Annotated in this window: 200 protein-coding genes, 3 tRNA genes and 2 pseudogenes (2 of these 205 cut by a window edge); 102 read left to right on the top strand and 103 right to left on the bottom strand. The window is 57.4% G+C overall.

What is annotated here, in order from left to right; translation table 11 throughout:
• Positions 1–172: the beginning of an ABC transporter permease gene (locus NLK60_RS05325; protein ID WP_254809852.1), read on the bottom strand. 905 nt of this gene lie to the left of the window's left edge; only the first 172 of its 1,077 coding nucleotides appear in the window; it begins with the start codon at positions 170–172; its stop codon lies beyond the left edge, outside the window.
• 159 nt (positions 173–331) lie between these two features.
• Positions 332–1,981 carry an ABC transporter substrate-binding protein gene (locus NLK60_RS05320; protein WP_254809851.1) on the bottom strand — a complete coding sequence of 550 codons (1,650 nt, stop codon included), beginning with the start codon at positions 1,979–1,981 and terminating at the stop codon, positions 332–334.
• 110 nt (positions 1,982–2,091) lie between these two features.
• Here NLK60_RS05320 and NLK60_RS05315 point away from each other — a divergent pair, with 110 nt between their 5' ends.
• The 3 genes from NLK60_RS05315 to NLK60_RS05305 all read left to right on the top strand — a co-directional run bounded on the left by NLK60_RS05315 (position 2,092) and on the right by NLK60_RS05305 (position 3,691).
• Positions 2,092–2,736, top strand: a complete 645-nt coding sequence (locus NLK60_RS05315; protein ID WP_254809850.1) for a ribonuclease H family protein — start codon at positions 2,092–2,094, stop codon at positions 2,734–2,736.
• Positions 2,737–2,817: 81 nt separating this feature from the next.
• Complete coding sequence (locus tag NLK60_RS05310; protein ID WP_254809849.1) at positions 2,818–3,270, top strand: DUF2240 family protein; 453 nt, start codon at positions 2,818–2,820, stop codon at positions 3,268–3,270.
• Between the two features lie 25 nt (positions 3,271–3,295).
• Complete coding sequence (locus tag NLK60_RS05305) at positions 3,296–3,691, top strand: DUF7993 family protein (RefSeq protein WP_254809848.1); 396 nt, start codon at positions 3,296–3,298, stop codon at positions 3,689–3,691.
• Positions 3,692–3,845: 154 nt separating this feature from the next.
• On the opposite strand, the gene NLK60_RS05300 is transcribed toward NLK60_RS05305, so the two are convergent.
• Entirely contained in the window at positions 3,846–4,901 is a 1,056-nt protein-coding gene (locus NLK60_RS05300) for a Glu/Leu/Phe/Val family dehydrogenase (RefSeq protein ID WP_254809847.1), read from the bottom strand.
• A 449-nt stretch (positions 4,902–5,350) separates the two neighbouring features.
• Complete coding sequence (locus NLK60_RS05295) at positions 5,351–5,998, bottom strand: HAD family hydrolase (protein ID WP_254809846.1); 648 nt, start codon at positions 5,996–5,998, stop codon at positions 5,351–5,353.
• 186 nt (positions 5,999–6,184) lie between these two features.
• On the opposite strand from NLK60_RS05295, the gene NLK60_RS05290 reads away from it, so the two are divergent.
• Positions 6,185–8,365: a PAS domain S-box protein gene (locus NLK60_RS05290; protein WP_254809845.1), complete on the top strand. Its 2,181-nt coding sequence runs from the start codon at positions 6,185–6,187 to the stop codon at positions 8,363–8,365.
• Positions 8,366–8,393: 28 nt separating this feature from the next.
• Here the strand turns inward: NLK60_RS05290 and NLK60_RS05285 are convergent, their stop codons facing one another.
• Together NLK60_RS05285 and NLK60_RS05280 are read right to left on the bottom strand one after the other, a co-directional pair.
• Complete coding sequence (locus NLK60_RS05285) at positions 8,394–9,671, bottom strand: cation:proton antiporter (RefSeq protein ID WP_254809844.1); 1,278 nt, start codon at positions 9,669–9,671, stop codon at positions 8,394–8,396.
• 33 nt (positions 9,672–9,704) lie between these two features.
• Positions 9,705–10,196, bottom strand: coding sequence for a cation:proton antiporter regulatory subunit (locus NLK60_RS05280; RefSeq protein ID WP_254809843.1), 492 nt, complete (start codon positions 10,194–10,196; stop codon positions 9,705–9,707).
• A gap of 87 nt (positions 10,197–10,283) precedes the next feature.
• On the opposite strand from NLK60_RS05280, the gene NLK60_RS05275 reads away from it, so the two are divergent.
• Positions 10,284–10,478 (top strand): hypothetical protein, encoded by a 195-nt coding sequence (locus NLK60_RS05275; RefSeq protein ID WP_254809842.1) that lies wholly within the window; start codon positions 10,284–10,286, stop codon positions 10,476–10,478.
• Positions 10,479–10,601: 123 nt separating this feature from the next.
• On the opposite strand, the gene NLK60_RS05270 is transcribed toward NLK60_RS05275, so the two are convergent.
• The 5 genes from NLK60_RS05270 to NLK60_RS05250 all read right to left on the bottom strand — a co-directional run bounded on the left by NLK60_RS05270 (position 10,602) and on the right by NLK60_RS05250 (position 18,836).
• Entirely contained in the window at positions 10,602–12,305 is a 1,704-nt protein-coding gene (locus NLK60_RS05270; RefSeq protein WP_254809841.1) for a cation:proton antiporter, read from the bottom strand.
• Positions 12,298–14,028 (bottom strand): cation:proton antiporter, encoded by a 1,731-nt coding sequence (locus NLK60_RS05265; protein ID WP_254809840.1) that lies wholly within the window; start codon positions 14,026–14,028, stop codon positions 12,298–12,300. The genes NLK60_RS05270 and NLK60_RS05265 overlap by 8 nt, the downstream gene beginning before the upstream one ends.
• 71 nt (positions 14,029–14,099) lie before the next feature.
• Positions 14,100–14,480, bottom strand: a complete 381-nt coding sequence (locus NLK60_RS05260) for a methylglyoxal synthase (protein ID WP_254809839.1) — start codon at positions 14,478–14,480, stop codon at positions 14,100–14,102.
• Positions 14,481–14,643: 163 nt separating this feature from the next.
• Positions 14,644–16,218 (bottom strand): TrkH family potassium uptake protein, encoded by a 1,575-nt coding sequence (locus tag NLK60_RS05255; RefSeq protein ID WP_254809838.1) that lies wholly within the window; start codon positions 16,216–16,218, stop codon positions 14,644–14,646.
• Positions 16,219–16,493: 275 nt separating this feature from the next.
• Complete coding sequence (locus NLK60_RS05250; protein WP_254809837.1) at positions 16,494–18,836, bottom strand: amino acid permease; 2,343 nt, start codon at positions 18,834–18,836, stop codon at positions 16,494–16,496.
• 338 nt (positions 18,837–19,174) lie between these two features.
• On the opposite strand from NLK60_RS05250, the gene trkA reads away from it, so the two are divergent.
• Positions 19,175–20,509 carry a Trk system potassium transporter TrkA gene (gene trkA / locus NLK60_RS05245; RefSeq protein ID WP_254809836.1) on the top strand — a complete coding sequence of 445 codons (1,335 nt, stop codon included), beginning with the start codon at positions 19,175–19,177 and terminating at the stop codon, positions 20,507–20,509.
• Positions 20,510–20,937: 428 nt separating this feature from the next.
• Here the strand turns inward: trkA and NLK60_RS05240 are convergent, their stop codons facing one another.
• Positions 20,938–21,534 carry a DUF7344 domain-containing protein gene (locus NLK60_RS05240; RefSeq protein ID WP_254809835.1) on the bottom strand — a complete coding sequence of 199 codons (597 nt, stop codon included), beginning with the start codon at positions 21,532–21,534 and terminating at the stop codon, positions 20,938–20,940.
• 842 nt (positions 21,535–22,376) lie between these two features.
• On the opposite strand from NLK60_RS05240, the gene NLK60_RS05235 reads away from it, so the two are divergent.
• Positions 22,377–23,324, top strand: a complete 948-nt coding sequence (locus NLK60_RS05235) for a transcription initiation factor IIB (RefSeq protein ID WP_254809834.1) — start codon at positions 22,377–22,379, stop codon at positions 23,322–23,324.
• A 74-nt stretch (positions 23,325–23,398) separates the two neighbouring features.
• Here NLK60_RS05235 and NLK60_RS05230 read toward each other — a convergent pair whose 3' ends face one another.
• Positions 23,399–23,575 carry a hypothetical protein gene (locus tag NLK60_RS05230; protein WP_254809833.1) on the bottom strand — a complete coding sequence of 59 codons (177 nt, stop codon included), beginning with the start codon at positions 23,573–23,575 and terminating at the stop codon, positions 23,399–23,401.
• Positions 23,576–23,851: 276 nt separating this feature from the next.
• Here NLK60_RS05230 and NLK60_RS05225 point away from each other — a divergent pair, with 276 nt between their 5' ends.
• Entirely contained in the window at positions 23,852–25,759 is a 1,908-nt protein-coding gene (locus tag NLK60_RS05225; RefSeq protein ID WP_254809832.1) for a DEAD/DEAH box helicase, read from the top strand.
• 173 nt (positions 25,760–25,932) lie between these two features.
• Here NLK60_RS05225 and NLK60_RS05220 read toward each other — a convergent pair whose 3' ends face one another.
• Together NLK60_RS05220 and NLK60_RS05215 are read right to left on the bottom strand one after the other, a co-directional pair.
• Positions 25,933–26,310, bottom strand: coding sequence for a hypothetical protein (locus NLK60_RS05220; protein ID WP_254809831.1), 378 nt, complete (start codon positions 26,308–26,310; stop codon positions 25,933–25,935).
• Between the two features lie 173 nt (positions 26,311–26,483).
• Entirely contained in the window at positions 26,484–26,723 is a 240-nt protein-coding gene (locus NLK60_RS05215; RefSeq protein ID WP_254809830.1) for a hypothetical protein, read from the bottom strand.
• A 274-nt stretch (positions 26,724–26,997) separates the two neighbouring features.
• On the opposite strand from NLK60_RS05215, the gene NLK60_RS05210 reads away from it, so the two are divergent.
• Complete coding sequence (locus NLK60_RS05210; RefSeq protein ID WP_254809829.1) at positions 26,998–28,842, top strand: ATP-binding protein; 1,845 nt, start codon at positions 26,998–27,000, stop codon at positions 28,840–28,842.
• Positions 28,843–28,851: 9 nt separating this feature from the next.
• Here the strand turns inward: NLK60_RS05210 and NLK60_RS05205 are convergent, their stop codons facing one another.
• Positions 28,852–30,039, bottom strand: a complete 1,188-nt coding sequence (locus tag NLK60_RS05205) for a DegT/DnrJ/EryC1/StrS family aminotransferase (protein WP_254809828.1) — start codon at positions 30,037–30,039, stop codon at positions 28,852–28,854.
• A gap of 196 nt (positions 30,040–30,235) precedes the next feature.
• Between NLK60_RS05205 and NLK60_RS05200 the strand changes: the two genes are divergently transcribed.
• Positions 30,236–31,861 carry an alkaline phosphatase family protein gene (locus NLK60_RS05200; RefSeq protein WP_254809827.1) on the top strand — a complete coding sequence of 542 codons (1,626 nt, stop codon included), beginning with the start codon at positions 30,236–30,238 and terminating at the stop codon, positions 31,859–31,861.
• On the top strand, positions 31,862–32,878 hold the full coding sequence (locus tag NLK60_RS05195) for a lipid II:glycine glycyltransferase FemX (protein ID WP_254809826.1): 1,017 nt from the start codon (positions 31,862–31,864) through the stop codon (positions 32,876–32,878). It abuts the gene before it with no gap.
• Positions 32,879–32,967: 89 nt separating this feature from the next.
• Here the strand turns inward: NLK60_RS05195 and NLK60_RS05190 are convergent, their stop codons facing one another.
• Positions 32,968–33,246, bottom strand: coding sequence for a MarR family transcriptional regulator (locus tag NLK60_RS05190; protein ID WP_254809825.1), 279 nt, complete (start codon positions 33,244–33,246; stop codon positions 32,968–32,970).
• 280 nt (positions 33,247–33,526) lie between these two features.
• The gene (locus tag NLK60_RS05185; RefSeq protein WP_254809824.1) at positions 33,527–33,724 is read right to left on the bottom strand and encodes a DUF7563 family protein; all 198 of its coding nucleotides are present in this window, start codon (positions 33,722–33,724) and stop codon (positions 33,527–33,529) included.
• 612 nt (positions 33,725–34,336) lie between these two features.
• On the opposite strand from NLK60_RS05185, the gene glmU reads away from it, so the two are divergent.
• Together glmU and NLK60_RS05175 are read left to right on the top strand one after the other, a co-directional pair.
• Positions 34,337–35,518, top strand: coding sequence for a bifunctional sugar-1-phosphate nucleotidylyltransferase/acetyltransferase (gene glmU / locus NLK60_RS05180; RefSeq protein WP_254809823.1), 1,182 nt, complete (start codon positions 34,337–34,339; stop codon positions 35,516–35,518).
• Positions 35,519–35,662: 144 nt separating this feature from the next.
• Positions 35,663–35,947, top strand: coding sequence for a translation initiation factor eIF-1A (locus NLK60_RS05175; protein ID WP_256530393.1), 285 nt, complete (start codon positions 35,663–35,665; stop codon positions 35,945–35,947).
• Between the two features lie 155 nt (positions 35,948–36,102).
• Here NLK60_RS05175 and glmS read toward each other — a convergent pair whose 3' ends face one another.
• Positions 36,103–37,920, bottom strand: a complete 1,818-nt coding sequence (glmS, locus tag NLK60_RS05170) for a glutamine--fructose-6-phosphate transaminase (isomerizing) (RefSeq protein ID WP_254809822.1) — start codon at positions 37,918–37,920, stop codon at positions 36,103–36,105.
• A 710-nt stretch (positions 37,921–38,630) separates the two neighbouring features.
• Here glmS and NLK60_RS05165 point away from each other — a divergent pair.
• On the top strand, positions 38,631–40,703 hold the full coding sequence (locus tag NLK60_RS05165; RefSeq protein ID WP_254809821.1) for a cation:proton antiporter: 2,073 nt from the start codon (positions 38,631–38,633) through the stop codon (positions 40,701–40,703).
• 200 nt (positions 40,704–40,903) lie between these two features.
• Here NLK60_RS05165 and NLK60_RS05160 read toward each other — a convergent pair whose 3' ends face one another.
• From NLK60_RS05160 to NLK60_RS05140, 5 genes are all read right to left on the bottom strand, one after another.
• Positions 40,904–41,611 (bottom strand): helix-turn-helix domain-containing protein, encoded by a 708-nt coding sequence (locus tag NLK60_RS05160; protein ID WP_254809820.1) that lies wholly within the window; start codon positions 41,609–41,611, stop codon positions 40,904–40,906.
• A gap of 445 nt (positions 41,612–42,056) precedes the next feature.
• Positions 42,057–44,228, bottom strand: coding sequence for a helix-turn-helix domain-containing protein (locus tag NLK60_RS05155; RefSeq protein WP_254809819.1), 2,172 nt, complete (start codon positions 44,226–44,228; stop codon positions 42,057–42,059).
• Between the two features lie 248 nt (positions 44,229–44,476).
• The gene (locus NLK60_RS05150) at positions 44,477–45,151 is read right to left on the bottom strand and encodes a cytochrome c biogenesis CcdA family protein (RefSeq protein WP_254809818.1); all 675 of its coding nucleotides are present in this window, start codon (positions 45,149–45,151) and stop codon (positions 44,477–44,479) included.
• Entirely contained in the window at positions 45,152–45,697 is a 546-nt protein-coding gene (locus tag NLK60_RS05145; RefSeq protein WP_254809817.1) for a TlpA family protein disulfide reductase, read from the bottom strand. It abuts the gene before it with no gap.
• Position 45,698: 1 nt separating this feature from the next.
• A complete protein-coding gene (locus tag NLK60_RS05140) occupies positions 45,699–46,526 on the bottom strand; it encodes an SCO family protein (protein ID WP_254809816.1) in 828 nt (275 codons plus the stop codon).
• Between the two features lie 92 nt (positions 46,527–46,618).
• On the opposite strand from NLK60_RS05140, the gene NLK60_RS05135 reads away from it, so the two are divergent.
• From NLK60_RS05135 to NLK60_RS05125, 3 genes are all read left to right on the top strand, one after another.
• Positions 46,619–47,881, top strand: a complete 1,263-nt coding sequence (locus tag NLK60_RS05135; protein WP_254809815.1) for an iron transporter — start codon at positions 46,619–46,621, stop codon at positions 47,879–47,881.
• Between the two features lie 117 nt (positions 47,882–47,998).
• On the top strand, positions 47,999–48,220 hold the full coding sequence (locus tag NLK60_RS05130; protein WP_254809814.1) for a hypothetical protein: 222 nt from the start codon (positions 47,999–48,001) through the stop codon (positions 48,218–48,220).
• 297 nt (positions 48,221–48,517) lie between these two features.
• Entirely contained in the window at positions 48,518–49,282 is a 765-nt protein-coding gene (locus tag NLK60_RS05125) for a ribonuclease H-like domain-containing protein (RefSeq protein WP_254809813.1), read from the top strand.
• A gap of 64 nt (positions 49,283–49,346) precedes the next feature.
• Here the strand turns inward: NLK60_RS05125 and ddfA (NLK60_RS05120) are convergent, their stop codons facing one another.
• The 4 genes from ddfA (NLK60_RS05120) to NLK60_RS05105 form a co-directional block, all read right to left on the bottom strand.
• Positions 49,347–49,622, bottom strand: coding sequence for a DdfA family disk-determining factor (ddfA, locus tag NLK60_RS05120; RefSeq protein WP_254809812.1), 276 nt, complete (start codon positions 49,620–49,622; stop codon positions 49,347–49,349).
• Between the two features lie 305 nt (positions 49,623–49,927).
• Positions 49,928–50,001: transfer RNA gene (locus NLK60_RS05115), tRNA-Thr, on the bottom strand.
• A 199-nt stretch (positions 50,002–50,200) separates the two neighbouring features.
• Entirely contained in the window at positions 50,201–50,668 is a 468-nt protein-coding gene (locus tag NLK60_RS05110; RefSeq protein WP_254809811.1) for a GNAT family N-acetyltransferase, read from the bottom strand.
• A 144-nt stretch (positions 50,669–50,812) separates the two neighbouring features.
• On the bottom strand, positions 50,813–51,976 hold the full coding sequence (locus NLK60_RS05105; RefSeq protein WP_254809810.1) for an AI-2E family transporter: 1,164 nt from the start codon (positions 51,974–51,976) through the stop codon (positions 50,813–50,815).
• A 202-nt stretch (positions 51,977–52,178) separates the two neighbouring features.
• Here NLK60_RS05105 and NLK60_RS05100 point away from each other — a divergent pair, with 202 nt between their 5' ends.
• The 3 genes from NLK60_RS05100 to NLK60_RS05090 are packed head-to-tail and all read left to right on the top strand — an operon-like array spanning position 52,179 to position 54,377.
• On the top strand, positions 52,179–52,409 hold the full coding sequence (locus NLK60_RS05100; protein WP_254809809.1) for an AbrB/MazE/SpoVT family DNA-binding domain-containing protein: 231 nt from the start codon (positions 52,179–52,181) through the stop codon (positions 52,407–52,409).
• Positions 52,410–52,784: a type II toxin-antitoxin system VapC family toxin gene (locus tag NLK60_RS05095; protein WP_254809808.1), complete on the top strand. Its 375-nt coding sequence runs from the start codon at positions 52,410–52,412 to the stop codon at positions 52,782–52,784.
• 42 nt (positions 52,785–52,826) lie between these two features.
• Entirely contained in the window at positions 52,827–54,377 is a 1,551-nt protein-coding gene (locus NLK60_RS05090; RefSeq protein WP_254809807.1) for a replication factor C large subunit, read from the top strand.
• Between the two features lie 208 nt (positions 54,378–54,585).
• Here NLK60_RS05090 and NLK60_RS05085 read toward each other — a convergent pair whose 3' ends face one another.
• The gene (locus tag NLK60_RS05085) at positions 54,586–55,965 is read right to left on the bottom strand and encodes an aminotransferase class I/II-fold pyridoxal phosphate-dependent enzyme (protein WP_254809806.1); all 1,380 of its coding nucleotides are present in this window, start codon (positions 55,963–55,965) and stop codon (positions 54,586–54,588) included.
• Positions 55,966–56,141: 176 nt separating this feature from the next.
• Positions 56,142–56,807: a MaoC family dehydratase gene (locus NLK60_RS05080; protein WP_254809805.1), complete on the bottom strand. Its 666-nt coding sequence runs from the start codon at positions 56,805–56,807 to the stop codon at positions 56,142–56,144.
• A gap of 183 nt (positions 56,808–56,990) precedes the next feature.
• Here NLK60_RS05080 and NLK60_RS05075 point away from each other — a divergent pair, with 183 nt between their 5' ends.
• From NLK60_RS05075 to NLK60_RS05050, 6 genes are all read left to right on the top strand, one after another.
• A complete protein-coding gene (locus tag NLK60_RS05075) occupies positions 56,991–57,308 on the top strand; it encodes an AbrB/MazE/SpoVT family DNA-binding domain-containing protein (protein ID WP_254809804.1) in 318 nt (105 codons plus the stop codon).
• Between the two features lie 34 nt (positions 57,309–57,342).
• Entirely contained in the window at positions 57,343–57,828 is a 486-nt protein-coding gene (locus NLK60_RS05070) for a hypothetical protein (protein WP_254809803.1), read from the top strand.
• A 105-nt stretch (positions 57,829–57,933) separates the two neighbouring features.
• Positions 57,934–58,479, top strand: coding sequence for a poly(R)-hydroxyalkanoic acid synthase subunit PhaE (locus NLK60_RS05065; RefSeq protein ID WP_254809802.1), 546 nt, complete (start codon positions 57,934–57,936; stop codon positions 58,477–58,479).
• On the top strand, positions 58,476–59,804 hold the full coding sequence (gene phaC, locus NLK60_RS05060; RefSeq protein ID WP_254809801.1) for a class III poly(R)-hydroxyalkanoic acid synthase subunit PhaC: 1,329 nt from the start codon (positions 58,476–58,478) through the stop codon (positions 59,802–59,804). The genes NLK60_RS05065 and phaC overlap by 4 nt, the downstream gene beginning before the upstream one ends.
• 318 nt (positions 59,805–60,122) lie before the next feature.
• Positions 60,123–60,866, top strand: a complete 744-nt coding sequence (locus NLK60_RS05055; RefSeq protein ID WP_254809800.1) for a beta-ketoacyl-ACP reductase — start codon at positions 60,123–60,125, stop codon at positions 60,864–60,866.
• A 206-nt stretch (positions 60,867–61,072) separates the two neighbouring features.
• Positions 61,073–62,737 carry an aldehyde ferredoxin oxidoreductase C-terminal domain-containing protein gene (locus NLK60_RS05050; protein WP_254809799.1) on the top strand — a complete coding sequence of 555 codons (1,665 nt, stop codon included), beginning with the start codon at positions 61,073–61,075 and terminating at the stop codon, positions 62,735–62,737.
• Between the two features lie 12 nt (positions 62,738–62,749).
• Here the strand turns inward: NLK60_RS05050 and NLK60_RS05045 are convergent, their stop codons facing one another.
• Entirely contained in the window at positions 62,750–63,040 is a 291-nt protein-coding gene (locus NLK60_RS05045; RefSeq protein WP_254809798.1) for a MoaD/ThiS family protein, read from the bottom strand.
• Positions 63,041–63,811: 771 nt separating this feature from the next.
• Between NLK60_RS05045 and NLK60_RS05040 the strand changes: the two genes are divergently transcribed.
• From NLK60_RS05040 to NLK60_RS19780, 3 genes are all read left to right on the top strand, one after another.
• On the top strand, positions 63,812–67,024 hold the full coding sequence (locus NLK60_RS05040; RefSeq protein ID WP_254809797.1) for a PAS domain S-box protein: 3,213 nt from the start codon (positions 63,812–63,814) through the stop codon (positions 67,022–67,024).
• Between the two features lie 280 nt (positions 67,025–67,304).
• The gene (ddfA, locus tag NLK60_RS05035; RefSeq protein ID WP_254809796.1) at positions 67,305–67,607 is read left to right on the top strand and encodes a DdfA family disk-determining factor; all 303 of its coding nucleotides are present in this window, start codon (positions 67,305–67,307) and stop codon (positions 67,605–67,607) included.
• 376 nt (positions 67,608–67,983) lie between these two features.
• Positions 67,984–68,082, top strand: coding sequence for a DUF7989 family protein (locus NLK60_RS19780; protein WP_484555225.1), 99 nt, complete (start codon positions 67,984–67,986; stop codon positions 68,080–68,082).
• Positions 68,083–68,218: 136 nt separating this feature from the next.
• Here NLK60_RS19780 and NLK60_RS05030 read toward each other — a convergent pair whose 3' ends face one another.
• Positions 68,219–68,653: a universal stress protein gene (locus NLK60_RS05030; RefSeq protein WP_254809795.1), complete on the bottom strand. Its 435-nt coding sequence runs from the start codon at positions 68,651–68,653 to the stop codon at positions 68,219–68,221.
• A 333-nt stretch (positions 68,654–68,986) separates the two neighbouring features.
• Here NLK60_RS05030 and NLK60_RS05025 point away from each other — a divergent pair, with 333 nt between their 5' ends.
• Positions 68,987–69,451, top strand: coding sequence for a hypothetical protein (locus tag NLK60_RS05025; protein WP_254809794.1), 465 nt, complete (start codon positions 68,987–68,989; stop codon positions 69,449–69,451).
• 107 nt (positions 69,452–69,558) lie between these two features.
• Here NLK60_RS05025 and NLK60_RS05020 read toward each other — a convergent pair whose 3' ends face one another.
• Positions 69,559–70,296, bottom strand: coding sequence for a fumarylacetoacetate hydrolase family protein (locus NLK60_RS05020; RefSeq protein WP_254809793.1), 738 nt, complete (start codon positions 70,294–70,296; stop codon positions 69,559–69,561).
• Positions 70,297–70,471: 175 nt separating this feature from the next.
• On the opposite strand from NLK60_RS05020, the gene NLK60_RS05015 reads away from it, so the two are divergent.
• The 8 genes and pseudogenes from NLK60_RS05015 to NLK60_RS04980 all read left to right on the top strand — a co-directional run bounded on the left by NLK60_RS05015 (position 70,472) and on the right by NLK60_RS04980 (position 75,803).
• Positions 70,472–70,546 (top strand) — tRNA-Glu (locus NLK60_RS05015).
• Between the two features lie 155 nt (positions 70,547–70,701).
• A complete protein-coding gene (locus tag NLK60_RS05010) occupies positions 70,702–71,415 on the top strand; it encodes an RNase P subunit p30 family protein (protein ID WP_254809792.1) in 714 nt (237 codons plus the stop codon).
• Positions 71,399–72,058 (top strand): class I SAM-dependent methyltransferase, encoded by a 660-nt coding sequence (locus tag NLK60_RS05005; RefSeq protein ID WP_254809791.1) that lies wholly within the window; start codon positions 71,399–71,401, stop codon positions 72,056–72,058. Before NLK60_RS05010 ends, NLK60_RS05005 begins: the two co-directional genes overlap by 17 nt.
• A 58-nt stretch (positions 72,059–72,116) precedes the next feature.
• Positions 72,117–72,455 (top strand): annotated as a pseudogene (locus NLK60_RS05000) (Rpp14/Pop5 family protein); the annotation flags it as partial.
• 296 nt (positions 72,456–72,751) lie between these two features.
• Positions 72,752–73,516, top strand: coding sequence for an archaeal proteasome endopeptidase complex subunit alpha (gene psmA / locus NLK60_RS04995; protein ID WP_254809790.1), 765 nt, complete (start codon positions 72,752–72,754; stop codon positions 73,514–73,516).
• 87 nt (positions 73,517–73,603) lie between these two features.
• Positions 73,604–74,329: a ribosome assembly factor SBDS gene (locus NLK60_RS04990; RefSeq protein ID WP_254809789.1), complete on the top strand. Its 726-nt coding sequence runs from the start codon at positions 73,604–73,606 to the stop codon at positions 74,327–74,329.
• 372 nt (positions 74,330–74,701) lie between these two features.
• Positions 74,702–75,358 (top strand): helix-turn-helix domain-containing protein, encoded by a 657-nt coding sequence (locus NLK60_RS04985; RefSeq protein WP_254809788.1) that lies wholly within the window; start codon positions 74,702–74,704, stop codon positions 75,356–75,358.
• A 91-nt stretch (positions 75,359–75,449) separates the two neighbouring features.
• Complete coding sequence (locus tag NLK60_RS04980; protein WP_254809787.1) at positions 75,450–75,803, top strand: DUF7344 domain-containing protein; 354 nt, start codon at positions 75,450–75,452, stop codon at positions 75,801–75,803.
• A 285-nt stretch (positions 75,804–76,088) separates the two neighbouring features.
• On the opposite strand, the gene NLK60_RS04975 is transcribed toward NLK60_RS04980, so the two are convergent.
• A complete protein-coding gene (locus tag NLK60_RS04975; protein WP_254810431.1) occupies positions 76,089–76,394 on the bottom strand; it encodes an FUN14 domain-containing protein in 306 nt (101 codons plus the stop codon).
• Positions 76,395–76,876: 482 nt separating this feature from the next.
• Between NLK60_RS04975 and hflX the strand changes: the two genes are divergently transcribed.
• The 3 genes from hflX (at position 76,877) to NLK60_RS04960 (ending at position 79,919) form a co-directional block, all read left to right on the top strand.
• Positions 76,877–78,211 carry a GTPase HflX gene (gene hflX, locus NLK60_RS04970; protein WP_254809786.1) on the top strand — a complete coding sequence of 445 codons (1,335 nt, stop codon included), beginning with the start codon at positions 76,877–76,879 and terminating at the stop codon, positions 78,209–78,211.
• 179 nt (positions 78,212–78,390) lie between these two features.
• A complete protein-coding gene (locus NLK60_RS04965; protein WP_254809785.1) occupies positions 78,391–79,545 on the top strand; it encodes a thiolase family protein in 1,155 nt (384 codons plus the stop codon).
• Positions 79,542–79,919: a nucleic acid-binding protein gene (locus NLK60_RS04960; protein ID WP_254809784.1), complete on the top strand. Its 378-nt coding sequence runs from the start codon at positions 79,542–79,544 to the stop codon at positions 79,917–79,919. The genes NLK60_RS04965 and NLK60_RS04960 overlap by 4 nt, the downstream gene beginning before the upstream one ends.
• 124 nt (positions 79,920–80,043) lie before the next feature.
• On the opposite strand, the gene NLK60_RS04955 is transcribed toward NLK60_RS04960, so the two are convergent.
• Entirely contained in the window at positions 80,044–80,961 is a 918-nt protein-coding gene (locus NLK60_RS04955; protein WP_254809783.1) for a DUF7547 family protein, read from the bottom strand.
• A gap of 155 nt (positions 80,962–81,116) precedes the next feature.
• Between NLK60_RS04955 and NLK60_RS04950 the strand changes: the two genes are divergently transcribed.
• Together NLK60_RS04950 and NLK60_RS04945 are read left to right on the top strand one after the other, a co-directional pair.
• The gene (locus NLK60_RS04950) at positions 81,117–81,836 is read left to right on the top strand and encodes a DUF7504 family protein (RefSeq protein ID WP_254809782.1); all 720 of its coding nucleotides are present in this window, start codon (positions 81,117–81,119) and stop codon (positions 81,834–81,836) included.
• 185 nt (positions 81,837–82,021) lie between these two features.
• A complete protein-coding gene (locus NLK60_RS04945; RefSeq protein ID WP_425499066.1) occupies positions 82,022–83,890 on the top strand; it encodes a putative sodium/potassium/calcium exchanger in 1,869 nt (622 codons plus the stop codon).
• 107 nt (positions 83,891–83,997) lie between these two features.
• Here NLK60_RS04945 and NLK60_RS04940 read toward each other — a convergent pair whose 3' ends face one another.
• On the bottom strand, positions 83,998–85,002 hold the full coding sequence (locus NLK60_RS04940; protein WP_254809780.1) for a beta-ribofuranosylaminobenzene 5'-phosphate synthase family protein: 1,005 nt from the start codon (positions 85,000–85,002) through the stop codon (positions 83,998–84,000).
• 174 nt (positions 85,003–85,176) lie between these two features.
• Between NLK60_RS04940 and NLK60_RS04935 the strand changes: the two genes are divergently transcribed.
• Positions 85,177–85,911 carry a glycosyltransferase family 2 protein gene (locus NLK60_RS04935; RefSeq protein ID WP_254809779.1) on the top strand — a complete coding sequence of 245 codons (735 nt, stop codon included), beginning with the start codon at positions 85,177–85,179 and terminating at the stop codon, positions 85,909–85,911.
• Positions 85,912–86,009: 98 nt separating this feature from the next.
• Entirely contained in the window at positions 86,010–87,491 is a 1,482-nt protein-coding gene (locus tag NLK60_RS04930; RefSeq protein ID WP_254809778.1) for an RtcB family protein, read from the top strand.
• 177 nt (positions 87,492–87,668) lie between these two features.
• Here NLK60_RS04930 and NLK60_RS04925 read toward each other — a convergent pair whose 3' ends face one another.
• Positions 87,669–88,040: a 30S ribosomal protein S8e gene (locus NLK60_RS04925; protein WP_254809777.1), complete on the bottom strand. Its 372-nt coding sequence runs from the start codon at positions 88,038–88,040 to the stop codon at positions 87,669–87,671.
• A gap of 441 nt (positions 88,041–88,481) precedes the next feature.
• Here NLK60_RS04925 and NLK60_RS04920 point away from each other — a divergent pair, with 441 nt between their 5' ends.
• Both NLK60_RS04920 and NLK60_RS04915 read left to right on the top strand, forming a co-directional pair.
• On the top strand, positions 88,482–88,721 hold the full coding sequence (locus tag NLK60_RS04920) for a hypothetical protein (RefSeq protein ID WP_174653696.1): 240 nt from the start codon (positions 88,482–88,484) through the stop codon (positions 88,719–88,721).
• Positions 88,718–89,071, top strand: coding sequence for a type II toxin-antitoxin system PemK/MazF family toxin (locus tag NLK60_RS04915; RefSeq protein ID WP_254809776.1), 354 nt, complete (start codon positions 88,718–88,720; stop codon positions 89,069–89,071). Before NLK60_RS04920 ends, NLK60_RS04915 begins: the two co-directional genes overlap by 4 nt.
• A gap of 431 nt (positions 89,072–89,502) precedes the next feature.
• Here the strand turns inward: NLK60_RS04915 and NLK60_RS04910 are convergent, their stop codons facing one another.
• The gene (locus NLK60_RS04910) at positions 89,503–89,832 is read right to left on the bottom strand and encodes a chorismate mutase (RefSeq protein ID WP_254809775.1); all 330 of its coding nucleotides are present in this window, start codon (positions 89,830–89,832) and stop codon (positions 89,503–89,505) included.
• The gene (locus NLK60_RS04905; protein WP_254809774.1) at positions 89,829–90,701 is read right to left on the bottom strand and encodes a shikimate kinase; all 873 of its coding nucleotides are present in this window, start codon (positions 90,699–90,701) and stop codon (positions 89,829–89,831) included. Before NLK60_RS04905 ends, NLK60_RS04910 begins: the two co-directional genes overlap by 4 nt.
• Before the next feature lie 166 nt (positions 90,702–90,867).
• On the opposite strand from NLK60_RS04905, the gene NLK60_RS04900 reads away from it, so the two are divergent.
• Positions 90,868–91,296, top strand: coding sequence for a DUF5796 family protein (locus NLK60_RS04900; protein ID WP_254809773.1), 429 nt, complete (start codon positions 90,868–90,870; stop codon positions 91,294–91,296).
• Between the two features lie 56 nt (positions 91,297–91,352).
• Here NLK60_RS04900 and NLK60_RS04895 read toward each other — a convergent pair whose 3' ends face one another.
• Both NLK60_RS04895 and nucS read right to left on the bottom strand, forming a co-directional pair.
• Positions 91,353–91,493: a DUF7128 family protein gene (locus NLK60_RS04895; protein ID WP_254809772.1), complete on the bottom strand. Its 141-nt coding sequence runs from the start codon at positions 91,491–91,493 to the stop codon at positions 91,353–91,355.
• A 193-nt stretch (positions 91,494–91,686) separates the two neighbouring features.
• Positions 91,687–92,415, bottom strand: a complete 729-nt coding sequence (gene nucS, locus NLK60_RS04890) for an endonuclease NucS (protein ID WP_256530392.1) — start codon at positions 92,413–92,415, stop codon at positions 91,687–91,689.
• Positions 92,416–92,544: 129 nt separating this feature from the next.
• Between nucS and NLK60_RS04885 the strand changes: the two genes are divergently transcribed.
• On the top strand, positions 92,545–93,036 hold the full coding sequence (locus NLK60_RS04885; protein WP_254809771.1) for a hypothetical protein: 492 nt from the start codon (positions 92,545–92,547) through the stop codon (positions 93,034–93,036).
• A 57-nt stretch (positions 93,037–93,093) separates the two neighbouring features.
• Here the strand turns inward: NLK60_RS04885 and NLK60_RS04880 are convergent, their stop codons facing one another.
• Positions 93,094–93,612, bottom strand: a complete 519-nt coding sequence (locus NLK60_RS04880) for a DUF7984 family protein (protein ID WP_254809770.1) — start codon at positions 93,610–93,612, stop codon at positions 93,094–93,096.
• A gap of 366 nt (positions 93,613–93,978) precedes the next feature.
• On the opposite strand from NLK60_RS04880, the gene NLK60_RS04875 reads away from it, so the two are divergent.
• A complete protein-coding gene (locus NLK60_RS04875) occupies positions 93,979–95,919 on the top strand; it encodes a beta-CASP ribonuclease aCPSF1 (RefSeq protein ID WP_254809769.1) in 1,941 nt (646 codons plus the stop codon).
• Between the two features lie 183 nt (positions 95,920–96,102).
• Entirely contained in the window at positions 96,103–96,567 is a 465-nt protein-coding gene (locus NLK60_RS04870) for a hypothetical protein (protein ID WP_254809768.1), read from the top strand.
• A gap of 417 nt (positions 96,568–96,984) precedes the next feature.
• Here NLK60_RS04870 and gcvH read toward each other — a convergent pair whose 3' ends face one another.
• The 4 genes from gcvH to NLK60_RS04850 all read right to left on the bottom strand — a co-directional run bounded on the left by gcvH (position 96,985) and on the right by NLK60_RS04850 (position 102,493).
• Complete coding sequence (gcvH, locus tag NLK60_RS04865; RefSeq protein ID WP_254809767.1) at positions 96,985–97,362, bottom strand: glycine cleavage system protein GcvH; 378 nt, start codon at positions 97,360–97,362, stop codon at positions 96,985–96,987.
• Positions 97,362–98,465, bottom strand: a complete 1,104-nt coding sequence (gcvT, locus tag NLK60_RS04860) for a glycine cleavage system aminomethyltransferase GcvT (protein ID WP_254809766.1) — start codon at positions 98,463–98,465, stop codon at positions 97,362–97,364. The genes gcvH and gcvT overlap by 1 nt, the downstream gene beginning before the upstream one ends.
• A 119-nt stretch (positions 98,466–98,584) precedes the next feature.
• Entirely contained in the window at positions 98,585–100,216 is a 1,632-nt protein-coding gene (locus NLK60_RS04855; RefSeq protein WP_254809765.1) for a S8 family serine peptidase, read from the bottom strand.
• Positions 100,217–100,621: 405 nt separating this feature from the next.
• Positions 100,622–102,493, bottom strand: coding sequence for a S8 family serine peptidase (locus NLK60_RS04850; protein ID WP_254809764.1), 1,872 nt, complete (start codon positions 102,491–102,493; stop codon positions 100,622–100,624).
• A 241-nt stretch (positions 102,494–102,734) separates the two neighbouring features.
• On the opposite strand from NLK60_RS04850, the gene NLK60_RS04845 reads away from it, so the two are divergent.
• From NLK60_RS04845 to gcvPB, 7 genes are all read left to right on the top strand, one after another.
• Positions 102,735–103,190 (top strand): NYN domain-containing protein, encoded by a 456-nt coding sequence (locus NLK60_RS04845; RefSeq protein ID WP_254809763.1) that lies wholly within the window; start codon positions 102,735–102,737, stop codon positions 103,188–103,190.
• A 39-nt stretch (positions 103,191–103,229) separates the two neighbouring features.
• Positions 103,230–104,078, top strand: coding sequence for a TatD family hydrolase (locus NLK60_RS04840; protein ID WP_254809762.1), 849 nt, complete (start codon positions 103,230–103,232; stop codon positions 104,076–104,078).
• Positions 104,079–104,365: 287 nt separating this feature from the next.
• Positions 104,366–104,944: a DUF2150 family protein gene (locus tag NLK60_RS04835; RefSeq protein ID WP_254809761.1), complete on the top strand. Its 579-nt coding sequence runs from the start codon at positions 104,366–104,368 to the stop codon at positions 104,942–104,944.
• 97 nt (positions 104,945–105,041) lie between these two features.
• Positions 105,042–107,417, top strand: coding sequence for an Ig-like domain-containing protein (locus NLK60_RS04830; RefSeq protein ID WP_254809760.1), 2,376 nt, complete (start codon positions 105,042–105,044; stop codon positions 107,415–107,417).
• Between the two features lie 70 nt (positions 107,418–107,487).
• Positions 107,488–108,825: a hydroxymethylglutaryl-CoA synthase gene (gene hmgB, locus NLK60_RS04825; RefSeq protein WP_254809759.1), complete on the top strand. Its 1,338-nt coding sequence runs from the start codon at positions 107,488–107,490 to the stop codon at positions 108,823–108,825.
• A 197-nt stretch (positions 108,826–109,022) separates the two neighbouring features.
• Entirely contained in the window at positions 109,023–110,360 is a 1,338-nt protein-coding gene (gene gcvPA / locus NLK60_RS04820; protein ID WP_254809758.1) for an aminomethyl-transferring glycine dehydrogenase subunit GcvPA, read from the top strand.
• Positions 110,357–111,826 (top strand): aminomethyl-transferring glycine dehydrogenase subunit GcvPB, encoded by a 1,470-nt coding sequence (gcvPB, locus tag NLK60_RS04815; RefSeq protein WP_254809757.1) that lies wholly within the window; start codon positions 110,357–110,359, stop codon positions 111,824–111,826. The genes gcvPA and gcvPB overlap by 4 nt, the downstream gene beginning before the upstream one ends.
• An 815-nt stretch (positions 111,827–112,641) precedes the next feature.
• On the opposite strand, the gene NLK60_RS04810 is transcribed toward gcvPB, so the two are convergent.
• Positions 112,642–112,803, bottom strand: a complete 162-nt coding sequence (locus NLK60_RS04810) for a DUF7838 family putative zinc beta-ribbon protein (protein ID WP_254809756.1) — start codon at positions 112,801–112,803, stop codon at positions 112,642–112,644.
• Between the two features lie 631 nt (positions 112,804–113,434).
• On the opposite strand from NLK60_RS04810, the gene NLK60_RS04805 reads away from it, so the two are divergent.
• From NLK60_RS04805 to NLK60_RS04785, 5 genes are all read left to right on the top strand, one after another.
• Positions 113,435–114,385, top strand: coding sequence for an extracellular solute-binding protein (locus NLK60_RS04805; RefSeq protein ID WP_254809755.1), 951 nt, complete (start codon positions 113,435–113,437; stop codon positions 114,383–114,385).
• Positions 114,382–115,200, top strand: coding sequence for an ABC transporter permease (locus NLK60_RS04800; RefSeq protein WP_254809754.1), 819 nt, complete (start codon positions 114,382–114,384; stop codon positions 115,198–115,200). The genes NLK60_RS04805 and NLK60_RS04800 overlap by 4 nt, the downstream gene beginning before the upstream one ends.
• The gene (locus NLK60_RS04795; RefSeq protein ID WP_254809753.1) at positions 115,197–116,303 is read left to right on the top strand and encodes an ABC transporter ATP-binding protein; all 1,107 of its coding nucleotides are present in this window, start codon (positions 115,197–115,199) and stop codon (positions 116,301–116,303) included. The genes NLK60_RS04800 and NLK60_RS04795 overlap by 4 nt, the downstream gene beginning before the upstream one ends.
• A 286-nt stretch (positions 116,304–116,589) precedes the next feature.
• Positions 116,590–117,123: a cob(I)yrinic acid a,c-diamide adenosyltransferase gene (locus NLK60_RS04790; protein ID WP_254809752.1), complete on the top strand. Its 534-nt coding sequence runs from the start codon at positions 116,590–116,592 to the stop codon at positions 117,121–117,123.
• A gap of 404 nt (positions 117,124–117,527) precedes the next feature.
• Positions 117,528–117,602, top strand: a tRNA-Val gene (locus NLK60_RS04785).
• A 986-nt stretch (positions 117,603–118,588) separates the two neighbouring features.
• Here NLK60_RS04785 and NLK60_RS04780 read toward each other — a convergent pair.
• Positions 118,589–119,458, bottom strand: a complete 870-nt coding sequence (locus tag NLK60_RS04780) for a hypothetical protein (RefSeq protein ID WP_254809751.1) — start codon at positions 119,456–119,458, stop codon at positions 118,589–118,591.
• 418 nt (positions 119,459–119,876) lie between these two features.
• Between NLK60_RS04780 and NLK60_RS04775 the strand changes: the two genes are divergently transcribed.
• Positions 119,877–120,689 carry a hypothetical protein gene (locus NLK60_RS04775; RefSeq protein WP_254809750.1) on the top strand — a complete coding sequence of 271 codons (813 nt, stop codon included), beginning with the start codon at positions 119,877–119,879 and terminating at the stop codon, positions 120,687–120,689.
• 331 nt (positions 120,690–121,020) lie between these two features.
• On the opposite strand, the gene NLK60_RS04770 is transcribed toward NLK60_RS04775, so the two are convergent.
• Together NLK60_RS04770 and NLK60_RS04765 are read right to left on the bottom strand one after the other, a co-directional pair.
• Positions 121,021–121,311, bottom strand: coding sequence for a hypothetical protein (locus tag NLK60_RS04770; RefSeq protein ID WP_254809749.1), 291 nt, complete (start codon positions 121,309–121,311; stop codon positions 121,021–121,023).
• 1 nt (position 121,312) lies between these two features.
• Positions 121,313–121,918 carry a hypothetical protein gene (locus NLK60_RS04765; protein ID WP_254809748.1) on the bottom strand — a complete coding sequence of 202 codons (606 nt, stop codon included), beginning with the start codon at positions 121,916–121,918 and terminating at the stop codon, positions 121,313–121,315.
• Between the two features lie 420 nt (positions 121,919–122,338).
• Here NLK60_RS04765 and NLK60_RS04760 point away from each other — a divergent pair, with 420 nt between their 5' ends.
• Entirely contained in the window at positions 122,339–122,572 is a 234-nt protein-coding gene (locus NLK60_RS04760; protein WP_254809747.1) for a DUF8139 family protein, read from the top strand.
• Positions 122,573–122,624: 52 nt separating this feature from the next.
• On the opposite strand, the gene NLK60_RS04755 is transcribed toward NLK60_RS04760, so the two are convergent.
• From NLK60_RS04755 to NLK60_RS04740, 5 genes and pseudogenes are all read right to left on the bottom strand, one after another.
• Positions 122,625–123,578, bottom strand: coding sequence for a hypothetical protein (locus NLK60_RS04755; RefSeq protein ID WP_254809746.1), 954 nt, complete (start codon positions 123,576–123,578; stop codon positions 122,625–122,627).
• Between the two features lie 2 nt (positions 123,579–123,580).
• On the bottom strand, positions 123,581–124,228 hold the full coding sequence (locus NLK60_RS04750; protein WP_254809745.1) for a hypothetical protein: 648 nt from the start codon (positions 124,226–124,228) through the stop codon (positions 123,581–123,583).
• A 479-nt stretch (positions 124,229–124,707) separates the two neighbouring features.
• Positions 124,708–124,803, bottom strand: a pseudogene (locus NLK60_RS19665) (TATA-box-binding protein); the annotation flags it as partial.
• A 405-nt stretch (positions 124,804–125,208) separates the two neighbouring features.
• Positions 125,209–129,486, bottom strand: a complete 4,278-nt coding sequence (locus tag NLK60_RS04745) for an Eco57I restriction-modification methylase domain-containing protein (RefSeq protein WP_254809744.1) — start codon at positions 129,484–129,486, stop codon at positions 125,209–125,211.
• Between the two features lie 3 nt (positions 129,487–129,489).
• The gene (locus tag NLK60_RS04740) at positions 129,490–129,681 is read right to left on the bottom strand and encodes a hypothetical protein (RefSeq protein WP_254809743.1); all 192 of its coding nucleotides are present in this window, start codon (positions 129,679–129,681) and stop codon (positions 129,490–129,492) included.
• A gap of 179 nt (positions 129,682–129,860) precedes the next feature.
• Here NLK60_RS04740 and NLK60_RS04735 point away from each other — a divergent pair, with 179 nt between their 5' ends.
• Together NLK60_RS04735 and NLK60_RS04730 are read left to right on the top strand one after the other, a co-directional pair.
• Positions 129,861–130,859, top strand: coding sequence for a DNA adenine methylase (locus NLK60_RS04735; RefSeq protein ID WP_254809742.1), 999 nt, complete (start codon positions 129,861–129,863; stop codon positions 130,857–130,859).
• Positions 130,860–131,248: 389 nt separating this feature from the next.
• Entirely contained in the window at positions 131,249–132,757 is a 1,509-nt protein-coding gene (locus tag NLK60_RS04730) for an AAA family ATPase (RefSeq protein WP_254809741.1), read from the top strand.
• Between the two features lie 459 nt (positions 132,758–133,216).
• Here the strand turns inward: NLK60_RS04730 and NLK60_RS04725 are convergent, their stop codons facing one another.
• The 3 genes from NLK60_RS04725 to NLK60_RS04715 form a co-directional block, all read right to left on the bottom strand.
• On the bottom strand, positions 133,217–133,534 hold the full coding sequence (locus NLK60_RS04725; protein WP_254809740.1) for a hypothetical protein: 318 nt from the start codon (positions 133,532–133,534) through the stop codon (positions 133,217–133,219).
• A 299-nt stretch (positions 133,535–133,833) separates the two neighbouring features.
• A complete protein-coding gene (locus NLK60_RS04720; RefSeq protein ID WP_254809739.1) occupies positions 133,834–137,772 on the bottom strand; it encodes a hypothetical protein in 3,939 nt (1,312 codons plus the stop codon).
• A gap of 154 nt (positions 137,773–137,926) precedes the next feature.
• Positions 137,927–138,190 (bottom strand): hypothetical protein, encoded by a 264-nt coding sequence (locus tag NLK60_RS04715; protein WP_254809738.1) that lies wholly within the window; start codon positions 138,188–138,190, stop codon positions 137,927–137,929.
• Positions 138,191–139,300: 1,110 nt separating this feature from the next.
• Between NLK60_RS04715 and NLK60_RS04710 the strand changes: the two genes are divergently transcribed.
• Complete coding sequence (locus tag NLK60_RS04710; protein ID WP_254809737.1) at positions 139,301–139,516, top strand: hypothetical protein; 216 nt, start codon at positions 139,301–139,303, stop codon at positions 139,514–139,516.
• Between the two features lie 219 nt (positions 139,517–139,735).
• On the opposite strand, the gene NLK60_RS04705 is transcribed toward NLK60_RS04710, so the two are convergent.
• The gene (locus tag NLK60_RS04705; RefSeq protein ID WP_254809736.1) at positions 139,736–140,470 is read right to left on the bottom strand and encodes a recombinase family protein; all 735 of its coding nucleotides are present in this window, start codon (positions 140,468–140,470) and stop codon (positions 139,736–139,738) included.
• Positions 140,471–141,156: 686 nt separating this feature from the next.
• Here NLK60_RS04705 and NLK60_RS04700 point away from each other — a divergent pair.
• The 3 genes from NLK60_RS04700 (at position 141,157) to NLK60_RS04690 (ending at position 143,998) form a co-directional block, all read left to right on the top strand.
• The gene (locus NLK60_RS04700) at positions 141,157–142,215 is read left to right on the top strand and encodes a hypothetical protein (protein WP_254809735.1); all 1,059 of its coding nucleotides are present in this window, start codon (positions 141,157–141,159) and stop codon (positions 142,213–142,215) included.
• Positions 142,216–142,454: 239 nt separating this feature from the next.
• Positions 142,455–142,661, top strand: a complete 207-nt coding sequence (locus tag NLK60_RS04695; RefSeq protein WP_254809734.1) for a hypothetical protein — start codon at positions 142,455–142,457, stop codon at positions 142,659–142,661.
• A 188-nt stretch (positions 142,662–142,849) separates the two neighbouring features.
• Positions 142,850–143,998, top strand: a complete 1,149-nt coding sequence (locus NLK60_RS04690) for a DUF7964 domain-containing protein (RefSeq protein WP_254809733.1) — start codon at positions 142,850–142,852, stop codon at positions 143,996–143,998.
• Between the two features lie 150 nt (positions 143,999–144,148).
• Here the strand turns inward: NLK60_RS04690 and NLK60_RS04685 are convergent, their stop codons facing one another.
• Entirely contained in the window at positions 144,149–144,580 is a 432-nt protein-coding gene (locus NLK60_RS04685; RefSeq protein WP_254809732.1) for a hypothetical protein, read from the bottom strand.
• Positions 144,581–144,669: 89 nt separating this feature from the next.
• Positions 144,670–149,118, bottom strand: a complete 4,449-nt coding sequence (locus NLK60_RS04680; RefSeq protein ID WP_254809731.1) for an ATP-binding protein — start codon at positions 149,116–149,118, stop codon at positions 144,670–144,672.
• A 723-nt stretch (positions 149,119–149,841) separates the two neighbouring features.
• Here NLK60_RS04680 and NLK60_RS04675 point away from each other — a divergent pair.
• Positions 149,842–150,363, top strand: a complete 522-nt coding sequence (locus NLK60_RS04675; RefSeq protein WP_254809730.1) for a hypothetical protein — start codon at positions 149,842–149,844, stop codon at positions 150,361–150,363.
• Between the two features lie 21 nt (positions 150,364–150,384).
• Here NLK60_RS04675 and NLK60_RS04670 read toward each other — a convergent pair whose 3' ends face one another.
• Positions 150,385–150,780 carry a hypothetical protein gene (locus tag NLK60_RS04670; protein WP_254809729.1) on the bottom strand — a complete coding sequence of 132 codons (396 nt, stop codon included), beginning with the start codon at positions 150,778–150,780 and terminating at the stop codon, positions 150,385–150,387.
• A gap of 449 nt (positions 150,781–151,229) precedes the next feature.
• Between NLK60_RS04670 and NLK60_RS04665 the strand changes: the two genes are divergently transcribed.
• Entirely contained in the window at positions 151,230–151,403 is a 174-nt protein-coding gene (locus NLK60_RS04665; RefSeq protein WP_254809728.1) for a hypothetical protein, read from the top strand.
• On the opposite strand, the gene NLK60_RS04660 is transcribed toward NLK60_RS04665, so the two are convergent.
• The gene (locus NLK60_RS04660) at positions 151,381–152,208 is read right to left on the bottom strand and encodes an IS5 family transposase (RefSeq protein WP_254809727.1); all 828 of its coding nucleotides are present in this window, start codon (positions 152,206–152,208) and stop codon (positions 151,381–151,383) included. The two genes, NLK60_RS04665 and NLK60_RS04660, sit on opposite strands and share 23 nt — an antisense overlap.
• A 287-nt stretch (positions 152,209–152,495) precedes the next feature.
• Between NLK60_RS04660 and NLK60_RS04655 the strand changes: the two genes are divergently transcribed.
• The 7 genes from NLK60_RS04655 (at position 152,496) to NLK60_RS04625 (ending at position 166,185) form a co-directional block, all read left to right on the top strand.
• Complete coding sequence (locus NLK60_RS04655; protein ID WP_254809726.1) at positions 152,496–153,524, top strand: hypothetical protein; 1,029 nt, start codon at positions 152,496–152,498, stop codon at positions 153,522–153,524.
• A gap of 71 nt (positions 153,525–153,595) precedes the next feature.
• Positions 153,596–154,237, top strand: coding sequence for a hypothetical protein (locus NLK60_RS04650; protein ID WP_254809725.1), 642 nt, complete (start codon positions 153,596–153,598; stop codon positions 154,235–154,237).
• An 11-nt stretch (positions 154,238–154,248) separates the two neighbouring features.
• Positions 154,249–154,860 carry a hypothetical protein gene (locus tag NLK60_RS04645; RefSeq protein ID WP_254809724.1) on the top strand — a complete coding sequence of 204 codons (612 nt, stop codon included), beginning with the start codon at positions 154,249–154,251 and terminating at the stop codon, positions 154,858–154,860.
• 66 nt (positions 154,861–154,926) lie between these two features.
• Positions 154,927–161,388: a sacsin N-terminal ATP-binding-like domain-containing protein gene (locus tag NLK60_RS04640; RefSeq protein WP_254809723.1), complete on the top strand. Its 6,462-nt coding sequence runs from the start codon at positions 154,927–154,929 to the stop codon at positions 161,386–161,388.
• A 253-nt stretch (positions 161,389–161,641) separates the two neighbouring features.
• Positions 161,642–162,733 carry a hypothetical protein gene (locus tag NLK60_RS04635; protein WP_254809722.1) on the top strand — a complete coding sequence of 364 codons (1,092 nt, stop codon included), beginning with the start codon at positions 161,642–161,644 and terminating at the stop codon, positions 162,731–162,733.
• Positions 162,702–164,555 (top strand): hypothetical protein, encoded by a 1,854-nt coding sequence (locus NLK60_RS04630; protein ID WP_254809721.1) that lies wholly within the window; start codon positions 162,702–162,704, stop codon positions 164,553–164,555. Before NLK60_RS04635 ends, NLK60_RS04630 begins: the two co-directional genes overlap by 32 nt.
• Complete coding sequence (locus tag NLK60_RS04625; RefSeq protein ID WP_254809720.1) at positions 164,548–166,185, top strand: AAA family ATPase; 1,638 nt, start codon at positions 164,548–164,550, stop codon at positions 166,183–166,185. Before NLK60_RS04630 ends, NLK60_RS04625 begins: the two co-directional genes overlap by 8 nt.
• 872 nt (positions 166,186–167,057) lie before the next feature.
• Here NLK60_RS04625 and NLK60_RS04620 read toward each other — a convergent pair.
• Both NLK60_RS04620 and NLK60_RS04615 read right to left on the bottom strand, forming a co-directional pair.
• Positions 167,058–167,753 carry a tyrosine-type recombinase/integrase gene (locus NLK60_RS04620; protein ID WP_343233728.1) on the bottom strand — a complete coding sequence of 232 codons (696 nt, stop codon included), beginning with the start codon at positions 167,751–167,753 and terminating at the stop codon, positions 167,058–167,060.
• 772 nt (positions 167,754–168,525) lie between these two features.
• A complete protein-coding gene (locus tag NLK60_RS04615; protein ID WP_254809718.1) occupies positions 168,526–168,972 on the bottom strand; it encodes a helix-turn-helix domain-containing protein in 447 nt (148 codons plus the stop codon).
• 141 nt (positions 168,973–169,113) lie between these two features.
• Between NLK60_RS04615 and NLK60_RS04610 the strand changes: the two genes are divergently transcribed.
• On the top strand, positions 169,114–169,662 hold the full coding sequence (locus tag NLK60_RS04610; protein WP_254809717.1) for a DUF8170 family protein: 549 nt from the start codon (positions 169,114–169,116) through the stop codon (positions 169,660–169,662).
• A 234-nt stretch (positions 169,663–169,896) separates the two neighbouring features.
• On the opposite strand, the gene NLK60_RS04605 is transcribed toward NLK60_RS04610, so the two are convergent.
• A complete protein-coding gene (locus tag NLK60_RS04605; RefSeq protein ID WP_254809716.1) occupies positions 169,897–171,099 on the bottom strand; it encodes a TrkA C-terminal domain-containing protein in 1,203 nt (400 codons plus the stop codon).
• A complete protein-coding gene (locus tag NLK60_RS04600) occupies positions 171,096–172,331 on the bottom strand; it encodes a TrkA C-terminal domain-containing protein (protein ID WP_254809715.1) in 1,236 nt (411 codons plus the stop codon). Before NLK60_RS04600 ends, NLK60_RS04605 begins: the two co-directional genes overlap by 4 nt.
• A gap of 240 nt (positions 172,332–172,571) precedes the next feature.
• On the opposite strand from NLK60_RS04600, the gene NLK60_RS04595 reads away from it, so the two are divergent.
• Complete coding sequence (locus NLK60_RS04595; protein WP_254809714.1) at positions 172,572–173,060, top strand: DUF7529 family protein; 489 nt, start codon at positions 172,572–172,574, stop codon at positions 173,058–173,060.
• Positions 173,061–173,164: 104 nt separating this feature from the next.
• Here NLK60_RS04595 and NLK60_RS04590 read toward each other — a convergent pair whose 3' ends face one another.
• The 6 genes from NLK60_RS04590 to NLK60_RS04565 all read right to left on the bottom strand — a co-directional run bounded on the left by NLK60_RS04590 (position 173,165) and on the right by NLK60_RS04565 (position 177,913).
• The gene (locus NLK60_RS04590; RefSeq protein ID WP_425499065.1) at positions 173,165–173,926 is read right to left on the bottom strand and encodes a DUF4397 domain-containing protein; all 762 of its coding nucleotides are present in this window, start codon (positions 173,924–173,926) and stop codon (positions 173,165–173,167) included.
• Between the two features lie 139 nt (positions 173,927–174,065).
• Positions 174,066–174,446 (bottom strand): cupin domain-containing protein, encoded by a 381-nt coding sequence (locus tag NLK60_RS04585; protein WP_254809713.1) that lies wholly within the window; start codon positions 174,444–174,446, stop codon positions 174,066–174,068.
• A gap of 182 nt (positions 174,447–174,628) precedes the next feature.
• Positions 174,629–175,729: a DNA-methyltransferase gene (locus NLK60_RS04580; RefSeq protein WP_254809712.1), complete on the bottom strand. Its 1,101-nt coding sequence runs from the start codon at positions 175,727–175,729 to the stop codon at positions 174,629–174,631.
• 222 nt (positions 175,730–175,951) lie between these two features.
• Positions 175,952–176,584 (bottom strand): hypothetical protein, encoded by a 633-nt coding sequence (locus NLK60_RS04575; protein ID WP_254809711.1) that lies wholly within the window; start codon positions 176,582–176,584, stop codon positions 175,952–175,954.
• 140 nt (positions 176,585–176,724) lie between these two features.
• Positions 176,725–177,324 carry a YIP1 family protein gene (locus tag NLK60_RS04570; RefSeq protein WP_254809710.1) on the bottom strand — a complete coding sequence of 200 codons (600 nt, stop codon included), beginning with the start codon at positions 177,322–177,324 and terminating at the stop codon, positions 176,725–176,727.
• 4 nt (positions 177,325–177,328) lie between these two features.
• Positions 177,329–177,913, bottom strand: a complete 585-nt coding sequence (locus tag NLK60_RS04565; protein WP_254809709.1) for a thymidine kinase — start codon at positions 177,911–177,913, stop codon at positions 177,329–177,331.
• A 129-nt stretch (positions 177,914–178,042) separates the two neighbouring features.
• On the opposite strand from NLK60_RS04565, the gene NLK60_RS04560 reads away from it, so the two are divergent.
• Complete coding sequence (locus tag NLK60_RS04560) at positions 178,043–178,690, top strand: hypothetical protein (RefSeq protein ID WP_254809708.1); 648 nt, start codon at positions 178,043–178,045, stop codon at positions 178,688–178,690.
• 21 nt (positions 178,691–178,711) lie between these two features.
• On the opposite strand, the gene NLK60_RS04555 is transcribed toward NLK60_RS04560, so the two are convergent.
• From NLK60_RS04555 to NLK60_RS04545, 3 genes are all read right to left on the bottom strand, one after another.
• A complete protein-coding gene (locus NLK60_RS04555) occupies positions 178,712–179,290 on the bottom strand; it encodes an NADPH-dependent FMN reductase (RefSeq protein WP_254809707.1) in 579 nt (192 codons plus the stop codon).
• A gap of 73 nt (positions 179,291–179,363) precedes the next feature.
• The gene (locus tag NLK60_RS04550) at positions 179,364–180,656 is read right to left on the bottom strand and encodes an O-acetylhomoserine aminocarboxypropyltransferase/cysteine synthase family protein (RefSeq protein WP_254809706.1); all 1,293 of its coding nucleotides are present in this window, start codon (positions 180,654–180,656) and stop codon (positions 179,364–179,366) included.
• A 101-nt stretch (positions 180,657–180,757) separates the two neighbouring features.
• Positions 180,758–181,714 (bottom strand): HhH-GPD family protein, encoded by a 957-nt coding sequence (locus NLK60_RS04545; RefSeq protein WP_254809705.1) that lies wholly within the window; start codon positions 181,712–181,714, stop codon positions 180,758–180,760.
• A gap of 198 nt (positions 181,715–181,912) precedes the next feature.
• On the opposite strand from NLK60_RS04545, the gene NLK60_RS04540 reads away from it, so the two are divergent.
• Complete coding sequence (locus tag NLK60_RS04540; protein ID WP_254809704.1) at positions 181,913–182,236, top strand: ribbon-helix-helix protein; 324 nt, start codon at positions 181,913–181,915, stop codon at positions 182,234–182,236.
• A gap of 75 nt (positions 182,237–182,311) precedes the next feature.
• Here the strand turns inward: NLK60_RS04540 and NLK60_RS04535 are convergent, their stop codons facing one another.
• The 5 genes from NLK60_RS04535 to NLK60_RS04515 form a co-directional block, all read right to left on the bottom strand.
• Complete coding sequence (locus NLK60_RS04535) at positions 182,312–183,943, bottom strand: sensor histidine kinase (protein ID WP_254809703.1); 1,632 nt, start codon at positions 183,941–183,943, stop codon at positions 182,312–182,314.
• A gap of 212 nt (positions 183,944–184,155) precedes the next feature.
• Positions 184,156–185,508, bottom strand: coding sequence for an aminotransferase class III-fold pyridoxal phosphate-dependent enzyme (locus NLK60_RS04530; protein ID WP_254809702.1), 1,353 nt, complete (start codon positions 185,506–185,508; stop codon positions 184,156–184,158).
• Positions 185,509–185,791: 283 nt separating this feature from the next.
• A complete protein-coding gene (locus NLK60_RS04525; protein WP_254809701.1) occupies positions 185,792–186,067 on the bottom strand; it encodes a PadR family transcriptional regulator in 276 nt (91 codons plus the stop codon).
• A gap of 586 nt (positions 186,068–186,653) precedes the next feature.
• Entirely contained in the window at positions 186,654–186,800 is a 147-nt protein-coding gene (locus tag NLK60_RS04520) for a hypothetical protein (protein ID WP_254809700.1), read from the bottom strand.
• 76 nt (positions 186,801–186,876) lie between these two features.
• Positions 186,877–187,242: a DUF7528 family protein gene (locus tag NLK60_RS04515; protein ID WP_254809699.1), complete on the bottom strand. Its 366-nt coding sequence runs from the start codon at positions 187,240–187,242 to the stop codon at positions 186,877–186,879.
• Positions 187,243–187,661: 419 nt separating this feature from the next.
• Here NLK60_RS04515 and NLK60_RS04510 point away from each other — a divergent pair, with 419 nt between their 5' ends.
• On the top strand, positions 187,662–188,375 hold the full coding sequence (locus NLK60_RS04510; protein ID WP_254810428.1) for a DUF7117 family protein: 714 nt from the start codon (positions 187,662–187,664) through the stop codon (positions 188,373–188,375).
• A gap of 70 nt (positions 188,376–188,445) precedes the next feature.
• On the opposite strand, the gene folD is transcribed toward NLK60_RS04510, so the two are convergent.
• The gene (folD, locus tag NLK60_RS04505; protein ID WP_254809698.1) at positions 188,446–189,339 is read right to left on the bottom strand and encodes a bifunctional methylenetetrahydrofolate dehydrogenase/methenyltetrahydrofolate cyclohydrolase FolD; all 894 of its coding nucleotides are present in this window, start codon (positions 189,337–189,339) and stop codon (positions 188,446–188,448) included.
• Between the two features lie 482 nt (positions 189,340–189,821).
• On the opposite strand from folD, the gene NLK60_RS04500 reads away from it, so the two are divergent.
• The 4 genes from NLK60_RS04500 (at position 189,822) to NLK60_RS04485 (ending at position 193,342) form a co-directional block, all read left to right on the top strand.
• Complete coding sequence (locus NLK60_RS04500) at positions 189,822–190,310, top strand: DUF309 domain-containing protein (protein ID WP_254809697.1); 489 nt, start codon at positions 189,822–189,824, stop codon at positions 190,308–190,310.
• Between the two features lie 87 nt (positions 190,311–190,397).
• Complete coding sequence (locus NLK60_RS04495) at positions 190,398–191,468, top strand: polyprenyl synthetase family protein (RefSeq protein WP_254809696.1); 1,071 nt, start codon at positions 190,398–190,400, stop codon at positions 191,466–191,468.
• A gap of 278 nt (positions 191,469–191,746) precedes the next feature.
• Positions 191,747–192,424 (top strand): O-methyltransferase, encoded by a 678-nt coding sequence (locus NLK60_RS04490; protein ID WP_254809695.1) that lies wholly within the window; start codon positions 191,747–191,749, stop codon positions 192,422–192,424.
• A gap of 66 nt (positions 192,425–192,490) precedes the next feature.
• Positions 192,491–193,342 carry an IS5 family transposase gene (locus tag NLK60_RS04485; RefSeq protein WP_254809694.1) on the top strand — a complete coding sequence of 284 codons (852 nt, stop codon included), beginning with the start codon at positions 192,491–192,493 and terminating at the stop codon, positions 193,340–193,342.
• Between the two features lie 1,111 nt (positions 193,343–194,453).
• Here NLK60_RS04485 and NLK60_RS04480 read toward each other — a convergent pair.
• Complete coding sequence (locus tag NLK60_RS04480) at positions 194,454–194,885, bottom strand: hypothetical protein (protein WP_254809693.1); 432 nt, start codon at positions 194,883–194,885, stop codon at positions 194,454–194,456.
• A 286-nt stretch (positions 194,886–195,171) separates the two neighbouring features.
• On the opposite strand from NLK60_RS04480, the gene NLK60_RS04475 reads away from it, so the two are divergent.
• Positions 195,172–195,639 (top strand): hypothetical protein, encoded by a 468-nt coding sequence (locus NLK60_RS04475; RefSeq protein WP_254809692.1) that lies wholly within the window; start codon positions 195,172–195,174, stop codon positions 195,637–195,639.
• A gap of 358 nt (positions 195,640–195,997) precedes the next feature.
• Here NLK60_RS04475 and NLK60_RS04470 read toward each other — a convergent pair whose 3' ends face one another.
• From NLK60_RS04470 to NLK60_RS04460, 3 genes are all read right to left on the bottom strand, one after another.
• On the bottom strand, positions 195,998–197,083 hold the full coding sequence (locus NLK60_RS04470) for an aminopeptidase (protein ID WP_254809691.1): 1,086 nt from the start codon (positions 197,081–197,083) through the stop codon (positions 195,998–196,000).
• 104 nt (positions 197,084–197,187) lie between these two features.
• Positions 197,188–198,270, bottom strand: a complete 1,083-nt coding sequence (locus tag NLK60_RS04465; protein WP_254809690.1) for a TrmB family transcriptional regulator — start codon at positions 198,268–198,270, stop codon at positions 197,188–197,190.
• Positions 198,271–198,388: 118 nt separating this feature from the next.
• Positions 198,389–199,372, bottom strand: a complete 984-nt coding sequence (locus tag NLK60_RS04460; RefSeq protein WP_254810427.1) for an aldo/keto reductase — start codon at positions 199,370–199,372, stop codon at positions 198,389–198,391.
• A 168-nt stretch (positions 199,373–199,540) separates the two neighbouring features.
• Here NLK60_RS04460 and NLK60_RS04455 point away from each other — a divergent pair, with 168 nt between their 5' ends.
• Positions 199,541–200,410, top strand: a complete 870-nt coding sequence (locus NLK60_RS04455; protein ID WP_254809689.1) for a DUF8054 domain-containing protein — start codon at positions 199,541–199,543, stop codon at positions 200,408–200,410.
• Between the two features lie 90 nt (positions 200,411–200,500).
• Here NLK60_RS04455 and glyA read toward each other — a convergent pair whose 3' ends face one another.
• Positions 200,501–201,748 carry a serine hydroxymethyltransferase gene (gene glyA, locus NLK60_RS04450; protein ID WP_254809688.1) on the bottom strand — a complete coding sequence of 416 codons (1,248 nt, stop codon included), beginning with the start codon at positions 201,746–201,748 and terminating at the stop codon, positions 200,501–200,503.
• Positions 201,749–202,041: 293 nt separating this feature from the next.
• On the opposite strand from glyA, the gene NLK60_RS04445 reads away from it, so the two are divergent.
• Positions 202,042–204,093, top strand: coding sequence for a hypothetical protein (locus tag NLK60_RS04445; protein ID WP_254809687.1), 2,052 nt, complete (start codon positions 202,042–202,044; stop codon positions 204,091–204,093).
• A gap of 379 nt (positions 204,094–204,472) precedes the next feature.
• Positions 204,473–205,291: a transcriptional regulator TbsP gene (gene tbsP, locus NLK60_RS04440; RefSeq protein WP_254809686.1), complete on the top strand. Its 819-nt coding sequence runs from the start codon at positions 204,473–204,475 to the stop codon at positions 205,289–205,291.
• Positions 205,292–205,652: 361 nt separating this feature from the next.
• Here the strand turns inward: tbsP and leuD are convergent, their stop codons facing one another.
• The 7 genes from leuD to NLK60_RS04405 all read right to left on the bottom strand — a co-directional run bounded on the left by leuD (position 205,653) and on the right by NLK60_RS04405 (position 213,224).
• Positions 205,653–206,285, bottom strand: a complete 633-nt coding sequence (leuD, locus tag NLK60_RS04435) for a 3-isopropylmalate dehydratase small subunit (RefSeq protein ID WP_254809685.1) — start codon at positions 206,283–206,285, stop codon at positions 205,653–205,655.
• Positions 206,278–207,699: a 3-isopropylmalate dehydratase large subunit gene (gene leuC / locus NLK60_RS04430; protein WP_254809684.1), complete on the bottom strand. Its 1,422-nt coding sequence runs from the start codon at positions 207,697–207,699 to the stop codon at positions 206,278–206,280. The genes leuD and leuC overlap by 8 nt, the downstream gene beginning before the upstream one ends.
• Entirely contained in the window at positions 207,696–208,058 is a 363-nt protein-coding gene (locus tag NLK60_RS19610; RefSeq protein ID WP_311136941.1) for a DUF7989 family protein, read from the bottom strand. The genes leuC and NLK60_RS19610 overlap by 4 nt, the downstream gene beginning before the upstream one ends.
• A gap of 27 nt (positions 208,059–208,085) precedes the next feature.
• On the bottom strand, positions 208,086–209,147 hold the full coding sequence (gene ilvC, locus NLK60_RS04420; protein ID WP_254809683.1) for a ketol-acid reductoisomerase: 1,062 nt from the start codon (positions 209,145–209,147) through the stop codon (positions 208,086–208,088).
• On the bottom strand, positions 209,140–209,796 hold the full coding sequence (ilvN, locus tag NLK60_RS04415) for an acetolactate synthase small subunit (protein ID WP_254809682.1): 657 nt from the start codon (positions 209,794–209,796) through the stop codon (positions 209,140–209,142). Before ilvN ends, ilvC begins: the two co-directional genes overlap by 8 nt.
• A gap of 52 nt (positions 209,797–209,848) precedes the next feature.
• Positions 209,849–211,651, bottom strand: a complete 1,803-nt coding sequence (gene ilvB / locus NLK60_RS04410) for a biosynthetic-type acetolactate synthase large subunit (protein ID WP_254809681.1) — start codon at positions 211,649–211,651, stop codon at positions 209,849–209,851.
• A 334-nt stretch (positions 211,652–211,985) separates the two neighbouring features.
• Positions 211,986–213,224: a LeuA family protein gene (locus NLK60_RS04405; RefSeq protein WP_425499073.1), complete on the bottom strand. Its 1,239-nt coding sequence runs from the start codon at positions 213,222–213,224 to the stop codon at positions 211,986–211,988.
• Between the two features lie 349 nt (positions 213,225–213,573).
• Here NLK60_RS04405 and NLK60_RS04400 point away from each other — a divergent pair, with 349 nt between their 5' ends.
• Positions 213,574–213,864 (top strand): DUF5779 family protein, encoded by a 291-nt coding sequence (locus tag NLK60_RS04400; protein ID WP_254809680.1) that lies wholly within the window; start codon positions 213,574–213,576, stop codon positions 213,862–213,864.
• Positions 213,865–214,151: 287 nt separating this feature from the next.
• Here the strand turns inward: NLK60_RS04400 and NLK60_RS04395 are convergent, their stop codons facing one another.
• On the bottom strand, positions 214,152–214,868 hold the full coding sequence (locus tag NLK60_RS04395) for a VOC family protein (protein WP_254809679.1): 717 nt from the start codon (positions 214,866–214,868) through the stop codon (positions 214,152–214,154).
• Positions 214,869–214,982: 114 nt separating this feature from the next.
• On the opposite strand from NLK60_RS04395, the gene NLK60_RS04390 reads away from it, so the two are divergent.
• The 3 genes from NLK60_RS04390 (at position 214,983) to phoU (ending at position 217,018) form a co-directional block, all read left to right on the top strand.
• Positions 214,983–215,666 (top strand): hypothetical protein, encoded by a 684-nt coding sequence (locus NLK60_RS04390; protein WP_254809678.1) that lies wholly within the window; start codon positions 214,983–214,985, stop codon positions 215,664–215,666.
• Between the two features lie 160 nt (positions 215,667–215,826).
• Positions 215,827–216,252: a JAB/MPN domain protein-containing protein gene (locus tag NLK60_RS04385; RefSeq protein ID WP_254809677.1), complete on the top strand. Its 426-nt coding sequence runs from the start codon at positions 215,827–215,829 to the stop codon at positions 216,250–216,252.
• A gap of 94 nt (positions 216,253–216,346) precedes the next feature.
• Entirely contained in the window at positions 216,347–217,018 is a 672-nt protein-coding gene (gene phoU / locus NLK60_RS04380) for a phosphate signaling complex protein PhoU (protein WP_254809676.1), read from the top strand.
• Positions 217,019–217,058: 40 nt separating this feature from the next.
• Here the strand turns inward: phoU and NLK60_RS04375 are convergent, their stop codons facing one another.
• Both NLK60_RS04375 and NLK60_RS04370 read right to left on the bottom strand, forming a co-directional pair.
• Positions 217,059–217,643, bottom strand: coding sequence for a DUF7344 domain-containing protein (locus NLK60_RS04375; RefSeq protein ID WP_254809675.1), 585 nt, complete (start codon positions 217,641–217,643; stop codon positions 217,059–217,061).
• A gap of 129 nt (positions 217,644–217,772) precedes the next feature.
• Positions 217,773–219,785 carry an AMP-binding protein gene (locus tag NLK60_RS04370; protein WP_425499064.1) on the bottom strand — a complete coding sequence of 671 codons (2,013 nt, stop codon included), beginning with the start codon at positions 219,783–219,785 and terminating at the stop codon, positions 217,773–217,775.
• Positions 219,786–219,966: 181 nt separating this feature from the next.
• Between NLK60_RS04370 and NLK60_RS04365 the strand changes: the two genes are divergently transcribed.
• Complete coding sequence (locus NLK60_RS04365) at positions 219,967–220,503, top strand: Lrp/AsnC family transcriptional regulator (protein WP_254809673.1); 537 nt, start codon at positions 219,967–219,969, stop codon at positions 220,501–220,503.
• Positions 220,504–220,557: 54 nt separating this feature from the next.
• Here NLK60_RS04365 and NLK60_RS04360 read toward each other — a convergent pair whose 3' ends face one another.
• The 5 genes from NLK60_RS04360 to NLK60_RS04340 are packed head-to-tail and all read right to left on the bottom strand — an operon-like array spanning position 220,558 to position 226,498.
• Positions 220,558–221,649 carry an ABC transporter ATP-binding protein gene (locus tag NLK60_RS04360; protein ID WP_254809672.1) on the bottom strand — a complete coding sequence of 364 codons (1,092 nt, stop codon included), beginning with the start codon at positions 221,647–221,649 and terminating at the stop codon, positions 220,558–220,560.
• The gene (locus NLK60_RS04355) at positions 221,646–222,836 is read right to left on the bottom strand and encodes an ABC transporter ATP-binding protein (RefSeq protein WP_254809671.1); all 1,191 of its coding nucleotides are present in this window, start codon (positions 222,834–222,836) and stop codon (positions 221,646–221,648) included. Before NLK60_RS04355 ends, NLK60_RS04360 begins: the two co-directional genes overlap by 4 nt.
• Positions 222,837–222,868: 32 nt before the next feature.
• Positions 222,869–223,774 carry an ABC transporter permease gene (locus NLK60_RS04350; protein ID WP_254809670.1) on the bottom strand — a complete coding sequence of 302 codons (906 nt, stop codon included), beginning with the start codon at positions 223,772–223,774 and terminating at the stop codon, positions 222,869–222,871.
• Positions 223,774–224,787, bottom strand: a complete 1,014-nt coding sequence (locus tag NLK60_RS04345; RefSeq protein WP_254809669.1) for an ABC transporter permease — start codon at positions 224,785–224,787, stop codon at positions 223,774–223,776. Before NLK60_RS04345 ends, NLK60_RS04350 begins: the two co-directional genes overlap by 1 nt.
• A 31-nt stretch (positions 224,788–224,818) precedes the next feature.
• Complete coding sequence (locus NLK60_RS04340; protein WP_254809668.1) at positions 224,819–226,498, bottom strand: ABC transporter substrate-binding protein; 1,680 nt, start codon at positions 226,496–226,498, stop codon at positions 224,819–224,821.
• Between the two features lie 281 nt (positions 226,499–226,779).
• On the opposite strand from NLK60_RS04340, the gene NLK60_RS04335 reads away from it, so the two are divergent.
• The 3 genes from NLK60_RS04335 (at position 226,780) to NLK60_RS04325 (ending at position 229,233) form a co-directional block, all read left to right on the top strand.
• Entirely contained in the window at positions 226,780–228,117 is a 1,338-nt protein-coding gene (locus NLK60_RS04335) for an RNA-guided endonuclease InsQ/TnpB family protein (protein WP_254809667.1), read from the top strand.
• A 37-nt stretch (positions 228,118–228,154) separates the two neighbouring features.
• Complete coding sequence (gene cutA / locus NLK60_RS04330) at positions 228,155–228,466, top strand: divalent-cation tolerance protein CutA (RefSeq protein WP_254809666.1); 312 nt, start codon at positions 228,155–228,157, stop codon at positions 228,464–228,466.
• A 290-nt stretch (positions 228,467–228,756) separates the two neighbouring features.
• Complete coding sequence (locus NLK60_RS04325; RefSeq protein ID WP_254809665.1) at positions 228,757–229,233, top strand: 50S ribosomal protein L11; 477 nt, start codon at positions 228,757–228,759, stop codon at positions 229,231–229,233.
• A 298-nt stretch (positions 229,234–229,531) separates the two neighbouring features.
• Here the strand turns inward: NLK60_RS04325 and NLK60_RS04320 are convergent, their stop codons facing one another.
• The gene (locus tag NLK60_RS04320; RefSeq protein ID WP_254809664.1) at positions 229,532–230,104 is read right to left on the bottom strand and encodes a hypothetical protein; all 573 of its coding nucleotides are present in this window, start codon (positions 230,102–230,104) and stop codon (positions 229,532–229,534) included.
• Positions 230,105–230,422: 318 nt separating this feature from the next.
• Here NLK60_RS04320 and NLK60_RS04315 point away from each other — a divergent pair, with 318 nt between their 5' ends.
• Positions 230,423–230,686: the start of a 50S ribosomal protein L1 gene (locus NLK60_RS04315; RefSeq protein WP_254809663.1), read on the top strand. It continues 369 nt past the right edge of the window; the window shows 264 of its 633 coding nt (coding positions 1–264); it begins with the start codon at positions 230,423–230,425; its stop codon lies beyond the right edge, outside the window.

Here is a 230,686-nt window from a genome sequence, read left to right as displayed (position 1 = left end):
CCTCCTCTTCGCGTACTCGCTCGACGAGTTCGCGGTTTGCACCTTCCCCGAGCATCAAGGTCGCGGGATCGCCCGGCGACACTGCCCGGAGTCCAAACAGGACCGTCACCACACCCCAGATGACGAGAATGCCCTGTAAGAGCCGTCTGACCAGAAATTGCCTCATTGCCATCGAATTGGGTCCACAGAATCCACGAACAGTAATTATACTGTCGGTCTTTGCCGGTTACCGACGGTTTTAATAAAGAAGGTTATCACTCGAGCACACATTAAATAGCGATCGGCGAATGCCGCACATCCGCCGACGAATCCATCTGGGACGGTCCGCGGGTTATCGCGACATTTCCCAGACGTAGATAGTTTCGTCTTCTCGTGGCTCCCACTCGAGCGAGCTCTCGGCACCGTAAATGCTCTCTTGCGTGTGGAGGAAGACGAACGGCGCCTTCTCTCGAGCCATCGCGTTGACGTCCTGTAGCGCAGCGGTTCGTTCCTCGACGTCGTCGATCTGCTGGGTCTCGAGGATAGCGTCGCTGAGTTCTTCGTCGTCGAACGTTCGTGCTGGGTTGTCCGGAATCGTGAAGAAGCCCTGCACACCGTAGTCGGTGTCACCCGTAATGGTACCCCAACCGATCATGTAGAACGGGATGTCGAACTCGTCGGGGTCGACACCCGCCTGGTTTGCGTCGGAGACGACCGGGAAGTCGACGATGTCGACCTCACAGCTGACGTTGTCGAGCTGGTCGATCATGTCCGCGACGCGCTCGCCGATGGCAGCGTCGTTGAGATACCGGCCCTGTGGCGCGGTGAGCGTGATCTCGGCGCCGCCGTAGCCACTGTCTTCGACCAGACTCTCGGCACGGCCGATGTCTTGCTCGTATGGCTCGAGGTCGGGGTTGTAGCCGTTGATACCCGGAGCGACTGGCTGGCTGGTCGGTTCGCCGAAGCCGCTCAGAATTTCGTTGACGATTGCATCGTTGTCGACCGCGTAGTTCATCGCCTGTCGGAAGTCCTGACTGTCGAACGGGGCGACCGTGTTTTTCATCGGACAGAAGATCGTGCGGAAGCTCGTAATATTCCGGATATCGACGCCCTCGGCTTCCTGTACCGTGTTCACGTCTTCTGGCAGGATGTTCATCGTCACGTCGGCTTCGCCGGTTTCCAGCGCGGCGACACGGCTGCTCGATTCGCCGGAGGCGTTGAACGTCACCGTCTCGAACGGTGGCTCGTCACCCCAGTAGTCGTCGAACGCCTCGACGACGATTTCCTCACCGGAGACGAAGTCGACGACCTGGTATGGGCCCGTTCCGTTGAAGTCTTCGGGGTCGGCACCCGAGATAGCCTCGTTTTCGGCGTCGTAGTTGTCGATCGCCCACTGGCGGTTCATTGCACGGGCGTAGTTCCCGAACTCGAATTCGGCGAGGCCAGCGGAGGCGTTGTAGTTGATCGCCACCGTCGTGTCGTCGACGGCATCAGCACCGGTAATCGACCCGAGACCGAATGTACCGATCGGACTCTGGACTCCGATGTCCGGGTCGACCGTCCGGTTGATCGTCCACGCGACGTCCTCGGCCGTGAGGGTGTCGCCGTTGTGGAAGCTAACACCTTCCCGGAGGTAAACCTCGGTCGTGCCGTTGTCCTGTGGTTCCCAATCTTCGGCGACGCGTGGGAAGATTCCTTCGCCCGGAACGAAGTCGAACAGCGGCTCGTAAATGTGGTCGTAAATGTCGAAGTAGTCGCCGGTAATGTGATCGAGTGGATCGATCGTATCCGGGAACTGCGACAGCGTTATCGTCAGTTCGTCGGCATCGACTCCGTTTCCATTTCCGTTGCCGTTGCCGTTTCCGTTGCCGTTGCCATTACCTTCATCGTCGTCAGCATCGCCGATACACCCGGCGAGTGACGCGAGACCGATCGTTGACGCACCTGCAGTGTACCGCAGCACGTTGCGGCGGTTCGTTGTATAATTGTTTGCACCCTTCATACATCGCTAAACGACAACCATCCAGCGTATATAACTTTTGAATTTGTAAAGCTCAGAATGGGGGGATTACCAACCAAGATGTTAAATAGTTCTCCGAACTATCATTCTTCATGGCCGTATATGGCCGCCCCGCACTTCGGGACCTGTTCGACGAGTCACCGACGCCGCATATTGCACACCCCCCGCGTACCCATCACCGAGACTTTTACATCGCCACCGACGGGTCATACCGACGAGCCGGCGGTGGCCTCGGTGCCGTCATCGAAACGCGTGATGGCACGCGTGTCGGTCGCATTGCCAACCTCGATACACCACCGAACAACAACGTGGCAGAGTACCGAGCACTGCACCTCGGACTCGACGTACTCGCCGCCAGGGCACCACCCGACGCACGGGTCGGTATTCTGGTCGACCACGACGGTCTGGCGAGTAACGTCAACCGGGCAATCCTGGCAGCGAGTCATCCCGACCGGAAACCTCCCCGACCGTATACGGTTCCGGAGCGAACGGGCTTTCACTGGCGCGGCATCACCGCCCGACTCAACCGCTTTGGCGAGGTCCGCGCGGCACGAATCGACAGTCGCGACAACCCTGCCCACACGCTTGCGAACACGCCCGAACAGTACACACACGTGACGGACGAACTCGACCGATGTGTGCTCCCGGAACCACCGGAACCCATACGTTCGGAGACAACACAGGTCCCTCCGCCGTCTCGAGCAAATCGACACTCGGGTGGCCGGGCATCGGACTGATTGGCTACAGCGTGCGCTGAACGTCTTCGAGCACGCATCGAATCGCCACGCTTATTCACTCGCTGAAGCGAGTCGTCTTCGATGAGTCTTCGTCTGGCCGTTGCCGCCCCGTTCAAACAACACGGGACGGATCAGCTCCGGGAAAACGAGTTCGTCGTCGCGCTCTCACTGGACAGAGATTGGTTCTCGCCGGATCAGTCCCAGCGGCTAATCGACATCGCGACCGGCGAAGGCGTCCTCGAGCGAGTGGGACCGGATTTGCGACCGACGTTCGACCCGGGCGAAGTAACGATCCCCGAGGAGTTCGTCCCCGAGGACGACTTGCTCCGGGAACGGTCAGTCTTCGAGCGTGTGCTGGATGCGCTCGTCGCCGAAGGATTAGAAAAACACGAGGCTGTGGGTGCGATAAATACGCTCCAGCAGGAGTATGCAATCTCGATCGAAGCTGCTGCGGTCGTCTACGCCCGTCAAGAAGGTATCGACGTGGACCAACTGGCTCCACTGGCTCGGACGGCGGTGACCGAAGAGCGTTAACGGCCACACGCAAAACACAGTAGCAATGGTCGAAGATCGGGTTACAGACGGGAGACGGATCGCCGAGTTGCTCGCGTCCGAAATCGATGGGCGCGATGATGACGAACTCGAATTTTTACAGGTGACAAACGCCGATCGCTCGGCAACGCCCGCTGTCGGCGGGACTCGCGCGTTCGATATTACGATTGACGACGACGAACAACGACTCGCTCGCGTATTCATCCACCCCGAACGCGCCCACCTCGAGTTCGATCGCGGACGGGACATTGCAGCAGAGATCGCGAGTGAAAACGGCCTGAGAACGCGGCCGAAAGCAGGCTCGCCGCCGAAAACGCTAGTCTTTCTCGAGAGCGGTGGGGCAGTCAAACGCGGTGTTAGCGTGGTCCAAGCGGCAAGCAAAGTCGCTCGGACCGAACCATAGATACGTTCACTCGAGGAGAGTGTGGCGCTGGTCATACCTGCGCCCGCCGAGCCACCTTCCCATTTCACCGTCAGTACTTCGACAACCGTTGACGTGCGAGTCGAACCCGACGGAGGCTATCGGTTCGACGCAAATTCCAGTCTTGACGAACCACTCAGTTGGCCACCTGGCTCATCGGCTCATCATCGGTGCCCTCGATCCGGTCGAGCGCGTATCGGTCGGCAGCCTCGAGGACCGTGGTCCCCTCGCGTTCAGCACGCGAGATGAGCGAGCGCATTCGGTCACCGATAGCGATCGCATCCCTTCGAGCTTCCTCACGGCTCTTGCCGGTGTGTTCGGCGGCGACCGTAATGAGACCACCTGCGTTGATGACGTAATCCGGAGCGTAGAGGACACCAGCATCGTGGAGCACCTGCGCGTGGCGACGCTCGGCGAGAATGTTGTTGGCACCGCCTGCGACGACGTCACACTCGAGTTGGGGTATCGTTTCGTCGTTGATGACGCCCCCGACGGCACACGGGGCGAACACGTCACACGGATGGCTGTAGACCGCACCTGGGTCGACCGTCTCGAGGCCGAGATCGCGTGCGAGGGTCTCCATCGCGTCCTCGTTCATATCGCTGACGGTCACCGCCGCATCGTGTTCGACGAGCAGTTCCGCGAGTCCACTTCCGACCTTGCCGACACCCTGGATGACGACCTCGAGATCAGTGAGGTCCGCCGTTCCGTACGTCGCTTCGACGGACGCCCGGAGACCTTCGAACACGCCGCGTGCAGTGATCGGAGACGGATCGCCTAGTCCGGCACTCGTTCCGACGACGTGATCGGTTTCCTCGGCCACGGTGTCCATGTCGTCGACGCCGGTGTTGACGTCGACGGAGGTGATGTAGTATCCGCCGAGTCGGTCGATCATTCGTCCGTACGCACGCATCATGGCCTCGTCTTTCATTTCGGGGTCGGCAACGATGACAGCTTTCCCACCGCCGAGATCGAGGTCGGTTGCCGCGGCTTTGAACGTCATCGCTCGAGAGAGGCGCATGACGTCCTCCAGCGCTTCGTCGTGGGACTCATACGGGAGCAGTCGCGTACCACCGAGTGACGGCCCCAGCGTCGTGTCGTGAATCGCGACGATAGCCTCGAGTCCCGTCTCGTCGTCGACGAAGTGTGTTACCTGTTCGTGGCCGAACGAACGCATTGCCGAGTGCACCATATCCAATAATTGCGGTAACCACACAATTAAAATAGTCGGTTACGCCACACCGTGTGTGAGGGAATATATGTCATGGACGAGATTTGGACGTGGCCGATACCGAATCACAGTCTCGAGATCGCGGTTTCGGTCTTGGTGATACGGTCTGGTGTACCTTCTTACCGTTAGCTGCCGACTCGGTATCTGTTGTTGGCAAGTCGATTTATCGTAGCCAGTGAAACGATTTCCACACCTACCGCGTCGCCGTCTTGCGAGCGGGTGTGCACTGACTTTCACTGGCTACTATACTTTATTCGGATCAGAACGCACAAACTGGCGTTCCAGGTTCGCTTGATGCGTATTCGTTTATAAATGTCAGTCATATCGCCCACCACTGTTGTCGGCACCGGGAAGAGTCGACAGTAAACCGTACGAGTCGGCCGACAAGCACGACGGTATCTGTGAGCCGATCACAACAATGGGGGCAGTTCATCGGCTATACGGGGCTGTTCGACCGTCGCTAACGCTCGAGGGTCAGGGTCCGGACCGCCATCGAAGAGTACCTGGATTGCATCCATCCCTGCGTTCGTCGCCCCAGCGATATCGGCTTCGACTTCATCACCGACGTAGATGGCGTGTTCGGGCCTGACATCGAGTTCGTCGAGAATCGCCTGAAACGCTCGCGGATCCGGTTTGCCGGCCTCGAGTTCACCGGTCACGAGGGCAGCATCGAACCGATTCTCCCACCCCAGCGTCTCGAGTTTGTCCCGTTGGGCACGAACGGGGCCGTTAGTTAACAGTCCGACCCGATACTCGGTCCTGAGTGACTCGAGCATCCGTTCGACCCCAGGAATCGGAGTCAACGCGTCGGCTATCGTTTCTCGATAGGCGGTCGCGACCGCTTCGGGCTGGACTGACGTCTCGTAGTCGTTCAGGAGTTCCGCGAAGATCGGTTCGCGAGACTCACGCGTCAAATTTCGTCGGTGCGCCTCGAGATAGGCCGATCGAGACAGCGGTGGTGCACCGACGGCGGCCGCCGCTTCGGTGAGAATCGTTTCGCGGTCCCGTTCGGGAACCGCCAGGGTGTAATCGAGATCGAAGACGACCGCCTCTGGCATAGGTGTCAGCAAGGACCCCGGTGGATTTGAAGGTGTCTGTTCCGGGCAGGGATTCACGCTGGAACCTCTCACTCGAGCGACCAGTTCCCCATTCAGGGATCGGGCGAAGTACAGCCCTTCGACCCCGTTCGGCCCGCCTCGAATCGGCAGCAACCCTTATCAATCGGTACAGTCAAGTCTGTACTTATGTATCGTCTCTCGTTGCTCTATATTGGCGATGACGAGAGATTTCTCGCCTCGCTACTCGACTCACGTACGGACGAAGTGTTTTCGATTATTAAGGAACCGGTAGCCAGTGACGGACTGGAACGGCTGGGCGACCCTGCCACCACGGTTGACGGGATCCTGTGTGAGCGCCACCTGCCCGAAACGGAATGGCTGGACGTTCTCACCACGGTCCGGGAGGAACCCAACGACGTTCCGTTTTTTCTCTGCCTCGAGGAAGGAGACGCTAGGACCGTTCACGAAGCGTTCGATGCGGGTGTGACCGACTGCCTCGAAAAAAGCCAGTCGAAAGCGCTCCTACGGGGACGAATCGAGCACACCGTCGGAACCCATCGTTCGCGCCGAGAACAGCAAAATGTCTATCAAGCACTCGAAACAGCGACCGAAGGGATTGGACTGATCGACGAATCAAACCGCTACATCTACCTGAATAAGGCCTATGCCGCCCTCTATGGCTACGACCGAAACGAACTCATCGGCACACACTGGGAGAAACTGTATCCTGATGACGAGGTCCGGCGCTTCGAAGAACGGATTCTGCCGAAGTTGGAATCACAGGGTTCCTGGAAGGGTGAAAGTTACGGACAACGGGCCACCGGCGAACTGTTCCCCGAACGCCTCTCGCTGACCCAACTCGAGGATGGCGGCCACGTCTGTGTCGTTCGGGATATCTCCGATCGGGTCGAACGTCAGCGACAGTTCGAGACGCTGTTGAACAACATCCGCGGAATGGTATACCGTGCGGAGAACGATGCGGACTGGCCGATGATGCGCGTTCAGGGGAACGTCGCGGAGTTCCTCGGATACACGGCCGAGGCGTTCGAATCCGGAGATGTCTCCTGGAGCGATCGAATCCACCCCGAAGACGAACAACGCCTCTGGGATACTATTCAGGACGAACTCGAGACGTCCGGGACGTTCGAACTCACGTACCGTGTCTACGACGCCGACGGCAACGTCAAATGGCTGCTCGAGCGTGGCCGCGGGATTTTCGATCAGAACGGGGATGTCGAGGCACTCGAAGGATTAATTACTGACATCACGTCCCGTAAGGAGCGTGAAGAAGAACTCGAGTGGAAGACGAAAGCGATCGACGAAGCACCGGTTGGCGTCGTGATCGCCGATCCCAACCAACCGGACCTCCCGATAACGTACGTCAACGACCACTTCACGGCGCTAACCGGGTACGAACGAACCGAGGCTCTCGGAGAGAACTGTCGGTTCCTCCAGGGGCCACTGACCAACGAGAGCGCGCTCGAGGAGATTCGGCATGCCATCGAGTACGAGGAGCCGGTCAACGTCGACATCCTCAACTACCGTAAGGATAGCACACCGTTCTGGAACGACCTGCACCTGAAACCGATCCGCGACGACAGCGGGGAGCTAACCCATTTCATTGGGTTCCAAAACAACGTGACGACTCGGGTCGCTCACGAGCGACGGATCGCCGTCCTACACAGGGTTATCCAGCACAACATTCGGAACAACATGAACGTCCTGCTCGGGACCCTCGACACCCTCGAGTCGGAACTGGCGCTTGGTCCTGATGGCCTCGAGTCGGCACCGACACTCGATTTCGACACCGTCGAGTCCATTCGATCACCGGCCGTCCGCTTGCTCGAGTTGAGCGAGCAGGCACACCGAATCGAGTCACTCCTCGCCTCGGCATCGTTCGAGCCGCAGACGCTATCGCTCGAGTCGATCCTCGATGGCGAACTCGAGACGGTTCGAGGGACGGACCGGGACCTCGATATCGAGCTATCGGTCGATCCAACGTGTGATATCCTCGCGCCCGAGACCATCGCCGTCGCGTTCAAGGAACTGTTCGATAACGCGGTCAAACACTCGAGTGAGACGCCTGTACCGCTCTCGGTCAGTGCCGAGACGGAAACGATCGCATTCCCACCAAAGGGCGAAAAAGAAGCCGTCGTAACGATCCATATCGACGACTCGAACGACCGTATCTCCGATCTGAACGTGACGCGGTTGCTCGGCAAAGACGAATCGCCGATTCATCACGGCTCCGGCCTCGGTCTCTGGCTGGTGAACTGGCTCGTCACGATGTCCGGCGGCGTCATTTCACATCGGCCTCGAGATGCCGGCGGGAACCGAATTTCGATTACCTTGCTGCGGGCGACGTGATAGTTCGACTCGAAGGGCGACGCGTGGACTAGTCGTCGCTTGGTTGTGGCGACGTCGACTTCCCCTCGAGGCGTGGAACCACGACCGATTCGATTTGACTGGAGTACTGCATGAGCGTGGTTCCGAGGATGCTCATAAACAGCACGTAGCCGACTGAGAAAGCATACAACTGATTTGCCGTCCCTTCGGCAAGCGTCGTTCCAGCGCCCAGCATGGCGATACTCGCGATAATGAGTGAGAACTCACCACGGGTCGTCATTCCAAGCCCAACCCGAAGCGAGCGACGCTCGTCGAGTCGGTAGACGCGCCCACCCCAGTACCCACTGATGAGCTTCGCCGGGCCAGTAAGGACTACCGCGATAGCGATCAGCAAGGCGACGTCGATGAACAGCTGCGGGTTCGTCTCGAGCCCGATCCAGAAGAAAAACACCGCCGCGAATGTGTCCCGGACCGGTTCGAGCAATTGCTCCAGGTCGTGAACGTGGTCGGTCGACGAAAACGCCATCCCGACGAAGAAAGCCGCCACGGCTTCACTGACCCCGAGTGCGAGGGCAGCGCCCGAAATCAGGACGAGGATGCCGAGCGCCCGCAATACGATAAACTCGTTCGAGTCCGTCTCGAGACTCCGCTGGAACCAGGCCGTTCCGAAGTAAACGACCAACAGCAACACCAGGATAAATGCCATCGCGATGCTGATCGAGCCGAGCGCCTCGCTGATGTCGCCACCACCGATGATAAGTGCCGACAGAACGGCGAGATACACCGCAATAAAGAGGTCCTCGTAGACGAGCGTGCCCAGCATGGGGTTCGCTTCGTCGTTGGCGATCCAACCCATATCGATCAGAGATTTGGTGATGATAGCACTCGAGGAGATGTAGACGATGCCGGCGAGGATGAACGCTGCGAGAAAATCACCGAACAGAATCCAACCGAGCACCAACCCGATCCCGAAGTTGATCACGAGATCGATGGTTCCGGCTTTTCCAATACGGTGTTTCGCCGCCAGCAACCGGTCGAGGTTGAACTCGAGGCCGAGGAAGAACAACAGGAAGACGATTCCCAGTTCAGCCCCGAGATGGATGAACTCCGATTCGCCGTTGAGTGCCAGCGCCGAACCGTGTGGAATGAGATCGACGCCAAGGAGTGCCGGGAAGTCGACCGTTCCGAGTACGTACGGACTCAATAGCATCCCGACGACGATATAGAACGGAATAACTGACTGGTTGATACGTGCGGCTATCAGTCCAGCCAGCGCAACCGCTGCAAACAGGATCCCGACATCGATGAGTGCGGTTTCAGCTGCCACCCTCGGTCACCTCTATGTGGCAAACCATACTGATCACTCGTTGGTGCCGCTGACGAGGCTTTCGAATGCCCGACAATCGTCACGGTCACCGACGACGACGAGCGTATCGCCACCTTCTAGAACCGTATCCGGACCCGGTGCCGATACGAGTTCGCCCTCCCGCTGTATCGCGACGATCGAGACGCCGGTCTCTTCCCGAACGTTTGACTCTTTCAGTGGCTTCCCGACGAGTGTCGACTCCGGTGAGAGCGAGTACCACTCGATAAACGTCTCGTCGGCCAACATCGTCTCGACACGTTTGGATTGGACCGGCTGAAAGTACGCACCCTCGAGGATTGTCCCCACTTTTCGAGCGAGTCTGTCCGGCAACTCGAATATCTTCTCGCTATCAGCCCCCTGCATATCTTTTTTGAAAATCTCTCGCTTCCCGGTGTTGTGGGTTACAATCACGAGTCGTTCGTCACTCTCGAGTTCGATCTCGTATTTCTTTCCCACGCCCGGCAGGTCACTCTCGTAAATCGTCATGCCTGTCCGTCGTGGCCGGTCGGTAATAAATCACGTCGCTCTGGAAATATCGATGGCCTTTTCGAGAACTAGCCTGACGAACAGGTAATGGTCGTGTTACGGGACCTTGGGGTTCGCGGACGCAATCTCGGAATCTACACCATAGGCGTCGGACTCGCCATTGTTGGCGCGTTGGGACTAGTCGACGTTCTCGACCTCTCGACGTCGGTTGCCATGCTTGTATTTAGTATCGGTATTGGTCTCGTGTTGCTCGTCCACGAATACTTTGATGGTCCGTTTTGATACCGCGTCGTATCAAAAATAATGCGGAGTCTGTCACCGGCTCCAACTGATTAGATATCCGCAACCACCGGGTACAATGGGTCAGACCACGTCTCTGACTCCTCTCTTTTCTATTGAGTGACCTCAAAACCGTTCACTCTGGCTCGCAAATCCGTATCGCTCCAGTTCGGCAAGTGTCTCGAGATGTTCATTTTGTATCTCCTCACCAGAGACCTCATGCTCGAGTATACGTTCCACGACAGACTGTAATTTTTGACCTGCGAGAATATCCGGCACGCTCACGTACGTGGCGCCGCGTTGGAGGAACTCTTGTGCTTCCGGACCACCGGTAGAACGTAACACGACGTCAGTCTCCTCAGCCAGTTCGAGGTCGAGCAAGGCATCGGATACGGGTCGATAATCGACCGTCGAAATGATGAGTGTCGCTGTCTCGAGTCTCGCTTTTTCCCAGGGATATTCCGAGATTGCGTCACCGAAGACGTACTGTTGAGCCTCGACCTCGAGTCGGCTGTGGAGTGTCGGGTCGTTTTCCATGACGACATATGGGTGATCCAGTTCCTCCAGTCGCCGCACAATACGTCGGCCCTGCCGACCGTAGCCGAGAACGATGACGTGATTTTCGAGCGACGAGTCGACCCGACTCATTTCATCGACCGATCGGGATTGCGTCGTCGTAAATAGCCGTGAGACGACCGACGAATAGACGGTTTGTTCGTGACGACGAACGAGCGACGTCAGGAGCATCGTCACGGCCGCAGCGAGAATAATCGCATCGAACATCGTGTCGGTGATGGTCCCGAGCAACGTCGCCTGGATCGCCAGAATGAGGGAAAACTCACTCACCTGATTGAGTCCTGAACTGGCCAGGAAAGCAGTCCGCGTGTCGTACCCTTCGTAAACGAACGCGAGAAAGAGGACGACCGGGTTGACACAGGCCACGAGGGCGATCATCGCGACTGCAAGGACCCCCATCTCGAGTGACGGAAATGAGACCAGCGCGCCCACAGTGACGAAGAATATCGTGACGAAAAACTCACGAATCGAGTCGATACCGTTGTGAACGGCAAGCCCTTGAGTTTCGTCGTTTCTGATCGCGATGCCGGCAGCAAAGGCACCGATAACGATGGAAATACCGAGGTACTCGGCGGCTGCCAGAAAGGCAATCAGTAACGAGATGCTGCCCATCAACACGAGTTCGTCCGACCCGTCGGCAAATCGAACGAGAAGCGAGAACCCGTGCCGGTAGACGAACAGCCCTGCGGCCAGAAGCATGACACCGTAACCGATCTTCGCGGCGATTGCATCCGCGGTGAGCACCTCGCTACTCAACACCAGCAGTAAGACGATAGCAACCATATCATCGAAGAAGTGGATCGATGAGGCGAGGCGGCCATACACGAGGTTGTCTCGGATCTCCGTCTCGAGTAATCCAGCACCTACGATGGTCGAACTCAAGGTTACGGCGATACTGAAATAGATGGCATTTCTTGCCGGATCATCGAAGCCAAAGAAATCGCCGGCGAGATAGCCGATGGCAAACGCGAGGGGGGCGACGACGAGCAGTTGGGTGATCGCCGCGATTTCACCATCTCTGAGAACTGATTGCAGGTCACCCAGGTCGACCCGGATGCCGAAGACGAAAACAAGGAACGCGATACCCCACTGAGCCAGCACGATAAGGTCCGGTTGATCGATGAACGTTCCCACCAGAACGCCAGCAATGAGATAAATTGGCACCGGTGACAGATCGAGGTGATTGGTGACCAGCAACAGGAAGCCTGCTGCGACGAACATCACGGCGAGATCCAGGATGAGAGCTTCAGCCATCTTCCTCACCTCGGGAAACGAACCCGCCGCGACCTGATGGGCGAACGGTGGCTCGAAGCCGTTCGATATCAGAGGTAGTCACCGAATCGAACGACGACCTGTCGGTGAGATACTGTGCGACGTACTCGCTCAGCCTCTCGGCTGCCAGGTGCGTACTCATCACCACGTACGTTGCGCCCTTCGCATAGAGCGAACGCGCATCGTCGATTCGCTCGGCCTCGACGAAGACGAGTGCATCGTCCCCGACTTCCTCGAGCAGTGCTTCGTTCACGTCACGTTCGACACTGGAACTCAGTACGAAGCTGGCATCGGAGAGGTTTGCCTCTTTGCGGATTTCGTTGTGACGAAAGTCACCGAAAACGTAGTCGTATGGCCCCTCGTCGATTGCATCGATGTGTTCGCTTTTCCGATCGATTATCACGACATCGTCGTAGTTCGCTTCGAGCAGCGGTAACACGCTGGCCGTAATCTCGTCATAGCCGATGGCAATGGCATGGTTGCTGTAGGTCTTAAGGTCGGCATCTCGGTCTGTGTCCGATTCGAACCGACGAAACCAGGGCTCGAGACGTTCGTAGATAGCGTGATTGTTGGCAACGATGTACGTCGACAGCGTCATCGTCACCAGCGCCATCAGGGTGAGATAGCCGAGGATTTCTGCGTCGATATAGCCCTGCTGGAGTGCCAATGCCCCAACGATCAGGGAGAACTCGCTCACCTGCACCATGTTGATCGAGGCGAGAAACGTCGGCTCGACCCCGAACCCTTCTCGATCGATGAGATAAAACATGATCCAGAAATTCCCGACCATGAGAACCGCCGATGCGATAAGTGCTTCTTGCCAGTAGGCAAACAGGCTCGGTGCACCACCTTCTATCTGGAGACCGATGCTGACAAAGAATACGAGGATGAAAAAGTCGGTAATCGGCGTGATTCGGTCCTCGAGTTCCTTGCTGTAAGGTAACTGAGCAAGGCTGATGCCGGCGAGGAAGGCACCGATTTCGATACCGCCGTCGAACTGGGTGCCTGCAACGGCGATGAACAGGAAGGCCCACGCGATGGCAATCACCAGGAAGACGTCTTTGTTGCTGGCGACGCGTCTGAAAATTCGCGGCAGGAGATAGCGCGAGGAGGCAAACGAAAACAACCCGATAAACGCCATCATGACGAAAATTATAGCCAGCGTTTGAGCGATTTCGCCGGTGTTCTCGAGTGAGTCGGCACTGAACATCGCGAGAACGACGACTAGATAGATGTCCTGAACGATGAGTACACCAACGTCAATTTTTCCAGGAAGCGATGTAATCTCGTCTTTATCCGAGAGTACTTTGACGATGATTGGGGTCGCTCCGAACACCGTCGCGAGCGAGATAACGAGGACCTCTCTGGTCCCAAACCCAAGTGCGAGCGCGACGAGAAACGCCAGCGCCGTCTGTAACACCGTTTGTCCGATGGCGACGTTCGTGATCGGCCGAAGGATGTCGCGAATATCGGAAAAGCGCATTTTCATCCCCAGTAAAAAGAGCAAAAACCCCAGCCCGAGTTCCGCCATGAGATAGACCAGGCCATCGTCGGTGACGATGTCGAACAACACCGGTCCGAGAATCACTCCGGTAAAGATATACGCGATAATCGTCGGCTGACCGAGTTGACGCACGAGTATCCCCACAGCCGTTGCGACGACGATGATAATGGCAAAGTCGGCGGCGAGGGCGATCTCACTCATCAATCAATACCTGTCCACGCTTCGGGTATCTGCCTTTTATGCATTGGCTTTCGTGTCACGAGCGACCGGTTTCAGGATTCGCCTTTCCGTTTCAGTCCCTCGAGTAGAAATGCCGCACTCGAGAGGTTCGTCGCGAGCGGCGTATCGTGGACGTCACAGATACGCAACAGCGCGGAAACGTCCGGTTCGTGTGGTTGGGCCGTCAAGGGGTCACGAAGGAAAATGAGGCCATCGAGTCGGCCTTCGGCGATCTGTCCGCCGATCATCAGATCGCCCCCGAGCGGGCCGGAAGCCTGTCTGTCGACCTCGAGGTCGGTTGCCTCCATCAACCGCTTCCCCGTCGTTCCGGTGCCGATGAGTTCGTAGTCGGTTAACTGGGCTTCGTGTTGCTGGACGAAATCGATGAGATCGGCCTTTTTCTCGTCGTGGGCGATGAGCGCAACTCGAGTCATTGCGGTATTGGTTCATCTCCCAACCGATAACTGTACCTGACCGTGGCAATTCTAGGGGTTATCGTAGCCAGCCGGCGGGTTCGAAGCACGGCTGTCGACGCTGTGCCTCGGTTCTTCGTCGGTACCGATGAACGCCGACGATAATCCTATCAGACGAACCCAGTCAGGATTCCCAGTAGGCCGGAATCAACAGGATCAGTACGGGGATGATCTCGATTCGGCCAATCCACATCATGATCACCATGACTGCTCGCGTCGTTACCGGGAAACCGGCGTAGTTGTCCATGGGGCCGGCCATGCCGAACGCTGGGCCGATATTCAGGAAGATAGAGGCAGAGGCACCTAGCGCTTCGAACTCGCTGACAGCGGTCCCTACTCGAGCGGCGTCGACGACGACCAGCACGGTCAGCGCGAAGAACAGCATGATTGCGAGCAAGACGTACGCGAAGATGTCGTTAATCGTGTCCTCGTCGACCACGGAATCGCCCAATCTGACGGGCCGAACTGCCTGTGGGTGCACGGAGACGAACAGGTTCCGGTACAGACTTTTGAAGATAACGAGCCATCGGACGGTTTTAATCGAACAGGTGGTACTCCCGGCCATCCCGCCGACGAACATCGAGAGAAAGAGGATGTGTTTTGCTCCCGGCGACCAGGTGTTAAAGTCCATCGACGCGTAACCCGTCGTCGTAACGATGGAAACGACGTTGAACAGGCTGTGACGAACGGTTTCCTCGAGGCCGGTGTTCACGTCCGGGTCCAGCGCGAGAATGACAGAGACGATAGCGGCGAAAATGGCGATGATACTGAGATAAAAGCGGAGTTCCTCGGATTTGAAGGGGCGCTCGAAGTTTCCCTGGACCAGATAGTAGAGCAAAACGAAGTTTGTCGCCCCGAGGATCATGAACGGCATCACCGCCCACTGGACGATGGGTTCGAACGCCCCGACGCTCCCGGCCTCGGGCGAGAAGCCTGCGGTTGCCACACTGGTAAAGGCATGCGAAACCGCGTTGAAGAGATCCATATTTGGTGCGAGTCCGATCAGATGGAGGGCATAAAATACGGCGACGGCAGCGAGCGTCAATCCGACGTACAGCCCCCAGATGAGCCGAGCCGTGCTCTCGATTTCGGGTGTGAGCTTCGTCACGTTTCGCGTCTGCGTTTCGGTCTCCATCAACTGTGCTCCACCGACCATCAGGTTCGAGAGTAGTCCAATGGCGACGACCAGGATGCCCAGGCCTCCGAGCCACTGTAGTAGTTGCCGCCAGAACAAGATCGCCCGTGACTGATTCGCGAAATCCCAGCCACTCATGATGGTCGCTCCAGTAGTCGTCAACCCGCTCATACTCTCGAACAGCGAATCGACGAGCGCACTCACGACGAGCGCCAGTGTAGCGAGACCTCCACTGGATACGTCGAAGAGCGGGTTATAGAACGACGACGCTGGATCGGCGGTGATGCCGGTCAGAAAGAAGGGGATTGACCCGGCCACCGCAACGCCGAGCCACGTCAGGGCCACCATTAAAAACGCCTCACGCTGGCGAAGGTCTCGCTCGTCGCTCAGTCGCTCGAGGAACGTCCCAACCAGGGCGGTGATGACGATTGTGACGATGAACGGAACGATATCGGTCCCGTCGTAGAGGGCCAATAACAACGGCCCAATCAACGGAACGGCAAGCCACTTGAGGACTGTCCCCGTCAGGCTTACGCTCGAGCGCCAGTCAACACGAATCCTCATCGAACGGGCCTACGTGGGAAGCGTACTGATTTAATGGATTCGATGTGGTGAATCGGCCAGCAGTCGTAACTCGTGGGCTTTTTGCGGTGTCCGAGGGTCACCGAACGGTAAAAATCACTCGGAGAGTCCATCAGAATATCGACTGGTGGGCACCTGTAGTAGCCAGCGAAACGATTGACACACCGACCGCGACGCCCGATTGGGTGCGGGTGTACACTGACGTTCACTGGCCACTATTGCCACACGAGTGTAGCCGCAGTCGGTATTTGGGGTGTTTAGCTCCCTTCGGCGGCCGATTCGTCAGCGAGCGGTTCGGCTTCCTGCTGTTCATCGTCGCTGGTCGCTGCTTTTGTCCCTTCACTACCGGAGCGGCCGAATAGCCGTTGGCGGAGTGACCGTTTGGACGGCCGTTCGGAGAGGACGACAGAGCAATCGACCTCGTCGATGACGTCGAACACCAGCGAGTCGCCGAGCAAACGGGTGAGCAAGCCCCGACCAGTGGCGCCGATGAGTATCATCGAGTGGTCTTCGCTCGCTCGTCTGATCGCCCCCTCGATGTCGCCGTCGGTTTCGACCAGCAAGTTAGCGTCGCCAAGCCCGTGTTCGTCGGCCCAGCCACCGATAAAGCTCATCGCCTTGGCCCGTTCGGTATCCTCGTCTACAACGTGCAAGACGGACACTTCGGCTCCGTGGATATCGCGGAACGCCTTGGCCGCCTCTGCACTCAGGTCGGAGTCCGGTCCGCCAGCGGTCGGCAGCAGAATCCGTGACGGATCGAAGCCACGGTCTTTGAACACGAGGAAATCACACGGGAGGTTACTCGTGAGTTCCTCGAGCGCGGTGCCTGTCCGTCCGGCCGTCCACGGTCGACGAGGGCTCCACCCCATGACGACCGTGTCCGCATCGAGGCGTTCAGCCGAGTCGAACACCTCTTCGATCGATCGGTGAGAGACGATCGTGTGCGTTTCCATCTCCGCATCGTACTCGTCGGCGATCTCGAGGGCGTTATCGAGTAACTGCGTCGAATCTCGGTCGAGGTCCTCGAGTTGTCCGGAAACGTACTCGAGTGACGTCTGATCGGGGACCTGGACGACGTGAACGGCGTGGACGACACCGTCGTTCTGTTTCGCCATCGTACAACCGAGCGAGACGAGTTCGTTTTCTGTTTGCGGATTCGAGATCGGGACCATCACGTTGTAGGGTGCAGCACTCTCAGGTGAGGCGGCTTCCGCAGCGGACACGGCAATGTCCGGCATTTCGTCCGGCCGTTCACGAACGTACTCGCCGAGGACGCCCTCGATGGGCGTTTCGTACCTGGCGTACAACAGATACCACAGCACTGCACCGACGACGAACACGACAGCCAGAATCTGTGACGTCGTGTCCATGAAGTAGATCAGCCCCAGTGAAAGCGAAAAGCCGAGTATCGGTACGATCGGATACAGTGGCACGGTGAAGTCTGGGTCGTAATCGGGATGATCGGTTTCCCGAAACACGATCAGGGCGAGGTTCAACATTGCGTAGACGATCAGGTGCAACACGCTCGCCGCTTCTGCCAGGACTGCGATGTCTCGGCCCATGAAGACGACGAAGCCGATGATCAGGAGGCCGGTGACGACGATTGATCGGTACGGGGTTGCAAAGCGTGGGTGAATCTGGTTCAGCCACTCGTTGACGATCTTATCGCGGCCCATAGCGAAATTGATCCGTGCCGAGGCGAGAATCGAGGCGTTGGCCGAAGAGGCCGTTGCCAACAGTGCACCGAGCGTCATAATCGTCGCCGCTGCACCCGCCAACCCACCGGGGAACGCGACACGAGCAGCCTGTGCAACTGGTGCTTCGAGATCGAGCTCCTGCCATGGAACTACTCCGAGCATTATCGTGACGAGGATTCCGTACAGGACCGTCACGATGGCGACGCTTCCGACGATGGCGATTGGGAGGTTTCTGCCGGGGTTTTTCATTTCCTCGCCGACAGTTGCGATCTTTGCATAGCCCAGATACGAGACGAACACGAGTCCCGTTGCAGGAAGGAGTTCGGCGGTGCCAAGCGGTGCCCACTCGCCATCGGGTGCGACAGTGGCCCAGTCGAAGGCGAACCAGCCGGCGATGGCAAACAGGGTCAAAATTGCGAGCAAGATCGTAACGATTACCGTCTGAATCCCACCGGTTTCTTTCGCTCCGATGTAGTTTACGCCGACGAAAACGACACCGGCGAGGATGGCACCGACCTGCACGCTGTTGAGGAAACCAATTGACGGAAGTGTGAGGAGTTCACCAAGATATCGGCCGAAACCGATGGTATAGAACGCTGAAGCGAACGCGAGTCCGAGCCAGTCGCCGAGGCCCGAAATCGAACCCGCAAGCGGGCCAAGTGCCCGGTTGACGTAATAGTACGCGCCACCGGCTTTCGGCATCGCTGTTCCCAGTTCGGAGACCGAGAGGGCGTTGACCATCGCGATGGCACCCCCAATAATAAATGAGAGAACGACGATCGGGCCCGTTTCTTGAGCAGCGACGCCAGGTAAGACGAAAATACCTGCACCAATCATCGTCCCGATACCGATCGTCATCGCCGAGACGAGACCGAGGTCTTTGGCGAGTTCCTCGTCGCTCATCCAGAGCCACCTCGAGGAATACATCGCCGTTGGTTTGCTCGCGCGTACTGATTCATATCAGGGCCTTACTATCGATAGCATATAAACTAACGGTGTCTGTCTTTCGTTTCAGCACTGAGTCGCCATCTCGTTACCGAATCAGTAATCATTGATCAACCCATTCGCCGATTCCTATAGTAGCCCCCTGAAAGTCAGTGCACACCCTCTCGCAAGCGTGCATCGCGGTCGGTGTGTAACTCGTTTCACTGGCTACTACACATACGAATTGTACGGTGACGAAATACCTATACCAGTCGGTAGAAAACGCTTGTACCAATGAAGGTAACCGGGGAACGATCATGCACGTTGTAGTGGTCGGCGCCGGCGAGGTCGGTACAGCGATTGCCAAAAATCTCGAGTCCTCTCACGACGTGGTCGTCATCGATCAGGACCCTGACGTCATCGAGGAGTTGACCTACTCGCTCGACGTGCTCGCTGTCGAGGGCGATGGGACCGAGATACGGGCCCTGAAAGAAGCTAGCGCAGACGAGGCGAGTCTCGTCATCGCCTGCACTGACGACGACGAAGTCAATCTCGTCATCTGTGGGGCGGCCAGGACCCTCAGCGATGCGTTCACTATCGCCAGAGTTCGACGGCGGACGTTGCTCGAGACCTGGGAAGGATCACAGGGTGCCTTCGGCGTCGATTTCATGGTCTGTACTGATCTGTTGACTGCACAGGCCATCTTTCGAATCTCTGGACTGCCCGCCGCCCAGGACGTCGATATGTTCGCCGGTGGCCTGGTCAGAATGGCTGAGTTCGAAGTCGAACCGAAGAGCTCAATCGCAAGGCAAACGGTTAGTGAGGCAGACAGATACGATTCGCTAACATTCGCCGGGCTATTTCGGGATAACGAAATGACCGTCGCCCGCGGAGATACCGAAATATTGCCCGGCGATCGGGTCGTCGTTATCGGCAGTCCCGATTCGGTGCGTGGCTTCGCGAACGACGTCGTTACCGTCTGTGACGAAAACCGCGACGAAGTGGTCATCGTCGGCGCGAGCGAAATCGGCTATCAGACCGCCCGCGAGTTCGAAGAGCACGGCTACAAACCGCGATTGATCGAACAGGACCACGGCCGGGCCAGAGAGGTCGCTGAAGCATTACCGAACACGCTCGTCATGGAGAGCGATGCAACCGATATCGAATTTCTCGACCGGGAACACGTCGACGAAGCGGACATCGTGATTGCCGCGCTCGGCAGCGACGAAAAGAATCTGCTCGTCTCGCTTTTAGCCCGTCGACTCGGCGTCGACCGAACCGTCGCCGTCATCGAGAACCTCGAGTACGCCGATCTGTTCGAGACCGTCGGTGTTGACGTCGCGATCAATCCACGGGAGGAGACGGCAGAAGAGATCGTCCGCTTCACCAGGTCGAACCGCGCGGAGAAGGTGGCGATGCTCGAACACGATCGGGCAGAAGTCATCGAAATCGAGGTCGGTCCCGAGAGCGCGCTCACAGGCAACGCGATTATGGACTCGATGGAACGACTTCCCGACGGCGTCGTCATCGGTGCAATCTCCCGCGGCGGCTCGTTGATCACTCCCCGCGGGAGTACCGTCTTGCGACCTGGCGACCACGTCGTGATGTTCGTCGATGCGAACGTTCTCGAGGAGGTCCTCGATGTGGTGTAAAACGTTGATACGGTTTGCTGTAACTTTTTAGAGCCGATTGCCTATACCGGTCGTCAATCACCGGTTAGAGGCCACAGCAAACCGTTTCAAGCCACGAAACGCTGACAAACCAACTGGGTACTCGAGCGGTGGATCTGGTAAAAACGAACGGTCCTCGAGCCGTGGATTTGGTAAAATCGAACAGGAGACCGAGGGCTCATAAAGGTAGAGAGGTGGCCCCCGCGTCGGAAACAGATTGCTGGCACGCGAACTGCTCCGGTACTGGATGACAGTCGTCGGGAGCCAGATTGGACTAGTTCCTCGAGCGATAAAAGTCCTTCCTGACGTGACCGTAATAGAAAGTAATACGCCGCTGAATATCTCTCGCTATCGGCGTGGGCTCGAATCCCGTGGCATGATTTGCTCTCGAGTACGGGTCCGGGAATCCACTAATTGATTCGAGAGAGTTTGTCTTCGACGACTTGCTGGACCCGATAATTGACCAGGCAGTGGGCGCTCGAGATAACCACGAATGCGCCGATAACGACCCCTGCAAGCACGCCGAGTGAGAGCGTACCCAGTCCGGGAACGCCGAGCATAGCGCCGACGAGCAGTGCACCGCCGAGAACGCTCACGCCCGCATACCAGCGGTCCCATCTATCCTGACGATGCGTGTCCGTATCGAGGTACAGCACGAGCAAATCGGCGTTATCCGCGAGCGAAATCAGTCCACGGTCCTGGTCGTAATCGACGATGCCTGCGTCATCCATCTTGGGTAGATGGGTCTGATAGAGGGCAACGTAAACGCGTTTTCGCTGATCGGAACTCAGTGCAGTGACCTCGGTATCGTTCTCCCAGGCAGCGATCTGTTCGGCGAGCTCGCCAAGTGTCACGGTACCTTCGGCATCGAGCAGGTACTGCAACACCTCTCGTCGTCGACGATTTTTGAGGAGCTCGAAAATAACGTCTTTCGAGAGCGTTTCGTCGGATTTGTCCGCCGTTACTGACGTGATCTCTTCCGGGAGGGAGGTATCGATAGAAGACATTACTGACCCCCATCAAACGAATTGTGGACATCTTGTCGTCCCTCGAGTGGTTCCCCAAGTAATTTCGTCGTACTCGATACTGCCGTCGACTGCTCCACCACCACCGTATCTGGAGAGCTAGTTTGCGGGTCGAAACTCACGTGTAACACACCAGGTTGTACCCCAACGGTAATGGTCTTAAACGCGGCCACGTTTTGCATCGGTTGCAAAGCCGGTATTCGTCCGCTACCAGCGGTCGAAGCGGCAGCTGTTTCGAGTAGATGACTCTGGGGGTAACCCCGCCGAAGGAATCGGTTGCTCGAGTGCCGTAGCTCGGTATTTCCGGCCACCCTCACCGGCTGGTCCAACAATTGGCGAAACGCAATCATCGCCAGCGGAACGAACGGCTGAGCGAGTAGCTAGTATCGATCAGTCGAATGCGACGCTCACTCCAATCAGGAGGCGCACTCGATATCGGAATCATCCGTTTTCGATTTCGTACGGGAGGCATACATCAACCAGTTCGGAGGCAGTCATAACGTCGCAGGACAGTTTGTCACCTCCAAGCCGGTATTGGCATCCATAGCACGAGGTTACCACGGACCACTTTCGTCGCAAACACTGGCGGACCAACAAATCTCGTTTCGGAACATAGCCCAGTGGACGGCCCGTCGTGGGAAAGACTCGAGAGGCTGTTCTAAATCGCCTTCCGACGCTCGAAATCGGGTTGTTACTCGTCATATCAAACGTATCGAATCGACAAGTTGCGGTTCGTTCGCCGTCACTGAACGATGGAAAGTCGATGTTACTCGCGAAACCATGTGAGCCCCTTACAAAGGCGCCGCGGGTCTCACCGCCTACTAATGACGCGGTCCGTCATCGAACACACACGGCACGAGACACAGGAAACGAATACCAATCGGTGTCCGGATTGTGAGACGGATACCGTCGTTAGCGATCCCGACCGGGGAGAAAAGATCTGTCGCGAGTGCGGACTCGTTCTGGGCGAAGATCCGATCGACTACGGACCCGAATGGCGAGCGTTCAACGCAAACGAACACGATCAACTCTCTCGCGTGGGCGCGCCGCTAACCGAGTCGATGCACGATAGAGGCCTCACCACGACCATCGACTGGCGCAATCGCGACGCGAACGGCCACACGATGTCGGCCGACAAACACGGCCAACTCCATCGGCTTCGCGTCTGGCAAGAGCGGATACGAACGAAAAACGCCGGCGAACGAAACCTGAAGTACGCACTCTCAGAGATCGATCGCATGGTCAGCGCACTCGGGTTGCCAAACTCCGTGAAAGAAACGGCGAGCGTCATCTACCGACGGGCACTCGAGCAAGATCTCATTCGAGGGCGATCCATCGAGGGGGTCGCCACGAGCACCCTCTATACGGCCTGTCGTGAGGAGGGGATTCCCCGGAGCCTCGAGGAGGTGACGGCCGTCTCCCGCGTCGACCAGCGGGAAATCGGACGGACCTACCGCTATATCGCCGACGAACTGGATATCAATCTCGAGCCGACCAACCCTCGGCAGTTCGTGCCGCGTTTCTGTTCGGAACTCGATGTGTGCAAGGACGTAGAAACGACAGCGATCGAGATCATCGACGCGACGACCGAACAGGGACTGCACTCGGGGAAATCACCGACGGGATTCGCCGCCGCTGCCATCTATGCCGCGGGCTTACTGTGTGACGAAACGATTCCACAACGAGCGGTAGCCGAAACCGCACAGACCACTGTCGTCACCGTTCGAAACCGGTACCGAGAACAACTCGAGGCGATCGACCAGGAAGTGTAGGCCTACAAGCAGTCGGCAGGTTGTATCGACTCGTCCCGATAATCCCAAGCCTGCGCGGGGATTTTTAACTGCTCTCACATGATAGAGCGCTCGTCGCTAGTGTAGACGTCTTCGTCGAGCAACGCGTGGAGGTTCGAGTACGGGACGAACGCGATGAATTGATCGCTCTCGTCGTACAGTTCGAGTCCCGTTTCGACGTGTTCGTACCGGTCACAGAGGATCTGTCCTTCTGGTAATATGGCTCGGTACATACCTGTTGATATGCCGGCGAGCGGCATAGGACTTTGGCTCATGTACACTGACACTATCACAAGTGATTTATCGCAGTGATACCCATTCACACACGGCGCATACCACCAACACCACCACCTACCGCTGTGCGCCCGGCTGTTTGTCCAGCCGATTTTGTGAGTAATCGTCCCCCGAGAGCACCGACGCAGGACGCCGAGCCAGGCGAAGGGATAGGGGGAATCAGATCACATATCCAGACGAAATCGGTTTAGCCGCGAACACGATAGGGACAGGCAGTGACAGAACATTCAGACGAGGGGACTGAGCCACTCGAGTCAGCGTCGCCAGGACTCTCACTGTCGACGTTCCACGACGCCTGTCAGGAGGCGGGTCGGCCCGTCCTCACCGCGTCCGAACTCGCTCGAGCGCTCGAGCGACCACAGCGTGCAGTGTTCGACGACCTCGAGTCGCTGGCTGCTTCGGGGGCGCTCAAGCGACTGTCGGTCTCTCGAGACCCGGTCGTCTGGTTTCCGAGCGAACTCGAGGACCTGACCGAGCGCGAGCGCGTCGTGGTCTTTCCGAAACGACGGGAGATCATCGTCGACCGACCCGACCAGTTCACTCGCGCCCAACTGACACAGTTCGCCAATCTCGAGGACACCAACGGCGATGGCGGCTATCGATACGTCGTCAGACCGGCGGACGTCTGGCAGGCACCGCACGACACATTCGAGGCCCTCCAGCGAACGATCCGACAGGCGCTGGGTCAGACCGTCCCGCCCCTCGAGTCCTGGATCGAAAGCCAGTGGCGACGAGCACACCAGTTCCGCCTGACGACCCACCCCGAGGGTTACACCGTTCTCGAGGGGGAATCAGCCGAGGTAATGGGCAACGTGGCCCGACAGAAACTCGACGAGAGTCACGTCCACGCACCCATCTCTGATACCGAAGACTGGGTCCGCGAGGGCGCGGAAGCGGCGATCAAACGGACGCTGTACGAGGCGGGCTATCCAGTACAGGACGACCGCGACCTGGCCTCGGGTGACCCGCTCGAGTTCGAGTTGCAGGTATCCCTTCGCTCGTATCAAGAGACATGGGTCGACCGGTTTCTCGAGAGCGGGGAAGGCGTGTACGTCGGCCCGCCGGGCAGTGGCAAGACCATCGCCGCCATCGCCACGATGGAACGCGTGGGCGGAGAAACGCTCGTCCTCGTCCCGAGTCGCGACCTCGCGCGTCAGTGGGCGGAGACGCTGGTCGATGCTGACGTGACCACGCTCGGTCCGGCAGACGTGGGCCAGTATCACGGCGGGCAAAAAGAGATTCGTCCGGTAACCATCGCGACCTACCAGATCGCCGGAATGGACCGCCATCGTTCGCTATTCGACGACCGCGAGTGGGGGCTGGTCGTCTTCGACGAGTGCCAGCACGTCCCCTCGGACGTGTACCGGCGCAGTACACACCTCCAGTCGCGTCACCGACTCGGACTCTCCGCCTCACCGTTGCGCGAAGACGACCGTGCAGCAGAGATTTTCACCCTGATCGGGCCGCCAATCGGCACCGACTGGGAGGCATTGTTCGAAGCCGGGTTCGTCGCCGAACCAGAACTCGAGATTCGGTACGTCCCCTGGGCCGACGACGAGCACGCGAACGCCTACGGGTCGGCCGATGGCCGCGAACGCTACCAACTGGCGGCGATGAATCCCGAGAAAGTCGACGAGGTCCGATACCTGCTGGCTGCCCACCCCGACGCTCGAGCGCTGGTGTTCGTCGACTACCTCGAGCAGGGACGCGACATCGCGGCCGCACTCGACGTGCCGTTCCTCAGCGGCGAGACGCCACACACAGAGCGCCAACGACTTCTCGAGGCGTTCCGACACGACGAACTCGAGACGCTGGTCCTCTCGCGTGTGGGTGACGAGGGAATCGATCTCCCCAGTGCCGACCTGGCAATCGTCGCCTCGGGGCTGGGTGGCTCGAGACGACAGGGGACCCAGCGGGCGGGACGGACGATGCGACCAGCCGGCGGGGCGCTCGTGTACGTCCTCGCGACCCGTGGGACTCGAGAGGAGGACTTCGCCCGACGGCAACTCCAGCACCTGGGTCGGCAGGGGCTCACGGTCCGTGAGCAGACGGTCGATCGGGATCCGAATGGGGAGGCCACGGATTCCGACGAGGTGGCTGCTGCTCGCGACCTCGAGGAGTGAGCGATCATTCAGTAGTGAAGAACTACTAATTTACTATATTATCGATATCTATTTAGTTTTGAGAAGATAGCAAAACTCGAGGTGAATTGAAGCGCAGCCACGTCGGTCCAACGCCTGGTAACCCACCATTCGGAACGGCTGTTACCAAAAGGGACGATGACGGATCGAAGCGGCTACACCTGTGGCGACGCAGTGGGTCGCTCTCGAGTGAGTGCCGTCTCCTCGAGCGGCGTCGACGACTCGCTATCGGCGTCCTCATCGACGGCCGCCATTGTTTCGACGCTGACGCCGACTTCGTCGTCCACGGCCCGTCTCAGGACGGCCAGGTCTTCGCCCCGTTCACCCACGGCGACGAACCGCACGTCCAGGGTGACGGTCGTATCGTTCAGGCCGGGCTCGAGGCCGCGAACGGTGGCCTCGGTGACCTGGTCGACGGCGTCCGTTCGTTCGACGATTCGACTGCCGGCACTCACGAGGTCACCGTTCGCGTGCACGGGTACGCGAACGGCTACCCTCGCCGTGACGGCGAACTGGTAATCTGGATGTACCATAGACCCCCGTCGAGAATCGAACTCGAGGGGCGCGGGAAGCCCGCGCGGTGTCCACACCGGGGGAAACCGCGCGGTCCGATCTGCTGGTCGGACGAAAATTCTCGAGACACTGACCGGGATCGACGGGCAGTGTCAGGATGAGAACGACGAACCGTCCGGCCGAGAGAACGGACCTACGCGGCGCGGACGGCGATTCCGGCGAGGTGCTTCGACGGAATCATTGGAAGCACACGTCCACGACCGTTCGGTCCGGCACTGCCGGCATCGAACGTGACGCCATACCGTCCGGAGACGGCGGTGACGTCATTCTGCCAGGCGCCAGAAATAACGGTGGTGGCGCCGACAGGACCGACTGGCCCAGCGCTGCTCGAGACAGCGCGTGCGTCAGTCGGTGTGGTCGGAACGGTGATCATGTGGAAGTGGTCGCCTGCTGGCGACCGGCTACTGCATACGTATTTGGCGACCTACATAATCGTTTCCCCGGATTGTCACTTGTTCACACACAGTGGCGGGGCGAGTACGGGTCCTCGAACCGCCTACAGCCAGCGGCCGTGTTGGGAACCGTCCCTCGACCAGTCGTCCTGCTATACCGGCGGTCGTGAGTGTCACTCGAGGCGAACCTTCAAGGTATCCCGTGGGCAGTGTGTGCATAATGAACTGTCCGTGCGCTCGAGGCGGGGTGAAACGGTGAGTGAAACGCGCGAAGTCGTGGTGGGTGAACTGGCAGACGGTTCCGAGGTGACGCTGCCGGTCGTCGAACTGCTCACCGGCCGCGGTTTTGTCACCGGGAAATCCGGATCGGGGAAATCGAACACGGCGTCGGTCATCGCCGAGGAACTGCTCGAGGCCGGGTTCCCACTCCTTATCGTCGATACCGACGGCGAGTACTACGGGCTGAAAGAGGAGTACGAGATGTTACACGCGGGGGCCGACGAAGAGTGTGACATCCAGATCGGACCCGAACACGCCGAACAGATGGCGTCACTGGCACTCGAAGAGAACGTGCCCGTGATTCTGGACGTCTCGGGGTATCTCGACGAGGACGAAGCGGACGAACTGCTCAAGGAGACGGCCAGACACCTGTTCGTCAAGGAAAAGAAACTCAAAAAGCCGTTCTTGCTGGTCGTCGAAGAGGTCCACGAGTACATCCCCGAAGGTGGCGGCGTGGGCGAAACCGGCCGACTCCTGATCAAAATCGGGAAACGTGGCCGGAAACACGGCCTCGGAATTTTAGGCATCAGTCAGCGACCCGCAGACGTCAAGAAAGATTTCATCACGCAAGCGAACTGGCTCGTCTGGCACCGACTCACCTGGGACAACGACACCAAAGTCGTTGGCCGGATCATCGACACCGAGTACGCGGAACTCGTCTCCGAACTCGACGACGGGCAGGCTTTTATCCAGACCGACTGGATGGAAGCGGGCGTAAACAAGATCCAGTTCAGGCGCAAGCGCACCTTCGACGCGGGGGCCACACCCGGCCTCGACGATTTCGAACGTCCGGAACTCAAATCCGTTTCCGACGCCCTCGTCGACAACCTCCAGGACATCTCCGAGCGGAAAGACCGCGAAGAGAACAAGATCGAAGAACTCGAGAAACGACTCGAGCGCCGCGAATCCCGTATCGACAACCTCGAGGAGGAACTCTCCTCCGCACGCGACGTCTCCGAGGCGGCCCGCCAGATGGCCGAAGCCCTCTCGGGAACCGAAACCGTGCAGACGACGTTTCCGGAGTCCGGCGACGACCTCCGTCGCCTCCACGAAGAACTCGTCGACCTCGAGGCACAGGTCGAACAACTCGAAACCGAACGAGACGAACTGGTCGAACAACTCGAGGAACGCGACGCCGACCTCGAGTCGCGCGAGAACACGATCACGCGACTCGAGGGTCGGATCGACCGGCTCGAGGACGAAAACGACCGCCTGCGAGACCGATGTGCGGAACTCGAAATGTGGCTCGAGCCTGATGAGACCGCGGATGACGAGGCCAGGATGGCGCCAGACGACGATGGGGCGACAGCAGACGACGATGACGCGGAGACAGGTACACGGTCGGAAACGCCCATCGTCCAGGCCGGTGGCGCTCCCCACGAGTTCGGATACACCGAAATCGACGATACCAGGGATGACGAAATCCTCGAGAGCGACACCGACGACGTCGAACTCGCCCTCGATACCAGCGTCGTCGTGGCCGACGAACTCGAGACGATCGAAGAACTGCTGGGTCTCGAAGAAATCGAGACGCTCGTCGACGCCGCCTGTAACGATTCGCGATGTACCGTTCGGACCGCTCGAGCCGTCATCGAAGTGATCGCCATCGATGGACCGGCACGGACAGAAACGGTGGCCGCGTCCGTCGACCGCTCGCCCGTGGCCGTTCAGAGTCTGGTCTCGGAACTCCGCGTCAGGGACGTACTCGACCGAAACGACGACGGGACGTATTCCCTGCACGAGACCTTACTCGAGGCGATGCGTTCGCTGCCTGAAGCTGCAGCGGAGAACCGCGAGGAATCCGAAGCAGAAGTTCGATAACGTCGAAGATCACCGGCAGTAACCGATCGAGCGCTCGATTTCGTTCGTAATCGCGACGATAGTGTCGGTGTCGATGTGTTGGTGGACGGGGAGAACGACGATTTCTCGAGCCAGTCGGTGTGCCGTTTCGTAGGCTTCGTCCTCGAGGACCGCCGTGGCGAGTCGCGGCCAGGTGTGGGCTCCGTCGATGCCGTAGCGTTCAAGCAACCCGAGCAGTTTGCTGGCCTCGGCGGTCCGAACCGGATACACCTGTGGGCAGATGCCGGGTGGAAGTTCGTCGAAGACCGGCGTCACGTCAGGTCGGCTGTGAAAAAGGGCGTGCCAGGCGAGATAATTTGCCCGCCGACGGGCGACGATTTCGATCGGATTCGCCCGAGTGAGAACGAACGAAGAGAGTCGAGACATGGGGGCTTTCGTCGATTCGTATCGCCCCCTCGGATCGGATTCTCGTTGCGATGATCGGGACGTAATCAGCGTCTGCACTGCGTCATTGAGAACGGCAGTCGAGTCTAGGAGGTCCCCAGCTATTGATTTACAAACGAAGGCGAGGTCTTCCCGGGTGATGCTATCAGCGACACCGGCGAGATCGGACGGGTCGAAGGTGTCGGCGATTTCGGGATCGTTGCAGTACAGGACTGCGCCATCCCCGACTGGCAATGTTTTCCAGAGGCTCGTGATTCCGATGTCGCCGACGGTACCCAGCAGCCCGTGGGTTTCGTCGACACTGAGTGCACCGTGGGCGTTGTCGTCGACGTGTACCCAGTCGTGGTCGTGGGCCAGTTCGGCTATCGCCTCGAGGCCCGGCTGTGGAAAGCCGAAGTAGTTGACCGACACGACGGCGCCCGTTCGATCATCCGCCCGTGATTCGAGATCGGGAATAACCGGTGCCAGGGTGTCGTAAATGGCGTATCGCCTGGGCTCGAGTCCGAGTTCGAAGAGGGGTTCGACGACGGCGTCCGGGAGGTACGCGGGGACCAGTACGTTCTGACCGGGCGAACAGACCGCCGCGAGGCCGTCCCGTAGGGCACACTTTCCGGACCCGTAGTACCGATATGTGTCTGCGTACTGCTGAAGGAAGGTCTCGACGTCGGTTGGTGGTGAAAACGATCCGTCATCCACCGTTGCAGTCGACTCGTCGGGAGTCGACCCTGCGTTCGTGGCTGACCACTCGAGGAGAGACGGCTGGGCACGTATCATTTTTCACTGGCTACTATCGAAGCGTCGGCACCGATCGTTGGCCACGCCGTCTTTCGTCCACCGATTCCCATCACGTCGGAGCCACAATGTGGCAGGTTTTAACAATGGTGTCGATACACCCGAGGCGTATGATTCAACAGCGGCCTACAGTCTGAAGCTGTCGCATAACAAAGCCTGACAGCACGAACGACCGCGTATGGAAACGGAAGACGACGGACTCCGCCTTCTCGTTGTTGGACTCGACGCCGGCTGTCTCCCCGTCCTCGAGCCACTATTCGACGCTGGGAAGGTACCGACGTTGCGCCGACTGTTCGAGACCGGTGCGAGCGCACCGCTCGAGTCTCAGCTCCCGCCCTGGACGGCGAGTGCATGGCCCTCGTTGTACACGGGAACGAATCCGGGAAAACACGGCGTCTACGACTTTCTGGCCTTCGACGGCTACGACTGGGACGTCGTAAACGCGAGCCACGTCAGGGCTCGTCCGGTTTGGGAACTGCTGAGCGATCACGGACACACGAGCGTCGTCGTCAACGTGCCAGTGACTCATCCACAGCGGGAGTTTTCCGGCGCGTTGATTCCAGGGATGACTGCCCCCGAAAACCCACCCTGTCACCCCGACGGCATCCTCGAGGACGTTGTCGATGCCTGTGGGGAGTATCGAGTCTATCCACAGAGTGGTGGGGACGACGAAACGGAACTCGAGCGCTACCGGCGGACAATCGAAGGGCGAGGCGACGCGTTTCGCTACTTGCTCGAGCGCTTCGACCCGGACTTCGGCTTCGTGCAGTTCCAGCAGACCGATTCGGTATTCCACGAGCGCCCTGGCGACAAACGCGCGATAGAAGCCGTCTACGAGGCCGTCGACGAACAACTTGCCCGAACGATACTCGAGTACGAACCCGAAAACGTCCTCGTCGTCAGCGACCACGGGATCGGTCGGGTCGACGGCTGGGAGTTCCGTATCAACGAGTTTCTGCGTCAGCGCGGAGATGTCGTCCCCAAAAGCGGCGGCGAGGGGATGCCGACCTGGACACGAGCCTGGCAAAACGACTTACTCGAGGGGTCCAGCGCCGGAACCAACGCAGCGGAAGCGTCCGTCTTCGAACAACTGATGGCGGGTGCCGCCCGCGTCGGGCTAACTACCCAGCGTGTCGCCGCCGGACTCGAGGCGGTCGGACTGAAAGAAGTCATCGGGAAACGGGTTCCAAACGAGGTCATTCGCGCCGCGAGCGAGCAGGTGGATTTCGCCGCCTCGAAGGCCTATCTTCGATCGAAGAGTGAACTGGGCGTTCGGATCAATCTCGAGGGCCGTGAGCCAGACGGGGTCGTGAGCCAGGACGAGTACGACGAGTACCGCGAGGCCCTTATCGAAGACCTCTCGAACGTGCAAACGCCGGACGGGGACCCGATGTTCGATACCGTCGCGCCACGGGAGGCCGTGTTCGATGGGCCGGCACTCGAGAGCGCGCCGGACGTCGTGATCGCTCCTGCCGGGTTCGACAACGCAGTCGTCGAAACGCTCGATGGTGAGCTGTTTGCCGAGCCGTGGGAGCCCTGGAACCACAAACGGACGGGGGTGATTGGCGCAGCTGGCGCGGGGTTCGACGAGAGCGTCTCGCTCAGGGGAGCGACGATTTTCGACGTTGCGCCCACGATCTGTTCGCTGTTCGATATCGAGGTCGACGAAGCTATGGACGGGCGGGTTCTGCCGCTGGTTGACGCGAGCGAACGAACCCAGTATCCGGAGTACGAACCCGAACCGATCACGGCGACGGACGACGACGCCGTCGAAGACCGACTGGCCGACCTGGGGTACCTGTAAATGAGCGTCACGATTGACCGACTCGACCCGGTCGCCGACCGCGAGGAATGGGATCGGTACGTCGAGCGGTCGGCCCACACGCATCCGTTCTATTACGCTGACGCGCTGACGTTGCAAGCCGAGGTGACCGGGACGAAACTACACCCGCTCGTCGGTTTCAAAGGCCAGGAAGTCGTTGGTCTCTTTCCTGTCTTCGAGTACTCGAAAGGACCAGTATCGGGTGTGTTCTCCCCGGCACCGTACTCGTGGGTGTGTTATCTCGGTCCGGCGCTCTGTAACGTCTCGAAACTCAAACAGCGGAAAGCCGATCGTCGGACCAATGCCTTCCTCGAGGGATGCCTCGACTGGATCGACGGCGAACTGTCACCCATGTACACCAAGTTCGACGCGGCAACCCTCGACGACGTGCGCCCGTTTACCTGGAACGGCTACGACGTCGAACCCGAGTACACCTACGTCGTCGATCTCGAGGGCGACGCTGCGGGCCTCCTGAACCGCTTCAGTAGCGATGCCCGGAGCAACGTCCGGCAGGCAGACGAGTACGAAGGGGCGTACACCATCGAGGAAGGTGGAATCGACGACATCGACCGAATCATCGAACAGGTCCGTGCACGGTACGAAAGCCAGGGTCGATCGTTCCAACTGTCGACCGAGTTCGTCAACGGCCTCTACGAACGACTTCCCGAGGGGTCGATTCGTCCGTACGTCTGTCGCGTCGATGGCTCGTTTCAGGGCGGTATTCTCGTCGTCGAATCGGACACGACGCGCTATCGCTGGCAGGGTGGCGTCAAACCCGAGGTCGATATCGACCTGGCGATCAACGACCTGCTCGACTGGACGGTTATGCGCGATGGCCTCGAGAATGGCCTCGAACGCTACGACCTGGTCGGGGCTGGCGTCCCGAGTATCAACCGGTACAAAGCGAAGTTCAACCCGCGACTCGAGACCCATTACACCGTCACTGCTGGCACGTTCGGCCTCGACCTGTTGATCGACCGCTATCGGAAGAGTCAGTAGTCGTCGAAAACCGAAAGCAGACAGCAGCTGATAGGTCGAACTTTGTAGCAGTTCACTCGACAATCCATAGCGTTTTACAAACCCAGTAACTACGCTCGACCCTCGGATTCCTCATCAGGAATCCAGTAGATCGACCGTCGCGCGTCGGCGAGTGAGACGCGACTCTCGATGGCGTCGCCTGCCTCGAGTTTCGTAATCGCATACCTGACCGTGCGCGAGCAGAGACGTGTCGCACTCGCGAGTTCCGCCTGTGTCATCGCGCCTTCGTACTCGAGGACCTTGTAGACGAGTTTGGCACTCGGTGGCAGCTCCTCGAGGTCGTCATCTGTCGTCGATTCTACAGGCTGGGTGTCAGTGCTGAAACTCATTGGCTGGGTCAGTGTTGTGTTGGCGGCAACCACTGATCGGGATATGAACGCGACCGATCGTTCACGTCACTATGGGTTGCGTACTGATTCGTGATACCCGGGCGGTGGCGTCGGACCAATAGCGGTCGCCGAGTCCGAGTGGTTGAGGCGGGCGACCAACGAATGCCCGGTTGTGCAGGGGAACGAGGGAGTCTGTTTTCTCCCGAAACCGGTCTTGATGAGGGCCTGGCGCAGCGGGAAAGCGGTGTCGGCATCTGGGGCGTCGAATCGAGTGCGTCGATTATCGATGTTGTTCGGGAATGAACGAGGAGGTCTTCATTTCTCGGTACGTCGAACAGTCGGGGCAGGCGTGAACGACGTCCCGATTATCACCGAAGACGCGCGCAAACTGTCGAGTTACCTGGTTCCCACAGTTGACACACTGTGGGGCTGTCGTACTCGTTTCGGATTCCAGCGTGGTCCAATCTGTCGTCGACATCAGCCTTCTGTTGTCAGTACCCACTATTTATTATAGGTCGCATAACCGGGTTTCGAAACGGTGTATTCGCCCGATTTCGAAACAGGCACAATCGAAACGACGGTTCGGAAAAACGGACACTCATCGTCTCAATCGCCTGTAATACGATATTACCCTCTCGGTAACTACAGATTTTAACCGGTCACGAGTGTCCACTCGAGGGGATTGTGGATTCATGTGGTCGGTTGTGATCGCTCCCTGGGATCGCTACCGGATCGACGACCACCGGTACCTAGGTACAACCGACCGTATCAGCGTGTATTCTTTCCTTCCAATAGCGGGACCGATACGAGATTGTACGTTCGATCAAGACACCGTTCTCGAGCGAGGCGGGTCGCTCACCTGGACCGTCACACCCGAACGAAGCCGTGAAACCGATCCCTGGCGTCCGGATTCACGCGGGGGCCGACGGTTGGGAAGGGACTAAATCAGTTGCATAAATCGGATGATATAGACACACGTTAGGGCAGGCGAACCTGTACAGTCCGGTCGCGTTCGGCGAGTCGACCTGCCAGTCCAGCCACGATATATCCCGTATAGTTAACCGGGGTTCGACCGTACGACAGCGTACTGATGAAAGCAGTCGTGCTCGCTGCCGGCGAAGGCACCCGTATCCGCCCGCTGTCACACCGGCTCCCGAAACCGATGTTACCCGTCGCTGACCGCCCACTTGTCGCCCACACCGTCGACGCGGCCATCGACGCCGGTGCAACCGAAATCGTGTTGGTAATCGGTTACGAGTCAGCAACCGTCCGTTCGCACTTCGGTGAATCCTATCGCGGAACCCCGATCACCTACGCCATCCAGGAAGAACAGCAGGGAACTGCCCACGCGGTCAACGCCGCTCGAGACGTCATCGACGGCCCCTTTGCCGTCCTCAACGGTGACAACCTCTACGACCCGGCGGCGATCGAACAGCTATTCGACGCCTGCCCGGCAGTCTGTGCAATCGAAGTCGAGGAACCCTCGAACTACGGCGTTTTGAGTACCGACAACGGAACCGTCACCGGTATCGTCGAAAAACCGGCGGAGCCGCCAACGAACCTCGCTAACGCCGGTGCCTACGCGTTCCCGGCCGAGGCAAAACAGTGGCTCGAGGTCCCGGCAAGCGAACGCGGCGAACACGAGATTACTGACGTGCTCGCGACCGTGATCGAACAGTTCTCGGTCACGCCGATCACCGTCGATCGCTGGCTCGACGTCGGTCGCCCCTGGGAGTTGCTCGAGGCAAACGAGTGGAAACTGGGCGACCTCGAGCGCCGGCTCGACGGCGACGTCAGCGACGATGCCGTCCTCGAGGGTCCCGTCGTTGTCGAGGAGGGTGCAACGGTTCGTGCCGGTGTCGTCATCGAAGGACCGGCGTTGATTCGTTCCGGCGCGTCGGTCGGTCCGAACGCGTACGTGCGTGGAGCGACCCTCGTCGACGAGGGGGCATCGGTCGGCCACGCCGTCGAGATCAAAAACAGCGTACTCTCACCCGGTGCCACGGTCGGCCACCTCTCGTACGTGGGCGACAGCATCCTCGGACGGGACGTGAATTTCGGTGCCGGAACGACGGTCGCCAATCTCCGGCACGACGGCGGCGATGTTCGGTTTTCGGTGAAAGGGTCGCGACCATCGACGGGTCGCCGGAAGTTCGGCGTGGTCGCCGGCGACGAGGTAAAAACGGGCATCAATACGAGTCTGACTCCCGGGTTGAAACTCTCCCCGGAGGCGACGACACAGCCCGGAGAGACGGTGACTCGAGATCGATAAGACACCCGCTCGAGGCCGATCACCTGACGGGTTAATCTGAGAGTACAGGTCTTCCCAGCTCGTTTCACAGCAAAAGCGGGAAATCACGACACACGATACCACCAGTCACCGATACGTTATACGGCTGCGGAACGTAGGTAACCCGTGAGCGAAGAATACCAGCGGAAAAATCTCCGCATGCCAAACGACGACGAAGTATTCGCCGTCGTCACCGAACACCTCGGTGGAAATCACGTTCGACTGCAGTGCCAGGATGGCAAGAGCCGACTGGGACGGATTCCCGGTCGGATGAAATATCGCACCTGGATTAACGAGGACGACATCGTCGTCGCCGAGCCATGGGACTGGCAAGACGAGAAAGCGACCATCGAGTGGCGATACACCGGGCAGGACGCAGACCAGCTGCGCCGCGAAGGACACATCGACTGATTTCTCTCCCGCAGGAGGGCTGTACGCGCTGACTCGAGAGCGGGCGGTCTGGAGAGTGAAGACGGCCGGGCCGAAACAACCACCACAGAGCCCCTCGAGTGACAAAATCGGGGAATTCCACAGAAGACCGATCGATCAGACGCTGGTCCGCAGCGTCACTCGACCGTCACGCTTTTTGCAAGGTTGCGCGGTTTGTCGATGGGGCGACCGAGTCGGTCTGCGGCGTGGTAAGACAACAACTGTAGCTGTACGTTCGCGAGCAAGCCTGCAAGTGACGAATCGACGTCGGGAATCTCGAGGTGACCGTCAGCGATATCGGTTGCTGGGTGTCCGTCGGGGCAGATGGCGATGACCGGCGCACCCCTGGTGTGTGCTTCCTCGGCGTTTGCCAGTACCTTCTCGTCTTCCTGTCCAGTGAAGATTGCGAAAACCGGTGTCTCGGGCGTCACCAGCGCGAGTGGCCCGTGTTTGAGTTCCCCAGACGCGAAGCCCTCGGCGTGTTCGTACGTAATCTCCTTGAATTTTAAGGCCCCCTCGAGCGCGACTGGGTAGCCGAGTCCTCGGCCGATGAAGAAAAACGACTGGGACTCGAGATACCGGTCGGCGAGCGTTTTCGCGGTGCCGTCCTCGAGAATCGCCTCGAACTTTTCCGGAATCCCTCGGATATCGGCCAGCATCGAATCCCCGCCCACAACGGCTTCACCAACGATGTCGTCGGTGAGGCGACGGGCGAGCAACAACAACATCACGGCCTGTGCCGAGAACGTCTTGGTTGCCGCGACCCCGATTTCGGGACCGGCCCGGATGAGGAGCACGTCGTCGGCGTTCCGGGCAGCCGTAGATCCGATCACGTTGGTTACCGTCAGAATTCGAGCGCCACCGGCAGCCGCCCGACGCATCGCCCCGAGTGTATCAGCCGTCTCGCCACTCTGGGTGACCGCGATGACGAGCGTTCGCTCGTCGACGGGTGGCGCACAGACGCTGTACTCGTTTGCCAGATGGACGCTCGTCTGCAAGCCCGCTCCGTTCATGGCAATCGACCCATACAGCGCAGCGTGATAGGACGTCCCACAGGCGACGAACTGGATGCGGTTGATATCCTCGAAGGTTCCCGGTGGGAACGACTCCAGGTAAACGTCGTCCCGCTCGACGTCGATCCGGCCCTCGACAGCCTGCGCCAGGGACGTCGGTTGCTCATAAATTTCTTTGAGCATGAAGTGGTCGTACTCACCTTTGCCGGCCGCTTCCGGGTCCCACTGAATCGTTTCCGGCGTTCGTTCGATCGGCCGACCCTCGAGGTCGGTGAATTCGACACTCTCCGGGCGAACGATAGCGACGTCACCGTCCTCGAGATAGACCACGGTATCGGTGTATTCGAGAAATGCAGGGACGTCGCTGGCGAGGAAGACACCGTCGTCCTCGCCAAGACCGACGACGAGCGGTGACCCCTGTCTGGCCGCATAGAGGACGTGCTCGTCGGACACCATGACCGCGAGCGCGTAGCTTCCCTCGAGGTCGTCGACGGAGCGCCGGAAGGCGGCTTCGCTATCCATGCCGCGGTCGAGATATCGCTGAATCAGGTGTGGGATCACCTCGGTATCGGTGTCGCTGGTGAACTCGTGACCGTCTGCACGCAGGTCGGTTTTGAGTTCGCTGTAGTTCTCGATGATACCGTTGTGGACGACCGCGACGTCTTCGGTCGAATCAGTGTGCGGATGGGCGTTTTCGTCGGTCGGTGGACCGTGTGTACTCCAGCGCGTGTGTCCGATCCCGACTTCGCCGGTGAGCAACGAACTGTCGAGTGACTGCTTCAGTTCGGAAACGTTTCCCGAGCGTTTCTGGATTTTGATTCCAGCTCCGTTCTGGACGGCGATACCGGCCGAATCGTAGCCCCGATACTCCAGGTTCTCGAGTCCCGTGAGCAGCGACTCGAGTGCCTGATCGGTACCGACGCGACCGATGATGCCACACATTATCGATTCACCTCGAGGGAACGAACGGTTGCTCCTGGTTGTTCGTCACCCCTGTATGTGTGAGTCGAACCCGACAAACGCTCTCGGTTCGACTCACAGGGCGACGTTTGAAGGGGTGCTAGGCGTTTGACGACCCCGTTCCAGGACGAGCGAGTCACGGTACGTCTGTTCGGGGATGAGGACAAACTCGCGAGCACAGCAGCTATTGCGGAGGGGAGATCCTGCAGACTGCACCCATTGCAGCAATCTCGAGACGCCAGGCGGTACACTGACATAGCGACAGCAAGGCCCGCCCAACGCATTACTATAGATCGACTAACACTCGACATAGTCTCCCCGTACCATTCCGAACGTGAGCAATACTCATCGACGATCGGATATCGGGATAAAATTCACGTCCTCCGTCTCTATCTCGGTTTTCTGGACGTTACTGTATCTAATCGGAGTCGATACCACTGATTTTGCTGTGTTCGTCTACCTTTCGTCGGTCAGACATCGACTAGTCTCATATCACCGGTTCTGACGGGAGTTGAATGGCGTACCTACGATCGTTTTTCACCTGGCTTCTGTGTCGGAAACCAATCGCTTATTAGCAACCCACGTCTCACGTCGAGGCAGAACAGCTACGGGCAGGGCAGACACGTGGCCGCCCGCTCGGTCGTCGGTGCTCGAAGCCGACGAGTACACCATCTCCCTACCAACCGACCAGAATGTTCACCTATACGTTAACTGCTGGAACGTCCTCGCCCATCGGCATCGCACTCGAGGAACCGGTCCTCGTGTTTGCGATCGCCATGGCCGTCTTTCTGGCTGGGCCGCTGATCGTCAAACGGCTCGGTCAGCCAGGAATCGTGGGCATCGTCGTCGTTGGAGCGATTATCGGGCCGGATGCGCTCGAAATCGTCGAACACACGGACGCAATCGTCTTGCTCGGCGAAGTCGGGCTGATTTACCTCTTGTTTACCGTCGGCCTCGAACTCGATTTGCAGGGGTTCAAAGAAGCCCCCGAAAATGCCGCCCTCTTCGGACTGACGAGCTTTTTCTTGCCATTTATTGTCGGGACGTTCGGTGCGATGATCCTCCTCGGGTTTGACCCACTCGCGGCCGTCTTGCTCTCTGCAGTGTTTGCCTCGCACACGCTGCTTGCCTATCCGATCGTCAACCGATACAACGTGACGAAAAACCGGGCCGTGACGGCCGTCTTCGGCGGCATCCTCTTTACCGATACGCTCGCCCTGATCGTCCTCGCCGTCGTGACTGGTGCTATCGACGGCGACCTGACCGTCTGGCTGTTTCTGACGGTGTTTGCCAACCTCACGATTCTGTTTGCGGCGACCTGGTTTTTGCTCCCGCCGATTTCGCGACGCTTTTTCCAGAACTTCAGCCAGGAGAGCTACTTCGAGTTCCTGTTTATCATGGTCGCTATCTTCGCTGCCGCCAGTCTCGCCCAGGTACTCGAGATCGCGCCAATCCTCGGTGCGTTCGTCGCTGGACTCGCCTTGAACCGTCTCATCCCGCAGGGCGGCACGTTGATGAACCGGATCGAGTTCGTCGGAAACGCGTTTTTCATCCCGTTTTTCCTGTTGCACGTCGGTATGCTGGTCAACCCGACGGTCATCCTCGACGGGTTTGGAACGCTCCAGATCGCGGCCTTCGTCGTCGTCGTGATGGTCGGGACGAAAGCGGCTGCCGCCTGGCTCGTTTCGTCTATTCAGGGCTACAACGCGAGCGAGCGTGGCGTCATCTTTGGTCTCTCGACCGGGCAAGCGGCAGCCGCACTGGCAATCACCCTCGTTGGCGTCGATGCTGGCGTCTTCGGCGAACAGGTGCTGAACGCCGTGGTCTTGCTGTTGCTGGTGACGGCCCTCGTGAGCCCCTGGATTACCGAACGCGCGGCGAAACGGCTCGCTCTCGAACGTGAGGCTGGACAGGGCGAAGACAGCGTCCTCGATCCGAATATTCTGTTGCCGCTGTCACACCACGCCGAACTGCAAGAGCGGTTGCTCGAGCTCGCGTTCGTGTTAAAAGGTGAACGTGGCACCAATCCGGTGAACGTCCTGACGGTGATTCAGCGAAACAAAAACGAGCGCCCGGAAGATCAGGTCGCCGCCGTCCGCGAAGAGCTGGAACAGATTGCCGAAATCGGCGGGGCTGCTGAAGTCCCAGTCGAAGCGGAGACGCGCGTGAGCCACAACGTCGCGAGCGGTATCGTCCAGAGCGCACTCGAGGTACAGGCCAACCAGATCCTGATGGGGTGGGACGCCAGACGCTCGTTCAGCCATCGCATCTTCGGTAGTATCATCGACCAGGTACTCGACCGGACGACGCTCCCGGTGCTGGTAAGTCGACTCGGCCACCCGATCAACACCACCCAGGAACTGTTCGTCGTCGTCCCCATCGGGGCTGACCACCACGAGGGATTCTACGAGGCCGTTCACATCACCAAACGGCTGGCGGCCAGTCTCGGCATCCCCATCACCGTCCTCGTCGTCGAGGGTAAAACCCACCAGTTCGAGCGCCTGTTCGGACTCGTCGAAGAGGACGTTTCCGCCGAGTTCGAGGAGGTTCCGCAATGGGATAGGCTGTTGCCCACACTCGAGTCTCGCGCGAGCGAAGACGATCTTATCGTCGCCATCACGCCACGGAAAGGTGACATCGGTTGGCACAACGAACTCGCCTCGCTGCCGGCAGCACTGTCGGAGTTGCCGCCGGAATCGTTCATCACGATCCATCCACGTCAGGGCGAACCGGAGTACGACAGGAAGTACCTCCGGTTCGAGTAACGGCGGTCACCGTTCGGTCTCGAGCATGCGAACGGTTCGCTCACCCCCGTTGGAAGTCGTCCATGGAGACGACAGCCTCGAGGGCCGAGGTGTGTATGCGCTGAGGTGATGGGCTATAGTAGCCAGTGAACCGAGGTACACACCGACCGCGACGCACGATTGGGAGAGGGTGTGCACTGACTTTCACTGGCTACTATAGTTTACTTCGGAGCGTTCGACAGCGACGACGCACACAGTTCGTTCATCGCTCGTCGAAGGCGCTGGGAGACGGCCGATTTGGAGACGTTCAGGCGGTCGGCCAGTTCGTCCTGTGAGATGCCGCGTGGGACCTCGAAGTAGCCTTCCTCGTAGGCAACACGCAACAGCGCTTCCTGTTTCTGCGTCAGACCGAGGACGGCCCGCTCGCCGGGTTTGGCCATACGCAACTGGGTCACGTGAAACGAGATATCTCGACTGTCACACGAGCGGTTGAACGCAACCAGCCCGTCACGATCGGGAAACCGAATCTGAACCGTCCAGCCGGTCTGGCCGCTCGAGCGATCGAGAATGTGTCCGCCTGCCTCGGTAATCTGGCTGGTCACCCGAAGCGTGTCCTCGGTGATTTCGGCGCGATAGACGCGCTTTCTGGGGTACTCGTCGACGAACGTTGCGTCGGAAATCGTCGGATCGGCCGCCAGCGCTGCCTCGAAGGGATCGAGGTCGTCGTCCGCACAGCGAACGGTAAAGAAGACCATCGTTCGCCCATCATCCAGCTCCGACCAGTACTCGAGGGTAATCGAAACTGCAGGAAATCGTCGGAGTGTCGACCCCAACAACAGTGAGGGATGTTCGAGTTCGAGTTCGACGACGATGCCATCCTCGAGCGCACTCACGCCCGGTTGCCCGGTGTCTGCAGATTGTGCGCTCATCGAACACTCACCGACCGAACTGATCGAGCGGAGTAATCGACGGTTATCGTCTCGAGGTTCATTAGGTGTGCATTACCGCTCGCGGTACTTGGGGGTGAACGCTAACTGCTGAAAATTGGCGCAGATTTCACGCTAGTTGTATTCATCCATCAGGCCGTATGAGCGTCTGTATATCGTGAATTACGGCTTTTCGTGAGTATTGGTACCTCCCGTAAGCTACTGTTTCTCACTGGTAATTTATCGAGAATGCACGTGTGTTGTACTCTCGTGCTTGAGCTACACACAGCCCTCGATTCGGTCGAAAGTAGTTCGTGGTTACTCCAGGGGAATCCGGAAGCCTCCGCCGTCGGAGCGATTCCCGATAGTCGCCAGTCACAGTCACTGCAAACGCTCGCAAGCCGGCGATTCGAGCGGGTGTATACATCGTTTCACCGGCTCCTATAGGTCACTCGAGCCAGCCGTCGTCGAAGAGGAGTTCGTACAGTTTGCGCTGGGCGATTCGGAGATGGCGGGCGAACGTCGGCTGTGACACCGCGAGTAATCCAGCGACCTCGCTCCCGGTTCGCTCCCGTGGCCATTCGAAGTAGCCGGCCTGATAGGCCAGTCGGAGCGTCTCGAGTTGTCGGTCGGTCAACCGCTGGTGTGCGTGGTCGGCAAAGGAAGTCCCAGCCTGTGCGCCTGGCGAAACCGTTTGTTTCCGACGGAGTTCGACACCCTCGAGATGACGATCGAGGACATCGATGAACGAACGGACGTCGCTTTCGGCGGCGATTTCGATGTGTAGCGTCGGGTCAGGACCCGTCCCATCGATCGTCCGTATCAACCCACCGTGGGTCGTCACCCGCTGTGCAATCGTCTCTGTGACCAGTCGAACGTACAGCATCAGCGACCCGTCGCTTCGAGGAGCCCCTTCGAGAAAGTCGATACCGTCTATCGCGTCGATTGCCGACTCGACCGCCGGTACCTCGAATGCACTATTCTCGACGGCGAGTGCGGCGGTCGTTTCGTGGCGTTCCCCAAGTGGCGTCACCGACAGTGCCAACACGGCTAGCTGACACTCGAGACTCGTTGCCAGTGCGAGGAGTGGATCGGGGCTGATTTGGGTTTCGAGCGTTTCCGAAGCGGTTCCAGTAATCCGAACCTCGAGGTGGAGCCGTTCGTCACTCCCGATAAGCCGACGACACTCGAGAAACGCACTCGCCATCGAGAGGACGCTGCCCACGACATCGAACCGCCCCCGTGTCTCGGCACCGAGGTCGGCGTCATCAGTCCGAATCCCGAGGACGCCATATCGACGACGGTCGAACACCAGCGGGACGAAAACGGTGTCACCCACAGCTCCCTCGTCGCGCTCGCCACTGGGGAGCGACCCTTCGTAGCCCACCAGGTCGACCGCCGACAGGAGCGTACTGTTACCGGCTGCCAACGAATCGACCAGTTCGCGAAACAGTGAGTCGGGAACCGTCCCGTCACCGGCTCCGAATGGGACCACCGGCATCCCAGCCTGTTCACGACAGTTGTAGGCCCCGGAATCGAACGAGAGGTCGCCAATCCACGCCCCCTCGATCCACTCGAGGCCGACCAGTTCGCGGCAGAGTGCCCGTTCGAAGGAAGGAGCCGAACCAGTCTCGAGCGTATCACCGACTGATCTGAGAACGCTTCCGAGTGCTTGCCACCGGTCGACATCCGACTCGAGGTGTTTTCGTTCGGTCTCGAGCGATTCGAGCCGTCGCTGGTCCTCGAGACGCTCGAGCACGAGTGTGGTCAGTGCAACCAGCCATTGAACGGTGCTGATAGCGCCAATATCCATCTCCCGGACGCGCGAACCGCTCCCAAAGAGGATGCCGCGGTCACCGATCGGTGCGACGAATATCGCTTCATCGGACGCTTCCTCGACAATCGATTGTAAAGACGAATATTGGCCGATAGCGGGTCCTGAGATCTCCCGTGGGTCGAGTTCCGGGTGCTCTGACAGTGCTATCGGTGGCAACCGAATCGGCGGTTCCCTGCCCGCGGGGACGATTGCAGCGGGGTTCAGCCGATCGCCGGACCGAAGATAACACCCGGCAATAGAAATCGGGGTCACGCCGACAATCGTCTCAGTAACGTTTGTGCACACGCGAGAGGGGGTCGTGGCGCGTCGCAACGACTCGGCAGGGTGGGGATCCACCGGCGTGTCTCTCTGACTGTGTCTATCGCCAGCCGATTGCTGAGCAACCGTGGCCGTGTCAGCAGTTACCGCTAACAGGTTCTGTACTCGCCGTCGAACGACAGCAGGGGGGTCGTCCGGCCTGAGAACGTCCGTGGCGCCCAGTTCGAGCGCGGCGGCTGTTCTCTCGGCTCCTACGAGGGCGAGTATCGGACACGACGCTCGAGCGCGAAGGGCCGCAAAATCCGTTGTCGAGACCTGCTCGAGTGAGACGACTACACATCCGACAGCCGCCCGCTCGAGTATCTCCCTGCCCTCCGAAACATCTGCGGCAGTCACTACCGTGTACTCGTCAGCGGCCATCTCGGCACGGAGCGCCCGCCCTATGGGAGCGTCGTCTCCGGGACAAATAATCAGTACCAGTCGCTCAGCATTGGTTTCCCCCTCCAGCGAATGCTCATCAGACATACGCACGGGAGACTACCGAGCGACAGTTCGGTTACCCGTATGCTGTGTGTCATCGACTCGATCGGCGGGAGTCCTCGAGGAGACGGCAGACATCCGTATCCATGGGCTGGCGGGTCCGTTCACTGGTGCGGAAAACCGGCGTTGTGTATATTAGTAGTCTTCCCGTACCCGACGATAATCCCGAGTTACCAAGGCTGGGGTGTCATCTGACCAAACCTGTGGGCGAACCCCCCACGGATCCGTTGCCTCTACAACACTTCGAGGACGAAGATGGCGAGATACAACTGCCCGAGGCCCGCAACGATCATGATTCCGCCGGCCACTCGCTCGAGCGTTCGTGTACGCGAAGCCAGGACGCCCATCCCGGCACTCAGACCGACGCCCGCCGCGACGGTGAGCGAGATCATCAAAACCGTAACAGTACCCACGTACGCCAAAATAACGAGCGCGCCATCGAGCAACGACAGTGAGAGGGCACTCCCAAGGACCCCTATGAAGAGGGGTGCGACGCAGCCAGCGGCCGCGAGCGCGTACCCAGCACCGAACACACCGAATCCGGCCACGCTCGAGCGACGTTTCGGCAGCGCTATCGACAGCGAAGGAGCGCGGTCGAAGACGACCATGACGCCAAACACGACCAGCAGTGCGCCGATGACCGGTTCGAATAGAACGATGTTCGACAACGTCGCGTGACCAACGACGAACGTCGCCCCCAACAGGACGACGAACGTCACGATGACGCCGGTTCCTGCGACGATCCCTCGAGCCAGTGAGCCACCGAGTGACGGCGCTTCGCTTTCGGTTTGGCTGGCGTAGTAACCGACGTATCCCGGCAACAGTGGGTACGCACACGGTGAGAAGAACGTCGCAACGCCCGCTCCAATCGCGAACGCGAGGGTCGGAATGAGCGACAGATCGACCATTTACAGTGCCTGTTCGATACCGTCGATCAGTTCGGCCTCCGTCTTGACGCCGGTCTCCGACCACTGAACGACGCCGTACTCGTCGATAGCGACGGCGAGCGGGTAGCCCGAGAGCCCGTAGCGTTCGGCGAGTTCGACGTTTCTATCGAGCGCGACCGTCCAGTTGCCATCGTGTTCGATCCACCAGTCGGCTAACTCTTCTTCGGTAATCGAAGCCCCGACGGCTTCGTTCGTAATCGAAACGAACGTGACTTCGCCGCCTAGCTGTTCGTGGACTGCGGCGAGTGCCGGCATCTGCTCGATACACGGCGGACACCACGTCCCGAAGAAATCCAGAAACATCGGTCCCTCGAGCGTGGGAATCTGCATCGTCCCGGGTTCGCTCCCCCGAACGTCGGCCGTCTCGACCTCGAGTGGTTCCACGTCCGGGCCGAACCAGCGCTGCAGGCGGTCCTGAATCGGGCCTGCACCCTGGGTGGCGACGACGCCACCAGTCGCGAGCACGCCCAGACTGCCGAGGCCAGCGATGTAATCACGTCGGCGCATTTTATCCTCGTGTGACCGCGCGTACGTCCTCCACGATGGTTTCTGTATCGGTTCTGAGCGCGTTCGGATACGACCGCTCGACGACGCCGTGCTCGTTGACGAGGAAGATGAGGTTGTAGTGAACGAAGGTGTACTCGCCGTGACCGTGGTGGCCGTCGTCGTGCCCATCACTATGGCCGTCGTCGTGCTCGTCGCTGTGTTCGTCTTCGTCCCCATCGGAATCGTCTCCGTGTCCGTGTTCTTCCTCGAGTTCAGCCAACTCCTCCTCGTCTTCGATCCGGTCGAGGAGCATCCCGAAATCCTCTCTGAGTACCTGCGCACCCGATTCGTAGTTCTCTGGCCGAAGGAAGTGCCAGTTGCCCGCCTCGAGGTCGACACCCTGTTGGCCGGCGTACGTCTCGAGGACCTCCGGCGTGTCGCGCTCGGGGTCGAACGTCATCGCCAGCAGTGCGAGGTCGTTATCGTACCCGTTCTCGATCGCGTCGGCCTGTGCCCGTCGCAGTCGCAAAAGCAAGGCCGGGCACGCCCCGTCAGGGCAATGCGTGAAAAAGAACGTCATCAGATACGTTCGGCCCTCGAGGTCGCTCGAGGAAACGGTCTCGCCCGTCAGCGGATCCGGGAAGGAAAACGACGGCATCTCGTGACCGTAGATCGGGTGGTTCGGCGTCCCTCGGTCTTCCGTCGGCGTGTCGAGGACGGTTTCGCCGTCACCCCAGTCGCCACTGCCTGGTTGTTCCCCGCTCAACTGTGATTCAATCGTACCGAGACAGCCCGCAAGGCCAGCGATTCCGGTGCCGGCGAGTCCGCCAAGGTACGTCCGTCTGTCCATACACGAAATGAAGGACCAGACGATCAAAGGTTCGTTGGTTCGAGAGCCGAAAAACCGACAGTGGTTTTGGGCGACCGTCCTTACGTCGGTGTATGAAACTCGGCCGACGAGACCTGTTGCGCGCTGGCGTTACAGGTGGTGTTCTTGGCGTGGCCGGCTGCCTCGAGCGACTTGGGTTCGAAGAACAATCGGCCTGGGACGTTCCCCCGATGGTGGAGAATCGTCCCGACGCCGTCTACATGCCGCCGTCGATAGAGGAGATGGGAACCTATGGGCAGGCGAGCAACGGCGAGTATGCGGTCGACCTCGCGTTCACTTTCCCGCATCGATTCTGGCTCGTGGCCGGCGACACCGAGCGCGTCGACGTCACCACCGACGACACGATGCACCTCATGATGACCATCTGGGAGGCCGAAACCGGTATGTTGCTCCCCGTCGACAGCACCCTCGAAATTCGGGACGACGATGGAGCCGTCGTCCACAGCGATCCGCCCTGGTCGATGCTCTCACAGCGAATGGGGTTTCACTACGGCGACAACATCACTCTCCCCGGCGAAGGGGCATACACGGCACGGGTGGTCACCGGCCCCGTGAGCGCTCGTCGCACCGGCCACCTCGCGGATCGACTCGAGGGAACCGCCACCTTCGAAATCGACTTCGAGTACGCCCGCTCGGATTTGCACGACCTCGAGTTGACCTTGATCGACGAAGACGAACGCGGCCAACCCGGGGCGCTCGAGGCCATGGACCACAGCGACCACGCACATCACGGTGATCATGATCACGACGATCATGGCGCTACTCCCGACGACGGCCATGGTGATGCCCACGATGACGGCCACCACGACAACGACCACGACCACGAAGACGGCCATCACGACGGCGAAGGACACGGTGGCCACCCACAGCTGGGTGGCCCACCTCTCGAGGACCTGCCCGGCACCCACGTCGGCACCGAAACGTCGGCGGACGCTTCGATTTCCCTCCGGTATCTCGAGGTCGAACGATTTGGGGAAGCTGACGGTTCCACGGACGGCAGCGAAGGGAGCGAGCAAGAGGATATCGAAGAAAATCAGTATATAGCCGTCTATCCACGAACGCCGTACAACGATTTCCCGTTGCCGTTCATGGCAATCTCGGTGACGCTCGAGGAGGACGGCTCGACGATCCTCGAGACCACGTTGCAGGAGACAGTCGACCACGAACTCGGGCACCACTACGGCGCTTCGGCTTCCGAAATCGCTGCCGCCGACACGGCCATCGTAACCGTGGATACCCCACCACAGGTTGCTCGTCACGACGGATACGAAACCGCATTTTTCGAGTTCGACCCGCTGACGTTCGACCTGTCCTGAGCGAACTCCCATCGACCTGTTCTGAGCGATGACGGAACGCTCGTCTCGAGATGACCGGTCGAGATGTCCGGGTACGCATGCATTTACAATAGCTAACTAGCCCCAATTACCGGGGGCATGTCACACGCTGCCCGCCCCCACGTCTCCGTTGGCTGTCCGGCGTGCCGAGCCACCGTCTCGGCGACGGTACCCTCCGGAACGGGAATCACACAGTCTGACACCGGCGACGCGACCACGAAGGACGACCCCTTTCAGCTTGCAGGAATCGAAGCCGACTGCCAGGAATGTGGCCATACGGTAGAACTCTATTACTACACGGAACGGAACCCGATTTTTTAGCTCAAAGATAGGGCGCTAAGGCCTCGTCCGCTATGGTAGCTAGTGAAAGTCAGTGCACACCCTATCCCAAGCGTGCGTCGCGGTAGGTGTGTACATCGGTTCACTGTACTATCGGAGCGAACGAAGCAACGCGGAGTGAACGAGTAAGGCGAGGATACAGCGCCCGCTCGAGTTACCTGAAAGAGTAGACACTCGAGCGCGACAACAGGTACGACACTCCGTGAAGGTTTTACACCGATAGCACCCACCACACCGACAATCCACACGTTTTTTGCCTTCACTCACGCCATCTCGAGTATGCAAATCGAGAACAGTTTCCTCCCCGTCGATGGCGTCGGCGAGAAAACCGAACGCCGACTGTGGGAACACGGCATCACCCACTGGGACGAGTTCGACGGCAGCGTCGTCGGCCCGACGCTTGCCGACCGCATCGAGGGCTTTATTCGAGAGGGTCGGCGCCACCTCGAGTGCGGTGAGTACACCCCGTTCGCCCAGGCCCTCCCGGCCGCGAGTCGTTGGCGACTGTACGAGAACATCCGCGAGGACGCCTGCTATCTGGACATCGAAACCACGGGTCTGGACGCCGACCGCCACTCGGTCACGACGGTCAGCCTCCACCGCCGTGGCGAGACGACGACTTTGATCAACGGACAGGACCTCACCGCGGAACGACTGCAGATCGAACTGGACGACGCGGCCGCGCTCGTGACGTTCAACGGCCAGCGATTCGACGTTCCGTTCCTCGAGACGGCCCTCGACGTCGATACCACGATGCCCCACATCGATCTCATGTACCCCTGTCGAAAGCTCGGCCTCACGGGCGGTCTCAAACCCATCGAGAAAGAACTGGGCATCGATCGAGAGCAACCCGATATCACCGGTCGTGACGCCGTCCGGCTCTGGCACCAGTACGAACAGGGAGACGACGCAGCCCTCGAGAAACTGGTCCGGTACAACCAGGCCGACACCGTCAACCTCGAGACACTGATGGAGACGGTTTCGAATCGACTGCACGAGTCCGTGTTCGAAGCCGCCTGTAATGGGGAACACTCGAGCGAGTAGACGATCAAAAAAACCCCACGTTCAAGCTGTCGTCGCCTCACTGCAAGCCTGAGGACGAAGGAGGTTACTCGGCTACGTCGATCGTTCCGTCGCTGAAGACGGTGACGTCGTAGCCAGCGTACACAAATTCCACGTATCCTTCACTTCTGGAAGCCCCGTTTTGGCGGGGTGCAAACAGCGAATCGAGTGCTTCCGGGTTCAGTACCTCGTAGAGCGAATCGTACTCCGGTGGCTCGAGTGCTGTCGGATCGACCCCCTCTTTTTCGGCGACCGCAGCGATAATACGATAACTGAGCGGTGGTCGTTCGTGACTGTCAGATTTCCCAGCTGCAAGTAGCATTGTCGGATGCTTCACATCCCCATATATAAATCCACTGACCGCTGCTCGACTATAGAGTATAGAATTGAACGTCGATGTACAAGTGTGTGCAACTAAGTCTTTTCATATACTCCAGTGTTTTCATCAAATAGAGACTGTCCAGCTACACGGGATATGGATCCTCACCACACTGATGTACAACAGAGGCAGCGGATTCGAGGGTGTACTGGCGTGGTATCGGCGTTTCTGTCACCAATCAATCGTGGGCTGTGTAAAAGACGGACAACGACGCAAGCGACGATACGAAAAGTGAACGCCAAATACCAAGCCAAGGCGGGGATTTGAACCCCGGAACTCTCGATTACAAGTCGAGTGCATGCACCACCCATGCTCCCTTGGCGCTCGTACACCGTGTCGATAGTCACTCATCCTTTGAGTGTGTGTCGTTTTTCTTCGGCGAATTATCGCACCCACTCGCGTGAACGGACGGTTGGCTCGAGTAATTCGAGACCGTTCCCTCGTTCGGGTCGTTGTACCGGTGTATCGGTGAGCACCGTCCCCGTTCGGGGGTACATCGTACCGAATCACAACAGACCGCATCAAAGCCGCCGTTCGAACCCGATTCTGAACGAGTCATAGCCCGCCTCGCGGTAAAACCGACAGGCCGACTCGTTCCTGGCCATCGCCTCGAGCGTACAGACGTCGACGCCACGCTCTCGAAGTTCGTTCTCGGCCGCCTCGAGCAGCGCTGTGCCGATGCCGCGACCGCGATACTCGGGTTCGACGTACAGGTTCGAGAGCAGGCCGCGGGTACAATCGAGTGTGAGTGACCCGTGTTCGACGGTCACCGACGCGAATCCGACGATCGTCTCCGTTTCTCGAGCGACGAGCAATCCGCCGTCGACCTGATAGGCACCGAGTGTTGCCAGCATCGTTTGACGGTTCGGTTCGGCGAGGACGTGCGATCCGTAGCTCGCCTGGTCGCGGGCGAGGCGAACCCAGGCGTCGGCGACGGCCTCGAGGTCCTCCGTCGTCGCTCGTTCGATATCGATATCGGCTGGGGGCACGGTCGTACCGACCGGTCCGATGGGCATAACGATGGGTGTTCGTCTCGCGGGTTGTTATAGTAGCCAGTGAAACGATGTACACACTATCACGACGCCATCTTGCGGTTGGGTGTGCACTGACTTTCACTGGCTACTATAGATGCCTTACTCGTCTTTCACGATGACCGGTTCGTGTTGGTCCGGTTCGTCGATGACGGGTGCGGAGCCGTCGGAATACTCGGGGAGCCGGGTCTGTCGGGATTCCGGTGGTTCGCCCGTGATCACGTACGGAACGAGAACGAAGACGGCGTTGATAACCAGAATCAGCAATATCGGTGCCAGAAAGAGTCCATAAAACCCGAAGAGGACCGGACCGACGATATAGGCGACCAGCAAGAGGCCGGTGTGCGTTTGCTCGCCGCTGATGTGTGCGCGGATGAAGAAATCCGGGATAAAATCGACGACGACACCGCTCACCGCAAAGAGGATACCGACAGGGACGAGCAGGGAGAGGTCGCCGGTCATCCAGGCGTTGACCGCCAGCAGAACAGTCAACGGCACGTAGACGAGTTTGATCCCGACGACAGGGATGAGACTTCCCAGCCCAGCTAACGCACCGAGCAGGGCCGGAAATGGCACGGCAACAGCCGCCGGAGCGAACGCGTTGTACGTATAAAAGGTGATGACGCCAACGATGGCCGTGATGAACACGTTGACGATGTTGCCGAACAGCGTCATCGAAAGCTCCGGGTCCACGGCGTCCACGTACGTTTTCAGGACGCCACTCTCGTCGTAGGTCTCGAGCAACCAGCCCACAAATCGTGGCCCGTCGATCAGCATGTAGTAGGTCAAAACGACCACGATGAGCAACTGGACGACGGTTGCGCTGACGACGCTGATCGCCCCTGCCATGCTGACAAAGAGCAAGCCGAGGGAGGCCTGGGAAGCAGTTTCACTGACGACGGTCGCGAGTTCGTCGAGGTCGATACCGGTCAGATCGAACTCTTCGAGTGCCTGTTCGATGACCTGGTCTTGCACGTCGTAGGTCTCGATGAACGCCTGGGTTTCGAGGGCGATGATACCGATCGTGTACGCGAGCAAGACCAGAAACGGGACCCCGAAGAGGACCAGTGCGAGGAGTGCCCGTACCCGCCTGGGCAGGTCGAAACGCTCGAGGGTACGGTAGATCGGTCGAACCGCGTAGTACAGAAAGACGGCGAAAACGATGACTGCCACGAACGAAATCGCGACGTAGGCGACGATGGCGAACAGGGCTGCGACGATCGCGCCGATGGCAAGCCGCCGCTGGTCGAATCCGTCAGATCGCATCTGCGTCGGAATACACAACGGGAGTACTTATCAGTGGCTACACAATATTTCACGCTGGCACACCGTTCGACGCGCTTCACCTCGTCGCATATGCGTCGTCGGTCGCTCGTGAATGCGGAGACGAAATCCGGCAAGTGGGCACAGAATGGGTATTTCAATATAGCGGGGAATATTTTTGTCTTTGCCCACCGTACACGGAGGTATGTCAGACGTAGCGCTTGACGACCGCGGTCGTCTCACGCTCCCGAAAGAGGTTAGAGAGCGATACGGAGACCGATACCACGTCGTTCAGCTTCCCGACGGGGTCAAACTGGTTCCGGTCGCCGACGACCCGCTCGAGGCACTCAGGGACGAGTTCGCGGATGTCGAGAAGTCAGCTGATGAACTTCGTGAAGAAACACGTGAAGCAGCGCTCGACGAGGCCGGACGATAGATGTATGCGGAAACCGATTTTCTTCTCGCACTCATTAAGGAGGATGACTGGCTCGGCGAGGCCGCCGAGTTTGTGTACCGGAAACACCGTGACGAGTTGTGGACGTCACAGTTCACCCTCATCGAACTCCTGATGGTCGCCTACCGGGAAGAACGTGATACCGAACGCGTCGTTTCGAACGCCGCCAATCTCGTCGAAGTACGCGGTGACGTGGAGACGGTCGTGACGGCGGCGACGTACGTGGAAGACCACGGGTTCACACCGTTCGACGCGCTTCACCTCGTCGAATCGAACGGCGATACCATCGTCTCGAGCGACGATACGTATGCGGACGTCACGTCCCGTCTGGACATGAAGGGAGTCGACGCCGAGTGACGCTCCGCAACCACTAAACGCGGCTCGCCCCTACCTCGAGTAATGAGTGACTGGACCGAGACGTACCGCCCGACGACGCTCTCGGAAGTACGCGGAAACGACAAAGCCCGCGGCCAACTGAAAAAGTGGGCGGACACCTGGGACGAGCACCGAAAGGCCGTCATCGTCCACGGGAGTCCGGGCATCGGAAAGACCTCGGCCGCCCACGCGTTGGCCTACGACATGGGTTGGCCGGTGATGGAACTCAACGCGAGCGACGACAGGCAGGCAGACGTTATCAAACGCGTCGCCGGTGAAGCGTCGAAAAGCGGCACGCTCACCGGCGGGAGCGGCGGCCGCCGACTCGTGATTCTGGACGAAGCCGACAACTTCCACGGCAACGCCGACTACGGCGGCTCTCGGGAAGTGACTCGAGTCGTCAAGGAAGCCGGCCAACCGGTCGTGCTCGTCGCCAACGAGTTCTACGACATGAGCAAGTCGCTTCGCAACTTCTGTGAAACAATCGAGTTTCGGGACGTCTCCGCTCGCTCTATCGTTCCCGTACTCCGTGATATCTGTCGCCGTGAGGGGATCGAGTTCGAAGAAGACGCACTCCGGGCGATTGCCGACTCGACGAGCGGTGACCTTCGCTCGGCGGTCAACGACTTACAGGCGGTCGCCGAAGGCAGTGAGGTATTGACCGTCGAGGATGTCGTCACCGGCGAGCGCGACCAGACGGAGGGAATCTTCGATTTCCTCGACCGGCTGATCAAAGAAGAAGACGCCCACGGCGCGTTGCAGGCGGCCTACAACGTCGACGAAACGCCCGACGAACTGCTCAACTGGGTCGAAGATAACGTCCCCAAAGACTACAGCGGCGGCGAACTCGCCGACGCCTACGAATTCCTGAGCAATGCCGACCGCTGGCTCGGCCGCGTACGCTCGACGCAGAACTACACCTTCTGGCGGTACGCGACCGACAACATCGCCGCCGGCGTCGCCGCCTCGCGACGCGAACCCAAGGGCGGGTGGACCCGCTACGGGCCGCCGAGTTACTGGTCCAAACTCGGGCGCACCCGCGGCACCCGTGACCGACGTGATGGGATTGCCCAGCGAATCGCCGACCGCGAGGGTGCGAGTGTCGCCACCGTTCGGCGCGAAATGATGCCCTTTCTCGAGGCGATGACTCACCTCTGTCGGAACCGCGAACTGACGGTCACGATGACCGCGGCGTACGACCTGGACGCCGACGAGGTCTCGTTCATTACGGGTAGCGGTGCCAGTACGAACAAAGTCGAATCCATCGTCGAGGACGCACGGGCACAGCGTGAAGAAACCGCTGTCGAACACTCGGAGGGTGCGTTCTTTGCACAGGAGACGAACCGCTCGAGCGAGGACTCGAATGTCGACACCGACGGGACAACCCCCAACGAGGGTGTCACACACGATGGAACCACCCTCGAGGAAGCAACTGCTGGCAATACGGACGACGATACAGCCGACACGACGGCAGAATCAGGGACCCGAACGTCCTCGAGTGGGTCCGACGAAGCCGACGCCGAGGAAACAGCGGAAGCCGACGACGGACAGTCGGGACTCTCCGATTTCTTCTAGTCCCGTCCCAACCGTCGACTCATGCGTGAAACCGAACACCAGCCGCCGGTTTTCGCTCATCGGTTCAGGTTTGGGAAGCCACTCGTACCCTCTCAAACGTCGACAGATGCGTGTACTCGGGCATCAGCAATCAGTTTCACACATCCGTGCAGGGTTGGGAAGACACCAGCTGGTAGCCCAGCGGATAGCGAGGGATTTGGGAACGCAATCACAAAATACCGAACTGCTCACCGACGTCCTGAAACGCCTCGAGGCAGTCGAAGATATCGTCTCGAGTGTGCGTCGCCATCGGGAAGACGTAGACGCGTTCGTGGGCGACCGTCTCGGTCGAAGGATCCGGCGATGTGCGCTCTCGCTCGTCACCAGTCTCACCGGCCCCGTTGGTCACGGGGTCGGTCACCTCCGTAGTGGTATCACGGGAGCGTCCGGATTTGGCATGCTCGATCGTTTTTGTTGCGCATCTCGGCCGTGGATTCGCGGTATCGATACCCGAAATGACGATGCCGGCGTCTGCTACTGCTGCGACGAATTCGGGAGCCAGTCCGGGTTGCTCGAGGCGGACGGGAAGGATCTGGGAATCGCCATCGACGAGATAACCCAGCGATTGGAGTCCGTCACGAATCCGAGTGACGTTTTCCCAGAGCCGTTCGCGGGCGTCACCGTGTTTAGACCGGTGGAGCGCCTCGCTCGCTGCGGCAGCAGCCATGGGTGTGAGCCCAGCCGAGGCTGTAAACGGCCGCTCGTCGATGAGACAGTTGATCAGGGCCGAGCTGCCGGCGACGTACCCGCCCTGGCTCGCCAGCGCAGTTGCAAGGGATCCCGTCTGGATGTGTACCCGGTCAGCGACGCCCTCAGCGTGAGCGATGCCGCCCCCGCCAGCATAGAGCCCGGTCGCGTGTGATTCGTCGACCAGGATCCAGGCCCCGGCGGCCTCGGCGTGTGCACACAGGGCCTCGAGCGGGGCAACCTGGCCGTCGATACTGAACACCGAATCGGTGACGAAAAGCCAGGATTCGTCGTCCGTTCCGTCGGTTGGTCCGCCAGCCTGCGTCCCGGCGGTGATCTGATCGTCACGGGCCCGAAGCTCCCGCTCGAGGGCGTCCGGGTCACAGTGGTCGTAGGTGACGACCTCTGCACCGGCCAGTTGACAGCCGTCGAGGGTGCTGACGTGGACGCACTCGTCGACGAACACGACGTCAGGTTCGAGCGTGACGATTGCGGCGACGTTCGCGCTGTAACCGGAGGAAAAGGTCAGTGCCCGCTCGGTCCCGAGCGTTTCAGCCAGCAGGCGCTCGAGGTCGTGGTTGACGATCGTATCGCCGGTGCCGACGCGGCTACCGCCAGTTCCGGTGCCGACGGTTGCAGCGGCCTGACGTGCGGCGTTCTGGACGTGCTGGTCGGCCGTAAGCCCCAGATAGTTATTCGAGGCGAACACGACCCGTTCTGCAGCGCCGAGGACCGGCAGGCCACCCTCCGGTGGCTCCGAGGCGTACCCTCGAGCGTCGATTCGGTCGACCGGCGTCAATCTATGTTTTCGACCGTCCTCGAGTCGTTTCTCGAGGTCCTGGTCGAACCCGCGATCTGCCATCTGCGTGAACCGTGTCGGCCCCACGGTTTCACTCTCACGGTTCGGCTGTGTCCCGTCGCTCGTGACTGTCAAGCGCTGATGAGTGTCGAATCACTGACGGGGGTTGCTGTCACTGTGTATCGGTCAGCGACCAACCCGGCTCGTCGCCGACCGATAGGAAACGACAATCGACCGTTTCAAGCGACGGGCAGTTCGTCGATGAGCACGACAGCTTCCCCGGCGATGACGGTGGCGTCGTCGTCTTCGTCGCGGATTTCGGTCTCGAGGCGATACTGGTCGTTGCCCAGGTCTTCGAGGATTTCGACCCGGGCGGAGACCCGATCACCGATGCCGACGGGGGCACGGAACTCGAGGTCCTGTGAGAGATAGATCGTCAATCCGGGGAGACGGGCGAGGGCGGCACTGATAAGCCCGGAGACGAGCGTGCCGTGGACGATTCGTTCGCCGAATCGGGTATCGGCGGCGAACGCGTCGTCGAGATGTAGGCGGTTTGTATCACCGCTCACGCGAGCGAATGCGCGAACGTCGTCGTTTGAGAGCGTCTTCTCGAACGTGACCTGATCGCCGACAGCCAGGTCGGCGGGATCGTCGACCGTTCGTTCGAACGCCCAGTCGAGGTCGGCGTACTCGATGGAGGGGAGGTCAGTGTCGATCTGCGTTTCACTGTCCGATTCTTCGGTGTCGGCGGTCGCGGCAGGTGCCTTTCCATTGTCGCTCATTACGGGTGCGAACATGGCGTCGACGGCCGCTTTGTTGGCCGCAGTCGTCCCCTCGAGTATACTGGTCGCCATCGAGGACCAGGCACTCGCGAAGCGTGCCGCCCCGAACTGTTGTGATCCCATTATAGCCGTGATCTAGGCAGTAGGTGGTTATCACTTCTTTGGCTCTGACACTCGGTTTCGATTGTAGGTCAACACGGTGATCAGTGAGGACACTCGAAGGGGCATAGCATCCAACACCATTTGATGGTATCTAATGGTATCTAGTGGAAAGGCTTATTATGTGGGCGAACTTACGTATGGGTGATGACGGATGACACCGACCAACTGCCCTGGATGAATCCGGCGCTGTTTACGAAGCAGCTCCAAGAAGCCGGTGAGCAGATGGCACAGTCCCAGCAGGACGCACTGAGCCAGCTGTCCGGGGCGGGTGGGATGAACCCCTTCGACAGCTCGTCGGCCTTTGGGCCGATGAACCTCGGGACCGCGACGTTCAAAGCGCGTGTTCAAAGCGGGGGTCGAATCAGCATTCCGGAACCCGAACGTGACGCCCTCGATATCGAGGAGGGTGACATCGTGCAGACGGTCGTCATCCCGGTCAAACGATCGCGAGACGACGAATAACCCAGCGAAACCACCAACAAACACTACCAGACCAATGACACAGAACCCACTCACCACCGTTTTCGACGCCCAGCGTACCGCCATCGAACAACACCAGGCCCTCACCCACGACGCCCTCGAAGCCCAGAAGGCCGCCTTCGACGCCTTTACCACCGGCCTCGAGACGTCCGAATCGTTCATCGAAGGTAACGCCGAACTCTCGAAAGGCCTCGTCCACGCGACGTTCGACGCACTCGAGGCGTCCATGCCCGAGGGAAGCGCCGACCTCGAGGAACTGCGCGTCGCAGTCGATGACGGCTTCGAAGCCGCCACGGAGGCCCAGCTCGAGTCCCTCGAAGCGCTCGTCGAAGCGGTCGAAGAATCGAGCGTCGCCTACGACGAGTTCGCCGAGGAGTACGCCGCCGTTGTCGACGATTCTGTCGAAAACGCTCTCGAGGCCCACGACCAGTTCGCGGACAACGTCGAGGAAGTCTCCATCAGCATCGAGGAGGCAGCCGACGAGTTCGACGTCTCAGCCTGAGACAGTCTGCTGTGACTTCTCGCGTCGAGGGGTTACCCCTCACGCCGCGCACACGCACGAGAAATATCCCCCAATGTTTTCACCTTCCCAACCCCACCAATGGCAATGACAGATTCAGACACCGACTCGAACCAGTGGAACGCCTTCGTCGAACAGTGGAACGAACAATTCATGGACGCCCTCGAGACCAACATGGAAGCCCAGGCCCAGTTCGTCGAAAGCTGGTCGGAAGCGGTCGAAGGCACCATCGAGGAGGACGACCTGTCGGAGGGCGTTCAGGGCTATTCTCGTGCCTACGAGGCCTGGATGGACGCCTCGAGTCAGATGGTCGACCGAATGAACGACGTCGTCGAGGGCGAAGAGGTCGACCTCGAGGAGTTTCGTGATATCTGGCTGAACACCTCGAACGAGGCGTTCAAGGAGGTCATGACGACTACCGCGTTCGCCCGGTTGACCGGAGAAACCGTCGGCGACGTCCTCGAGGCCCAACAGCAGGCAGACGAGGCCGCCGAGACGACCCTGCGGACGCTCGGGTTTGCCACCGAAAGCGACGTCGTCGAAGTGGGCGACCGGCTGGTCGAACTCGAGCGCCGCCAGCACGCCGTCGAGCAGAAACTCGACCGCGTCCTCGAGCATCTGGAGGAGCAATGAAGAATCCGTACGCATTCGCGATGGACATCCAGCGCCAGGCCTGGGAAGGGGCTGCGGAGATGGCCGAGAAGGTACAGGTGGCTCCCGACCGCGCTGAAACGCTCAACGACGTCGAAGTTGGACAGACGCCGAGCGAGGTCGTCTACGAGGAGAACAAACTCCGGCTGCTCCACTACGAATCTCAGACGGATAGCCAACACGACGTACCGATTCTGGTCGTCTACGCGCTTATCAACCGACCCTACATTCTCGACCTCCAGCCCGACCGCTCGGTGGTGCGGACTCTCCTCGAGGCAGGCTTCGACGTCTACATGATCGACTGGGACGAGCCATCGGCGCTCGACCGTTCGCTCACGCTCGACGATTACGTCTCCCGGTACATCGATAACTGCGTCGACGTGGTTCGAGAACGCTCGAACCAGGACGCGATCAACATCCTCGGCTACTGCATGGGCGGGACGATGACGACGATGTACGCGGCGCTGTTCCCCGAGAAAGTACGGAATCTCGGATTGATGGCCGCCGGCCTGTGTTTCGCTGGCGATAGCGGCGTCCTCGAACTCTGGGGCGCAGACGAGTACTACGATCCCGAACGCGTCACCGATACGTTCGGCAACGTCCCGGCGGAGTTCCTCGACGTTGGGTTCGCGCTGATGGATCCCGTCGCGAACAACGTCACGAAGTACGTTCGCTTTTATGAGAACATGGACGACGAGGAGTTCGTCGAGAACTTCGCCCGGATGGAACGCTGGCTCGCAGAGGGGATCGACGTGGCCGGCGCGACCTACGACCAGTTCATCGGCGACATCTACCAGGACAACAAACTGGTGGAAAACGAGCTGTATCTGGGCGACAAACACGTCGACATCGAGAACATCGAGATGCCGGTCCTTCAGATCGTCGCCACCTACGACCACCTGATTCCGCCGGAGGCCTCGAAACCGTTCAACGACGCCATTCCGAGCGACGATACCGAAATTCTCGAGTTCGCCACCGGACACATCGGCATGAGCGTCTCCTCGCGCAGCCACGACGAACTCTGGCCGCAGGTCTGTGAGTGGTTCGAAGAGCGCTCCCGACTCGAGGACTCGAGTACGGCGACTGCCGACGCTGCAGACGAAGAAATCAACGCTGGGGAAGCATCCGCCGGTGATGACCTGACCGAACTCACCGGCATCGGGGAAGCCTACGCCGAGGACCTGGCCCACGCAGGAATCGAATCGTTCGCTGGGCTGGCCGAAGCGGACGTGGCCGACCTTGCGGCGGAAACGGGTATCTCACCGAGTCGACTCGAGGACTGGATCGAACAAGTTCGGGACCGATAGGGTACGCACACGCACCCGAACCAGATTTGCGGAACGACGGTAGCCAGTGGAACTATAGTAGCCAGTGAAAGTCAGTGACATCCTACCGCAAGACGGCGTCGCGGCAGGTGTGTCCATCGTCTCACTGGCTACTACACCTGCTGTCACAACGGATTCCGTTTCTTCGGATGCTCAATCTTCAGTGCCAAGTACAATAACACTATCAAATTACTACTGAATCTATACCGATTGGCACTCGAGGACGTTCCTCGAGCACGTCATTGTTCAACATAATCACAGGTTCTTATTTATCACAGGCTGTCCTATGCGTATCTAACCATGTCAATGGACGGACGAACGTGTGTAATCACTGGGTCAGCACGCGGTATCGGACGAGGCATTGCCGAACACCTCGGTGCAGAGGGTGCAAACGTCGTTATCAACTTCCGCTCGTCAGACGAGGCGGCGGAGTCGACAATTGCGGCCATCGAATCGGCTGGCGGCGAAGCGATAGCCGTCCAGGGAGACGTTACGGACCGGGAGAACGTGGTCGAGATTCGAGAGCGGTGTCACGAGGCGTTCGGGCCTGCAGATGTTCTCGTCAACAACGCAGGCATCACTGCTGACACGCAGTTCGTCGAGATGACACGCGAAGAGTGGGACCGGGTCATCAACGTCAACCTCGGGGGAACGTTCAACTGTACCCAGGAGTTCTACGACGACATCTGGAACGCTGAAGATGGCCGTCTTATTAACATCTCGAGCGTCGTCGGAAAGCAGGGGAATTTCGGACAGGCGAACTACGCCGCCGCGAAAAGCGGCCTCTTCGGATTTACGCGGACAATCGCGCTCGAGCTGGCCCAGGGTGGGTCGACGGCCAACTGCGTCGCCCCGGGTTTCACGCGGACTGACATGCTCGAGTCGGTTCCGGAACACGTCCTCGAGCGAATCATCGCGGGCATTCCGCTCGAGCGCCTGGCCGAAGTGGAAGATATCGCTTCCGTCGTCCGGTTCCTGGCGAGCAAGGAGTCGTCGTACGTGACCGGCGAAGTGATCGACGTCAACGGCGGTATGGACCTGTAACGAGAACGGCGAGCGTTCCACGGCTTATCCGACCCGTGGTGGTTCACTCTGTCGGCGTCTCGAGGCCCGTCCGTTCGCTGTCTGGTGTCTGTGTAGAACGGCCACGGTGGCCATCATTTTCCACGAAACGACGGTTCCGGTTTTACGCATGGATCGATGTTTGGGAAGGTACTAGAGCTAAGCGGCTGGACACACAACTCCCGGTCATGTTACACGCTCGCGGCTCACTCCTCACCGTCGACGTTTCTGACCAGCACGCGAAACGAACCGATATTGACGACGTGCTCGAGCGAACGGTCGGTGGTCGGGCGACCGCCACGGCGCTGGCTCACGACCGAATTCCGTTCGATGCCGACCCCTTTGGTCCCGAGAACCGGGCCTATCTCTCCACGGGGCCACTCCAGCAGAGCCAGATGTCGTTCACCGGCCGGATGAACATGACGGCGCTATCACCGTTGACCGACGGATTAGCGTCGACGAACGCCGGCGGCTATCTCTCGCGTAACTTCGCCGACACCGGTATCAGCGTCCTCGAGATCGTGGGTGAAAGCGATGACCTGGTGGCGATTCACGTTACGGATTCCGGCGTCGAGTTCGAGGCCGTCCCGGAACTCGAGAACGCCCTGGTTCCCGAAGTCTCGTCGTACATGGCCGAGACCCGCGATCTCGGCCCGGAGAACTGTATCGCCATCGGGCCGGCGGGCGAGAATCTCGTCCGGTTTGCGAGCGTCATGACCTTCGACTCGCGTGCGTTCGGTCGGGGTGGCCTCGGTGCCGTCCTCGGGTCGAAAAACGTCAAGTGCGTCACCTTCGAGGGCGACTCGGCCCCCGACATCGAGGTACCCTCGATCCAGTCAGAAATACACCGCGAGGCCGCCCAGTCCGACGACCGGATGAAACGTCAGGGGACGACGGGCGGGACGGAGTTCATCAACGACAATTTCTCGCTCCCGACGCGGTATTTCGACGACTACTCGTTCGAACACGCCGATCAGATCGGTGGCAACGCCGTCGAGGAGAAAAAGTACAAGAAAGGAGCCTGCTCAGCCTGCGCCTACGCCTGTAAACTCCCGACTCGAGACGAGGAGACCGGCCTCGAGACCGAAGGCCCCGAGTTCGAGACCGTCTACTCGTTTGGCTCGTTACAGGGTGTCGACGATATCGTCGACGTCATGAAGAGCAACGAACTGTGTGACGTCCTCGGGATGGACACCATCTCTGCGGGCGTGACGATTGCAGCCTACCTCAAAAGCGAGGACGCCTTCGGCGACGCGGATCTGGCCCACGAACTGGTCGAAAAAATCGCCTATCGGGAGGGTGTCGGTGACACGCTGGCCGAAGGTGTACACCGCTGTCACGACGAGTTGGGCGTCGACGACTACACGGTCAAGGGGATGGAGTTTGCGGCCCACGACGGGCGCGTCCTGCACGGACAGGGGCTTTCGTATGCCGTCGCAAACCGCGGTGCTGACCACATGTACGCCGGAATGTTGAGCCTCGAGTACAGCGGCGAACTTGACCCCGAGGGCACGCTCGGGAAGGCCGAAACACTGGTTCACGAGGAGAATGCCTCGGCGTTCCGTGATACGGGTATCGTCTGTGCCTTCGGCGGTGAGTACGTCACCGACGAGCGCCTCGAGACGCTGTTCGACGCTCCAATCGATCAGCTGCTAGCGGTTGGAGCGAAGACGGTGACGCGCGAACGTCACTTCAACAATCAGCGTGGGTTCGACGTGAGCGACGACGGGACGCCCTACGAGTTGCCGGACCTCGAGGCCGCTATCGGGGAGTATTACGAGGCTCGCGGCTGGTCCGAAAACGGTGTCGTCCCGGAGGGTACCCTCGAACCAGTTTCAATTTCGGCCGACTGATATCGGCCAGCGCTATCCGCCGTAGACGGAGGGGACGAGTCGTATCACGTCACCATCCTCGAGTGGCGTCTCGAGGCCTTCGAGGTGGCGAACGTCGGTTTTGTTTTTGGTCACGACGGTTTTTTCGGCCAGGCCGCCCATTCCGGTTCCGTCCGAATCGAGCAGTCGTCCCGAAAGTACCGGATACGCCTCCTCGAGTTCGCCGAGCAGTTCGCCGACGTGGTCTACATCCTCGCCCCAGATGACGGTTTTTTGCCCGACGTCTTCGCGAAACGGCCCGAAGAACACACACTCGAGTTGCACAGGTGTATGCTACGGCCCATCGCTCTTGTAACTGGTGGGGTTGTGGAACGACTGGAATACCCATACCCGTCTTCCGTATTATGTCTCAGTTACAGAAACCACCACTCGAAGTCGTGCACTCCCCGGATTGACCGAAAGAGTGTACGTCCCGTCCTGTTGTGCCGTATGTTGCTCGTGCGTATCGACGCCCGTACGAATCGAATTTTGCAGGACCTGTGTTCCATCCGGTGCTGACAGGCTAAACCCTCCGCTATTGTCTCCTTCGCTTTCTACCTCGAGGCTAATGAAAATCTCGTCGTCGCGAGTTGCTTCGAAGGGGAACGATTCTCCGGTTCGATGGACTGTCCCCGATACTGCTGCCTGATCACCGATATCGATGTTCTACCTGATATACGATCCAGAGAGCGCCAGCACCGACCACACCAGTCCCGAATATCGAAAGATACTGTCGGCGGTTCATTCTGTTCGCCCCCGTAAACGTGGTTCCGCATGTCCGAATGTGGGAGTCAATTCGGTAGCAGACGCCGGGTTCGACTTCTCCGCCGAGGCTTGATGAAGTAGTTGCTTCTTTCGAATAGATGCGAATGCGTTACCAAACTGCAAATAATCACGTTTTAGCGGCCACGTGAGATTTGTATCTTCTTTGACAGCCATTTACTATAGTGATAAACCACTAATATAAATAATTGTGGGTGTGTTTCGTTGATTCGATCTGAAATCAGATCGTAACGTGGGCGGCGACCTTTTAATCCTCTCTCTCGAACGTGAGGTATGCAGCGAACGGCGGACCACGACTCGCAAGCCGTGTTACTCGTCGGAACGGCTGACTGGGTCCATAGCGTCGTTGATCCTCTCGAGTCCGCGTTCGAAGTGGTCGGTCCGGTTACATCGATAGCCGACGTGGAACTCGAGGACATCGATTGCGTGCTTACTGACGATCTGGACGCCATCAGTGCGGTGAAACTGCCGGTTGTCGTCGGCCCCGCAACTGAAACTGGCGGCTCCCCCGAGTCCCCATCGCCGACATCTGTGGAGGACTCGTCCTCGCCATCGACGGACGGCGGTTCGATTTCGAGCAATGACTCCTCAGCGACCAGCACACACCTCGAAGCAGCCCTCGAGGCCGGGGCAGCCGACGTGGTGCAGCGATCGACACTCGAGCGACCGCAACTTCTCGTTCACCGCCTCGAGTCTGTGATCGAGAGGACACGGTCTGACCGGGAAAAAGAGGCCCGTGAATCGTGGTATCAAACGCTGATCGAAAATTCTCCGACGCTCTTTTTCGTCCTCGATACTGACCGTCAGCACACCTTCACTGGCCCGTCGGTCGAACACGTTGCCGGATATGATCCCGAGTCGTTGCTCGGCGAGCAAATCGATGACTGCATCCACGAAGCTGACAGGGAGACGTTTCGAGACACATTTGAGGCCGTGATCGAGGGTGACATCGGTACTACGAGGGGCTGTGAGTACCGATTTAAACACGGTGATGGCGGTTGGCGAGTGCACGAAGCCATCGTGACGAATCAACTGGACCATCCGGTCGTCGAGGGAGTCGTGGTGTCGGTTCGAGATATCACCGCCTACCGACGGGTCGAACAGGAGTTGACAAAATCGTTCGAGCGCGTAACCGATGCGTTCATTTCGTTGGATTCTGCTGGTCGATTCACGTACCTCAACAAGCGAGCAGAGTTATTTTTCCGGACGCCACGTGAGGACTTACTGGGGCGGTCAATTTTTGACACGATACCCGACCTCGACGATTCGGCGTTCACCGAGGCGGCACTCGAATCCTTCGAAACGCAGGAACAGCACACGATAGAACAGTATTACGAACCGTTCGATCGATGGGTTGAAGCACGAATCTATCCCTCCGAATCCGGGCTGTCGATTTACTTCAGCGACGTCACCGAGCGGGTCGAACGCGAGCAAGCGCTCGTCCAACGTTCCGAACGCCTGCAAGTAATCGTCGAAAACATGCCCGTAATCCTGTTCTCTATAGACAAAGACGGTGTGTTCACACTGTCAGAGGGCAGCGCACTCGAGCGAATTGGACTCGAGCCAGGAGAGGTCGTCGGGGAGTCGGCCAAAGCAGTGTATGCTGACCATCCTGATATCGTCGAAGACATCGAAACCGCGCTGGATGGACACGAAGTACACGTGTTCCGTGAGGTCGGTGGTCGCGTGTTCGAGACGTGGTATCGGCCGCTCATCACTGAGTCGACGCTCCGCGGGGTCATCGGTATCGGTATCGACGTGACCGAACGAGAACAGTACGAGGAAACCCTCAATGCGCTGTACGAGGCGACCGAACACCTGCTGACGGTCGAATCGAAGGCTGCGGCCTGTGAGTACGTGACCGACGTGGCAGCAGACGTCCTCGGTTTGCCGAACGTCGTCGTGTACCAGTACGATGAGCGGGAAAATGAACTGGTCCCGACTGCGTACACCACCGGGTTACTCACACAGTTTGGGACGCCACCCCGGTTTGCGCCTGGAGGGGGTCTGACCTGGGACGTCTTCCTCGACCGTGAGGCAACGGTCCGCACGGAAGATCCAGCGCTGGAGCGTCTGTACGAAGACGCGACTATTAGAAGTGGCGTCTGGATCCCGCTCGGTGAACACGGAGTTCTCGTCGCCCTTTCGAGTGAACCCGATATCTTCGACGATACGACCATCGAGTTAGCCAAGGCCTTCGGTGCCACGGCTGAGGCTGCACTCGACAGAATCGGTCGCACCCAGCGGTTGCACGAACGTGAGCAGGAACTCGAACGACAAAACGATCACCTCGAGCGGCTGAACGATGCGTCACAGCTCCGCGAAGACATCGAATCCCTCCTGTTACGGGCGAACTCGAGGAGAGAGATCGAAGCGGGCGTCTGTGATCGGCTCCTCGAGATAGAGGGCTGTGCGTACACCTGGATCGGCGAGCCGGACCCCGGTGGGAACGAAGTAATCAGTCGACACGCAGCCGGTGTTGGACGCGACTATCTCGAGCAGGTGACAGTGACGGCTCTCGACGACCATGCGGCCGAGCCAGCAGGGCGCGCGGTTCGCTCTCGGACGCCGATTACCGTGTCTGCCGTTGCGGAGGATTTACGCCAGGGTGCCTGGCGTTCGGCAGCCCTCTCTCGGGATTTCCAGAGTGTCTATGCGATTCCGATGGTGTACGATGACTTTCTCTACGGCGTTTTGACGTTGTATAGCAGCGAACACGACGGATTCGATGAGCCGACACGAACGACGCTTGCCGAACTCGGCGATACGATTGCCTACGCTATCGATTCAGTCCAGCGAAAGCAGGCGTTGGTGGGTGATGGAGCGACCGAGATCGAACTCGAGATTTCACCGGATTCGACGCTCGTGACGGTTGCTGAACTCGCCGACGCACCCCTGGAAATCGACGGGATACTTCCACAAGAAGACGGCTCGACGACAGTATTCGCAACTGTTTCGACCTCGCTTACGGAGGATGCGCTCGCAAACAGCGACGTCACAGGGACGATAATCAGCTGTGACTCCTCACAAACGGTGGTCCAGTTGACGGTCGGAGGACCGTTCCTCACACCGATTATCGAGACCTACGGCGGGACGCTTCGCTCGTGTACGGTGGATCCAGGGTCCGGCACCCGGGCCACGCTCGAAGTCCCGAAGTCGGTAGACGTCAGAGAAGTTCTCATGGATCTCAACCGGCGTGGCCTCGCGACGACGTTACTTGCTCGCCGGGAATCGTCCGATGACGAAGAGATCTGGCGCGAAGGACCAATGTACACGACGAACCGGGCGTTAGCCCTCGAGGAGCTGACCGATCGCCAGCGGGAAGTCGTCCAGACGGCCTACCACGGTGGCTACTTCGAATGGCCTCGCGTCACGACCGGTGAGGAGATTGCATCCTCGCTTGACATTTCGGCTCCCGCCTTCCACAATCACGTTCGAACGGCCGAACGCAAGGTATTTCGTGCGTTATTCGATCGTGAGCGCTAGTCCGTTCCCGGCGTCGACCGATGCCCGAAACCGGACCCTAGCAATCGGTTTCACGCATTTTCGGGGTTTGCCAAACCAGTAGTGGCTTTCCGCCCTTCCATCCGGGGCTGAACCACTGTGGTTGCGTTCGATTGCACCCATGGGTCGTGGCCTGCTGGATCAGGGTTAAACAATTAACCATCCAAAACGGAACACATTACACCCTTAATGACTACACTCTTTGCAATCACTGGCAAACGGGCAATTGTCTACACACCCCTCTTTAGGGGGGACACAAAACATGACTGAATCATCTACACACTCACTTCACGGAACGGCAACCAATCAGTACACTACTAATTTCGACCGTCTCGACGATGAACCGCTGAGCGTTGCCATCGCCGAGGCAGTCGCTACAGTAACGGAAACCGACGTCACAGTACTCGACCCACTTCACTACGCGATCGATGTCGATGCTCTCGAGCGACTCTTCGAGCCGCGGGCCGATGGGCTACGAGATGGAGGGAGCGTCACGTTTGGATACAGCGACTGTATGGTCACCGTCGAGGCTGACGGAACGATTACCGTCGAACCTACTGCCTGATCGCGTTTTTATCGATTCCAACAGGCCGGTAACGACCCTGCCCAGTCACTGAACGGTACCCAGTACTTTCTCGAGCGGTGACCCCTGGGTGTAACCATCGGTTGCACCCACGGGTGCAGGACCGGGAAGCCACTCAGTGACACGACTTTGCGCAGCGTCGGTAAGCCATGCTCTCGAGCGTGTCGCTATAGTAGCCAGTGAACGAATCACACACCTATCACGACGACAGCTGGCGATAGACTGTGCAACGACTTTCACTGGCACCTATAGTCCAGCCGTCACTCCTCGTCAGCGCAGCTCGTGGTATATTAACACATAATACTGTATATATTTATTTCAGGCAACCGTTATATGGCCGGACTCAGTACGATGGGTCATGACAAAACAAACCACGATGAAAGATGTCAGCCACACACCGCCATCCGGTTCCTCCGTGACCAACGTCTGGCACCGGGGCCAAAACGAAGACGAATAACGAGTTTTTACACATTTCGATGACGCCCGGCCAGTGCTCGACCAGCACAGGCAACCGGGAGTTCGGTACCGGCCGTTAGAAGCCGTGGCTCGAGGTAAGTCACCATCGGTCGAACCCGTAGAGCGTTCGAAAACCCTTACTCGACGTCGTTTACCGGCAGTACGATCACCGGTAACGTCGCTTCCCTGATCATCCGGCGAGTGGTGTTTCCGCTGAGCATCTCCATCAACCGGTTGGCCTTCCGGGGGACGAACGCCACCGCTTCCGCCTTTCGCTCGGCACCTGATTCGTAAATCGTTTCGACGACATCCGTTCCGTACAGTATCTCCGTTTCGATCGTCGCACCCGTATCCTCGAGCGGCGCTCGCGTTCGGCCGAACACTTGCTGTGCGTACTCCTTGCGACTCTCGAGTGGGGCTTTATCCGGTGCACCACCGCCTTTCTCGATCACGTGGACGATCAATATCTCACTCTCCGGCCCCAGTCGCGGGGCGAGCGCGCGTGCAGTCGCTTCTCCGTCATCGGGATCGGCAGCGGGAACGAGAATCGCCCCATCGAACGCTATCGCCATTGGTTCACCTCGGGCGCCCGTCTTTCAGTGTACGTTAGTCCTGTCTGTCTCTCTCCATCTTGAGTTTTCATACACGTGACTTAGCCCGCCAGTTCAATAAACCTCCGCCAGGAGTAGTTGTCTACGTCGCTTCTACACGGGCCTGTGAGCCGTGCCGTGATTTGTCAAGTCTGAGACAGTCTGCTGTAATGTTCCCTGGTGGTGCCCTTACCGGGGTTGGCAATCACCGGGAAGAAACGACAGTAATCCGAATAAGTCGACTCTTTCACCGGTTGTGTCTCGCTTACGAACGACCGCGGTACCGATAATCAGCGTCTGTATCCTCTTTCAGGTATGTCGACTGCGCACGAAAGACAGTACGTCGAACTGACCGCTGGCTACTGGAGCCATCTCGTTATCGCTGGCCTCGTCGCCGGGATTCTCATGGGAGTAGTCATGCATGAAGTGATGGGGATGATTCAGGCAGTCGGTGCCCTCTACGGGACCGAGGGGACGACAGCCGGGTGGGTGTTCCACCTCTGGCATGCAATCGTCTTCGCGCTCGTGTATGGCGGATTTTTCATGTGGGGACGTCTCCAGCCGTTCCACGACCGGATTCTCGCGAGTACCACGCTCGGCATCGTGTGGGCGACCGTCCTCTGGGTGGGGGCTGCCGGCGTTCTCATGCCGCTGTGGCTCGGCAGTGTCGGGGTGACCGCGCCTTCGGTTCCGGCGCTCAATCCTGTGAGTGGCCTTGGACACGTGCTCTACGGGGGCGTCGTTGGCGGCCTCTCAGCAGCACTGCACAAACGGCTGTAGTCCCACTCTCGAGCGGTCTACTCGCGGTCATACGGTCTGCTGTACCGTTTTACCGGTGATTACCCACCGGGTCGGCAATCACCGGTAAGAGACGACAGTACACCGTATCAGGGTATTCGGACGGTGTGTTCGAGGACGCCAACACCTTCGACCTCGATTTCGACCTGGTCACCATCAGCCAGTGGTCCGACGCCCTCAGGTGTGCCGGTCGCGATAACGTCGCCTTCTTCGAGGGTGAGATAGGTCGTGATTTCGGCGATAAGTTCGGGAATGGAGAAAATGAGCTGACTTCTGGAACCGTCCTGTTTCAGGTCGCCGTTGACTCGAGACCGGACGTATGCCTCCGCGGGGACCTCATCGGGTGTGGCAAGCACCGGACCGATGGGAGCCGCCCCGTCGAAGGCTTTTCCGCGCACCCAGTTTTGTTCCTGGCGCTGATCGTCACGATTCGAGAGGTCGTTCACGCAGGTGAATCCGGCGACGACATCCATCGCGTCGGCCTCGGATACGTTCCGACACTGTTCGCCGATGACGACGCCGAGTTCGGCCTCGTAATCGATTCGCTCTTTCCCCGCGGGAACGGTGACGCTCGAGCCGTGCGTCGCGATGGTGTTCGGTGGCTTCAAAAAGAGCAGCGGGCGGTCGGGCACGTCGGAGTCCATCTCCGCGGCGTGGTCGGCGTAGTTCCGACCGATGCAGACGATTTTGGATGGTTCACAGGGAGCGAGTATGTCGATGTCGTCGCTTTCGAATTCGTACGTCGTGTCGCTAACGTGAATGACACCGTCCTCGAGGCGGCCACGTCGCACGGCTCCGGCAGGGTCGCGAATGCGAACGAAGTGCATACTCGAGGATTCGACCACGGGAGTAAAAACGTTCAGACACGCGCCCATGGTCATTTCGAGTGTGGATTGCTCGAGAAAACCCCATGACTCGAGTGTGGTACGGGATAGACTCACACCCTCGACTCGGAACGGAACGCTTTTTATTAGCCCCGGGAAAGCATTGGATGCGAACCCCGCTCCGTTGGTGTAGTCCGGCCAATCATTTCGGCCTTTCGAGCCGATGACCTGGGTTCAAATCCCAGACGGAGCACTTCTTCGTGAACTATTCCGTGAGCGAGGCGTGCGACCCTGAATTTGAAACACGGAACCCCTGCCTTCACCCTCGAGCACTCCCCACTCACAATTCACTCGAGTGATTCCGTCTAACTCGCAACCCACAAGACCCCTCGCCTCGAGAACCTGGATATGTACGAGGCCGTCCACGTTACGCCCGACGGCGAGGGGTCACTCGAGCGGTGGATCGAGACGGCGGCCAGATACGGGTACGAAGGGCTCGTGATTCGTAATCACGACGACTCGAGGGTGGATTCGGCGCGGATCGGAGACGCGCTCGCGGACGCGTCGGCCGGGATCGACGTCGTGAACGGAATCGAAATCAGAGCTGAGGACCCACATCAGGCCAGTGGCTCGGTAGGGAACTATCGCCCGGAACGAACTATTTTGACCATCCACGGCGGCACAAACGCACTCAATCGGTTTGCCGTCGAAACCGACAAAGTTGACGTGCTGGCCCATCCGATGGATGGCTCCGGCGACGTCAACCACGTGCTCGCGAAAGCGGCTATCGACAACGGCGTTCGCTTCGAGTTCTCGTTCGCACCGGTGTTGCGAACCAGCGGCGGGCGCCGCGTGCGTGCGATCCAGTCACTCAGAAAGCTGCGCGAAATCGTCGACTACTACGACGCGCCGTACGTCGTCAGCGGTGACCCCCGTAGCCCGCTCGAGTTGCGAGCACCGCGAGAACTGTGTGCGCTGGGAGAACAGCTCGGATTCGATTCGGCGTGGGTCGAGGCCGGACTCGAGGAGTGGGGCGAGCTAGCAACGAGGAACCGACGAATCCAGTCCGATTCGTTCATTGAGCCTGGAGTCGAACGGGGACGATATGAAACAGAGCGTTGAGGAACACGCAGCCCGATTCGACGAGCAAGCCGACGATTACGACGACACCGGGGCGCCCGAGTATCGAGCGTGTGCAAACCTGGTTATCGAGTACGCGAGCCCGGACCCAACCGATACCGTGCTCGATCTGGGTACGGGTACCGGGGCGATCGCACTGGCGCTCGCCGAGGACGCAGAACGCGTCGTCGGTCGAGACATCAGCGAGGAGATGATGAACGTCGCGCACAGCAAGGCCGAAGCGCGCGGCGTCGAGAACGTCACGTTCGCGTACGGGACGTTTCGCGAACCGAACTGGCCCGGAGACGACTGTGAGGATGCGTCTGTATCCGAGAACGACCCAGCGCACGTCGATATCGTCACGTCAAACTTCGCGATGCACCATCTCGACGATGCGGCTAAACGCGATGCCATCGAGACGATTGCGGGGCTCGAGCCACGGCGATTCGTACTCGGCGACCTGATGTTTTTCGACGAAGCTGATTCGAGCGCGTCGTTTTACGACCCTGCCGTCGACGACCCGGCGACCGTCGGTGTGCTCGCGGATGCGCTCACCGACGCCGGATTTTCGCTTACAGCCGTCGAACGCGTGCACGACCTCGTCGGCGTGCTGGTAGCGGAACGACCCCGGGAGGACGAGGCGTGAGTCCCTCTCGAGACGGGTCCACCCGGTCCCAACGCCAACATACAGGCGATCATTATCGATGAAACACCTCCCCAAGCATCTCCGGCCGCGCTGGCGCTATCTCGCGATTTCACTCGAGAGCCGTCCGGGGAGTTCTATCGACCGACGTGCGTTTCAGCGCGAACTCTGGTATGCGGGCCAGAACTTGCTTGGCGATCCTGGCAGCGCAGACGCTGATCTGACGGTGGTTCGATTTCGGTTCGGTGACGGACAGGGTGAAGCCATCGTTCGTGTTCGACACGGAATGGTGACCCCGGCGCGAGCCGCCGTCGCCTGTATCGACGCGGTCGATCGCCAGCCACTGGGCGTGCTGATCGCGGGGGTCAGTGGAACGATCCGGGCGGCCGAGTCGAAGTTTTAACGGTGGATGCGGAGCCACCGAGGACTGCGGGGTTTTGAACTTCCACGATCTGGGGGTTCTCTACTACACTCGAGCCATCCTCCGGTGATGTCGTGTCCGGCGTTGTTTCGGACCCGGTGAGGATGCCCCAGTAAGAAAACTATTTAGGACGCCACCGGTTAGGGTCGAAAGAGAGAAACGTCGTGTTCGATATCGCTGACCGTGTTGCCGTTGTACGGAATGGATTTGTAGACGGACAACGGGGGACGCGACGATCAACACGACAGCCCTCGACTGCGATCTAACGTGATACTATGCAGGGACAAGCCCAACAGCAGGCGTACGACCGCGGGATCACGATCTTCTCGCCAGACGGCCGGCTCTACCAGGTAGAGTACGCCCGTGAGGCGGTTAAACGTGGCACCGCGAGTATCGGCATTCGAACGGCAGGCGGCGTCGTCCTCGCGGTCGACAAACGGATTCCCTCGCCACTGCTCGAGGACTCGAGCGTGGAGAAAATCCACAAGGCCGACGACCACATCGGCATCGCCAGCGCCGGACACGTCGCCGACGCTCGCCAACTGATCGACTTCGCCCGCCGACAGAGTCAGGTCAACCACCTGCGCTACGGCGAACCGATCGGTGTCGAGACGCTGACGAAGACGGTGACAGACCACATCCAGCAGTACACGCAGGTCGGTGGCGCTCGCCCGTTCGGTGTCGCGCTCATCGTCGGCGGCATCGAAAACGGCGAACCGCGACTGTTCGAGACGGACCCCTCCGGAACGCCATACGAGTGGAAGGCCCTCGCCGTCGGTGCCGACCGCGGCGAACTTCAGGGCTTCCTCGAGGAGAACTACGACGAAGGTGCCGACCTCGACGGCGGCGTTAGCCTGGCACTCGAGGCGCTGGCCTCGGTCAACGACGGCTCGCTGTTGCCAAACGAGGTCGGACTGGCAACGATCGATGCCGAAACCGAGCGCTTCGTCCAGCTCGAAGACGACGAAATCGAAACCCATCTCGTCGAAAACGAGTTGCTCGACGAGGGCGAGGACGAAGACGAGGAAGCCGACGAGTAATCGGCTTCGAGGACTCACCTCGGTATCGACACCGAATACTCCGGTGACGGGAAACACTCTTGTAACTGCCCGCGGCTATCTTCGAGTATGATCTCGCTTGACGAGGCTGTCACCGCGCGACTCGAGTCTCACGGCGCGCGTTTCGAAGTGCTAGTCGACCCGGATGCGGCACTGGCGATCAAACGTGGCGAGTTCGACGGCGACCTCGAGGAGGTTATCGCTGCCGAGGACGTCTTCGATAACGCCTCGACCGGCGATCGGCCGGCAGAAAACGACCTCGAGGACGTATTCGACACGACGGATCCACTCGAGATCATCCCCGAAGTGATCAAACAGGGAGAGATCCAGATCACAGCCGACCAGCGCCGGGAGATGCAGGCCCAAAAGCGCAAGCAACTGATTACGACGATTGCACGCAACGCGATCAATCCGCAGATGGATAACGCCCCGCATCCGCCCGAACGAATCGACAACGCGCTCGAGGAGGCGGGCTTTACCGTCGAACCCATGGAGCCGGCGAGCGAGCAAGTCGATGACGCGCTCGAGGCTCTGCGGCCGATTATCCCGATTCGTTTCGAAGAAATTACGGTTGCCGTCCAGATCCCGCCGGAACACGCCGGCAGTGCGCAGGCGAAGATCCGTCAGTACGGTGACCTCGAGCGCGAGGAGTGGCAACCTGATGGCTCCTGGATCGGTGTCATCACGTTCCCGGCCGGGCTGCAAAACGACTTCTACGACGTGGTCAACGAGAACACGAGTGGCGAGGCAGAGACACAGGTTGTCAGCGACAAAGACGAACTCAGCACGAGATAACCGGCCGAATTTTTGGACTATCGTCACACTCGAGTGGAGCCGCCACCGCTGAGCGTTGCTGGACTTCCTCTAACTGCTATACGTGGGCGTTGTACCCCTGTTTCGCCGATTGTTTGGTGTACCGTTGGGCCGTGACAGTTTCCGTTCGATGTGGCCGAGTTGGGTGATTGTCTCTGCTCGATGCGTGTGACGCAACGTACCCACTGCGCGTTTGTAGACGGCGCTAGCGTCACCCGCATGGCCGGTATCGGAGGTTGTCTCGACGTTGAGCGGTATTGCGCTGCACACGGTCTGTTTTCGTTCTGTCGGTCGCGATCGTCACAATATATTGAGAATCTGATTGCTTTTCTCGGAGTGTCCCGTATTTGCTGTATGAGCGTCTTTGGTGAATTTACCGTCCCGTCTAATGAGTTCGCGCTCCACGAAACGCTCGAGGCGTTGCCCGATCTGATCATCGAAATCGAGCGTGTCGTAGCGACCGAGGAAGTACTGGCCCCGTATTTTTGGATTTCAGACGTAGATCCACAAACCTTCGAGCAGGTGGTGGCCGATGATCCCTCGATCAAGGGGATCGAACAGATCCACCGGTTCGAATCAGCGGCGTTGTATCGGGCGGAGTGGACGAGTCATCTCGAATCCGTGGCATACGTTTACACCGATATTCGGGCTGTCGTCCTCGAGGCGACAGGGACCGGAGAACGATGGGAGCTACAGATTCGATCCGATAGTCAGGAAGAACTGGGGGAGTTCCAGACTCATTTTGAGGAAAACGAGATTACCTTTCGGCTCAACCGATTGTACGAGGTGTCGCAACCGAAGACGGGTGCACAGTATGGGTTAACGCCAAAGCAACAGGAAGCCCTCGTCACAGCGTGGGAAAAGGGCTATTTCAAATCGCCCCGAGAGGCGTCGGCCGAAGAAATTGCGTCGGAGGTCGGTATTTCACAGCAATCATTGTCGAAGCGACTCCAACGCGCACATCAAGCGTTGGTTGAAAGTACGCTGATTCTTTCGGACGAGAGTGCGTAATCCTCGCGCTACTCGCCCTCACTTAATATCATGATAGTACAGTCGCCAGCCTCCTCCGAGCGGGGGGCGTGGTTATGGGTACGGTCAGTTCATGACTATGCACTCCACTCGAACGAACACGTTGATCGACACGGTGAACGACGAATATCGCCGACACAGTCTCGCCATACTGGCACGGAATCGGATGCTCACCGTGAACGAGTTGGCGACTCGGTTGGTCAGGGCGCTTACAGACGAGCGAACGCCCGAGAACGTTCGACAGACACAAATCGAACTCAAACACGTCCACTTGCCGAAATTACGAGAGGTGGGATTGATCTCGTATTCTCACGAGACGTGGCAGATACGCCTTCTCGAGGATGCTATCGACGAAATCTCGCCACTACTAGACATATTCCAGTCTGTCGAGTCCGACGAAACGACAAAACCGGTTGCAGGAACATAACAAACCGGGTCCACTCGAGAACTGTATCGTGATTGGGCCACCAACTTGTCCTTGGTGTGACACAGACAGGCACTCTGCAGTGAACAGTGTCGACAATTGGCGCTCGGTTGAGCGTTCTCCGAGAAGAACGCTTGTGAGAACCTGAGTAGCACCGTCTCGGGGGTTGCGGTGCTGATTTGCTCCTTGCGGAGGTTTAGTGTCTGAAGTTTGTCCATTGCACGGGGGACTTCACTCGCGTTTCACCACAGCGACGACAGAACAATTTCCCTTTTGATAGTGCGACAGTTATCCGCGTTTGAAGCCGATCAGAAAGCCCGCAGTAAACCCTGCGCCGACCGAGAGCGTCGAGATAATCGACTCGAGGAAACTGGCGTCGGCGCGCTCGGACGTGCTAATGAGCCCTCTCGAGAGGGCATCCCAGTCGACGAAGAGGATTCCCTGTGACTCGAGATACCGAAAGATGACGAGCTGGACGCCGATGATAACGGCGATGAGTTTTGCGATTTTCTTGGCGGCAAAGCCCATTAGCCCTCCAATAATGGCCCCGCCACCAAACTCGAGGCCGAGGGTTGTTGGGTCGAGATCTAACATCATGTTTCACACTCGGTTCGGTGGGCATGACTTTTGTGGTGACGAGACTGTCAGCAGATAATGACTTTTATCGTCTGGGGCGTTGCCACTCGGGTACTGTTGTAGCAGGTATTCGTGTATCGGTATGCGCGAAATATGTCTCGAGCGCGCTGCAACTGCGCCAAGGGATTCAAGAGTGTGCCCGGCGTACCAGTGATATGGGCAACGCGAAACGAATCGAGGTGAGTGACCGGCATCCCTGACGTGGGACGGTGTGGATGTCGATGGACCGCAATCGAAACTCGAGCCGTGTCTATGGCTCGAGTCGAGGGTAACTCCTCGCACCTCCTGCGAACAACTGTTTGTCACCGTCTACCGAACGGTGCGCGGCATCCGCCTCGAAGGAGAGCTGTCCATCCGTCTCGTCGATCGTTGAGACAAACGGGCAACAGACGCTCCCTGCGTGCAATGACTCCTCCGACCCCCACGAAAAACACCCACACATGAATACACACGAATCGACTTCCAGAGCGGACACAGAAGCTAACGGGGCCGCAGTAATCGCAAAGCGCGTCGACTCCGGCGTGCCGGACACGTCCGAGATCATCGATCTCGCCCGTGCCAGTGGCTACACAATCGCTGGCGTGATCACCCAGACGCGAACGGCAGACCCGGCGTTACAGCTTGGAGAGGGGAAAGCGAAAGAACTGGCCCAACTGGTCCGCGAGACCGACGCGGAGACGGTCATTTTTGACAACCGTCTCGGCCCGTACCAGACGTATAATCTCGGTCAGCTGTTGCCCGACGGCGTCGAGGTCATGGACCGGTTTACGCTCATTCTCGAAATCTTCGGACAGCGAGCCCAGACCAGAAAAGCCCAGTTACAGGTCGAACTCGCGGAACTGCGCTACGAACTGCCGCGTGCCGAAGCCAAAGTAAGTCTCGCTAAGCGGGACGAACACCCGGGCTTCATGGGGCTTGGTGAGTACGACGAGAGTCGCGAACGGGACATCAAAGCCCAGATCAGCCGGATCAACGACGAACTGGCCCAGATCGAACAGACCGAAGAACAGCGTCGGGAACGACGGCGTGACTCCGGGTTCGATCTGGTCGCGCTCGCCGGTTACACGAACGCCGGCAAGTCGACGCTGTTGCGACGGATGGCTCGCGATATCGACGTCGACGAAAACGAGGATCTACATCCCGATCTCGACGCAACCGCCGAGTCTCAGGACAAGCTGTTCACCACGCTTGGGACGACGACCCGCCGGGCGGATATCGAGCCACGAAACGTGCTGTTGACTGACACCGTCGGGTTCATCAGCAACTTACCGCACTGGCTGGTGGAGTCGTTCAAGTCGACGCTCGATTCAGTCTATCGGGCGGACCTCGTTTTGCTCGTCGTCGACGTGAGCGAGCCTATCGAGGACATCCACGAAAAGCTCGTGACCAGCCACGATACGCTGTACGAACGCAACGAGGCTCCGATCGTCACCGTCCTCAACAAGACCGACCAGATCAGTGAAGCCGAACTCGACGAAAAGCGCAACGCACTCTCGGCACTCGCTCCTGACCCGGTCGCCGTCAGCGCACAGACCGGGTCCAACATCGACGCCTTGCTCGACCGGATAGACGACGAACTGCCCGACTGGGAGACCGAACGCCTGGTCGTACCGATGACCGACGACACGATGAGTCTCGTCTCCTGGATTCACGACCACGCGACGGTCGACGACGTGACGTACGGCGAGGCGGACGTGGCGATATCGTTCGAAGCCAGACCGGAAATCATCTCGAGAGCACGGTCTCGAGCGAGCGAACTGCAAGCAACGGCATAGTTTTCGGGAATCCGATTCGATAGCGTTCCAGTAGCTATTTGGTATGGATACTGGACCTATATCCATTCGGCCCTCTTCGATCTCTGACGGGCCCTGTTGCAGTCCTCGGTCGATGCCAGTCTCGAATCAATGCTGCCAGGACCTTAGCCTATAAATGAGTGACGCGACTGTGTCTTCGCATGGAACGCGTAGCAATTATCGGCGCGTCGATGACCCAGTTCGGGCAACGGGAGGCGTGGATTCGCGACCTCATTGCCCAGGCCGGGAAGGGCTGCCTCGAGGATGCGGGCGTGGATTCGAGTGCGGTCGAGCATCTGTACGTCTCGAACATGTCGAGCGGTGAGTTCGAGGGGCAGGGCGGTATCATGAACATGCTCGCCCACGATCTGGGCGTGTTGCCGGCGTACAGCCAGCGGGTGGATCAGACGAGTTCGAGCGGCGGGGCAGGGATCTACGCCGCCTGGCAATCCATCGCGAGCGGCGCGAGTGAGATGACGCTTCTCGTCGGTGGCGAGAAGATGACCCACAAGACGACGGGCGAGGCGACCGACATCATCGCCTCGATCACCCATCCCGACGAGTACAAACACGGCGTCACGCTCCCGTCGTTCGCGGGGATGACCGCCCGACATTATCTCGAGCGCTTCGACGCTCCTCGGGAAAGTCTGGGCAAGGTGGCGGTGAAAAATCACAAAAACGGCGTGGACAATCCCCACGCGCAGTTCCAGAAGGAAGTTGACCTCGAGACGGTGCTCGAATCGCCCATCGTTGCCGATCCGCTGCGACTCTACGACTTCTGTCCGATTACCGACGGGAGCGCCGCGCTCATGTTCTGTCCGGAATCGGTCGCCAGAGAGTATACCGACGACTACGCCGTCGTCTCCGGGGTTTCGGGTGCGACGGACACCCACGTCGTGCACGAGCGCCCGGACCCGACGGTGATGAACGGCGTCGTCGAGAGTGGTAAAGGGGCCTACGAGATGAGCGGCTACGGCCCAGAGGACGTCGACGTGGCCGAACTACACGACATGTTCACGATTCTCGAATTCCTGCAGATGGAGGGGCTCGGCTTTGCCAGCCACGGCGAGGCCTGGAAGCGCGTCGAGGCTGGCGACACCGAGCGGTCGGGGTCGTTGCCGATCAACACGTCGGGCGGTCTCAAATCCAAAGGACACCCACTGGGGGCGAGCGGCGTCGCTCAGGGTGTCGAAATCTACGAACAGGTCGTCGGTGAGGCAGGCCCGCGGCAGGTCGATGCTGACGTCGGTCTCTGTTGTAACGTCGGTGGATTCGGCAACTGTGTGATCACGACGATTATGGAGGCAGGACAATGACGATGGAGGCGTTCGTTTACGCTGATGGCTCGGTCGGATTCCCCGGTCATCACCTCGGACTCGATGGCGAAGAACCGGTCGATACGATCGATCTGAGCGAGTACACGGCAACAGTCGTCACCTGGACGACGAGCACGGCGACACCACCCGGTGTTAGACAGCCCAACCATCTTGCTATCGTCGAATTCGACCTCGAGGATCACGAAGTCGACACGCCCGTCCGGGCGCTCGGACAACTGACGACCGGCGATGTCGAAAGCGGCGATACCGTTCGGCCGGTCTACGTCGACGAACTGCGGGACCCGACAGTTGGGATCAAAGCGGGCAGTGAACAGGAGTGGGACGGCTATCGGTTCGAACCGATTTCGGAGTGAATCGGTTCTCCATCGAGAGAACCGACGTTATGACCGCTCGAAAAGGTTTCCGGTAACGTCTCTGGGTGAGTTACAGTGAACCGTGTCGACGATGGGAGGCTGGCACAGGCAGCTGGAAAATTCACTACCCGTCGTCATTCGAGCGGTGATCGTCGGTGTCGTCACGTTCGCCATTTTGCCCGTTGTCACCCTTCCCCGAGTCGGTGTCGTCACGTTCGCCATTTTGCCCGTTGTCACCCTTCCCCGAATCGGTATCGTCGTTCCCCTCGTTGGCAGCCCTCGAGTCGGTATCGTCGTTCCCCTCGTTGGCAGCCCTCGAGTCGGTATCGTCGTTCCCCTCGTTGGCGGCCCTCGAGTCGGTATCGTCGCCTTGTGTGTCATCGTTCTCCGACGGCTCCTCGTCCGCTGGTGCGTATTGTTCTTTCAGGGTCTCGAGTTCGGCGTCGACATCGACGTCGACGGGAGAATCTTTCGACTCCGTCGCCCGCCCGCTCTCGTCTCGAGCCCCCGAGTCATCGTTCTCGGAGTGGATATCGATCCGGTAGGTTTCGGCGGCCGATTCGTCCGCTCTCAGTGAGTCCGACTGACGCTCGAGTCGTCTGTCGACTTCTCGACGGAGTCGTCTCGCATCTTCGAGCAGGTCTCGCGTCCGCTCGTCGGCTTCGAGTGAACCTCCCGAGACGGCTTCCTGTAACTCCTCGAGCGCGGAATCGAGATGTGCGAGTGTCGTCTCACGAAAGGCACTCGAGTGCTTCCTCGTTCGACTGGCAACGGCGTCGGCGTCGTCTCGCAATTCCTTGCTCCGACGGGTGGCCTTCAGTGTGCGCTGGAGCGCTTCGAGAGCTTTGATATTGAGTTTGAGGATACCGATTGTCGCCGGAATCGCGACTTCATCGCCGAAGGTGGCCAGTTCCTCGGGGGTTGGTGGTCGAAATCGTGGACGGGGACGTGTTCGTCCTCGCTCGAGGTCGACCCGAAGTTCGTCCAGGGTCGCTGTTAGCTCCCTGATGGCTGTTGTGAGTTCGTCGGTCCGGTCGTCCATACGATGAATTTGTCGTACAGACTGAAAAAATAGCCGATCAACCCTCCTGTCTCGAAACCGACCTGGTGCGGATGAGGTATATATTTCCACTACTCGGCGAAATAGATGATAGTAGCCGCAATATTTATTGCACTCCTAGATAATTTTCACAAAGGATGGAGGCAAGGCCACGGGGTGAGAACGGGGCAGTGTTTGCCCAGGCGCTCGAGTCACTCAAGCAGGAAGGCGCAAACATTCTGCTCGTCGGACCGGGTGCAAAAGCTGCCCACGAACGTGTCTGCTGTCGGCTCCTCGGTGAGTTGTCCGACCAGCCACGATATCGGCTGATCGTGACGGCCAGTGAAACGACCTACCGTGGCCACAGTTGCACCGCTGCAGAGACCGGGCCAGAGACACACGTTCTCGAAATCGCTCCACCGGCCGATGGGGAATCGTCTGCATCAACCGACAGTACAGATCCTACGGCGGAGAATCGATGTGAAACGGCGGCAGAAGAGATGCATCTCACCCATGCACCTGACGTTTCGTTGTCGGCTCTCGGATCCGCAGTGTTCGATGCCGTGTCGGAGATCGACGCCGGGTGTGGCGGACTCGAAGCGGCGGAACTTCGCGTCTGTGTCGACTCTCTCGTCCCGTTTTTGAACGAGTATCAGACAGAAGCTGTCTTTCGGCTTTTACACATGACGACTGCGAGTGTCAAACAGGTTTCCGGAATCGGACACTTCCACCTCCCGCTGGATGTTGACCACGATGCGGTCAACCTTCTCGAACCGCTGTTCGACGCGACTGTCGAAGTTCGAATCCGCGATGGAGGCTACGAACAACGATGGTGCCTTCGAGACAGCAACGGTCCAAGCGAGTGGCTCGAAATATAGGAGTCACTGTCCGCCAATACCGGGAGTCATCACGTGACAGAGAGGCGATCACGTGATCGGTCTGGAAGTACCTTTTTGCGAGACGGGCCGGCGGTGTGAGCCCCGGAGACTCACCCCGAGACTCGAGATTCGATACTGACCGAACTACTAAATAGCGACCGAGCGATGACAAATCTAGTTACCTTATGGTCGAAGTGGACATTCAATTTCTCGCTGGCGTCGCAGTGACGGTGTTCCTGGCGCTCCTGTTTTTTGCAGTGGTTGTTCTCTGGGACATCTCACTGGCACTTCGGAGCGTTGGGGACAAAATAGATAAACTCGAGGACAATATCGACGACGATCTGAAAGATATCGGATACGGGATCAATACGCTCTCGAACGCCCCCGGCGGTGGGACACAACTGCATCTGAACAGTAACGGAACCATCAGTTCCGGTCCCCAGCCATCGGCGGAGGAGCCACGTCCCGACACCCGTCCTGAACAGACCCACTCGGCACAGTCGGCTCACGGAGCCACTCGAGACCCTGCGGAGTCGCCTCGAGGAGAGATGGACGCTCAGTCCCGGCGTCCACAGACCCCGGATGAGGACGTGGCCACAGCAGGTGACCATTCCGGGGACGACTCACTCGGGAGGGAGGATGCTAATTCGCTGGATGAATTAGACGAATCAGTCGATGACTCGGCTGAGAAGGGCAACGATGAAGAACCGGAAACGGAGGATGAAACAGCAACAGAAGATGTGGACCCGTCGGCTGGGGCGGTGTCCACGGACCGTGAATCGGCTTCAGTCGACCACCCGAACGCGGCTCGGAACCGTGGGCGATTTATCACCTCGCCGGACCGGACACCATGGTACCGGACGCCAATCGACCGTGAAGCTATCGCCAAAGGGTATTCGAGGCCGATTGCCGGGGCGCTCGAGTCGCCTGCGGTCATCGATGATGACGAGGACGACGAGCAGTACGAATCTACGGATGGGACCGCGGATGGAGACGAAGCTTCTCCAGAAGGTACTGGCGATGACGAAGTGGACGCGGATGCCGACACCGAAGACAACGACGACGTAACCGAGGAAGACAACGACGACGAAACCGGGGCTTCGACCGTCTATGCTGCCCCACCAGCCCATAGCTCCGATCACCCCGAAGCGATTTCACCGGAAGCCGACGCCCCGGTGGACGATCAGGATACTGCAGCGGAGGGTCCACCGACAGCGCTCGATGACGCGGTCGAAGGTATCGCTGCTTCCTCCGGTGCAACGGAATTCAGCGAGGACGAACGCGAGAGTGTCGAGAAGGCTACGGAGCCGGGCGGCGAAACGCTGGATGCTACGAAACCAGAAGCCGAAACGTCGGATCCAACGACGGAATCTGGCGCAGAAAGGTCTGATACAGCCGGTGAATCGGCGTCGGATACGTCTCGAGAGATCACCTTCGATGAAAACGAACTCGAGGCCGAACCGGGCGAGGAGTCTGATTCGGTCCCGCTCGAGGAATCGGGTGAACCGACGGATGGCTCGGCTGCGGAGGCGAGTAGTGCGGTATCGGACGCTAATACTGTCGACGAAACCGACGCTGAACCGGCAGTTGACGGCGATAGTGGATACACAGCGGATGGCGAAAGCGATGAATCGGTCGCCGGTGGCGACGAAGACAGCACAGAAAGCGGCGAAGACGAACCAGCTGTCGATTCCACAGAGCCAACTCCGATCCCGCTCGACGAAGCGCTCGAGGCACTGACTGAAGGAGGGCCGGAGCTCACGTTCTCGAGTCACGGCTTCGACGTCAGTTCGGTCGAAGACGACGATGGCGTCGTATTGACCTTCGAATTCGATCCGGAAACGGTAGAGATTCAGGGGTCGACGAAACGGTTGCTGACCTATCAACTTCAGAGCTTTGCCGATCAGGCGTCGACCCCGGAAGGTGAGATCACCATCGGCGATCAGCGAATCGTTATCGAGATTCCAAACGCCGACGGACACGCGATCGAACAGTGGGGCGATGCTGCTGTCACCAGTATCGACCGGACGTTGTATCTCTCCGATTCCGAGTGATTAGTCTCGAGCGTTTGAACGGCGTTTGACGTCTCTCATTGGTATCGAGTGCTGGCTGTTGCGGTGCTCCAAGAACGTCATCGGTTTCGAGACCTTGCTAGTAAAGATCAGTAGTCAGCGATCGCTTCGGTATCGCTTCCGTGTTCTCGAATCCGCGCGCCACTCGAGGCCGGTTGTGTCACCAGCACCCGGCCATCGATATCGGTATGCTCGAGCGCGTGGGTTGCGGCCTCGGTGGCCTCGTCGACGTGGCTTTCGTCGGTAATGCCGTAGACGGCGGGACCCCACGACGACTGTCCAACCCCGGTGATAACGGGGGATGTGGAGAGGGCATCGACGAGTTCGCCGGCCGGTGGCCGAAAGACGCCACCCTGCACGTCGGCGTACCAGGCACCGTTTTTTTGTCCGATGGCCGTGATCGCCTCGCCGAACGCCTCGAGTCGGCCGTCGGCCGCAGCGGGAAGCAGTTTCTGCGTGAGCAGGGGTGCGATGTCGTCGGCGATGAGCGGATCGGCGTGTTCCACGACAGTTCGGAGGCTGGCGTCCTCGTCAGTGCCGCTACGGCCAGGGTCCGCTTCAGGGACGACGACCAGAAATCGCCAGTTCGATGGGAGCGTATGGCGGGAGATAACCGAGGGGACGGTCCAGCTGCCATCGCGCGGTTGCTCCGTCGTAAACCGGCCAGTCGGATGGCCAGCGTCGACGACGAACCCGCCGCGGTCGAACGTCGCGACGCCGACACCGCTCCGTCCTGCACGTCCAAGCAGTGGCGCTCGCTCACGGACGTGTGCCTCGCAGTCGTACGCTCGTGCACTTGCGGCGAGGATTGCGAGGGCGAGCTGAGTGCCGCTGCCGAGCCCGACGTGTCTGGGTAATCGTTCTTCGACGGTGAGATCGATGCCGGGGAGGGACAAGAGGGAGACAGCCTGCGTGGCGTACTGGTGAGCCAGTGAGTCATTGACGGCTACCGTTTCGGCCGGTTCGGCGGTCACCGTCACGCGTGGCTCCTTGAGGCCGACACCGATGCCGCCATACAGACGGTCACGGGCGAGCGAGAGGTTCTGGAAACCGAAATGGAGTCGGGCACCAGCGCTGACGGTCACACTCGTCATTGGCGGGTGTACGTGATGGGTAAAAAAGGGGGTTACGGCGGTGGCAAGGCTGGCTGTCGACTCGAGCAATCCAAACGATTTATACCTGTTCGTGTGACGGTTCTCTCGGATGACACCACAAACGAACTGGTGGAACCGGGCGCTGGCTGTCTCTGACTCGAGCGGTGAGAAGGGGTGACCGATGTCTCGGTTATCATTCCGGCGAAAGGAGAGGGGTGTCGACTCGAGCACACGCTCGATTCGATCGACGAACAGCAGTTTGTGGGGACAGTAGAGGTGATCGTCGTCGCCTGCGGTGACGCGACCATCGAGGTCGCGAAGCGACACGCAGTCGTCGATTGCGCTCTCGAAGAGACCGAACCCGCGTCGACGGGCACCGCTACGGACGCCACGGAACGCGGACCCGGGCAGGCGAGAAATCGTGGTGTGCGGACGGCAACCGGCAATATTCTACTGTTCACCGACGCCGACACCGTGGTTCCACCGACGTGGATACAGGATCATTATCGACACTATCTCACGCCGTCCGTCGTCGGGGTTGGCGGCCCGCTCGAGCCCCTCGGGTGCCAACTTCGTCATCGGCTGTGTTTCCGCGTCCTCTCTGATTGGTGGTATCGAGTGAGCTGGCCAGTGGGGTTCGTCCAACAGCCAGGGCCGAACTGTAGCGTTCGTCGGTCGGCGTTCGAGAAGGTGGATGGATTCGACGAGTCACTGCCCTTCCTCGAGGATACGGACCTCTCGTTGCGGCTTCGGTCTGCCGGTGTGTTGGTGTACGACCGGACCTGTCCCGTCAGGACCGCCACGAGACGCCAACGGCGGGTTGGCTACCTGGGGCTGTTTATTACCTACTTCTTCGGCTATCTCGCCTATTTTTGCCCCGGCCTCTCACCGGCCGACTCGTACTTTTGAGGGGGCGAATCGCTCGTCTCTCGAGAGGTGGCAAAACGACGTGAGGTGGCAAAACGACGCGGTTTATATCCGGCGACCGAAAAGCGTTGATACCGAGCATGATCGAACTCGAGGGCACCGAAACCTGCGCACGCGTCATGGGAGTCGACGGCGACAGCAACCTGATCGACGATGCCTGTCTCGCACAGATTCGAACGATGATCGATCACGAGGCCTTCGACGGGCCCGTGCGCATCATGCCCGACGCCCACTGGGGAAAAGGAAGCGTCGTCGGCTTTACCATGCCACTGGGCGAGTACGTCGTCCCGAACGTCGTCGGCGTCGACATCGGCTGCGGGATGACGGCTGGACTCCTTGGCGACGACCTTCCACTCGAGGGAGAGGGGCTCGATCAGGCTATCCGGGAACGAATCCCGATGGGGTTTGGCCCCGACGGACTCGAGGCCCCGGAACGAGAGTACTACCACGTTGGTGACTCGTTTCCGTGGAAACGGGCGAACCTGCGGCTCGAATCGTTCCTCGAGGTCGCTCACGGGGACTATCGCGAGACGCTCGCGTCCTTTCTCGAGGCGGGCGGCTACGACCTCGACTACTTCAAAACGCTCTGTGCCGAGCGGGCAGGCACACAGAGTTCGTACTTTTCGGTTCGAACTGCCATCGAAAGCGTGGGGACGCTGGGTTCTGGCAACCACTTTCTCGAGATTGGGCAGAGTGAGACGACCGGTGCGTACTGGGTGGTTGTCCACTCTGGCAGTCGGGGGCTAGGCGCGAATACGGCCGAGTACTGGCAGGCTGAAGCGGCCCGTCTCCACGATGACAGGGTCGACGATGCCAGGGCAATACTCGAGGCGTATCCAACGCGTTATCTCGAGTTCGATCCGAAAGAGACCAGCGACAGCGACGTTCTCGAGTGGTTACAGGGCGGTATGGGAGAAGATTTCGTCGACTACGAGGCGCTCAAAGCCGACTTCCTCGAGGACGACCCGTCCCGAATCGAAACGGTCAGCACGGCGTTGAAAGCTGCCGTTCCGAACCCGGAGGAAGCCACGGGGGACGACCTCGCGTATCTCGAGGGCCGACACGCCGCCCGGTATCTCATCGACATGGTCTTTTGTCAGCACTACGCTGCTGAAAACCGTCGTGTGATGATCGAAACGGTCGCCGATGTCCTCGACACGTCGCTCGACGACCGTATCGAATCGACACACAACTACATCGACTTCAGGGACGGCATCATTCGGAAGGGCGCAACGCGTGCATACGAAGGGGAGCGCGTCCTCGTCCCGTTCAATATGGCCGACGGCACGCTCATCTGTGAAGGTCGGTCAAATCCTGCCTGGAACTACTCCGTGTGTCACGGCGCGGGTCGGGTCATGAGTCGGACACAGGCCCACGAGGAGTTCGATGCCGAGGCGATCGCGGCCGAACTCGAGGCAAACGGGGTACACTCGAGCGTTCTCCCGGTCGACGAAGCACCAGGAGCGTACAAAAACAGTGACGTGATCGAGACTGCGATAGGTGAGACCGCAACCGTGGTAGACCGACTCGAGGTCGTCCACAACGTGAAAGCAGACTCCTGATCGCAGCCTCGTCCCGTCCCGTGAGCTTGCCGTTGTTGTCGACGACAGACGAGTTGCTGAGCGATACCGCTCTATAGGCGGTGCAATCACCGCTGACTCAGTTCCGGTGTCGAACTGCCAGCGAAAACAGCGTGGGTCGCCGACGGCCTGAACTACCAACCGCCGGCGTATTCGAGATTATTCGACGAGAACGGCGTTGACCTGGCCAGTCTGACCCGGTCGCGAGGTCACGCGCGCAGTGCCTTCGCTGGTGTCGATGAGGGCACCCTTGGTGATGATGTTACGTCGGACGTAGTTGGGGTTGGCGTCGTTTTCGACGACGTCGTTGATGTCTGCGGTAACCGTGTCCTCGCCCGTGTTCACGTTGGCCACGTTCGTCGCCAGCGCACGAGTTTTCTCGCCGTTCCCTCGAACGTCGACGGCGCGGAAGCGAGGTTCGCCGACCTGCGTCTCGGTCGGATGTCGGCCCAGTTGGTGTTTGCGTCGGTTCTTGAAGGGTTTCAGTCGGCCGCCAGTACGTTTGCGGGTAGAGCGTCCCTGGTCTTGCATACCCACACGAAGTCGTGGCGTATACTTGAATGCACCTTTTCGGCGCGAGGATGCGGTTCGTGTCCGCCGTCCTCTCGAGGGGTGCGTCGTCGGTCGGTGTCTCTATAGTAGCCAGTGAAAGTCATTGCCCACCCTATCGCAAGCGGGCGTCGCGTTAGATGTGTACATCGTTTCACTGGCTACTATATTCAATCTCTTCGACTCGAACCAACAAAACAGCACTCGGAAGATTTCTTAACGGCTATCAGGACGTAAACGCGCTCAAAATACGGTTAGTGCTTATCTATTGGGTCACTTCTCAATTTTAGTGTTGTTTGCTACCTATTCTCACGCTTCTCTACTTTGTTCAAGTAGATGAAATCTATGGTACGAATCACAGAAAATATCTATCGTGGGTAATAGTGGGCAACACTTATTCAGCAATAGGTCCAAGTCGGTAACATGACGAAAGTAGATGCTCGGGACCTCCGAACGAACGAGACCGATGACCGAGGTCGAATCTATCTCGGAACGGAATATGCGAACAAACGTGTGACCGTCGCCGTCGTCGAGGTGGAATCTGACCATCCCGACGAAGATGAACTGGCTGCTGCGTACCGCGAGGCATCTGAGAGTGCGGAAGAGCTTGCAGAAGAGTGGGACGAAGCATCGGACGAGGCGTGGGGCGGGCTGGATAAATGAGCGAGGACGTGGAAATTCGTCGCGGCGACGTTGTTATCGTACGGCTTGATCCTGCGGAAGGGCACGAAATGAAGAAAACTCGCCCTGCGGTAGTCGTCCAGAACGACGTTGGGAACAAAAATGCCAGTACAACTATTGTCGCACCTGCGACGGGAACGTATCGAGGCTATCCGTTCGAGGTCCTCGTTGAAGCGGCGGAGTCACCGTTCGAGAAAGATTCCTCGGTCCGTCTCGACCAGATACGTGTCGTCTCCATCGAAAAACGGATTCACTCGGTGCTTGGAAGCCTCGACGGGAAGACGATGGAGGCGGTGGACGGGGCGTTGAAACTAAGTCTCGGACTGGACTGACGTATCTGCTGTGATCAGTTTAGAGCGTGCGTGTACTGGTTGGCACTCCTTGGTTTACAGAATGATTATAATTCAGTCTACCTAATCAAACAGTATGTCCGCGCTTCGGTCCGCCCTTTTTGATTGGAACCCGAATCGAGTGGCAAGAGTTGCTGTGAGCGGTATTGCAGTCTTCCTCGCAATTCGACTCACGGATGGGTTACTGGTTGGACTCGGAGTAGCAGTCGCACTGGCTATGGTACTTGATGTTCCGTGGTGGCTGTACGACCAATACGCTCACTCAGACAAGTGATGTATTTGCACGTGTAGTGTCCGCTGGTTCTGGTGATCGGTCTACTGCTCAAACCATTCAACACGAACCAACTGAACAGCAACCGGAAGATTTCCAATCGCTTATTGGGCGTTACACGCGCTTAGAAACTCGATTAGTGCTATCTACTATCCCTTTGTTCGACCTTGTTCAATTCAATTAGCAACCTGAAAATCGCCTTCACGAGGTTGTCATCGACGTCGAACCGATTGGCGTTCTCACCTGCCCGCTCCATCACTCGAGCCTCCTGACTCTCGTCAGTCGTCGGCAGTCCTTTCGCGTCTTTCACCTGCGCGATGGAGTCGGCCACGTACGTTCGACGGGCGATGAGTTCGACGATATCGCGGTCTATTTCCTGAATCTCCTCGCGTAATTCCTCGAGGTCCATGTCTTCGGGTGATCGGCTTTCGGTGGCTGTTCCGTCTGTCGTGGTGTCTGTCTCGTTCGTCATCGTATCTGGGTTCCGTCATTTCGCGTTTCGACCAGGCGGGTTGTCCCGGGTCGCTCTGCCCATCGGTTACAGACTGACTCGAGGGCGGATCGATCACCGACTGCAACGTAACTCGGCCCGGTCCCGGAGAGTGAGACGCCTGCAGCGTCGGGGAGGGCCTCGAGCATCGGTGCTGGTGAGTGCTCGAGTGCGCCACAGAAAGCAAAACCGTTGACCGTCATGGCTTCGGTGTATCGGCCGTCGAGCGCGAGTTCGGCGACCAACTCGGCCGTCGAAGCGATGCGGGTACAGGCATCGACATCGGCATCAGCGCTGAACGCCTGCTCGGGTGGGGTATAGATCGCTGCGTACCAGTCGACTCGGCCGTGTTGGAGAAGTCGGTCTTCCGTGTTGTCCGTCACAGTGACGCCGCCAAGCATGCTCGCACTGGCGTCGTCAAGCGCCCCGGTGATGGTGACGCCCGCGTCCCTGGCTGCCTCGACACCGACCAGGCAGGCCTCGAGGCGGTCGACTTCGTCGCCGAGGTCGAGTGCATCGAGGGTCGCGAGTACGGTCGCGTTGGCGGCGGCACTCGAGCTTTTCAGGCCCGAGGCCATTGGAACCTCGCTGTCGGTCGTGACCTGTGCGCCGAGGGGTGTTGCATCGGGGTCGGCCGCCGGCCCGTAGCGTTCGAGGGTGAACTCCACACACCGTTCGATCAGACCCGTGTCGGCATCGGGCGCATCCGTGATGGTCGCGTTCACGATAGGGTCGTCACTGAGCGTTACCGTCGCGGTGGTCTCGAGATCGAGTGCGAACGCCGATCCGGTTCCTGTTGCGAGGGCGTTGAGTACGGTGCCTGCTGCTGGTGCGACCGCCCGACCGTCCATACATAGGCTCTCTCCCAGCGCCTATTTACGACTGATGGTCGGTGCGTATCTGGCCGCATCAGGGTTGTGTCGGGTAGCCGTCTTGTTTCCGTCAGCTTCAAGCAGCGCTCACCCAATAGGGCGACCTTTCGTGGTGTTTTTCCCCGCCCGCCTCGAGTGTACACGTATGAGTACGCGTTCCAACGTGGCCCCGAGCACGCTGCCCGTCGACCTCGTCGATGGTGGCGTCGTCGTGGAGTACCTCGACGGTCGAGAGACGTTTTATAATGGGGTGCCGGAACCGGTCGAATCGTCGGTGAAATCTCCGCCTGGAAAAGAAGTGCACGTACTGGTCACCGGCCCGGACGGTGTCGAGGGAATCATGACCTATATCAACGACCGGAACACCCACGAGGACATTCTCGAGGCTACGGGGGTCGGTCGCGTGATGCTCGAGTCGACCGACGAGGAGGAACTGTTTCCGGGAGTCACCGTCGAGACCGAGGGATACTCCGTTCGGGTGACGGCCGACCACTCGCTAATCGACGGTCGCGTTTTCGTCTTCGCCGAAGACGAAATGAGCGAACACTCGTACGAACTCGTCGACTCGGTATAGACGGCGCTTGATCGGCCGCTGTGGGTCTCCCTCTGGGGTCACCTTTCAATGCTCGGTCACTGAATGTACGAGGGGCCGTCGTCATCGTCGTCACAGTTCCGTTCGTGTGCCTTCGCATCCTTCTCGAGGTCGAACAACAACCCACATTCTTCACACTCGTACCAGGTTTCACCATCACGCTGGGTGGTCGAGACCATGATGGGGTGTGACACACGTGACGCTAAAGGCGTTTCTCCGAGTTGGTTTCATTCCAGTACTTATCATCCTCAACAAGTATCGCCAAAGGAGCGCTCAACCGCAACGATATAGTTGCCAGTGAAACGGTTGACACACCAGCCACGTCACCGCCTTTTGATATGGTGTGCAATGATTTTTACCTGCTCGTATCGGTTATGGGTCCTCTCGAGCCGGTGGTTCGATGGACACAAACTCGAGGTCGTGTTCCTCCAGGAGGCCGGTAGCTCGGTCGGTTACCGATGGAGCGACGAGGATGCCCCGAATCTCGGCGTCGGTATGAAGTTCTCTAGACAGGGCATCCACGTACCGCCGAAGTTGGCTCACTGCATCGGGGCCGACGCGTCGTCGTTTGAGTTCGACGACGACCGTTCGACCCTCTCTATCGGTGCCGTAGATATCGACGGCACCGGCGGCGGTATCTCGTTCGGTCGCCAGTGGTGTAAATCCCGACTCGAGAAGCGATGGGTTCTCGAGCAGGTGGTCGCTTAGATCGGCTTCCGTTCCGACGACAGTAACTTCATCCGGATCGTCTGTCACTCGAAAGCTGCCGACGTGCTCGAGTGACTCGAACCTGATTGTCAACCGTTCTGTGGGCGTGTCGCGCTCACTGGTGACGACGAGCACTCCCTCGACCATCGCGACGGAATGTGTACACCCCGGCGGTTGCCAGTTGACCGGTTGTTGTCCGGTTGCGGTGTGGACCAACGCAGTTCCATCGGGTTTGAGCAGAACGTATCGATTCCCTGATCCGAGGGTGCTGGACGCTCGTCCGTCGTACTCGACGCGACAGCACCCGAACAGTGTCACGAGCTCTCCGGCGCGAATCCCTTCGGTGACGACGGTGGCTGCCGTCTGTAGTTCGGGTGACTCGAGAGAGCGCACAGTTGAACGTAGGAGGCGGCGAATAAAAACGGCCCGTCCTCGAGTTGGGGTGCCATGGATGGTGTCCCTTTCACCGCCCACGAGCACATCCCACGACTTTTCCCTCTCGAGTCCTCGGCTTTTAAATATATGAATCCACAGTCCAACCGCCGCGGTTTTTTGTCGGGTGTCGGTATCGCCGGGATGTCGGCTCTTGCCGGTTGTACGGAACTCCGCTCGAGCCAATCGGAAGAACCCGCGGAATCAGGTGTCATGGCCTTCGTCGAACCCGACGAAGAAGCACAACAGGAGGTTGCTGAACTCCAGGAGGAACTGATCGCAAAAGTTCAGGACGATGAGCTCTCCGAACAGGAAGCGATGGCCGAGTTGCAGTCCTTGCAGGCAGAACTGACGGCTGGGGCCGTCGAGTCCGTCGAATCATACGCTGAGGACGTGGACATCACGGTCGAAGACACCGTCCCAGAGGTCGGCGCGCTCTTACTCGAGGGGAGCGACGGTGCCCTCATCGAAGCGCTCTCGAACGAGGCCGTCGACGGATTGCTTCCCGGCAGTCGGTTTGCAGAACTGCAGGCACAGCAAGATGCCGCGGGAGGCGAGCCGGCACCGGATTCCGAACCCTAACTATATTTTCCATAGCGTTGTACTATCAGCGTTGCTGATGGACGAATCCTGTCGATACTATTCTCGCCGTGGCTCCAGACTGAACGGACTCTCCCGTTCGGTCCAGTCCCACCCCGGAATCCGTTCCTGAAAACCGGCCGCGAGTGCCGCCTCGAGGTCGTCGACACCGGCATTTTCGTCTTCCGGACCGTGGACGTGGACGTCCGCGTAGTGGAACGTCGCCTCGCCGAGTGTTCGGAGCGGTTGTGTCCCGGCAATCGTCGCTGCCAGCTCGCGGCCGAGAATTTCGTCGACGATGAAGCCGGGGTAATCGCCTTCGACGTCGAGGTTCCGGAGAATTGCGACCATGGCAGCGACGTTGACAGCGAGGTCCCCATCCGCGAAGACCGTGTTCACTTCATCACGGTAATCCCTCTCGGTGACTGGGTCGACGTCAGCCGAAAAAATATCGCCCAGTTCGGTCCGGACGTCGTTGATCAACGGAACGATGCGGTCCCCTCGTGTGAGCATCCAGTCGCGTTCTTCGGCGACTCGGTCTCGAGTGAGTGTTACCGACTCTCGAGTGGGTCGATCCATGGTCGAAGTTTGCCGTGGTTTACCCTGAATATTCCGACCGAACGCGCTCTGAGCACTCCATTGGAAGGGCCGTATTGGGAAGGTTTTTATATCACGCACGGAATAGGCTCGGGTAAGCGGGTTCTCCCTGGGATCTTCCCGTCTGAATCAGGTAACTGGACACGTGCCCGTCATCGTACGGTTCGGCTCACGACGCTTCGAGTTCGCGAGCCTGTGACCGTACCCTCGTTGTATCACCGATGGTACCGCGGGGACTGGCACGACGACACCGGGCAGGACTCGAGCGAGCGACGACCCGCATAGGGCAGGTTCCCCGTGGCGACACCGTTTGTCGACACCGAGGGTTCCGGGCCACCTCTGGCGACTATGAGTACTGTAGAGCAGCAACTCGACGATTTGAAAGCACAGATCACGAGCGAGTTACCGAACGACGTGTCGGTCTCCTCGGTGAAATACGAAGGTCCTGAACTGGTCCTCTATACGCGTGACCCGAAGAAGTTCGCGCGACAGGGTGACCTGGTCAGGAAATTGGCCAGCAAACTTCGGAAACGGATTACCGTTCGGCCGGACCCGGACGTTCTCTCTCCCCCGGAGAAGGCACGAGCCGAAATCGAGAGCGTCGTTCCGGAAGAAGCCGGCATTACGGACCTCGATTTCCACGCCGACACAGGCGAAGTCGTAATCGAGGCCCAGAAACCGGGGATGGTCATCGGCCGTCACGGGTCGACGCTTCGCGAGATTACGAAAAACGTCGGCTGGACTCCCGAAGTCGTCCGCACACCACCGATCGAGTCCTCGACGGTTTCGAACGTGCGAAACTTCCTGAAACAGGAGCGTGACGACCGACGGAACATCTTAGAACGCGTTGGCCGGCAGATCCATCGCGAAGAGATGTCCGACGACCAGTGGGTTCGGATCACGACGCTTGGCTGTTGTCGTGAAGTCGGACGTGCTGCATTTATCCTCTCGACGCCGGAAACGCGAATTCTGATCGACTGTGGCGACAAACCGGGTGCCGAAGGCGAAGTCCCGTACCTCCAGGTGCCAGAAGCGTTGGGTGCTGGGGCACAGACGATAGACGCCGTCGTACTCACCCACGCTCACCTCGACCACTCGGCGTTTATCCCGCTGCTGTTCAAATACGGCTATGACGGTCCGATCTACTGCACGGAGCCGACCCGTGATCTGATGGGGCTGTTGACGCTCGACTATCTCGACGTGGCAGCCAAAGAAGGACGAACGCCGCCATACGAGAGTGAGATGGTCCGGGAAGCGATCAAACACTGCATTCCACTCGAGTACGGTGACGTCACGGATATCGCTCCTGACGTCAAACTCACCTTCCACAACGCTGGTCACATTCTCGGCTCTGCGGTGAGTCACTTCCACATCGGTGACGGGCTGTACAACGTCGCCTTCTCCGGTGACATTCACTACGACGACACACGCCTGTTCAACGGCGCAACCAACGACTTCCCCCGTGTTGAGACGCTGGTGCTCGAGTCGACGTACGGTGGTCGAAACGATTATCAGATCGATCAGGCCGATTCGGAGGAGAAACTTATGGAAGTCATCAAAGAAACCGCCGAGCGTGGCGGCAAAGTGGTGATTCCGGCGTTCGCCGTCGGCCGCTCACAGGAAATAATGCTCGTCATCGAAGAAGCGATGCGGAACGGCGAGATTCCGGAAATGCCAGTTCACCTGGACGGCATGATCTGGGAGGCGACGGCGATTCATACGACGTACCCGGAATATCTTCGAGACGACCTGCGCGACCGGATTTTCCACGAAGATGAAAACCCGTTCCTCGCCGATGAGTTCAATCACATCGATGGCGGCGAAGAAGAACGGCAGGACGTTGCCGACGGTGGTCCATGCATCATCCTGTCCACCTCGGGGATGGTCACTGGAGGACCGATCATGTCCTGGCTGAGCCACATCGGCCCGGACCCGGATTCGACGCTCGTGTTCGTCGGGTATCAGGCACAGGGAACGCTCGGCCGACGCATCCAGAACGGCTGGGACGAGATCCCGACCAGCGAAGTCGGGAACATGGGTTCGAACGGTAACGGCGGACGAGGAACGCTCTCGCTCAACATGGACGTCGAAACCGTCGACGGATTCTCCGGACACGCAGACCGCGCGGGCCTGATGAACTTCGTGAAGACGATGAACCCGCGGCCGGAGAAAGTGCTCTGTGTCCACGGCGACGAACGCTCCACGCAGGATCTGTCTTCGGCGCTGTATCACGACTTCAACATGCGGACGTTCGCGCCGAAGAACCTCGAGACCTTCCGATTCCTGTAACTCGGACACTCGTGGCCGACATGTGGCCAGTCAGTAGGTGGTCACTTCTCGTTTCGATGGCACTCCCGCGAGCGGTGGCTCACTCGAGGCCGAGGCCCTCGGTCGACGCCACCCGTAGCTGTCACCGCCACCCATCCCTGTCACCCCCACAAAACATATACTTGATACGAAAAAATGCCAGGTATGGATCGCCGAGCGTTCCTGACGACCACGACAGCGACACTCGGCGTGGGCGTTGCCGGCTGTCTCGGTACGCTCGAGGAATCGTCGGCCGATGTACCTTCAGAGATACGCTCGGCCGATATCGAAAAGAACGCCGACACAGATGGCGACTATCCCGGTGGTACTGACCCACCTCGGATCGTTTTCGCTGATGACGATTCGACCGTTCATGTCGAGGGGCGTATCATTTACGGCTCCTCGACGTGTGGCGCTTACGAGCTCCGTCGAACCGAGTACAACGAGGAAGATGGCTCACTCGAGGTACTCGTCGCAGCGTACAACGATGCCGAACCGGGCGAAGACTGTACGGCCGACGAAGACAGTAGCGCCTATCGGGTCGACATCGAGTTCGATACCGGGATTCCGGCACAGGTGACGGCCCTCGAACAAAACACGTTCGAGGTCTACGAGACGACGAAACCGTGACCGTGCGGAGGAGATTTCTTCACTGTCGCCAGCACTCGAGATCCAGAACTTCACTCGAGTGAGTGACTCTATCAGTGATTGTGTGTCACGAGTGAGAACGATTTACTCGACTGCTTGTCTCCGGGTTGCACGCATCGCTCTCGAGCAGGTGTGCAACATTCGAGGGAGTTGCTCACCACGCCACCACGCGTTGTCGTGTGAACCGATCCCATCGGATTGGCTCACTCGGTTTGTCTCGACGGGCCACTCATAATGATGGCTGTGACTGATTGCCGACGCAACCGCAGGACGTTCCGTGGTTGCGACGGTAAAGACTCACAGCCATCGTTATCAGTGATTTCTCAAACCCGAACAGATGCGTGAAACCGATTACGGCCGTGCGGTTTCACGAATTCGGTCGACGTTTGAGAGGGTAGTTCAGGCGATCTGTTCGGCGTACTCGTCCGCTGAGAGCAAATCGGTACCCTCTTCGGTCGCCTCTATCTCGAGCATCCAGCCGTCGCCGAGGGGGTCTTCGTTGACGAGTTCTGGCGCGTCGAAGAGGTCCTCGTTGACCGCGCTGACTGTGCCGCTCACCGGGGCATACAGGTCCGAAACCGCTTTAATCGACTCGACGACGCCGAACGCGTCGCCCGCGGTCACCTCGTCGCCGACGTCGGGGAGTTCGACGAAGACGACGTCACCGAGTTCGTCCTGTGCGAAATCACTGATGCCGACGCGGACGATGCCGTCTGTTTCGAGTGCCCACTCGTGCGATTCGAGGTACCGTCGATCGTCTGGTGTATCGAAGCTCATTATACTGTCTCGACGAAGGGAAGCGTTTCAATCTTTGCCTTTTTGTCTCGCCCGCGAACGTCGACGCGGACGACGGTCCCACTGTCGGCGTACTGCGTTGGAACGTAACCGAGCCCGATTGCCTGCTCGAGGGTTGGACTCATGGTCCCACTCGTGACGGTGCCAATGACGTCGCCGTCGGCCGTCGTGATGTCGTAGCCGTGTCTGGCAATGCCGCGGTCGACCAATCGGAAGCCGACGAGTTTCTCCGCGACGCCCTCCTCTTTTTGTGCCTCGAGTGCATCGCGGCCGACGAATTCGGTGTCGAGTTTGACGGTAAACCCAATGCCACACTCATATGGAGTGCGGGGGTTCGACTCCCGGTCGAAATCCTGACCGGCGAGCACGTACCCGGCTTCCAGTCGCAGGGTGTCTCGTGCGCCGAGGCCACAGGGCTGACACTCGAGAGCCGACCAGACTGTTTCGGCCGATTCCCAGGGGACGACGAACTCGAGTCCATCCTCGCCTGTGTACCCCGTTCGAGCGGTCCAGCAGTCGACACCGTTGATCTCGACGTATGTCGCTTCGAATCGGGACAAATCTGCGAGCCGGTCACGTCCGTCAGTGGCAGCTTCACGCGCGAGCGCTCGAGCGTTCGGACCTTGCAGGGCGACCATCGCATACACCTGTGTCCGGTTTTCGACCGTCGCCTCGAGACCCCACTGTTCGCGGTGGGTCTCCCATCGCTCGACCATCGCCTCGTCGTTGCCAGCGTTCGGGACGAACAGGTACTCCATTTCGCCGTCGTCTGGAAGTCGATAGATGACCGTGTCGTCGATGATCGTCCCATCTGTCGCGGTGATTGCGGCGTACTGAGAGTCCCCGACGTCGAGGGCGGTTACGTCGTTCGAGGTCAGCCGTTGCATCAGGCGAGTTGCGTCGGGACCGGAGACGACCACCTCGCCCATGTGTGAGACATCGAACTTGCCGACGTCGTCCCGAACGGCGTGGTGTTCGGTCTGGATCGAATCGAACTCCACTGGCATTTGCCAGCCACCAAAGTCCGTGAACTTCGCCCCGTACTCGTCGTGTACCCCACCTAGCGGTGGCGTCTGAAGCGACATACTCGAGATGTCTCTCTCGGAGTAGTAATGTCTTTTCGTCGGGGAAGCTGTAGCGTCCCTCGAGTCTGGGAAAAGAGGAATCGACGGTGTCAGGTGATGGTTGCAGTCGCCGAGTCGGACTATTTTCCGAGCTCTTCGACAGTCAGGGTGTAACTGCCACTGCCGTCGTATCGGTCGACGAGAATGCCGAAGGTTTCGCTCCCGTCGAGGTCGACGGTGATCTCCTCGTCAGCACCCCAGTTGTACGAGCGCTCGTCGTAGTCGCTGGTGGTCGGCGTACGACCGTCGAGGGTCAGATAGAGGTCGAACGTAGCGTCGGATGGACCATCAAGTGTGATCGTACTCGCACACGGGTCCGCTGTTTGCAGTTCGTAGGTGTAGGTATCGCTCGGATTGCCCCACCAGCCGCCGCTCAGTTCGCCCTCGACGCTGGCAGTGTTGACCTCCGCACCGCATTCGCCCGGCTCGTCATCTCCGCCATCGTCGCCGTCGTCACCGTCGTCTCCGTCGTCGCCATCGTCTCCGTCGTCACCATCAGCAACCGCGTTAGCTGCATCCACACGCCCGGCTCCCTGGTTATCGTCGGAGAGACCGATGTCGACGGCCGTGGCCTTCAGGTGATCTCGGAGTTCCGCATTAGTCATATCGGGGTGGGCGGAGAGAGCGAGGGCGGCGACACCGGCGGCCACCGGTGAGGCCATCGAGGTGCCTGAGAGGCTGTCGTAGTCGTCCCAGTTGACTGTCGAGAGGACGTTCACACCGGGGGCTGCCAGTTCAATCTCCGGACCGCGACTCGAGAAGTTCGCCAGATTCTCGTTCGAGTCGATGGCCGAGACGGCCATTACCGAATCGTACGCAGCGGGGTAGTTGACGCTGCCACTATCGTTTCCGGCGGCAGCAATGAGCAGCGATCCCTGGTCGCGGGCGTACTCACAGGCGTTGTTCATCGTGTTGTTGAAGCCGCCGCCACCGAGGGACATGTTGATGACGTCAGCTCCCTGGTCGGCCGACCACTGGATCGCGTCGGCGATGTCGGTCAACGAACCGCCGCCGCCGTCGCCGAGCGCTCGAGCCGAGAGCATCGAACAGTTCGAGATGCCGGCGTGGCCTTCGCCGTTGTTCGTGCCGCCGGCGGCGATGCCACCGACGTGGGTGCCGTGATTTTCGCCCTGTGAAACCGGATAGGGGTCGTCATTGTCGTCGACGAAGTCGTAGCCGTAGTTCGAGACGCTGCCGTCCATGTTCTCGGCCAGGTTCGGGTGGTCGTACTGGATTCCCTGGTCGATGACGGCGATACTGACGTCCGAGGAACCGAATGTGGTCTCCCAGGCGTCCTCACAACCGACTTGCTGTGGGGCGTACTGTTGGCCATACTGCGGGTCGTTCGGAACGACCAGCGTTTCGAACGTCGCGTTGTCCTCGGCGTACTCCACGCCGTTAGCGCTCGCCACTCGATTTTTGACGTTCTCTTTTGCCTGTGTCGATGCCTGCTCGGGCAACTTGACGGCGACGTAACCGAGCGTCTCGTTTTTGTGGACGATTTCGGCATCGTCAGGAATTTCAGGAGCGACGGTCGCTTCGGCGTCGGCAACGCTCGCACCAACACCGACGACGATTTCGTCTTCTTTTGGACCCGGTTTCCGACCCGGCGTCGCCGCAGTGACGCCGCCAAGACCGATGAATGCGCCAAGTGCACCAGCAGCTTTCAGTACGTTACGTCGGTTGTGTCCGGGAGTGCCATTATCTGCCATGAGACGAGAAGACATAGCGCACACTCTAATTAAATAGTTCTGAAATACTGTGGAATTTATTGTCAGAGTGTCAATGGAAACGGAGCTCGAGCTTTAGAACAGCTATGTATGGGCAGAAATATTTATTGGCGATGGTTATTATTGCATCACGGAAACGAAACAATCACGTGTTCGTTTTTTAATATGATGGGGATAATGCTCTTATTTGAGAGATAGACTGTTCGAATTTTCCTGTGCGTTGCTGTCACACGTCCTCTGACTATCGACCCGCACAGGCAAACGGTTCTGATAGGATACCTTTCTCACAGATCCGATTTCGAAATCACTCGAGACGCCGACGAATCGAACTCCAGGTACTCGATTCTGCATCGAAGGAAAAAAGAAGACAAAAGGTATCTGCAGTCGTTACTTGCCGAGTTCTTCGACGGTCAGGGTGTAGCTGCCACTGCCGTCGTATCGGTCGACGAGGATGCCGAAGGTTTCGCTCCCGTCGAGGTCGACGGTGATCTCCTCGTCAGCACCCCAGTTGTACGAGCGCTCGTCGTAGTCGCTGGTGGTCGGCGTCCGACCGTCGAGGGTGAGATAGAGGTCGAACGTGGCGTTGGATGGGCCGTCCAGTGTGATCGTACTCGCACATGGGTCGGCCGTCTGGAGGTTGTACGTATACGTGTCGCTTGGATTGCCCCACCAGCCGCCGCTCAGTTCGCCCTCGACGCTGGCAGTGTTGACCTCGTCGCCACACTGTCCACCGCTGTCACCACCGAAGCTGACGGTGACCGTATCGGTGTCGGTCTGACCGTCTTCGTCGGTGATCGTCAGGGAGACGTCAACGTCAACTTCCTCGTCTCGCTCGAGCGCTGCCGTTGGACTCGAAACCGATCCACCAGGGTCCGCGTTCCAGAAGTATTCCGTAATTTCGCCGTTTGGCGAACTCGAGCCAGTACCATCGAGTTCGACGGTGTCACCAACGTCGGGTTCAGTATCAGACACGTCGATGACCGCCGTTGGCGACTCCGGTGGTTCTCCACCATCGTCGTCATCGTCATCATCGTCGTCACCATCTCCGACTGCATTTGCAGCATCGACACGGCCGGCACCCTGGTAGTTGCTCGAGAGGCCAATGTCGACTGCCGTCGCCTTGAGATGATCACGAAGTTGGTCGTTGTCCATTCCGGGGTTCGCCGATTTCGCGAGGCCGGCGACACCGGCGGCCACGGGTGAGGCCATCGAGGTGCCCGAGAGGCTGTCGTAATCGTCCCAGTTGACCGTCGAGAGGACGTTCACACCGGGGGCCGCCAGCTCGATTTCCGAACCGCGACTCGAGAAGTTCGCCAGATTCTCGTTCGAGTCGATAGCCGAAACAGCCATCACCGAGTCGTACGCAGCGGGGTAGTTGACGCTGCCACCATCGTTGCCCGCCGCGGCGATGAGCAGGGATCCCTGGCTGTAGGCGTACTCACAGGCGTTGTTCATCGTGTTGTTGAAGCCGCCGCCACCGAGGGACATATTGATGACGTCAGCTCCCTGGTCGCCGGCCCACTGGATCGCGTCGGCGATGTCGGTCAACGAACCGCCGCCGCCGTCGCCGAGTGCTCGAGCCGAGAGCATCGAACAGTTCGAGATGCCGGCGTGGCCTTCGCCGTTGTTCGTGCCGCCGGCGGCGATGCCACCGACGTGGGTGCCGTGATTTTCGCCCTGTGAAACCGGATACGGGTCGTCGTTGTTGTCGACGAAGTCGTAGCCGTAGTTCGAGACGCTGCCGTCCATGTTCTCGGCCAGGTTCGGGTGGTCGTACTGGATTCCCTGGTCGATAACCGCTATCGTCACGTCAGGGTCTCCGAAGGTTACTTCCCAGGCGTCTTCACAGCCGACCTGCTGGGGCGCGTACTGCTGGCCGTACAGTGGGTCGTTCGGGACGACCAGTGCTTCGTACGTCTCGTTGTCTTCGACGTACTCGACGCCACTCTGTTTTGCAACGTTTGCTTTGACGGATTCTTTCGCCTGTATCGAGGCCTGTTCGGGCAGTTTAACGGCGACGTAACCGAGCGTCTCGTTTTTGTGGACGATTTCGGCGTTCGCCGGAATCGCGGGCTCGACGGCCGCTTCCGCCTTCGAGATGTTTGCACCGAGACCGACGACGATCTCGTCTTCTTTCGGGCCGGGTTTCCGTCCCGGCGTTGCTGCCGTGACACCACTGATACCGAGAAACGCACCGAGCGCACTCGCACCTTTGAGAACCGATCGACGATCGAAATTATGACTGCCATCATCTGACATGGCTATCTACAACAATAGGCAGAGTATATTAAATCCTTACTAAACGATGCACAATTTATTGGTTATCTCTCTATAGAATATCCATGCAACGCTTAATTAAGCCCAAACCCATTCTCGAGTCGAAGTATCTATTGCTATGTTGACTCTCGGCATGGCTAACAACCACACGTAAGTTTTTTGGCCGATTTGACTTCCCGGGCCCTTCGTCACATCTTTATTAGCAAGTCGTCTACCCGGCGATATGCTCGAACGCGTTCGGAACCGATTGACGACAACGAAGCCAAACGATCGACTGGGATTGTTCGTCGATGGTCCGAACGTTTTTCGGGACGAGTTCAACGTCGACCTCGATGACCTTCGAACTGCTGTGACAGATCTGGGTTCCGTCGGCATCCTTCGCCTCTATCTCGACGAGCACGCAACTCCTGGCCTGATCCAGGCGGCCGAAGCTCGAGGATTCGAGGTCGTTATTACCAGCGGTGACGTCGACGTCAAACTGGCCGTCGATGCGACCGCCTGTATCGCCGAGGGACAGCTCACACACCTGGCTATCGCCTCGAGAGACACCGATTTCAAGCCCGTCCTCGAATACGCTGGCCTCAATGGTATCGAAACGATCGCCATTGCGCCGGGTTCGTACGGTCGCTCTGATGCCCTCCAGAACGCCGCCGACTCGGCACTCACGTTGGGCGACTGAAGTCGGTGACTTTTCGGGGACTGGCCATCACCATCCGGTATGACGGACGGAACGCAACCCATCCTCGACAATCACCTCCACCTGGACCCGGAGTACGGTCGGGGCCTGGAGGCTGTCGACGAGTTCGCACGCGTAGGCGGGACACATCTTATAGTGATCAACAAACCCTCCTGGCACCTCGACGTCGAGGTCGAATCGGGTGCGGGTTTCGAATCGGTTTTCGAGCGAACCATCGAAACCGTCGCGCAAGCTAGCGACCGGCTCGAGGGTCGTGCCTGGCCGGTACTGGGCGTCCACCCTGGGCTGATCTCGAGACTTGTCGGCGAACGCGGCTTCACCCCTGAAGCGGCCGGTAAAATCATGCGCGAAGGCATCGAGTGCGCGGCCGACTACGTCGAAGCCGGCAAAGCGCTCGGGTTGAAGTCCGGACGTCCACACTACGACGTGAGCGACGAGGTCTGGGAAGCCTCGAATTCGGTCATGCGACGGGCGTTCGAACTCGGCGCGGACCTCGAGTGTGCCGTACAGTTACACGCCGAAGGAAGCGACGATTTCACTGCGGTCGGTGCCATGGCCCAGTCCGTGGGACTACCGGCCCATCGAGTCGTCAAGCACTACGCCAGTGGGGCTCTCGAGGGCGTCACGCCGAGTGTCATGTGTGATCGCGACCGGTTGCGCGAGGCGGTCGACCGCGGTAAGCCGTTTTTGATGGAAACCGACTTCATCGACGACCCGGACCGGCCTGGAGCCGTCCTCGGTCCGAAAACCGTCCCGCGTCGCGTCTCGTGGCTCCTCGAGGACGGATACGACGAAGCCGTCCGAAACGCCCACGTGGAAACGCCACGTCTGGTCTACGATATCGACACCGAAGCGACGCTCGAGTCCTGATTCGACGAACACGGGTTGCCCCTGAGTACCCCGTCACGCGTCGACCTGTGAGGCGAACCTGACAACCGCTATCGGTTCGGCCCACACGTTCAGGCGTGACGAACCACAGATCGTGCCGGTTTGTTGTCCGCTGTGCAGTCCCTCTGGCTATTACCTGTTTTCCGCCCCACTAAGCTCGTCTCCTGACCGCAGCAGCGACCGCTCGGGTGCGCACGGTCGCCACGGGGACCGCCGCCACACTCGAGGTGTAGAGAAAGGCATTTTACGCGGCCGGTGTAGGTGACAGTATGAGCAATCCCCCGACCGAGTTTTATTCCGCAGAACGCTGGCAAAACTGGATCGATCGCATCGACGACGAAGAGATCGACCCGGAGGACGAATCCTCGGCCCGTTTACTGTTGAATCTGCAGGACGACACGGCTATCGCCATCGCCAAAATCGTCGCCGCCTACGACGATGGCGACCTCGACGAGGACGCAGCACTCGATGAGATTGCCGAAGTGCGCGAGATCGTCCTCTCGGAGGTCGACATCGATGACGAAGAGACGCGGATGCTCGTCGACGGGGTGCAGACTAGCCTGGTTTGCGTGTTTATTGCCGCAGAGGAGTACGTCGCCAGCGGTCCTGCAGAGGAAGGCAGCGTCGCCGACTACGTGGGTGCGGCCGCCGACGCCGAAGCCGAAGAGGATCTGGATGCAGCCCTCGGCTTTGCCGCACAGGGCGGCACGCTGATTTTCGACGGCGAAACGCTCGATATGACCATCGCGGAAGAACTCGAGTACGGGCTCGTCACCGAGTGGATCAACGGTCTGGACAGCCTCCAGAGTGCGATGAGCGATCCGGAAGTCGTCGAAGAGGACGAGTAGGCTGTCTCCTCCCTGGTGTCTCGAACTGAGCTTGTCGTTTTGGTGACCTGTTCGCTCGAGCCAACACTCATATACCGTAGCAGAACAATCTCAATCTATGATACGCCGGGGTGAGGAGCGGGCCGTTTCGACGATCATCGGTGCAGTCCTCATCCTCGGCATTCTCGTTACCGCGCTCGCGTTGTACCAGGTAAACGTCGTTCCCGATGATAACCGGGCCGTCGAGTACGAACACCATCAGGGCGTCCAGAGTCAACTGCTCGACGTTCGTAACGGGCTGGTGAACGCGCCTGACCGACGCGTGGGCTCGTATTCGGTCGCGCTCGGGACGACGTATCCGACGCGAACGTTTACGATCAATCCGCCGCCCTCTTCGGGGACACTCGAGACAGTTGGGGAGAATCGGACGATACGCCTCGAGAATGTCGAGGTTGAAGGCGGTGATGTCGGTGACTACTGGAACGAACGTGAACTCGAGTTCAATACGAGTTCGCTCGTTTATCAGCCGCGGTATAACGAGTATCGCAACGCACCAACTATCGTCTACGAGAATTCGGTCCTGTACAACGAACAGAATGGTGGGCAAGCAGCTTTGAGCGGGCAACGGCTAATCGATGGTAATACGATTCAGCTTGTTTTGCTCGAGGGTGAGTACTCCTCGAGTCAATCCGGTACGGTGGCTGTCGATTTCGAAACGGTGAGTGCGTCCTCGAATACGATTGATCTCGAGGCCAACGGGAATGTGACTCTGTCCATATCGAGCCACTTGAGCCAGAAGCGATGGGAACAACTCCTGTCGGATGAGCCTCGAGTGCAATCAGTCACCAACACGAGTGATGGCGTCGAAATTACGCTCGAGGAAGATGACTACACGTTACAAGTTGCAAAGGTTGGACTCGGGAGCAACATCGAAGATGAAAAAGACCAACCTGCATATTTGACCGTCGTCGAGGAGCCTCGGGAGGTTCAGGAGGGTGAAACTACCCGAATGACGGTTGAAGTACGGGATGGATACAATAATCCGGTATCTGGCGTCCGGGTCAACGGGAGCGTCAACGATGACGCGGCTAACGAGATGGTGCCGGATAATGACACGACCGGCAGTAATGGGCAAGTGACCTTTTCGTACGAAACTGGAGAGGATGAAGGCGGTAACGACGTTTACCTCAACGCCAGTTTCAAAACCGAGGATCCGAGTTCGAGTGAGTTCGATTCCGACGATCCGGAAAGCGTGAGCAGGATGATAACGGTGCGCCAATCCTCGAGTGGAAATGGCGGCGGATCAAGTGACGAAGGGGCATTCAGCGGTCGAATACAGGATACAGATACGGGTGATCGTGTCCTCATCAAGGGCGATGGCTTGTATCGGACCGTGGAGATTGAGGACAGTAACGGCAACTACACCGTGTACGGCGTTCAAGAGGACGATTACGAAAACGTCGTTGCGGGCGATTACGAAAAGGAAACTGATCCTTTCACTGTCGAACCGCAAGCAACGACGAGTACCGTTGATTTCGGTGACCCGCCATTCTTCGCCGTTTCGAACGTCGACGCCAACGATGCCGATGCAGGTGAGACCGTTACGGTGACGGCCACGGTAGAGAATACTGGGTTCCGGACCGGTGAACAGTTGATCGAACTCGAGATCGAAGACGAAGATGGAGATACTAAAACGGTCGATTCAGAGCCTGTCAACCTGAGTGAAGACGAATCCAAGCAAGTAACTCTCGAGTGGACAACCGAGGCGGGTGACGAAGGTGAGTATACTGCCAACGTCTCGAGCGATGACGATAGCGACACGGATACTCTCGAGGTTTGGGATCCTGATGTAGAACAGGGATTCCTCGTGAGCATTGATACTACCAACGAACCAGTGGTCGAGGGTGATACCCTACTGGTCAATTCGACCGTCACCAACGATGGCAACGAAACGGACACGCAGGATATCGTCCTCAAGATCGATGGTGAGGAAAAAGACCGTGTTTTGAACGAGGAGATTCCAGGTGGCGAAAGTACAGAGGTCACGCATGAGTGGGTCACTGAAGAGGGTGATGCCGGTGACTATACGGCTACTGTCTCGAGTGATAACAATAGTGACTCTCAGCAGGTAACTATCGAAGAATATAGTTTGGATATCAGCTATGAGGAAGATCCGACGAGAGAGGGTTCAAGAGGTGTTGAGTTCTCTATCCGAAATGCTGGTGCTACAGCTGATATTGATAGAATACTTGTCGAGGATATTAATAGAAACACTTACGATCTTGAGATAGAAGAAGGCGTTCTAGTGCAGAGGTCCGATCTAAATGTTAGTGTTATAGAAAATCATGATTCATATACAATCATGTCTGGTGATGTAATTGCTTATGAATTACAATTCGGTGGAACAGGTAATGTGGGTGGTCAACAACTGACAATAACATTGTATACCGAAAGTGGTGATGAAATAGAACTTGGGACCGTAACCGTAAGTTAACCCATTCTTTTCGTCAACCGTCGAAATCCCGAACGACAATATCTTGTAGTCTGACTCGAGTAACAGTACTATGAAATCCGTCGGTATCGACGCCGTCGAAATCTGGACGGGCAACCTGAAACTCGACCTGCCTGGCACGTTCGCCGAGCAGATGGGTGATGACCCCGCCAAGTACACGAAAGGACTCGGTCTCAACGCCTCCTCGTTCCCCGACAGTTACGAGGATATCGTCACCATGGGGGCCAACGCCGCGCACCGTCTGATGGAGCGCAAGGGCCTCGAGCCGGACGATATCGGCCGAATCGACGTCGCAACCGAGAGCGCGTTCGACAACTCGAAACCGGTTTCGACGTACGTCGCAGGCTGCCTCGAGCAGGTGTTCGAGGGGGACTTCCACCACGCGAACAAAGGCGAGCGCAAGTTCGCCTGTATCGCGGGTACCCAGAGCCTGGACGACGCGTACAACTGGATCCGTGCGGGCCGCAACCGCGGGCGCGCCGCGCTCGTGATTGCGACCGACACTGCTCTCTATGCTCGAGGCGATGCCGGCGAGGCAACCCAGGGTGCAGGTGCGGTGGCGATGTTGATCAGCGAGGACCCCGACCTGGTCGAACTGTCGACCGAGCAGGGCTTCGGGTCGGCCGACGAAACCGACTTCCTCAAGCCAAATCAGCAGTTCCCCAGCGTGGACGGCAAACGGTCGGTGCAGGTGTACCTCGCGCGGATGCGCGAAGCGCTCGTGGACTACCAGCGCGAAGCCGGGACGATCACCGTCGACGACTTCCGGTACGCGCCGTTCCACACGCCGTTCCCCGGGATGGTCCGGAAAGCGGCGCTGCTCGCCTACCGTCACATCACGCGCGATACCGAAATCGAGGACGAACTCGCCGAAGACATCGGTCGCCAGCCTCGCGAGGAGGCATTCGACGACGAGGAAGCGTTCCACGATGCGATCCGAGAGTACATGGACGCCCTCAAAGGCACCGACCGATACCAGGAGTGGTACGCAAACACCATCGAACCCACGTTGACGATCTCTCGAGAGGTCGGCAACTGGTACACTGGTTCGGTCCACGTGGCACGGGCGAGCGCGCTCAAACACGCCGCCGAAAACGACATCGACATGGCTGGTGAGGCACTGCTCGTCGGCTCGTATGGGAGCGGTGCCCAGGCCGAAATCCACACCGAAGTCGTCCAGGAGAACTGGCGCGAAGAGATCGAGGCGTTGAACGTCGACGACCAGCTCGAGGCGCGCTACGATATCAACTGGGAGGATTACGAGGAGATTCACGACGCACACAATCACGAGATGGACGTCGATATCGAACCGCTGACCACCCCAGAAGGCGAGTTCGTCTTCGACGGGTGGGGTCGTATGGGCGAGCGTAAATATCGATTCGTCGACTGATCGGCAACAACCTATTTTCCGGCGGATAAGTCTGTACGAGCGCTACGGTTCAGTTGCGACCGCTCGCTCGAAAAGAGGTGCGTTCTTAACCCCGTGCTCCTAAGCAGCTAGTAACGTGTCTCGGAACGAAACCCGCGGCCGACCAGTGGCGAGGGTTGTGTGGCGGGGACGGGCCGGGAACTTTTCAATCACAAGCCATGCACGGAACACGTACTTCGGGGAGTCCGTACGCTCCTCACACGGACGACGATACGGCGGCGATGCTCGAGGCAATCGGTGCCGACTCGGTCGACGACCTCTTTGACATTCCGGAGGGGGTCTGGTTCGACGACGAGTTCGGTATCCCTGCCCGGAGCGAGCGCGAAACGCGAGCGCTGGTCCGGCGAACGCTCGAGAAAAACGAATCGCTGGTGGAGTTGCTGGGACGGGGTCACTACGGTTACTACGTCCCGTCACTGGTCGATCACCTCGCCGACCGGTCGGAGTATCTGACGTCGTACACGCAGTACCAGCCCGAGACGTCACAGGGGTTCTTGCAGGCGCTATTCGAGTATCAGTCGCTGCTGGTCGAGCTAACGGGACTCGAGATAGCGAACTGTTCGATGTACGACGCGGCAACGGCACTCGGCGAGGCAGCGACGCTCGCAGAACGTGTTCGAGAAACCTCCGGACATCGCGTCCTGGTCCCCGACACGATTCTCGAGGGTCGCCGGAGCACCCTCGAGAACTACGTCGCTGGAACGGACCTCGAAGTAGAAACGTATCCGACGTGGGAGGGAACCGTCGATCTGGTCGACCTCGAGCGACAGATCGACGAGGATGTCGTGATGTTGTATGCCGAGAACCCGACGGTGTCGGGTTCGATCGAACCAAACCTCTCCGAGGTTGGCTCTCTCGCTTCGTCGTCGGATGCCCTGTTCGTGCTTGGCTCCGATCCGATTGCACTGTCGCTGTTGCAGCGACCGGTCGACGTCGGTGCCGATGTTGTCGTCGGTGACGCTAGCGTGCTGGGGTTACCCACCAGTTACGGCATGGGACTCGGGCTGTTTGCGACGCGCGAATCGTACCTACGTCAGGTACCTGGCCGACTCGTCGGCGTCAGCGAAGACGACCAGGATCGCCGTGCGTTCACGCTGACGCTCCAGACGCGTGAACAACACATCAGACGCGAACGCGCGACGAGTAATATCTGTACGAATCAGGCGTGGGTTGCCCTTCGAACGGCGATGCACGCAGCGATGCTCGGTCCGGATGGACTGGTCGACCTGGCAAAACGTGATGTCGTACGAGCGGAGTCGCTCGCCGAACGGCTCAATGAGTTAGACGGTATTACAGCGCCGGCTAATGACCGCCGGCATTTCCGTGAGTTCGTTGCCCACGTTGACGACAGTGCCAGAGCGATTGCTCGAGCACTCGAGGAACGCGGGTACGCGGTTCACGTCCTCGACGACGATCACATCCAGTGTTGCATCTCGGGTGTAACGGAGGCAGATATTGGTGGGTTCGTCGCCGCGATTAGCGAGGTGACACAATGAGCGATAACGTGTCCGACACGGAGAAGTCCGGTGTCGAAGACGCCTACTACGAGCAAGCACGCTACGTTCGGAACGGGAAGTACGAACCGTTGCTTGCAGAGAAGGATAGCACTCGTGTGACCATCGACGACGATGAGTCGCCGCTTCCCGCCGACCTAACGCGCGATACACTCGAGTTGCCGGGGCTTTCTGAACCCGAACTCGCTCGCCACTATACGCGTCTCTCTCAGATGATCTACGGCATCGATACCGGCCCCTATCCGCTCGGGTCGTGTACCATGAAGTACAATCCGAAGTTTACCGAAGACGTTGCGGCCCTCGAGTCGGGTGCCGTCCATCCGGGCCGCTCACCTGAAACGATTCAGGGAACCCTCGAGTTGCTCTACCGACTGCAGGGCTATCTTGCACAGATCGGGGGGATGGATGCGGTGACGCTCCAACCACCTGCCGGCGCTGCCGGCGAATTCGTCGGGATTCGTGTCGCCAACGCGTATCACGAACACAACGACGAAGGCCATCGTGACGAAGTCATTATTCCCGAAAGCGCCCACGGGACCAACTTTGCGACCGCGGCCCTCGGTGGCTACAACGTCGTATCGCTGCCCAGTAACGACGAAGGTCGAGTCGATCTCGAGGCGCTCGAGGCGGCCCTTTCAGAACAGACGGCGGCGTTGATGTTGACAAATCCGAACACGCTCGGGTTGTTCGAACGCGACATCACTGAAATCGCCGAAATGGTCCACGATGTCGGTGGTCTGTTGTACTACGATGGAGCGAACCTCAACGCTCTCCTTGGCCGCGCTCGGCCCGGTGATATGGGCTTCGACGTGATGCACTACAACGTCCACAAAACGTTTGCGACCCCACACGGCGGTGGTGGCCCAGGGGCCGGCCCGGTGGGGGTCGTCGACGAACTCGCACCGTTCTTGCCAGCGCCACGCGTTCGTGAAGTTGAGAACGAATATGAACTGTTCGACCCGGAGCGGACCATCGGTCACGTCCACGGCTATCAGGGCAACTGGCTCGTATTGATCAAAGCCTTCGCGTACATTGCGCGGTTGGGTGACGAAGGATTGCTCGATGCCAGTGCGAAAGCCGTGCTCAACGCGAACTATCTCGCGAGCCAAATCGACTATGAGGTTCCGTACGGTCCGTTCCATCACGAGTTCGTCGCCAGTGCCGGTGAGCAAGACGCGGCTGACGTCGCAAAACGGATGCTCGATTTCGGTGTCCATCCGCCCACGACCAAGTGGCCCGAAATCGTTTCGGAGGCACTCATGACCGAGCCAACCGAGGTCGAGAGCAAGGAAACGCTCGACCTGTTGGCTTCGGCGTTCAGACGCGCGAGTGCGTCCGACGCGGAAACCCTCGAGACCGCACCCAGTCGGACCGCTGCCGGTCGGATCGACCAGACGAGTGCGGCGCGAAATCCGCGACTCTCCTGGCACGCCCTCGACGAGGAGTAATAGCGATTCGTGGACGTCTTGTGACACTCGATCGGTGACGGGATCGCTCGAGTGTCTCGATATTTCGACGATCTAGTATAACGCCAGACCTCTTTTTCGAGTAGTACCGAATAGCGGGAGCACTGGTTCAGACGGTCTGTGCTTCGGCTAATTTCATATTGCAATATTTGGTTTATCTATTGGCTGCTGGTCGGTCTCGGAGACCATCCCGCGGCTCGAAGTCTCTGCTAGAGGAGTCTCCGTTGCGTTCTTTCGTGCAACTGGATAACAGTCGGTGGAGAGCACTGTAACCGTTTACCGGCCAGCAATGAATCGAAGTGGTCGCTGATCGGTACGCAACTACAGCGATTCTATGAGAGGACGACGTGCCCTCTCTACCCGTGGATCAGCGTACAATCGAGGCAAACTATTTGATTTCACGGCCTGGTACGGACCCGGAACTTCACCAGTCGATCGATGTTAGATTTCGAGGACTGTGTCATAGAGGGCATGCAAGAGACTACGACAGAGGCTTATCGCACATTGAGTGTGCTCTGATAGGGATTATCGTAACCAGTCGGAGTTTTTGAAGGACGGCTGTCGACGCTTTGCCTCGATTCTTCGTCGGTAACGATGAACTCCTCCGATAATTCCTATGGCTATGGGCATGAATCCTCATGAGTCACTGCACAACGCTCGAGCAAATCGTCAGTTCCTATCGCTGGAACCGAAGAGTCATGATGTTACCCCAGGGGGTATCGTGCACAACACACCCTCCCTGAACGCTGTGATTTTGTGCCCGCCAGGTGAGAACGTATCTCGTTCGAGAAGACTGGTTAAACGGCACTCGAGTCGATACCGTTGATTTTCACGAAGCCGTAATCACAGCTCGGGCAGTGCCACTTGACTTTCTCTCCCAGATGGAGAGTCGTGCTGGCCGCACGGTAAAACGTCTGTTCGCCACAGTCTGGACAAGTTGCCTCGAGTTCCATCGACATATCGGGTGATTACGGACCGAGCGAGTTTAACGTACTGATTTTGGTGCTCGAAACTGCCTGATTTGGAGTGTGATAAACTCCATGTCGCTTCATTAATTGTGCGTGGGCGGATATCGGGGTAACGGTTGGTCCTCAGAGCCACGGGATCGTCGAGCGCATTCGTTTATCACGCCTATTGCGGTGCTATCTTGCAACATCACCTGCAATGGTTTTCGATGGTAACTATCGGTGCAAACTGTTTTTCGAGTGTTCTTTCATCGAAATCCAGCGTCCTACCAGATCCACGCGCAGACAACCGAGACGTCTTTGGTTTGAGTAATCCTTCACTCTAGTGGCTTTCCAGACCTACCGGTTGAGCCGATCGAGAGGTATGGCTCACACGTCGACGTTTGGGAGAGTACTACTGTAGTCAGTGAAACGATTTACACACCTACAGCCGCGAAGTCTTCGGGGAGGGTGTGCGAAGACTTTCACTGGCTCTACAGGTTACTCTGTTTCTCCCGTGTGGTGATGATTACTTTTTCAGTTTCGTGACCCATTATTCACTCCCAAATGAAGGCACTATTGGTTACATTACTACGGTTTAGGAACTGGAGGCGGTTATATATGTGTGGGAATATGACTGACTCATATGTCTCTTCGTGGCTCTCACAACCAGCGGGCGGTGAGTCGCCGTAGCGCTCTGGTCAGGGTTGGTGGTGTCCTCGGTACCACGCTTGCGGGCTGTTTGGGAGCTAGTTCTAGTTCGGTACATGTTTTGTCAGCCGGCAGTCTCGCACGTACGTTCGAAGACCACATCGGACCAGCGTTCGAGGAGGAAACCGGTATCCAGATCCATGGAGAGTATTATGGGGCTAATGCAGTGATGCGAATGGTCGAAGACCGGACGAAACACCCCGACGTCATTGTCAGCGCCGACGCAACGCTTCTGCGAGACCGACTGTACGGTGATTTCACCCACTGGGACGTCGTCTTTGCAACGAATAGTGTCGGTATCGGATACAACGAACTGACGGAGTTTGGACGGGGCCTCGAGGACGGTGAACCCTGGTACGAACTGGCGCTCGAGTCGAACGAGGGCGACATATCGATCGGAGATCCAGATCTCGATCCCCTTGGGTACCGGGCTGTGCAGGCGTTCGAGCTGGCTGAAAACGAGTACGATCTTGACGGATTCCGGGACAAAATGATGGGCCTCGTTTACGAGGAGCCGGACGAACCGCAGATGATGGCCGGGGTAGAAACCGGGTCGCGGGCAGCAGCCATAGTATACCGGAATATGGCGATCGATCACGACATGCCCTTCTTCGAGTTTCCCGACGAGTACAACTTTGCAGTACCCGCGTTGGCAGACCACTATGGGACTGTCGAGTTCACGACGGACGAAGAAGGATACACTGCAATAGGGCGTCCAGTGTTGTACAACGCAACGGTGAACGACGAAGCGGACGCGTCCGAAGCCGGACACGACCTCGTTCAGTTTCTCATCGATGAGACCGACTTGCTGGTCGAGGCCGGGCTGTCGGTAGAAGATAGCGTACCTCGTTTGGAAGGTGACGTTCCGGGTGGGATCACTGTATGAGTCTCGCAAACCTTTCTCCGAGGCAGCGGTCAAAACGGTTGCCAGAGCTGCTCGTCCCCGCGCTCCTCGGTGCACTCATCCTCGTCTACTTTGCAATCCCGTTCGTCGCATTTATCGCTCGAACTGACACGGCAAACCTCGTCGCGGGGTTATCCACACCCGAATCGCAGGTGGCGATTCGAAACTCTCTCTTGACAGCCCCAGTTTCGACGGCGATCGCCACCGTTTTCGGCGTCCCGCTCGCGTACGTCCTGGCTCGACGGTCATTCGTCGGAAAACGATTCGTTGAAGCGCTCGTGATCTTGCCGCTTATCGTCCCACCGGTCGTCGGTGGTGCAATGATCCTCACTGCTGTCGGCCGGTTTACCCCGATAGGTGCTGCCGCCGCGGCTGTCGGTATTTCACTCACTGACAGTTTAATCGGTGTCATCCTCGCCCAGACGTTTGTCGCTGCTCCTTTCGTGATTATTACCGCCCGTGCCGGGTTTGGTGCGGTCGAAGAACGGTTAGAGCAGGCGTCTCGCTCGCTCGGGTACGGTCCGCTCTCCACGTTCTGGAACGTTTCACTGCCGCTCGCTCGAGGGTCAATCGTCGCAGGTATTATTCTGACGTTTGCTCGAGCGATCGGTGAGTTCGGTGCGACGATGATGGTTGCGTACAACCCACGGACGATGCCGACTCGCATCTGGGTTGACTTTATCGCGGGTGGTATCGATTCGATCGCACCGCTTGCACTCGCACTGCTCGGGATTACGCTCGCTGTTCTCGCGATAGTGCAACGATTCGGCCGTGTACCGACGGTGGTCGAACGATGATTCTCGAGATCGACCAGCTTACACACAGCTATGGTGCCGAGCTAGCCGTTGATAGTGTCTCGTTCGGACTCGAGGAAGGCGAACTCGTCGCATTGATCGGTCCCAGTGGGTGTGGGAAGACAACGATCGTTCAGGCGATCGCCGGTCACGTCCAGCCGACGGCAGGACGGATAGCACTCCGCGACCGAGACGTAACTGGAGAACCACCCGAGGAGCGCCACGTCGGGATCGTCTTCCAGCAACCGACGCTGTACCCTCATATGCGTGTCAGTGAGAACGTCGCCTATGGGCTCACAGCGCGTGGCCTCGACAGGCAACAGCGAACTGAGCGAGTGAACCAGTATCTCGAACTGGTCGATCTCAGCGACCAACGGGACGCGTATCCGTCTGAACTGAGTGGCGGTCAGCAACGCCGAGTCGAATTCGCTCGAGCACTCGCGCCACAGCCAGACGTGTTGCTCCTCGATGAACCCCTATCGGCCCTGGACAGGCAGTTACGCGAGCGAATGCGTGAGGAAATTGCCCGAATTCAGGCCGAAACCGGAGTCACAACCCTGTTCGTCACCCACGACCAGGAGGAGGCGATGGCGCTTGCCGATCGACTCATCGTGATGAACGACGGTCATATCTCCGGTTCCGGAACACCACGAAGTCTCTATCGTTCACCACCAACCCAGTTTGTGGCATCGTTCCTCGGTCGATCGAACCCGTTCTCGGCAACGGTTGTTGCCCGGCAACCGCCTATCCTCCGGGTGGGGGAGCGAGAATTCACCCTCTCTGACGAAGCGGTTACCGTCCCCGAGGGAACGTCCGTTACGTGTCACGTGCGCCCTGCGGATGTATCGCTACGGCCACCTGCAGGAACGACAGTCGACGATCTTTCACTCCCCGGTGAAGTCGTGTCTGTGGCCGATATCGGCTGTCGATACGATGTGACAGTCCAGACTGCCACTGGCCACGAGTTCGTGGTAGAGACAGCTGAACGCCCCCCGAGAGAGGGAGACAAACGCACGATCGAGCTCCCACGAGACCGAATAACGGTCTTCGAATCCGGCGGCCGTGGGCGTGTGGGTTCCACTGCGCTCCCAGAAACCAGTTTCTGACTACCAGTATAGGAGCTAGTGGAACGATTTAGACGCCTATCGTGCCGCCGTCTTGGGAGAGAGCGTGCAATAGATACAATTGGGCTGCGATGAACTCGAGTGTTTTCACATCTTCTGGTCCCACATACGGGTCATATCACATGATTTCACCCCATAGGTGACCGCTGGGAGGGGTCGGGCAGTCTGTCAGGCATCCACTGTGGTTCCAGGGCAGTCATCTCGAGTGAGGTCCTGGTGGAGCCGTTCGAAGCGACAATTAAGTACACCGCGGCCATCGATTAACTCGATGCCTATCTACACTGGTCGAGGTGACGACGGCGAGACCGATCTTCGTGATATGAGCCGCGTGTCGAAAACCAGCCCGCGGATCGAAGCGTATGGAACCGTCGACGAACTCAACGCGCTCATCGGCTCGATTCGACCGACGGGCTACGAGGATATCGATGATCAACTTCAGGCGATCCAGAACCATCTTCACATCGTACTCGCCGATTTCGCCAACCCCGACCCATCGGAGGACGATCCGATCGTTCGCGAGGGGCACATCGAAACCGTCGAATCGTGGATCGACGCTCACGACGAGGAACTCGAGCCCCTTCGATCGTTCATTCTTCCGACCGGGAGTGACAGTGGCTCGAGATTGCACCACGCCAGAGCCGTGTGTCGACGGGCCGAACGGCGGGGCGTCGCACTGGCCGAAACCGAACCGATAAACGAGACGGCTGTCCAGTATCTCAATCGGCTCTCGGATGGGCTATTTACGCTCGCTCGCGTGGTGAATATGCGGGATGGCGAAATCGAAGAATCTCCCTCGTACTGAACGGTCGCCAGATCGCTCGAGGCGTGTGGTGTGATTTTTTCGGCTGCTAGGGACTGTGACTATCTCGCTCGAGATTGTGTTGTCTGCGAAAGGGCTATATTGTCTCGTGGCCTATACGGTTCGATCATACGATGAATCCACACTACAGCGATGCCTGGTATCACGTTCGTCAAGCTGGAAGACAGTTACGACGTGGTCTCACATCGACAGTCCGGACCCTCGAGCGGACCGTCCGCACAAAACTTGGCCGCGAATCTGAATCCGAGCCGGAGCCAGGACGTGTCGATCGCGTTCGAGGTGCGTTCTCGAGTTTGCCCGGACGACGGTAGGGCTGTTTCGACGGTGCTCGAGGCGTCGTCGCTGAAAGGAACGCTTAAGTTTAACCCCCGGATAGATTGGCGTGCGGGTTGGTGATCTAGTCCGGTTATGATACCTCCTTCACACGGAGGAAGTCGGCAGTTCAAATCTGCCCCAACCCATTTTCTCGCACGCGATCTTGAAGGACCAATATTCGCACACTGAGCCTACTGAATCGGCACTTTCCGCATTCAGTTGGCGAAGGCCGATTTTGAATTCGTTAACGAACATAGCGATCGTGTCCCGCACCCCAGGCACGTCTACGTATTTGGTGGAAGGAGCACTTAAATCCACCTGCAATATGGTCTCTCACACACCTGTGATCAACACGAGCAAACTTTTTCGTTAAAATTCACATCTCGGATTCGCGCCCGGATCGTCAACTCTCTTACGCGTACGGAGTGTAGAAGAATCGCTACCCTGCCTAGGGTCAACTGACGTGCACCCCACTCGCTGCAGTTAATGTGACGCGTGACCCGTGGCGAACTCTTTCACTTTCACCACTGATGTTTCACTACCGGCTTCCCTTTATTCACTACTGGTTAGATTGCCAACCAGCGCGCGCACCACCCGGGCCTGGTGTGCATTGATTGGATTTTAGTAACTCCACTGCTTCAAGATGGTATGAACACCGCGTTGCACAACGCTGCCGAACGGATGCAACTTGCCACACTTCTCATCGCTCATCACCGCCGTCGTAGCTATCTTGGTCCTGATCGGTGTCCTCTCGGGTACTGTGCTCGCGGTGACGATCGTCATCGCGTCCACAGTGATTGTCGGACAGCTAATTCGAGACATTACAGTCGTGAGTGAATCCTAATTTTGGTCCCGTGACCTTATCTTGGCTCATTGGTCTGGAATCTCTCTGCATAACTTCTCGGTGAATCTCTCTAGTGATCAGAGGAGTTAACGAATTCCTTGCCTAGAGACGCCCAATCCAGTCTTCGCACACCCAATCTCCACCGACCTCTACATCTCCTAACTCAGTCTGGTATGTGTGGATTGTCTGTTAACCTTGTGTCGACACTATCCGCACGCTTAGGAGTTCAACGGCGAACAGGACCGACAGGTCGCCAATGAGTGCCCGTAAGTAAGAGAAACTAGAAGATTATCGGGAATTACAATTTCTTTGCTCTCGGTAGTGCTCTTCAGCGTCCCAGTCTGTCGGTCTCAGCCCATACTTTTGGCGGCGACTGTTATCATCGAGGATGCGGCCGATCGTACGCTCAGACGTCCCTAGCTCAAACGCCGCTCGCCGCCGCGACATATCACTATGCGGATCATTCGCCTCAGCGAGAATTGCACGGATGCGGTCGAAGTCGTTGCCAGGTACGAGCCGCCCGTCAACTGCCTCGAAGCCGAACGGTGGGCGGCCACCAGACCATTGTCGCCCCTCAGTCCAGTCAGCGATGTCCCGACGTTCCGCCGCGCGTTGAAGCGCCGGGCCCGCTCGGTCAAGTCCCGAGAAGATCGCGGACACGATGTCCCGGTCGGCTGGGGTAATGCGGGTGTCGTCGTTCACCAAAACCACGGTCGCACCATTCTGGAGGATACGGTTGAGTCGCTCCTGGACACGGTCGATCCTATCACCGAGCGCGATCATCTTATCAACTATCACGAACTCCGTCGCGTCGCCAATCCACGTGTCGATTGTCTCATCGAGCTCAAACCAGTCCGCCGAGTCTGACCACCAGATGCACGCGCCCTCACCAAGGTTTCCTGGTGCGGATACCGACCCGCTCCGAATCGCGGAGCATGCCTTGTCGGTGCTAATGAACTCGTTATCGAACTTCGCCAGGCTCGCACAGATTACTCGATGAGCGGAGGAAGCTGCGTCGCCGGGATCATCTCCCCATGCAAGTAGAACTATCGTTTCAGCGTCCCCATCCGACTCGTCGGCGTCGATCGCTACGTTGAACGCCTCGCTAAGCGAGAGCTGTCCGTCGTCATCGTTGTCGTTGTTTGTACTTGCACTCATTGTGTATTTTATACCATCGACACCACCGGCATAAGCCCTCGCCTCTTTCGTAGGGAGTTTCGCACCGGATGCGTTACTCTCCGCGAAAGGGTGCAGAACCCCTGGGCGAAACCTTTTGGTGGAGAAAGCTGGGTAGAATACTGGGCGGGAATTAATTGGCTTATTCTGAGAGGTTCGCAAAACTTCTAAAGATTTTTGAGGAGGTGAGAGGGGAACGCCGTGGGTAATGCGCCCCACGGTAGTATCCGTAAATGGTGTTTGGTATAATGGGATTTACCCTCATCGTACGGCAGAGACGTGGTCGCGCTCACAAGCCGCGCGGCTTTGAGTGAAATACAAACCGGTGTGACTAATCCCAATAGACCAGGCGCTACCATTTTGTCAGCGCTTATCCACCGCCATAGACTAATAATCAGCAATGAATGTCCCCGTGAAACGAGTTACTGCAGTTGGAGTGACAGACGATCGGCTCAATGAGTACGGCATTACGCGAGACGAGGCGAAATTCATGAGGGCGGTCGTCATGGCTGTTAACGGAGAACTGGAAGGATACGATCTGACCCAATCAATGGCGGCGACGATAAAATCCTTGTACGATATCAATGAACAGAAACTTCGTAACGCTGGCCTCGTCCGAAAACACGTTGGAACCAACCGGCGCGTCTATTACTCAGTAACAAGGAATGGCCAAGAAGCTTGCCGGTTGCAGCAGAAACATGGGCCAAGAGTTGGTGATCTCGGAGACCACACACCACACCGCGTTGGTGTGGAACTCGCCCGCCGATACTACGATAGCCGAGACGATGTCCAGTACGTTCAAACGTACACACGCTCAAACGGCGGCGTAATCGACGCTGTCGCTATGGGGCGAGGGACAGAAACAATCGCCGCGATAGAGGTGGAGGCTGGCCGCACGAGCGCGGATCCAGACGCTACCGGGAACGGAGTCGGGATTAACGATTATGACTCAATCCGGAAGGATTACGAACAACTGATGGAGGCTGGGGGTGAAGCAGTTTGGGTTACCCGGAATCACGAGATAGCTGGGACAGTTCTCCGAGCGTTGACAAGTGGTAGCTCGATTCAGGTCAATCCCTCGGTAGAGACTATCCGAGGAGTCGAGTCTGGCCGCATCCCGATGCACATTCTCCAGAAAGACCATATCGACGCGATGAGTGCTCCTGGTCTCAATCGTATTATCACCTTCGGTCAAATCCGCAATCAGCTGTAACTATTTCCGATACTATCTTCTTCAGTGCTCTTGCTCACACGCCGCGCGGCTCGCCGGTCGGCGACGAAGAGGACGATCTATGTGGAGGGCTGCGCGTGTGTAGAACCAGCGCTTCGCTCAGACGCCGCAAAGCTCCCACCAGAACACCAATCCCATCGATATTGACCAGACGCAACGCCAAGCCCCAAGTCGTGCGAAGTGGCCCCCCGCACACCACATGTGAATAACGGAGTACCATGTTCGATCCGACGTTACCTCGGGTGACCGCGTACAGTGTGTTCAGCTAGAATAATACGTCATAGAAGACATCGTCACCGTTCTCAATCCACCTCTAGAGCTCTAGATCCGTGAGGAACCGGACCCCTTGTTTTTCGAGGTACGACAGGACGAAATTCGATCCGACGAACATCTCCGTGTCTAACTCTTTGAAATCGTGATTCAGTTCTTCTCGAACCGTATCCGCCTGGTCCGTGCCGTTCTGATACGTGATTTCACTACCCGCGTCGAGATTCAACCACGCGCAGACCTTCTCAGGGAACGGTTTCCCACTTTCAGATCTATGTTTGAGGATCTTCTCGGCGAATGTGCTGTCCACGCTTTGAATCCCTTGCTGTGACTGCATATTAAGCGTCGGAAGTACGAACTTCACTTCCGCGAAGTATGCTAGTCACTTCTGGTGTCTTCCTCAGTTCAACTTTGGCGCTGAATTCGTGCAATCCCGGTGAGACTTGTGTTAGGACGGAGACTATTTCCTGGCGTGTCATCTCTTCATGTTCCCATGCTACTTGATCGACGACAGGTGCGAAGTCATTCTCCCATCCCGTCAAGGGGTCGTCTATATCCGTTGACAAGATTCCTTGCCGCTCTTTACCGAGAATTCTGTCACCGTCCAATTCACTCGTCCAGCTTTCTAGCACTTCACACCCGGCCTTTTCATAGGCCTCTACGATCCGGTTTAGTTCCTCGTCATAGATGTCGATCCCCAGTTTGGCATGGATCTGTTGTCGGACATTAGGTCGATCAACCACTACTGGGACTATCTCGTAGTCAGTGCCAACTTCGACAGGATCTCGAATGTGACGACTGTTCTTGGTTCCCGTGGTAAAGACCTCTGCTCGAATAATGAGGTCTCGGCCACGAGTAAGATAGTAATCACCGTAGTTGGTGAGTTCGTCTAGGTCTATTTCGTAATCAACTCCGTTGTGTTCAATTGTTGCTTTGAGTGGCATTATTCTATCACTCTGAATGTTGGGCAATTGTCGTAACCTTCCGTGCGAATCGTGTTCGATTCTGCTGCATCTCGCAGACAGGCATATGCGCCAATCTTTACTTAAAACCTTGCGACTGAGAACCCGACAAACCGCCCTTAGACCCCTCAGGATCCCATATTCCGATTCACAGCATGAAGCATAGACCGACAGCACGACTATATCGCCAAGCACTCAGTAATTGACTAATATAGTCCGTTATCAGTGCTATTTACGACAACGGAACCTACAGAATCACAAGACATCGATAAGTTACAAGGGATCATTGGTGGTGTCGGGAACAGGGATGGGGGACAAGTAGCTATTCCTCTATAGCCCCTGGGCCTCATGATATCTGTGATACCCAATTACTGAAGCCTCTTGGCTTCTGACTGCCATACAATGCAGGACTTCAGCCCCGATGAAGGAGACTACGTCCGGATCGATATTCCTGATGAGCGTGATCCAGACCATAAGTTACACCACGGGAACCATGGTTACGTCAAGAAAGTGTTGTCAGATGATGCAGGGGGGATCACCGGTGAGCAGATGGATGGCGTGATCTATCGGGTTGAATTCAAAGACGGGACGTGCGCTGACTTCAGGCATCACGATTTGCGGCCACCAATTGAATAGACCTTTTAGTGATCACGGAGTACCAGCACGTAAAAATTGTCTCACTCATCAATCAGACTGGGGTCTGACTGGCCACATCCATATACACATCTGCATCTCCATAGAACAGATCGTCGTCCTTGTGCACCACATTCGCTCGCGCCAGCTCGTTCAGTTTCTTCTCCACGGTAAACTTGTGCACATGGTCGTCTCCATACACCGTGTGCAGGTTGTCCGTGATTGTTTCAACGTCTAGCCGAAGATCCGACTTGTCTCGCTGCAAAGCGCTGTAATAGTACGATCCGGCGTATTTCGGGTAGTGCTGAAGCAGCGTCAGATTCAGTTCATCTTTGAGCGTGTGGTATGCCTTCTGCACAATCTGACCCAGTACCAATTTACTGAATTCATCCGACTCAATCTCCAGCTCATCGTGCGCGTCCAGGTTTTCGTCGCTGTACAAGTCACTATCCGACCTGCGAATGAACTTTGTCTGCTCAAGCACGTGCAGATACATTTGCGTCTGATCAACGCTATCTCGCCCACGCATAGCGTAAATCTCGTCTTCGTCAACCGGCTGCTTCTCCCGAACCGCCCACAAAATATCCTTCACACCACTCAACTGCGTCTGCACCGGCCCGAAGGAGGCCAACTCCTCGTAAATGGACTTCGCCATCGTGGTGTCAAGTTGCCTCGCCACCATCTTCTTCCTGTCAACAAACCCTTCGTAAATCTCGTTCCGATTCGGCAACTCAATCAGATACCCATTCCTGGTCGCTTCCGCTTTCAGCGTGAACACCGGTTTGTACGTAATGAACTTCAGCACCCGGTCGCGTTCCCGACAGTCACTGACGTCCTTCGGAACCTGATTCCCGAGTTTGATCGTTATAGCGTCGTCCATCACGTCGTACTTATCGACGAATAACCCGCGACCGAACCGGCGCTTGATTTTCAATTCCACCTCGTCTTCAATGTCCTCCGGCTCATCGAACCGGATTTTCGACCGTGGCTCCGTAGATGTACTCGCCATATCTAGTCCTCCGAAGTCCCGTCAATGTCAGTTAGTTCGTACCCGCGACGTGCCAGCCAGAGCGTCCAGCGTTCTTCGTAATCACCACTCCAGAGTTCGACAAAGTTCATGAGTGGCCATCGGTACGGCGCGTCTTCGACACCGGGCTGCTTCTTGTGGTATGTTTCGTATGGGTCGTAGTACAATATCTCTTCGCTATTCACTTTGTATGGAATCACCACATGCGCCAGCTCACGCTCCACTGAGGGTTGTGGGTGGTATCCGTCAACTCGCTCGGCAACCTCATCGAAGTACGTTGGATCGAGTTCCACAATCGGTAGCGATGTACTGTCATCTTCGATAATGTTGTCGAGCTTGTCAAGATTCATTTCTGGCGCTGTCTCGACAACAGTCTCGTAGCCGTACTCTGTGATTTCGTTAGTGAGACGCTCCGGGATGAGATCCTCTTCGCACTGGAGTCCGCGTTTGTACCCACACACGTCGTTCACATCGCTCAGACTCATCGACATCCCGTTCTTGTCTTTCCTGTCTGCGAGCCTATCGACAATATTCTTGACGGCGGCGGGGTAACACTGGTCTTCGAAGTGTTGGGCGTGAAAGTCCCCGATCTCGGCTTGGAAGTTTTCTTCTTCGCGTTGTGTGATGGTCACAGCAAACGGCCTCGGATGTGGTTGTATTGTCGGCAAATTGAATATAAGTTCCGATCTTGCTCTGATTCCCACTCACTAACGGCTAGCGCGCCTCTACCGACCAACGTCTGGGTATACGCATTCATGCCCAATCATCAGATCCTCATACTCATCGCGTCGGTTGAAAATATTAGGCCTTGTTTAGATGCCAAATTCCGAAGGTTTCAAAGGCTCTATTGAGGTCAGTGCGGTAATGATCTGCGGTGTCCCGAATATCCAGAGCGCTCATTCCGCGGATGAGTCTGGCTCACGAGTGATTTTGAGCTGTTCCTCGGATCGCTTTCCCGCTTACCTGAATGCTTGACCGGCTGAGTACCCCTCAATCACCTGGGTTCAAGCGTCTAAAGAAGGCTCTGTAACCGTATTCAGCGTCCAGTCCGGGATTGATTTTGCTTGCATCCATCGAAAGCACTCTGACCTCTATGTGAAGAAACTGATGCCTGATAGATGAGGCCAGGGAATTGTTCGGGCTCGTACTCGGTTGACTCTAACCTAAGTTCGATTGAAAGCGCGCTCAGGTTAACGTCGTCATCGAGTGTCTCTCATGAGGATGCCGGCTTTGATGGTTTTCCCGAATCAGACTTCGTCGCCGATGAGGTATCGATGGTTGCACCAGTTCAGAATCTTGTAGGCCCCTGAACCTGGTACGATTCGATTTGGATGCGATTGTTTTTTGGCGGGAGGAGGCGGTCGTCCCGGTATGCGATGTTGAGACGGGTTGCGCGTTCTCGGAGGTCATGGTGAAGTGGTGAATCGATCTGCTTCGTTGTCTGATGGTCAGCGATGGAGTCGATCCACTTGATGAGGGGCGGGCCACTCGGAAGGTTCCGGAGTTGGCCCTCTGTGATGTAAACATGAAGCAGGTGGCCACTGTGGGGATGTTCCTAATTGCGGGTTACCTTTCTCCGCCTGTAAACGGGATTTCGTCACTGGGCTTGAAGTCAGTCTTCCTGTACTGCTTCTTCGACGATATCGATCTCTTCATCGGTCAGGCCGAAGAGATCGTAGACTATTTCGTCGATTAGTTGATCGGTTTTCTCGATTTCCTTCTCTAATTCATCAGCACGCTTGCGTACCTCAATGTACTGCTCTAATCCGGTTTGAACCTCGTCGATGTCGGGGAGGGTCAGATCCTTCAGGCGGTCAAGCGGCGAGTTCGTTTTGGTCGCGCCCTGCCGAAAGCCCGCAAAGCCCCCAGCATTCTCGACGGCGACAGGGACGAACTCACGCAGCAGCGTCTGCTCGGTCTCCGAGAGTCCGACGAAGGCCATTGCCTCGTAGGTCTCGAACTCCGACTCGGTGAGTCGCCCGTAGGCGTCGGTCTCGCGGGGATCGTCCTCATCTGGCTTGTAACTGATATCCACCGACAGCATTAGTCGCCCGCCGTCGTTCTTGAGGGAGACGTCCTCAACGCGCAATCCCTCATACTTTTCGATGGTCTTAGTCAGCGGTGAATCAGCGATACCCGACACGGGAATATAGATTTCACCGAGCGTTTCGTCTTGAATTGTGTCTGGGATCCCCTCTGTAGATATTTCAATATAATCCAAAAGTGAGATATTGAGCATAGCGCGTTCCTTTTTAATTTGACCCATACGTTCGGAGAGTTCTATTAGAAAGTCGTGTGCTGTATCATCGTTTTCAGGAATCGGTTTCTGAGCATCTCCATTTAGATAAGTGTCGTAACAATCTAGAAGTGTCGAGACGTGGTCTGAACGATCAGAGGCCGGTGTGTGAAAACCCACTGACGGGATAGGGAGTTGTTCAACATATTGTGTTTTGTATCGAAGATACCCTCCCCTAACTTTTGGAGACATACTCTCAAATAAGTAGTCCAAGAAGCTACTATTCAGGACAGAAATTAGATACCGAGAGTCGTATTCTGTAAGCTTACTACTACGAGTCAAGTAATAGACCGTATTTAGACAAAAAAGCTCGCCCATCTCATCATACGCGAATCGGTTTTCAGGAGAAATGTCCGGGAATAATATTTTTGGTTCTGAAACTCCCTCTGGAGCATGCTTGAATTCATACCATTCATAACCTTGATCGACCAGCCTCGATCCAAAGTTCCTTCTTTCAAGGAGGTCATCCTCGTACTCTTGAAGATAGTTGATAATATTAGGTATTTCTGACTCACTTACCAGCTTATGATCACCACCATCAATTCGATATGGATAAATCAAGAACGTCAAGTCAGACTCATCGATTGAGTATTTTGAAACGTCACCGCCTCGCAAAACCGGTTTAACAAACTCCTTTTCAAGCTTTTCCTGCTCCACCGTCGCTCTATCCACTGTAAAGACATCTCTAAGGCCAGATGCTACGCCTTCGCCGATCTGTTCTGCAAATTCCCCCAATTGTATAGTGTCCGCAGAGAGCCCTTCTTCCGATACAAATTGGTGCCAAATCCCCTCTGAAAGATCTTCCTGTTTAATTGACCAAGTAGATTCAGTTTCTTGAAGGGCTTTTTGAATCTCAAGAGAACTCTCTTCTCTTATTTCCTTCCATTCAAATGTGTGGTTCTCGGGGGGTTCGGACTTGCTCCGAATTAACACTAATGGATAAGCCGTTATGTCGAATACAGGCGAATCATTGAAATTAACGATTTGATGAATTGTCTCGTTTTCAGCTATCGCACCCCTTATATTCTCACCATAGTTCGCTTTTGTAAATTTGTTTTGGACAACATAGCCAGTGTTCCTCTGTTGTTTGAGCATCTTTGATGCCAACTCCATGAATAATATATAAATATCTCCTTTCATTACGAAAGAGTCGAATTTTGAATCATAGTAATCTCGGAGACTATCTTCAAGAATCTTGAAAATGACATACGGTGGATTCCCGATTATTGCGTCGAACCCCCCATCTTGCATCCGCCCCCCGTCCTGCTCGTAGAATGCAATTGGAAACTCCAGTTCCCAGTGGAAAAACAGGTCATCCTCAGCCATCTCCTGCGCCGACCGATACCAGCCCTGTTCCTCAATGTCGGCCCACGAACCGTCCCGCAGGGCCTTAGCCATCCGCTCGTAAGCATCGTCCGGTATGTCGAGGCCGAACTGCTCGGCAGTATGGACATTCGCCATGGCAATGAGATGCTGGTACAGCCGATCATCACGGACATCCTCGTAAACGGCCTCCATCTCCTTGATATCGTCCAGTGTCTCGTTGTCGATGGCAAGTAGGTCTTCGAACTGGTCGGTGACATGTTCGAGTGCCTTCTGGCGTGTCCGATCGAAAGACTCCTGTAAAGTGAGCTGCCCTTCCTCGATACCGCTGTTGGGGTCGCCATTGTCCAGCACAGTTTCGATGTCGCTGCCTACAAGCGAGTTGCCGGTCTTGAGGTGATGATCCAGAAACGCCAGCGGTTGCTCCGCCGCAAGTGTCCGAAGCCATAGCGACACTTTTGCTAACTCCACGGCCAGCGGGTTTAGATCTACACCGTAGATACAACGTTGTGCAACCTGCCGGCGTGCCCAATTGATGTCGTGATCTTCATCAACTGTCTCGATGCCTTGCTGCGCAGCCTGCTTTTCTTGGGCATCGATGATTTCACGAGCGAGGTAATCAATGGCGCTGGTGAGGAAGTGACCACTTCCCATTGCGGGGTCAAGGACTTTCAACTCGAAGACGCGTTCAGCGAACTCGGCGGCGAATCCGCCTTCGTTGTACGCGCTTTGCCCAGCAAGATCCATCCGAATCTCTTCGACGAGTGGTCCGAGTGTCTCCTCCACGATGTACTCCACGACGTATTCGGGCGTGTAGTACGAACCTGTGGACTTCCGTTCACCACTGTCAGTCGTTAGGTATACCTCGCCTTCCTGTACGATGACATCGTCGTCCTCATCGGGGACTACGTATTCACCGTCGTCGAGGGCCAACGGTTCATCAGCGACGTTTAGCTGATACTCCAGCAGCCCCTCGTAGATGCTACCGAGGTGACGGACGTCGAGCGAGGAGTAATCGACAAAGATTTTCCCACTACCGTTGCCGTTCTCGCTTCGCGTCAGGAGTTCGACCACTTTCGCCAGGTAAGCGTCACCAGCTTTGTGCTCTGCAAGGAATCGGGCTTCAGGACTGTCGTCTACGTCCGGATTCGTTCGGAACAGCCCGCCGTTGTACGCTGGGATGTAGAGGTCATCTTCTGGGATGCCTCGGGACTTGCTCCCCTGGTCGATTAGTTTGAACAGCTCGTCCAGTTGATCCCACAGGTTGTCCTGCCAGTCACGGTACGAGGGGTTTCCGCTGTCGATCTCCTCAGCAACCTCTTGCTTGAGGTTGTTTAGACTGTAGGACTGCTCATAAATCTCGTTGCTCGTGTCGAGCAACTCACGACCCTCCGCTTCGGCGTACAGGACGAAGATGAGCCGATACAGGTAGATGAGCGACGAGTCGTGAATCAGCCCGAGATCGTCTTCGTCGAGATCGTTTGCTGGGAATTGGAGAAAACCCTCCGAGAGAATCTTGATCGCTTCGTAGATGTTGTCCTGTAGATCCTCTCCCAACTCCTGGGCAAAGACGTTAGATTCGCCGTAGACGTCGTCGAGGAAACAGTCACCGCTGGAATCTTCGAGGAACGCTTCGTGCCGGAAGAAGAGGTAAAAGTACTTGAAGTCCTCAAGATCGCCGCTCTCCAGAATCGTCGGCAGATCAACTTCGTAGTAGGAGTCAAGCCGGTGGCTCGTCGGTCCGTAGTAGAGCCGCCACTTCTTCCCGTCAGTCAGGACGGCCCAGCGGGCGGGAGTCTCCTGAAGGTAGACGTGGATCTGGTAACTCGGGTTCTCGAAGTCGCGTTCGTGTTCACCGCTCCCCCGTGTGTCAAGTGGCCGACCCCAGCGTTTGGCGTCGGCGACGGCAACGGAGTTCTCGTAGAAATCTCCACCTTCTTCGCGGCGTTCGAAGGCTCGACGGGCGGTATCCTCGGTTTCGAAGAAACCGTAGTCTGGCCGGCGCTGCGTACGGCTGGTACTTTCCTCGACCTCGAAGGGGATTCCCAGTTTCCGGAACATCGGACGGATGAACTTCTCTTCGAGCTGCGACTCGTTACGTTTCGGGGCAGTCGCTTTTTCGCGCTCCCAGAGATCTTTGATGTCCTCGTACGCAGCTTCCAATTCTTCGTCGCTGACATCGTCCCATTCTTCCGTTTCAGGGAGATGCTCATCCAGGTAGTGGTTGGAGAACAGGTCTCGGTTCGTGCGGTAGGTGAGTGCTGTTTGCATTTCTTAGGCGGAGGTGACGATGAGGAATTCTTCAGAGTCCTTGCTATCGATGACTGCATGCGCAATATCTTTGGCATCGACGACGTCGACATCCACTGCGTCGCCGATCTCGACACCGAGTTGCTCCAACTCGGATCCTGAGACGTTGATCCGCCCGGATTTCCCGGTGTTACGCCCGATTTTCTTTCGGGTCATTAGCGATACCAGGATCACATCATCCCAGTAACATAGTCTTTACCTAGACTATACGGAGTCCCTGATCACATTCCCTCGGTGAGGTTCGATGGAAACCGGAAAGTCCTAATTGTGAGAACAAATGTTCGCACAACGTGGTTACTCACCGGGACCGAATCTGGGCTGCGACACTACGGGTAATGGAAGTCCGGCGGAAGTTCACAGCTGCACGGGTTCGGGATGCGATCGAAGATGATGCGCCGTCGAAACGTACCGTCAGGAACACTCTCGATGCGATGGTCGAGATGGAGTTCCTCGGGGCGAAAGGGGGTGCTGGAAGTGCCCCCCGTGAGTACTATCCCTTGAAGAACGGATCCTCAATCGATCCTGGAGGGTACACTCCGCGGAACGTAACGCCGTCCAGTACGATCCCTTATCCCGGTGGGAAAGCAGGAATCGCGGAGTGGATTATTGAAAACATGCCAACACACGACACGTACGTCGAAGTCTTCGGCGGGTCTGCCGGCGTCCTCTTCAGTAAATCCCGTTCCAAATACGAGATCTACAACGACGTGAACGATGATCTCACCCAGTTCTTCCGTGTTGTACGCGATCGAAGCGATGATCTCGCTACTTGGCTGTCGTCAGTTCCCTACTCCCGATCCCAATATGAAGAGTGGGTGACCGAATTTTACAAGGGATACCGTCCAGATGATCCCATCGAGCGGGCTGGCCGTTTCTTCTCACTTCGGTACATGCAGTACCTCGGTGTCTTGTCCACGGCAAACGGATTCAAGACACGTGCGCGACGGTCACCGGCCAGAACGTTCGACAACGCGAAAGCGCGGATCCATTCACTCACCGAACGATTCGAGCAGGTCACTATCGAGAGTCTCGACTACCAAGAAGTCATCAAGATGTATGACGATTCGAAGGTGAACGTCCTCTTTTACGTCGATCCACCGTACGTCGACACTGAGAACCAGTACGTCGGTGAGTTCGACCACGGTTCCTTGGTAGAATACCTTCAGCAGGTGGATAACGACTGGATGCTGTCGTGTAAGCAGGTCCCCGACGGACTGCCGACCACGACCGTAAAGGAGCGAAAGAGTCGGCACCGGATGAAGCGTCAATTCGGCACGCTCACGGAGAAACTTGTCTGCAACTTCGACCTTTCAGACCGACCGAAGTTTCAGTAGACACGAGGTTCGTCTCGTACGCCAACTGACACGGTACTTCGTACTTGTACTTCAAACGCTGACCCAGGAGTCTACTTTGTGACCACCGCAAGGTGAGAATCGGACCACGCCACCACACGTGGCCCGATGAGAACCCAAATCGGAAGCCGAATCCCGAGGGAACCGCGGTACCGGACAACCAACCCGGCAAAATCTCATCCGGGACTAATTGACTAATAAGCTTGTATAACTACCCAGCAAAAAACAGCTCTAATATCCTGCTTCCACCTTCTAGTTTCGTCTATAGGGCCCGAACACGCTGTCTCCAACCAGATATGCAAGCGACCTTTATTATCCGCGCGTAATCCTATGGCGGGAAGTCTGACCCACCATTAACGTACTCCACAACCATGCTCAATAGTGCTCCACCATCTTGTGATAGCCGCAGCCCGATACTAACCCCCGCAGTAGCCGGCATACTTAGTTTTTTAGCTGCTGTCGTAATTAGTTTCGTCGCCGTCCTCAGTGGCGAAGAACTCGTACATAGCCAAGCAGCCTCTCCACTCTTTGGAGACGTTCTCTGGCCGTTCAGTGTCGGTTTCGCCATCGTATTCACGATAGTTGTCTCACTGTTCATCCACATTATCACCCTTGGTTTAATCGGTGCGATCGAGACTCCGGAACTTCTCGGGCGTACGGAGTACACGATTACCGGACTCGGCGGTCTCGTCGGAACCATCTCAGCAGCGGGTATCTCGGCCGGTTCATGGGTTGCCGGTACGGATCTGCTGGGTGGATCATTGCCGACCGGCTCCGGAGAGTCCATTTTCGCCCTCGCAGCGGTCGCCATTCCGTTCGCGTACGTATTCCACCAACTGTACTCGCCAGACCTATCGCCCATCAACACAGGGTACAACGACGCCGACACATTGGATCCGGAGGTTGCACGGCAGAGGACCGAACGGCGCTCTGACGCAGCAACTGCAAACGCTGCACACCAGCAGAACCAGTCGATGAACATCCCATCACAGAACACTGAGGACGAACGCCAGAAGCAGATCACAAAGAACTCGACTGCGCAGGGTAACGCGGACGATAAAACGCACACCGCTGGCAATAGTAGTTTGGACTGGTCGGAGATGGAGTACCGGTGGGTCACGGAGACAGACGTGACTTTCGACGACGTCGGCGGGATGGACGACCTTAAGGAAGAGATCCGTCGAGATGTTGTGACGCCGTTGGTCACGAATCCGGAGAAGGCTGAGGAGCTTGGTGTGTCCGCGCCGAACACCATCTTCCACGGGCCGCCAGGAACCGGGAAGACGTTCATGGCGAAGGCGATGGCCACGGAACTTGGCCTCCCGTTTGCCAAGTTAAGCGGCGCGGATCTCCAGTCGAAGTGGATCAACGAGTCCGCAAGCAAGGTGAAAACGTTATTCGAGGAAGCGATGACCGTGGCTGAGCAGGAAGGCGGGGCAGTGGTCTTCCTCGACGAGTTGGACTCAGTGTTGAAGTCCCGCGACGGGGGTGCGAACACGCACGAAGAGGACAAGAAGGTCGTCAATGAGTTCCTCAACCATCTGGAAGAGACAGGGGATCACAACATCGTGTTCATCGGTGCAACGAATCGTTTGGATTCCCTTGACGACGCTGGAATTCGCTCAGGCCGAATCGATAAGAAGGTTCACATCGGTGAGCCGGATACGGAAGCCCGATCGCTGATTCTGAAGGCTCAGCTTGATAACCGCCCGCACACCATATCGGGTGACGAGATTCAGCAGGCCGCAGTGATGACCGAGGGACTGGTTGCTGCGGACTTGGAACTAGTCGTCAAGGAGGCTGCAAAATATGTTCTGGACCGAGACGGAGATGAGATTCAGTGGACTGATCTCGAAAATGGATTCATGAATATTGACTGATTGAGACCACAGTTCAACCGTTCTCAATAAATGTGCCGCGCCTGTGGAAGTCTATTCGAATACCGCGATGTGAGTGCAACCGGATCCATCACTTCCGCGCATCGAGTTTCTGCAGTTCGTATTCTGCTACGTACCCGTCTATCGGCTCTTGAGGATTCTCGTCAGGAGAGCCATCCCACGAAATGTCGGCTCCAAGCTCATGAGTACACCATTCCTGTGCTCTAGTTTGAGAGCTCCACACGGTTATTGCTGATTCGTCGCGTCTATCAGAAATGCGTGCAATCCAAACCCCCATTAGACAGGGTAGACGGTCTGGAAAGAACCCAGAGACCAATAGGGGTATGCATACACATCAGAATAGAAGAATCGGTCGTCCAGCGCAAATCACATACGGCGGCTTGCGGGCAGCGTGGTGGGCGGGGAGAAAAGCTGCGAGAACGGTACCCCAACCGTCTTTAGTTACCTGTAGATCGTCGCTGATGGACGGGTTAGCCGCATGGTATCGGAGCTTGCCGTCATGTCCCACGCTACGAGGATGTCCTGGCCCGCACTCCACGCATTGAGGGCCGTCTGACCCGAGTGCTGTGCGGCCACCTTGCGGTCTTCCATGCACGATCGCCCTTTATTGACCGTGTGCGCAGGGATATCGTCGATGTCAGCCACGTCGGTCTCGTCGATCGTTTTCCCGGTCAGCGTCGCCTGCGTCGTCGTAACTAACGTTGACGGGGGCGAAGGTTCCAGGCCTTCCAGCCGGGACTCCCGAGGCTGCCGTGGCACGTCGAGGAGTACCTGTCCTTGAGCTTCCGAACCGACTGTCTCGTCCGGTCCGGCTTGATCGATTACGTGACACCAGAGACACAGCGTTGTCTCCCACCGGTCATCACCCGGGGCGCGCTTGATGAGCGCAGCGTCCTTCCACCGGTACTTTACTTTGTGGGGAATCTGGCATTCCGACCAATGCCATGCGATTCCTGGTGCTGTCAGATACCGAGTGATCTGTGACCAATGCGCGGCAATAAGCGCACGCTGCGACCGCGTCAAGTCCCTCGGTTGGGTTGTTTCCATTGGCATTCACCTCAAACTACCCGCAATCGGTCTTTTTTCGGCTCGTACACCGTACCTCTCTTTCGAAGTGCCTGAAGCCGGTGCTCAATCCGTCCTGTATCCACATCGAGCTCATCAACGGTTTCTGAAATAACATATGACCTTTCAGCTCCGTCGTCATCCTCGTTCGCTTGGATGTGGGTCTTTAGCGCGTTGTCAATGTGTTCAGAGATTACCTCCGTTTCGTTACTGGTGTCGTCTCCGCCATCGGCTCTCGCGGCGTTCTGGTGCAACTCACCGTCTCCACTGGTGTGCGACTCCTTTTCATCGTTACATTGAGGGTCACTGTCGTTGTTGACAGAGGTGGGAGCGTCGTCAATCGTCGCCTGTCCATCACCTGGATCTTTACCTTCAGTGTAACCGACTCCCTGTTGGATCGGTGTGATCGTTGTCCCTCCATCCAGCACCAGCTGCGGTGAGCCGTTGTACTCGGTCACTTCTGCATGCTTGATCCTAACGGCCTCTTCATCTAGCATGTGAGTGAGGCCCTCAGGCTCCGCACTCCCTTCATAGCTGAAGACAATCACTTTTCGCCGTCCAGTCTCATCGGTAACTGATCCGGACTCAATCGGTCCGCCGGCCTCTATAACTTTCTCTGGTGTCGGCGACCATTCGACGACGTCCACTGTTACGGTCGCGTAGTCTTTGTCCGCATCGAGGTTCTTCAGAGGTGTCGCCCCGTCACTACCTGGATCGTCATCGTCACCGTTACCGTCGTCAAGGTCGATTTCCGCACCGCCGTGACCCACTGTGGACTCCGTGAAGACCCTACGGTCGAACCTGTCAAGTTCTTCCTCTGCGCGACCAGTATGGATACCAACCGCACGGCCAACAGGCGGCGATGGTTGCGACGTGCACATTACGTAGCTCTCCTGTTCCTCGGCCTGCTTGTACCGGGACGTGTAGTCCTGAGCGCTCCCCAACAAATCCTCTGAGAGGTCATGCTCTCGAACGTACCTACTGACCGAATCGAACACTCTGGGCACATTGATCCGTACCTCTTCGCCTGACTTGCCTTCGCGGACGACCGTATAGTGCGTGTCCTCCTCAACGTAGTCAGCGACAGCCGCACGCTGCACTAACCCGATGAACTGATCAATGTGAGTCTCTCGCCCGGTGCCTTCGACGTCTGCGACGTATCGGATCGCATCGTCAAGGTCGTCTTCACTGGGGAGTTTATCGAGGTCTGCTCCGACTGAGTTTGCGAACGACATCATCATGCGGTACCCGGCGACGATCGTCTGGAGCCCCTGCACTTCTAGGTCGTCGAGTTCAACATCCCACTCAACAAGGGCTTTTGACACGTATTCGCGGGCGGTGAACCACACTGATTCGAATTCAGCGGGCTCGGTCGCTGCAACGTAACTGTAGTACTTCACAGCGTGCTCTTCGAGTTCGTAACGAGCGTCGGGGAACGTTACGTTCCCGTCCTCGTCAGTTGTTGCATCACCTACCAAGTTCTTGAAGCGCCTGTACTCCTCTGTGTCCGACTGAGTTGGCTCGTCACGGAAAGTTACGTCAATCGCTCGACGCTGCTCCGCAGACCCACGAATCGCGGTCTCACCAGCAATAACGACCGGGGCGCGTAAGTAGTACTCTTCAGTGGACTGGTCCGCTCGACCACGCTGCTCTACGCCACCTGTCGCGGTCTTCCGAAGGAGTTCATGGAGTTTTGACGTCTGCCAGTCCGCCATCTCCGATGTTTTATACTCATCCAGCCAGATCGGTACTCCGCGGCTTGATGCGAGTGTCGTTATCGTAGCGAACGTAGTGTCCGTACAACTGAACGGCTCAGCGCTCATGCCGAGTAGCCTGCTAGCGACACCGAGCGTCCCCGTCTTACCGACCCCGGATTCCCCGGTCACAACCAGTAAGTTGTATGAACCCGACCGGGCAACGATCTCCGGCTTGAACGGTGCAGCGTACATCCATCCGAGAACCGGCACGAACCGTTCAGGATCCCGCGTCCGGCTGAAGAGCTCGATCATCCGAGCAACGTCCTCGTTGTCAATTCCATCGGCGTCGTGATCGTCTTCTGTCGCGGAGAACTTGCGTTCCGCACCAACGTCCCGTTCAACGTACGTCGCGTCTGGGTCGTCCGTCCATCCGTCCGCGCTGATGGTTCCGTTCGGCGTCACGAACTCGTCCCCGTTACGTGACAGACCCATCTGCTTCTGTCCGGTGAGGTTTGGGACATCTTGATGACTGATGTGCTTCCGCAGCAGATCCATCAAGTCTGATTCGTGCATTGACGTTTCAATGGTCGTCGAGAACCGCTTTGCGAGGATCTCGTCCTTGAACCGACGTGCGTCGTTGAACACTTTCGGCTCGATTTGCAGGGAGAACTCCGACTCAGTAGGTTCCGACGGCCGTACTTCGACGTCCGCCATGCGTCCTTCGCCTTCGATGGACAGGAGCGAGATAACGTCGAGCTCGAAGTTCAGTAGTGTCTCATAGGATAACCACCGAGAGCCAGTCACCTGTACGAGTTTATCTTCATAATTGATGATTCCGCCTCCTTGCTCTTTGACAGACTGTGAGAGGCGTCTGTGCATATCGATCTGTATGCTTGTTTTGGGCACCCGCTCGGTGAGTTCGTCGATGTGATTCTCGAAGTCCTCTTCGCTCAGGTCAACGACTGACTCCGCAACTTCGTCGTAGTCGATCTTATTCGGCCATTCTGTCAACTTCTCCTGGACACTCGGATCCTCGGGGTCAACATCGTCATCACTCAAGTCCGGTCTCTCCGGCCGGTCGTCAATTGGGGCGTACTCGCTGATGAACGACTCGACAGTTTCTAGCGCTCCCCGCTCCCGTGGTGTGCGGGGATTGTGCGCATCTATCGAGCAGTCCCCTCCGCATTCCTCATCGTCACCGAGTATCCCGTATGCTCGAAGTGTCGACGGTGCTGGCGGCGAGTATCGCCCGGACTCCAGCATCCCTTTGATATGCCGTACCTGGTACGCGGTCTCTTCCTCGTCAGCAAGGTTTGTTCCGTCGTCCATGGGTGCGTATTCGTTGCACATATGCGCAGCGACGGTCTCCGCGTCGTACCCGGCAGCGAGACCACAAAGCGCGGTCAACATGTTCACCTTGTGCGTATTTGGGTGATCCTCAGGCGCAGCCATTCGAAGTGAGAGGCCTGCGTGGTAGCAGGTCGGCATGTCCTCGGGCGGCTCCTCCGGTCGGTCAAGGTTGATGTCAACCTGGGGCCGTTCCCTATACGTGATCGCCTGCTCACCGTCCAACTTGAACCGCTCGCACGCGGCATCAGGCGAGAACACTGTGTCTATGGGATCGTTGTTGGCAATTTCGTATGCCCCATCGCAACCTGGGATGTCTGCCGGTGCGACGACGTGCGCGCTCACTGATGACCCGCGGATGTCGATCGGGAGTTCATCATCAACGTTGAAGTCTCCCTCCGATAACTCTCCGCGAGGGTAGCCGCTGAGGGCGAAGTACACGTGCAGTCCGCCGTTCTGCGAGTCTGTGATGAGCGTGTCTGCCGGCCATGTGAACCGTGAATGGTCGAAGTCGTTCGGGAGTTTGTACGTATCAATGTCGAAGATGAGCAGCGACACTGTCTGGTGCGCACGCTCGCCTACATCAACGATCCCCCAATTGTCCGACGGGTAATCAACGATCTCGTCGTGCGTGTGAACGTGCTGGGCTTCGTCGAAGTCCTGATTGTATCCGCCCCATTTGTGCGCTGGGAGTTTTGAGTCGTCTCCACGCAGCTCGATGTATCGCAACTCCTCGTAGTCTACAGCCAAACCCTCGGAGTCGCCAGTCTGTTCAACGTTGTCGGTAACGTCGCTCTCGGTGAGTTGCTGTTGAACTTCGTCCATCGTTGCCCCTTCGTCATCGCCATCGGCGTCTCCAAGTCGCGGGTTCGATGGATCCTTTGTCACCGGTCGTCACCCCCGTTGACAGGTACGACAGCATAACGAGCTACCACAATTGGAGCGCGATAGTTACCATACATCGGGTACAAGCGAGCGTACTTGTCGTTCACCCTGTCGATCGTCCACGCGACCTGGTTGTATTCGACCTCCGTGACCGCCATTATGCAATCCCCTCTATGTCGGTACTGTCGTCGATTTCGAGGGCGTGCGCGCCGCGACGGGTCTTGATGACGGCTTTGATCTCGTCGAGATTGATCTTCGCATCGATCCTGTCGCCTTGCTCTACAAGGTAGATACAGAGCTGATCGTCAGTGTTAACGAATTGGTGTACAACGTTGATGAGAGTCCCGCCTTTGAGCAGGACAACCGCTGGTTTTTCTGATCCGGTGCATCCACTCTTATTACCGTGGGTATCGTATTCCATATCGAGTGCCTCCGATTTGTGATGGCACTCGCCTCCCGGGCGACCTCACCGTCGTTCGGGTGGTGGTACTTCGCATCGCCAGATTGTGGATGCAGATATTGTGTGACGATGAGGTTCCGGTTGTCGAGTGCTTGCTATCAGAAAGTAACGACCGACGTTTAAAGGTAAGCTCAAGGATTCAAGTACCCCCTCCTAGGTGAGGGTTAGATCCGACATATCGGTGGTTTCACTCCTACTCCATGAACGTTTAAGTGGGCTCAATGAAGCTATTAGCAAAACCTCTCCCGGCCATCGGTTATCAAAATATCGTTGTAACTCGTTCTAGAAATTACTGAATATTCTCATGGATGATTAGCCTAGTTGTACGCGGGGAAGGCACAACCGATGCAACGATTTCTCCAGAACCACTACGACGGTTTGTCCAGAAACCAAGGCGGTCTTCGTCAATGACTAGCATATTCGCCACCAATTGGATCATAACGATAGATGAGATATTTACGGGTTTTTATCAAGGAGATCACTCTGTGTGTGAAGCGTAATCTAGTGTTTCAATCCTCAGCAATGGAGATTGAGCACTGGTTTTTCTGAATTAACAGGTTTTACATCTCTCATATAGGGGGTTATGGACGCGCGACTCTTCTCCACTCTTCCTCACAATTCCTCTATGTCTACATCCCTCTAGATGAATCGCGTAAAGTTTGTAAAATGCATCACAATCGCCTTGCCGTATTCGATTCCTTGTGTGGTAATGGCAGTTATTTTGTGTGGAGTACTATCTCAAACTCATTAGTCAGGGAGTGCGTCCGAGAACCAGAGGTTTGGATGCAGTTGTTATGATTAATCCGGAATCGTGGTGAGGAGTGTTATATCGACTTGAGAGAGATGCACCATACGTTCTCGTCGTTCGAAGCACGAATAGGCCCACTATCGACTTGGACTCATTGTAATGAAATATGGATAATCGAAACACGGCGTGAACTCAACACCCAAATTCGCATCCTTGTGATCAGTCAGCAACCGGGTGTGGCGATCTCGAAGCAACGACTACACGGGTACTCAAAGGCAGAGGTTTAGAAATAAATAGGTTCTCTGGCAGTTCGGGTTCAACCCATGACTGCAAGAACAAACCGAGTGCAGAAAATAAACGAAGCGAAGGAGATCATCGCTGAATTGGAAGAAAGAAAGGGCCTGAGATTGGCAGATCCGCGTGGTGCACTGCTTGATGCAGGTAATTACATCGATAGTGACCGAGTGTATCTCGAAAAGATAGAGAAAGCGATGGCTCAACAGCGGGATATGCCATCGAAGCTGGCTATGATAATTTAGCATCTCAAGCTGCACAGATCATCACCGATCTCGAAGAGGACGATATCGAATAACTTCTTAACACCCTCTTCGGTCAATTACTACCGCGATCAGGCGATTGTACGAATGTGACCCGAGTTTCTGTAGATGGATCTTCAGATTAATCCGAGTGAATGGATCTTTCGATTTGTACCAAGCTACCAGACGCGCATTCCCGGGAAAAGAACCGATTTGAAGGTGCTACAAGCCATACAGTTCTGATCGGTCATTCAACGATCGGTTGATAGTTCGACGGGATGTGTCGAGCCGCTTCGCAGCCTTCCGCTTGCTAAGGTATCCTTCTGCCACGTCCCGCAACGTGGAAACGGTAAGGTCGTAATCTGGTCCTGGTCGAATTTCTCCATCGCTCTTGACAAAACCTAGCGGAGCTCTCCCATGTCGATAGTTCTCATCGGCCTCAATGCGTGTCTGAAGGCCTTCTCGCGCCCTTAACTGTGCAAGTTCCGCCTCTAACTCGGCAAACACACCGAGTAGTCGGAACATAGCTCGCTGAAACGGGTCCTCCTTCCCAGGTATCAGCTGGAATCCTTCTTTGATCAGATGCAGCTCCGCGTTGTTCTGTTCAACGACACGCTCAGCGGTGCGATCAAGATCTCGAAGTGAACGACTCACACGACTCACAGCGTCGCTTACGACTGCGTCAACATCTCCACTGTCAACAGCATCCATCAAATCATGATATCCCTTACGGTCAGTGTTCGTCCCCGTCAGGCGATCGTAGAATAGCATAACATCACCACCTGCAAGGGAGATTGGATCGTCACTGGTATTCTCGTCAGAGACGTAATCACCAACCTCTGTAATATCTTGGCCAATGTCGGTGCCGAACTTGTCCTCTACGTACGGGAGTACAGATCGAACTTGTCGTGGAAGCTTCTGGTCGGATGTTGAAACACGAGCGTAGCATGCGATCATGGGTCGTGGATGTCCAAGTATCGCACATGGTTCTGATCCCCTTAAAGAACGGTATAGTCGCACAGACTGTGCGATAACAGAGGTGACCGCACACCACTGTGGTGTGCGACGATACAGCGGGAAGGGAATACGGCTGCTCGGACCGTGTTTATCACGCCGCTGTTCCCGGTTGCCTGATCCCCAACCCCGAATTGGTATCCGGTGCGTCTCGACGCACACAGTGGAATCAATGATGAGGTTTCCGAGGTCGTTCTCTGCTTCCTCTATACTAATCAAAAGCTTCACAGCCAGTTCTGAATGAAAAGATCGTGCTATTATCTACTGTTAATGGAATAGAACATCTTGTCCCTCACTCGTTTTTCTCAGTTACGAGCATATACAGTGGCTGCTGCCTGTGCATCCCGAGTTGATGCACTGCTTCTCTTTGATGGACGTCCATGACCTCATACTGTGTTCCCACGTCTTCATTCCCGAAAAAAGCGGTGACCGATGAGTAGCTACTGACCCGGTCTTGATTCTAAAGCAGCGCTATAGCGCGTTATAGTTGCTGTGAACGGTGTTTCCTACTTGGTCGATTAAGTGAGAATATAAGTATACACTGTGTTCCTCGAATACGGTTAGACTGAAAGTATATTCGGTATGCTTTTTGCAGAAGGCTTATTTCGGAGCGTTCTCATGTCATTCGCATGCGTCCAAATGTAGACATCCCGTGGTCAGTACACGGCCAGATTAAGGAGTACGCACAGTCAGAAGAGAAGACCATCGAAGAAGCGTACATCGAGACTCTCAAGGAAGGATTAGGAGTAATGCCGACACCGGTTCAGTCCGAGAACCAGTTCATCGAACCGTCGATGGGGAGTTACTCGCTCGGACCGAGAGTGTTCCCCGTCTCATCGGAGGAAGCACGGGATATCAACGATATCTGTACGTTCATGCCCCGACCGAGCATCCCACACCAACCGGTTTCATTCAAGACGTATTCACCTCGGGTTACTGTTGATAGAATCGTTGAGGGGCTTTCTCGCGTTTCCTCGATCCTCAACCGTGGTCACGATGACTGGTTCACCTTCCATCAACTCGGCGGGTCGTGGGTTGGCACGGACATGGAGAACTTTGTCCATTGTCTCCAAACGTTAGAAGGCCGATTAGAAGAAGCGACGTTTGATACTTACAAGACCGGGTTCGGTGTGTATCTCTTGGAATTCCATGAGAATGAGTACCTGGTTCTCCACTTGGAGATTGACGCGTACTCCGGTGAGGTTGAGTCTTTCACGCTGGGGTTCCTGACTAACGGGCACCCGGTTGATGGGAGTCTATACCGGAAACTCGCTGCTCAGTTCGGCCTGTCTGAGCTGCAACACGGGCGGGATAAAGAGATTGAAACGTTCACGATCACACCGGAAGAAGATATCCCAGTAAACGTGGTAGAAACGACGGTGAAGGAGGACCGGTCGAACGATGAACCGTGGGTGACAGGACTTATTATCGAGAACCCTATCCAGAGTCATGATGGGGTTCGTGAAGCGGTTCTTAGGAGAGCGGATGACAAGTTCCGGAATTGTTCCGAGTACCGGAACCCGTACGCACAATTAGCGTCGTACGATCATGCGTACGTCCGGTTGAAGAGTCATCATCCACAGTCAGAGGATAGAGAGTATCATATCAATACGATCGGTGCGCAGAATTTCACGCCGGTATTTGACCGGCAGGACATATGGAATATTAGCATAAGTGCGGACTGGTGAGGTGCACTTGACGGATTACCCATCGACCGTGACACCGGCGAGACTGAGTCGGAGTGATCCCGGTACTCAGGGGAGTTTGATTGCGTGGAACACGACTGTTTTTGATGATCCGTCTACCATACCTGAGTAAATGCCGCGACCGCCGAAGTACACGGACGAAGAATTCCAGAAACAACTATTACTGATTGTACTACAATTGTACCCATAGATTGATATAGTCTGTAGTACAAATTGCGTACATGAGTGATCGGAAGACGATCAAGGTTGACTCAGAACTTTTCGAAGAACTGAATCAACATCGAACGGAACAAGGTGAACCTTGGGATCAGTATCTCTGGATGCTCTACCGAAATTATCTCTACTATGTAGAAGAAAGTGATGAGCTCAAAACAACAGAAGAGCGTATTCGAGAGATCGTCCGCGAGGAGTTAGAAAGGTATGATTGAGGAGAACGTCTGTGTCAAGAATCCACATCTAGAGGGGTACTTTCCGAGATTCAGAGACGACGAGTGGTATTACACTTTCAACGAGTTCGTGACGCTCAATTCGGGGTATCATGGGTGAGTGCAGGCTTTGCGGAGAAAACCGCGAACTGCAGAACAGCCACATCATCCCTCGATTTGTAATCCGATGGATGAAGAAGACTGGGGCAACACCGTTCCTAAGAAAGGCTGTAGACCCGGATACTCGAATCCAGGATCATCACGAAAAGCTACTCTGCGAGGACTGTGAACAGATTTTCTCCGACTGGGAGGGTAAGTTCGCGGCTCGGGTGTTCTATCCCCATGTTCGAAGTCAAAAGGATGAGTTCGAGTACGATGAGTGGATGTACAAGTTTGTTCTATCTGTGTCTTGGCGGCTTCTGGTCTCTGAATTGGCGGTCTGGGATGAAAATGAACATTTCAAGAACGAGGTAGTCAAAGAGCGGTTGGAGACGTGGGAAGAGATCTTGCTTGGTGAGAAATCGGTTTCTGAAGATCCTTCTCAGCACCATATTTTCTTCGCTGGTGAGCTTGACTTAGTTAGCTCTGATCCTGAAGCCCCCGAGGGTTTTGAACTTTACATGCAGAGGAACCTCGACGGCACCAGTGTCTATGGTGAAGACCATATTCACACCTATTTTAAGTTCCCCAGGATCCTATTTTTCTCGACAATTACACCATCTGATCCTGGCGGGTTCACAGGTACTCGTATTGAGGAGATGGGGGTAATTGTGCAACCACAAGAGCTGGGGGAGTTATGGGGGAGTTTTCTATTTGATAGAGCTGAGATATTCGGACAGGTATCGATGTCTGAGTCAGAGAAGGAGAAGGTACAGGATCGTATCCTAGAGGATCCAGAGAGATTTGCTGAGTCGGACTATCTTGAAGCTCAGCTTGCGGAGATGCGGCGTAAGTACGCGGAGCACGACTTACTAGAATATTTGGAGGTGAAGGAGTGCCCTGTCTGTTTCACGAACCATAGAGTAGTCGAGAGTCTGCCGAAAATACCGCTGACGAAGTCACATATCGAGAGGGTGAATGAGCAGGTGCTGTTTGCTCGGGGAACTTTTCCTAATCCGGACGAAGTGATAGATGAGATCCCGACGAATGTTACGGATGTGCTGGTAATCTCAACAGAGAGCTCTACAAGAGTCCTGCAGTTCTACGTCGATCACGGCTGGATTGTTGGTGAGGAGAGGGAGCATCATGAGGGGATAGAACCGGAGGACTTTGGTCAGGCGGCTTGGGAGAAGTATTCGGAGGATTTCCATAGACAGATGCGGCAGAGATTCGGTCGATAGTCAGGGGAGTACGGTTCTCTGGTATTATTTCCTTAGTAAAGGTGATTGAGCGTCGGAAGTATCTTTCACAGATTGAGAGGAGGGCAACCCATTAATATCGAGATCCTGTTGTCAGTCTCTGGACCTGAGTAGCCTCTATGACTATATCGTCTAAAGTAGAACCCCTATGATCGCCAGGAGTGTCCCAATCAGCGCAATAGCAATTCCACTCATACGGCATTCACGTTCGAGAGTCAGATCTAAGAGTTCCACTATTGATTTCTGTGGCATTTGGAAATCGTATTCATTCCATCCGTCCTCTTCCTTGGCCCTGATTGTCACAGCACCCGTCTCAATTTTCTTGGGCGTGTTATCTGGAATATCGCTCCTATAGTTCATATCAAGGTAATCAATGAATGTATAACAAATAACATAGTCATCAAACGTGAATTTCCGCCCCCTCTTAGCTGAGAAGACGTACTCTCGCGCTTCGTAATAGTCTCGGAGTAATCGAGAATTCTTGTAGTATCTAATTCGCAGAAACCGAGGAAGATCAGGGAGAGCCAGGACGAGAGTTCCTATTAACACCAGAGCAATCCCCACTGACGAAACGATTGGTGACCAATTTATCATAAGTGGTAGAATCGAACTCCCCCGATAAGAATGCTGTCGAACAGCGCTGACTATTTATTCTAATCCGACGGGTGAGATTCTATGGCACCCCAGTGTTGCACCTCGTTTTCGTGTGGTTTTAGCAGTTCGCGTAACCAGTGTACACTTTGATCGATCAGTTCTTCTGCGGCGACCTGACCACGTGTGTGTTTTACGATCCAGACTAATTGTGGGAAAATACACTGATTAGTCTTTGAGTCAAGATCGCTCGATTGCCACGCATTAAGAACCAACTCCAGAGCGTCTTCCCCCTCAATATCAAGTAGTACCTCGCATACCATTTCGAACCGTCCGTGTCCGTACCACCTCCAGGTCAGCAATCGACACTCAGCAATTGAACCCACGATTAAGGAACTGGCAATATCTTCCATACCGTGTTCTACAAGTTTTTCCGCGATAGGTGCGACTACGGAAGGGTTGTATTTCCTGGTTTGAATTACTGCCTTTCCAGCATTCTCCAATTCATTTGGAGAGAATTCGTCTAATTTCCCCGTAGAGATCGGGTCCTCAAATTCATGTGCTGCAAGTGTTTTATGTAGTTTCTCTGCTAGGTCGGGTGGTCTTTGTAAGTCACTTTTCCCGTAATCATCGGAGTCTTCAACGGAGACTATGTCATCGGGGATCCGTACATCAAACGTTTCTGCAAGCTCTCGAATCTCCTCAGCTTTTTCCTTATCCACACCATTGCCAACGTATTCACCTCTATTCATACAGCGTAACGCTAGTTTCACTGTGCTGTCCCATCCTTGATCGGCAGCAATCAACGCAGCATCGGCGAAATACCTGATATCTTTGGTTGCATGTGAACGAGCTCTGAGCTTCCATTCGCGTATCTGAATTATTTCTTCAAGTTCTTCTTTTGTGATTCCCCCCGGATTCCGCAGTCGCCATTTTCGCAATCGTCGTGCTGTTCCGGTTTCCCTCACAGTATTAGCCACAGAATGGTAATCGACTGCATTTTCATCAAGAAGCGTTGATAGAAAATCGTATTCGAGGTGACTCGTTTCATCACCATCTGTAATTTGATGGAGAAGGTTCGCCCAATTGATTAGCTGAATCGCTGTTCCCTTATGAGACTCCCAATCATCCTCGACTACATGGAGGAGACCCTCCCAGATGTCACTGAGGAGAATATCTTTGTGATATCCGTATCGAAACCCTCGTTCTATTGCTTTTTCGAAGTAATTCTCGGCATAGCCCATTTCATTTGAGTCAGCAGCTCGGATAGCAAGATCCATTAATTCTCTTGATGGCGGCTCCCCTGAGGGCTGTCCCCGCATAAGATCACGATATCTTTCCTCCCATATCGATATATGCTGGTCCTCTGGATGGTGTGCATCACTTACACGCCGCATATCTTCGGCCAATTTACTCAGTAAATACGGCTGATAACGTTCTGGATCGGCGATGTCTAATACATCGTCGATTAATTCGTCCGTGCCTTCATCGACAACTTCAACGAACTCGTGCGTGGTCTTTCTCAGTAATGTCCGATATTGAGTTCTTGCAAAATGCTCTGGTTCTGGGGAGCCAAGTTGACGGGTTTCCAGCAAATCTCGAATGAATGTAAGCGTGGCATCAGTCCAATTAGTTGTCTCAGTACTCGCTCCCCTCGTTGTAGCGGCACCAATGATAGCCACGAGCTGCCGAATGCGAGGTTGTTCATTGGCCATATCATCTACCTCGGTCAGGAGGGCATCGGGTGTAAACCCGAGATCTGCTAGTGTTGCTCCGACGTAGTATGCCTCACTGAACCGCGGATAGTCCTCATTGATGCTTCGTGCATCACCGAACTGGATTAAGTCAAGACTTTGTTTTACCTTGTCTTCATCAGCCCCACACTTCAGGACAGTATGAAGCGCTGGTGCAGATAAGTCGTTGAATTCTGAAAGCTCCTCTAGGAACCGATGCTGCCACTCAGCGGGAAGCTGTGAACCAATAGTCTCGCAAGCTTCTAGAGTTTTTGTCATATCATCAAACAACCATTCTGGTGGTTCAGGCCGCTCTTGGAGGTGAACTGGGTTTTCCCTCAAACCCTTGAATACCTGATATGTGAACTGGTCTTCTGACTCGCCTGATACTATACCGCTGGCGTGCCGCCAGAAATCGTCAGGAGGGAGTATTCTTGCAGCAGTATCAAAATACGCTTCTGGTTTCCAGTCAAAGGACTGATCTCTTCCCTGGTTGTTCTCAAACCACTCTTCAAGCCAATCGGGATCTAACTTCTCGGGCCAGACAAGGGCAATCGATTGCATAGCGTCAAGAACAGCACCGCTCCCAGGCGAATTCTCCCGAGTCTGTTCAAGGAACCTGAGTGCTTTATTTCCATCACCTAACGCAATATAGTACTCTAATCGATCATCGACATAGACGGACAGCATACCATGAGTTGTAGCCCCGAGAATCGTACAATAAAAGACGGTTGCGTAGTCACCGGCTTCCACTGCACCCTCAAACGCAAGTTCTAACGATTCCGTTATCTCACTGATATGAGCGCCTTCACGCCACCAGTGCAAAATGTTATCTTGAGAAGCCAAACCACGGAGATGTTCCAGACCGGGTCCATGTTCAGCATGATATCGCAACCTGGTCTGATAAGACGGTGAGGTAGTAGATTTTTGGAAATAAAACTTGTACAAGCTTTCATGAATCTCTTCCTTCTCATTCGTACTCAATTCCTCGATGACAAACTCACGGAAACTAGCGTGGAATATATGATACAGATCTGAATCACTCCGCTCCAGTGTGTGAGCAAGTGCCCCGCTCTCCAACTCTACCTTATTTTGAATCCAAGGAAGATCAAGAATTTCGTATACGAGTTCCGCTTCCATGGCCGTCGGACTAACTGCGATTAATGAGAGAACATCACGTGAATGTGGACTCACCGGCTCCCATATTCGTTCGTAGTATTCTTTCAATTCCCCATGAACCTCAGGCGCATCGGCCACTGCCGAACGCAAGCCGTCCTCTATACTTCCAGGTTTGGATCGACCAGTTCGTAAGAGGTGGGACAGTATCACCGGAAGCCCATTGGATACTCTATACACGGAGTCGAGAAGTGCGGAATCGACAGTAACACCATTTTGTTCAAAATAGGTTTCAATCTCAGTTCTTTGCCAAGCCGGTACTGGTTCTTGATCATCTACCGACAGTGTCTGTTTAGCTTTCTTGGACAGTTCTCGCCCAACCAGCAGAAGCCGAAGTGGTTCTGGGATACTTAACTTCCCAATTTCATCTACTATCGTGCCTTCAATATCTTCGCGGGTGTTCATCCCTTCGGGATTCGGAAGCGCATGATCTAACCCATCAATGACAACTATACCCTGCTGATTGTGTTCCTTGGCCCAATCTGCTGCGGAATAAATGTGATTTTGCAAATCATCAGTTCCCGTCCACACTGGAGTGTTATCGGAGTCGAATCCCCTTGGGAACTCATTTCGTAACTGTGCTGCTATCTGATCACGGAACCACTCAGGATCAATCCTATCACTCGCTTCTGAAGGTCGATCCGAGGGGGAAAAGAGATTATATCTGATTGTTCGAAACGAATCCCTCTCCTCCAAACTACTGTGGAGTAGCTCTATGCCTGTAGACTTCCCGCTTCCTGGTTCGCCTTCAATGAGAAGCCGCTCCCCACCATCTACCATTGAACTTCGGAGATCGTGAATCCAGTCAGGGATTATACAGTCCTCATCCACAGGAAATACTTGGGGGATTTCTTGAACAGAGGGTAATACCTCTAACCGATCAGCAATGATATCACGGGTTAGGCGATGTCCTGGATCTTCACGGGCCCGAGCTGCAAGGCTTATCGCTCGTTCAACCAATGTTTCAGAATCCGCGATTCTTGGATTGACCCTATCATCAAAAAGCGGCCTGACCTCAGCAAGAATGTGGTCGAATATCTTTGTCGTCTTCAATCCTTGAAAAGCCTCTTCCTCCTCGTCCAATTCAACACCGGGAACCTCAAATATGAATTCAATTTCGGTGTTTTCCGAGACTGTTCCTGATTTACCTGCGAGCTGTTGAGTTTCAAAATTCAACCCACCGAATAAACGAAACTCTGAGCCATCGCATGCTAATGGAACATGGGACGGTTGAGGTGTATTGTACGACGTGAATACGATAAATCGAGATCCGGCATCTCCGTCCTGCCTAGATTTCGCAGATTCAACCAGCTTTTCAACATTCAATCGACCTGAGCTGCCATTGAGATCGGTTTCGGTGAAGCGGTAATCTGGTCCGTTTTTCACTTGAATACAGATAGTCTCCTCCTCCGTCTCTAAAATGATATCATCAAATCTATCGTCCTCATCGTACGGCGTTTCGATCTTGACAGCTTTCGAATCGCCTAATAGAACAGATAGCATGCAGATCCCCCCAATGATATCCTGGAAAAGGTCACCGCGTGCTAGACCAGCTTTCCGCTTGGCTTTTAGAGCCAATCTCGAACCGTCTCCACTCCCCACTTCACTCGTGTTATTCATTGCTCGTAAAGTGTTTTACAAAACTCGTGTTATCACATACACGCATCAATGTGTTGGTCAAACTACGAGACGCGAGGATCCGCGAGACTCCCCCGAGCAAACAGCGCTTAGGACGCTACACCGGAACAGGTAGATGAAAGCAAACTAGAGGCTGAATTAACAGAGTTTAAATAGGAACTCGATGAAGGGACGGAAGCGCGATTGTAGTCCAGTAGCGGACACACATGGCCGGTAAGCATTGCTCACAATCGAGCAAAGTCGTCAGAAGCGGGCGCTACTGACAACCCAATCCTGTACTGACATCCGTGACAAGCACCACACCGGCCCGTATGGGCCAGCATGAACCTTCTTGTCACTGCCTCTCGAATGAGCGAATGAACCGCCAGCCGAAGCGGGCGCAATGGAGGTTAGAAGATGATTGAGAACCCTCGGACCATGCATTTTGGTCAAGCTTTTGCCTGACGCGAACCCCGACGCGGGAGGGGTGAGCGAGGGGAAAAGGTTGGGGTTCAACCAAATTCTGCAGATCCAGATAAGCAAATACGGTTCTGGTCAGAAATGAGTCGGCGCACACCACGTTTAGCGTAGTATACGGGTGGCAAATATGGCCATAAATACACCACACTAAGCGAACTCCAGTAGATTCCGCTATCTACGATTCACATTTTCTATATCTCTTTAAATCTGTAGTCTAATGGTAGGTTCATGACAACCCAGCCCAAAGCAGGTGAACTCCTGGTCGGCGCATACCTGAGAGTCGTGAAAGAGTGCGAGTTGGTAATGTACAATCAGCGCTCATCTAGACAAGGAGACCAGTTGGAGATCGATGTAATAGGAGTAACAGATACCGAAGACGGTGATCAGGAGGTCTACATTTGCGAAGTCACAACCCATTTAGGAGGCCTTCGATACGGTACCTACCAGGAGAGCTACGATAATCTGAGGAAGAAATTCAGAAATGACCGGGACTATATCACTGAAATATTCGATTCTGCGGACACCTACAAATTCCAACTATGGAGCCCTGTAGTCCCGTTTGGGTTGGAAAAACGCCTCCCAGAGCTGGATACCGTGTTTGAGGGAATAGACAACATGGAGTTGGAATTAGTGATCAATGAGGATTACTCGAATAGGATTGACACGCTTCAGGTTAAAGCGAGTTCAACCAAGAAGCAGTTCGGTGAACTGGGTTTTCGCCTTCTTCAAATCCTGGAGCACACGAAATAGAGAAGTTGCACTAAAATTAGACTATCCCTCTGTTTCTGGGCTGTAATGGTGTACGTGAACGTCAACTAATCTTACGGCGTCTTCGTAGAAATGTCCTTCCACGGTTCCCTCAAAGTGCTCCAAGGTACCCTCTACTACGGCTTGTTCTTTCCTGTGTTTACGACCTTGTGCGGGAAGTCGTCGAGCATCATCACAGTTAGAGCAGAACCGGTACAGTTGGATCCATTCGTCTTCCCCTCTTTCCTTCTCATAATAGAGGATGACACCGTCACCGACAGTCATTTTCTTTTGGCAATTGTGCTGGTAGTCTACTTTTCCTATTGTGGGTTCGGCGTTACAGTGGACGATCCCGCCGTTGGTGTGACGGACCACGTCGCCAATGAACTCCATTCTCAGCTCTGCTTCTTCCCTAACCATATTCTTTCCTTGACCTTCTTTCTACTTGTAACTACAGAAACACGGAACAGTCGGTCGAGATCTTGGTTTGGCGACTGAGAGCAAAGTATGGTGGTGTGGAACGTTCTCGTGAACCTGATTCCTGATCCAGGATCATGGTACTAGAGTGAAGTACTGTGTCGCGGTACGAGATCCTGGTACACTATTCTGGTACTGATCCAAGTACCACGACTTCGTCATAGTTACACGGTACACTACTCTGTTCCACTTCAGCAGTACCGTTACTCACTGTAATCACACACTATTGCGAGCATAGAACTTCAGGGGGTGAGTTTCTCTGCCCACACTCAGGGCAGGGATCCGCACAACACGGCTAGTTCCGATACTAAGTCACAGTGGTACCGGCGAGCACCATTCACATCGTGATCCAAAGTCGAATTCATTAACAATCATAGATCTAATTAGTAATTATGTCTGACATCGTCACGTATGATCCGGAAGATAGAATCGTTTATTTCACAGGTAAAGACGAACCGAAGGAAATTCATCGAGACGTCTCTTCAGCCGAATTCAAGGAAATAGAGAAAATGGCTTTGGTGAATCGCCATACAGCGCTTGATTTCACTGTTTCACGGCTCGCTTGATGTTGTAGACCGCACACATCAGAACGATCTCACGAAATTCGCGGTACCATTCTCGGGCACGCACCGCATGGCCGAGCGTACGCTTGATCGTCGAGAAGACGGTCTCTGACAGCGCTCTTTGGCCGTACAGAGAGTTGTCGATTCGCGCGTTATGCGCACAATCGACGGGTCGGAACTCACGGTGTTTGATCAGCGGTCTCACGTCTTCTTCTCGGAGTTTTTCACGTAATCGCTGCCAGTCGTAGCCTTTGTCGGCGGCGAGGCTGACAATCCCGCCCGCGTTGCGGCAGGCGAGTTGCCAGCCGATCTGCGTATCGTGGCGTTTCTCGGTCGTACAGTGAACGTCAAGTACAGCTTGCGTTTTTGTATCGACGAGAGCAGTTGTTTTCAGCGTTTGAACGCGATAGTTCGTCCGACGACAGTAGTGCTTGCTGGCGGTTTCGCGGTCGAAGAACGTCGCGCCCATCGCGGCGTGATCGGCGGTTTCGTGCAACTGCGCCGAGAGGCGCAGCAGCACTCGCCAGACCTCCATCTCGAACCTATCAAACGCCTTTACTAACGTTGAGTGATGCGGGAGATCGCCCGCTTCGAGGCCGATCTCGGCCAAAATATGTGGCATCTCGCTCAAGAGATCAAGCGCCTCACGGTAGGATTTCTCTAAGTAAATCCGAAGGCAGTGGAGCGAGACGACGGCGTAGTCGGCGAAGCCCCCACCCCCTTCGGGGGCGGCGGCTTCGCCTCGGCCACCAACAGCATTTTTAGCTAACGAGACCGCTTTGCTCGTGAAGCGGGAGATCTTCGACATCAAGCATCGCCGGTTTCCCGCTTCACTTCCTTTGATTTGACGACCTATCCCGCCGCATTACAGCGATTCACCAGAGCCGATCGATGTTATTTCGGCTACTGGGGTGCGACGAGGACATCCTCGAAGTGGTAGCGGTGGATCCGATTGGCGAACGTGATGAAGTGGTTGTCGCTATCCAAAAACGATCGTCACATGACCTTACTATTAGGTAGATTCTCTGGTCGTCTGGGAATCACTTTCATTCTGCGGAGTAGTTATTTACAGATCCCTAGTACAATAGACGGGTAATGAGTAATCCGCGATCTAGCGGTTCGTATTCTTACGACGGACGATTAGTGTTCAATGGATTATACTCAACCGAGATTCTTGATCCGGATTTCGACTTAGAGACGACCGTTGAGGAAGGTCTCAAGGATTTCACTCGTGGTACCAACGAGGAACCCGGGAGCGGCTATCATATGCTGGATTTCACTGAGCGAGTCTCTGAATCACCGGATATCAGCCGACAAATCAAAGCCGAAACTGATGACATCTACGGGATTCGGTATCGGTACGAAGAGTGGCACGAACGTGAAGTGGAATCTGCTAACGACGACGGAACCGAATACCGAAACGTTCGAACGACCGACAGTGTGGACGTCTACTGGGACTCTCCGAACTATCTGTTCATCAAAGGGAACAAGACCGAAGCCCGGCAGGCAGGGAGTCTAATCGAGTCGAAGCTCGGTGATTACATCAGAACACGGGAGATCGGGTTTGCCTCGGATTTCCTATTATGGATTCTCTCCCAATACAAGAATGGTGAACAGCTCGGTGAAGAACTCTCCGCGAAACTCCTCAGTAACGCCAGGATTGAAGGGGAAGAAGATCGCTTCGGTCGAAGCAATCGGGTGGACGACTCGACAGACATCGCCAAAGCAACGACGATCCTGATGGGACTTCTCCGCGGTAAGGAGATGGCGTTTGTCGAAGGGATATTCGGGATGCACGGCAAGTTCGTCGCTGCCCGGATCGAAACTGGCGGTCGTATTCACATTAAAGCCGAACAAGATATTGAAGGGTCAACTCACCTAGAACGAATGGCCTTGTCTGTTTGTTTCTTGAAAGAACTACTTGCCGTGTACGACCACTGGCAGTCCCTTCCCTCGGAAGACAAGTACCCGCCGGTGGAATTCTTCAAGAACTTGTATGAAGAGTGCGAACGACAAGGTGCAGAAATTACCTTCCCTGTTGATGACGTTATCAAACGGTATCGGGAGAAGGGGAACCGGGAGGAGTACCAAGAACGCCAAGCCGCAATAGCTGAGTTCCAATGACGCCACAAAAGAGTCGGGACCGAAGTGCTCGTAATCGTGCCCCTCGTACGGACAATTGGATGAGGTAATGCATGGGATCAAGTAGTCTCCGTCGAACCCGAATCCCAGGCAATGGGCAGCGATTCCGTGAGCTATCCGACCTCTCGACCAACGGGTTCAGCCTTTCCGACGTCAATGAGCGGAAGGTTAGTGGCCTCTGTGACGATTACCCGTTTGACGGGCAGATGGCGTACAGCGGGCTCATCAATTACTCTGAGGATGCGATGTGGGGCGGGGGCCGGGATATCGAACTTGAGTTCGAATTTCGTGACCAATCTAACCTGTTCATCTTGGATACAGAAGTTGACCTGCCATCGGTGGAATCGGTCATACAGAAGTTGAATACTCTCTCTTCCGACGATGTGAAAATCTACCGTTCACTAACTGTGCATCGGGAGCGCCTTTGGAATTTCCTGAACAACGCCGACAAAATCATTGAGCTCACCCTCATCGGAGACCAAGGGAAGGAGATTTCGTTCGAAGAACTGGACTCTGGACTTGAGATTGAACAGTACCCCATCGAATCGGCAACTGTTGTGTTCTCCTACGAGGGGGAACAAATCCTCACTCGATACACCGACGGAACACTATCCGTCCAGAGTGACGTTTCAGAGGCTACTGAGTATCTCGTCCAACTTTTTGAACGCGACGTGATTGCGGAGTCTGGAGACTAGCTCTACTAAATATGGCAGGTGATTTTCTCAGTATCGCTCATCTGCGTGCTGAATTCCGCCCGTTTCTGTCTGAGTACAAATCATCGATACTCGCTTGGGGGAGCGGGATACTCGGGACAGTCCTCTGGATTGCATCGTCAGTCCTTAGTTCCACACCAGTCGCTGTCTCCGCAGCTGGGATGTACGTAGTCCCTGTCATCGGATACTATTTAGCGTATCGCCCGTTCGGGATTCAAATTGATTTAACTCCAATCGCCACTGTCGAGGGGGAGAAAGAACCAGATAAGGTCGCCGAAAGCCGGGGAGAAGCGATACTCCGATCTGGCGAATGCGAGCTTCGAGGCGGTGTTACAATCTCTGAACGACTGGACGACTTCGCTATTCAATTCGATGTACCAGACGACATCCGTGTCGAACTGCGAGACATCCCCTGCGCGGAGCAGGAGTACGATCCAGAGAAAAACATCCTCCGGGCAGATAACGTGTCTGTGTACCGTTTTTCGATTGTCCTGTTAGTGTACTCTGACGAGTACGTAGAGGGGCAGACATACGAGTATCCACTCAAAATACGGGACGGGGAAGGTGGAAAACCAGTTCAATCGATAGACCTGGTAACGAGGTAGATCCTACACCAAAGTCTCACGGGAGAAGGACACCTAGTAAGCCAGGCAACAGCACACTAATGAGGTATGCCTGATACGTCTGAAGGGATGGACGGGACGTTCGATTCGTTGGGAAAGAATCCGAGGACGAACGAGGGATTGCGGACTCACTGGGCAGGGTATTGGGAGGATTTGGTCGCTGATCTGCAGGATGATTCGCTTGAGGTGCTTGACGGGCAGCCGAATTTGCGGAGTGCATTTCGGAAGGATACGTCGTTAGGACAATCGGAGCGGACGATTGCGGAGGATCATCCGAATCGGGAGATTCTGGAGTTACTACAGAACGCACGGGACGAAGCGCAGTATGCGGATGATGGACAGGTGTTTATCGCCGTGACGGATGAGGGGCTGCTCATTGCAAACAATGGGCGGAGTTTTAACTTCCACAACCGGTCGGTCGAGGAGGCGGCGACCGGTATCGGGAAGACATCCAAGGACACGCCTGATGAAATTGGGAAGATGGGGATCGGTCTCAAGTCGATCCTCGGGAAAGGGGAGTCGTTCGAAGTGTGGACGGAGACACCTGACGCGTCGGGTGAGCAGCAGGCGCTTCGCGTCCGGTTTTCGAAGGCGTATCTGCTGGCTACGATTTTGAATTCGATTGGGTACGATCACGGCGTGGACGGGCTGAGTGAGGAGTTCAACACTGATGTGTTCCCGGTTGATCTTGATTTGAGTCGGAACCAGGATGGGAAATCCCCGGCCGATTTGAGTGTGGATAACCGGCGGGCGTTGATGCAGCTGTTTCTGTTCGCGTATCCGATCCCGTTGTCGCTGTCGGCACGACGAAGTGAACTTGCTGGTCTTGCCGACTATTTAGTCCACGGGGATGACCGAGTGGCGGCCCCGAATGATACCGTGGCGGAGTACGGTGGGGAGTTTTCGACTGCGGTGTTCGTCGAGTTTGCGGACGAGAATTGGCGGGAGATCGTGACGGAACTCTACGGCGTGGACGCGGTGAATGAGTTACCGGATGATGCTGTTGAGGAATCCGGGATTGCCACAACGTCTCCGGAACGTGTCTGGTGGTACGTGGACGGGACGCGGTCCGGATCGCTCGATCCGGAGACGCTAGTTCATTTCGGCACGATCGACGAGGTGAACGCAGTCCGTGTCTCGGACAACGAGATCGACGAGCACATTTCGTGGAATATAGAACCCGAACCCGGTGTGCTGAGCGGTGAGTCCGTGCAGCATACTGAGTGGCAGGTCACTCAGGTTAATCGGGATGGGGCAGGCGAGAAGGAGGCGGCCCACGTGTTCGATGGGTTCCGGTTACCAGCTAGTGAGCGAGATCACGGGACGCGGGTCTTGGTTCCGCGTCCGAGTGACGAGTGGCCCATTGTGGAGACGAGGCAGTTTGGGGACAGAGAGCCGCATTCGTTGAAAGATTACCCGTTGTACCTGTATTACCCGATTAGTCAGCGGGATCCCGGGTTATCGTTTTCGCTGCACGGCGAGTTTTCAGTGACGCCAAATCGACAGAATATCAAGGACGTGTCCCAGCGCTACGTGGATTATAATCGCCGTGTACTTGAGGAGGCGACGGAGGTTGTCGGGCGCGTTGCCGAGCAGACAGCGGCGGTCACCGAACCGACGCATAACTGGTTGAGTCTGTATCCGTGGGTGTTGCTGCCGAACCAGTCACAGGAAGGCGAGTGGGAACCGGAGGCGCGACCGACCGAAGCTGATGAGTTGCTCGGGTACCTTCGACAGCAGCTGTTAGATAGGGTGTGGGAGACAGACTGTATCCCGATTGCCGGTGGGAGTTCTGCGGCTCCGGCGCAGATTCAATCTGAGACAGACGGGCCCGGGGCTACGGATTCGTTGTTGTTAGATTGGTTGAGCGATGGGTGGGACGGAGTGCGTGCGATGTACCTGTTGAGTGATCAGTTACCAGTGACAGGAGCGGCGGCATTGAAAATGGGCGACCGTCCCTTCGGGAGTGCTGGCGAAGAATGCGTGCCAGTTGCGGTGCCGGCTGTGGATCGAATCTGGGGGTTGTCCCAGCTTCGGACCGCGTCGGGCGACCGGTTAGTGAGTCGTATTGAGAGTTTACTTCGTGTGACTGACGAGAACAAGGCGACTGTAACGACGCGGTTACGAGGTCGGTGGTTTGAGTTGGTTTCTGAGGCGCTCGCGCGGAGTGACCATGCCGGTGATGGTGAGTCTGGGGTGCAGTGTGCGGCTGATCCTGCTGACGCGGTGCTTCGGGTAACAGCTCGGTATTTCGAGCCGGTATCCGGTTCAGAGATCAGCGAATTACTTGGAGAGGAATATCAGCGTACGCTGGACGGTGTGTATCTCTTACCGTGTCAACTGAAGCAATCAGGAGCCGGGGAGGAGTCGGAGACTGTTGGTGAGATGTCTGAAAAGAGGGTGTTGCTGCAGATCGAGAATCAAGATGTTCGGTCGGAAGGGGATCGACGGCAACCGCTGTCCCGAACGATTCTGTGGAATGTCCCGAGTGACGCGACAGACGTCATTGCTCCGCCGGAGGACGGACAGTTCACTGTGTTCTTCCTCGCTGAACTTGATGAGACCGATGACCGGATTAACACGTTACTCAATGAGGCTGGTGAGTCCTGGGGGATTCGGAAGTATCAGACTGACCGGCAGGAATATTTCCGGTCGCTCGTCGCAAGTTTCGAGCATGAACAGAATAATCGTGTATCTCCCACTGCGCTTCAGTTTCTCGCGGAGCGTGTCGATGATTTCACCGCTGCAGACCTGAACACGCTTCCCGATGGCTACGTCGCGCACGAGTTGTTAGAGACCGTGTTGAAAAACAGAGAATACGGCCGGTTGCGGACGCGATTCCGGCTTCGACAAGCGTCGCTCACATGGCCATCGCCATCGGAGACGGAGCGAGCGGAAGTGCCGTTAGGTGCCTGTGAGTTCGGCCCTCAGTGGCGGCCGTTCCTGAACGAGGAACTGGAGGACTATGAGACCGATGTGCTACAGAATCCGGCCTTGAGTCTTGATTCGGTGCTTACCCGGAGCGAGGATAGTTCCCGGTCAACCGTCGTTTCTGAGCCTTTGGGAGCCTCGCTTGGAGTCGGGGAGACGACACTCCCTGGGCCGTTCGAACCGGTCTGGGGCCCAGTGTACGCGCAGATGGAGACCACGGATCCGGTGACTGCAGCCAGGGGGCTTGCGAGGACACTGTCCCTCTTTGGTGTTGGCGTCACGCCGAACGTGAGCGCTCTGTGTCATCACGGGCCTGGATTACGAAAACCGAACGACGGTGTGACGAAAGCGTCGTGGGACCCACGCGAATGGGAGCTTCCTGAGTCAGATCCGTACCGGTCGGATGTGGCAACCCTACAGCGAGAGCTTATAGAGGACGGCCAGGACCTTGATTCTCCAGCGTACCTCTCGTTCGTCACAGGGTTTGGGAATCATTCAGTCCAGACCGGGAAGCACACGAGTAGCCACTGTCACGGCCGGCCGTATACTGCCGATCGAGGGTACGGGGCGCGTATTAGTTCGTGGGTGTGGAGCACGGATCTGCAGCGGGTGACTGCTGATCCAGCTGGGCTCATTCAGTGGTTAGAGCGACACGAGGACACGTTGCGAGAAACTGTGCTGGAAACCGGATGGTATTGTGACGGTGGGACTAACCACATTCAGCGGCCGTGGTCCGAAACAGTGCCGACGGTCTTCAACTGGCAGCTTCGAAACGCAGCGTGTTGGGACCCAGTGTTCGATGATCAGTTCTCGGGGTGGGTAGACGAATCGTGGGGAGAAGACGCTGTGCGGTTGCGGTGGGCTGTCCAAGATGGTGGTCGCGGTGAAGTCACACAGCTTCTCCCGACAGTCCCGAGTGACTCGGAACCAGACCAGCAGGTATCCGACGACCTGCTATCAAGCTTCGGCGTCGAACCGATTGACGAGCTAACCGCGATTCAAGCGGCAGACAGGCTCCAGAAGCTCCAAGAAGTGCTGGCTACAGAGGACTCGCTCGATGATGTGCACCGTGTTCGAATGCGGACTGATGGTGTGGAATCGGCGTGGATGTACGTGTACACTGAGTTGTTGAATCCGATTCTGCAGTCGTTAGCTGATCCTGTGGAACACGTGCCAAGCGTCTTGGAGTCTGAGTTACTGACGCATCTTCCGCTCCGGTTCCGGAACAAGGAGTGGTGTGCTGTTCCGATTGAGCAAATACAGGGTGATGGCAATACTGAACTGGAGTTCAAGTACCATACGCAGCGGTCGCTTCGTCAGTGGGAGAAACAAGAGGCCAGAAACAACTTGGATTTGTATCTGTTGAAACCACCGACTCGTGGTGGTCTCACGCCGTTAGCGGATGCGTTAGGGATCTCGTCGCTGGACGTTGACCAGCCGATTCTACAGGCTGATGAGTTGGACGGGTTGTCCGAAGACGGGGTGCAGCCAGTGAAACAGGAATTAGAGCGGCGAACAGAATGGATTCTAGCAACGCTGAATCGATCGAATCCCGATACAATCCGTGAGTCGAGAGACACATTCCAGACTGCGATCGACAATCTCGCTTGTGCGCCACTGCACGAGGAACAAACAGATGACTTCTTCGACACTCGGTCTCGGCTGTATCGAGTCTCGGATGACGATGATGCACCGCTGGGTATCGTCTTGAACGACGACGACGACAAGATATGGGACAGTGATTCACAGGAAATCGTTGAAGCGACTGCCGCTGGTATCGCGTTCCTATTCGAGATGCCGGGTCGATACGAGGAGATCCAGCCTGCACTGAGGCCGTCGTTGCCGAGTCCAGAGAAATTAGAACGGGAGTGGGAGCAACGCGGGCACGACCTCGACCTGGTTCGGACAGCGCTAGGCGTGCAAGACCAACGGGAACTTCTCCGTGACATCGAAGCTCTGTACGAGTTAATCGAGGCGCTCGGCGGGGACACCCCAAATAACGTGGAGCGGATCCGGTCGAATTTAGCTGATACGGATTCCGGCACGATCCCATGGGTCCGCAGTCAGTTCCAGCCCGGGACTGACGCTGAAGAGACGCCTGAACCCCAGTCCCCGCAGGTGGCAGAGGCGTTTGACCTGTTGTCCGAGGCCGGGACCCGGTTACCATCGGAACTGGGGAGCGACACTGCTACTCCACTGTTCGAGACCGTTATCGCAGAGCAAAACACCGCTCACGAGCAGTGGGTCAATTGGTCGCACGCACTGGCAGTACACGATGGTGACGTAACTTCGTTCATCCAGTGGGTTGCTGCGAATTCACGACTCATCACAGAGCAGTGGATTCCGTCCCACCATGCTCGCTGGTGTGCCAGAGTCGAGCAGTTCTGCATCCTTCGTGACGAGCGGGAAGACGCCGACTTGGCATCGATTGCAGCGCTTGAAGACGTACTCCCGTCCATCGAGACAGATGATTCAATCGCCTGGGAAGATACACCGGAAGCAACGGCAAATCTATCAGGTGCTGATTTTTCGCCTGCTGATCGGTGGTTCGACGTCGCACCGCAGGAAACCTTCGGGGATCGAGTACTCACACCACTCATTGAGACTGTGAGCGAGCACGCCCCAGGGGGTCGGAAAGAAGATGTCGCAGTTGCTCTCAGGGACTTCATTCTCAACGGGGAGGTCCCAGCCTCACAGGTAGACTCTCGAACAAAGCAGCAAAACGTGTTTCAACAGGTTCAATCTCAACTCGATGGTGGTCTTGATCTAAGCAACGGGCTGGTTTTTGGTCAAGGCCGCACGACTGTAGCAACGTTCGGTGGGGGATCCGGTAGCGAGAACGGTGACGGGAACTCACCCCGGATTTACGGCGAACGTGGAGAACGTGCTGAAGCAGCTGCAGTCATCCATATTCTGCAGCGACTCGGTCGATGGTTAGACGAAGAGAGAAACGACTTCGATTGGTTGATGACCGAACTTGCGGAGCTCGAAGCTGATCAAGACAGCGCGGGATACAAGTGGCACACCAAGAACCGTTGGAATGGATCTCTGAAACGGTATTTAAAGCACGAGTTTTCCGCGAAGGACTACCAATCCTTGGATCGGTTCACGGATGGAGACAGTAACCTGTGGGAAGATCCGTTCGTGCAAATTCTCAACGCGACCCAAGAATATGGACTCGGCTTCGATTTCATCGATCCGTTTGGACCCGCTGCAACACAGGATCAGAACAGTACTCCGACGCTGGATATCGCGCCAGTCGAAGTGAAAGCTGCAGGCCTGTCGTCGGAGTCTGAGTCTGTTAGTTTCCGTTTTTCGACTAACCAACTACGGCAAGCCCGGGCGTTTGTCTCTGCCGGATACCAGTACGTAATCCGGTTATTTGCGACCCCTGGAATTGAGTCCGAAGAATGGTTGCAAGAGACACAAATCGTGGATGAGATTATCCTGAACGAAGAGAACCCACCGGGTGCAGCGTTAGGTGGTCTCGGCTCGGAGGTCCGAACAAATGGTTCTGCAACGATCCCCGCTGATGCAGTTGCGGGCGGTGAAATGTATATCGAGCGCATCTTTGAGTGACATCTCGGAAAATCTCACTCAGACGTCTGGTGTTAATTAAATGAGCTCGCACTGAAACACGTTCTCAGTGAGTGACACCGGCGTTATTTCACGGTAACAGCGGTATACAACCATACCGAATACATGTCCACTTACCATGCTATCTAAGTGTCTCACTGACCAGAACGTCAAATCCATCTACTACAAAATACACACACGGCAATAGTGAACTCTGCTAGCTAATTTTTAAACGTCTAGTTTGTGATTAGGTAGTATGGCAATTACTTCTGGTTCGGCTGAATTATTTGATTGGCTGACTGATGAGCAACTGACAGAGTTGGTTGTCAAGTTGAATGGGCTTCCGTCGGGAAGAGAGTTTGAACGACGTGTGGAAGAGGCGATGACTACAACGGTCGGGGTTAATAATCGAACGTATGAGGAGGTTGTGGATGAGCATGGGGATCTGATTGGATATGTTGATGAAAATGAATCGCGGTTGCCCTGGTGGTTACTTGATTTCGAGTGGACGGTAACGAGTGAATTGCTGGATTCACTCACCATCAAGGCAGGGTCGCTTAAGCAGTTCGAACAGTATCCACTTGATTCGACCCTAATTGACGATATCTCACTCACAGGGGCACAGGAAGTGAGTGAAGGGTTGGATGCGTTTCTTTCTCTTGAAGAGCAGTTGTCGTCTGCTCTTGATACTGACGTTGCAGAAGCTTCCTCAACAGCTGAGAGCGATTCTTCGGAGTTTGAGTTGCCAGACAAGCTTTTTGTGGTTCCTGAAGCGGGACGTATCGCCACAAGTGAGGCTTTCGAGTCGTGGTTTGAACGAATGCTGAATCTATGTCCCCCAGCTGCCCCAGAAATAACGGGTTTGCTTCGGGTGAACACAAACATCAAACGACAACTTACCGAAGAAGCGCTTGACAGAAACCAAGTTCAACGACTTACTGAACTATCTGTGTTTAATTCCGGGGATGATGATGCTCACGCATATAATGACGCGTATTATGATCCCTTGACCGCGTTGTTACAGATAGAACCACCGTTTGACTTGGAGATTGAAGTTTCAAATGATAAGGATGCACTCACGGATTTGCAGTACGCGTTCTACCGGTCATGGGCGTCAAGTACGTCTCGAATGTCGGGCGAGCAACGATGGCTCAGAGGAGCGGGAAACACCAAGTCACTTTCTGAAGCAGAAATCTATCGGTTTGCCGAATACGCCTTCCGAATGCCACTCCGAATTGACAGCGAGGCTGTGGTTTTTGAAGATCAAAAAAAGTACGGTAGTAGTCAGGAACGGCAGCAGATTGCTGAGGTACTTGATGAACACGGCCATCCTGCCAACGATGACTAATACAGGTGATCGGAAGGAGCGACAGGGAACCGGTTCAGACCAGAGTGAAGCAGAGTCGTCCGAATTCGTGAGCGGTTCAAAAGCGAATGCACCGGCATTTGATGACGAAGCAGAAAGTGGATCAGACGAGGAGGGTCCATTAACTGTTGAAGAAACGGTTCAGTTATCCGTAACTAAATCAGAAGAGACCATTTCTGATTCAAAGTCTCCGAGTTTATCAATTCAAGTAGCTCCACCCAAAGGTACCGGAAATGCGGTGCTTTCCGTGCGTCCCGAACCAGAGACAGTATCCGAACCAGTACATCCCACGTCTAGCATATCTGCTGAGGGTAGTGAAATTGCGCCTCATTCACTTGAAGTTCGTCGAATCACGGAACGAACCAGTAGAGAGGTCCAACCGGAAACAGGTCGTAAGGAACAACGAGGACAAACGTATCTTGATCCACAGTCGCTTACTGTTACTCGAAAACCGGATGTAATTTCGAGGGAAACTAGGCCGTCAACTACGTTGTCCCAAGCTCGTGTTCAAGGTGGGCAAGCACTTTTGGACGAAGTTGAAGAGATTGATCCGGTATTCGGGTGGAGTGGTGGGTTACCGTACGGGATGAACCGTCCAACGCTAATCCTACACTGTGCTGAAGAGGGAGTTCCCTCGTTTCAGTTTTTACAACGGTGTCTCCGGGACGCGTATGCAGAACTTGAGGGTGGCGAACCAACTGTTGAACCGGTTGAGTTCGTTGCGAACGAGCCACAGGTTCCTGTCGTCGGTGGCCGGATAGTTACGTTGGATCTGACTGAAGGGGACTGGTCACCATCGGTCAGCGGTGACCGGCCGATGATTGAACAGGGGGGCATCGATATTGTTCCGACCCTCGTCCAATTAGCAGATACGCTCTATTCGGGCGGGTTAGGCTACGTCGTGGTTAACCTCCCATCCGAGTGGGAAGGGACATTCCGCCGGTCCCAGTTTTTTTCCACGTTAGTTGACTACATCGCTGAGGCTTCGTCACCGGGGACTGAGTCTGAAGAAGAGACTGGGGCGCTCGAAAAACTTCGAACTGCACCAGTCACAATTGCACGTCCTCGTGTTACTGACACCGATGTGTTTGATGCGCGTGTCGCGCAGTATTTCGGATTTGACCGAGTCCCGGAGTGGGAGACAATCGCCCAAGCTGATACAGCATTTTCGAATCTGCTCCGCAGTGAACACTGGGCGCAAGTCGCTTTGACTGAACGACAATCCTACGGCGAAGAGAGCAGTCGCCACTATAATTGGAAAGGATTACTCACCGAAGGAATCGCACGGCAACTATGGATCGCCGCGACCGACCGAGAGACACCATTCAACACGTTTGTACAACAGTTTCTTCGCGGTGAGGACCTGCTGAAGACTGAATTGCCATTGGATGGTACTGATCCTGAAGAAGCATCCGTTATCGTGGACATTCATTTGAATGAGGATAGGCCCTGGGTTTCGCAGGCTATGGAGACGTTCACACCGGACGGAGAGTATAAGTTACCAATTGCTATTGAATTCGAGACTGGGTTCAGGGAGGGAGCGTTTCAACATCGGAAGCTCGTAGAATCGATTGAGAAATATGAGACTGGAGGTGCGGTTGACACAATACTTCTTGTCGTTCCTCCACGGTTATTGTATCGGGGTGAGCGGCAAGCGCGTCTTCTGAAACAACTTGTTGAGTCCGAGGATGACCATTTAGAAGGTGTTACGGCGGAGTTGTGTGTGCCAGTGTTGGCAGATGGGCGTTGTACAAGTGTCCGAAGCGGGGCTCAGATTATCGAGGTGTTGTACGATAATGACTGATCAATCAGACATCACAGACTGGTCTCGGCTTTGCTCGGTTGATGGAGGTCGAATGGCCATTCAGGAGTCCGGTGAACGGATTCGAAGCGCAGGACTCACTACCGGAAGTACGGGTAGCAGGGAGTATCGGTTCGAGTTGGGAGATACCAGCGGTAATGGTAAAACTCAACATAGAGTCCAAATAGACCCGTCGAATGGACAATTGCATCACAGGGAATGGTGTCGCTATACTTTCAATCTCGCTGATGAGACGTCTTCAGAGTCAGAAGAAGTTGAATTTGTAGTAGAACTTCCCGCTGAGACGGACACCTCGATTATTGGGACACAACTTACTGTTACAGGGGCCGAACTCGCAGAAGCGTTCGATCAATCGAATCACTCGGTACCAGTGAACCGTGTTGCAGGTTTAGATGTTCAAAAACAGCAATTACGACGATTTCTACAGACGGACAATAGTGACTGGGGGCTTTCAAATCGATCCGGGATTTTACTTGAAGGCCCGCCGGGAACCGGGAAAACAGAACTGGTTATAGAGACGTGCGAGGAGCTGTTCGGAGGGCTACCTGTCACGATTTCGGGGCCTGAAATTCTCAGTAAGTGGGTCGGTGAATCAGAGCGATTACTCCGCAAGCAGTTCCAAGAAGCTCGTGGGAGCACGTCGCAAGTACTCTATATTGATGAGATTGATGCGATTGCTCGAAGTCGAAGTGAATCAACTCAAGAACACAGCGCTCAGTTAGTTGCTCAATTGCTGGTGTTACTTGATGGGATTGACGCAAAAAAAGAAGATACACCGAAGGTTGTCGCATCGACAAATTTGGCGGAAGTTCTTGATCCCGCATTGCTTCGGCCAGGTCGATTAGGAAATCAGCCAATCACGTTTTCCCGCCCCGACACACAGGAGCGAATGGCTATTTTCCACCATTACTTTGAACAGATCCGAACAAGTTCGAATGGGCGTCTCGACGCTAAGATTCGAGAAGCGGTGACGGATCCACTGAATTCAGGCTTCTTGGAAAACCTTGCTACAGAAACAGACGGTTATACTGGAGCAGATATTGAGGATACCATCGTGACAGCAGTCACTCATCTACAAGCCAAACAACATAACGAGTTCTCACAACTGACGCCATCAACCATCCATGACCGGATCACAGAGCGAAATATCCAGCCACAGGGGCCCTCATTTACCGAAGAATCGATCGTCACGGAGGCGACTGATTCGGTTCAACTCCACGGAAACGGCCAACTTGTTCAACTCAAAGCCCCAATAACAGATGAAGACATTCAGTCAATAACCTCTGCTTGGAAACAGTATGTCGATGGCTCCGATGATGAGTTTGTGGTTCGAACAGTCCCGTCAAATCAATTGATTGGACCAACACCAACTGAAACCCGCGATCGAGTAGTTACAGTCTTTCACCACAAACCAAGTACGTCTCTTTGTCTTTACCTGTCTGACCTTCCCTCAGTGACATGTGCTGTAGGTCATACTAGTCTTGCAGATACAGTACTAGAAACCATTCATGAGCAACTGCTACAGTGGAATGAGCAAAATCTGCTTATCTACGGACAGAACAAGACTGATCAGTCGTATCTGTCAGCCGAGCATCTGGACATATCTGAATAATTCGGGAGGAAATACGGCGCTTGGAAAACGCTCCCCACTCGTCACCGGCAGGTATACTGTGAGAGTACAGCTCCTAGTGAGGTAAGAGCCCGGCAACTAACAGATCTGCAAGAACGGGTTTGAACCAGCGGACCCCACGGGACAGCGGACAGGCTCAATGACTGTATCGCAAAACCCTGCACAGCGCATTATTTTTAAATGGTACGGGGGAGTCGGTGGCAATACAAGCGAAGGTCCGAGACGTCAGGGGTCCGCAAGACGGCCACGAGAGCCCGCACGCACCGTGAATGGCGTCCGCGTGTGGTTTCAGGTTCGCACTCTCGTGACCGCCAAAGCGGGCGCAAAAAGGCACAGCGCTTAGGACACTATACCGGAACAGGTAGACGAAGACAAGTTAGAAGCTGAAGTCACCGAATTCAAACGGGAACTCGAAGAAGAGGTGGGAGCACAATCGAAGGCCAGTAGCGGACACACATGGCCGGTAAGCACTGGTCACAATCGAGCAAAGCCGTCAGAAGCGGGCGCTACTGGCAACCCCAGTCTTGTACCGACATGCGTGACAAGCACTACAGCGGCCCGTACGGGCCGGCACGAACCTTCTTGTCACAGCCTCTCGTATAAGTGATTGAACCGTCAGCCGAAGCGGGCAGCAAGTCGAGCTCAGAAGATGATTGGGAACCCTCGGACCAAGCATTTGGTGGATATTTTGCCCGACGCGGGAGTTTCGAGCACTGTTTCAGAGATGGCCCTTTGTACGATCTCACGAATCAAGGAGATATATTATTCGCGCCCGGAATGGCCTGAAACCGTTGTGGCGGAAGGATTGTAACTTGCTCAGCGAAACCACCGCACGCTATGGTCATGTCCGGTGCCTACATATCGAACGCGTCCCTTCGTAACTTTCGCTTCTGCGATGGGGATCGGATGTCGTAATGCTGTTCCATCGTTTCCTGAGAAGTATCTACTCGTTGAGATAGAAGCGACGGGTCTACGCCGTTGTCAAGCCACGCGCTAATTGAAGAGCGGCGGATGTCATGCGGTGATACCGACTCGTTGCACTTACTGTTGCGCTTAGCTTCGCACGTGCACCCGTCATCAATCCCACCGCACGCCGTTAGTGCGTAGATTCTGCGCCGGATTGATGAGCGGGCAAGACGACCGTGATTCGATCCGAGTAGGGGTTCCCGGCCATGTGGGTCGGTTACGTCGGGGCGACGATCGTTGATCCACGCGTTGAGTATATCCGCGACCCATCCGTGTAGATTCACTTCTCGTTCACTCTTCTCCTTATTTTTGAGTGGAGTCCCGGTATCCGGTCGGTGGGCAACATTGCACCATCGATCTAAGTGATGTACGTCCTTGACGTCCAGCGTTCGCACCCCAGAGATTCGCATTGAACACGTCCAGATGAGTGCTAAGAGAACGTGGTCGATTGATGCGTAATGATAACGTTCTAAATCATCAAGGATAGATGCGACACGGTCTGGATCAATCGCCGAGTCGCGTGCTACTCCGTCCCGAGTTGGCAGCACTATTGCCTCCGGAACCTGTTCCGTACACCACCCCATGCGGTGACAAAATCTAAGGAATAGGCGCACAACGCAGAGTTGGTTGTACATCGTGTTTGAATTAATGTCGCTGCTACGAGCGCGGCGAAATCGTGAGAGATCGATCGGTTCGACGTCCCCAATGTCTGCAAGCTCGCCGGCACCCCCAGACCATTCTTTGAATCTTTTCAGCTGGTAGCGGTGGTTCTGAATGGATGAATCCGAGAGTTCGGTTTCGCGTTCGTTCAGGTACGCTTCGATAGCTTCGGGTACTGTTGGCATGCTTTCTGACTCCGTGCCTGGAAGTGCGAAGCAAGCGATTGCTGGTGATCTCAGCCATTGTTTCTGTGGCACCTTCACCCGTAGTCGGAAGGCCCGCCCGCGCAGCGTAGCGAGCAGGCAGGAACCGAGAGCGGAACGAAAAGTCGGCAGTGAGACGTGCAGCGAGCGGAGCGAGCGAACGTCGAACGTTAGAAGGAGCGCGAAAGGCGGTTTATTTCGCGTTCCTTCAAGCAGTTCAAATCTGCCCCAACCCACTCAGTTTGCGCCGAACAAACTCGTGAGGCGCAAATCCGTTACGTTGGGCAGATTTGAACCAGACGAGTCGCAGCCCGGGAAGCGAACGGAGTGAGCGACCCGGAACGTCTTGGCGAGGTTCAAATCTGGCCCAACCTCAATCAGCCTGTAAGTCCCAACCTCAATCAGCCTGTAAGTCCCAACCTCAATCAGCCTGTAAGTCCCAACCTCAATCAGCCTGTAAGTCCCAACCTCAATCAGCCTGTAAGTCCCAACCTCAATCAGCGGTTAGCTCGTCGCTTCCGTCGCGTGTTTTGGGGTCCGGTGTCGGGCGTGGCATCTCCTCGAGTTCGCGCATGCGGGCGTCTTTGGTCAGTCGCTCGTACTGTCGTTGCCAGGCGTCCTCGGGAAAGAGGTCGTTTTCGTCGAACAGGTCTCGAGCCCGTTGGGTGAGTTGATAGAACTTGTAGGGATAGCCTCGAGTTCGTTCGCCGGCTGGAATCGTGAGTTCGGAGACGACGCCGACCTCTTTGAGGACGGCGAGGTGGCCTCTGATGGTGTCTTTCTCGAGGCTCGGATTGGTCTTGTCGAGTTCGTCGACGCTGGGTGCGCCCTGGGGATGGCCAACGATGTCGGCGATGATGTTGGCTCGACTCGTGACGGTCACCGCCTGAAGGAGGTGCCAGCGGCCGCCACTCTCGTTTTGGTGGCCTGGTGGGTGCATATGCGATGATACGTCGTCCACTTGCATAAGTATACGGATTTTTGAGGCCAGTAGTTACACAAGTAATGACGACAGTAATTGCTACGCGTCTCGAGCCGGTCACCATCAGGTTCAATTAGTCGGTGTGCGAACGGTGACGCGATGGACGAGACGACGGAATCGAAGATAGACGTCGACGGACTGGCGTTTTCGTTCGAGGAACACGAACGCCTGAAGACGTTGCTCCACGGTGAGCGGTTCCGGGAACTCGCCTACAGTGATCGTCGGTATCTGGTACTCGGCGACGGTGGGGAGACGAAGCGTGCGGACCGACGGATGCGCGTTTACGACCAACTCGGGTCTCGATCGAACGCGACTGCGTTCAGACTCGAGGATTTCGACCTTTCGCCGGACGAACTTGCCCTCTGGGCGGCCGCCTACGAGAACCTGTGTGCGAAAGCGACGCACATCGTGGCGGTGATCGAAGATTACGCGGGTGGGTACGTCTGGGAGCTCGGCTACCTGTTCCACGAGGACATCCGGGAGAAGGTGTGGGTCTGTAAACGCGACTACGGGAGTGAGACGGCAAACCGCGGTCACTACGACAACGGTATGGCCGCCTCACACTTGCAGTTACTCGAAAACGCCGACCGAACTTGCAGATGGACTGACGACGAGGACCTCGAGACGGCAATCGAGTCGATTCCCTGATCGGAAGCCGAAAACCGGTGAGGTCACGCGTCGATGTGAGTGTCGAACCTGCTGACCGCCATCGGTTCGACTCATGGCTCACTAGGGGCTTCCCAAACCTGCAGTTGTGGGTGAAATCATGCGGTGTGGTTCGATTTCACTCACCGGTCGACATTTGGGAAGGTACTATCGTAGCCAGTGAAACGATTCACACACCTATCACGACGCCCATTTGCGATAGGGTGTCACTGACTTTCACTGGCTACTAGAGGCCGATGTCTGTTCGACGACGGTGCCAGTCGAGCGTTCTTCGAGCAATCTCGTCCCGGCCGTTGACTCGATCTTTCGCAGCGTGTCGGGTTGCCCGATCGTATAGAGGCGGTCACCCGCCCGAATTGTCCGGTCGTCCGTTGGGATAGACTCGAGGCCGCCATCGCCAGCCTGAATCGCGATCACGGCTACCTCGAGGGCTCGAATCGATTGCCCCACGTACGGGCTCGAGGCCGTACATTCGATGATGCTCATCGTCTTTTCGTCACGCCGGAGCATCGTCGCGAACTCGCGGTCAGGGTGTGATTCTGGGGCGAGCGTCATCAGCCGATACGACCCTGCCGGGTCCACTGTCGCAGCCGTTGATTCGTTCAGGATGAGCGTCGCGACGTCGTCGACGCTGGCACGGAACTCTCCTGTCCCGACACGTTCCGGGTCATCGACGGCGTCAGTCCGCCACAGTTGGACGGTATCGCCGGGCGAGGCGCTGAACGGTGGATCGGCCCTGACAGCAATTGCGACGTACTCCGGTGGGACCGTCGGTCCGATACCTGCTGCACGCTTGCCGACCGCCAGGTAGGAGATGGTGCCGTCCACGTCGATGTCGACGTCGACGTACCCGATATCGTGTTCGTCTTTGAGACGACTCGTGAGCTGGCTCTCGAGTGCCGCAATCGTGATACCGCGAGGGAAATCCATGGTTTTGCCGGCCAATTTAGCTTTGGTTTCTGCGGGAACGTCGTCGTAGCCGTCGATATCGGCGACATCCGCAGGCAGTGTGACGGTGACCGACCGCCCGGTGGCTCGGACGAGCGGGCTCAAGTCGGGTTGGAACGTCGTCCAGTTGAACCGGTCACTGGTACCGGCCCTGTCACCCGCATACCTGCCACCGTAACACGCGATGCCTGCGGCGACGAACACGGCCACGTTGAGGAACGCTTCGCTGGCCTCGAGCGGGTCACCGGTATCGCCGACGAACTGAACGAAGATCAGCCGCGTATTGAGATAGATGGCGACGGCTCCGAGGCCAAGGATGAGGGCGGCCCCTTCCGGTAACGAGACCCGAAGTTTGGCGCGAAACACGAACGCTGCGAGCGCGGTGACGAATCCGGCTAGCACCGACAACCCGCCGATACGAACGCCGGCTTCGACGAGCGGATGGGTCAGGACGGACGCCAGCAGACTCATGCTGTGACCTCCTCGAACGTGCGGAGGCTATCCGGCTTTCCGACCACGTGGACGACATCACCTGCCTGCAAAGTGGTCGAGCCATCGGGACAGAGCACGCGCTCGAGCGGGCGTCGAAGCGCGAGGATGGCAACGTCGTAGGTGTCACGGATCTGTATGTCTCCGATTGCCGCCCCAACGAGATTGCTGTCGGCCCCGATCGTCAGTTTTCGGAAACGATTCCCGTCGGCTTTGAGCACGCCGATGGCTTCGTATTCTCGCTGTTTTCCCCGGGAGTGAATGACCATGGGCGCAAACTCTGCTCGGATAACGGCTCGGGCATCCGCCTGCGAGCACAACAGTGTAACGTATCCTTCACCCCCGGTGGTCGTCGACGCGGTCGGCGTGGATTCGAATTCGACATCGGTATCGGCGGCGTTGTCGGGCGGTTCAGCGACGTTGCCTATGGGTTGATTGCCCGTGTCCACAGCGTCGGCCGATCGAGCACTCACGACCGTTCCAGTGACGGTATCTTCCGGCAGATGAAGTGTGGCGACGTCTCCACGAGCGACGCCGGTCGGGAGGGCGGTCCGTATCGACACTGCACGTTTGCCCGGCGGAACGCGTCGGGACAGGCCGGCGATCATCGGTGCCACGGCGATCTGTGCTCGACCCTGGGCGTCGATGGAGACGGATGCCTCGACGAGCTCGTACTCCGTCCGAAGGCGTTCCTCGAGGCGGGCCTCGAGTTCGCTGATCGGGAGGTCGACCCGAAACTTCCAGGAATCGCCACTGAGTCGCTCGCGGACCTCAGCAGACAGCGGGGGGTAGCCATCGATGGCCTCGATCTCGCCGATCGGCCGTATCCGAATCTGGCCGAACGAATCGACTCGGTCGGCGATATCGGTGGACAACCGTGCCTCCCGGAGCGTCTTGAGGGTGAGGTGACGCGGCGTGGCTTCACCGAGTTTATCTCCCTGACTGTGTGCCCACAGACACGCCATCAGGATGACGAGGACGGCCGTAATCCCGGTCCAGCTTTCAGCCAGGGTCGGATCGATGAGTCCCATCAGTCCACCGGAGACGCCGGCGAGCGCACCACCGAGAGCAACGACACCGAGCCCTGGCACGGTGACGCTGGTGAAATATTTGAACACGAAGCCGATCAAAAACGCCACGAAGGAGGGGAAGATAGCGGCCAATAATCCGAGGTATATCCCGACGAGAATCTCCGTAACGGGTATCGTACTCATTAGGCACCTACAGACACTGGATCCCTAAATATCGTCTCCCTCGAGGGATCAGCGTCGCGAGTGCGATCATCGATTCGATAGCTGATTCGAGTAACGGTCTGTAATGGCCAGTGAAAGTCAGTGTACGCCTTTTCACGAGATGTCGTCGCAGTAGATCTGTGAGTCGTTTCACTGGCCACTATACAACGACAGTCCAATCCGACCACAAGACGTTTCACCGGACTCGAGTAACCACGTCGTATGTCATCTAATCTCGAGACGCCGATGCGAGTAAAGCCCTACTGGGAACCGCTCCTCGCGGATATCGACGCGACGGTTGCGGAGTACGAAGAAAACGGCTACGACGGGACGGCCTTACACCCCGGTCCAGTGACCGTGCTCGGTCCAGGTGCGTACGAGGGCTCCGCAGGGTTGAGCGTGTTGTTGCCAAAGAGCGCCTACGAAACCCTCGAGGGGCTGGTCGAGGACGCCGATCCTGACGGGATCGACGTCTACGCCTCCGTTGCTGACGAGCTCGTTCTCCTTGGGCTGTTCATCCGCTTCGAAGCTGCCGGTCGGGTGCTGGGACTGCCTGCGTACTACGACCGGTCGAACGCCGATGCGATGCTCGAGTGGGCGGACGAACACGGAAACCTGGATCTCCATCTGCGGACGCTCGGTGGCGAGCGGCTCGTACTCTCCTGTGTTGAACCGGATCGATTCGTGCCGACGGACGAGGAAGCAGGCTGATAGCGACCCCCGGACCGTTCAGGACACGATTGACGAAAGGGTCGGCCTGGCCGTCACACGCCAGCCGGTTGGTGATTGCCACTGAAAAGTGTGCGCAGACCGGATTAGTCCGCCTGGTGTGTCGCCATCGGGCCGTCGACCGTTGCTCGCAGGGTAAACGCTCGGTCTTCGCGGTCGCCCGGCTCAAGATAGCCGATTGCGAACCCGGTGTAGGCGACCCCCCGATCGAGATCGACGTCGAAACTGGCGACGGTCGTATCTGGGTCGCCGGCGGGGCGGATATCGAGCGTGTACGAGGCTGCTGGGATTGCGACGTAGTTAGTCGACTGGCCGAATGCGACGTCTTCGATAATCGGGTTGTCGCCGTCGTTTGCGTAGATGTCGACCGCGGGCGCGTCGGGAGCGGCGTGGACAGCTCGCAAGAGTACCGAGCCGTCGTCGATCAGGACGTGTGGTCTGAACGTCCCGGCACCGAGTTCCCCGATAGCGGCGACCGTGTAGAAGGCACGACCGAGCCACAGATCGCCTTCGAACGCAACTGTGTCAGCGTCGCCAGCGGCCGTGATCGTCACGGTGTAGGTTCCCGGCGTGATCTCGAGGTAGGGCGTGATCGAGTCGTAGGCGAGGTCGGCGATGACGCGTTCACCATCGACGTAGACGTCCACGTTGGGTGCGTCGGGGGAGAAGTGAGCGACTCGGAGGGCAGTCATCGGTGCCGCCGGTTCGTGTTCGCCGGGTGCCTCATCTTCGTCGTCGTATGTGTCGTCTCGTTCGTCGTCGTCGTGTTCGCCGCGCGCGAAAACGGTGCCGCTGCTCATTGCTAGTCCACCGGCAGCGGTTATGGTCTGTCGTCGGGATACTGGCATGGTACGAACGAATCGCAGGATGGAACCCGTATAAATAGCTGCGTCAGTACAGTTGACTCTCCTCGGTCAGGGAATATGTACACCGTTCTTCGCTTCCGGAGTGTCCGTGTAAGGTGAACGTGAGCCGGTATGGCTCGTCCTATTCTTCACTTTCGGATTCGTACACCGTCGCGTCTTTTCCGCTCGGTGCCCCGACGGCGAGCACCTCGAGCGACTCGTCCGCAGCGTCCGGATTGTAGCCGCGGTGGTAGTTTCCTGGCTCGACAACGAAGAGCGAGCCTGCCTCGACGACGTACTCCCTATCGGGTGTCTCGACGTGCAAGGTTCCCTCGATGACGTAAAACGCCTCCTCCTGTGTCTCGTGTGCGTGGTAGTGCATCGGGATCTGTTCGCCGGGATCGGCCGTGATGTGGTTGAGTCCGAGGTGCTCGAGGTCGAGCGCGCCACTGATCGACCGAAAGTCTCGTCCGGGGGCATCGAACGGCGCGATGTTAGTTGGGGAAATTGTATGGTATCCCATAGCAGGATATTCGCTACAAACCCCACAGGTGTTACGGTCCGAGTCCTGTTCTGAGTCGAGTCGGGCCGTCAACGCCACCCATACTATGATTTCAATAGTGATGGTGCCAAATCAGGTACAAGTTTCATAGCAACTATGAAAATAAATCGATGGTAGTATGGATATAGTAGCAAAGCAGATCATTATTCCGCCACGAGCGGCCGATGGATGGCTCGATACCCTCCTTCGGTCGACTCGAGGTCGGCAACCGTGTACAGCTTGATCCCGGTTTCCATCGAGGTCACGACCGGCACGTCGTAGTGTTCGGCCGTGTACTCGAGACTGGTGCCGTCCGGCCGCTCTCGCTGTCGGTCGACGAACGCCCGGTGGCGCTCGAGCCGGCCAGCAGCGATCGATTTCGAGAGCGCTGGTAGATCGGCGAGACGGTCCTCGAACACGTCCCGAAAGCCCGCCTCGAGTTCACAACCGATCGAATTTCGGCCGGCACACATCGCCGCAATCGACGTCGTTCCAGTCCCCCAGAACGGGTCGAGAACGGTGTCGCCGTAGGCGGAGTACATACAGAGGAGTCGGTAGGGGATCTCGAGGGGGTAGGCTGCCGAGCGTTCCCGGAGGCCCCCTCGAGTGTCTGTGGCCGCGTGGTTCGCATCGTCCGCATTCGTCCCCCCGTTCTCGAGTGTTTGTAGTGTTCCGGTGACATCCGTCCAGAGGTCGGTGAACCACCGATTGCGTTCCTCCCAGAAGTACGCGGCTTCGTACCGGTCGTCGGCTCCCGGGGGGAACGACCGACTGGTTTTTCCCTTACGGAAGACGAGTACGTACTCGTGCTCGAGTGTCACGTACGCGTTCGGGGGGATCATTCCGCTTCCCATGAACTTGGCCGCGCTGTTGGCCGGCTTTCGCCACAGAATCTCGGGAAGGGGTTCGAAGCCACGTGCCTCGAGGTCGTCGATAACTCGCGCGTGGTTCTGGTAGACACGAAAGCTCTCCTCGAGCGTCCGCGTCGCGTCGCCGACGTTGATACAGGCAATGCCGCCATCGACCAGCACCCGCTCGATCTCGGCCCATACGCGGTCCAGTTGGGCGTGCATCGCGTCGAACGCTCCAGCCCCGTCTCCTGCCTCGAGGGCGTCACCGATGGCCGGATCGAGGGTGGTGAAGAGGTCGTCCCACATTTCGATCATCGGATACGGTGGCGAGGTGACCACGAGTTCGACCGACTCGTCCGGGACGCTCGAGAGGTCGCGGGCGTCTCCGATCACGACACGGTGGGTCGTCTCCATCAGTTCACAGTGTCGCCGTCGCCCTCTTAGGTCTTCTCACCCGTCGGCAGTATCTGTCGGAGGTAGTGAAACGATTTCCACAGCTACCGCAATGGCGTCTTGCGGTAGGATGTGCATGGACTTTCGCTGACTACCATAGTTGCGGGCTATCGACCGGCTCGAGTGGTGTATGAAAGGCAGTTTACAGGTGAGCTATGAAAGGCAGTTCTCGAGCAAACGTTCTTAGCTCGATTCGTCGGTCCCACCGGGCGTGGTTTCCGCTTCGTCGTTTGCCGTTTCGCCAGTCGCTGTAGTATCGTCGGGGTCGACACCTTCCGCTTCCGTCGGTGAATCAGCGTCCGTTTCGGTTTCGCCGGACCTCGATTCCTCGCCCTCGAAGCTCGAGTCGACGGCATCGACGGCCGGTTCGAAGGTTTCGATGGGTTCCCACTCGTCGTCCGCCGATTGTCGGCGACGCCAGAGTACGGCAGCCCCGACGATGCCACCACCGAGGGCGAGCAGTTTGGCGAGCGACCGGCCACCTTCCTCTGCGTCCGTTGTCTCGTCCGTCTCCTCTGCCGTCTCCGGCGTCGACTCGAGTTCGACGTCGGCATCAGCTTCGATGTCGACGCTCGCTTCGGTCGTGCGCTCGAAGAGTTTGGCTCGACCGGCGAGGTAGCCGGCGAGCGCTCCGAGACTCACCAGTCCACCGGCAGCCGGAATCCAGCGTTTTGCCGGCGGGGTCGTTTCGTCGGCTTCCTCGACGGCCTCGAGAATCGGGTCTCGCATCGGCGTTTCCATTCCTTTTTCGACTGCACCCTTCACGAGGCGCTCGGAGAGTGGCGTTTCCGATTCGTGTTGTTCGTCATCGGGCATATTTTCGACCACCACACCACGACGGATAGTTCTGTACACCGTTTCGATTCGTTTTCCGCGTTGCTCGAGCAGTAAGGAGCCCCTACTGACTGCGGAACTGTTCGGCGAAATGCTCGAGCCTTGACGGAGTACCAGTTCGGCTACAACGGAACGGTGACGCCCAGTGCCTCGAGAGCAGCTATCCCCCCGAACCCGTAGCCAAAGAGAAGGAGCGCCGGTACGAAGCCGGCGAGTAATGCACGGATGAGGGACGTCTCGTGAACGATACGCAAGCCAGCGACCAGCAATATGGCTCCGTACAGACAGGCAACCGCGCGGATCGCGGGAATCGGGACGCCAGCCACCACGCACGGGGCCGTTGCGTAGGCGAGAACCTGTACGGTCTGGCTAATGCCGGCACGATCGTTCACGACCACCAGCAAAAATAGCGTCTGGAGGGCCGACAACAGGTGTAATCCGAGCGGCGCAACCAGCAAGACAACGAGACTAATCCAGAACGCAGCCGCGAGGACTGGCGAGACGGGAAGTGACGGGAACGATTCCGGCGTGAAGACGTACTGGGACGTGACCGCGACCAGCACGACGGTCATCAGAAACGTCAATCCGGGAGCCTGATCGCCCGGAGAGACGCCTGTGCGAAAGAACCGCTGAGGGCGTACCAGCACCTCGAGCCAGGCCCGAGCCAGTCCGCGCGGTCCTCGGTCACGGCCGCCTTCGGGGTTTTCGATCCACTGGGTCATCGGGTTAGTCTCGTCGGATTGTGTGACAGTGACGACAGCGTGCTTCGTAGGATTCTTCGGCACCGACGAGGGTCGTCGGGTCGTCGACGTGGGCCGGTTCGCCGTTAATCATCCGTTGTGTTCTGGTGGCTGGCTCACCGCACTGCGTACAGATAGCTCGGAACTTTTCGACGTATTCGGCGACGGCAATCAGTTGTGGCATGGGTTGGTAGGGTTCCCCACGAAAGTTCAGGTCGAGACCGCTGACGATGACCCGCCGGCCGTCGCCGGCGAGTCGCTCACAGCACTCGACGAGCGCCGGGGTAAAGAAGTTCCCCTCGTCGAACGCGACGACTTTCTCGCCGTTCAGGTGCTCGTTGACGGCTTCGAAATCGCTGTCCGGTTCGACGGCAACTGCCTCCCATCGTCGACCATCGTGTGACCCCACCGCGTCTTTGCCGTATCGGTCGTCGATCGCTGGCGTAAACACGGCGACATCCTGTCCCGCGATCTCCGCGCGACGAAGCCGACGGAGCAGTTCTTCGGTCTTCCCGGAGAACATACTGCCGGTGACGACTTCGATCCACCCACTGTTCGTGATCGCGTGCATCGGATGAAAGCGGGGAAAGCCGTGGTTAAAGCGTTTGCCAAATCGAGCCGCGAGTCCAGACGTTGAGCGTGGGTTTCGATGGCTTCGAACGCATCGATTAACGAAAGCCCCCGTCTCCGTACGGTGGGTATGAGCGTTATCCGCCAGTCGGACGCGTTCGGTCGGCACACCCGACGTCGACTGGTCGGTGTGGGTGCTGCCGTCTGCGCAGCGACGCTCGAGACGCTCGCTGTTGGCGTGTGGTTCCTGCTGGTTGTCGACGGCTCGCGCTCGGTTTCGACGGCACTCGCCGGTTTAGGCGTTCTGTTCTGTGGCGCCTTGTTACGAATGGGCGTCTACGGGTTGACGACAACGGCCATCGACGACATTCTGACACCGGTGCGCATCGGAGCGACGCTTACGCTCGTTACCGGTTGGCTGGTCTGGTTACTCGCCGCAGAACTGACGGGTGGCGTATTTGGCCTCATCGTCGCCGGAACGCTTTTGGCGACTATTCTCACGATTCAGTTTCTGCTCGAGCGACGCGTTTTTCGGCTTACCGATACCCAGCGGGGACAGTTCACGGCACTGTTAGCAGCCGGTCTCATCGCGATTGGAGCGACCATCTTACTCGCTTCCGCCTGGTTTAGCGACTGGTCCGTTCTGAGCGAGTCATTCTCGCTCGGTGACCGGACGCTCGTTATTCAGGTCGAAGCCATTCAGGTCGGGCTGCTCGTTTTCGGCGTCTTCGTCTTCCTGGCCCATCAACGGCGTTTTCAACAGACGCTCGAGCCCTGAGCCGAATTCCGAAACCAATCTTCACGCGCCGACGTTCTGATCCCCTTCGAACGAGCCAGGATCCGGTTCGATGGCCGCGTACTGGACGACTCGCCGACCGAGCGTCGCGACTCGTTCCTCGAGTTTCTCGTCGACGAATACCCCGCCTTCGATTGCGCTGCTCGCCCGCGGAATGGCGACCTGATGGGGCAACACCCAGGCGTTGAGTGCCCGGCACACAGAGCGCAGGTGCTCGAGTGTGGTCACGGGGAACGACCCACCAGCGACGCCAACGAGGCCGACCGTCTTGTCTTCGAACTCATCAAATCCGCAGTAATCCAGCGCCGTTTTTAGCGGCGATGAGTACGAGCCGTGATACATCGGCGATCCGAGGATGATCGCATCGGCATCGCGGAGGACTCGAGCCAACTCGGCTGCGTCCCCGGCGTCTTCCCGGTCGACGTCGCCATCGAACAGCGGCAGGTCGAACTCGCGGAGGTCGAGAAGGTCGGTTTCGGCTCCGACATCCCCTGCCCCCTCGAGCGCCCGTTGTAGCGTGGCTCGCGTAAAGCTCTCATCGCGCAGACTCCCACAGACGGCAACGACGTGTACGTCAGTCATGGCTCACTCGAGGCACTCATGGGATAAAAAAGGCAGCGCCCGGTGGAGACGAGTCCGAAAGGGAACGTAATTACTACGTCGCGCTCTCGATAGCAGCCTCGAGATCGGCGATGATGTGGCCGGGGTCCTCGATACCGACCGAGAGACGGATCAGGTCATCGGTGACGCCAGAGGATTCTTTCTCCTCGGCGCTCAGTTGCTGGTGGGTCGTGCTGGCGGGGTGGATGATGAGCGTTTTTGCGTCGCCGACGTTTGCCAGCAGACTCGCGAGTTCGGTCGATTCGACGGTCTGTCTGGCCGCTTCGTACCCCGCTTCCAGGCCGAAGGTGATCATGCCGCCGTAGCCACCATCGAGGTACTGGCTGGCGTTGTCGTGTGTGGGGTGTGATTCGAGGCCGGGGTAAGTGACCCAGGAGACGGCCTCGTGATCCTCGAGGAACTCGGCGACGGCCATCGCGTTTTCGCAGTGACGTTCCATTCGCAGCGGCAGCGTCTCGAGGCCCTGAATCGTCTGCCAGGCGTCGAACGGCGATTGCTGGTTGCCCAGATCACGAAGCCCGCGAGCGATGGCGGCGTAGGTAAACGCGGCGTCGCCGAACGTTTCCGCGAAATTGACTCCGTGATAGGCCGGATTATCGGCGGCAATTTCGGGATATTTTTCGGGGTACTCTGCCCAGGGGAACGAACCACCGTCGACGACGACGCCACCGACCGTGGTCCCAGAGCCGTGGAGCCACTTGGTCGTCGAGTTCCAGACGAGGTCTGCGCCGTGCTCGAGCGGGCGGCATAGCGCGGGCGTCGCGAACGTGTTGTCGACGAACAGGGGGACGCCGTTGTCGTGAGCGATATCGGCGATTCGGCTGATATCCGGCGTGTCGAGTGCTGGATTGCCGATCGTCTCGAGGTGGACGTACGCGGTGTCCTCGTCGATGGCCTCGGCATAGCCCTCGTAATCGAGCGAATCGACGAATCGGGTAGTGATACCTCGACGCTCGACGGAGTGTGTCAGATATGTGTACGTCCCACCGTACAGCGACGAAGAGCTGACGATGTTGTCACCGGCTTCCGCGAGGAGGAACGTCGTGAGGTCGAGTGCGGCCATGCCAGAGGCCGTCACGACCGCACCCACGCCTCCTTCGAGTGCGGCCAGTCGCCCTTGCAGCGTCTCGAGCGTCGGATTCATCAACCGCGAATAAATGTAGCCCGGTTCCTCGAGGGCGAACTGGGAAGCGGCGTCGTCGGCGTCGTCGAAAACGTACGACGTGGTCTGGTACAGCGGCGGTGCTCGAGCCCCGGTCGCCGGGTCCGGCTCCTGGCCGGCGTGAAGCGAGTCGGTGGCGAGTGAACGGTCGGAGTCGTCGGTCATACGTGCACCCAGTCACCCGTCAGTTATCAGCCTAGGTAGATGGGTCAGTATTGCCGACGTCGATGACACGAACCTTGCCGACGTCCGGTCGCCGTCGAATTTTACCGCCGAAGGCGGGCGATACGCTCGGTGTCGTCGTCCCCTTTTCGCTCCTCGAGTTCGACCAGCCCGTCGTCGACCAGGTCGGCCAACAGCCCCTCGAGCCAGTCGCGACCGTGGTTTCCGTCGGGGCTGTAGTCGACGCGTATCCGGTGACCGAGGGTGTCGAGGTCGAGTTCGTCGTACTCCTCGAGCGTTCGCACGATGCGCCCACGGAACTGCCGTCGACTCCCGTCGAACGCGGACTGCGTGGGAACGTCCGGGGCCGTGAAATCGCCGGTCTCGTAGGCGTGACACCACTCTCGCCATGGACAGTCTGCCGTGTCACACCGCGGCTGTTTGGTACAGGCGACGGCCCCTAGTTCCATGATCGCGTTGTTCCACACGCGGGACTCGCCGTCGGGAAGCAGGCGGTTCGCCGCGGCTTCGAACGCGTCGTCGTCATCCGGCACGTCGAACGCCCGATAACAGACGCGTTTGACGTTGGTGTCGACGACGGCATTGCCGTTGTTGAACGCAAAACTCGCGACGGCGTTGGCCGTGTACGGGCCGACGCCCATCAGTTCCTCGAGTTCCGTCGGCGACTGCGGGAATTCGCCGTCGAATTGTGGGTCGGATTCGATCTGTTTCGCCGCCTCGTGGAGGTACTTTGCACGGTTGTTGTACCCGAGACTGTGAGACGACCAGAAGCCGACGACAGCCGCCCGGTCGGCGGCAGCCAGCGCCTCGGTCGTCGGCCAGCGCTCGAGGAAATCGGCCCAGGCGTCGACGACCCGGTCGAGCTGGGTCTGCTGGCTCATCACCTCGCTGATGAGGATTTCGTAGGGATCTTCGGTTTCCCGCCAGGGATAGGAGCGATGATCGTCCTCGTACCACTCGATCAGTGCCGACTGGACTTCCTCGAGGGTCTCGTCGTCCAACCCCCTCAAATCGTCGTCGACATCTCCGGAGTCACTCATTGGAACGAGATATCGAACGGACGACCTTACGGCTGGCGATTGGCGACATAGCACGCCTTCGACCTCGCACCTGCTCAGGTCTGGGAAGCCACTGGACACGAAAATGCCACCGGACACGACGATGGCTGTGATGGGCTCCTCGAAGGCGGTCACGACCTCGAGCGCAAACGTCTTTACACCCTGTTCGTGAGTCTCTGTATGAGCCTCGATGATTTGAACGCCGAGATGCAGGACACGTACAGTGGGTACGACGACGAACTCGCGCTTTCGCTGGACCGCGAAACGCGAAACGAACTGGCGCTCCTCGAGACGGCCCTCGAGCCGGAGTCGACGGACGAACTCGTTCGCCGGGCGATTCATCTGCTGTTTCAGTCGACTGTCGAGACCGGCCGGATGGACTTTCATCTGCGTTCAGGCTTCGACGTCACCTACGACGAGTACCTGTCTGGGATGACGTTCGACGACATGACCGGCGCGAATTCGTACCCATCACTCGACGAGGAGCGACGATACCGGTTCTGATAGCCACTCTCGGAATAATCGAAACGAGCGATGGAAGACGGGTTGTGTCAGGATCTGCGTTCGCCTCACTGGCGATCACTTTCCTCTCTCCAACTCGTTCGTTCCTCCTTCGAGTGGTCCACGTTCGAACGTGAGTTCGACGACCGTCCCCGTTCCGCTCTCATCGGTGAGGAACTCGAGTGAGCCATCGTAGAGGCTGACGGTCCAGTCGACGAGCCAGAGGCCGATACCGCGGGCGTGGTTGACGGGGGAAATTTCCGTACTGCCGGATATCCGCTCGATGGTTGCTGCTGGAATGCCTGGTCCATCGTCAGCGATCAGAACCCGAACGGTATCGGCTTCAGTGTGGACGGAAATATCCACTCTCGCCGTTTCGCCGGCGTGCTGACCCACGTTTTCCAGTAGTTCGTCGAACGCCACGACGAGTTCGGGCCCGCCGACGACACTGGCGGTTTTCGGCGCATCGAGATGCACCTCGACATCGGGATACTCGTCGTGCAGTCGCTCGATGCTTTCCTCGAGGGTGCCGACGATATCGATCGGTTCTCGGTCGGTTACCGACCGCTCGAGCAACCGTTCGGTGGTCCGTGCCCGGTCAGCTAACTCGAGGAGGTCCGTCGTGGCCCGTTGAATTGTGCGAGCTGCTTCACAGTCTTTGCCCTCCGTCGTGGCTTCCAACTGCGCGGCGTGACCCTCGATGACGTTGAGTTCGTTTCGGAGATTGTGCCGGAGAATTCGATTGTGGACTAACAGCATCTGCTCTCGTCGGGCGAGTGACTGTCCAAGCCGATCCATCGCCAGGTCGATCCGGTGCCACTCTGCTGGTCCACCGATAGTGATCTCGGTGTCGTAAGTCCGTTCCTCGAGGGCGTCGAGTCGATCGGTCAGGCGCCCGATGCGCTTTACCTTGGATCGATACACCCAGGCGGCAAAGCCGGTGACGCTCCCGAAAAAGGCGAGTGCAACGATGATCTGGAATGTCTGTAACCGATCGAGCGTCTCGAGCAAGAGCTGTTGATCGTGGTGAACTGTCACCGTCCAGTCGACCGTTTCGAGGTCGGCCTGCCGATCGATCGTCTCACCGAGGTGGTCGTTCTGGGCGTATAGTATCCGCTCGTCCTGTGTGATGGTGATACCAGTGCGCTCATCGACGCTCGATAGCGCGTCGAAAAAGACGGTTTCTGTCAGATGGTAGGCGGCGTTGACGGTGCCAACGACCTCTCCATCGTCGTACAACGGCACGCTGATGACCACGATGTAATTGTCCGTCTCGGCGACGAACGGGTCACTGATACATCGATCTCCCTCGAGTGCACACTGGACGTATGGGCGGTCGCTAAAGTCCGCGCCAACGAGTTCGCTCTCGCTGTCGTCACCGGTGGTCAGCGACTGGACGGTACCATCGCTATCGACGATACTGGCTCCGTCGAACGCAGACTGGTCGACGACCCCCTCGAGCGCGTCGTGCTGGCGCTGACTCCGATGATCGGCCAACGCCTCGTTCGTTGCCGCGACCTCGAGCGTTTGTTGTTGCCCACGAAGTCGATCATCGAGCGCCGCCGCCGTTCCCTCGGCCTGATCTTCGACAGCCGATTCGGTGTACGACGTTACGTCGCTCCGATGGGCATCGAAGGCAGCCACGAGCACGAAACCGCTCACAACGAACACGATGGCGAAGGCCAGGACGAATCGCTGTGACGTGTTCATCGGTGCTCAATGGGGGACGCTGTACTGGTCATAGGATCAATGCACATTCATTCGGAATCCGATCGACTGGACACGGTATTGACTTACACAACTCCCGTACGTAGCAAAAAGCGTTTGTGCCGATCGGCGCCATTGGATCCTCGAGTGAATCGCCCCTTCAGTCGCAGTTCCACCCGCACTGGTTACATTCCGGAGCGCCGATACCGACGGAATCAGGCTGAGACACTCATCTGCGCTTCGACTGCGTCGATCGCCTCGAACAACAACCGTGCGCCGAGTTCAATCTCGCGTTCGGTCACGTCGAGCGGTGGCAAGAGACGGAGTGTTTTGTAGCCACAGCCGAGAGTCAGTAGGCCTCGCTCCATAGCGGCGTCGACGACGGCTTCGCGTCGATCCTTGGTATCGAATTCGATTGCGAGCATCAGTCCCCGACCACGGACATCGATCAGGCCAGGAGCGTCTCGTTCCTCGAGGATGGAGCGGAACTGCTCACCGCGTGCGCGGACGTTCTCGAGGAGATTTTCCTCTCGAATTGCGTCGATCGTCAACACGCCTTGCATCGAGGCAAGCAGGTCACCGGCTCCCCAGGTGGAGGAGATTCGGCCGGTCTCTTCGGGGAACACGTCCGACCGGGAGATGGTTGCCCCAACGCGCAGTCCCTTGGCGCTCGTGATGACGTCCGGCGTCAGGTCGAGGTGGTCGATAGCCCACATCTCGCCCGTCCGACCGAGCCCGGACTGGATTTCGTCGGCGATGACGCGAAGTCCGAACCGCTCTCGAAGCCGTTCGACGTCTCGAGCGAACTCCGGGTGTGGAACTCGGTAGCCCCCTTCACCCTGTACGGGCTCGAGAATCAGGAAGGCCACTTCGTCGGCGTCGATGACGCCCTGTTCGGGATCCAGTCGGTCGGCGACCACGTTACCGCCGGGTCCATCGGTACACCAGTCGGTTTCGTACATCTCCTGGGTCGAAGGATAGGGGACGCTGATGATGCCGGGGACCTCGGGATAGCCCTTGCGGTGGACGGTTTTCGATCGGTTGAGCGAGAGCGCGCCGAGCGTCCGTCCATGGAACGCACCGTCGAAGGTGATTCCACGGTGTCCACCGCTCGCATAACAGATCTTAATCGCGTTTTCGACGGCTTCAGCCCCGGAGTTCGACAGGAAGACTCGATCCATGTCGTAGTGGCTCGTCAGGTCGACGAGTCGGTCCAGTAGCTGTGTTGGGCCGGGAAGATCGGGATCGGACGGCTCGCCACCGGCGCTGACGTAAAAGTCCTGCCCGGCAATTTTCAGCGGGTCCGGCAGGTCGAACGCTTCCAGTTTGTCCACGATAGCGGGATGGTTGTATCCCAGCGGGGCAGCAGCAACGTGGCTCGTAAAGTCCATGAGCACGTTACCGTCGACGTCGGTACAGAACGGGCCGGTTGCGTCGGCTGTGCTATCCCAGACGAATTCGTAGACGTAGGTGCTCGGTGCGGCAAACTGGTGATGATAGTCCGCCCACGTGGAGGCGTTTTTCCCCGGTATCGTCTCGACAGACGGTTCGACCGTATCTCGGTCCATGTCTTCACTCGAACCTCCACTAATTAAAAATATTCGTTGTGGTTCTGGCAAAACTTGTGCCTGTCCAAGGAACGGCTTGCAGGCGAGCGATCGACCGGAGAGCCTAATTGGTCTACCAGTGGGTGTCTGACTCGAGTGTGCACCGACAAGCGGTGACTCGAGGGTGGCGTCGGCGGTATCGACCGGGAATCGACAGCTACCGATACGTTATCAGCTAGCGGAATGAGAGTCGAACTCGACGACGGCTATCGGTTCGCCTCTCATATTCAGTCGTAACGAACCACTAGAGGTCGACGTACTGTGCTTCCCACTCGCGTCGGGCCTCGAGTTCGCGATTCCCGCGTCGGGTGATCGTATAGAAGTTCGTCCGTCGATCTCGGCTGCCCTTTTCGACGAGACCTTTGTCCACGAGGGTATCGAGGTTCGGGTACAGTCGACCGTGGTGAATCTCTTTTTCGTAGTACTGCTCGAGTTCGTCTTTGATTGCCAGTCCATGCGGTTCTTCCTCTCCGGCGATGACGTACAGCAAGTCTCGCTGGAATCCTGTCAGATCGTACATTGGGAACGTACCATTCGTATTTATTGTCGAATTTTAATAAATATATCGGGTTGGTTCCAGTGAGTGACGACAAATGGTCGGTGTTCGCTTTTCTCACACTCAGCAGGAATCGTAAGCGTGCCGACGGATTAACGGGATGAAATGCATAACAGGTGACTCATGTTTAGCGTTCAAACAAAGAGGTACCGCATTATATGAGCGTTCGTTTTACCATAGGGTTCGGTGTCCGCTACAGTATCCATTGAAACGATTCACACACCTCTCACGACGCGGTCTTACGATAGGAGGTGCAATGACTTTCAATGGCTACTATAGTACGCTCGAGTCGAACGTGGTGTAGATCGGATCCATAGCTGTCTCCGGCGTGTCGAACCATAGCGTCACGACTCAGGAGCGATAGTAAACAGGAAAGCAAATCGCACGGCATGAAAAAGGCCGTGCGAATGCTTGCCGCCCTGAATTGGTCCCCGCTGACGCTTCGGCCCTCCAAAGCGAAGCGTCAATTGAAGCAATTCCCTCGGGAGACTTAAAGGTACCGACAGCGACTTACCTGAACGCTGACATCGACACCGACGAAAACAGTTTGTTACATGTGTTCTTCTTCCAGAACCCACCCGAGTGCTCGTCGATAGTGAGTAAACATCTGTCTCACGCCTTCGTGACGCATCTCCTCGCTTTCTAGCTGGTCGATCAAAAACTCGTACTGCTCACGGATTTCTTCCTCCTCACGCATACACGTTGCTAGCTATTCGACCGTTATAGTGTCATTGATGCATAATTGACACGTGCATTCCAACGCTGGCCTTTCCTTACTCGGTAGTTTTTGTCACCGTAAGTGGCTGTCGTGTGGCGAGTTGACACGGAAACTCCGGATGCTCGAGGAAATGCCAACAACAGAGGTGTCGCCGACGCCCGGAGACGCCCGGCCAGTCGATGTCTTTCGCGGTGAACGTGTCGGGTAAGTCACGGAACCGCCTCGAGAGCGTTTCGAAGTCGTCGAACACCTTCCGATGGCCGCTCGAGGCCACGCCTCTGCGCGTCACGACGTACGTGTCATCCGGCCTGTGCGTTCCACGGGTTCGAACGAACTCGTGTTCGGCCTCGAGTGCGTTCGTGAGTTCAGTACGGAGTTCCCGTGCCTCCCTTCTCGAGAGATCGTACGACCGGTCGCCCACCTCGAGTGTAACCTGTTCGGGACCGCTTTTTCGTACGGATGGATTGCTACTCGAGAATTTCTCGATCAGGAGTGTGTTGGCTCCGATTCATCGTTCGGTCCGAAAACGGCCCACAGTAAAAATCTGTTTGTGGAACGTGTACACGCCACCTACCGCAGAAATGAACTTGTGAATTCGACTCGAGCGCCCACCATGGCGACTCGTCCGGCCTCACATCGATGGGCCGTTCGAGAGTGTATTTGTGGTCTCTTCCCGGTGAATGACCCCTCGAACCGCCGCTGGTCGGGTACTCAGTACCCTCCCAAACGTCGACCGTGACTGAAATCGAACTGCACCACATGCGTTCACCCACAGCTGCAGGTTTGGAAAGCCACTCAGTGACAACAATCCCTATGACTGACGAACCCGAACACCTGGACATGAAAATCCGTGGTGACCGTGAGTGCACCGAGTGTGGGACTCGGTGGTCGTACTTCGAAACCGGCTCGATCGGCTGCCCGGCGTGTGGCAGTCTCCAGAGTGTGGGAACCGACGAGCGGGTCATCCACACCGATCAGGCGGCCACCTTCGACCTCACACCCGTTCGAAACGATATCGACACGACGGCTGACGACGAACTGGCCGCACGCGCTCGCGACGTTGCCCGAGAGTACGTCCGAAGTCGTGGCTTCGTCCGTGGCGGTGAGTTACTCGAACTCGACGAGACGTACGTCGCGGCGCGGGAGCTCACCCACGCTGCCGACTTACTCGTGCGGACGACCCAACCCAGTGAGGACGAATCGCTCTACTTTCTGGCGTTATTGCGGGACGCCGATCTGGGTGAACGCCCCCAGGCCGCCGAGGTTCCCGCTTCGTTTCGCGAGGCGCGAGGGATCGCCACCGCTAACGCGGTTCGAGACTATCGCCGTGACGTCCGGACCTGGTTGGCTGCCGGAACAGCCGTTCCGGAGGGCGCCCGAGACTGTCTGGAGCACCTCTCCGACCACGAAACCCGCTTCCGGCTGCTCGAGGGAGACGTCGAGCCGACGGTCGCCGACCAGCTACTAGAGGCGACACGTCACGTAGCCAACGGCCTTCGCGGCGATCACGTCGCTATCGAACTGGCCCAGGACGAACTCGATTCCCTCGAGTGAGTAGAGAATATGGCGTTATTTGATTAGATACGATACCCTGTCTCAAGAATCCTCGAACGGTGAGAACCTCCTACGGCAGATCGACGTCGATACCCGTCTGCAGGCTGGCCGCTTTGACGGTGTTGTAGAGCAACATGGCCCTGGTCATGGGTCCAACGCCGCCTGGGACTGGCGTAATAGCGCTTGCTTTTGGCTCGACGCTGTCGAAGTCGACGTCACCGACCAACTCGTAGCCTTTCTCGGTGTCGGCGTCGACACGATTGACTCCAACGTCGATGACGACGGTGCCCTCGCTGATCATCGATCCATCGATGAGTTCGGGAACGCCGACTGCGGCGACGACGATGTCTGCATTCTGTGTTTTGCTTTCCAGGTCGGCGGTTCGAGAGTGACAGACAGTGACGGTTGCGTTCCCGTCGTCTGCCTTCTGTATCAGGAGGTTTGCGAGGGGTTTGCCAACGATATCGGATCGACCGACGATGGTGATATCCTTTCCTTCGGTTTCGACGCCTGTTGCCTCGAGGAGTTTCTGGACGCCGTGTGGTGTACACGGGCGGAATCGGGCGTCACCGGCGACGAGTCGGCCGACGTTTTCGGGGTGGAACCCATCGACGTCTTTGAGTGGGTCGATACGGCGGATAACCTGTCGGTAGTCGACGTGGTCCGGGACCGGCGCCTGGACCAGATAGCCGTGTACGTCGGAATCATCGTTGAGCGTTTCGATGGTGTCGAACAGTTCGTCTGCCGGCGCATCGCCGTCGACGTCGACGTGATGTGGTTCGATGCCGACTTCCTCACAATCGCGTTGTTTCATCGAGACGTACGTCTGGCTGGCCGGATCGTCCCCCATCAGCACGGTCGCCAGACCGGGTCGAGAGCCTTCCGACGCCAGTGTCTCTATTGCATCGGTCAACTCGTCTCGAATCTCGCTCGCAACGGCGTTGCCATCGATGTGGGTCGTCATTACTCGAGAACGAGTTGCCTATCGTAATGAAAGCTCGGGTTCGTGCTCATCTCCAGGGCCTCAACCAGATGTTTTAGGCACATACGTGCATATCGGCTTTGCTGGACGACACTCGAGATCTTTCGCTGGTTCGAGTTGGCGACCGAGTTACACGCCGCGTTGAACGAGCCAGAGGCTGTCGTCACCCGTCGATGCCTGTGGGGTGGACGATATTCGTGCCCGGACACAACTATAGTAGCCAGTGAAACGATTTACACACCTACCGCGATGCAGTCTTGCGATAGGGTGTGCAATGACTTTCACTGGCTACTATAATCTGCAAGGGATTGCAAAAAACCACTTTGAGACGGTCGGCCGGTTGATTTCTAACCCCCTGTTCTCCGAGCACGGAATCACTGTGCCGATACTTTCGGAGCGTGCACAGAGATCAGGGCAACGTAGTTGGTCGAAAGGCACCTACGGTTGGGGTCGAATGTACGCACATGGACGACCACACACACGACCCTTCCGTGGGTCCGCCACCTGCCTCGAGGGAGCCGACCGGGTGGAACCGTGTCGAAAACCGGTGGGAACACGGCACCCTTCGGCGAGCGACGATTCATGGCGTCCGCCTGTTCAATGGCGGTGCCTATCACGAGAGCCACGACTGTTTCGAGGACGAGTGGTACAACTACGGTCGTGGCACCGTCGAAAGCCAGTTTCTCCACGGCATGGTCCAGGTTGCGGCTGGCGTCTACAAGCACGTCGACTTCGAAAACGACGACGGGATGGACAGCCTCTTTCGAACCGCACTACAGTATCTACACGGCGTTCCGAACGATTTCTACGGCGTCGACCTCCTCGACGTTCGGACGACGCTGACCAACGCCAGAAACGATCCAACGAGCGTCGATGACTGGACCATCACGATCGACGGAACCCAACCCACTGCGAGCGAGCGCGACTTCGAGTACGCCGAAGGCCTCGAGTAATAGTGACGGTCCGAACTGCTGAGAACGACTCTCTATTTGGGTGGAAAATCTGAAAGTTTTTCACCACGGTCCCCGTCGGTTCAACGTATGCAAGAGGCGCTTGCGTCCTGGCGGCCGGCCATCGACGAAACGATTGCGGAGTGGCTGCCACAGGAAATCGACGCGGGATACCTCGAGGATTTTTTTGGTGAGCCTCGGTTCGAGTACGACCCCGAGGGCCTCCAGTCTGCGCTCTCCGATCCGATCTGGGACCTACTCGAGCGTGGCGGCAAGCGCTGGCGTGCAGTGTTATTTCTGGTCTTTATCGAGGCGTTTGGCGAGGACCCGGAGGGGTATCTTCCCTATGCAATTATCCCCGAAATACTGCACAACGGCACCATCATCGTCGACGATGTCGAGGACGGAGCAGCCATCCGTCGTGGTGAACCCGCGTTACACCACGTACACGGCGAGGACGTCGCACTCAATGCCGGCAACGCGATGTACTTTCTCCCACTGAAGATTCTGACACACAACCCAGCAAACCTTTCCGAAGAAACCCGGTTGCGGGCCTACGATATGCTGATGTGCGAACTCAACCGAACACACCTGGGGCAGGGAATGGACATTTGCTGGCACAACGAATCGGCTGTTCGAATCTCGACCCAGCAGTATCTCGAAATGAGTGCCTGTAAGACGGGCTGTCTGGGCCGTATCGTCGCTCGACTGGCAGCTATCGTCACCGAGCAACCGGCCGAAATCGAAACGGCAGTCGCGACCTATGCCGAGCAGACGTCGATTGCCTTCCAGATCGGCGACGATATCCTCGACATCGAAAACTCACTCGGGCGCGCGGGTGACTTCGGCAAAGAGTTTGGTAACGATATCCGGGAGGGGAAGAAGACGCTGTTAGTGTTACACGCCATCGAAACCGCCGATACCGACCGAGCAGCACGCCTCGAGAAAATTCTCGCAACAGGCGAGAACACGGATGCAGAAATCACAGAAGCGTTGCAGATACTCGAGGATGCGGGCAGTATCGACTACGCAAAAGAGCGCGCCCTCGAGTTAGCCGGGCAAGCGAGAACCGAAATACACGGTATCGAGGACGAACTGGAACCCGAGCCCGTCGAAAAACTCCTGTCGTTCACCGAGTTCGTGGTCGAACGCGACGTTTGAGTGGGATAAAGCGTCGCTGGAATTCCTGAGGCACTCGAGCGGTACCGTCTCTACTCGCTTGTCTCGATAGTTCCAGGAATCACTATCACCACGTCCCGGTCAGCATCGGACTGGGACGGTCGCTGACCGCGAGGAGACGACACCGAACTCACTGGATGGAGTTGGAGTGGCTTTTTCGCTCGAGATGCCCATAACCACGCGGTGTACATGGTCCGCCGGACGGCTGGAGCCACCTGGCGGCACCGAATTTTATCCCGCTCCGGAACCCACCGTACGGTATGGATGGCGAAGACGCAGTACTCGATGGAGACGTAGAGCGATTCGTCCGTGCGATGGCTCCGGAACCCGACGAGACGCTTCGAGAGATGGATGCGTATGCCGAGGAGGCGGATTTCCCACACGTCGGTCCCGAGGTCGGGGGCTTTCTCCGCCTCGTCGCTCGCATGGTCGGCGCAAAACGCGTCTTCGAGTTCGGGTCCGGGTACGGATACTCGGCGTACTGGTTCGCCGAAGCGCTTCCGGAGGATGGCGAACTCGTGCTCACGGAAGTCGATGCGGACGAACTCGAACTCGCGGAAACGTACCTCGAGCGGGGTGGCTACCACGACATCGCCAGGTACGAACTGGGCGACGCGATGGAGACGGTCGGCCAATACGACGGGCCGTTCGACGTCGTACTGATCGACCACCAGAAACACCGGTACGCGGATGCCTTCGAAGCGATCAAACCGAAACTTCCAATCGGCGGGGCGATCATCGCTGACAACGCCATGCGCGCAGGAATCATCGATTTCGACCAGTTACTCGAGATCGCGGAAGGTGGGTCCCCAACGGACGTGAACGAGCACACACAGGGTATCGCCACCTACCTCGAGACGGTTCGCGCCGATCCGGACTTCGAGACGGTGGTGTTACCGCTCGGTGAAGGGATCGCGTTGAGCTATCGCATTTCCTGAGTCTCGAATTTTGGCCTTGTTGAAACCCTTGCAGGCAAACATGATGGACGAGTTGTCTGAGACAGGATGGATTCCCTGCCGAAGTCACGACTTCTCCGGTTCGTTGAACGAGCTATGGTGCTGGCTCGCCGTGCTGTTACACGTTTTTCGACACGCTATTCTCGGAAGCGGTTCACGCTCCGCCAGCACGTTGTTCTTCTCTGTCTCAAGGTGAAGAAGACGACCACGTACCGCGACCTCGTTGATGAACTCATCGAGATGCCTCGCATCCGTGACGCCCTCGATCTCGATTCGATTCCCGCACCCTCGACACTCTGCAAGGCGTTCGACCGCTTGGAGATGGCCGTCTGGCGAGTGCTACTGAACATCTCGCTCGCGGACTTGCCGCTGAACGGTATCACCGGCATCGATGCTTCGGGGTTCGAGTGGGCGCATGCATCAACTCACTACACGAAGCGAACGAATCTCACCATCCAGCAGCTGAAGACGACGCTACTGGTCGATACGGCGATTAACGCCGTGCTCGACATCCATGTGACGACGACACGGAAACACGATACACAGATCGCGCCACAGGTAGTGAAACGGAACGGAGAGTCCATCGCGGTATTGACCGATGACAAGGGATACGACGACCAGAAACTCCGGCGGCTTGCCCGTAACCATGATATTCGGCCACTCATCAAGCACCGTGAGTTCACACCCCTCCACAAGGCGTGGAATGCTCGGTTGGACAGCGATCTCTACCACAGGCGAAACATGAACGAGACAGTCAACGCGGCGATCAAACAGAAATTCGGTGCATTTGTCCGGTCACGCCTGTGGTGGAAGCAGTTCCGTGAACTCGTCATCAAGTGCATCGTTCACAATCTGGAGCGAAGCATCGCTATGTCATACAAGGAGTGCGACTGTCCGTGATTCCGAGAGGAACGGACTGCTGAATAGAGAGGATGAATGCAGCACGAGGGTTGACTTTATTTCACCCTTCCAACGCTGATATACCCAATAAAGAACCTGCGGATGTACCGGGCCCATACATTCTAATTCCCCTTCTAATGTACGGGATTTAACTTCTTTTGGAGTATAATACCGAGCATGGGTGACAAGAAGCCGAACAATCCGCTTTCACCATACTATCCATCTGAGACTCCCGATCTGTCGGGGAATGTTCCTAAGTGGGTAGCAATAGGTATCGTCCTGTGGGCGGTATTCTGGGCAAGTTGGATGATCCTCGACCTTCTTGGAATCATCTCAATGTAACCGAGAGAGTGTCGGAAGAGGTCAGCACTGTGTTACTTGCCTCACCTGTACTGAACGTTTGCTCTTTCGCGTTGAACGCGCTCTACGAGTACCACATTCGCGCCCTGTATCTTGCAGCGATTCGACCAACTACCGAGCTGTTGTCAGAAACAGCGTGCAAGAGACAGAGAATGAGTTCAGCACTACGGAATCGCATCTTTTACTTTGATCCTGTAGAACCGAGGGGCGATCACTGTGCCTATTTAGAGTATATTATTGTTAGCTCACCAGAAAGTACTTGCTGGTGACTCCAAGAAAATAGATATGAAGCGGCAAGACATCCTCACAGAGTTAGGAATTACTGAACATTTGTGTCACTTTTCCTATTATAATGGTGTGGAAAACACCGTGATGCACTCTGAGCCGGAATTGGGATTTATCGTATGGATAGTCTTCTTTTTCGGATTCTTGTTTGCTACATATATCGGTTTATTAACTATACGCACGTATCTACAGACACGAGGAGAGTAATCCAACACCACAATAAAAGCGCACAATAGATTACATCGCACTAATTGCCTGCTCCATCAACCACACGATGTATATTGACCGGTCACTACCTTTTGTAGATCGAGTCAGATGACGTACGACATTCGCGCCCTGTATTCAGCAGGACTGCTGAAACCTATCACCGATTGAGGGTTTCAACAAGGCCCGAATTTTCCAAGAACTCGAGCGGTAACGGGTTCGCGCGAAACGTTTGGCGCCCAGGAACCTCCACGAAATGCTATCAGAAGTCGTACTCCCCGTCGACCACGCTGTCTTCGGGATGGGCAACGTACGACCCTGCGGCATACTCCCTGAACGCGAGAAACGAGGTCCCCGCAGATGCGCCGATGAGCGTCGCCCAGGTCACCGCCCAGATGACCGTGGTGAACGCGATGAACGGTGTCGAAGGGGTCGCGGCGAACGTCTCGAGGCCGACAGCGTGGACGCCAGCGATTGCGATGAACGCGAGCCATAGACCGATGGAAAGGCGGACCAGCCGTGGCTTCGAGAGTCGGCGGGCGACGGTCGCAACCCCGTATACACCACACACGACGAGGGCACTCGCGACGACCGTTCGGGGTACGGTGGCCGTATTCATCGCCCCGGCGATCCCGATGGAGGCGAGTGCGAGCGTCAGTACGACTGGACTCGAGCGAATGTGGGAATAGCGCACGTAGTCACCAGTGGTTGGTGGGTGCAGCACACGACAGGCTATATACCTGTTGGCTCTGCCATTTCATTCGACCAAGCGGTGGCCTCTGGTAGGCAGCACTGCTTTGTCAGGCCTGAACGGACGCCTGCAACCGATTGCCCGCGTTCGGTTTCACGGATCGGTCGACGCCTGACAGAGGAACACTTGTTCGAAAGTATGAACTGACGAGCGAATATGTGACCCTCGATTTCAAGAATAAGCGCTCATCTCACACAAAACATTTACCGACCTCTCGAGCACTTCAGATATGGAGCGACGAAACGTCATCGTAACAGCCTGTACATTCGTCTCAACCGCTTTTGCAGGCTGTCTCTCCGACCGGGATGAGATCGGTGCGAGTGACAGTCCTCCTACGGAAATCGCGGACTGGGAAGCCACACGAGATCTCGATCAGGATGGGTTGCCAGCCCGTGATGAGCCACCGCGTATCACCGTTGATGGTGATAGCGTCGTTGTCGAAGGGTACTTTATGTACCCGTCCGGAAACTGTGAGGAACTCATTATCTCTCCAGATCGAACGGAATACGATCCAGAAGACGGTTCGCTCTACGTGTGGGTGGGCTACGTCCGCGACCAGTCAGGGGAGGAAGACTGTACGCTACCCGAGTCCACGAGGGCATATCAGATCCGCATCAGTTTCGACGAGGGATTGCCCGAAACCGTCAGCGCAGTCGAGTACGGGAGCTATGGCGAAAAAGAGGCGACATGGCCGTAACTCCCCTCGACCCCGTAGCAGCCGCCTCGAAGCCCCGGTGAACTGACGGGATAACCACTCGTGCGCTGCTTCGTTTTGTCCTCAACAGCTCACTCGTGTCACCCTAGACGGGGCGAGTAGCCGATCTCGATACCTGACCCTTCAGAACTCGTCTTCAGAACCACCTTTTGTCTCGCTCGTCGCGCCGCTCCTCACTCGCAAAATCTGGACCAAAAAGTGTTCGATCAGTCCTCGAGGCACCGTCTCCCTTCAGAACCCGTCTTCAGAATCCACCTTTTGTCTCGCTCGTCGCGCCGCTCCTCACTCGCAAAATCTGGACCAAAAAGTGTTCGATCAGTCCTCGAGGCACCGTCTCCCTTCAGAACTCGTCTTCGAATACGAACGTCCCGTTGCGCTGGACGACCTCTCCGTCGAGCTCGATAGTCGAATCCTCGCTCATGTCGATGATCATGTCCATGTGGACGGCGCTGTCATTACCCTCGTTTTCCTCACCAACGGTTTCATCGTAGGCACGACCAACAGCTAGGTGGACCGTATCGCCCATCTTCTCGTCGAAGAGCATATTGTACGTAAACTCGGTGATATCCCGGTTCATCCCGATACCGAGTTCGCCCAGTCGGCGAGCACCGTCATCTGTCTCGAGTACAGCCGAGAGTACGTCTTCGTTTTTCTCCGCGCTGTGATCGACGACCTCGCCGGCTTCGAACTCGAGTTCGACGCCGTTGATCTCCCGGCCCTGAGCAAGCAGTGGCTTGTCGAAGCGGACGTGACCCTCGACGCTGTCAGGAACCGGGGCTGTGAACACCTCACCGCCGGGGAGGTTCTTCTCACCGTAATCGTTCAGGGTGGGATTTCCGGCGACGGACATGGTGATGTCGGTCGTCTCGCCGCTCGTAATTCGAACCTCGTCGGCGGGATCGAGGAGGTCGACCATCTGCTGTTGAAATTCCCGCTGCTCGTCCCAGTCTTTGGTGATGGCGTTCCAGACGAATTCCTCGTACGCTTCGTTGCTCATCTCTGCTTTCTGGGCATTTCCAGGAGCAGGATACTGCGTGCCGACCCAGCGACTCCCCATCACTTCCTCCTGAATTGGTTTGAATGCTTGTCCGTATGCCACGGTCACAGCCGGATCGACGTCGCTGGTCTCGGCCGTGTTCTCGGAGGCACGAATAGAGATGAAGACGTCAGTTTCTTCGGCAGCTGCGAGTATGTGCGCTGGACATTCGAGATCCTCTGGGTCAACCGCTCGTCGGTACGCCCGTGTGGCTGCGCTACTCGACATCCCGAGTGAGGGGTGTGCCCCGCGTTCCCCCAGCAGTTCGTGGAGGGCAACGACCAGTTCCTCTGCAGCCGGTGGTGCCTTGATTCGGACGGTGTCGCCTTGCTGTACGTCGACGGAGTGATCGACGATGATTTCAGCGTGTTCTCGGACGCGTGGATCCATACGCGGAGCCACCAGTGAAATCGAGAAAAACTTTCTGATATCTCTCTGACGACTCGAGGAATGGTATCTCGTTCGACCGATATTCTCGATACCAGAACTGGCGTTCAGGGTTCGATGTAGTCGTTGATCGTAATTCGGGTCGCCTCGAGGTCTTCGATCATCGCGCCCCAGCCACCGACGGTGTACGTTGTATCGTCGGTCTCGAGCGTAATCGAGACCTCTCCAGCCAGTTGTGCGAGTGGAAGGTTTTCGTCGTCGTCGATGGAAACCCCGGCATACGTAATTCCCGTGATTTTTCCCGACACGTCCACTTCTGCCCCGGTTTCCGTATCGTACCCTGTTATGGTGGCATCGAATTCGATTCCTTCCTCGAGATACGGTTCGATAGAGCGAACGCAGTGACGAATGTCGACGAAACTCGTCGGTGGTTCAGTGGACCGCTCGGTGTACAGCTCTTCGTGGACCTCCCAGAGCACGCTGATGAAATACCAGTGAAAGACGTACGCGTGGGTCCGATCGTTGACGATGACGCCGTATTGGTTGGTCGAACTACCGTGTGGCGAAAAGAACGTCCACGACCGGTCGATCAATGCGAGAAATGGCGAGGGGACCTTCCGCCAGCGCGCTTCCGTACAGGTCTCGGCGAGTCGATCAGTGGCTGGAACTGTCGCTGGCTCGCCCATCTCGGGGAATAGACAGAGTTTGATGTCGACACCGTTGGCCTTCGCTTCGGCAAGTGCCGGTTCGAGTTCGGCGAACTGGGCTGGGCTCAGGCCGATCTGGATCTGGTTGGTGGCCGAGCGAATGAGGTCGGCCGCCTGTGTGAGTACCGTATCCATTCGCTTGACGATACTCACGTTGTGGGCCTCGATATCCGGTTGCATCCACCGGTCTTCGATTTCGTCGGCGGCAGATTCGAACGCGGTCGCCCGATCACGGAGGTCTGAAAGTACCTGGTCCGGAGCGTGCGCTCGTGCGTGCAAACTGTCTTGCTTGTACGTCTCGATGTACCCTTTCTCTTGCAGTGATCGCAACACGTCGTAAATTCGAGGATCCGGAACCGTACTGGCTTTGGCGATGTCAGTCGCCGAAGCGGCCCCTAGTTCGAGTAGCGTCACGTAGGCGTCTGCTTGATACGGCGACAGTCCTGCGTCCTCGAGCGTTTCGATAAGACTCTCACTCTCCATACGATTCACCTCGTCGCCCCCTGGGATGGGTTGTACCAACATACCGACGAACGGCGACACGGACGGATTTTCACCGGGACGTGAATACAACAATCTCGCTCAGGCAGCTGTCTTCGTCTCATGTATCCTTACTTTCGGGTGGCCAAACTGGCCGCTTTGGTGTTTCGATTCGAGACTGTTCTTCTTCGGTGAGTTCGAGATCAATGGAAGCCACGTTTTCTTCGAGATGATCGATCGATTTCGGACCAATTATGGGCGCGTCGACGACTGGTTGCTGGCGGAGCCAGGCGAGACTTACCTGTGCAGGTGTCACGTCACGCTCGGCAGCGATGGAACGAATCACGTCGAGGACGGACCAGTTCTCATCGGTAAATCTAGCTTTTGTATACTCGTCGGTTACGCCCCTGATTGTACCGTCCTCGAGCGTCCTATCCCGTTCGTATTTGCCAGTGAGAAAGCCGCCGGCGAGCGGTGACCAGGGGATCACACCGACGTCTTGATCGGCACAGATGGGCAAGAGATTGTGTTCTTCGTGCCGATCGACGGCGTTGTACTCCGGTTGCATACAGGTGAACCGCTCGTATCCCTCTATATCGGCAGTATACAGCGCTTTAGAGAATTGCCAGCCAGCCATCGTACTGGCACCGAGATACCGGACCAGCCCTTCGTCAACGAGATAATCGAGCGCAGAGAGCGTTTCCTCTATTGGCGTGTGTTCGTCCCAGCGATGAATCTGGTACAGATCGATGTAGTCCACGTCGAGTCGCTCCAGACTGGCGTGACACTGATCGATAATGTGCTTTCGCGAGAGGCCGCTCTTATTTGGGCCCTCACCCATATCTCCGAATACCTTGGTTGCAATGACCAGTTCATCCCGGTCGTGGCTCGCGAGCGTACGGCCCAGGATTTCCTCGCTTTCCCCGGTGGAATAGACGTTCGCCGTGTCGAAGAAGTTGATTCCCAACTCGAGCGCCCGTTCGATGACGGCTCGACTGGTGTCCTCGTCGTGCAACATCCAGGACTCGGCACTCCCGAAGTTCATACACCCGAGACACAGTTCCGATACCTCGAGCCCGGTCTCCCCGAGACGTGTATAGGTCATCTCTTCATCGTATGCCGTCATGTGTACCCATATACCACACCTGTTGTAAAAATCTATCTGATACGGCCTGTCAGTACTTCCTGAGAAGGCAGGTTCCAGTTCATCGACAGTGACAGCGCCTCGACAGACAGACTCAACACTCAAGAGGATCCACTCAAAACGGCGTGTATGAACGATCTGATAGCATCCCTCCGTCGGGGGGAACACACCGGCGAGAACCGCTGTTGGCCCTGTACCGTTCTCAACACAGTTCTCGTGGCAGTCTTTGCCTTCGTCTGTCTCCGCCGTGGACACAGGAAATTGGCGTTCACGAGCGCCCTCGGCGGTGCCATGGCGATTGCCTTCCGTGGCTACGTCGTTCCGGGGACGCCACGCTTTGCACCCCAACTTGCAGCTCGATTACCTGTCGACGTCTTCGATCACGAGGATGAAAGTACGCGTATCGAGTTCGAATCGAGCGAGCCACAGGTGAAACAGGAAGAATCCGCGGATGGCCTCATCGAACCCTCGAGCGAGGATGTCCCTGACGGTGACGAAATCGTCACCGCGTTGCTCGAGGCTGGTGTCGTCGTGCCCGAGGGTGAAGAGTTCGTTCTCGATTCCGCGTTTCGGGATCGCTGGCAGGACGAAATGCGTCAACTCGGCCATCGTGACGTCGAGGAACTTGCGTCAGTCGCAGCCGAGGTGACGCCGTCATCGATCAGTACCGACACCTACGACGGCTGGACAAAATCGTACGTGGTCCTCTCGCCGGAAAACGGCGAATCCACGACGTTACCTCGTCCCATCGCCATCGCCGAACTGGCTGCTGTTCGGGCACTCGAGTCAGACCTCGAGGATCCATTTTTGCGTCTGGTGAGTGCGCGTCCAATCCGAACCTTCCTCGATCGGTGTCCTCTCTGTGAGGGTTCGCTCACGACGACGCAAGCGGCGTGCTGTGGCGAGGTGACACCTGTCGGCTCGAAACCGCGAGAAAAATTGGTGTGTCCGAGTTGTAATATTCGGCTCTTCACGTTCGAACCGGCCGAACCCGAGTAGCATTCGTTTCGGGGACTCGAGAAAACCGAGTTGGGACCAGGTCTGGAAGCCTCGACCCATCGATGTCGAGACGACCCAATATGGTCGTGATTACTTGTACAGCGGGTTCGCCGCACACAGTTCGTCCACCGACGAGCGAACCGACTCGATGACCGAATCGTCGTCCGGAGCGTCGACAACGCGAGCGATCAGGTCGGCGACCTCGCGCATGTCGTCTTCGTCGAAACCGCGAGTGGTGAGGGCGGGCGTCCCGGCACGAATGCCACTCGGGTTGAACGCCGAACGCGTCTCGCCGGGGACGGTGTTGCCGTTGAGGACGATGCCGGCCTCCTCGAGGGCCTCTTCCGCGTCGCCGCCCGTCGTATCGGGATGTGACGGCCGCAGGTCGACGAGGACGAGGTGATTGTCAGTACCACCGGAGACGAGCGAGAAGCCGTGGTCGGTCAACGACTCGCCGAGCGCGACGGCGTTCGCGACGGTCTGTTCGGCGTATCGCTGGAACTCAGATTCGAGGGCCTCGCCGAAACCGACGGCCTTGCCGGCGATGTTGTGCATGAGCGGGCCGCCCTGTCCGCCGGGGAAGACGGCCGAGTCGATATCGTCGGCGTACTCCTCGTCGGTCATGACGATGCCACCGCGGCCGGCACGGATGGTTTTGTGGGTCGACCCGGTGACGAAATCGGCAGTTCCCACGGGTGAGGAGTGGACGCCAGCGGCGACCAGTCCAGTGATGTGGGCGATATCGGCCAGGTGCAACGCGTCGACGTCGTTTGCGACGTCCTGAATGCGTTCCCACTCGACTTCACGGGGGTACGCGGAGTACCCCGACACGATGATGTCGGGGTCGAACGTCGTCGCGAGACGCTCGAGTTCGTCGTAGTCGATGTAGCCTGTCTCCGGATCGACTTCGTACTGTTCGACCTCGTAAAACTGTCCGACGAAGTTGGCCGGGTGGCCGTGGCTGAGGTGGCCACCATGGGTCAGGTCGAGCGACAGTATCTTATCGCCCGGCTCGAGCATCGCGAAGTAAACAGCCTGGTTGGCCTGCGTTCCGGAGTGTGGCTGGACGTTAACGTGTTCGGCGTCGAAGAGCTCCTGGGCGCGGTCGATAGCGAGCTGTTCGACCTCGTCGGCGTACGTACAACCACCGTAGTAGCGAGCGCCTGGATAGCCTTCGGCGTACTTGTTCGTGAGCGCGCTCCCCTGTGCGTCGAGAACTGCGCGACTGACGTGGTTCTCGCTGGCGATCATCGCCAGTGTCTCTTCCTGTCTCGTGAGCTCGCCCTCGAGGGCGTCTGCGACCGCGGGATCGACGTCCCGGACGTGGTCGTGGTCCATATTTTGAGTGGTGGTTGGCTGGTGTATAAGTGTACCTTTCCTCGGCAAATCGAGCCAGGTGTCCTGGCATCAACACACGCCACTCCGTCACAGACACATCTCTGACAGGACGTCACGAACCTGAACGCACAGTACCTTCACCGGAGGTGGTCTCGAGGTAGTACACACACTCGAGGTGTCGAGAGATGTGCCAGCGGTAGCTCGAGTGAGGTGTGAAGTGGTGAGCCACCAAAATAACCGTGGAACTGTCGGGCGATACAACTAACTGTTCTCGGTGAGATTCAGCAAATCGAATGATCGAGTGGGAGGTGGATCGCGACCACCTGCGCGTCGTCGATGCTGATAACACTGAACTGCACGTTCAGGGGCGGACGTTGGACGTGAGTGTCCCGGGGCCAGATATCGAGCGGCCCGTCGACAGGACGGTGGTCGCAACGACGACGGAATTACAGTTCCCACACGCGATCGTTTATGCGTTTTCCCTCGCCGACGACGAACGAAAAGAACTCGAGCCGGACGGGTCCCCACTTCGGTTGCCACCGGGTGAATACGTGCTCGATATCGATACGGAGATCAAAACGTACCTTCGATTTTCCGGCCGGGCCACGATTCGTCGAACGGCGGATTACTCGCGTGTCGTCGTGACGTTCCCAGAACGGACGCGAACGATTCTGGGGTTCAGGAGCCGACACGAACTGCCAGCAGACACGATAACCGTTCCCGATACGCCGGCTGGGGTTGCTCGTGGTGTGAGCTGTCTGTCCGCGTCGATCAAAACGACGTCACCGGATCGAACGTATCCGACGTTGCGCGGGCATCCTCCGTTACTCGAGACGGAACCCTCGTGTTCGAGTCGACCAACGATCCCCGACGGTTCTGGCGTCGAACTGCTCGTGCCGCCGTGTTATGAGTCAGTGTTCGTCGTCGCCCCACTCGCCTATTATCTTCAGGCGACGGTGCGAACGGAACACGGAATCACGCCACGTCTCCGTCTCCCCTCGGTCGCTCGAGAGCACGAACTCGAGCCGATGCCTGCCCTCGAGCGGACGGTCGAGCAACTGCTCCGTCAGTGTTTTTTCCTCGACTGCCTGGTTCGCAATGCCGGACCATACGGTTCTAACCTGGCCGAGATGAGCCTGCTGCGAGCCCTCGAGATGGACGAATCCTCGTTGTATACCGCAACGCCACAGGAACGCCTTGCTGCATATCTCGACGTTCCCTTCAGCGCGATTGAACATCGTATTCCACCCTGGCATCTCTCCATGTACGTCGAACCCGAACCGGATTCGACCGACGCGTTGCCGTACCTCCTCGACCGACTGAGCCTCGTCTTTACGCCACAGACCTCGAGGCTCGAGGGACGCGAACTCGTCGAGCGCTCTCTCGATGATTTCTATCGTGGTGACTCGAGGGGTATCGGCCAGGTTGCGTCCGTCGACATTGTCAAACCGGAACTTCGGGGCGGTCGGGTTCACGGGTGGCTCGCTGATGGTGTGCCAATCGACGTTTTCAAATCGAACGTCGATGCCTACAGGAATCGCCTGTCGTATCTCGCCCGCGAGAGTCAGTCGTCGTCGATCTGTGTGGTTCTCAACGATCCCGAGATGGCGGGAGAACGTGACCGGGTCGAGTCGATCTATCGACAACGCGCAGACGAACTATCGATTGACGTGCGCGTGAAAGAGGGGCTTCGGACACACGAACTCGCCTCACTGTTCGAAACGGACCATGCCTTCGTTCACTACATCGGACACTGCGAGACGGAGGGATTTCGCTGCCCCGACGGCTCACTTGCTGCGTCCTCCATCGATGAGAGTCGGGTCGAGACGTTCTTCCTCAACGCCTGTGGCTCGTACTACGAGGGAATGGAACTCATCGAGCGGGGAAGCGTTGCAGGGGCCGTGACGTTCACACAGGTCCTCAACGAACACGCCCTGAAGGTCGGGTCGACGTTTGCCAAACTGCTGGTCCACGGATTCAGTTTCGAACGGGCGATGCGGTTAGCTCGCCGACGGATTATGATGGGCAAAGATTACGCCGTCGTTGGCGATGGCACCCACTCGCTGACCGATGGTGATCTTACGTTGCCCACGACGGCGACGATACAACCGCTCGATGACGGTGGATACTACGTCGAACTCGAATGTTATTCGACACGAGTCAACGGCCTCTACTACTTCCCGCACACCAACGACAACGAATACGCCTATCTGTGTGGTTCACAGGCTTCGTTTATGATGGACAGCACTGAGGTGGCGCAGTTTCTCCGAGAAGCCAAGCTTGCAGTCATTTACGATGGTGACGTCTACTGGTCACCTGAACTGGCACCGGCGTTCGACGATTAGGGGCCGCCGTACGTGCTGACGCGACTCGAGTGGGTTCGTGTGTTTGCCTCGCCTCGTTGGTCTCCATCGGTAGCATCGCCAGCGCGTCCCCACGCATGCCAACTGGTAACTCCCATACAGGAACAACGATTCAACTAGAGGGAGTTAACTGTTACCATTGTGCCAATGTGTATAGTGGTAACAACTAACAGTGGTTGTGATTGTATCTACATTGTCTCTTCGCTGTAGTAGTGAGATACACTGTTAAAATTCTGCAACCGATTTGAGAATTGTCGAAAGCATCGACAAAAATCACCGGTATCATTTCGTAACGACAAGGTCTGTGGACGATGTGGCCAACAAAATTAAGTAGGCCGAGGGTGTTTACTTGTGTATAGGCATGACCTCGAATTTACTCAACCACCAGATTGACGATATCCTCGAATCGGTACTCGAGGAGACGACCGGAGACGTGTACATGGTGAATCCATCCTCGGACGCCATCGAAGAGTTCGTTTCCGTCGCCACCTCGTTCGATGGCGACCTTCCAACCGTTCACATGCTCGCAGATGACCGCACACTCAAAGATGTCATGGGCGATTTCCTCGTCGCTTCGAACGCAGCCGACCTTCTCGATGCAGGGACTCTCGAACTCCGAACCTTAGAGCAGGCACCCGAAAACTCGCTGTTGATTACCGAAGATAGCGTCGTTGCGGTCGTCCACGCCGGTGACCGCGTCGGTGGCCTCGTCACCGATGAGGACGAGTTCGTCGATGCCGCTTTCGACACCTACGCAACTCGCTGGGAGGACGCGAACGATTTCAACCTCCGTACACCGCCAATCACGCGCGTTCGCGAGACGCTCACCGAAGAGATTAGCCCCGAGGCTGAGGCCGACTTCACGGCGATTCTCGACTCGCTCGAGACCGCTCGAGGTGATGGCGATGGACTCGACGAAGTCACCATCTCGCTGCTCGTCGCAGCCAAGAACGAAGCCCTCCTGTACGACATCAGCAAATGGGGCGAAGACGTGGGTATCGCCAGCAAGGCGACGTTCTCCCGTACGAAGACTAAACTCGAGGACATGGGTCTCATCGACACTGAGAAGGTTCCCATCGACGTCGGCCGCCCACGACTCCGTCTGAAAGTCGGCGACCAGCGCCTCGACGAAGCGGACAACGGCCAGCTGGCAACCGTTGCACAGAGCATTCTCAACTAAGCGCGCCCCTCGGACCGGTTTTTCTAGCGATCGTACTTTCGGGTGCGCCGAAACACTCCCCTGACGACGGTGCGGACAGTCGTCCGGACGCGGGTCGACGTACCCAAGCACAACGGCGATCACGTATAGAAGCCAGTGAAACGGTTGACACACCTCTCGCGATGCAGTCTTGCGGGAGGGTGTGCAATGACGTTCACTGGCTACTATAGTATAACGAGACACCCACCGATCTCCTCTCGAGCCACAGCAATCGCTCACAGGTGAGGAGTGACGCACCAAAATGGACGTTTGGACAGGTGCAGGTACAATCCGTAGTGAAGTACCGCGGGTCGGGTAACCCGCGGAACTCACGCTGTACTCTTTAGACGCGCTTGCCGTCTTCGACGTACGGGAGCGATTCGGCCGTCTCACGAACGGCCTCGGCGTTCGCTTTCATCAGGGCCGTCGTATCCCAGACGCCCTCGACCAGGGCTTTTCGCTGCGCATCGTCGACGGTGACGTCGACAGTCTTCCCGTCGTAGGTGACCGTCTCGTTTGCTACGTCGATATCGATCTCACCGTCTGGGTTGGCCTCGACCCACGATTGCAGCGTTTCGACGGTTTCCGTATCCGCCTCGAGCGTGGGCATACCGAGTGCGAGGCAGTTGCCTGCGAAGATTTCGGCGAAACTCTCCCCGATGAAAGCGTCGATACCCCAGCGCATGAGCGCCTGTGGGGCGTGTTCGCGAGAGGAGCCACACCCGAAGTTTGCGTTCGTGACCATCACCGACGCGTCCTGATGGTCCTCGTCGTTGAGCGGGTGTGCGACCTGATTGTCGTCGTCGTCAAACCGCTGGTCGAAGAACGCGAACTCGCCCAGGCCGTCGAACGTGACGACTTTCATGAACCGGGCCGGGATGATCTGATCGGTGTCGATGTCGTTGCCGCGGATGGCGACGCCGCTGCCGGAGACATGTTCGACCTGTGGAATCTCGACATCGTCTGCGTTACTCATTCAGGGTCACCTCCTTCATATTTCGAACGTCAGTTACCGCACCGTTGACCGCCGCGGCGACGACCATGCGGGGATTCATCAACACGGTTCGGCCGTCTTTACTGCCCTGGCGGCCGACGAAATTGCGGTTCGAAGAACTCGCACAGGCCTCGTCGCCCTCGAGTTGGTCCTCGTTCATGCCCAGACACATCGAACAGCCGGCACCGCGCCAGTCGAAGCCGGCTTCGGTGAATATTTCGTCCAGCCCCTCTTTCTCGGCCGCCTTCTTCACTTGCTGGCTGCCGGGAACGACCATCGCTCGGACCTCGGGATCGACTGTACGCCCCTTCACGAGTCGGGCCGCGCGTCGGAGGTCGGGCAGGCGAGCGTTGGTACACGAACCCAGGAAGGCAACATCGATGGGATAGCCTTCCATAGTTTCGCCGGGTTCGACGCGCATGTGTTTCTGGGCACGCCGGGCCGTTTCGACCTTGTCGTCGGCCAGCGATTCGGGTTCCGGAATCGGTTCGGTTACACCCACACCCTGGCCCGGGGTCGTTCCCCAGGTGACGACCGGCTCTAACTCGCTCGCGTCGATAGTGACGACATCGTCGTACTCGGCGTCGTCGTCCGAACGAATCGACTCCCAGTACTCCTTTCGTTCCTCGAAGTCGTCGCCCTCGGGGACTCGGTCACGACCCTCGAGCCACTCGTAGGTGGTCTCGTCGGGGTTGATGTATCCCGCTCGAGCACCGCCCTCGATCGACATGTTACAGATGGACATCCGCCCTTCCATGTCGAGGTTCTCGATGGCTTCGCCGGCGTACTCGTAGACGTAGCCGACGCCGCCTTCGGTCCCGAGCCGACGGATGATCTCGAGGATGATGTCTTTCGCTTCGACACCGTCGCCGAGTTCGCCGGTGACTTCGATTTTTCGGACCTTTTGTTTCTCCATCGCGACGGTGCCGGTCGCCAGCACGTCTCGAATCTGGCTGGTCCCGATACCGAACGCGAGTGCGCCGAAGGCACCGTGAGTCGAGGTATGGGAGTCGCCACAGACGATGGTCGTCCCGGGCTGGGTCAGTCCCTGCTCCGGTCCGATGACGTGGACGATACCCTGTTCGCCCGTGTCCGGGTGGGAAAACTCGATACCCGACTCGCGAACGTTCTCCTCGAGTTCGGCCATCATCTCTTCGGCCGCGTCGTCCTTGTATGGTCGCTCCTTGCTCGACGTCGGGACGATGTGGTCGACAGTTGCGTGGGTCAGATCGGGATAGGCGACCTCGAGGTCGCGCTCTTGTAACATCCCGAACGCTTGCGGGCTGGTCACCTCGTGGATGAGGTGGAGTCCGACGAACAGCTGGTCCTGTCCGGTCGGCAGTCGGGTGACAGTGTGGCGGTCCCACACTTTGTCGTAGAGTGTGCCCTCGCTCATACGTCGCCTTCGTGTTCCTCGCCACGTTCGAACACCGCGTTGGCATCCTCAGCACCGTGAGGCGGTGTGTGACTGACGTCTTTCATCGGTGTTGGCTCGCTCGAGGCGTTGTTACTTGAACCGTTTGCAGTTGGGTCGACACCGCCGTCCGCGGCGACGATTGGCCCGCGATTAAACAGTTGTCCCGCGGTTTCGCCCGTCAACGGGTTCGAGTGGCTGATCTCTCCCAGGCTGTCTCGGTTCGACGCTGGAGCAGTCGTCTCGTTCGATTGGACTTCGCTCGAGTCGCCGCTCGTTCGGTTCCGCTGGGAATCGGAGGGTCGCTCCGGTTGGGTGTTGGATGTGTTCGGTCGTGTCATCGGTAGTGAGATGGTTTCGTTCGGTTTTCAGTCGTCTGCGGGCACTTCCTGTCGGTCATCGTCGGTGTCTTCCCACTCGAAGAGGTCGCGAAGTGGCGCGCCGATGGCTTCGATTTCGTGTTCCTCGTCGTGGCGTTTCAGCTGCGTGTAGGAGGGGCGGCCCGCCTGGTTCTCGTTGATCCACTCGCGAGCGAACTCGCCGCTCTGGACTTCCTCGAGGACTTCTTCCATGTTCTCTCGGACGCCTTCGTCGACGATGCGGTCGCCGCGAGTCAGGCCGCCGTACTCGGCGGTGTCACTGACGGAGTACCACATGCCGCCGATGCCGTCTTCGTACATCAGGTCGACGATCAGTTTGAGCTCGTTCAGACACTCGAAGTACGCCATTTCCGGAGCGTAACCAGCGTCCACGAGCGTTTCGAATCCGTGTTTGACGAGCGAGGTGACGCCACCACAGAGAACGGCTTGTTCGCCGAAGAGGTCGGATTCGACCTCCTCCCGGAACGTCGTTTCGACGACGCCAGCGCGGGTCCCGCCGATTCCCTGCGCATACGCGAGCGCCTCGTCTTTGGCCGCTCCGGAGTAGTCCTGATAGACGGCGATCAGCGCGGGGGTGCCGCCGCCGTTTTCGTAGTCTCGGCGCACGATGTGGCCCGGTCCTTTCGGTGCGGCCATCGTCACGTCGACGTACTCCGGTGGCTCGATCTGGTTGTAGTGGATGTTGAACCCGTGAGCGAACATGACGGTGTTGCCCTCCTCGAGGCCGTCCTCGACGGCTTCGAAGACCGCCGGCTGGATGGTGTCCGGCACGAGGAACATGACGATATCCGCCTCGGCCGTGGCGTCGTCGGGTGTCGTTACGCGGAGGCCGTCGGATTCGGCCTGTGGCCACGACGAGGAGTCCTCGCGGAGGCCAACAACGACGTCAACGCCGCTCTCGTGGAGGTTCAGCGCGTGGGCGTGGCCCTGGCTGCCGTAGCCGAGGACGGCAACAGTCTTGTCTTCGATGTAGCTGGCGTCAGCGTCGTCGCCATAGTAGATGTTCGTGGTGAATACGTCGTCTGCGGTGGAAGTTTCGTTATCAGTCATCGTCTGCTGGAACCGTGTGGGTGATTTCGGATTGATAGTCGTCTGCCTGTGCCCCTTTGGTTGCCGTGTCGTCGGTTCCTCGAGCCAGTGCGGTCGTTCCCGTTCGAGATATCTCGCGGATGCCGAACTGGCTGAAGGCCTCGATTGCGGCGTCGATCTTTTGCTGTGCCCCGGTGACTTCGATGGTCGCCGTCTCCGGGCTCGCGTCGACCGTCTTTCCGCCGTACATGTCGGCGACGGCAGCGACCTGATCCGGACGCGTTGCGTTCACTTTCACCAGCGCCAGCTCTCGGCGCATGGCGTCGGGCTCGAGTTCGCGAACGGCGATCACCGGAATCAGTTTCCGGAGCTGTTTTTTGATCTGCTCGATGCCGGGATCGGATTCCTCGACGACGAGCGTGATTCGGGCCTGTTCGTCGGTCTCGGTCGGCCCGACGGTCAAACTCTCGATGTTGAACTGCCGTCTCGAGAACAGTCCCGAGACGTCAGAGAGTACCCCCGGTTCGTGGACGACCAGCGCCGAAATCACGGTCCGTCGGTGGGGGCGGGCGGCCTCGGCTTCCGGATCGATCCGGATGCCTAGTTCGTTTCGTCTCCCCGCCGGTTTCGGACGTTCTTCTGGGGCCGGTCCCTCGAGTCCGCCGGTCATGCGAACCACCCCGAGTTTCGTGCGACGTCGAAAGCGCTCGCTTTTTCGGAAGTCATAGTTGGTCCTCCGTCAGGGCGAACTGCCCGTTGTCGCCGCCGCTTGGCACCATCGGGTACACGTTCGCTTGCGGGTCGATGTGAACGTCGATCACCGAGGGGCCGTCGTACTCGAGTGCGGCCTGAATGGTGTCGGCGACCTCGTCGTAGTCGTCGATACGGAAGCCTCTCGCGCCGAATGCTTCGGCCAGTTTGTCGAACTCGGGACACCAGTTGTACTCCGAGGCCGAGTGACGGCCCTCGAAGAAGGCGTCTTGCCACTGGCGAACCATGCCGATGTACTCGTTGTTGAGGACGGCCACTGTGATGTCCATCTTCTCGCGGACAGCCACCGAGAGTTCCTGAATCGTCATCAGGAACGAGCCGTCGCCTTCGATGGCGATGACTTCCTGGTCGTCGTCAGCGGCGAGTCGCGCGCCGATCGCGGCCGGGAAGCCGTATCCCATGGTTCCGAGCCCGTGACTCGAGACCCACGTCCGGGGTTCGGTGTAGGTCCAGTACTGGCAGGCCCACATCTGGTGTTGGCCGACGCCGGTGGTCACGATCGCCCGGTCGCTGGTCGCTTCGTCGAGGGCTTCGACGACGAATTCGGGTTTCAGCGGTTCGTCGTCCGGCGTTTTGTACGCCATCGAGTAGTCGGATTTCCACTGCTGGCACTGGGCGCGCCACTTGGTTGCCTGTGGTGATTCACGAACTTCGGCGGCCAACTGTTCGATGACGGTCGCCGCGTCGCCGACCAGCGGATACTCCGCGTGTATGTTCTTGCTGATTTCGGCGGGGTCGATGTCGATGTGGATGACCTCCGCGTCGGGGGCGAACGTTTCGATACCGCCGGTCAGCCGGTCGTCGAATCGCGTCCCAACACCGATGAGGGTATCACAGTGGGTGATGGCCATGTTCGCGTAGCCGGTGCCGTGCATGCCGGCCATCTCCATGGCGAGTTCGTGGTCTTCGGGGAACGAGCCGATGCCCGGCATCGTCGTCACGACGGGAATGTCGTGTTCGATGGCGAACGAACGAACTTCCTCGGTCGCGTCACCCTTGATAACGCCGCCGCCGAGCAACATGATGGGTTTCGAGGATTCCTCGATGCGTCGTGCTGCGCGCTGCACGGTTCCCTCGTCGGCTCGCTCTTGCACCGTGTAGGTGTCTGGAGTTCGCGCCTCGCCGGGTTCCTGTGCCGTCTCTCCCAGCGTCACGTCCTTCGGTAGGTCGACGAGCGTCGGGCCGGGTCGGCCGGTTCCGGCCAGGGCAAACGCCTCGCCAACGTCGTCGCCCACGCGGTCAGAATCGCTCGCGAAGATGTTTGCTTTCGTAATCGGTGTCGTGACGCCGGTCGTATCGGTTTCCTGAAACGCATCGTTGCCGACCATCCCGGTCGGGACCTGGCCGGTCAAAGCAATCATCGGGTCCGAATCCATATCGGCGTCGGCGATGCCGGTCACGAGGTTCGTTGCGCCCGGCCCGGACGTCGCCAGGCAGACGCCTGGCTCACCGGAGACGATACCGTACGCGTCCGCCGCGTGCGAGGCCCCCTGCTCGTGGGCCATCGTAATGTGGCGAATGTCCGAATCGTAAAGGGCGTCGTAGACGGGCATGATTGCCCCGCCCTGAACGCCGAAAGCGTACTCCACGCCCGCGTTCTCGAGGGCTCGAACGACGGATTCCGCACCCGTGGTGACGGGTTTTCTCTCCGCTCGAGTGTCCTCGCTCGGCTGTTCCTCGTCCATTCGTTCGTCGGTCGGTTGGTCGGTGGTCGGTTCCGCTGTCTTCGGGGAGACGGATGCGCGCTCGCTCATCGATTCCCTCCCGTTGCCGGTGTCGGCAATCTCGTGTCTGTGGTTGTCATCTGTGATAGGGGCAAGTGATGGACCCGCGTCGCTGGTTGCTTCGAATACGGTGCAAATCCGGGACGAAAGAGTGGGTGATGAGGGGCTAGGCTGCCCCTACAATAATGAGGGAAGCGAGCGACGCGCTGTCGGCAGTGCGTGCCGGCGTGGTGTCGCGAACGCTCATTATCTAACTTGTATACCGCTCGAGCGATATAACCCTTGTCCGGTAGGCAAGCGTTGCTCGAAGTGTCCGTGACCGCCAGCCGGTGCTGACGGCCGGAAGCGACCGCGGCGGCCATGCTTACGCTCGCACCTCCTCTTTTTCGGGGAGTTCGGCGACGCCTTCCTCCTCGGCGAATCGCTCGAGGTCGGAGACGGTGACGCGTCGTTTTTCCGCCCCGTAATCTTTGACGCGTCGGGTGACTGCGCGTACCTCCGTCTCGGTCGGGTCGTAACCGGTTTCGACCAGTCGCTCGCGGACCGAGTGGGTCCCGGTGTGCTTGCCCAGCACCAGTCGACGTCGTGCGCCGACCATTTCTGGAGTCATCACGCCGGGTTCGAACGTATCGGAATTTTCGATAACACCGGCAGCGTGGATACCGCTTTCGTGAGAGAACGCGTTGGAGCCGACGATCGGCTTGTTCGATGGGACTGGAACGCCGCTGCGGTCGGCAACGACCTGCGAGAGTTCGGTGATGCGTGTCGTATCGATACCAGTATCCGCCTGGTAGACCGATTCGACGGCCATCACGTACTCCTCGTAGGCGGCGTTACCGGCTCGCTCGCCGATGGAGTTCACCGAAACCTGTGCCTGGTCGGCACCGGCTTCGATCCCCGCCAGCGCGTTCGCCGTGGCCAGTCCGAAGTCATCGTGTGTGTGTACGTCGATTCGGGCGTCGGTGTGCTGACAGACCTTCTCGATCAGATCGTAGAAGCGACGCGGCGTCGCAACCCCGCACGTATCGGGAATATTGATCCAGTCGGTGCCTGCCTCGCTCACGGCTTCGATAACCTCCGTCAAGAACGCCTCGTCCGTCCGTGTCGCGTCCATCGGCGAGAACATACAGGTCGTTCCCGTCTCGACGACGCGTTCGACGGCGGCGATAGCGCGCTCGACGACGTCCTCGCGACTCGAGTGCATCGAGTCTTCGATCTGGACGTCACTCGTGGAGACGAAGACGTGAACCATCTCGACGCCGGAATCTAACGCGGCTTCGATGTCGCCATCGACGACGCGAGCTAACCCGCAGGTGGTCGTCTCCGTCGACGACGCGATATCACGGACGGCCTCGAATTCGGCCTCGGAGTTGACGGGGAAACCGGCCTCTATGACGTGGGTTCCCATCTCGTCTAAAATCCGTGCGATCTCGCGTTTGTCGTCGTAGGAAAACGACGTGCCTGGGGACTGCTCGCCGTCCCGTAGCGTGGTATCGAAGACACGTGCTGTCTCGATTTCGTCAGTGGAATCTAATGTTCCCTGGAAGAACTCGACCGCCCTGAGGGGTCTCAGAGCCAGTGTCGGTAGGTGTCGACATTGTATCCAACCACAGGTCCGAGGGAGTATATAAATGTGGCGCTGAAACGGATATTGGCACCATCATAATCCTCGATTGACGTTCGTGAAGGATGGAGAAAACGCATGCAGTAAACGGCCTGGTATGCCCCCCAATGTCCTTATACACACCCATACCATACCATGATTGCCCGACCCACGTGTGACCGTGTCAGTGTAAATTTCACTGCTCTGGTTGAGGATGTAAGAATTGGCGGCCTCGCGCGCACTCCCAATTGGACAATCGTTCGAAACGAGTGATATCGTCGGACTCTCTGGCGGCCACGTTCGAGCGGTGGGGGAACGTTTTTCTCATCGCGGTTCGAGCGTTCCAGGTATGAGCGATTTCGACCTCGACCTTCGAGCCGTCGAGGAACACATGGACGAGGAACTCGACCTCGAGGGGAGTATCCTGCTCGACGTCCTCGACGGAACGACCGAGCCGGAAACCTGGCTCGAGACGCTGGGTGCTGGCAACGTTCTCGTGTTGAACGTCGACGGCGACGTGAACGAACTGGCGTCGGGCTTTGCGCGTGACGTCAAAGAGTCGGGCGGCAGCCTCGTTCATTTCCGTGGGTTTCTGATCGTCGCACCTCCTGGGGTCGACGTGGATACGAGTCGACTGTAGCGTCCAGTTGGCTTTTTTCGGGACGGTTTCGTTGATGGGGCAGTCTGTAATGAGACGGTCCTCTGTGCTTTTTTATCGGCGATTGCCGACCCCGTATGGGCACTCACCGGTACGAGACGGCAGTAAACCGTATGAGAGGTGCCAGTGAAACGATGTACACACCTCTCGTGACGCGAACTGGCGGGAGCCTGTGCTATAGTAGCCAGTGAAAGTCATTGCACACCCCCTCGCAAGACGGCGTCGCGTTAGGTGTGTACATCGTTTCACTGGCTACTATATCCGTTTCACTAACTGCTCTCGGTGGCACAAAACGTCAGATGGTGCCCATCGGGGTCACGAGCGACGAGTCGGTTTCCACTGCGCTCGAGCGAGCAGACCGTTCCCTCGAGTGTGTCCCGAATACGGTCAATTTCGTCGGTTTCGAACCCGAGGTCGACGTGGACGCCACCTCTGGCTTCGGCCAACCCCAGGTGCGGTTCCCACAACTCGAGGGCGACTGGCCCGGCCATTCGGACACGAACCCGTTCTTCGCCTCGGTCGATCGTCTCGAACCCCAGTTGGCTGTACAGCGATTCGGCCCGCTCGAGCGATTCGACCTCGAGGACGACCTCGAACAGGCCGTCGATGCCCGGGCCGGCGACGTCGGTCTGACCGAGTTCGACGCAGTTGCCATCTGGGTCGTACAGGTACAGCGAGCGTGCAGTACCGAATGTGTACTCGTCCAGGTCGTATCCCATCGGTCCCGAAAGTCTGTCCCACCAGTCGTCGTATTCTTCGGCCGGAATCGAGAGCGCGTAATGGGTGTGGAGGCCACCTCGAGGGATCCCGTTGGGAGAACGAAGCACTAGATCGGTGTCGCCGACAGGGTAGGCCACCGCGCTGGCTGGATCGTTCACGGCCAGGGACCGTTCACGGGGCGACAACTCGAGCGTTTCCTCGTAAAATCGGCGTGCTGGCTCGAGATATTTGACCTCGAGACCGAGCCAGGCGAGCGAACGGAGCATACGTAGGCGTACTCAACACGGGGTCAAAGAGCCTCCGGCGTCAGGATTGTCGATACCCCGTTAGCACTGCCGTCTCGCTGGCGTTTATATCGATTGCTGCCGTAAAAATCGAATATGAGTCTCCGTATCGATAAACGAGCGACCGATTTCCGTGAAATTGACAGCTTCGATGGCAGTTTCGGCTGGATCGCACATCCCGAAGAAGGGATGCAACGGGCGAGCCATGCGCTCGCCATCGACAGCGATGTCTGGGTGTTCGATCCCGTGGATGCCGACGGACTCGACGAGGCACTCGCCGAACTCGGCACCGTGACGGGTGTCGTCGTCATGCTGGACCGTCACAAGCGAGACGCTGCGGAAATCGCAACTCGGCACGACGTTCCCGTCTACATGCCGAAGTGGTTCGACGGCGTCAGCGAAGAGATCGACGCACCCGTCGTCCGGTTCACCGATTCGCTCGCGGATACCGGCCTCGAGGCACACGTCATGAAAGACGGCCGATCCTGGCAGGAAGTCGCCCTCTACGAACCGGATCGCCGAATTCTCCTCGTGCCCGAATCGGTCGGTACGGCGTCGTATTTCCGTGCCGGTGGCGAACCCCTCGGCGTCCATCCGATGCGTCGAATCGCGCCGCCTCGAGCGCAACTCGGCGGGTTCGACCCCGAGCATATCCTCGTGGGCCACGGGCCGGGGGTTCACGACGACGCGTCCGCAGCGCTGGAGACGGCGCTAGATACGGCCCGACGACGACTCCCTCGAGCGTATGCGGGTGCATTCTGGGGAATGCTACCGTTTTGATCGGTCTACCCCGACGCCGAGAGACAATAGTAGCCAGTGAAAGTCATTGCACACCCTATCGCAAGAGGATGTCGCGTTAGGTGTGTACATCGTTTCACTGGCTACTATACCAACGTATGATGGGGACATCTATATCAGTCCACCGCAGTTACTGCTACCAGTGGTATACATCACTCGCGGACTGGTCGACGTCTTGCTCGAGCTAGCGGACGATGCCGACCCATCCGGCGTCACAACTGGCCTTTCAGTGTCTGAAGCAAATTCACTCGAGGGGCCCGACGTGGCTGCACTCCCGGACGATGCACCGGTTTTCACGGACTTTTTCCTTCCAGACCCCGGTAATGCGGTTAACGCCGTCTTCGGAGTCAATCTCTCGACGCCCGCCACGGAAACCCAGGGTCGATTCGTCTCACACCCCGTCGGCGAACTGACCGTGACGAAATACGACGACCTCGCACAGATACTCTTCGTCGCCGTTCCGCCCTGGACCGACGACGAGGAAACCTTCGCCGCGTTCGATCGAACGGGAGAACGGCTTCCGCTCGAGATCGTCGACGCCGAACCGCCGGTTGACTCTTTCGAGTGAATCGGGTTTCGGGGTGGGGGACCTAACGCTCGAGCTAGCTGATTTCGTACTGGGCGACGTAACATATATCTGCCCCGACCGAGGTGGAGGGAATATGGCCAGAAAATCGTATCAGGAACAACTCCGCGAACTTCGTGCGGAGATCTGTTACATGGGCGAACTCGTGATGGAACGCCTGCGTATGGGGCTCGATGCACTGGAACGCAAAGACGACGAACTCGCCCAGGAAGTCATCATGGGAGACAGCGAAATCAACCGAATGTATCTCGACCTCGAGCAGCGGTGTATCAACCTGCTCGCGCTCCAGCAGCCGGTCGCGAGCGACCTCCGATTTATCGCGTCCTCGTTCAAAATAATCACCGACCTCGAACGAGTCGGTGATCTGGCCGTGAATCTGGGCGAGTACACCCAGGACGCCGAACGTGACCTCTTTCCGGACGTCGACGTACAGGCGATGGGTGATCTCACCCTCGAGATGATCGACGACGCCATGCAGGCGTACGACCAGGAAGACACCGCTGCCTGTCGTGAACTGGCGACCAGAGACGACGACCTCGATCACTTCGCCGAACGCGCGAGTCAAATCGTCGTCCGTGACCTCATCGAACGCGAACTTGGGTCCCCAGACGAAGTCGAGTACCTGCTCAGAGACGTGTCACGGTTGCTGTTGACGATTCGCGACCTCGAGCGGGTCGGCGATCACGCGGTGAACATCGCCGCTCGAACACTGTACATGGTCGAAAACGACGACGAACTCATCTACTGATCGGACGATCACTCGAGTGTTTTCATCGTTCCAGCGTGTACTATTGTTCGCGTTTCGATAGGTCGTACGTATACGCCGCCGTAATCACCCCAAGCCCCCCGACGATCAGTCCACCGACGGTGAGCGGTTCGATAGGCAGTATATCACTCGCAGTTAACGCGAGCAAGACCGCTCCAAAAGCTGTGAGTAGGACGTATGCACCGACCCAGGGCGTTTCTCCCGGTCCAGGTTCCTGCTCGACCGGGGTCTCCTCCTCGAGATACTGCGCGAACTCGCGAATCGTCGGCGTCGGTGTGACCAGTCCGCGGTCGTTGTCGTAGTAAATGATCCCCAGTTCGTCGAGTTTCGGGAGGTGTGTCTGATACAGCGAGATGTACACGCGCTGGCGCTGACTCGAGCGCAACTGCTCGACAGTGATGTCGTGTTCTCTGGCCGCGATCCACTCCGTCAGGTCCCCGATGGGGACTGGAGACACTGATTCGAAATCGCCGCCTTCGTTCTGGAGGTGCGCCTGGAGGTATCGAATCGCTGCTCGGCGTCTACTCGTCTGGAGGACGTGAAAAAGGGAGTCACGGGTTAGTGTAGTCTGTGATGGTGAGTCGGCACCCGTCGTTTCGCCTGACATTTCGTCGGGTTCACGTGGTGTTTGTGCAGGCGTTCCGTTCCCCATCGTGTAGCTCAAGTGAACACCACTACCGTAAATAAATATCGTATCGTTAAGTCGTTTTCAGTCGTTTATTGCACTCATTTCGGCTTACCGCGCATCCTCGAGGGCCTCGAGTGCTTCGGGGTTTTCGAGGCTCGAGAGGTCGCCCAGATCTTCGCCGGTGTACGCAGCCTGGACGGCCCGTCGGATGATCTTCCCGGATTGCGTTTTGGGGAAGGCGTCGACGAACAGAATCTCGCGTGGCCGGAAGGGCTTGCCGAGTTCCTCGCCGACCTGGTTACGAAGTTCGGTTCGAAGCGTTTCGCCTTCCTCGAATCCGTCCTCGAGGATGACGTAGGTGACGACGGCGGTGCCGGTGGTGTCGTCTGGCGCACCGACGGCGGCGGCCTGGTTGACGGCCTCGTGATCGATGAGCGCGCCTTCGACTTCGGCCGGGCCGACCTTTCTGCCGGCCACGTTGAGTGCGTCGTCAGCGCGGCCATGCAAGAACCAGAAGCCGTCTTCGTCCTGTTGGGCCCAGTCACCGTGGTCCCACATGTCGTCGAACGTCGACCAGTACTCCTCAAGGTAGCGCTCGTCGCCGCTCCAGAGCGATTTCGTCATCGAGGGACAGGAATCGCGGGCGACCAGAAAGCCGCGTTGGTTGTCGTTTTTGACGGATTCGCCAGCGGCGTTGACGATGTCGATGTCCATGCCCAATCCCGGACCACCGAGCGTGCAGGGCTTGAGCGGCTGGGTCGGCATCGGCATCAGGAAACAGCCACAGATCTCGGTACCGCCGGAGATGTTGATGATCGGCGCGTCACCCCCGCCGACGTGGTCGTAGAACCAGCGCCAGGACTCGGGGTCCCAGGGTTCGCCCGTCGAACCGAGCAGTCGAAGCGAGGAGAGGTCGTGGTCCGCCAGCCAGTCGTCCCCGTGTTTGCGCAACGCTCGAATGGCCGTTGGTGAGATGCCGAACTGGGTGAGTCCGTGACGATCGATCATTTCCCAGAACCGGTCTGGTTGGGGGTGGTCGGGTGCACCCTCGTACATGAAGACGGTGCCGCCGAAGGTGTGGACGCCGATCAACGTCCAGGGCCCCATCATCCAGCCGATGTCACTGACCCAGAAAAAGCGGTCGGCGGGTTTCAGATCGAAGCCGAAATACAGCTCTTTGGCACACTGTGTCTGGACACCCGCGTGCGTGTGGACGATGCCTTTCGGCGTTCCCGTCGTTCCCGAGGAGTACAGTAACATCGACTCCTGGTTCGAGGGGAGTGATTTGCTCTCGTACTCGTCGTCTTGCGTTTCGACGGCGTCGTTCCACCACTCGTCACGGTCGTCGTTCCAGGGGATGTCGTGGGTGGTCCCGGAGTCGCTCGAGTCGGGTTGTGCCTCGCTCGAGCCCAACCGATCGAAGACGATGGTGTGCTCGACTAGCCCAGCCTTCTCGATGGCGTCATCCGCCGACCCCTTCAGATAGATCGGACTGCCTCGGCGGTAGAACCCGTCGCCGGTAACGAGCACCGAACACTCGGCGTCCTCGATGCGGGTGGCCACGGCGTCGACGCCGAAGCCCGAGAAGATGGGGACGGCGATAGCCCCCACTTTGAAACAGCCGTACAGGATCGAGACCACTTCGGGTACCATCGGCATGTACAGGCCGACGGTATCACCCGTCTCGATACCCCGTTCCTCGAGGGCGTTGGCCACTTTGTTCGCCTGACGGTGGAGTTCGTGGTAAGTGATTTCGCGCACTTCGCCATCTTCACCCTCCCAGATCGTCGCCACCGTGTTTCGCTCTTCCCTCTCGAGGGTGGCGTGTCGGTCGACAGTGTTGTGTGCGATGTTGAGTTCACCGCCGGGATACCAGTCGGTGAACTGCGGGCCATCCGAATCGTCTCGTACTTGGTCGTACGGTTCGAAAAATTCGAGGTCGAGATAGTCGACCAGTTCGTCCCAGAACCACTCCACGCCGCTTTCGCCGTCACCGCGGTCGGTCGTCGTTCGCTCGATGAGGTCGTCGTAGTTTTCGATACCGTACGCCTGCATGAACGCCCAGACGTTCGTGGATTCGACGAACGACTGCGTTGGTTCGTGCACCACCTCGTCGGTCATATCCCCGTCCATATGCTGGCAAGGTTTGCCGGCCCGTGCAATGAACGTTACCGTTGTCAGTTTTCGCGGCTCTACACGTACACCAACCTGACGATTCGCTGCTGCACACGGTTACCGACCTGACGTTTCGCCATCTCGAGGAAACACTACGTTCAAGGTTCACCTGTTTGTACTATAGGTTATGGCAGATACGTCAGGCAGTCAGATGGAAACTGCGGACCTCGACCTCGAGGAAACCATCGAGCAACTCGTCACCGATAATCTGGACGAAGTCGACTACAAGATCTACCGCATTCTGAACGAAGACGGGCGAATCTCGGACACCGACCTGGGCGAGCGAGTCGGCCTCTCGAGAACCGCCGTTCGACGACGACGCAAAAAACTCCAGGACAACAACATTATCAAGATTATCGGCGTTCTCGTCCTTCAGGAAGTCGATCTCGAGTACGCTGACGTTCAGGTCTCGCTCCAGCCCGAGGCGACGAACGAAGAACTCCACGAGTTTATCGACTACCTGGTCGATCAGGAACTGGTGTACGAAGTCGACGAGTATCTCGGACAATCGGATATGTTGATTCGGGTCTGGCACGCTTCGCTCCGTGACGTCAAAGAGTACGTCAACGAGTTGATTCAGCACGCAGACATCGTCGAGGACTACGAGGTCGTCCCGGTCATCCGGACCCACAAAGCCTGGCACAGTAAAATCGAGGACGCCTGATTGCCTTTTACTCCCCGTCTTTCTGTCGTGTAACGTCTTTCCACCCTGCGGGGTTCAGGTGTCACTCGAGTTCTTACCATCTCCGTGTAACAGACAGCGGCTATCGTGATCGGTGCCGACGTCGACGAGTTTTGGGGCCTCACTCGAGCAGGCGTCGATTGCACGATGGCATCGCGGGTGAAACGAACAGCCAGATGGCGGATCTGATGGGTCGGGCGTCTCCCCACGGATCTGTATCTTCTCGGGTTTGAGTTCGGCCTCGGATTGTTCGACGATTGGAATGGCCGAGAGTAACTGTTCCGTGTAGGGGTTCTGGGGCGACCGGAACAGTTCCGCTGCGCTGGCTCTCTCCATGAACGTACCGAGATACATCACCCCGATTCTGTCGGCGATGTTTTTCGTCAGGCTCAGGTCGTGGGTGATGAGTAGATACGAGAGATTCAAATCCCGTTGGAGTTCCTCGAGCAAGGCGATGACCTTCGCCTGGACACTGACGTCGAGTGCGCTCGTCGGCTCGTCGAGCACGAGTAATGTCGGATTCAGGGTGAGCGCTCGAGCGATAGCCACTCGCTGCTTTTGCCCGCCGGAGAGTTCGTTGGGGTATCGATAGAGGAAGTCTTCGGGCAGGTCGACCCGCTCGAGCAGCGCTTTGACGCGCTCGCGGCGTTCGGCTTTCGAGCCGATGTCGTGAACGATCAGCGGTTCGGCGACGATGTCTTTGATTCGCTTGCGCGGATTCAACGACGACGTCGGGTCCTGGTAGACCACCTGTATCTCTCGTCTGACTGGCTTCAACTCACGTTCTCCAAGACTCGAGATATCTGTCCCATCGAATTCGATGGTGCCGGCGGTGGGCGCGTGCAATCGGGCAATCGTTTTCCCGAGTGTCGTCTTCCCACAGCCTGATTCGCCGACGATAGCGTACGTTTCACCGCGACGGACGTCGAAGGAGACTCCATCGACGGCTTTGACTTCGCCAATTTTCTTTTTGAGGAGGCCACCGGTGATGGGATAGTACTTTTTGAGATCCCGGACTTTGAGCACCGGATCTTCTTCGGGGCCTGTGTCCGCGTCCATGTCGTTCGTTACCCACTCGTCCGAAGCAGCGGTGCCGGCATTCGAGGCGTCCGTGTTCGGTGTACTCATCTGTTCCCTCCGTCGGTCTGTCTGGATGCTGGCTCGGTCATCTGGTTTCGATCCGCCGGTTCGGCGGCGCTTTCGTCTTCGGGCGAGGACGATGCACCGGCACGATCCGGTGACCCACCTTGGAAATCGATTTCGGTCTCTGCGACCTCGAGGGCTTCCTGTGCGTTCATCTCGTCGTCGTACAGGTAACAGGCGACCTGATGCCCCTCGGCCGGTTCGTACAGCGGCGGTTTCTCCCCGTCACAGACGCCTTCCATGGCGGCTGGACAACGGGGATGGAAACGACAGCCCTGTGGCGGATTCGTGTAATCTGGAAGCAGCCCGTCGATACCTTCGCGCTCGAACGCGGTCAGTTTGGGTATGCTATCGATCAGCCCCCGGCTATAGGGATGCAGTGGCTCGTCGAGAATCTCGTCTCTCGTCCCGACTTCCGCGATTTCTCCGGCGTACATGACGTAAATCCGGTCGGCGATGCGGCGGGCGACGCCGAGGTTGTGCGTAATGTAGAGCATCGAAAGCCCTTCGCGGTCGATCTGTTCACGCAATAGCTCGATCAACTGGTCCTGGACAGTGACGTCGAGTGCCGTCGTCGGTTCGTCTGCAATGAGAAACTCCGGTTCGCTCAGCAGCGCCATCGCGATAAGGACCCGCTGGCGCATCCCGCCGGAGAGCTCGACTGGATACCGGTCGAGAACGCCTTCGGGGTCTGGAATCTGTAGGCGGTCCAGGAGTTCGATACTCCGTTCTCGCATCGCTTTTTCGTCTGCGCCGCGACGGCCGAGGATACTCTTGCCTAACTCGAGCCAGCCGACCTCCGTCTTGCCGTTGTAGGTCAACACGTCGCGCATCATCTCGCCGACGGTGAAGACGGGCGAAAGGCTCGTCATTGGATCCTGAAAGATCATGCCCATCGACTCCGCTTTGACGCGTTTGTGGGCGGCAGGGTCGCCCAGGAGTTCTTCACCCCGATATCGAAGTTCGCCGCCGGTGATCTCACCCGGTGGCTGGGGTAACATACTCATGATCGTCTCGGCAGTGACGCTTTTCCCACAGCCGGACTCCCCGACGATGGCGACCGTTTCGCCCTCGTCGACGTGCAAATCGACGCCGTTTATGACCTTCGACCGGCCGTCGTAGGTGTTGAAATCGACGTGCAGATCACTGACTTCGAGGAGGGGGTCGCTCATCTCGAGTCACCTCCTGTTCGTGTGTCTCGCATTTACTTTACCTCCACGTCGAAGACGTCCCGAAGGCCGTCACCGAGCAAGTTGAATCCCAGGACCGCGATGAAAATCGCCAGTCCAGGGAACGTCGAGTACCACCACTGGGCCGGGAGGTAGACGCGTCCTTCGCTGATCATCGTGCCCCACTCTGGAGTTGGGGGTTGGGCCCCTAGCCCGAGGAAGCCGAGTCCGGCCCCGATCAGGATAGCATACCCCATGTCGAGGCTGAATTTGACGGTAATCGGTGCCAGGACGTTCGGCAGTATTTCCCGGAACATGATTCGAATCCGGTTCGCGCCGATGCCACGGCTGGCTTCGACGAACTGCTCTTCGCGAACGGAGACGACTTCCCCATAGACCAACCTGGCGTACCAGGGCCACCAGACGATGGCGATAGCGATCATCGCGTTTCGTAAACTCGGCTGGAGCGGCACGGCCACGGCGAGGGCGAGGACGAGCGGCGGCACCGAGAGGAACACGTCCGTAATCCGCATTAGAATCGTTCCGAGCGCACCACCAACGTATCCCGCAACGAGGCCCACGGGGACCCCGATGCCGATGGCAAACGTGAGGACGAAGATGCCGAGAACCAGCGAATATCGAGTCCCGAAGATAACTCTCGAGAGGATGTCGCGGCCCGCTTGATCCGTCCCGAACGGGTGTTCCCAGCTCGGTTCGGCAAACCGATTCGCGAAGTCGACGGCCGGTTCGCCCATGTAGCCAGCGTCCTGTGGATGGCGGGCGATGTACGGGGCGAAGATGGCGATGAACACCAGACCCAGAATAATAGCGAGACCGGCCAGCGAAAGCGGATTCTGCCTGAAGCGGTAGGCGACTCGTTTTGCGCTTTCGATACGATTTTCCATGGCCTCGGAACGGTTCTCCGACGAGAGCGTACTCATTACTCGTCACCTCCGTACCGAACCCGTGGATCGAAGTAGCCGTACATGATATCGACCACCATGTTCGCGACGATGTAGACCAGACCGACGACCAGGGTCACACCGACGATGGCGTTGATGTCGTTCTCGAGGATCGCAGTGACGCCGTAGCGGGCCATACCCGGCCAGGCGAAGACGATTTCGATGAGAAACGCCGATCCGATCAGGAAGCCGTAATCGAGAGCGATGATCGTCAGCGTCGCCGCGAACGACGATTTGAGGACGTACTTGTAGGCGATGAGTTTCGCCGGAATGCCCGAGGTCTCGAGGGCGTGGACGTAATCTTTGTTGAACTCTTCGATGAAACTCGAGCGGGTCATACGTGCGATGTCGGCCATGGGTGCGAGTGCGAGGGTAAAGGCGGGAAGCGCGAGGTGAGCGAGGGCGCTACGAAACGCCGCGAAGTCGGTTGCGATGAGGCTATCGACGAGCATGAGCCCGGTAATACGGGGTGGTGCCGTCGCGATGCGACCGGTTGCCGGCAGCCAGCCCATGTAGAACGCAAACAGGAGCTGGAGCAAGATGGCAACCCAGAACGCGGGCATCGAAACGCCGAAGAAGGCAAAGAGTCGACCGGCGTTGTCCTCGAAGCGGTCTTTGTTCTGGCCGGCGATGATGCCGAGTGGGACTCCGAGGAGAACGGCGATTGTCATCCCGACCGTGATCAGTTCGAACGTTGCCGGAAAGAAGTACACGAGGTCTGCGGCGACGTTTCGATTCGTCGTCAGCGAGATACCCATATCTCCCTGGAACAGCCCGGCCATGTAGTTGAGATACTGTACGATGACTGGATCGTTCAATCCCATCTGGTCTCGAAGCGACTGAACCGCTTCGTCCGAAGCCCGCGGGCCGAGTGCCAGGCGAGCTGGGTCACCTGGAAGCACTCGCGCGAGGAAAAATATCAGCATCGAGAGGCCGATGAAGACTGGTATCCCCGAGAGGATTCGCCTGAATACGTAGCTTTTAAAACCCATTTATCAGTATAGTGGTAGTTATACCGCGGCGTTACCCCTGGTTGTACAGCCGCCAGAAGGCCTTCGAATAGCCGACGAGACCGTTATCGACGTAGCCGCCAACGCGGTTGTTGATGCCGTACAGTTCCGCTTCGTTGACGACGAACAGTGCGGGTGCGTCCTCCGTCATCAGCTCTTGCACTTCTTCGTACATCTCGATTCGTGCGTCCTGATCGATCTCGGTACGGGCGTCATCCAGGAGTTGATCGACCGCTTCGTTTTGGTACCACGAAGCGCTCTCCCAGCTCCCGTGTGAGTCGGAGTGCCAGGCTGGGTAGAGGAACGTGTCCGGGTCGACGTACGAGAACGACAGGTAAATCGCGTGCATGTCGGACGTCGATTCCGGATCGGTAACCATGTCGGTGATCCGGGTCCACGGGGCTCCCTCGAGGTCGAGGGTGATCCCCAACTCGGCGAGATTCGTCTGCATCAATAGCCCGATGTTTTCGGTCACGGTGAGACCGCTGACGTAGGTGTAAGTCAGTTCGATGTCCTCACCATCGTATGGTGACTCGTCGAGGTAGGCCTGGGCCTGGTCGAGATCACGGTCGTAGAGCGTCACGTCGCTGTTGTGCCCCCACATTGCATCCGGCAGAGGACCCTGCAACCGTTCGGCGTTGCCCTCGAGGATGTCGTCGACGATGGTTTCGTAGTCGACGGCGTAGGAGATGGCTTTTCGAACGTTGACGTCGTCGAGTGGCTCCCGCTGGTTGTGCATGAACACGTAAAGTGGGGAGAACGTAACTTCGTCGCTGACCGAGGCGTGGTCCATCGAGCCGATCTCCTCGTAGGTCTGTAATGAGAGCCACTCGTCCGTAATGTCTGCCTCTTGACTTCCCATCATGCCGCTGATCGTTCCCTCTTCGGGGACGATTTCCATGACGACCTCGTCGAAGGGGTCACCGCCGTCGGGCCACTCACCCCACCAGTCTTCGTTGCGCTCGAGGACGAGGCGCTCGTTGCGGACGTGTTCGACGAGCTGGTACGGGCCGCTGCCAGCGTCGTTGTCCTGGAGCCAATCCTCGTCGTTGGCTTCGACCTCCGCCTCGTTGACGATGGGGTGATACGGCAGCGTGAAAATGAACGGGGCGAACGTGCGGTCGGTTTCGATCTCCACGGTCGTCTCGTCGATAGCACTCACACCATCGGGGGACATCGTGCCGGCCCACATCCAGGACATTCCCATCTGCATCTCCATCATGCGGGTGATGGAGTAGACGACGTCGTCGGCGGTTACCGGATCGCCGTTGTGGAAGGTCGCATCGTCACGCAGCGTAAACTCGTAGGTCTGGTCGTCGTCGGCGACGTCCCACTCGACGACGAGACCGTCGACGAGTTCCGGCGGGGTGTCGTCGGAGTACATCATGAGCGAGTCATAGACGTTAACTGCGTAGATGTTCTCGAAGTTATCAGACACCTGCATCGGGTCGATGGTACTCGGGGCGATAGTCGTCGCGTACACGAGTGACGAATCGTCATCGCTTCCGTCCCCATTTCCGTTCCCGTTTCCGTTTCCAGTGCCGTTTCCGCTGTCATCGTCTATCCCTTCTTCGGGCTCCTCGCCTGCACACCCGGCAACTGTGACGGCGAGTCCGGTTGCACCGGCATACGTGAGCATTTTCCGCCTCGTCACACCGTTGCCCTCCCCTGAGGACTCGTTAGTACGTCTCATGTTATAGTATACCGCACACAAAACGTTTATAACTTTCGGCGATTCGTTCTCTCCGAAGCCACCTGATAGATATTCTGTTGAACATTGATTACGATATGAGTTATACATTCGTCGTTACTCTCGGGATTTCAAACGCGATTACACAGACTCGAGGAGAAAGCCCACGACTTGAGTCGTGGGATGAATCCGACATCCCACTCCACCACCAACGCTCACTGGCGGGCCTGAGTCTCCCACGCTATTCAATACCTTTACAACATAATATTTCGTTACACGTAGTGATGAAGCGAACCAACCGGTTTGACGTTCGCCCTCGCTCTGCGAAAGAGCGTGAGGTGTTCGTTCGCTGGTTGGACGCTTCTGCGAGTCTCTGGAACGAGACCAACTACGCTCGCCGTCAAGCCTTCCTCGAAGACGACGAAAGCTTCTGGGACGCCGACACCGGCAGTCTCGAAGGCAAATACAAGGGTGTTCTCAGCAGTTCCGTCGCCCAGCAGATCATCCGCAAGAACTCCGAAGCGTGGCGGTCGTTCTTCTCCAGCAACGAGAAGTACCACGCCGGCAAACTCGACGAGAAGCCGTCGCCACCCGGATACTGGGGTAACGAAGACGATGGGCGGCTACTCCGTACGTACGTTCGCAACGACCAGTACACCATCCAATTCGGGAAATATTCCCGGCTTGAAGTCCCGATCGGCTCTGAACTCAAAAACGAACTTGGGTTGAATCGGAACCAACGGCTTCGCGTTGAAGTTGCTGGTGAGCCGAAGTGGAGCGGCGAGCAAGGCCGACTCGAACTCGTGTACGACGAAACCGCAGATACGTTCAGGGCTTATCAACCAGTCACCGTCGACAGTTCTCGACTGGATTCACCACTGGCTTCGGAAGAAGCCGCTCTCGACGTGGGCGCGAACAATCTCGTCGCTTGCACGACGACAACCGGTTCTCAATACTTGTACGAAGGACGTGAGTTGTTCGAGCGGTTCCGCGAAACCACCGAACAAATCGCGTACTACCAGTCACTCCTCGAAGACCAGCACAAATCCAGCAAGCGCATCGACCGCTTGTACCGTAAGCGCACGAATCGGCGCAAACACGCCCAAAACACCCTCGTCCGCGACCTCGTGGAACGTCTGTACGACGAGGGCGTGTCGACGCTGTACGTAGGCGACATCAAAGGCGTTCTCTCAACACATTGGTCGCCGGTTATAAACTCGAAGACGCACAACTTTTGGGCGTACCGCCGGTTCATCAATCGGCTCGAAGACATGTGCGAAGAGTACGGTATCAGGGTCGAAGAGGAATCTGAAGCGTGGACGAGTCAGGAGTGTCCCGAATGTGGCGAGCGCGAAGAGACTATTCGCCACGAGGATTCGCTGGCGTGTCCGTGTGGGTTCGAGGGTCACGCCGACCTTGTCGCATCGGAATCGTTCCTGAGACAGCAGAACAACACAGTCGGGTCGATGGCACGGCCCGTGTACCTCAAGTGGAACAAACACAGTTGGCGGGAACATCATAGCCCGCCCTCCATCGCGGTGGAGGCAACGGCCAACGAGGCGTACACAGACCAAAGTACCGCATCGAGCGGAAATATCGCTCTCGGGGACTCAGACGACTGAGACTCCCACGAGAGGAATCTCACGACTTCAGTCGTGGGTGGATGTCAACGCACCGCCAGAAGCTGCTGACTCTATAGCGGAGACTATTATCGACGAACGCCTCGCTGCCTGTGTCAATCAACTCGAGACCACATCCACCTATCGATGGGAGGGAGCAGTCCACCGTGAGAAGGAGACAGTTTTACTCGCCAAAACAACCGACGAACGGTATCCAGCCCTCCGTCAACGTATTCTCGAGATACATCCACACGAGGTTCCCTGTATCGAACGATTCAACGAATCCGATGTCCTCGAGTCGTTTGCCGCCTGGCGCGAGGACGTGACTGATGTAGGGGGTACATCGTCGTAATATTCGCGCCCGCTGTGAACCCGCCATGCTATCCGTGCCCGTCGAGAACTCGTCACACACTCGCGCTATCCGTGCCCGCTGTGAACCCGCCACGCTATCCGTGCCCGTCGAGAACTCGTCACACACTCGCGCTATCCGTGCCCGCTGTGAACCCGCCACGCTATCCGTGCCCGTCGAGAACTCGTCACACACTCGCGCTATCCGTGCCCGTCGAGAACTCGTCACACACTCGCGCTATCCGACTACCTCGAATGGCAACCCTTAAAACTCGAGCGAGGATTCATTCGGGTATGGCTGGAACCATCGAAGTGCTCGTCCCGGGTGGCCAGGCCAATCCTGGCCCACCACTCGGCCCCGAGCTCGGACCGACGCCCGTCGACGTTCAGGCGGTCGTCAGCGATATCAACGAACAAACTGCAGCGTTCGACGGCACCGAAGTGCCTGTCACCGTCGAATACGAAGAAGACGGGAGTTACACCATCGACGTCGGTGTCCCACCAACGGCTGCACTCGTCAAAGACGAGGCCGGATTCGACACTGGCAGTGGCGAACCCCAGAAGGACTTCGTCGCTGACCTCTCGATCGAGCAGGTGAAAACGATCGCCGAGCAGAAGAAACCCGACCTGCTCGCGTACGATACGAAAAACGCGGCGAAAGAAGTCGTCGGTACGTGCGCCTCGATGGGCGTCACCATCGAAGGCGTCGATGCCCGCGAGTTCAAAGCGAAAGTCGACGATGGCGAGTACGACGACGCGCTCGTCGAGTAATCCTCCCACTTATTAACTGGGCGTGTAGCCACTGGCTGACACGCTTTCCTTCTACGGAATCTGATACCTGTAGGTATCGGTGTAGGTAACGTGCCTCTGAGCCAATCACGGACACACGCGCCTTGGATTTCTGTAGGTCCCCGATTGGAGGCTCGAGCGATGCGTCAGTTACCAGTGGGTGCAGAAAAGCTGTGAGCTCTCTCTACGGTGAAAGGTTGTGAGCTACAAATTGCTAACAAACTCTAACGAAATGGGCCATTTCGACATGGGGCTCGAGAAACAGCTACTCGAAACTGCCCTAAATTTTGTTCGCCGGAGGAACGACTCTATCGGTACTCTCGCGGACACCGCCACCGTTGAACATCACTCGGGCCCCAGCACCGCAGCCGAGTACGGCTGCGAGGAAGCTGACGGCAACTGCGACTGGCGTAGCGAGCACCGTCAACGCGCTCAACGCTGCACCGAGTACGATCCACGAAAGGGCGTTCGTTGACCCCAGGCGACCGAGCACTGCCCCGCCGAGCGATACGTACCCCATTGTAACAACAGCGGGCAAGAGGAGTCCACTAATGGTAACGAGGGGGATTGCAAAGAAGATGCCAACATTGGTCCCACTGAGGACCAATCCTGTGTAGAATAGCCCACCGAGCACGATTGTGGCCGGAAGCCCGATACACAGGGAGATGAACGGACTCCGGTGGGACGTTTTGAGCGTGTCACTGGCGAATTCACGAAGGATTCCAATCAGCAACACTCCAACAAGCAATACGCCAGCGCCGTGTAATACCCCCTGTTCGACCAGTGATAACCCCTCATAGAGCGTGAGGAGTTCTTCGTACGCTGTGAGTGGCTCCCCCGAGCCAGTGGTCATGTGATATAAGTCTATTGGCCCCATAGTCGAGAAATACACGAGCACCATAATATAGATTTCGGAAATTAACTGGCTTCGAGAATAAAAATTTACGTACTACGCGATGTTTTATATTCGTCCAATCTCGTTTCGGCTGTCACCTACTCGAGGCTGGTTCTGTGGTACGAGGGCCGTGTCTCTGTAGTTTACCGGTTCGCTGTCGATCGAACGGACAGTTCGACGGGTTTAAGTTCCCGATAGCACTTTCTCAAACCGAGACAGGCATGGCCTGTTTCACTGACCCGTAGGAGCACACCCTGCGTACTACGGAGGTGAACGATGGCAGATACGGATATAGAAACAGCAGTGACTCGCGCACTCGAGGAGTCACCGGACCGGAACTTTACCGAGACGGTGGACCTCGCGATCAATCTGCGCGATCTAGATTTAAACGAACCGTCGAATCGTGTCGATGAATCAGTCGTGTTGCCGTCCGGCACCGGCCAAGAAACTCAGATCGTCGTGATCGCCGAAGGCGAGACCGCCGTCCGTGCCGAAGAGGTCGCGGACCAGGTCCTTTCGGGAAGCGACGTGGCCGACCTG

Source organism: Natronosalvus amylolyticus (assembly GCF_024298845.1).
GTDB classification, from domain to species: Archaea; Halobacteriota; Halobacteria; order Halobacteriales; family Natrialbaceae; genus Natronosalvus; species Natronosalvus amylolyticus.
This window is presented reverse-complemented; position numbering and strand designations above follow the sequence as displayed.

What these genes read in the sequence shown, in the direction of transcription:
- folD (WP_254809698.1), bottom strand. Translation starts at nt 189,339, where the DNA reads ATGACGACCCACATCGATGGCAACGCCGTTGCGAGCGAGATTCGAGAC.
- NLK60_RS05065 (WP_254809802.1), top strand. Translation starts at nt 57,934, where the DNA reads ATGACAGATTCAGACACCGACTCGAACCAGTGGAACGCCTTCGTCGAA.
- NLK60_RS04840 (WP_254809762.1), top strand. Translation starts at nt 103,230, where the DNA reads ATGACGGACGGAACGCAACCCATCCTCGACAATCACCTCCACCTGGAC.
- NLK60_RS04445 (WP_254809687.1), top strand. Translation starts at nt 202,042, where the DNA reads ATGATCGAGTGGGAGGTGGATCGCGACCACCTGCGCGTCGTCGATGCT.
- NLK60_RS04960 (WP_254809784.1), top strand. Translation starts at nt 79,542, where the DNA reads ATGACGATGGAGGCGTTCGTTTACGCTGATGGCTCGGTCGGATTCCCC.
- NLK60_RS04885 (WP_254809771.1), top strand. Translation starts at nt 92,545, where the DNA reads ATGAATCCACAGTCCAACCGCCGCGGTTTTTTGTCGGGTGTCGGTATC.
- leuD (WP_254809685.1), bottom strand. Translation starts at nt 206,285, where the DNA reads ATGAGTAACGCAGACGATGTCGAGATTCCACAGGTCGAACATGTCTCC.
- NLK60_RS05200 (WP_254809827.1), top strand. Translation starts at nt 30,236, where the DNA reads ATGGAAACGGAAGACGACGGACTCCGCCTTCTCGTTGTTGGACTCGAC.
- NLK60_RS05220 (WP_254809831.1), bottom strand. Translation starts at nt 26,310, where the DNA reads ATGGTACATCCAGATTACCAGTTCGCCGTCACGGCGAGGGTAGCCGTT.
- NLK60_RS05130 (WP_254809814.1), top strand. Translation starts at nt 47,999, where the DNA reads ATGTCACACGCTGCCCGCCCCCACGTCTCCGTTGGCTGTCCGGCGTGC.
- glmU (WP_254809823.1), top strand. Translation starts at nt 34,337, where the DNA reads ATGAAAGCAGTCGTGCTCGCTGCCGGCGAAGGCACCCGTATCCGCCCG.
- NLK60_RS04625 (WP_254809720.1), top strand. Translation starts at nt 164,548, where the DNA reads ATGACTGATCAATCAGACATCACAGACTGGTCTCGGCTTTGCTCGGTT.
- NLK60_RS05270 (WP_254809841.1), bottom strand. Translation starts at nt 12,305, where the DNA reads ATGGCTGAAGCTCTCATCCTGGATCTCGCCGTGATGTTCGTCGCAGCA.
- NLK60_RS04355 (WP_254809671.1), bottom strand. Translation starts at nt 222,836, where the DNA reads ATGAGCGACCCCCTCCTCGAAGTCAGTGATCTGCACGTCGATTTCAAC.
- NLK60_RS04695 (WP_254809734.1), top strand. Translation starts at nt 142,455, where the DNA reads ATGAGTGATCGGAAGACGATCAAGGTTGACTCAGAACTTTTCGAAGAA.
- NLK60_RS04665 (WP_254809728.1), top strand. Translation starts at nt 151,230, where the DNA reads ATGTCTGACATCGTCACGTATGATCCGGAAGATAGAATCGTTTATTTC.
- psmA (WP_254809790.1), top strand. Translation starts at nt 72,752, where the DNA reads ATGCAGGGACAAGCCCAACAGCAGGCGTACGACCGCGGGATCACGATC.
- NLK60_RS05155 (WP_254809819.1), bottom strand. Translation starts at nt 44,228, where the DNA reads ATGTCTGATGAGCATTCGCTGGAGGGGGAAACCAATGCTGAGCGACTG.
- NLK60_RS04660 (WP_254809727.1), bottom strand. Translation starts at nt 152,208, where the DNA reads ATGTCGAAGATCTCCCGCTTCACGAGCAAAGCGGTCTCGTTAGCTAAA.
- NLK60_RS05185 (WP_254809824.1), bottom strand. Translation starts at nt 33,724, where the DNA reads ATGTCGACGACAGATTGGACCACGCTGGAATCCGAAACGAGTACGACA.
- NLK60_RS05320 (WP_254809851.1), bottom strand. Translation starts at nt 1,981, where the DNA reads ATGAAGGGTGCAAACAATTATACAACGAACCGCCGCAACGTGCTGCGG.
- NLK60_RS04550 (WP_254809706.1), bottom strand. Translation starts at nt 180,656, where the DNA reads ATGACCGACGACTCCGACCGTTCACTCGCCACCGACTCGCTTCACGCC.
- NLK60_RS04690 (WP_254809733.1), top strand. Translation starts at nt 142,850, where the DNA reads ATGAAGAAGACTGGGGCAACACCGTTCCTAAGAAAGGCTGTAGACCCG.
- NLK60_RS04630 (WP_254809721.1), top strand. Translation starts at nt 162,702, where the DNA reads ATGAACACGGCCATCCTGCCAACGATGACTAATACAGGTGATCGGAAG.
- NLK60_RS04575 (WP_254809711.1), bottom strand. Translation starts at nt 176,584, where the DNA reads ATGCCCGATGACGAACAACACGAATCGGAAACGCCACTCTCCGAGCGC.
- NLK60_RS05030 (WP_254809795.1), bottom strand. Translation starts at nt 68,653, where the DNA reads ATGGCGATAGCGTTCGATGGGGCGATTCTCGTTCCCGCTGCCGATCCC.
- NLK60_RS04800 (WP_254809754.1), top strand. Translation starts at nt 114,382, where the DNA reads ATGAGTCTCGCAAACCTTTCTCCGAGGCAGCGGTCAAAACGGTTGCCA.
- NLK60_RS04955 (WP_254809783.1), bottom strand. Translation starts at nt 80,961, where the DNA reads ATGGACGACCGGACCGACGAACTCACAACAGCCATCAGGGAGCTAACA.
- NLK60_RS04775 (WP_254809750.1), top strand. Translation starts at nt 119,877, where the DNA reads ATGAATGTCCCCGTGAAACGAGTTACTGCAGTTGGAGTGACAGACGAT.
- NLK60_RS05100 (WP_254809809.1), top strand. Translation starts at nt 52,179, where the DNA reads ATGTCAGACGTAGCGCTTGACGACCGCGGTCGTCTCACGCTCCCGAAA.
- NLK60_RS04850 (WP_254809764.1), bottom strand. Translation starts at nt 102,493, where the DNA reads ATGTCAGATGATGGCAGTCATAATTTCGATCGTCGATCGGTTCTCAAA.
- NLK60_RS05260 (WP_254809839.1), bottom strand. Translation starts at nt 14,480, where the DNA reads ATGACTCGAGTTGCGCTCATCGCCCACGACGAGAAAAAGGCCGATCTC.
- glmS (WP_254809822.1), bottom strand. Translation starts at nt 37,920, where the DNA reads ATGTGTGGCATCATCGGTCGCGTCGGTACCGATCAGGCACTCGAGTCG.
- NLK60_RS05055 (WP_254809800.1), top strand. Translation starts at nt 60,123, where the DNA reads ATGTCAATGGACGGACGAACGTGTGTAATCACTGGGTCAGCACGCGGT.
- NLK60_RS04770 (WP_254809749.1), bottom strand. Translation starts at nt 121,311, where the DNA reads ATGCAGTCACAGCAAGGGATTCAAAGCGTGGACAGCACATTCGCCGAG.
- NLK60_RS04715 (WP_254809738.1), bottom strand. Translation starts at nt 138,190, where the DNA reads ATGGAATACGATACCCACGGTAATAAGAGTGGATGCACCGGATCAGAA.
- NLK60_RS04360 (WP_254809672.1), bottom strand. Translation starts at nt 221,649, where the DNA reads ATGAGTACACCGAACACGGACGCCTCGAATGCCGGCACCGCTGCTTCG.
- NLK60_RS04975 (WP_254810431.1), bottom strand. Translation starts at nt 76,394, where the DNA reads ATGTTAGATCTCGACCCAACAACCCTCGGCCTCGAGTTTGGTGGCGGG.
- NLK60_RS04620 (WP_343233728.1), bottom strand. Translation starts at nt 167,753, where the DNA reads ATGGGGTGGTGTACGGAACAGGTTCCGGAGGCAATAGTGCTGCCAACT.
- NLK60_RS04980 (WP_254809787.1), top strand. Translation starts at nt 75,450, where the DNA reads ATGACTATGCACTCCACTCGAACGAACACGTTGATCGACACGGTGAAC.
- NLK60_RS05215 (WP_254809830.1), bottom strand. Translation starts at nt 26,723, where the DNA reads ATGATCACCGTTCCGACCACACCGACTGACGCACGCGCTGTCTCGAGC.
- ddfA (WP_254809796.1), top strand. Translation starts at nt 67,305, where the DNA reads ATGACTGAATCATCTACACACTCACTTCACGGAACGGCAACCAATCAG.
- NLK60_RS05135 (WP_254809815.1), top strand. Translation starts at nt 46,619, where the DNA reads ATGAAACTCGGCCGACGAGACCTGTTGCGCGCTGGCGTTACAGGTGGT.
- NLK60_RS04780 (WP_254809751.1), bottom strand. Translation starts at nt 119,458, where the DNA reads ATGAGTGCAAGTACAAACAACGACAACGATGACGACGGACAGCTCTCG.
- NLK60_RS04465 (WP_254809690.1), bottom strand. Translation starts at nt 198,270, where the DNA reads ATGGAGAGTGAGAGTCTTATCGAAACGCTCGAGGACGCAGGACTGTCG.
- NLK60_RS04565 (WP_254809709.1), bottom strand. Translation starts at nt 177,913, where the DNA reads ATGCACGCGATCACGAACAGTGGGTGGATCGAAGTCGTCACCGGCAGT.
- NLK60_RS04535 (WP_254809703.1), bottom strand. Translation starts at nt 183,943, where the DNA reads ATGAACACGTCACAGCGATTCGTCCTGGCCTTCGCCATCGTGTTCGTT.
- NLK60_RS04730 (WP_254809741.1), top strand. Translation starts at nt 131,249, where the DNA reads ATGCTCAATAGTGCTCCACCATCTTGTGATAGCCGCAGCCCGATACTA.
- NLK60_RS04525 (WP_254809701.1), bottom strand. Translation starts at nt 186,067, where the DNA reads ATGTACGATCTGACAGGATTCCAGCGAGACTTGCTGTACGTCATCGCC.
- NLK60_RS04700 (WP_254809735.1), top strand. Translation starts at nt 141,157, where the DNA reads ATGCGTCCAAATGTAGACATCCCGTGGTCAGTACACGGCCAGATTAAG.
- NLK60_RS04345 (WP_254809669.1), bottom strand. Translation starts at nt 224,787, where the DNA reads ATGGGTTTTAAAAGCTACGTATTCAGGCGAATCCTCTCGGGGATACCA.
- NLK60_RS04570 (WP_254809710.1), bottom strand. Translation starts at nt 177,324, where the DNA reads ATGACCCAGTGGATCGAAAACCCCGAAGGCGGCCGTGACCGAGGACCG.
- NLK60_RS04835 (WP_254809761.1), top strand. Translation starts at nt 104,366, where the DNA reads ATGAGCAATCCCCCGACCGAGTTTTATTCCGCAGAACGCTGGCAAAAC.
- NLK60_RS04705 (WP_254809736.1), bottom strand. Translation starts at nt 140,470, where the DNA reads ATGATCGCATGCTACGCTCGTGTTTCAACATCCGACCAGAAGCTTCCA.
- NLK60_RS05195 (WP_254809826.1), top strand. Translation starts at nt 31,862, where the DNA reads ATGAGCGTCACGATTGACCGACTCGACCCGGTCGCCGACCGCGAGGAA.
- NLK60_RS04765 (WP_254809748.1), bottom strand. Translation starts at nt 121,918, where the DNA reads ATGCCACTCAAAGCAACAATTGAACACAACGGAGTTGATTACGAAATA.
- NLK60_RS04670 (WP_254809729.1), bottom strand. Translation starts at nt 150,780, where the DNA reads ATGGTTAGGGAAGAAGCAGAGCTGAGAATGGAGTTCATTGGCGACGTG.
- NLK60_RS05145 (WP_254809817.1), bottom strand. Translation starts at nt 45,697, where the DNA reads ATGCGCCGACGTGATTACATCGCTGGCCTCGGCAGTCTGGGCGTGCTC.
- NLK60_RS04585 (WP_254809713.1), bottom strand. Translation starts at nt 174,446, where the DNA reads ATGGGATACCATACAATTTCCCCAACTAACATCGCGCCGTTCGATGCC.
- NLK60_RS04855 (WP_254809765.1), bottom strand. Translation starts at nt 100,216, where the DNA reads ATGGCAGATAATGGCACTCCCGGACACAACCGACGTAACGTACTGAAA.
- NLK60_RS04790 (WP_254809752.1), top strand. Translation starts at nt 116,590, where the DNA reads ATGCCTATCTACACTGGTCGAGGTGACGACGGCGAGACCGATCTTCGT.
- NLK60_RS04365 (WP_254809673.1), top strand. Translation starts at nt 219,967, where the DNA reads ATGGCAGATACGTCAGGCAGTCAGATGGAAACTGCGGACCTCGACCTC.
- hflX (WP_254809786.1), top strand. Translation starts at nt 76,877, where the DNA reads ATGAATACACACGAATCGACTTCCAGAGCGGACACAGAAGCTAACGGG.
- NLK60_RS04915 (WP_254809776.1), top strand. Translation starts at nt 88,718, where the DNA reads ATGAGCGAGGACGTGGAAATTCGTCGCGGCGACGTTGTTATCGTACGG.
- NLK60_RS04910 (WP_254809775.1), bottom strand. Translation starts at nt 89,832, where the DNA reads ATGACGAACGAGACAGACACCACGACAGACGGAACAGCCACCGAAAGC.
- NLK60_RS05205 (WP_254809828.1), bottom strand. Translation starts at nt 30,039, where the DNA reads ATGATACGTGCCCAGCCGTCTCTCCTCGAGTGGTCAGCCACGAACGCA.
- NLK60_RS05090 (WP_254809807.1), top strand. Translation starts at nt 52,827, where the DNA reads ATGAGTGACTGGACCGAGACGTACCGCCCGACGACGCTCTCGGAAGTA.
- NLK60_RS04760 (WP_254809747.1), top strand. Translation starts at nt 122,339, where the DNA reads ATGCAGGACTTCAGCCCCGATGAAGGAGACTACGTCCGGATCGATATT.
- ilvC (WP_254809683.1), bottom strand. Translation starts at nt 209,147, where the DNA reads ATGACTGATAACGAAACTTCCACCGCAGACGACGTATTCACCACGAAC.
- NLK60_RS05255 (WP_254809838.1), bottom strand. Translation starts at nt 16,218, where the DNA reads ATGAGGATTCGTGTTGACTGGCGCTCGAGCGTAAGCCTGACGGGGACA.
- NLK60_RS05005 (WP_254809791.1), top strand. Translation starts at nt 71,399, where the DNA reads ATGAAACAGAGCGTTGAGGAACACGCAGCCCGATTCGACGAGCAAGCC.
- NLK60_RS04325 (WP_254809665.1), top strand. Translation starts at nt 228,757, where the DNA reads ATGGCTGGAACCATCGAAGTGCTCGTCCCGGGTGGCCAGGCCAATCCT.
- NLK60_RS05300 (WP_254809847.1), bottom strand. Translation starts at nt 4,901, where the DNA reads ATGGTGCACTCGGCAATGCGTTCGTTCGGCCACGAACAGGTAACACAC.
- NLK60_RS05050 (WP_254809799.1), top strand. Translation starts at nt 61,073, where the DNA reads ATGTTACACGCTCGCGGCTCACTCCTCACCGTCGACGTTTCTGACCAG.
- NLK60_RS04455 (WP_254809689.1), top strand. Translation starts at nt 199,541, where the DNA reads ATGAACGATCTGATAGCATCCCTCCGTCGGGGGGAACACACCGGCGAG.
- NLK60_RS05080 (WP_254809805.1), bottom strand. Translation starts at nt 56,807, where the DNA reads ATGGGATCACAACAGTTCGGGGCGGCACGCTTCGCGAGTGCCTGGTCC.
- NLK60_RS05025 (WP_254809794.1), top strand. Translation starts at nt 68,987, where the DNA reads ATGTCGACTGCGCACGAAAGACAGTACGTCGAACTGACCGCTGGCTAC.
- NLK60_RS04370 (WP_425499064.1), bottom strand. Translation starts at nt 219,785, where the DNA reads ATGACCGACGAGGTGGTGCACGAACCAACGCAGTCGTTCGTCGAATCC.
- NLK60_RS04830 (WP_254809760.1), top strand. Translation starts at nt 105,042, where the DNA reads ATGATACGCCGGGGTGAGGAGCGGGCCGTTTCGACGATCATCGGTGCA.
- NLK60_RS05290 (WP_254809845.1), top strand. Translation starts at nt 6,185, where the DNA reads ATGTATCGTCTCTCGTTGCTCTATATTGGCGATGACGAGAGATTTCTC.
- NLK60_RS05040 (WP_254809797.1), top strand. Translation starts at nt 63,812, where the DNA reads ATGCAGCGAACGGCGGACCACGACTCGCAAGCCGTGTTACTCGTCGGA.
- NLK60_RS04590 (WP_425499065.1), bottom strand. Translation starts at nt 173,926, where the DNA reads ATGCCAGTATCCCGACGACAGACCATAACCGCTGCCGGTGGACTAGCA.
- NLK60_RS04745 (WP_254809744.1), bottom strand. Translation starts at nt 129,486, where the DNA reads ATGCAAACAGCACTCACCTACCGCACGAACCGAGACCTGTTCTCCAAC.
- NLK60_RS04945 (WP_425499066.1), top strand. Translation starts at nt 82,022, where the DNA reads ATGGTCGAAGTGGACATTCAATTTCTCGCTGGCGTCGCAGTGACGGTG.
- NLK60_RS04810 (WP_254809756.1), bottom strand. Translation starts at nt 112,803, where the DNA reads ATGTCGATGGAACTCGAGGCAACTTGTCCAGACTGTGGCGAACAGACG.
- NLK60_RS19610 (WP_311136941.1), bottom strand. Translation starts at nt 208,058, where the DNA reads ATGACACGACCGAACACATCCAACACCCAACCGGAGCGACCCTCCGAT.
- NLK60_RS04510 (WP_254810428.1), top strand. Translation starts at nt 187,662, where the DNA reads ATGAAAATCCGTGGTGACCGTGAGTGCACCGAGTGTGGGACTCGGTGG.
- NLK60_RS05105 (WP_254809810.1), bottom strand. Translation starts at nt 51,976, where the DNA reads ATGCGATCTGACGGATTCGACCAGCGGCGGCTTGCCATCGGCGCGATC.
- NLK60_RS04905 (WP_254809774.1), bottom strand. Translation starts at nt 90,701, where the DNA reads ATGGACGGTCGGGCGGTCGCACCAGCAGCAGGCACCGTACTCAACGCC.
- NLK60_RS04555 (WP_254809707.1), bottom strand. Translation starts at nt 179,290, where the DNA reads ATGACTGACGTACACGTCGTTGCCGTCTGTGGGAGTCTGCGCGATGAG.
- gcvPB (WP_254809757.1), top strand. Translation starts at nt 110,357, where the DNA reads ATGAGCGATAACGTGTCCGACACGGAGAAGTCCGGTGTCGAAGACGCC.
- ddfA (WP_254809812.1), bottom strand. Translation starts at nt 49,622, where the DNA reads ATGCTACTTGCAGCTGGGAAATCTGACAGTCACGAACGACCACCGCTC.
- gcvPA (WP_254809758.1), top strand. Translation starts at nt 109,023, where the DNA reads ATGCACGGAACACGTACTTCGGGGAGTCCGTACGCTCCTCACACGGAC.
- NLK60_RS04950 (WP_254809782.1), top strand. Translation starts at nt 81,117, where the DNA reads ATGGAGGCAAGGCCACGGGGTGAGAACGGGGCAGTGTTTGCCCAGGCG.
- NLK60_RS04640 (WP_254809723.1), top strand. Translation starts at nt 154,927, where the DNA reads ATGCCTGATACGTCTGAAGGGATGGACGGGACGTTCGATTCGTTGGGA.
- NLK60_RS04540 (WP_254809704.1), top strand. Translation starts at nt 181,913, where the DNA reads ATGAGCCTCGATGATTTGAACGCCGAGATGCAGGACACGTACAGTGGG.
- NLK60_RS04460 (WP_254810427.1), bottom strand. Translation starts at nt 199,372, where the DNA reads ATGACCTATACACGTCTCGGGGAGACCGGGCTCGAGGTATCGGAACTG.
- NLK60_RS04635 (WP_254809722.1), top strand. Translation starts at nt 161,642, where the DNA reads ATGGCAATTACTTCTGGTTCGGCTGAATTATTTGATTGGCTGACTGAT.
- NLK60_RS04390 (WP_254809678.1), top strand. Translation starts at nt 214,983, where the DNA reads ATGAGTCTCCGTATCGATAAACGAGCGACCGATTTCCGTGAAATTGAC.
- NLK60_RS04600 (WP_254809715.1), bottom strand. Translation starts at nt 172,331, where the DNA reads ATGAGTACGATACCCGTTACGGAGATTCTCGTCGGGATATACCTCGGA.
- NLK60_RS05160 (WP_254809820.1), bottom strand. Translation starts at nt 41,611, where the DNA reads ATGAGCGCACAATCTGCAGACACCGGGCAACCGGGCGTGAGTGCGCTC.
- NLK60_RS04740 (WP_254809743.1), bottom strand. Translation starts at nt 129,681, where the DNA reads ATGACCCGAAAGAAAATCGGGCGTAACACCGGGAAATCCGGGCGGATC.
- NLK60_RS04340 (WP_254809668.1), bottom strand. Translation starts at nt 226,498, where the DNA reads ATGAGACGTACTAACGAGTCCTCAGGGGAGGGCAACGGTGTGACGAGG.
- NLK60_RS05250 (WP_254809837.1), bottom strand. Translation starts at nt 18,836, where the DNA reads ATGAGCGACGAGGAACTCGCCAAAGACCTCGGTCTCGTCTCGGCGATG.
- NLK60_RS04655 (WP_254809726.1), top strand. Translation starts at nt 152,496, where the DNA reads ATGAGTAATCCGCGATCTAGCGGTTCGTATTCTTACGACGGACGATTA.
- NLK60_RS04875 (WP_254809769.1), top strand. Translation starts at nt 93,979, where the DNA reads ATGAGTACTGTAGAGCAGCAACTCGACGATTTGAAAGCACAGATCACG.
- NLK60_RS04375 (WP_254809675.1), bottom strand. Translation starts at nt 217,643, where the DNA reads ATGTCAGGCGAAACGACGGGTGCCGACTCACCATCACAGACTACACTA.
- NLK60_RS05230 (WP_254809833.1), bottom strand. Translation starts at nt 23,575, where the DNA reads ATGTACCGAGCCATATTACCAGAAGGACAGATCCTCTGTGACCGGTAC.
- NLK60_RS19780 (WP_484555225.1), top strand. Translation starts at nt 67,984, where the DNA reads ATGACAAAACAAACCACGATGAAAGATGTCAGCCACACACCGCCATCC.
- NLK60_RS04990 (WP_254809789.1), top strand. Translation starts at nt 73,604, where the DNA reads ATGATCTCGCTTGACGAGGCTGTCACCGCGCGACTCGAGTCTCACGGC.
- NLK60_RS04985 (WP_254809788.1), top strand. Translation starts at nt 74,702, where the DNA reads ATGAGCGTCTTTGGTGAATTTACCGTCCCGTCTAATGAGTTCGCGCTC.
- NLK60_RS04530 (WP_254809702.1), bottom strand. Translation starts at nt 185,508, where the DNA reads ATGGACCGAGATACGGTCGAACCGTCTGTCGAGACGATACCGGGGAAA.
- NLK60_RS04490 (WP_254809695.1), top strand. Translation starts at nt 191,747, where the DNA reads ATGGATGGCGAAGACGCAGTACTCGATGGAGACGTAGAGCGATTCGTC.
- ilvB (WP_254809681.1), bottom strand. Translation starts at nt 211,651, where the DNA reads ATGAGCGAGCGCGCATCCGTCTCCCCGAAGACAGCGGAACCGACCACC.
- ilvN (WP_254809682.1), bottom strand. Translation starts at nt 209,796, where the DNA reads ATGACCGGCGGACTCGAGGGACCGGCCCCAGAAGAACGTCCGAAACCG.
- NLK60_RS05075 (WP_254809804.1), top strand. Translation starts at nt 56,991, where the DNA reads ATGACGGATGACACCGACCAACTGCCCTGGATGAATCCGGCGCTGTTT.
- trkA (WP_254809836.1), top strand. Translation starts at nt 19,175, where the DNA reads ATGCACGTTGTAGTGGTCGGCGCCGGCGAGGTCGGTACAGCGATTGCC.
- NLK60_RS04400 (WP_254809680.1), top strand. Translation starts at nt 213,574, where the DNA reads ATGAGCGATTTCGACCTCGACCTTCGAGCCGTCGAGGAACACATGGAC.
- gcvT (WP_254809766.1), bottom strand. Translation starts at nt 98,465, where the DNA reads ATGTCGCTTCAGACGCCACCGCTAGGTGGGGTACACGACGAGTACGGG.
- NLK60_RS05095 (WP_254809808.1), top strand. Translation starts at nt 52,410, where the DNA reads ATGTATGCGGAAACCGATTTTCTTCTCGCACTCATTAAGGAGGATGAC.
- NLK60_RS04755 (WP_254809746.1), bottom strand. Translation starts at nt 123,578, where the DNA reads ATGGCGAGTACATCTACGGAGCCACGGTCGAAAATCCGGTTCGATGAG.
- NLK60_RS04470 (WP_254809691.1), bottom strand. Translation starts at nt 197,083, where the DNA reads ATGGATCCACGCGTCCGAGAACACGCTGAAATCATCGTCGATCACTCC.
- NLK60_RS04675 (WP_254809730.1), top strand. Translation starts at nt 149,842, where the DNA reads ATGACAACCCAGCCCAAAGCAGGTGAACTCCTGGTCGGCGCATACCTG.
- NLK60_RS05085 (WP_254809806.1), bottom strand. Translation starts at nt 55,965, where the DNA reads ATGGCAGATCGCGGGTTCGACCAGGACCTCGAGAAACGACTCGAGGAC.
- NLK60_RS04320 (WP_254809664.1), bottom strand. Translation starts at nt 230,104, where the DNA reads ATGACCACTGGCTCGGGGGAGCCACTCACAGCGTACGAAGAACTCCTC.
- NLK60_RS04845 (WP_254809763.1), top strand. Translation starts at nt 102,735, where the DNA reads ATGCTCGAACGCGTTCGGAACCGATTGACGACAACGAAGCCAAACGAT.
- NLK60_RS05020 (WP_254809793.1), bottom strand. Translation starts at nt 70,296, where the DNA reads ATGCACTTCGTTCGCATTCGCGACCCTGCCGGAGCCGTGCGACGTGGC.
- NLK60_RS04650 (WP_254809725.1), top strand. Translation starts at nt 153,596, where the DNA reads ATGGGATCAAGTAGTCTCCGTCGAACCCGAATCCCAGGCAATGGGCAG.
- NLK60_RS05265 (WP_254809840.1), bottom strand. Translation starts at nt 14,028, where the DNA reads ATGAGTGAGATCGCCCTCGCCGCCGACTTTGCCATTATCATCGTCGTC.
- NLK60_RS05310 (WP_254809849.1), top strand. Translation starts at nt 2,818, where the DNA reads ATGAGTCTTCGTCTGGCCGTTGCCGCCCCGTTCAAACAACACGGGACG.
- leuC (WP_254809684.1), bottom strand. Translation starts at nt 207,699, where the DNA reads ATGAGCGAGGGCACACTCTACGACAAAGTGTGGGACCGCCACACTGTC.
- NLK60_RS04335 (WP_254809667.1), top strand. Translation starts at nt 226,780, where the DNA reads ATGAAGCGAACCAACCGGTTTGACGTTCGCCCTCGCTCTGCGAAAGAG.
- NLK60_RS04900 (WP_254809773.1), top strand. Translation starts at nt 90,868, where the DNA reads ATGAGTACGCGTTCCAACGTGGCCCCGAGCACGCTGCCCGTCGACCTC.
- NLK60_RS05315 (WP_254809850.1), top strand. Translation starts at nt 2,092, where the DNA reads ATGGCCGTATATGGCCGCCCCGCACTTCGGGACCTGTTCGACGAGTCA.
- NLK60_RS05240 (WP_254809835.1), bottom strand. Translation starts at nt 21,534, where the DNA reads ATGTCTTCTATCGATACCTCCCTCCCGGAAGAGATCACGTCAGTAACG.
- NLK60_RS05165 (WP_254809821.1), top strand. Translation starts at nt 38,631, where the DNA reads ATGTTCACCTATACGTTAACTGCTGGAACGTCCTCGCCCATCGGCATC.
- hmgB (WP_254809759.1), top strand. Translation starts at nt 107,488, where the DNA reads ATGAAATCCGTCGGTATCGACGCCGTCGAAATCTGGACGGGCAACCTG.
- NLK60_RS05275 (WP_254809842.1), top strand. Translation starts at nt 10,284, where the DNA reads ATGGTCGTGTTACGGGACCTTGGGGTTCGCGGACGCAATCTCGGAATC.
- NLK60_RS04350 (WP_254809670.1), bottom strand. Translation starts at nt 223,774, where the DNA reads ATGAGTACGCTCTCGTCGGAGAACCGTTCCGAGGCCATGGAAAATCGT.
- NLK60_RS04595 (WP_254809714.1), top strand. Translation starts at nt 172,572, where the DNA reads ATGTCATCTAATCTCGAGACGCCGATGCGAGTAAAGCCCTACTGGGAA.
- NLK60_RS04610 (WP_254809717.1), top strand. Translation starts at nt 169,114, where the DNA reads ATGGACGAGACGACGGAATCGAAGATAGACGTCGACGGACTGGCGTTT.
- NLK60_RS04940 (WP_254809780.1), bottom strand. Translation starts at nt 85,002, where the DNA reads ATGACGAGTGTGACCGTCAGCGCTGGTGCCCGACTCCATTTCGGTTTC.
- NLK60_RS04605 (WP_254809716.1), bottom strand. Translation starts at nt 171,099, where the DNA reads ATGAGTCTGCTGGCGTCCGTCCTGACCCATCCGCTCGTCGAAGCCGGC.
- NLK60_RS04805 (WP_254809755.1), top strand. Translation starts at nt 113,435, where the DNA reads ATGTCTCTTCGTGGCTCTCACAACCAGCGGGCGGTGAGTCGCCGTAGC.
- NLK60_RS04880 (WP_254809770.1), bottom strand. Translation starts at nt 93,612, where the DNA reads ATGGATCGACCCACTCGAGAGTCGGTAACACTCACTCGAGACCGAGTC.
- NLK60_RS04485 (WP_254809694.1), top strand. Translation starts at nt 192,491, where the DNA reads ATGGATTCCCTGCCGAAGTCACGACTTCTCCGGTTCGTTGAACGAGCT.
- NLK60_RS05125 (WP_254809813.1), top strand. Translation starts at nt 48,518, where the DNA reads ATGCAAATCGAGAACAGTTTCCTCCCCGTCGATGGCGTCGGCGAGAAA.
- NLK60_RS05070 (WP_254809803.1), top strand. Translation starts at nt 57,343, where the DNA reads ATGACACAGAACCCACTCACCACCGTTTTCGACGCCCAGCGTACCGCC.
- NLK60_RS04920 (WP_174653696.1), top strand. Translation starts at nt 88,482, where the DNA reads ATGACGAAAGTAGATGCTCGGGACCTCCGAACGAACGAGACCGATGAC.
- NLK60_RS04735 (WP_254809742.1), top strand. Translation starts at nt 129,861, where the DNA reads ATGGAAGTCCGGCGGAAGTTCACAGCTGCACGGGTTCGGGATGCGATC.
- glyA (WP_254809688.1), bottom strand. Translation starts at nt 201,748, where the DNA reads ATGGACCACGACCACGTCCGGGACGTCGATCCCGCGGTCGCAGACGCC.
- NLK60_RS04545 (WP_254809705.1), bottom strand. Translation starts at nt 181,714, where the DNA reads ATGAGTGACTCCGGAGATGTCGACGACGATTTGAGGGGGTTGGACGAC.
- phoU (WP_254809676.1), top strand. Translation starts at nt 216,347, where the DNA reads ATGGCCAGAAAATCGTATCAGGAACAACTCCGCGAACTTCGTGCGGAG.
- NLK60_RS04895 (WP_254809772.1), bottom strand. Translation starts at nt 91,493, where the DNA reads ATGGTCTCGACCACCCAGCGTGATGGTGAAACCTGGTACGAGTGTGAA.
- NLK60_RS05150 (WP_254809818.1), bottom strand. Translation starts at nt 45,151, where the DNA reads ATGGTCGATCTGTCGCTCATTCCGACCCTCGCGTTCGCGATTGGAGCG.
- NLK60_RS04475 (WP_254809692.1), top strand. Translation starts at nt 195,172, where the DNA reads ATGGAGCGACGAAACGTCATCGTAACAGCCTGTACATTCGTCTCAACC.
- NLK60_RS04645 (WP_254809724.1), top strand. Translation starts at nt 154,249, where the DNA reads ATGGCAGGTGATTTTCTCAGTATCGCTCATCTGCGTGCTGAATTCCGC.
- NLK60_RS05140 (WP_254809816.1), bottom strand. Translation starts at nt 46,526, where the DNA reads ATGGACAGACGGACGTACCTTGGCGGACTCGCCGGCACCGGAATCGCT.
- NLK60_RS04580 (WP_254809712.1), bottom strand. Translation starts at nt 175,729, where the DNA reads ATGGAGACGACCCACCGTGTCGTGATCGGAGACGCCCGCGACCTCTCG.
- NLK60_RS04925 (WP_254809777.1), bottom strand. Translation starts at nt 88,040, where the DNA reads ATGCAAGACCAGGGACGCTCTACCCGCAAACGTACTGGCGGCCGACTG.
- NLK60_RS05305 (WP_254809848.1), top strand. Translation starts at nt 3,296, where the DNA reads ATGGTCGAAGATCGGGTTACAGACGGGAGACGGATCGCCGAGTTGCTC.
- NLK60_RS04710 (WP_254809737.1), top strand. Translation starts at nt 139,301, where the DNA reads ATGACTGCAAGAACAAACCGAGTGCAGAAAATAAACGAAGCGAAGGAG.
- NLK60_RS04560 (WP_254809708.1), top strand. Translation starts at nt 178,043, where the DNA reads ATGAGCGTTATCCGCCAGTCGGACGCGTTCGGTCGGCACACCCGACGT.
- NLK60_RS05010 (WP_254809792.1), top strand. Translation starts at nt 70,702, where the DNA reads ATGTACGAGGCCGTCCACGTTACGCCCGACGGCGAGGGGTCACTCGAG.
- NLK60_RS05280 (WP_254809843.1), bottom strand. Translation starts at nt 10,196, where the DNA reads ATGACGATTTACGAGAGTGACCTGCCGGGCGTGGGAAAGAAATACGAG.
- NLK60_RS05235 (WP_254809834.1), top strand. Translation starts at nt 22,377, where the DNA reads ATGACGCGGTCCGTCATCGAACACACACGGCACGAGACACAGGAAACG.
- NLK60_RS04520 (WP_254809700.1), bottom strand. Translation starts at nt 186,800, where the DNA reads ATGCGTGAGGAGGAAGAAATCCGTGAGCAGTACGAGTTTTTGATCGAC.
- tbsP (WP_254809686.1), top strand. Translation starts at nt 204,473, where the DNA reads ATGACCTCGAATTTACTCAACCACCAGATTGACGATATCCTCGAATCG.
- gcvH (WP_254809767.1), bottom strand. Translation starts at nt 97,362, where the DNA reads ATGAGCTTCGATACACCAGACGATCGACGGTACCTCGAATCGCACGAG.
- NLK60_RS04395 (WP_254809679.1), bottom strand. Translation starts at nt 214,868, where the DNA reads ATGCTCCGTTCGCTCGCCTGGCTCGGTCTCGAGGTCAAATATCTCGAG.
- NLK60_RS05295 (WP_254809846.1), bottom strand. Translation starts at nt 5,998, where the DNA reads ATGCCAGAGGCGGTCGTCTTCGATCTCGATTACACCCTGGCGGTTCCC.
- NLK60_RS04495 (WP_254809696.1), top strand. Translation starts at nt 190,398, where the DNA reads ATGCAAGAGGCGCTTGCGTCCTGGCGGCCGGCCATCGACGAAACGATT.
- NLK60_RS04965 (WP_254809785.1), top strand. Translation starts at nt 78,391, where the DNA reads ATGGAACGCGTAGCAATTATCGGCGCGTCGATGACCCAGTTCGGGCAA.
- NLK60_RS04930 (WP_254809778.1), top strand. Translation starts at nt 86,010, where the DNA reads ATGATCGAACTCGAGGGCACCGAAACCTGCGCACGCGTCATGGGAGTC.
- NLK60_RS04500 (WP_254809697.1), top strand. Translation starts at nt 189,822, where the DNA reads ATGGACGACCACACACACGACCCTTCCGTGGGTCCGCCACCTGCCTCG.
- phaC (WP_254809801.1), top strand. Translation starts at nt 58,476, where the DNA reads ATGAAGAATCCGTACGCATTCGCGATGGACATCCAGCGCCAGGCCTGG.
- NLK60_RS04795 (WP_254809753.1), top strand. Translation starts at nt 115,197, where the DNA reads ATGATTCTCGAGATCGACCAGCTTACACACAGCTATGGTGCCGAGCTA.
- NLK60_RS04615 (WP_254809718.1), bottom strand. Translation starts at nt 168,972, where the DNA reads ATGCACCCACCAGGCCACCAAAACGAGAGTGGCGGCCGCTGGCACCTC.
- NLK60_RS04870 (WP_254809768.1), top strand. Translation starts at nt 96,103, where the DNA reads ATGGATCGCCGAGCGTTCCTGACGACCACGACAGCGACACTCGGCGTG.
- NLK60_RS05190 (WP_254809825.1), bottom strand. Translation starts at nt 33,246, where the DNA reads ATGAGTTTCAGCACTGACACCCAGCCTGTAGAATCGACGACAGATGAC.